The 227,865-nt window shown below is 70.0% G+C and carries 214 protein-coding genes, 4 tRNA genes, 7 pseudogenes and 1 riboswitch (1 of these 226 cut by a window edge); of the genes and pseudogenes, 161 read left to right on the forward strand and 64 right to left on the reverse strand.

What is annotated here, in order from left to right; all coding sequences use genetic code 11:
- Window positions 1-139: 139 nt before the first annotated feature.
- Window positions 140-991, reverse strand: coding sequence for a C40 family peptidase (locus JL475_RS04460; RefSeq protein WP_202275506.1), 852 nt, complete (start codon window positions 989-991; stop codon window positions 140-142).
- 796 nt (window positions 992-1,787) lie between these two features.
- Here JL475_RS04460 and JL475_RS04465 point away from each other — a divergent pair.
- From JL475_RS04465 to recQ, 15 genes are all read left to right on the forward strand, one after another.
- Window positions 1,788-2,147: an NADH-quinone oxidoreductase subunit A gene (locus JL475_RS04465; protein WP_055570452.1), complete on the forward strand. Its 360-nt coding sequence runs from the start codon at window positions 1,788-1,790 to the stop codon at window positions 2,145-2,147.
- Window positions 2,148-2,160: 13 nt separating this feature from the next.
- The gene (locus JL475_RS04470; RefSeq protein ID WP_202275509.1) at window positions 2,161-2,715 is read left to right on the forward strand and encodes an NADH-quinone oxidoreductase subunit B family protein; all 555 of its coding nucleotides are present in this window, start codon (window positions 2,161-2,163) and stop codon (window positions 2,713-2,715) included.
- Window positions 2,712-3,467 (forward strand): NADH-quinone oxidoreductase subunit C, encoded by a 756-nt coding sequence (locus tag JL475_RS04475; RefSeq protein ID WP_202275512.1) that lies wholly within the window; start codon window positions 2,712-2,714, stop codon window positions 3,465-3,467. The genes JL475_RS04470 and JL475_RS04475 overlap by 4 nt, the downstream gene beginning before the upstream one ends.
- Window positions 3,464-4,804 (forward strand): NADH-quinone oxidoreductase subunit D, encoded by a 1,341-nt coding sequence (locus tag JL475_RS04480; RefSeq protein WP_202275515.1) that lies wholly within the window; start codon window positions 3,464-3,466, stop codon window positions 4,802-4,804. Before JL475_RS04475 ends, JL475_RS04480 begins: the two co-directional genes overlap by 4 nt.
- Entirely contained in the window at window positions 4,801-5,664 is an 864-nt protein-coding gene (gene nuoE / locus JL475_RS04485) for an NADH-quinone oxidoreductase subunit NuoE (RefSeq protein ID WP_202275518.1), read from the forward strand. The genes JL475_RS04480 and nuoE overlap by 4 nt, the downstream gene beginning before the upstream one ends.
- Window positions 5,661-7,013, forward strand: a complete 1,353-nt coding sequence (gene nuoF / locus JL475_RS04490) for an NADH-quinone oxidoreductase subunit NuoF (protein ID WP_202275521.1) — start codon at window positions 5,661-5,663, stop codon at window positions 7,011-7,013. Before nuoE ends, nuoF begins: the two co-directional genes overlap by 4 nt.
- The gene (locus tag JL475_RS04495) at window positions 7,010-9,535 is read left to right on the forward strand and encodes an NADH-quinone oxidoreductase subunit G (protein ID WP_202275524.1); all 2,526 of its coding nucleotides are present in this window, start codon (window positions 7,010-7,012) and stop codon (window positions 9,533-9,535) included. Before nuoF ends, JL475_RS04495 begins: the two co-directional genes overlap by 4 nt.
- Complete coding sequence (gene nuoH, locus JL475_RS04500; protein ID WP_202275527.1) at window positions 9,532-10,905, forward strand: NADH-quinone oxidoreductase subunit NuoH; 1,374 nt, start codon at window positions 9,532-9,534, stop codon at window positions 10,903-10,905. The genes JL475_RS04495 and nuoH overlap by 4 nt, the downstream gene beginning before the upstream one ends.
- Window positions 10,898-11,548, forward strand: coding sequence for an NADH-quinone oxidoreductase subunit NuoI (gene nuoI, locus JL475_RS04505; protein ID WP_202275530.1), 651 nt, complete (start codon window positions 10,898-10,900; stop codon window positions 11,546-11,548). Before nuoH ends, nuoI begins: the two co-directional genes overlap by 8 nt.
- On the forward strand, window positions 11,545-12,432 hold the full coding sequence (locus tag JL475_RS04510) for an NADH-quinone oxidoreductase subunit J (protein ID WP_202275533.1): 888 nt from the start codon (window positions 11,545-11,547) through the stop codon (window positions 12,430-12,432). Before nuoI ends, JL475_RS04510 begins: the two co-directional genes overlap by 4 nt.
- Entirely contained in the window at window positions 12,429-12,728 is a 300-nt protein-coding gene (gene nuoK, locus JL475_RS04515; RefSeq protein WP_003974374.1) for an NADH-quinone oxidoreductase subunit NuoK, read from the forward strand. The genes JL475_RS04510 and nuoK (JL475_RS04515) overlap by 4 nt, the downstream gene beginning before the upstream one ends.
- Before the next feature lie 14 nt (window positions 12,729-12,742).
- Window positions 12,743-14,716, forward strand: a complete 1,974-nt coding sequence (gene nuoL / locus JL475_RS04520) for an NADH-quinone oxidoreductase subunit L (RefSeq protein ID WP_202275536.1) — start codon at window positions 12,743-12,745, stop codon at window positions 14,714-14,716.
- Between the two features lie 5 nt (window positions 14,717-14,721).
- Window positions 14,722-16,293, forward strand: a complete 1,572-nt coding sequence (locus JL475_RS04525; protein WP_202275539.1) for an NADH-quinone oxidoreductase subunit M — start codon at window positions 14,722-14,724, stop codon at window positions 16,291-16,293.
- Window positions 16,290-17,939: an NADH-quinone oxidoreductase subunit NuoN gene (gene nuoN, locus JL475_RS04530; protein WP_202275541.1), complete on the forward strand. Its 1,650-nt coding sequence runs from the start codon at window positions 16,290-16,292 to the stop codon at window positions 17,937-17,939. The genes JL475_RS04525 and nuoN overlap by 4 nt, the downstream gene beginning before the upstream one ends.
- Window positions 17,940-18,170: 231 nt before the next feature.
- Window positions 18,171-20,156, forward strand: a complete 1,986-nt coding sequence (recQ, locus tag JL475_RS04535) for a DNA helicase RecQ (protein WP_237406217.1) — start codon at window positions 18,171-18,173, stop codon at window positions 20,154-20,156.
- Window positions 20,157-20,180: 24 nt separating this feature from the next.
- Here the strand turns inward: recQ and JL475_RS04540 are convergent, their stop codons facing one another.
- Together JL475_RS04540 and fahA are read right to left on the reverse strand one after the other, a co-directional pair.
- On the reverse strand, window positions 20,181-21,119 hold the full coding sequence (locus JL475_RS04540) for a M56 family metallopeptidase (RefSeq protein WP_202275546.1): 939 nt from the start codon (window positions 21,117-21,119) through the stop codon (window positions 20,181-20,183).
- 216 nt (window positions 21,120-21,335) lie between these two features.
- Window positions 21,336-22,550: a fumarylacetoacetase gene (gene fahA, locus JL475_RS04545; RefSeq protein ID WP_202275549.1), complete on the reverse strand. Its 1,215-nt coding sequence runs from the start codon at window positions 22,548-22,550 to the stop codon at window positions 21,336-21,338.
- Between the two features lie 393 nt (window positions 22,551-22,943).
- Between fahA and JL475_RS04550 the strand changes: the two genes are divergently transcribed.
- The 5 genes from JL475_RS04550 to JL475_RS04570 all read left to right on the forward strand — a co-directional run bounded on the left by JL475_RS04550 (window position 22,944) and on the right by JL475_RS04570 (window position 30,396).
- Window positions 22,944-24,185, forward strand: coding sequence for a DegT/DnrJ/EryC1/StrS family aminotransferase (locus JL475_RS04550; RefSeq protein WP_237406261.1), 1,242 nt, complete (start codon window positions 22,944-22,946; stop codon window positions 24,183-24,185).
- Complete coding sequence (locus JL475_RS04555) at window positions 24,178-26,664, forward strand: lipopolysaccharide biosynthesis protein (protein ID WP_202275553.1); 2,487 nt, start codon at window positions 24,178-24,180, stop codon at window positions 26,662-26,664. The genes JL475_RS04550 and JL475_RS04555 overlap by 8 nt, the downstream gene beginning before the upstream one ends.
- A gap of 248 nt (window positions 26,665-26,912) precedes the next feature.
- On the forward strand, window positions 26,913-28,799 hold the full coding sequence (locus tag JL475_RS04560; protein ID WP_202275554.1) for a glycosyltransferase: 1,887 nt from the start codon (window positions 26,913-26,915) through the stop codon (window positions 28,797-28,799).
- Entirely contained in the window at window positions 28,796-29,230 is a 435-nt protein-coding gene (locus JL475_RS04565; protein WP_202275555.1) for a hypothetical protein, read from the forward strand. The genes JL475_RS04560 and JL475_RS04565 overlap by 4 nt, the downstream gene beginning before the upstream one ends.
- Window positions 29,227-30,396, forward strand: coding sequence for a glycosyl hydrolase (locus JL475_RS04570; protein ID WP_307824972.1), 1,170 nt, complete (start codon window positions 29,227-29,229; stop codon window positions 30,394-30,396). Before JL475_RS04565 ends, JL475_RS04570 begins: the two co-directional genes overlap by 4 nt.
- Window positions 30,397-30,507: 111 nt before the next feature.
- Here the strand turns inward: JL475_RS04570 and JL475_RS04575 are convergent, their stop codons facing one another.
- The 3 genes from JL475_RS04575 to JL475_RS04585 form a co-directional block, all read right to left on the reverse strand.
- Complete coding sequence (locus JL475_RS04575) at window positions 30,508-31,320, reverse strand: polysaccharide deacetylase family protein (protein WP_202275556.1); 813 nt, start codon at window positions 31,318-31,320, stop codon at window positions 30,508-30,510.
- Entirely contained in the window at window positions 31,317-32,669 is a 1,353-nt protein-coding gene (locus JL475_RS04580; protein WP_202275557.1) for a glycosyltransferase family 2 protein, read from the reverse strand. Before JL475_RS04580 ends, JL475_RS04575 begins: the two co-directional genes overlap by 4 nt.
- Window positions 32,670-32,749: 80 nt before the next feature.
- The gene (locus JL475_RS04585; RefSeq protein WP_307824973.1) at window positions 32,750-33,823 is read right to left on the reverse strand and encodes a GNAT family N-acetyltransferase; all 1,074 of its coding nucleotides are present in this window, start codon (window positions 33,821-33,823) and stop codon (window positions 32,750-32,752) included.
- A gap of 321 nt (window positions 33,824-34,144) precedes the next feature.
- Between JL475_RS04585 and JL475_RS04590 the strand changes: the two genes are divergently transcribed.
- Window positions 34,145-35,020, forward strand: a complete 876-nt coding sequence (locus JL475_RS04590; protein ID WP_202275559.1) for an HAD family hydrolase — start codon at window positions 34,145-34,147, stop codon at window positions 35,018-35,020.
- A gap of 38 nt (window positions 35,021-35,058) precedes the next feature.
- On the opposite strand, the gene JL475_RS04595 is transcribed toward JL475_RS04590, so the two are convergent.
- Window positions 35,059-35,550 carry a transglycosylase SLT domain-containing protein gene (locus tag JL475_RS04595; protein ID WP_202275952.1) on the reverse strand — a complete coding sequence of 164 codons (492 nt, stop codon included), beginning with the start codon at window positions 35,548-35,550 and terminating at the stop codon, window positions 35,059-35,061.
- Window positions 35,551-35,562: 12 nt separating this feature from the next.
- Window positions 35,563-35,726, reverse strand: a riboswitch (cyclic di-AMP (ydaO/yuaA leader).
- A gap of 630 nt (window positions 35,727-36,356) precedes the next feature.
- On the opposite strand from JL475_RS04595, the gene JL475_RS04600 reads away from it, so the two are divergent.
- Window positions 36,357-37,367, forward strand: a complete 1,011-nt coding sequence (locus JL475_RS04600; protein ID WP_202275561.1) for a polyprenyl synthetase family protein — start codon at window positions 36,357-36,359, stop codon at window positions 37,365-37,367.
- 235 nt (window positions 37,368-37,602) lie between these two features.
- Window positions 37,603-38,850, forward strand: coding sequence for a DUF2092 domain-containing protein (locus JL475_RS04605; protein WP_202275562.1), 1,248 nt, complete (start codon window positions 37,603-37,605; stop codon window positions 38,848-38,850).
- 35 nt (window positions 38,851-38,885) lie between these two features.
- Here JL475_RS04605 and JL475_RS04610 read toward each other — a convergent pair whose 3' ends face one another.
- Window positions 38,886-40,115: an amidase gene (locus JL475_RS04610; RefSeq protein WP_307824974.1), complete on the reverse strand. Its 1,230-nt coding sequence runs from the start codon at window positions 40,113-40,115 to the stop codon at window positions 38,886-38,888.
- 45 nt (window positions 40,116-40,160) lie between these two features.
- On the opposite strand from JL475_RS04610, the gene JL475_RS04615 reads away from it, so the two are divergent.
- A complete protein-coding gene (locus JL475_RS04615; RefSeq protein ID WP_202275566.1) occupies window positions 40,161-40,703 on the forward strand; it encodes a MarR family winged helix-turn-helix transcriptional regulator in 543 nt (180 codons plus the stop codon).
- Window positions 40,704-40,724: 21 nt separating this feature from the next.
- Here JL475_RS04615 and JL475_RS04620 read toward each other — a convergent pair whose 3' ends face one another.
- Both JL475_RS04620 and ctaD read right to left on the reverse strand, forming a co-directional pair.
- Window positions 40,725-41,078, reverse strand: a complete 354-nt coding sequence (locus tag JL475_RS04620; protein ID WP_202275569.1) for a hypothetical protein — start codon at window positions 41,076-41,078, stop codon at window positions 40,725-40,727.
- A 118-nt stretch (window positions 41,079-41,196) separates the two neighbouring features.
- Window positions 41,197-42,843: pseudogene (gene ctaD, locus JL475_RS04625) on the reverse strand (cytochrome c oxidase subunit I); the annotation flags it as partial.
- A 293-nt stretch (window positions 42,844-43,136) separates the two neighbouring features.
- Here ctaD and JL475_RS04630 point away from each other — a divergent pair.
- Window positions 43,137-44,435 carry a tetratricopeptide repeat protein gene (locus tag JL475_RS04630; RefSeq protein ID WP_202275572.1) on the forward strand — a complete coding sequence of 433 codons (1,299 nt, stop codon included), beginning with the start codon at window positions 43,137-43,139 and terminating at the stop codon, window positions 44,433-44,435.
- A 20-nt stretch (window positions 44,436-44,455) separates the two neighbouring features.
- On the opposite strand, the gene rarD is transcribed toward JL475_RS04630, so the two are convergent.
- Window positions 44,456-45,541: an EamA family transporter RarD gene (gene rarD / locus JL475_RS04635; protein WP_307824975.1), complete on the reverse strand. Its 1,086-nt coding sequence runs from the start codon at window positions 45,539-45,541 to the stop codon at window positions 44,456-44,458.
- 152 nt (window positions 45,542-45,693) lie between these two features.
- On the reverse strand, window positions 45,694-46,548 hold the full coding sequence (locus JL475_RS04640; protein WP_202275575.1) for an SDR family oxidoreductase: 855 nt from the start codon (window positions 46,546-46,548) through the stop codon (window positions 45,694-45,696).
- Window positions 46,549-46,639: 91 nt separating this feature from the next.
- Between JL475_RS04640 and JL475_RS04645 the strand changes: the two genes are divergently transcribed.
- Entirely contained in the window at window positions 46,640-47,038 is a 399-nt protein-coding gene (locus JL475_RS04645; protein WP_202275578.1) for a helix-turn-helix domain-containing protein, read from the forward strand.
- A gap of 59 nt (window positions 47,039-47,097) precedes the next feature.
- Here the strand turns inward: JL475_RS04645 and JL475_RS04650 are convergent, their stop codons facing one another.
- The 5 genes from JL475_RS04650 to JL475_RS04670 form a co-directional block, all read right to left on the reverse strand.
- The gene (locus JL475_RS04650) at window positions 47,098-48,180 is read right to left on the reverse strand and encodes a 2-oxoacid:ferredoxin oxidoreductase subunit beta (protein WP_237406219.1); all 1,083 of its coding nucleotides are present in this window, start codon (window positions 48,178-48,180) and stop codon (window positions 47,098-47,100) included.
- Window positions 48,173-50,104 carry a 2-oxoacid:acceptor oxidoreductase subunit alpha gene (locus JL475_RS04655; RefSeq protein ID WP_202275581.1) on the reverse strand — a complete coding sequence of 644 codons (1,932 nt, stop codon included), beginning with the start codon at window positions 50,102-50,104 and terminating at the stop codon, window positions 48,173-48,175. Before JL475_RS04655 ends, JL475_RS04650 begins: the two co-directional genes overlap by 8 nt.
- 256 nt (window positions 50,105-50,360) lie before the next feature.
- Window positions 50,361-51,032 carry a response regulator transcription factor gene (locus tag JL475_RS04660; RefSeq protein ID WP_202275584.1) on the reverse strand — a complete coding sequence of 224 codons (672 nt, stop codon included), beginning with the start codon at window positions 51,030-51,032 and terminating at the stop codon, window positions 50,361-50,363.
- A gap of 280 nt (window positions 51,033-51,312) precedes the next feature.
- Window positions 51,313-52,689: a sensor histidine kinase gene (locus JL475_RS04665; RefSeq protein ID WP_202275587.1), complete on the reverse strand. Its 1,377-nt coding sequence runs from the start codon at window positions 52,687-52,689 to the stop codon at window positions 51,313-51,315.
- Window positions 52,690-52,830: 141 nt separating this feature from the next.
- The gene (locus JL475_RS04670) at window positions 52,831-54,036 is read right to left on the reverse strand and encodes a sensor histidine kinase (protein ID WP_202275590.1); all 1,206 of its coding nucleotides are present in this window, start codon (window positions 54,034-54,036) and stop codon (window positions 52,831-52,833) included.
- Between the two features lie 165 nt (window positions 54,037-54,201).
- Between JL475_RS04670 and JL475_RS04675 the strand changes: the two genes are divergently transcribed.
- The 13 genes and pseudogenes from JL475_RS04675 to JL475_RS04735 all read left to right on the forward strand — a co-directional run bounded on the left by JL475_RS04675 (window position 54,202) and on the right by JL475_RS04735 (window position 66,428).
- Entirely contained in the window at window positions 54,202-54,624 is a 423-nt protein-coding gene (locus tag JL475_RS04675; protein WP_202275593.1) for an NADH-quinone oxidoreductase subunit A, read from the forward strand.
- Entirely contained in the window at window positions 54,615-55,334 is a 720-nt protein-coding gene (locus tag JL475_RS04680; protein ID WP_202275595.1) for an NADH-quinone oxidoreductase subunit B, read from the forward strand. Before JL475_RS04675 ends, JL475_RS04680 begins: the two co-directional genes overlap by 10 nt.
- A complete protein-coding gene (locus JL475_RS04685) occupies window positions 55,331-56,524 on the forward strand; it encodes an NADH-quinone oxidoreductase subunit C (RefSeq protein ID WP_202275597.1) in 1,194 nt (397 codons plus the stop codon). Before JL475_RS04680 ends, JL475_RS04685 begins: the two co-directional genes overlap by 4 nt.
- On the forward strand, window positions 56,521-57,489 hold the full coding sequence (locus JL475_RS04690; RefSeq protein WP_202275600.1) for a complex I subunit 1 family protein: 969 nt from the start codon (window positions 56,521-56,523) through the stop codon (window positions 57,487-57,489). The genes JL475_RS04685 and JL475_RS04690 overlap by 4 nt, the downstream gene beginning before the upstream one ends.
- Before the next feature lie 2 nt (window positions 57,490-57,491).
- A complete protein-coding gene (locus tag JL475_RS04695; RefSeq protein ID WP_202275603.1) occupies window positions 57,492-58,118 on the forward strand; it encodes an NADH-quinone oxidoreductase subunit I in 627 nt (208 codons plus the stop codon).
- Complete coding sequence (locus tag JL475_RS04700) at window positions 58,115-58,696, forward strand: NADH-quinone oxidoreductase subunit J (RefSeq protein WP_202275606.1); 582 nt, start codon at window positions 58,115-58,117, stop codon at window positions 58,694-58,696. The genes JL475_RS04695 and JL475_RS04700 overlap by 4 nt, the downstream gene beginning before the upstream one ends.
- A complete protein-coding gene (nuoK, locus tag JL475_RS04705) occupies window positions 58,696-59,136 on the forward strand; it encodes an NADH-quinone oxidoreductase subunit NuoK (RefSeq protein ID WP_202275609.1) in 441 nt (146 codons plus the stop codon). The genes JL475_RS04700 and nuoK (JL475_RS04705) overlap by 1 nt, the downstream gene beginning before the upstream one ends.
- Window positions 59,133-61,127 carry an NADH-quinone oxidoreductase subunit L gene (locus tag JL475_RS04710; RefSeq protein WP_202275621.1) on the forward strand — a complete coding sequence of 665 codons (1,995 nt, stop codon included), beginning with the start codon at window positions 59,133-59,135 and terminating at the stop codon, window positions 61,125-61,127. The genes nuoK (JL475_RS04705) and JL475_RS04710 overlap by 4 nt, the downstream gene beginning before the upstream one ends.
- Before the next feature lie 6 nt (window positions 61,128-61,133).
- Window positions 61,134-62,732, forward strand: a complete 1,599-nt coding sequence (locus JL475_RS04715) for an NADH-quinone oxidoreductase subunit M (protein ID WP_202275622.1) — start codon at window positions 61,134-61,136, stop codon at window positions 62,730-62,732.
- Entirely contained in the window at window positions 62,729-64,228 is a 1,500-nt protein-coding gene (locus JL475_RS04720; protein ID WP_202275623.1) for an NADH-quinone oxidoreductase subunit N, read from the forward strand. The genes JL475_RS04715 and JL475_RS04720 overlap by 4 nt, the downstream gene beginning before the upstream one ends.
- Before the next feature lie 261 nt (window positions 64,229-64,489).
- On the forward strand, window positions 64,490-65,353 hold the full coding sequence (gene htpX / locus JL475_RS04725) for a zinc metalloprotease HtpX (protein WP_109381555.1): 864 nt from the start codon (window positions 64,490-64,492) through the stop codon (window positions 65,351-65,353).
- Window positions 65,350-65,745, forward strand: coding sequence for a YccF domain-containing protein (locus JL475_RS04730; protein ID WP_202275624.1), 396 nt, complete (start codon window positions 65,350-65,352; stop codon window positions 65,743-65,745). Before htpX ends, JL475_RS04730 begins: the two co-directional genes overlap by 4 nt.
- Window positions 65,746-65,862: 117 nt before the next feature.
- Window positions 65,863-66,428 (forward strand): annotated as a pseudogene (locus tag JL475_RS04735) (SMI1/KNR4 family protein).
- A 59-nt stretch (window positions 66,429-66,487) separates the two neighbouring features.
- On the opposite strand, the gene JL475_RS04740 reads toward JL475_RS04735, so the two are convergent.
- Window positions 66,488-67,747: an APC family permease gene (locus JL475_RS04740; protein ID WP_202275625.1), complete on the reverse strand. Its 1,260-nt coding sequence runs from the start codon at window positions 67,745-67,747 to the stop codon at window positions 66,488-66,490.
- A 137-nt stretch (window positions 67,748-67,884) separates the two neighbouring features.
- On the opposite strand from JL475_RS04740, the gene JL475_RS04745 reads away from it, so the two are divergent.
- The gene (locus JL475_RS04745; protein ID WP_109381552.1) at window positions 67,885-68,151 is read left to right on the forward strand and encodes a GlsB/YeaQ/YmgE family stress response membrane protein; all 267 of its coding nucleotides are present in this window, start codon (window positions 67,885-67,887) and stop codon (window positions 68,149-68,151) included.
- 157 nt (window positions 68,152-68,308) lie between these two features.
- Here the strand turns inward: JL475_RS04745 and JL475_RS04750 are convergent, their stop codons facing one another.
- Window positions 68,309-68,797, reverse strand: coding sequence for a YajQ family cyclic di-GMP-binding protein (locus JL475_RS04750; RefSeq protein WP_109381551.1), 489 nt, complete (start codon window positions 68,795-68,797; stop codon window positions 68,309-68,311).
- Between the two features lie 252 nt (window positions 68,798-69,049).
- On the opposite strand from JL475_RS04750, the gene JL475_RS04755 reads away from it, so the two are divergent.
- Window positions 69,050-69,134 (forward strand) — tRNA-Tyr (locus JL475_RS04755).
- A 161-nt stretch (window positions 69,135-69,295) separates the two neighbouring features.
- Here the strand turns inward: JL475_RS04755 and JL475_RS04760 are convergent.
- The 13 genes from JL475_RS04760 to JL475_RS04820 form a co-directional block, all read right to left on the reverse strand.
- Window positions 69,296-70,663: a tyrosine-type recombinase/integrase gene (locus tag JL475_RS04760; RefSeq protein ID WP_202275638.1), complete on the reverse strand. Its 1,368-nt coding sequence runs from the start codon at window positions 70,661-70,663 to the stop codon at window positions 69,296-69,298.
- 75 nt (window positions 70,664-70,738) lie between these two features.
- Window positions 70,739-70,927 carry an AlpA family transcriptional regulator gene (locus tag JL475_RS04765; protein WP_202275640.1) on the reverse strand — a complete coding sequence of 63 codons (189 nt, stop codon included), beginning with the start codon at window positions 70,925-70,927 and terminating at the stop codon, window positions 70,739-70,741.
- Window positions 70,928-71,084: 157 nt separating this feature from the next.
- Window positions 71,085-72,341, reverse strand: a complete 1,257-nt coding sequence (locus JL475_RS04770; protein ID WP_202275642.1) for a DUF3631 domain-containing protein — start codon at window positions 72,339-72,341, stop codon at window positions 71,085-71,087.
- Window positions 72,338-72,694, reverse strand: a complete 357-nt coding sequence (locus tag JL475_RS04775) for a hypothetical protein (RefSeq protein ID WP_202275972.1) — start codon at window positions 72,692-72,694, stop codon at window positions 72,338-72,340. The genes JL475_RS04770 and JL475_RS04775 overlap by 4 nt, the downstream gene beginning before the upstream one ends.
- Entirely contained in the window at window positions 72,691-73,590 is a 900-nt protein-coding gene (locus JL475_RS04780; RefSeq protein ID WP_202275644.1) for a bifunctional DNA primase/polymerase, read from the reverse strand. The genes JL475_RS04775 and JL475_RS04780 overlap by 4 nt, the downstream gene beginning before the upstream one ends.
- A gap of 83 nt (window positions 73,591-73,673) precedes the next feature.
- Window positions 73,674-73,856 (reverse strand): hypothetical protein, encoded by a 183-nt coding sequence (locus JL475_RS04785; RefSeq protein ID WP_202275646.1) that lies wholly within the window; start codon window positions 73,854-73,856, stop codon window positions 73,674-73,676.
- 8 nt (window positions 73,857-73,864) lie between these two features.
- Complete coding sequence (locus tag JL475_RS04790; RefSeq protein ID WP_202275648.1) at window positions 73,865-74,326, reverse strand: hypothetical protein; 462 nt, start codon at window positions 74,324-74,326, stop codon at window positions 73,865-73,867.
- A gap of 371 nt (window positions 74,327-74,697) precedes the next feature.
- Window positions 74,698-76,806: a hypothetical protein gene (locus JL475_RS04795; RefSeq protein ID WP_202275650.1), complete on the reverse strand. Its 2,109-nt coding sequence runs from the start codon at window positions 76,804-76,806 to the stop codon at window positions 74,698-74,700.
- Between the two features lie 2 nt (window positions 76,807-76,808).
- Window positions 76,809-78,380, reverse strand: coding sequence for a hypothetical protein (locus JL475_RS41145; protein ID WP_202275652.1), 1,572 nt, complete (start codon window positions 78,378-78,380; stop codon window positions 76,809-76,811).
- 78 nt (window positions 78,381-78,458) lie between these two features.
- Window positions 78,459-78,797, reverse strand: coding sequence for an RRQRL motif-containing zinc-binding protein (locus JL475_RS04805; protein WP_202275654.1), 339 nt, complete (start codon window positions 78,795-78,797; stop codon window positions 78,459-78,461).
- Window positions 78,794-79,798 carry a DUF2637 domain-containing protein gene (locus JL475_RS04810; RefSeq protein WP_202275656.1) on the reverse strand — a complete coding sequence of 335 codons (1,005 nt, stop codon included), beginning with the start codon at window positions 79,796-79,798 and terminating at the stop codon, window positions 78,794-78,796. The genes JL475_RS04805 and JL475_RS04810 overlap by 4 nt, the downstream gene beginning before the upstream one ends.
- Window positions 79,795-80,070 carry a DUF6303 family protein gene (locus JL475_RS04815; protein ID WP_202275659.1) on the reverse strand — a complete coding sequence of 92 codons (276 nt, stop codon included), beginning with the start codon at window positions 80,068-80,070 and terminating at the stop codon, window positions 79,795-79,797. The genes JL475_RS04810 and JL475_RS04815 overlap by 4 nt, the downstream gene beginning before the upstream one ends.
- Window positions 80,070-80,333: a DUF6284 family protein gene (locus JL475_RS04820; RefSeq protein ID WP_202275661.1), complete on the reverse strand. Its 264-nt coding sequence runs from the start codon at window positions 80,331-80,333 to the stop codon at window positions 80,070-80,072. Before JL475_RS04820 ends, JL475_RS04815 begins: the two co-directional genes overlap by 1 nt.
- Before the next feature lie 559 nt (window positions 80,334-80,892).
- Between JL475_RS04820 and JL475_RS04825 the strand changes: the two genes are divergently transcribed.
- The 5 genes from JL475_RS04825 to JL475_RS41675 all read left to right on the forward strand — a co-directional run bounded on the left by JL475_RS04825 (window position 80,893) and on the right by JL475_RS41675 (window position 86,989).
- Window positions 80,893-81,660 (forward strand): GntR family transcriptional regulator, encoded by a 768-nt coding sequence (locus JL475_RS04825; RefSeq protein WP_202275663.1) that lies wholly within the window; start codon window positions 80,893-80,895, stop codon window positions 81,658-81,660.
- On the forward strand, window positions 81,657-82,226 hold the full coding sequence (locus JL475_RS04830) for a GNAT family N-acetyltransferase (protein ID WP_202275665.1): 570 nt from the start codon (window positions 81,657-81,659) through the stop codon (window positions 82,224-82,226). Before JL475_RS04825 ends, JL475_RS04830 begins: the two co-directional genes overlap by 4 nt.
- A gap of 681 nt (window positions 82,227-82,907) precedes the next feature.
- Window positions 82,908-85,400, forward strand: coding sequence for an N-6 DNA methylase (locus JL475_RS04835; protein WP_202275675.1), 2,493 nt, complete (start codon window positions 82,908-82,910; stop codon window positions 85,398-85,400).
- On the forward strand, window positions 85,378-86,340 hold the full coding sequence (locus JL475_RS04840) for a ComEC/Rec2 family competence protein (protein ID WP_202275681.1): 963 nt from the start codon (window positions 85,378-85,380) through the stop codon (window positions 86,338-86,340). Before JL475_RS04835 ends, JL475_RS04840 begins: the two co-directional genes overlap by 23 nt.
- Before the next feature lie 103 nt (window positions 86,341-86,443).
- Window positions 86,444-86,989, forward strand: a complete 546-nt coding sequence (locus JL475_RS41675; RefSeq protein WP_202275683.1) for a GIY-YIG nuclease family protein — start codon at window positions 86,444-86,446, stop codon at window positions 86,987-86,989.
- 925 nt (window positions 86,990-87,914) lie between these two features.
- Here the strand turns inward: JL475_RS41675 and JL475_RS04850 are convergent.
- A complete protein-coding gene (locus JL475_RS04850) occupies window positions 87,915-88,670 on the reverse strand; it encodes a hypothetical protein (protein ID WP_202275685.1) in 756 nt (251 codons plus the stop codon).
- Window positions 88,671-89,106: 436 nt separating this feature from the next.
- On the reverse strand, window positions 89,107-90,186 hold the full coding sequence (locus tag JL475_RS04855) for a DUF3578 domain-containing protein (protein ID WP_202275686.1): 1,080 nt from the start codon (window positions 90,184-90,186) through the stop codon (window positions 89,107-89,109).
- Between the two features lie 387 nt (window positions 90,187-90,573).
- Here JL475_RS04855 and JL475_RS04860 point away from each other — a divergent pair, with 387 nt between their 5' ends.
- Window positions 90,574-90,939, forward strand: coding sequence for a hypothetical protein (locus JL475_RS04860; RefSeq protein WP_202275687.1), 366 nt, complete (start codon window positions 90,574-90,576; stop codon window positions 90,937-90,939).
- Window positions 90,940-91,240: 301 nt separating this feature from the next.
- On the opposite strand, the gene JL475_RS04865 is transcribed toward JL475_RS04860, so the two are convergent.
- Complete coding sequence (locus JL475_RS04865; protein ID WP_202275688.1) at window positions 91,241-91,669, reverse strand: hypothetical protein; 429 nt, start codon at window positions 91,667-91,669, stop codon at window positions 91,241-91,243.
- Window positions 91,670-91,929: 260 nt separating this feature from the next.
- Between JL475_RS04865 and JL475_RS04870 the strand changes: the two are divergent.
- The 3 genes and pseudogenes from JL475_RS04870 (at window position 91,930) to JL475_RS39790 (ending at window position 94,028) form a co-directional block, all read left to right on the forward strand.
- Window positions 91,930-93,182, forward strand: a pseudogene (locus tag JL475_RS04870) (IS256 family transposase).
- A complete protein-coding gene (locus JL475_RS04875; RefSeq protein WP_202275689.1) occupies window positions 93,179-93,649 on the forward strand; it encodes a hypothetical protein in 471 nt (156 codons plus the stop codon). Before JL475_RS04870 ends, JL475_RS04875 begins: the two are co-directional and overlap by 4 nt.
- Before the next feature lie 166 nt (window positions 93,650-93,815).
- Window positions 93,816-94,028, forward strand: a complete 213-nt coding sequence (locus JL475_RS39790; protein WP_237406226.1) for a hypothetical protein — start codon at window positions 93,816-93,818, stop codon at window positions 94,026-94,028.
- Window positions 94,029-94,074: 46 nt separating this feature from the next.
- Here JL475_RS39790 and JL475_RS04880 read toward each other — a convergent pair whose 3' ends face one another.
- On the reverse strand, window positions 94,075-94,731 hold the full coding sequence (locus JL475_RS04880; RefSeq protein WP_202275690.1) for an NAD(P)H-binding protein: 657 nt from the start codon (window positions 94,729-94,731) through the stop codon (window positions 94,075-94,077).
- Window positions 94,732-94,846: 115 nt separating this feature from the next.
- Complete coding sequence (locus JL475_RS04885) at window positions 94,847-96,133, reverse strand: amidohydrolase family protein (RefSeq protein WP_202275691.1); 1,287 nt, start codon at window positions 96,131-96,133, stop codon at window positions 94,847-94,849.
- A 240-nt stretch (window positions 96,134-96,373) separates the two neighbouring features.
- Here JL475_RS04885 and JL475_RS04890 point away from each other — a divergent pair.
- From JL475_RS04890 to JL475_RS04930, 9 genes are all read left to right on the forward strand, one after another.
- A tRNA-Thr gene (locus JL475_RS04890) sits at window positions 96,374-96,446 on the forward strand.
- A gap of 46 nt (window positions 96,447-96,492) precedes the next feature.
- Window positions 96,493-96,565: transfer RNA gene (locus tag JL475_RS04895), tRNA-Met, on the forward strand.
- An 87-nt stretch (window positions 96,566-96,652) separates the two neighbouring features.
- Window positions 96,653-96,817, forward strand: coding sequence for a 50S ribosomal protein L33 (gene rpmG, locus JL475_RS04900; RefSeq protein WP_003948671.1), 165 nt, complete (start codon window positions 96,653-96,655; stop codon window positions 96,815-96,817).
- A 129-nt stretch (window positions 96,818-96,946) separates the two neighbouring features.
- Window positions 96,947-97,399: a MaoC family dehydratase N-terminal domain-containing protein gene (locus JL475_RS04905; RefSeq protein WP_202275692.1), complete on the forward strand. Its 453-nt coding sequence runs from the start codon at window positions 96,947-96,949 to the stop codon at window positions 97,397-97,399.
- Between the two features lie 8 nt (window positions 97,400-97,407).
- Entirely contained in the window at window positions 97,408-97,842 is a 435-nt protein-coding gene (locus JL475_RS04910) for a MaoC family dehydratase (protein WP_202275958.1), read from the forward strand.
- A gap of 150 nt (window positions 97,843-97,992) precedes the next feature.
- Window positions 97,993-98,562 carry a TetR/AcrR family transcriptional regulator gene (locus tag JL475_RS04915; protein ID WP_202275693.1) on the forward strand — a complete coding sequence of 190 codons (570 nt, stop codon included), beginning with the start codon at window positions 97,993-97,995 and terminating at the stop codon, window positions 98,560-98,562.
- A 99-nt stretch (window positions 98,563-98,661) separates the two neighbouring features.
- Window positions 98,662-100,104: an MFS transporter gene (locus JL475_RS04920; RefSeq protein ID WP_202275694.1), complete on the forward strand. Its 1,443-nt coding sequence runs from the start codon at window positions 98,662-98,664 to the stop codon at window positions 100,102-100,104.
- Window positions 100,105-100,166: 62 nt separating this feature from the next.
- Window positions 100,167-100,547: a DUF3291 domain-containing protein gene (locus tag JL475_RS04925; protein ID WP_202275696.1), complete on the forward strand. Its 381-nt coding sequence runs from the start codon at window positions 100,167-100,169 to the stop codon at window positions 100,545-100,547.
- Window positions 100,548-100,619: 72 nt separating this feature from the next.
- Window positions 100,620-101,675, forward strand: coding sequence for a UDP-N-acetylmuramate dehydrogenase (locus tag JL475_RS04930; RefSeq protein WP_202275698.1), 1,056 nt, complete (start codon window positions 100,620-100,622; stop codon window positions 101,673-101,675).
- Between the two features lie 12 nt (window positions 101,676-101,687).
- Here JL475_RS04930 and JL475_RS04935 read toward each other — a convergent pair whose 3' ends face one another.
- Complete coding sequence (locus tag JL475_RS04935; RefSeq protein WP_202275700.1) at window positions 101,688-102,755, reverse strand: adenosine deaminase; 1,068 nt, start codon at window positions 102,753-102,755, stop codon at window positions 101,688-101,690.
- 172 nt (window positions 102,756-102,927) lie between these two features.
- Complete coding sequence (locus tag JL475_RS04940) at window positions 102,928-104,154, reverse strand: pyridoxal phosphate-dependent aminotransferase (protein WP_202275702.1); 1,227 nt, start codon at window positions 104,152-104,154, stop codon at window positions 102,928-102,930.
- A gap of 270 nt (window positions 104,155-104,424) precedes the next feature.
- Here JL475_RS04940 and JL475_RS04945 point away from each other — a divergent pair.
- The 17 genes and pseudogenes from JL475_RS04945 (at window position 104,425) to JL475_RS39795 (ending at window position 125,193) form a co-directional block, all read left to right on the forward strand.
- Window positions 104,425-104,497: transfer RNA gene (locus JL475_RS04945), tRNA-Trp, on the forward strand.
- Between the two features lie 108 nt (window positions 104,498-104,605).
- Window positions 104,606-104,893 (forward strand): preprotein translocase subunit SecE, encoded by a 288-nt coding sequence (gene secE / locus JL475_RS04950; protein WP_202275703.1) that lies wholly within the window; start codon window positions 104,606-104,608, stop codon window positions 104,891-104,893.
- A gap of 81 nt (window positions 104,894-104,974) precedes the next feature.
- Window positions 104,975-105,805, forward strand: a complete 831-nt coding sequence (nusG, locus tag JL475_RS04955) for a transcription termination/antitermination protein NusG (RefSeq protein ID WP_202275704.1) — start codon at window positions 104,975-104,977, stop codon at window positions 105,803-105,805.
- Window positions 105,806-106,012: 207 nt separating this feature from the next.
- Window positions 106,013-106,447, forward strand: a complete 435-nt coding sequence (gene rplK, locus JL475_RS04960; RefSeq protein WP_006130605.1) for a 50S ribosomal protein L11 — start codon at window positions 106,013-106,015, stop codon at window positions 106,445-106,447.
- Window positions 106,448-106,531: 84 nt separating this feature from the next.
- Window positions 106,532-107,257, forward strand: a complete 726-nt coding sequence (gene rplA / locus JL475_RS04965; RefSeq protein ID WP_202275705.1) for a 50S ribosomal protein L1 — start codon at window positions 106,532-106,534, stop codon at window positions 107,255-107,257.
- Between the two features lie 162 nt (window positions 107,258-107,419).
- On the forward strand, window positions 107,420-108,388 hold the full coding sequence (locus JL475_RS04970) for a hypothetical protein (protein ID WP_202275706.1): 969 nt from the start codon (window positions 107,420-107,422) through the stop codon (window positions 108,386-108,388).
- Between the two features lie 150 nt (window positions 108,389-108,538).
- Window positions 108,539-109,369 carry an LppX_LprAFG lipoprotein gene (locus tag JL475_RS04975; RefSeq protein ID WP_202275707.1) on the forward strand — a complete coding sequence of 277 codons (831 nt, stop codon included), beginning with the start codon at window positions 108,539-108,541 and terminating at the stop codon, window positions 109,367-109,369.
- Between the two features lie 319 nt (window positions 109,370-109,688).
- On the forward strand, window positions 109,689-110,219 hold the full coding sequence (rplJ, locus tag JL475_RS04980; RefSeq protein WP_071373367.1) for a 50S ribosomal protein L10: 531 nt from the start codon (window positions 109,689-109,691) through the stop codon (window positions 110,217-110,219).
- 114 nt (window positions 110,220-110,333) lie between these two features.
- Complete coding sequence (rplL, locus tag JL475_RS04985; protein ID WP_202275708.1) at window positions 110,334-110,717, forward strand: 50S ribosomal protein L7/L12; 384 nt, start codon at window positions 110,334-110,336, stop codon at window positions 110,715-110,717.
- Window positions 110,718-111,343: 626 nt separating this feature from the next.
- Window positions 111,344-114,829, forward strand: coding sequence for a DNA-directed RNA polymerase subunit beta (gene rpoB, locus JL475_RS04990; protein ID WP_202275709.1), 3,486 nt, complete (start codon window positions 111,344-111,346; stop codon window positions 114,827-114,829).
- Window positions 114,830-114,940: 111 nt separating this feature from the next.
- Window positions 114,941-118,840, forward strand: coding sequence for a DNA-directed RNA polymerase subunit beta' (locus JL475_RS04995; protein ID WP_202275710.1), 3,900 nt, complete (start codon window positions 114,941-114,943; stop codon window positions 118,838-118,840).
- Between the two features lie 275 nt (window positions 118,841-119,115).
- On the forward strand, window positions 119,116-119,589 hold the full coding sequence (locus JL475_RS05000) for a DUF1707 and DUF4190 domain-containing protein (RefSeq protein WP_237406228.1): 474 nt from the start codon (window positions 119,116-119,118) through the stop codon (window positions 119,587-119,589).
- 328 nt (window positions 119,590-119,917) lie between these two features.
- Window positions 119,918-120,289 (forward strand): 30S ribosomal protein S12, encoded by a 372-nt coding sequence (gene rpsL, locus JL475_RS05005; RefSeq protein ID WP_003948652.1) that lies wholly within the window; start codon window positions 119,918-119,920, stop codon window positions 120,287-120,289.
- Window positions 120,290-120,291: 2 nt separating this feature from the next.
- Window positions 120,292-120,762 (forward strand): 30S ribosomal protein S7, encoded by a 471-nt coding sequence (gene rpsG / locus JL475_RS05010; protein ID WP_181650348.1) that lies wholly within the window; start codon window positions 120,292-120,294, stop codon window positions 120,760-120,762.
- Window positions 120,763-120,801: 39 nt separating this feature from the next.
- Window positions 120,802-122,928 carry an elongation factor G gene (fusA, locus tag JL475_RS05015; RefSeq protein WP_202275712.1) on the forward strand — a complete coding sequence of 709 codons (2,127 nt, stop codon included), beginning with the start codon at window positions 120,802-120,804 and terminating at the stop codon, window positions 122,926-122,928.
- A 155-nt stretch (window positions 122,929-123,083) separates the two neighbouring features.
- Window positions 123,084-124,277, forward strand: coding sequence for an elongation factor Tu (gene tuf / locus JL475_RS05020; RefSeq protein ID WP_202275714.1), 1,194 nt, complete (start codon window positions 123,084-123,086; stop codon window positions 124,275-124,277).
- 221 nt (window positions 124,278-124,498) lie between these two features.
- Window positions 124,499-125,193: pseudogene (locus JL475_RS39795) on the forward strand (hypothetical protein).
- 309 nt (window positions 125,194-125,502) lie between these two features.
- Here JL475_RS39795 and JL475_RS05035 read toward each other — a convergent pair.
- Together JL475_RS05035 and JL475_RS05040 are read right to left on the reverse strand one after the other, a co-directional pair.
- Window positions 125,503-126,324 carry an SAM-dependent methyltransferase gene (locus tag JL475_RS05035; RefSeq protein WP_202275720.1) on the reverse strand — a complete coding sequence of 274 codons (822 nt, stop codon included), beginning with the start codon at window positions 126,322-126,324 and terminating at the stop codon, window positions 125,503-125,505.
- 192 nt (window positions 126,325-126,516) lie between these two features.
- Window positions 126,517-126,801 (reverse strand): YrhB domain-containing protein, encoded by a 285-nt coding sequence (locus tag JL475_RS05040; protein ID WP_202275722.1) that lies wholly within the window; start codon window positions 126,799-126,801, stop codon window positions 126,517-126,519.
- Between the two features lie 686 nt (window positions 126,802-127,487).
- On the opposite strand from JL475_RS05040, the pseudogene JL475_RS39800 reads away from it, so the two are divergent.
- From JL475_RS39800 to JL475_RS41150, 6 genes and pseudogenes are all read left to right on the forward strand, one after another.
- Window positions 127,488-127,619: pseudogene (locus JL475_RS39800) on the forward strand (transcriptional regulator); the annotation flags it as partial.
- On the forward strand, window positions 127,619-127,828 hold the full coding sequence (locus tag JL475_RS05045; protein WP_202275724.1) for a DUF397 domain-containing protein: 210 nt from the start codon (window positions 127,619-127,621) through the stop codon (window positions 127,826-127,828). The pseudogene JL475_RS39800 and the gene JL475_RS05045, both read left to right, overlap by 1 nt.
- 423 nt (window positions 127,829-128,251) lie before the next feature.
- Window positions 128,252-128,656, forward strand: coding sequence for a GntR family transcriptional regulator (locus tag JL475_RS05050; protein WP_202275726.1), 405 nt, complete (start codon window positions 128,252-128,254; stop codon window positions 128,654-128,656).
- Window positions 128,653-129,549 carry an ABC transporter ATP-binding protein gene (locus JL475_RS05055; RefSeq protein ID WP_202275728.1) on the forward strand — a complete coding sequence of 299 codons (897 nt, stop codon included), beginning with the start codon at window positions 128,653-128,655 and terminating at the stop codon, window positions 129,547-129,549. The genes JL475_RS05050 and JL475_RS05055 overlap by 4 nt, the downstream gene beginning before the upstream one ends.
- Complete coding sequence (locus JL475_RS05060) at window positions 129,546-130,436, forward strand: transporter (protein ID WP_237406230.1); 891 nt, start codon at window positions 129,546-129,548, stop codon at window positions 130,434-130,436. Before JL475_RS05055 ends, JL475_RS05060 begins: the two co-directional genes overlap by 4 nt.
- On the forward strand, window positions 130,433-130,555 hold the full coding sequence (locus JL475_RS41150; protein WP_272932897.1) for a hypothetical protein: 123 nt from the start codon (window positions 130,433-130,435) through the stop codon (window positions 130,553-130,555). Before JL475_RS05060 ends, JL475_RS41150 begins: the two co-directional genes overlap by 4 nt.
- Window positions 130,556-130,646: 91 nt before the next feature.
- Here JL475_RS41150 and JL475_RS05065 read toward each other — a convergent pair whose 3' ends face one another.
- A complete protein-coding gene (locus tag JL475_RS05065; RefSeq protein WP_237406231.1) occupies window positions 130,647-132,104 on the reverse strand; it encodes an FAD-binding oxidoreductase in 1,458 nt (485 codons plus the stop codon).
- A gap of 279 nt (window positions 132,105-132,383) precedes the next feature.
- On the opposite strand from JL475_RS05065, the gene gdhA reads away from it, so the two are divergent.
- Window positions 132,384-133,742 carry an NADP-specific glutamate dehydrogenase gene (gdhA, locus tag JL475_RS05070; protein WP_202275730.1) on the forward strand — a complete coding sequence of 453 codons (1,359 nt, stop codon included), beginning with the start codon at window positions 132,384-132,386 and terminating at the stop codon, window positions 133,740-133,742.
- Between the two features lie 114 nt (window positions 133,743-133,856).
- Complete coding sequence (locus JL475_RS05075) at window positions 133,857-134,189, forward strand: cupin domain-containing protein (protein WP_202275732.1); 333 nt, start codon at window positions 133,857-133,859, stop codon at window positions 134,187-134,189.
- Between the two features lie 57 nt (window positions 134,190-134,246).
- Here the strand turns inward: JL475_RS05075 and JL475_RS05080 are convergent, their stop codons facing one another.
- Window positions 134,247-136,013 carry an NlpC/P60 family protein gene (locus JL475_RS05080; RefSeq protein ID WP_202275734.1) on the reverse strand — a complete coding sequence of 589 codons (1,767 nt, stop codon included), beginning with the start codon at window positions 136,011-136,013 and terminating at the stop codon, window positions 134,247-134,249.
- 463 nt (window positions 136,014-136,476) lie between these two features.
- On the opposite strand from JL475_RS05080, the gene rpsJ reads away from it, so the two are divergent.
- From rpsJ to truA, 31 genes are all read left to right on the forward strand, one after another.
- Complete coding sequence (rpsJ, locus tag JL475_RS05085) at window positions 136,477-136,785, forward strand: 30S ribosomal protein S10 (RefSeq protein ID WP_003948644.1); 309 nt, start codon at window positions 136,477-136,479, stop codon at window positions 136,783-136,785.
- 18 nt (window positions 136,786-136,803) lie between these two features.
- Window positions 136,804-137,448, forward strand: coding sequence for a 50S ribosomal protein L3 (gene rplC / locus JL475_RS05090; RefSeq protein WP_202275736.1), 645 nt, complete (start codon window positions 136,804-136,806; stop codon window positions 137,446-137,448).
- Between the two features lie 7 nt (window positions 137,449-137,455).
- Window positions 137,456-138,115 (forward strand): 50S ribosomal protein L4, encoded by a 660-nt coding sequence (rplD, locus tag JL475_RS05095; RefSeq protein ID WP_109381517.1) that lies wholly within the window; start codon window positions 137,456-137,458, stop codon window positions 138,113-138,115.
- Window positions 138,115-138,534 (forward strand): 50S ribosomal protein L23, encoded by a 420-nt coding sequence (gene rplW / locus JL475_RS05100; RefSeq protein WP_202275738.1) that lies wholly within the window; start codon window positions 138,115-138,117, stop codon window positions 138,532-138,534. Before rplD ends, rplW begins: the two co-directional genes overlap by 1 nt.
- Window positions 138,535-138,586: 52 nt before the next feature.
- Window positions 138,587-139,423, forward strand: coding sequence for a 50S ribosomal protein L2 (rplB, locus tag JL475_RS05105; RefSeq protein ID WP_109381515.1), 837 nt, complete (start codon window positions 138,587-138,589; stop codon window positions 139,421-139,423).
- 12 nt (window positions 139,424-139,435) lie between these two features.
- Window positions 139,436-139,717, forward strand: coding sequence for a 30S ribosomal protein S19 (gene rpsS, locus JL475_RS05110; RefSeq protein WP_003948639.1), 282 nt, complete (start codon window positions 139,436-139,438; stop codon window positions 139,715-139,717).
- A gap of 42 nt (window positions 139,718-139,759) precedes the next feature.
- Window positions 139,760-140,107 carry a 50S ribosomal protein L22 gene (gene rplV, locus JL475_RS05115; RefSeq protein WP_202275746.1) on the forward strand — a complete coding sequence of 116 codons (348 nt, stop codon included), beginning with the start codon at window positions 139,760-139,762 and terminating at the stop codon, window positions 140,105-140,107.
- Window positions 140,107-140,934, forward strand: a complete 828-nt coding sequence (rpsC, locus tag JL475_RS05120; protein WP_004927271.1) for a 30S ribosomal protein S3 — start codon at window positions 140,107-140,109, stop codon at window positions 140,932-140,934. The genes rplV and rpsC overlap by 1 nt, the downstream gene beginning before the upstream one ends.
- A gap of 5 nt (window positions 140,935-140,939) precedes the next feature.
- Window positions 140,940-141,359, forward strand: a complete 420-nt coding sequence (gene rplP / locus JL475_RS05125) for a 50S ribosomal protein L16 (protein ID WP_202275750.1) — start codon at window positions 140,940-140,942, stop codon at window positions 141,357-141,359.
- Window positions 141,359-141,583 (forward strand): 50S ribosomal protein L29, encoded by a 225-nt coding sequence (gene rpmC, locus JL475_RS05130; protein ID WP_003998824.1) that lies wholly within the window; start codon window positions 141,359-141,361, stop codon window positions 141,581-141,583. The genes rplP and rpmC overlap by 1 nt, the downstream gene beginning before the upstream one ends.
- A complete protein-coding gene (rpsQ, locus tag JL475_RS05135; protein ID WP_202275757.1) occupies window positions 141,583-141,870 on the forward strand; it encodes a 30S ribosomal protein S17 in 288 nt (95 codons plus the stop codon). The genes rpmC and rpsQ overlap by 1 nt, the downstream gene beginning before the upstream one ends.
- Window positions 141,871-142,016: 146 nt before the next feature.
- Entirely contained in the window at window positions 142,017-142,385 is a 369-nt protein-coding gene (gene rplN, locus JL475_RS05140) for a 50S ribosomal protein L14 (RefSeq protein ID WP_003992364.1), read from the forward strand.
- 2 nt (window positions 142,386-142,387) lie between these two features.
- Window positions 142,388-142,711: a 50S ribosomal protein L24 gene (rplX, locus tag JL475_RS05145; RefSeq protein ID WP_202275758.1), complete on the forward strand. Its 324-nt coding sequence runs from the start codon at window positions 142,388-142,390 to the stop codon at window positions 142,709-142,711.
- Window positions 142,711-143,268 carry a 50S ribosomal protein L5 gene (gene rplE, locus JL475_RS05150; RefSeq protein WP_202275759.1) on the forward strand — a complete coding sequence of 186 codons (558 nt, stop codon included), beginning with the start codon at window positions 142,711-142,713 and terminating at the stop codon, window positions 143,266-143,268. The genes rplX and rplE overlap by 1 nt, the downstream gene beginning before the upstream one ends.
- 5 nt (window positions 143,269-143,273) lie before the next feature.
- Window positions 143,274-143,459, forward strand: a complete 186-nt coding sequence (locus JL475_RS05155; RefSeq protein ID WP_003948630.1) for a type Z 30S ribosomal protein S14 — start codon at window positions 143,274-143,276, stop codon at window positions 143,457-143,459.
- A 239-nt stretch (window positions 143,460-143,698) separates the two neighbouring features.
- Complete coding sequence (rpsH, locus tag JL475_RS05160; protein ID WP_013001411.1) at window positions 143,699-144,097, forward strand: 30S ribosomal protein S8; 399 nt, start codon at window positions 143,699-143,701, stop codon at window positions 144,095-144,097.
- Window positions 144,098-144,121: 24 nt separating this feature from the next.
- Window positions 144,122-144,661, forward strand: coding sequence for a 50S ribosomal protein L6 (gene rplF, locus JL475_RS05165; RefSeq protein ID WP_202275760.1), 540 nt, complete (start codon window positions 144,122-144,124; stop codon window positions 144,659-144,661).
- 3 nt (window positions 144,662-144,664) lie between these two features.
- A complete protein-coding gene (gene rplR / locus JL475_RS05170) occupies window positions 144,665-145,048 on the forward strand; it encodes a 50S ribosomal protein L18 (protein ID WP_109381508.1) in 384 nt (127 codons plus the stop codon).
- Window positions 145,049-145,087: 39 nt separating this feature from the next.
- A complete protein-coding gene (rpsE, locus tag JL475_RS05175) occupies window positions 145,088-145,693 on the forward strand; it encodes a 30S ribosomal protein S5 (RefSeq protein ID WP_202275761.1) in 606 nt (201 codons plus the stop codon).
- A gap of 2 nt (window positions 145,694-145,695) precedes the next feature.
- Window positions 145,696-145,878: a 50S ribosomal protein L30 gene (gene rpmD / locus JL475_RS05180; protein ID WP_202275763.1), complete on the forward strand. Its 183-nt coding sequence runs from the start codon at window positions 145,696-145,698 to the stop codon at window positions 145,876-145,878.
- Window positions 145,879-145,880: 2 nt separating this feature from the next.
- Complete coding sequence (rplO, locus tag JL475_RS05185; protein WP_023547373.1) at window positions 145,881-146,336, forward strand: 50S ribosomal protein L15; 456 nt, start codon at window positions 145,881-145,883, stop codon at window positions 146,334-146,336.
- Window positions 146,337-146,577: 241 nt separating this feature from the next.
- Window positions 146,578-147,891: a preprotein translocase subunit SecY gene (gene secY, locus JL475_RS05190; protein WP_202275765.1), complete on the forward strand. Its 1,314-nt coding sequence runs from the start codon at window positions 146,578-146,580 to the stop codon at window positions 147,889-147,891.
- Window positions 147,891-148,544: an adenylate kinase gene (locus JL475_RS05195; RefSeq protein ID WP_202275767.1), complete on the forward strand. Its 654-nt coding sequence runs from the start codon at window positions 147,891-147,893 to the stop codon at window positions 148,542-148,544. The genes secY and JL475_RS05195 overlap by 1 nt, the downstream gene beginning before the upstream one ends.
- A gap of 129 nt (window positions 148,545-148,673) precedes the next feature.
- A complete protein-coding gene (map, locus tag JL475_RS05200; RefSeq protein ID WP_109381502.1) occupies window positions 148,674-149,510 on the forward strand; it encodes a type I methionyl aminopeptidase in 837 nt (278 codons plus the stop codon).
- Window positions 149,511-149,690: 180 nt separating this feature from the next.
- A complete protein-coding gene (gene infA, locus JL475_RS05205; protein ID WP_003948620.1) occupies window positions 149,691-149,912 on the forward strand; it encodes a translation initiation factor IF-1 in 222 nt (73 codons plus the stop codon).
- Window positions 149,913-149,978: 66 nt separating this feature from the next.
- Window positions 149,979-150,092, forward strand: coding sequence for a 50S ribosomal protein L36 (rpmJ, locus tag JL475_RS05210; RefSeq protein WP_003974245.1), 114 nt, complete (start codon window positions 149,979-149,981; stop codon window positions 150,090-150,092).
- A 207-nt stretch (window positions 150,093-150,299) separates the two neighbouring features.
- Window positions 150,300-150,680, forward strand: coding sequence for a 30S ribosomal protein S13 (rpsM, locus tag JL475_RS05215; RefSeq protein ID WP_004927207.1), 381 nt, complete (start codon window positions 150,300-150,302; stop codon window positions 150,678-150,680).
- 65 nt (window positions 150,681-150,745) lie between these two features.
- Window positions 150,746-151,150 carry a 30S ribosomal protein S11 gene (gene rpsK / locus JL475_RS05220; protein ID WP_003948617.1) on the forward strand — a complete coding sequence of 135 codons (405 nt, stop codon included), beginning with the start codon at window positions 150,746-150,748 and terminating at the stop codon, window positions 151,148-151,150.
- Between the two features lie 172 nt (window positions 151,151-151,322).
- Window positions 151,323-152,345 carry a DNA-directed RNA polymerase subunit alpha gene (locus JL475_RS05225; RefSeq protein ID WP_202275769.1) on the forward strand — a complete coding sequence of 341 codons (1,023 nt, stop codon included), beginning with the start codon at window positions 151,323-151,325 and terminating at the stop codon, window positions 152,343-152,345.
- A gap of 208 nt (window positions 152,346-152,553) precedes the next feature.
- Window positions 152,554-153,093, forward strand: a complete 540-nt coding sequence (rplQ, locus tag JL475_RS05230) for a 50S ribosomal protein L17 (RefSeq protein WP_202275771.1) — start codon at window positions 152,554-152,556, stop codon at window positions 153,091-153,093.
- A gap of 77 nt (window positions 153,094-153,170) precedes the next feature.
- Complete coding sequence (gene truA, locus JL475_RS05235) at window positions 153,171-154,031, forward strand: tRNA pseudouridine(38-40) synthase TruA (protein WP_202275773.1); 861 nt, start codon at window positions 153,171-153,173, stop codon at window positions 154,029-154,031.
- A gap of 142 nt (window positions 154,032-154,173) precedes the next feature.
- Here the strand turns inward: truA and JL475_RS05240 are convergent, their stop codons facing one another.
- The gene (locus JL475_RS05240) at window positions 154,174-155,058 is read right to left on the reverse strand and encodes a hypothetical protein (protein ID WP_202275775.1); all 885 of its coding nucleotides are present in this window, start codon (window positions 155,056-155,058) and stop codon (window positions 154,174-154,176) included.
- A gap of 436 nt (window positions 155,059-155,494) precedes the next feature.
- On the opposite strand from JL475_RS05240, the gene rplM reads away from it, so the two are divergent.
- The 3 genes from rplM to glmM all read left to right on the forward strand — a co-directional run bounded on the left by rplM (window position 155,495) and on the right by glmM (window position 158,259).
- Entirely contained in the window at window positions 155,495-155,938 is a 444-nt protein-coding gene (gene rplM, locus JL475_RS05245) for a 50S ribosomal protein L13 (RefSeq protein ID WP_202275777.1), read from the forward strand.
- Window positions 155,939-155,980: 42 nt separating this feature from the next.
- Window positions 155,981-156,493, forward strand: coding sequence for a 30S ribosomal protein S9 (gene rpsI / locus JL475_RS05250; RefSeq protein WP_202275779.1), 513 nt, complete (start codon window positions 155,981-155,983; stop codon window positions 156,491-156,493).
- A gap of 407 nt (window positions 156,494-156,900) precedes the next feature.
- Window positions 156,901-158,259, forward strand: a complete 1,359-nt coding sequence (glmM, locus tag JL475_RS05255) for a phosphoglucosamine mutase (protein WP_202275781.1) — start codon at window positions 156,901-156,903, stop codon at window positions 158,257-158,259.
- A 94-nt stretch (window positions 158,260-158,353) separates the two neighbouring features.
- On the opposite strand, the gene coaA is transcribed toward glmM, so the two are convergent.
- Window positions 158,354-159,343 (reverse strand): type I pantothenate kinase, encoded by a 990-nt coding sequence (gene coaA / locus JL475_RS05260; protein WP_202275783.1) that lies wholly within the window; start codon window positions 159,341-159,343, stop codon window positions 158,354-158,356.
- A 149-nt stretch (window positions 159,344-159,492) separates the two neighbouring features.
- On the opposite strand from coaA, the gene glmS reads away from it, so the two are divergent.
- The 3 genes from glmS to JL475_RS05275 are packed head-to-tail and all read left to right on the forward strand — an operon-like array spanning window position 159,493 to window position 161,904.
- Complete coding sequence (gene glmS, locus JL475_RS05265; protein WP_202275785.1) at window positions 159,493-161,340, forward strand: glutamine--fructose-6-phosphate transaminase (isomerizing); 1,848 nt, start codon at window positions 159,493-159,495, stop codon at window positions 161,338-161,340.
- A gap of 37 nt (window positions 161,341-161,377) precedes the next feature.
- On the forward strand, window positions 161,378-161,749 hold the full coding sequence (locus tag JL475_RS05270) for a holo-ACP synthase (protein WP_202275787.1): 372 nt from the start codon (window positions 161,378-161,380) through the stop codon (window positions 161,747-161,749).
- Entirely contained in the window at window positions 161,746-161,904 is a 159-nt protein-coding gene (locus JL475_RS05275) for a hypothetical protein (protein WP_202275789.1), read from the forward strand. The genes JL475_RS05270 and JL475_RS05275 overlap by 4 nt, the downstream gene beginning before the upstream one ends.
- A gap of 49 nt (window positions 161,905-161,953) precedes the next feature.
- On the opposite strand, the gene JL475_RS05280 is transcribed toward JL475_RS05275, so the two are convergent.
- Window positions 161,954-162,916, reverse strand: coding sequence for a right-handed parallel beta-helix repeat-containing protein (locus JL475_RS05280; protein WP_202275791.1), 963 nt, complete (start codon window positions 162,914-162,916; stop codon window positions 161,954-161,956).
- A 259-nt stretch (window positions 162,917-163,175) separates the two neighbouring features.
- Between JL475_RS05280 and JL475_RS05285 the strand changes: the two genes are divergently transcribed.
- From JL475_RS05285 to JL475_RS05305, 5 genes are all read left to right on the forward strand, one after another.
- Complete coding sequence (locus tag JL475_RS05285; protein ID WP_202275793.1) at window positions 163,176-164,654, forward strand: NAD(P)H-hydrate dehydratase; 1,479 nt, start codon at window positions 163,176-163,178, stop codon at window positions 164,652-164,654.
- A 110-nt stretch (window positions 164,655-164,764) separates the two neighbouring features.
- Window positions 164,765-165,937 carry an alanine racemase gene (gene alr / locus JL475_RS05290; protein WP_202275801.1) on the forward strand — a complete coding sequence of 391 codons (1,173 nt, stop codon included), beginning with the start codon at window positions 164,765-164,767 and terminating at the stop codon, window positions 165,935-165,937.
- Window positions 165,938-166,021: 84 nt separating this feature from the next.
- On the forward strand, window positions 166,022-167,275 hold the full coding sequence (locus tag JL475_RS05295) for an alpha/beta fold hydrolase (protein ID WP_202275803.1): 1,254 nt from the start codon (window positions 166,022-166,024) through the stop codon (window positions 167,273-167,275).
- A complete protein-coding gene (gene tsaE / locus JL475_RS05300; protein ID WP_202275812.1) occupies window positions 167,241-167,810 on the forward strand; it encodes a tRNA (adenosine(37)-N6)-threonylcarbamoyltransferase complex ATPase subunit type 1 TsaE in 570 nt (189 codons plus the stop codon). Before JL475_RS05295 ends, tsaE begins: the two co-directional genes overlap by 35 nt.
- Before the next feature lie 196 nt (window positions 167,811-168,006).
- Window positions 168,007-168,201 (forward strand): hypothetical protein, encoded by a 195-nt coding sequence (locus JL475_RS05305; RefSeq protein WP_202275814.1) that lies wholly within the window; start codon window positions 168,007-168,009, stop codon window positions 168,199-168,201.
- A gap of 19 nt (window positions 168,202-168,220) precedes the next feature.
- Here JL475_RS05305 and JL475_RS05310 read toward each other — a convergent pair whose 3' ends face one another.
- Entirely contained in the window at window positions 168,221-168,796 is a 576-nt protein-coding gene (locus JL475_RS05310; protein ID WP_202275816.1) for a hypothetical protein, read from the reverse strand.
- Between the two features lie 147 nt (window positions 168,797-168,943).
- On the opposite strand from JL475_RS05310, the gene tsaB reads away from it, so the two are divergent.
- From tsaB to JL475_RS05340, 6 genes are all read left to right on the forward strand, one after another.
- On the forward strand, window positions 168,944-169,597 hold the full coding sequence (gene tsaB, locus JL475_RS05315) for a tRNA (adenosine(37)-N6)-threonylcarbamoyltransferase complex dimerization subunit type 1 TsaB (protein ID WP_202275818.1): 654 nt from the start codon (window positions 168,944-168,946) through the stop codon (window positions 169,595-169,597).
- Window positions 169,598-169,626: 29 nt separating this feature from the next.
- Window positions 169,627-170,223 carry a GNAT family N-acetyltransferase gene (locus tag JL475_RS05320; RefSeq protein ID WP_202275962.1) on the forward strand — a complete coding sequence of 199 codons (597 nt, stop codon included), beginning with the start codon at window positions 169,627-169,629 and terminating at the stop codon, window positions 170,221-170,223.
- Window positions 170,216-171,343, forward strand: a complete 1,128-nt coding sequence (tsaD, locus tag JL475_RS05325; protein ID WP_202275827.1) for a tRNA (adenosine(37)-N6)-threonylcarbamoyltransferase complex transferase subunit TsaD — start codon at window positions 170,216-170,218, stop codon at window positions 171,341-171,343. Before JL475_RS05320 ends, tsaD begins: the two co-directional genes overlap by 8 nt.
- Entirely contained in the window at window positions 171,340-171,600 is a 261-nt protein-coding gene (locus tag JL475_RS05330; RefSeq protein WP_202275829.1) for a hypothetical protein, read from the forward strand. Before tsaD ends, JL475_RS05330 begins: the two co-directional genes overlap by 4 nt.
- A gap of 174 nt (window positions 171,601-171,774) precedes the next feature.
- Window positions 171,775-172,830, forward strand: coding sequence for a LacI family DNA-binding transcriptional regulator (locus tag JL475_RS05335; protein ID WP_202275831.1), 1,056 nt, complete (start codon window positions 171,775-171,777; stop codon window positions 172,828-172,830).
- 215 nt (window positions 172,831-173,045) lie between these two features.
- Window positions 173,046-173,678, forward strand: a complete 633-nt coding sequence (locus JL475_RS05340; RefSeq protein ID WP_202275834.1) for a Uma2 family endonuclease — start codon at window positions 173,046-173,048, stop codon at window positions 173,676-173,678.
- A gap of 38 nt (window positions 173,679-173,716) precedes the next feature.
- Here the strand turns inward: JL475_RS05340 and JL475_RS05345 are convergent, their stop codons facing one another.
- On the reverse strand, window positions 173,717-174,943 hold the full coding sequence (locus JL475_RS05345) for a class I SAM-dependent methyltransferase (RefSeq protein ID WP_307824976.1): 1,227 nt from the start codon (window positions 174,941-174,943) through the stop codon (window positions 173,717-173,719).
- A gap of 157 nt (window positions 174,944-175,100) precedes the next feature.
- On the opposite strand from JL475_RS05345, the gene JL475_RS05350 reads away from it, so the two are divergent.
- From JL475_RS05350 to groL, 4 genes are all read left to right on the forward strand, one after another.
- Window positions 175,101-175,988 (forward strand): polysaccharide deacetylase family protein, encoded by an 888-nt coding sequence (locus JL475_RS05350; RefSeq protein WP_307824977.1) that lies wholly within the window; start codon window positions 175,101-175,103, stop codon window positions 175,986-175,988.
- The gene (locus JL475_RS05355; RefSeq protein WP_202275840.1) at window positions 175,985-176,737 is read left to right on the forward strand and encodes a polysaccharide deacetylase family protein; all 753 of its coding nucleotides are present in this window, start codon (window positions 175,985-175,987) and stop codon (window positions 176,735-176,737) included. The genes JL475_RS05350 and JL475_RS05355 overlap by 4 nt, the downstream gene beginning before the upstream one ends.
- Before the next feature lie 277 nt (window positions 176,738-177,014).
- Entirely contained in the window at window positions 177,015-177,323 is a 309-nt protein-coding gene (gene groES / locus JL475_RS05360) for a co-chaperone GroES (RefSeq protein ID WP_109377710.1), read from the forward strand.
- A gap of 118 nt (window positions 177,324-177,441) precedes the next feature.
- Complete coding sequence (gene groL / locus JL475_RS05365; RefSeq protein WP_202275841.1) at window positions 177,442-179,061, forward strand: chaperonin GroEL; 1,620 nt, start codon at window positions 177,442-177,444, stop codon at window positions 179,059-179,061.
- Window positions 179,062-179,670: 609 nt separating this feature from the next.
- On the opposite strand, the pseudogene JL475_RS05370 reads toward groL, so the two are convergent.
- Window positions 179,671-179,970, reverse strand: a pseudogene (locus JL475_RS05370) (saccharopine dehydrogenase); the annotation flags it as partial.
- Between JL475_RS05370 and JL475_RS05375 the strand changes: the two are divergent.
- Window positions 179,965-180,224, forward strand: a pseudogene (locus JL475_RS05375) (helix-turn-helix domain-containing protein); the annotation flags it as partial. The pseudogenes JL475_RS05370 and JL475_RS05375 sit on opposite strands and share 6 nt — an antisense overlap.
- A 152-nt stretch (window positions 180,225-180,376) precedes the next feature.
- Here JL475_RS05375 and JL475_RS05380 read toward each other — a convergent pair.
- Entirely contained in the window at window positions 180,377-180,655 is a 279-nt protein-coding gene (locus JL475_RS05380; protein WP_202275843.1) for a GlsB/YeaQ/YmgE family stress response membrane protein, read from the reverse strand.
- Window positions 180,656-181,170: 515 nt separating this feature from the next.
- On the opposite strand from JL475_RS05380, the gene JL475_RS05385 reads away from it, so the two are divergent.
- A complete protein-coding gene (locus tag JL475_RS05385; protein ID WP_202275845.1) occupies window positions 181,171-181,590 on the forward strand; it encodes an ankyrin repeat domain-containing protein in 420 nt (139 codons plus the stop codon).
- 78 nt (window positions 181,591-181,668) lie between these two features.
- On the opposite strand, the gene JL475_RS05390 is transcribed toward JL475_RS05385, so the two are convergent.
- The 3 genes from JL475_RS05390 to JL475_RS05400 form a co-directional block, all read right to left on the reverse strand.
- A complete protein-coding gene (locus tag JL475_RS05390; RefSeq protein ID WP_202275847.1) occupies window positions 181,669-182,442 on the reverse strand; it encodes an SDR family oxidoreductase in 774 nt (257 codons plus the stop codon).
- An 82-nt stretch (window positions 182,443-182,524) separates the two neighbouring features.
- Entirely contained in the window at window positions 182,525-184,132 is a 1,608-nt protein-coding gene (locus JL475_RS05395; RefSeq protein WP_202275857.1) for a multicopper oxidase family protein, read from the reverse strand.
- Between the two features lie 234 nt (window positions 184,133-184,366).
- Window positions 184,367-185,047 carry an MOSC domain-containing protein gene (locus tag JL475_RS05400; protein ID WP_202275859.1) on the reverse strand — a complete coding sequence of 227 codons (681 nt, stop codon included), beginning with the start codon at window positions 185,045-185,047 and terminating at the stop codon, window positions 184,367-184,369.
- An 81-nt stretch (window positions 185,048-185,128) separates the two neighbouring features.
- On the opposite strand from JL475_RS05400, the gene JL475_RS05405 reads away from it, so the two are divergent.
- Complete coding sequence (locus JL475_RS05405; protein WP_202275861.1) at window positions 185,129-186,025, forward strand: LysR family transcriptional regulator; 897 nt, start codon at window positions 185,129-185,131, stop codon at window positions 186,023-186,025.
- A gap of 116 nt (window positions 186,026-186,141) precedes the next feature.
- On the opposite strand, the gene JL475_RS41155 is transcribed toward JL475_RS05405, so the two are convergent.
- Complete coding sequence (locus tag JL475_RS41155) at window positions 186,142-186,537, reverse strand: WhiB family transcriptional regulator (RefSeq protein WP_272932898.1); 396 nt, start codon at window positions 186,535-186,537, stop codon at window positions 186,142-186,144.
- A gap of 379 nt (window positions 186,538-186,916) precedes the next feature.
- Between JL475_RS41155 and JL475_RS05415 the strand changes: the two genes are divergently transcribed.
- From JL475_RS05415 to JL475_RS05430, 4 genes are all read left to right on the forward strand, one after another.
- On the forward strand, window positions 186,917-187,528 hold the full coding sequence (locus JL475_RS05415) for a response regulator transcription factor (RefSeq protein WP_003948568.1): 612 nt from the start codon (window positions 186,917-186,919) through the stop codon (window positions 187,526-187,528).
- A gap of 500 nt (window positions 187,529-188,028) precedes the next feature.
- Window positions 188,029-188,616 (forward strand): sigma-70 family RNA polymerase sigma factor, encoded by a 588-nt coding sequence (locus tag JL475_RS05420; RefSeq protein ID WP_202275863.1) that lies wholly within the window; start codon window positions 188,029-188,031, stop codon window positions 188,614-188,616.
- Between the two features lie 175 nt (window positions 188,617-188,791).
- Window positions 188,792-190,294 (forward strand): IMP dehydrogenase, encoded by a 1,503-nt coding sequence (gene guaB, locus JL475_RS05425; RefSeq protein WP_202275876.1) that lies wholly within the window; start codon window positions 188,792-188,794, stop codon window positions 190,292-190,294.
- A gap of 127 nt (window positions 190,295-190,421) precedes the next feature.
- Complete coding sequence (locus JL475_RS05430) at window positions 190,422-191,546, forward strand: GuaB3 family IMP dehydrogenase-related protein (RefSeq protein WP_202275878.1); 1,125 nt, start codon at window positions 190,422-190,424, stop codon at window positions 191,544-191,546.
- Window positions 191,547-192,318: 772 nt separating this feature from the next.
- Here JL475_RS05430 and JL475_RS05435 read toward each other — a convergent pair.
- On the reverse strand, window positions 192,319-193,527 hold the full coding sequence (locus JL475_RS05435) for a nucleotide sugar dehydrogenase (RefSeq protein ID WP_202275882.1): 1,209 nt from the start codon (window positions 193,525-193,527) through the stop codon (window positions 192,319-192,321).
- Between the two features lie 273 nt (window positions 193,528-193,800).
- On the opposite strand from JL475_RS05435, the gene JL475_RS05440 reads away from it, so the two are divergent.
- A complete protein-coding gene (locus JL475_RS05440; protein ID WP_202275884.1) occupies window positions 193,801-195,507 on the forward strand; it encodes a glycerol-3-phosphate dehydrogenase/oxidase in 1,707 nt (568 codons plus the stop codon).
- A gap of 79 nt (window positions 195,508-195,586) precedes the next feature.
- Here JL475_RS05440 and JL475_RS05445 read toward each other — a convergent pair whose 3' ends face one another.
- Complete coding sequence (locus tag JL475_RS05445) at window positions 195,587-196,627, reverse strand: serine hydrolase (RefSeq protein ID WP_202275886.1); 1,041 nt, start codon at window positions 196,625-196,627, stop codon at window positions 195,587-195,589.
- 170 nt (window positions 196,628-196,797) lie between these two features.
- Here JL475_RS05445 and JL475_RS05450 point away from each other — a divergent pair, with 170 nt between their 5' ends.
- The 7 genes from JL475_RS05450 (at window position 196,798) to JL475_RS05480 (ending at window position 210,551) form a co-directional block, all read left to right on the forward strand.
- Window positions 196,798-198,933 (forward strand): serine/threonine-protein kinase, encoded by a 2,136-nt coding sequence (locus JL475_RS05450; RefSeq protein ID WP_202275888.1) that lies wholly within the window; start codon window positions 196,798-196,800, stop codon window positions 198,931-198,933.
- Window positions 198,934-199,086: 153 nt separating this feature from the next.
- Complete coding sequence (locus JL475_RS05455; protein ID WP_202275890.1) at window positions 199,087-201,705, forward strand: protein kinase; 2,619 nt, start codon at window positions 199,087-199,089, stop codon at window positions 201,703-201,705.
- A 181-nt stretch (window positions 201,706-201,886) separates the two neighbouring features.
- Window positions 201,887-203,509 (forward strand): serine/threonine-protein kinase, encoded by a 1,623-nt coding sequence (locus JL475_RS05460; RefSeq protein ID WP_307824979.1) that lies wholly within the window; start codon window positions 201,887-201,889, stop codon window positions 203,507-203,509.
- A gap of 63 nt (window positions 203,510-203,572) precedes the next feature.
- A complete protein-coding gene (locus tag JL475_RS05465) occupies window positions 203,573-204,982 on the forward strand; it encodes a serine/threonine-protein kinase (protein ID WP_202275894.1) in 1,410 nt (469 codons plus the stop codon).
- Window positions 204,983-205,081: 99 nt separating this feature from the next.
- Window positions 205,082-206,869 carry a serine/threonine-protein kinase gene (locus tag JL475_RS05470; protein ID WP_202275896.1) on the forward strand — a complete coding sequence of 596 codons (1,788 nt, stop codon included), beginning with the start codon at window positions 205,082-205,084 and terminating at the stop codon, window positions 206,867-206,869.
- Between the two features lie 120 nt (window positions 206,870-206,989).
- Complete coding sequence (locus JL475_RS05475) at window positions 206,990-208,606, forward strand: succinic semialdehyde dehydrogenase (protein WP_202275898.1); 1,617 nt, start codon at window positions 206,990-206,992, stop codon at window positions 208,604-208,606.
- Between the two features lie 169 nt (window positions 208,607-208,775).
- Window positions 208,776-210,551, forward strand: a complete 1,776-nt coding sequence (locus JL475_RS05480) for a GMC oxidoreductase (RefSeq protein ID WP_202275966.1) — start codon at window positions 208,776-208,778, stop codon at window positions 210,549-210,551.
- A gap of 148 nt (window positions 210,552-210,699) precedes the next feature.
- On the opposite strand, the gene JL475_RS05485 is transcribed toward JL475_RS05480, so the two are convergent.
- A complete protein-coding gene (locus JL475_RS05485) occupies window positions 210,700-211,716 on the reverse strand; it encodes an LPXTG cell wall anchor domain-containing protein (protein WP_237406235.1) in 1,017 nt (338 codons plus the stop codon).
- Between the two features lie 268 nt (window positions 211,717-211,984).
- On the opposite strand from JL475_RS05485, the gene JL475_RS05490 reads away from it, so the two are divergent.
- Entirely contained in the window at window positions 211,985-213,232 is a 1,248-nt protein-coding gene (locus tag JL475_RS05490; protein WP_202275902.1) for a hypothetical protein, read from the forward strand.
- A 331-nt stretch (window positions 213,233-213,563) separates the two neighbouring features.
- Here the strand turns inward: JL475_RS05490 and JL475_RS05495 are convergent, their stop codons facing one another.
- Window positions 213,564-213,878 (reverse strand): chorismate mutase, encoded by a 315-nt coding sequence (locus JL475_RS05495; RefSeq protein WP_202275904.1) that lies wholly within the window; start codon window positions 213,876-213,878, stop codon window positions 213,564-213,566.
- Window positions 213,879-214,230: 352 nt separating this feature from the next.
- On the opposite strand from JL475_RS05495, the gene guaA reads away from it, so the two are divergent.
- Window positions 214,231-215,811, forward strand: coding sequence for a glutamine-hydrolyzing GMP synthase (gene guaA, locus JL475_RS05500; RefSeq protein WP_202275906.1), 1,581 nt, complete (start codon window positions 214,231-214,233; stop codon window positions 215,809-215,811).
- A gap of 48 nt (window positions 215,812-215,859) precedes the next feature.
- On the opposite strand, the gene JL475_RS05505 is transcribed toward guaA, so the two are convergent.
- Window positions 215,860-216,333, reverse strand: coding sequence for a pyridoxamine 5'-phosphate oxidase family protein (locus JL475_RS05505; RefSeq protein ID WP_202275968.1), 474 nt, complete (start codon window positions 216,331-216,333; stop codon window positions 215,860-215,862).
- Window positions 216,334-216,624: 291 nt separating this feature from the next.
- Here JL475_RS05505 and JL475_RS05510 point away from each other — a divergent pair, with 291 nt between their 5' ends.
- The gene (locus JL475_RS05510; protein ID WP_202275908.1) at window positions 216,625-217,917 is read left to right on the forward strand and encodes a hypothetical protein; all 1,293 of its coding nucleotides are present in this window, start codon (window positions 216,625-216,627) and stop codon (window positions 217,915-217,917) included.
- A 168-nt stretch (window positions 217,918-218,085) separates the two neighbouring features.
- Window positions 218,086-218,616 (forward strand): DoxX family protein, encoded by a 531-nt coding sequence (locus JL475_RS05515; protein ID WP_202275910.1) that lies wholly within the window; start codon window positions 218,086-218,088, stop codon window positions 218,614-218,616.
- Between the two features lie 51 nt (window positions 218,617-218,667).
- On the opposite strand, the gene JL475_RS05520 is transcribed toward JL475_RS05515, so the two are convergent.
- Complete coding sequence (locus tag JL475_RS05520) at window positions 218,668-218,901, reverse strand: hypothetical protein (RefSeq protein WP_202275911.1); 234 nt, start codon at window positions 218,899-218,901, stop codon at window positions 218,668-218,670.
- A complete protein-coding gene (locus tag JL475_RS05525; protein WP_202275912.1) occupies window positions 218,888-220,270 on the reverse strand; it encodes a PspC domain-containing protein in 1,383 nt (460 codons plus the stop codon). Before JL475_RS05525 ends, JL475_RS05520 begins: the two co-directional genes overlap by 14 nt.
- A 177-nt stretch (window positions 220,271-220,447) precedes the next feature.
- Here JL475_RS05525 and JL475_RS05530 point away from each other — a divergent pair, with 177 nt between their 5' ends.
- Window positions 220,448-221,740 carry an ATP-binding protein gene (locus JL475_RS05530; protein ID WP_202275913.1) on the forward strand — a complete coding sequence of 431 codons (1,293 nt, stop codon included), beginning with the start codon at window positions 220,448-220,450 and terminating at the stop codon, window positions 221,738-221,740.
- Window positions 221,737-222,459: a response regulator transcription factor gene (locus JL475_RS05535; RefSeq protein ID WP_202275914.1), complete on the forward strand. Its 723-nt coding sequence runs from the start codon at window positions 221,737-221,739 to the stop codon at window positions 222,457-222,459. The genes JL475_RS05530 and JL475_RS05535 overlap by 4 nt, the downstream gene beginning before the upstream one ends.
- Before the next feature lie 23 nt (window positions 222,460-222,482).
- On the opposite strand, the gene JL475_RS05540 is transcribed toward JL475_RS05535, so the two are convergent.
- Entirely contained in the window at window positions 222,483-222,995 is a 513-nt protein-coding gene (locus JL475_RS05540; protein ID WP_202275915.1) for an ATP-binding protein, read from the reverse strand.
- A gap of 131 nt (window positions 222,996-223,126) precedes the next feature.
- On the opposite strand from JL475_RS05540, the gene JL475_RS05545 reads away from it, so the two are divergent.
- From JL475_RS05545 to JL475_RS05555, 3 genes are all read left to right on the forward strand, one after another.
- Window positions 223,127-223,945 carry a helix-turn-helix transcriptional regulator gene (locus tag JL475_RS05545; protein WP_307824978.1) on the forward strand — a complete coding sequence of 273 codons (819 nt, stop codon included), beginning with the start codon at window positions 223,127-223,129 and terminating at the stop codon, window positions 223,943-223,945.
- Complete coding sequence (locus JL475_RS05550; RefSeq protein WP_202275916.1) at window positions 223,942-224,190, forward strand: DUF397 domain-containing protein; 249 nt, start codon at window positions 223,942-223,944, stop codon at window positions 224,188-224,190. Before JL475_RS05545 ends, JL475_RS05550 begins: the two co-directional genes overlap by 4 nt.
- A gap of 236 nt (window positions 224,191-224,426) precedes the next feature.
- Window positions 224,427-224,780: a hypothetical protein gene (locus tag JL475_RS05555; protein ID WP_202275917.1), complete on the forward strand. Its 354-nt coding sequence runs from the start codon at window positions 224,427-224,429 to the stop codon at window positions 224,778-224,780.
- On the opposite strand, the gene JL475_RS05560 is transcribed toward JL475_RS05555, so the two are convergent.
- Both JL475_RS05560 and JL475_RS05565 read right to left on the reverse strand, forming a co-directional pair.
- The gene (locus JL475_RS05560) at window positions 224,758-225,771 is read right to left on the reverse strand and encodes a tellurite resistance/C4-dicarboxylate transporter family protein (protein WP_202275918.1); all 1,014 of its coding nucleotides are present in this window, start codon (window positions 225,769-225,771) and stop codon (window positions 224,758-224,760) included. The genes JL475_RS05555 and JL475_RS05560 overlap by 23 nt on opposite strands.
- Window positions 225,772-225,846: 75 nt before the next feature.
- Window positions 225,847-227,070, reverse strand: a complete 1,224-nt coding sequence (locus JL475_RS05565) for a C40 family peptidase (protein ID WP_202275919.1) — start codon at window positions 227,068-227,070, stop codon at window positions 225,847-225,849.
- A gap of 355 nt (window positions 227,071-227,425) precedes the next feature.
- Here JL475_RS05565 and pcrA point away from each other — a divergent pair, with 355 nt between their 5' ends.
- Window positions 227,426-227,865 carry the 5' portion of a DNA helicase PcrA gene (gene pcrA, locus JL475_RS05570; RefSeq protein WP_202275921.1) on the forward strand. 2,044 nt of this gene lie beyond the right edge of the window, so 440 of the gene's 2,484 nt are visible here — the first part of the coding sequence; its start codon is at window positions 227,426-227,428; its stop codon lies beyond the right edge, outside the window.

Consider the following 227,865-nt stretch of genomic DNA (forward strand, 5'->3'; position numbering starts at 1 on the left):
AACCCGGAGACCGCGCGGGCCGCCTCCACCTCGCGGGTGAAGCGGACGCGGAACAGCTGGTGCCACCACTCGGTGGCGGCGGCCCCCCAGCCCGCGCGAACCGGGCCCGTTCGGGCCCGATCTGTCCGTGGGGCGTGGCTCAGAGCACGCGCACGGCACCCGAGGCGGGGTAGCCGGAGAGATCCTGGATGACGACGCCCTTGGACGGGTTGGCGGCGTCCAGGTACTGGCCGTTACCGATGTAGACGCCCGTGTGGTACGCGGACCCCTTGCCGCCCCAGTACAGGATGTCGCCGACCTGGAGGTTGGACAGCGAGACGTCGGTGCCGACGGTCGACTGGTCCTGCGAGACGCGCGGGAGGTCGACGCCGACCTGCTTGAACGCGGCCTGCACCAGGCTGGAGCAGTCCCAGGCGTTGGGGCCCGTGGCGCCCATGACGTAGGCGTCGCCCACCTGCGCCTTGAGGAAGGCGATGACGGTCGCGACGCTGCCGCCGGTCGGCGCGGAGGCGGTGACCGTGGTGGCCGCCGTGCTCGTGGCGCCCGCGTTGGTGGTGAGGGTGGCGCGCTCCGCGTCGCGCGTGGCGCGCTCGGCGGCGGCCTTGCGGGCCTCCTCGGCGGCCTTCTTCTTCGCCTCGGCCTTCTTCTTGGCCTCGGCGAGGTCGGCCTTCGCCTCCTTGGCGGCCTCGGCCGCGGCGGCGTCCCGCTCGGCCTGCAGTTGGTAGTTCGCGGCGGCCTGCTGGGTGGCCTGTGCGGACTGGGCGACCTGAGTGGACAGGTCGGCCGTCAGGGTGGGCAGTTCGAGGTTCTGCGCCACCGGCTCGGCGGCGTTCGCCGCCGACGCCCCGGCCACTGCCAGAGTGCTGAGAACGCCACTGGCGACTCCGGCCCGCATCGCCATCGTGGACGACGCGGTGCGGCGGGGTTTCCGGTGGCTGCGTATGTGAGCGGTGTGGGACATGGGAACAACCGGTACCAGGGGCTCCTTCATATCCACAAGAAACGTGTGCTGCGCCACAATTGTTCAACGGCGGCCGTGAACCCCGGGCGTGTCGCTCTTTATTGACGCCGTAACGGACATTGCGGACGGGCCGTAATGGGCCCGTGATCACGGTCTTTCATCTTTACGTCCGAATTGCCCCGGCGATTACCACCGCTTGGAACGATTGGCCAAGCCCTCTTCCTCCGCGGCCTCGAGGAATGTGGCGGAGGTCACGGAACGGTCACCCGTCCCGGCGCGTCCGCGATGTGCCCCGCGTCCGGGTTGCGGCCGGGTTGCGTCCGGGTTGCGGTGGGATCGCGAGTGGATCACGGCCTGGTCACCGCCGGGGCGCGGCCGGATCGCGGCGCCGGGACTTCGTGAACGCGCGCACGCGTCCACATCGCGCCTCGCGTCCCCCTGATGTGTGAACGCCTCCTCTAACAAGAGATCGCGTCCAGCACCAATTTGCATGCGGGGGAACCCTCTTGATATGGAGACGAACCTTCTGACCTGCGCTGACGTGGCAAATTGTCACTTCTGGTGACCGCGCGGACGCTTCGCGTATGAAGATCACCGCTCATCCGGCTTCATGATCGTTCGTCAGGTGGTGGAGATCACAAAGCTTTGGCAATACCCCGTGTCGCAGATCACAGACCTGCGGGCATAGGATGCGGAGCGGTTGGGCTTGTGACCCGCTTCACATGTTCTCGATCTTCGCCGGGGCGGGCGTGGTTCGCGGGACGCGTGGGACGGAAGTGAGCCCGACTCGCCAGCAGTCAGTGCCGACTGAGAGGAGCGAGGAGCGGTGAACGCGTATGCGCCCATCCTCGTACTGGGAGCCCTCGGGGCAGGCTTTGCGATCTTCTCCGTGGTCATGGCCACGCTGATCGGTCCGAAGCGGTACAACCGCGCCAGGCTCGAGGCCTACGAGTGCGGTATCGAGCCGACCCCCACGCCGGCCGGCGGCGGGCGCTTCCCCATCAAGTACTACCTGACGGCGATGCTCTTCATCGTCTTCGACATCGAGATCGTCTTCCTCTATCCCTGGGCCGTCAGCTTCGACGCGCTGGGGATTTTCGGGCTCGTGGAGATGCTGCTCTTCGTGCTCACCGTCTTCGTCGCATACGCGTACGTGTGGCGGCGGGGCGGCCTGGAATGGGACTGAAGGGCCTTTGACCATGGGACTCGAAGAAAAGCTGCCGAGCGGATTCCTGCTGACCACCGTCGAGCAGGCCGCGGGCTGGGTGCGCAAGTCGTCCATGTTCCCCGCCACGTTCGGACTCGCCTGCTGTGCCATCGAGATGATGACCACCGGTGCCGGCCGCTACGACCTGGCGCGTTTCGGCATGGAGGTCTTCCGCGGCTCGCCGCGGCAGGCGGACCTGATGATCGTGGCCGGCCGGGTCAGCCAGAAGATGGCGCCGGTGCTGCGGCAGGTCTACGACCAGATGCCGAACCCCAAGTGGGTGATCTCCATGGGGGTCTGCGCCTCCTCGGGCGGCATGTTCAACAACTACGCGATCGTCCAGGGCGTCGACCACATCGTCCCGGTCGACATCTACCTCCCCGGCTGCCCGCCCCGGCCCGAGATGCTGATGGACGCCATCCTCAAGCTCCATCAGAAGGTCCAGAGCTCCAAGCTCGGCGTGAACGCCGAGGAAGCGGCCCGTGAGGCGGAGGAGGCGGCGCTCAAGGCACTGCCCACCATCGAGATGAAGGGGCTGCTGCGATGAGTGACGCGAAGAACGCCGCGGGTGACGGCGACGGCGTGAACCCGGAGAAGGACCTCTCGGCGGAGAACCTTCCCGGCAGGCGCGGCGAGGGCGGTGAGGAGATCCGCGTCCAGCGCGGCATGTTCGGCGCCGCCAACGGCGGCGACACCTCCGGTTACGGCGGTCTGGTCCGCTCGGTCCGGCTCCCGGGACCGTCGAACCGCCCCTACGGAGGCTGGTTCGACGAGGTCGCCGACGAACTCGAGGGTGCCCTGGAGGAGCAGGACCTGCTTCCCCGGAACGCCATCGAGAAGACGGTCGTCGACCGCGGCGAACTCACCTTCCACATCGAGCGCGAGCACCTGGTGCGGGTCGCGAGGACCCTGCGGGACGACCCGGCGCTCCGCTTCGAACTGTGCACCGGCGTCAGCGGCACCCACTATCCGAACGACAAGGGCCGCGAACTGCACGCCGTGTACCACCTGCGCTCGATCACCCACAACCGGTTGATCCGCCTGGAAGTCAGCGCCCCCGACAACGACCCGCACATCCCGTCACTGGTCTCCGTCTATCCGACGAACGACTGGCACGAGCGCGAGACGTACGACTTCTTCGGCATCGTCTTCGACGGCCACCCGGCCCTGACGCGGATCCTGATGCCGGACGACTGGCAGGGCCACCCGCAGCGCAAGGACTATCCCCTCGGCGGCATCCCCGTCGAGTACAAGGGCGCCCAGATCCCGGCTCCGGACCAGCGGAGGTCGTACTCATGAGCACGTCGAACGCATCCGCGGAGTCCGCGGCCTCCGCGCGCGAGACCACGGAAGGCACCGTCTACACCGTCACCGGCGGCGACTGGGACGAGGTCGTCCAGACGGCGAGCCGCAGTGACGACGAGCGCATCATCGTCAACATGGGCCCGCAGCACCCGTCCACGCACGGCGTGCTCAGGCTGATCCTGGAGATCGACGGCGAGACCGTCTCCGAGGCCCGCTGCGGCATCGGCTACCTCCACACCGGCATCGAGAAGAACCTCGAGTACCGGACCTGGACCCAGGGCACCACGTTCGTGACGCGCATGGACTACCTGACGCCGTTCTTCAACGAGACGGCGTACTGCCTCGGCGTCGAGAAGCTCCTCGGCATCGAGGACCAGATCCCCGACCGCGCCTCGATCATCCGCGTGCTCCTGATGGAGCTGAACCGGCTCTCCTCCCACCTGGTGTGCATCGCGACCGGAGGCATGGAGCTCGGCGCCACCACCATCATGATCTACGGATTCCGTGATCGTGAACTCATTCTCGACGCCTTCGAGCTCATCACGGGCCTCAGGATGAACCACGCGTACATCCGCCCCGGCGGACTGGCCCAGGACCTGCCGCCCGGAGCGGTGGACCAGATCCGCGAGCTCGTGAAGACGCTGCGGAAGAACCTCCCGGAGTACGACGCGCTCGCCACCGGGAACCCGATCTTCAAGGCCCGTATGCAGGACGTCGGGTATCTGGACCTGGCCGGCTGCATGGCCCTCGGGGCCACCGGTCCCGTCCTGCGTTCCACCGGCCTGCCGCACGACCTGCGCAAGGCGCAGCCGTACTGCGGATACGAGACGTACGACTTCGAGGTCCCCACCGCGGACACCTGCGACTCCTACGGCCGCTTCCTGATCCGGCTGGAGGAGATGCGCCAGTCGCTGCACATCGTCGAGCAGTGCCTGGACCGGCTCCAGCCCGGACCGGTCATGGTCGCCGACAAGAAGATCGCCTGGCCCGCCCAGCTCGCCATGGGACCGGACGGACTGGGCAACTCCCTCGACCACATCAAGAAGATCATGGGCACCTCCATGGAGGCCCTGATCCATCACTTCAAGCTGGTCACCGAGGGTTTCCGCGTGCCGCCGGGACAGACCTACACGGCGGTCGAGTCGCCCAAGGGCGAGCTCGGGGTGCATGTCGTCTCCGACGGCGGCACCCGTCCCTACCGGGTCCACTTCCGCGACCCGTCCTTCACCAACCTGCAGGCCATGGCGGCGATGTGCGAGGGCGGCCAGGTCGCCGACGTCATCGTCGCCGTGGCATCCCTCGACCCCGTGATGGGAGGCGTCGACCGGTGACCACCTCATCTTCGGAGCGGGGCGTCAGCCTGGGCATGCCCCAACTGCCCGCGCCCGCCTACCCGGACGAGGTCCGGGCCCGGCTGGAGACCGACGCGCGCGAGGTCATCGCCCGCTACCCGGACTCCCGGTCCGCCCTCCTGCCGCTGCTGCACCTCGTGCAGTCGGAGGAGGGCCACGTCACGCGCACCGGAATGCAGTTCTGCGCGGACGTGCTCGGCCTGACCACGGCCGAGGTGACCGCCGTCGCCACCTTCTACACCATGTACCGGCGCCGGCCGAGCGGTGACTACCAGGTCGGGGTGTGCACCAACACCCTGTGCGCCGTCATGGGCGGCGACGCCATCTTCGAGGAGCTCCAGGAGCACCTCGGCGTCGGCAACGGCGAGACCACCGAGGACGGCAAGGTCACCCTCGAACACATCGAGTGCAACGCGGCCTGCGACTTCGCGCCCGTCGTGATGGTCAACTGGGAGTTCTTCGACAACCAGGACCCCCGGAGCGCCAAGCGCCTGGTCGACGACCTGCGGGCCGGCCGCCCGGTCTCGCCCACGCGCGGGGCGCCGCTGTGCACGTTCAAGGAGACCGCCCGGATCCTGGCCGGTTTCCCCGACGAGCGGGAGGGCGCCGTCGAGGCCACGGGAAGCGCGGGACCCGCCTCCCTGTCCGGCCTGAAGCTGGCCAAGGGGGAGGAGGCCGCCGCCGCGCGCGTGGTGCACCCGCGCGGCGAGGCGCCCACGGACACCCCGCCGCACGAGCCGTCGCCGACGGAGCACCTCAGCTCGCACGACGCGCCGCAGGACACATCGGCCTCCGACCCTTCGCATCCGGCCGGACCCGTCGCAGAGGAGGGGGAGTGATGACCTTGGCACCCGCCGAACTCAGGGACATCGGCCCGGAGAAGCTGCTCGCACCCGTGCTGTCGGCCTTCTGGGACGAGGACGAGTCCTGGACCCTGGACGTCTACAGGAGGCACGAGGGGTACGAGGGGCTCCGCAAGGCCCTCGCCATGTCACCGGACGACGTCATCGCGTACGTCAAGGAGTCCGGTCTGCGCGGGCGCGGCGGCGCCGGCTTCCCGACGGGAATGAAATGGCAGTTCATCCCCCAGGGAGACGGCAAGCCCCACTACCTGGTGGTCAACGCCGACGAGTCGGAGCCCGGAACGTGCAAGGACATTCCGCTCCTCTTCGCGAACCCGCACAGCCTCATCGAGGGCATCGTCATCGCCTGCTACGCCATCAGGTCGTCCCACGCCTTCATCTATCTGCGGGGTGAAGTCGTCCCCGTGCTGCGGCGGTTGCACGAGGCCGTGCGCGAGGCCCGTGCGGCGGGCCTGCTCGGCGAGAACATCCTGGGCAGCGGACTCGACCTCGAACTCACCGTGCACGCGGGCGCCGGCGCGTACATCTGCGGTGAGGAGACCGCACTGCTCGACTCGCTCGAAGGCCGCCGTGGCCAGCCGCGGCTCCGTCCCCCCTTCCCCGCCGTCGCGGGCCTCTACGCGTGCCCCACCGTGGTGAACAACGTCGAGTCGATCGCCTCGGTTCCCGCCATCATGAACCGGGGCAAGGACTGGTTCCGCTCGATGGGCAGCGAGAAGTCACCCGGCTTCACCCTCTACTCCCTCAGCGGCCACGTCGCACGCCCCGGGCAGTACGAGGCGCCGATGGGCATCACGCTGCGCCAGCTGCTCGACATGAGCGGCGGCATGCGGCCCGGGCACCGCCTGAAGTTCTGGACGCCGGGCGGCTCCTCGACGCCGTTGCTCACCGAGGAGCACCTCGACGTCCCCCTGGACTACGAAGGGGTGGGCGCCGCCGGTTCCATGCTCGGCACGAAGGCGCTCCAGTGCTTCGACGAGACGACCTGTGTCGTACGGGCCGTCACCCGCTGGACCGAGTTCTACGCCCACGAGTCCTGCGGCAAGTGCACGCCGTGCCGCGAAGGGACGTACTGGCTCGTGCAGCTGATGCGCGACATCGAGGCCGGCAAGGGCCGGATGTCCGACCTCGACAAGCTGAACGACATCGCCGACAACATCAACGGCAAGGCGTTCTGTGCCCTCGGCGACGGCGCCGCCTCGCCGATCTTCTCCTCGCTGAAGTACTTCCGTGAGGAGTACGAGCAGCACATCACGGGCCGTGGCTGCCCGTTCGACCCGGCCAAGTCGACGGCCTGGGCCGACCGTACGGAGGTGCACGCATGACTGTGACCACCAGCTCTCCCTCCGGTGGGGGAGAGGCGGCGGTCCCGCCCGAGGACCTCGTGACGCTGACCATCGACGGCGTCGAGATCAGCGTGCCCAAGGGCACCCTGGTCATCCGGGCCGCCGAACAGCTCGGCATCGAGATCCCCCGGTTCTGCGACCACCCCCTCCTCGACCCGGCCGGCGCCTGCCGCCAGTGCATCGTCGAGGTCGAGGGCCAGCGCAAGCCCATGGCCTCCTGCACCATCACCTGCACCGACGGGATGGTGGTGAAGACCCAGCTGACCTCGCCCGTCGCGGAGAAGGCCCAGCACGGGGTGATGGAGCTGCTGCTCATCAACCACCCGCTGGACTGCCCGGTCTGCGACAAGGGCGGCGAGTGCCCGCTGCAGAACCAGGCGATGTCGCACGGCAACCCGGAGTCCCGCTTCGAGGGCAAGAAGCGGACCTACGAGAAGCCCGTCCCGATCTCCACCCAGGTGCTGCTCGACCGTGAGCGGTGCGTGCTGTGCGCCCGCTGCACCCGGTTCTCGAACCAGATCGCCGGCGACCCGATGATCGAGATGGTCGAGCGGGGCGCGCTCCAGCAGATCGGCACCGGCGAGGGCGACCCCTTCGAGTCGTACTTCTCCGGCAACACCATCCAGATCTGCCCGGTCGGCGCGCTCACCTCGGCGGCCTACCGGTTCCGCTCCCGCCCCTTCGACCTGGTCTCCTCGCCCTCGGTGTGCGAGCACTGCTCCGGCGGCTGCGCCACCCGCACCGACCACCGGCGCGGCAAGGTCATGCGGCGGCTCGCCGCCGACGACCCCGAGGTCAACGAGGAGTGGATGTGCGACAAGGGGCGCTTCGGCTTCCGGTACGCGCAGCAGCGGGACCGGCTGCAGACCCCGCTCGTGCGCAACGCCGAGGGTGAGCTGGAGCCCGCCTCCTGGCCCGAGGCACTGCAGATCGCGGCCCAGGGGCTGCTGGCCTCCCGCGGCCGCACCGGCGTCCTGACCGGCGGCCGGCTCACCGTCGAGGACGCCTACGCGTACAGCAAGTTCACGCGCGTGGCGCTCGACACCAACGACATCGACTTCCGCGCGCGCGTGCACAGCGCCGAGGAGGCCGACTTCCTCGCCGCGCGGGTCGCGGGTCGCGGACACGACCTCGGGGACGTGTCCGGTCCGCACTCCGGGGGCGGTGTCACGTACTCCTCGCTGGAGAAGGCGCCCGCCGTCCTGCTGGTCGGGTTCGAGTCGGAGGAGGAGGCGCCCGGCGTCTTCCTGCGGCTGCGCAAGGCGTGGCGCACCCACGGGCAGCGGACCTTCGCCCTGGCCACGTACGCCACGCGCGGCCTGGAGAAGGCCGGCGGCACGCTGCTGCCGGCGGCCCCCGGCACCGAGACCGAATGGCTGGACGCGCTCGCGAGCGGCGTCGGCCTGGAGGGCGACGGGGCCAGGGCGGCCGAAGCGCTGCGGACCGAGGGCGCGGTGATCGTCGTCGGTGAGCGACTCGCCGCCGTCGAGGGCGGTCTCACCGCCGCCGTACGGATCGCCACCGCGACCGGCGCCCGGCTGGTGTGGATCCCGCGCCGGGCCGGGGAGCGGGGCGCCGTCGAGGCGGGCGCGCTGCCGTCGCTGCTGCCGGGCGGGCGCCCGGCGACCGACCCGCGCGCGCGGGAGGAGGTAGCCGCCGTCTGGGGCGTCGCCGCTCTCCCGCACCGCTACGGCCGTGACACCGGCGAGATCGTCGAAGCCGCGGCGACCGGCGAACTGCAGGCGCTGCTGGTCGCGGGTGTGGAGGTCGCCGACCTGCCCGACCCCCCGCGCGCGCGTGCGGCACTCGCCGAGGCCGGGTTCGTGGTCTCCCTGGAGCTGCGGCCCAGCGAGGTCACCGCACTCGCCGACGTGGTGCTGCCGGTGGCGGCCGTCGTCGAGAAGGCCGGTGCCTTCCTCAACTGGGAAGGCAGGGTCCGGCCCTTCGAGTCGGCGCTCAAGCCCGACCAGATGACCCGCCCCCTCCCGCCGACCGACGCGCGCGTGCTGCAGATGCTGGCCGACGCCATGGACGTGCACCTGGGCCTGCCGGACCTGCGCACGGCACGCGCGGAAATCGAGCGGCTCGGCACCTGGGACGGCCCGCGGGCCACCGAACCGCTGCGGACCGCGGGCGCGCTGCCCCGGCCGGCCGCCGGGGAGGCGGTGCTGGCCGGACACCGGCTGCTGCTGGACCAGGGACTCCTCCAGCAGGGCGACGAGGCGCTCGCCGGCACCCGGCACGCCGCGCACGCGCGCCTGTCGGCCGCCACGGCCGTCGAGGTCGGCGTCGAGGACGGCGACCTGATCGCGGTGACCGGCACCGCCGGAACGGTCGAACTTCCCCTGAGCGTCACCGAGATGCCCGACCGCGTGGTGTGGCTCCCGCTGAACTCCGCGGGTGGCGGTGTCGCCTCCGACACCGGGGCGCTACCCGGCTCCCTCGTCCGTATCGGCCCGGCGGCACCCGCCGGCGAAGCCCCCAAGGAGGTGGAGGCATGAGCCTGTACTTCGCCGCTGAGGACCTCTCGATGTTCGGCCGCGACCCCTGGTGGCTGGTCGCCCTCAAGGCGGTGTTCTGCTTCGCCTTCCTCATGGTGACGGTGCTGATCGCCATCGTGATGGAACGCAAGATCGTCGCCTGGATGCAGCGGCGCATCGGCCCCAACCGGCACGGCCCCTGGGGCATGCTCCAGTCGCTCGCCGACGGCGTGAAGCTGATGCTCAAGGAAGACGTCGTCGTCAAACGCGCGGACAAGGCGGTGTACGTCCTCGCGCCGATCGTCGCGGCCGTCCCGGCCTTCATGGCGATCGCGGTGATCCCCTTCGGGCCGTCCGGCAACGAGATCTCGATCTTCGGTCAGCGGACCACGATGCAGCTCACCGACCTGCCGATCGCGCTGCTCTACATCCTCGCGGTCGCCTCGATCGGCATCTACGGCATCGTCCTGGCGGGCTGGAGCTCCGGATCCACCTACCCGCTGCTGGGGGGCTTGCGCTCCTGCGCGCAGATGATCTCCTACGAGATCGCCATGGGCGCCGCGTTCGCCTCCGTGTTCCTCTACTCGGGCTCGATGTCGACGTCGGCGATCGTCGAGCAGCAGGCCGACCGCTGGTACGTCCTGCTGCTGCCGGTCTCCTTCCTCATCTACATCGTCACGATGGTCGGCGAGGTCAACCGCGCCCCCTTCGACATGCCGGAGTCCGAGGGCGACCTGGTCGGCGGCTTCAACACCGAGTACTCGTCGATCAAGTTCGCGATGTTCATGCTCGCCGAGTACATCAACATGGTGACCGTCTCGGCCGTCGCCACCACCCTCTTCCTGGGCGGCTGGCGCGCTCCGTGGCCGATCAGCACCTTCTGGGAGGGCGCGAACCACGGCTGGTGGCCGATGCTCTGGTTCATCGTCAAGGTCCAGCTGCTGCTGTTCATGTTCGTCTGGCTGCGCGGCACGCTTCCGCGGGTCCGCTACGACCAGCTGATGAAGCTCGGCTGGAAGGTCCTGATCCCGGTCTCCCTGGTGTGGCTGATGCTCGTCGCCACGGTGCGGGCCCTGCGGAACGAGAACTACGGATTCACCGACATCGCCCTCTACGTCGCCGCGGCCGTCCTGGCCCTGCTGGTGCTGTCCTTCGTCGTCGACATGTTCCGGGCGAAGAGCAAGAAGGGCGAGGAGACCGAGGAACCCGGCGAGGCCCCGGCCGCCTTCGATCCGATGGCGGGCGGGTTCCCCGTACCGCCGCTGCCCGGACAGGAGCTTCCGCCGGTGCCGCGACGGCCCTCGCGCCAGGAACGGAAGCTCGTCGCCAGTGGCGGACCCGATACTCACAGTGATGGATCTCTGGATGGAAAGGAGGCGTCCGATGGCTGAGGAACCCAAGGAGGCCGGGCAGACGAAGCCCGGTTTCCTGAACCCGGCGGCCGGCTTCGGCGTGACCTTCAAGGCCATGTTCAAGAAGCGGCTGACCGAGCAGTACCCCGAGCAGCCGAAGACCACGGCCCCGCGCTTCCACGGCCGGCACCAGCTCAACCGCCATCCGGACGGTCTGGAGAAGTGCGTCGGCTGCGAACTGTGCGCCTGGGCCTGTCCCGCCGACGCGATCTACGTCGAGGGCGCGGACAACACCGAGGAGGAGCGCTACTCGCCCGGCGAGCGGTACGGCCGCGTCTACCAGATCAACTACGCTCGCTGCATCCTGTGCGGTCTGTGCATCGAGGCGTGCCCCACGCGCGCGCTCACGATGACCAACGAGTTCGAGCTGGCAGACTCCAGCCGCGCCGACCTCATCTACACCAAGGAGCAGTTGCTCGCCGGTCTGGAGGAGGGCATGGTCGACAGCCCGCACGCCATGTACCCGGGCACCGACGAACAGGACTACTACCGGGGCCTGGTGACCGAGGCCGCGCCCGGCACGGAGCGGCAGGTCGCCCACTCCAAGGGTGAGGTCGCGCAGGAGGCGGACTCGACCTTCGGCGAGGACGAACCGGCCTCGGAGAAGGTGATCCGGGGATGACCGCGTACACCGCGTACACCGCGTACACCGCGTCCGCCGAGCATCTCGCCGCCTACTCCACCTCCACCGGGGAGGCCGTCCAGTTCTGGACCCTCGGCACGATCGCCGTGATCGGCGCGCTGGGCACCATCCTGATGCGGCGGGCCGTGCACAGCGCGCTCTGCCTGGCCGGAACCATGATCGTCCTGGCGGTGTTCTACCTCGCCAACGGCGCCTACTTCCTGGGCATCGTCCAGATCATCGTCTACACCGGCGCGATCATGATGCTGTTCCTGTTCGTGGTGATGCTGGTCGGCGTCACCGCGGCGGACTCCCTGAAGGAGACCATCAAGGGCCAGCGCTGGCTCGCCCTGCTGTGCGGACTCGGCTTCGGCATCCTGCTGGTCGGCGGCATCGGCAACGCCGCGCTCACCGAGTTCAACGGCCTCGGCCAGGCGAACGCGAACGGCAACGTCCAGGGCCTCGCCGCTCTGATCTTCACCCGGTACGTGTTCGCCTTCGAGATCACCGGAGCCCTGCTCATCACGGCCGTCGTCGGCGCCATGGTGCTCACCCACCGCGAGCGCACCGAGCGTGCCCGGACCCAGCGGGAGCTCTCCGAACAGCGCGTCCGCGAGGGCAAGCACCTCCCGCCGCTGCCGGCCCCGGGCGTGTACGCCCGGCACAACGCGGTGGACATCGCGGGCCTGCTGCCCGACGGCACACCGTCCGACCTCACCGTCAACAAGACGCTGCGCGAACGGGGTCAGATCCGGGACGTGTCGCAGGAGGCGCTCAACGACCTGCGGGCGCTGGAGCAGCGCGCGGAGGAGCGTCTTGAGCGCACGGCGATCGAGCCCACGTTCAAGTCGGCGTACGAGCGGGCCGAGGAGGCGTCGAAGTGAACCCGGTCAACTACCTGTACCTCGCCGCCCTGCTGTTCACGATCGGCGCCACCGGTGTGCTCATCCGGCGCAACGCGATCGTCGTCTTCATGTGCATCGAGCTCATGCTCAACGCCTGCAACCTCGCGTTCGTCGCCTTCTCCCGTATGCACGGCAACCTCGACGGCCAGATCATCGCCTTCTTCACGATGGTCGTCGCCGCGGCGGAGGTCGTGGTCGGGCTGGCGATCATCGTGTCCCTGTTCCGTTCCCGCCACTCGGCCTCGGTCGACGACGCCAGCCTGATGAAGCTGTGAGGGGTCGGTAGACCGTGACTAACACAGAGAATCTGATCGCGCTGCTGGTGGCGGCGCCCCTGCTCGGAGCGGTGGTGCTGCTGTGCGGCGGCCGCCGGCTGGACGCCGTCGGTCACTGGATCGGCACGGCGCTCGCCGCCGCGTCCTTCGTGATCGGGCTCGTCCTCTTCACCGGCATGCTGGGCAGCGCCGCCGACGACCGCACCCTGACGCAGCACCTGTTCAGCTGGATCCCGGTGGAGGGCTTCCAGGCGGACGTCGCCTTCCAGCTCGACCAGCTGTCGATGACGTTCGTCCTGCTGATCACCGGCGTCGGCTCGCTCATCCACCTGTACTCGATCGGGTACATGGAGCACGACGAGCGGCGCCGCCGCTTCTTCGGCTATCTGAACCTGTTCCTCGCGGCGATGCTGATCCTCGTCCTCGCCGACAACTACCTGCTGCTGTACCTGGGCTGGGAAGGCGTCGGTCTCGCCTCCTACCTGCTGATCGGCTTCTGGCAGCACAAGCCCAGCGCCGCGACCGCGGCGAAGAAGGCCTTCCTGGTCAACCGGGTCGGCGACATGGGCCTGTCGATCGGGATCATGCTGATGTTCCTGTGGTTCGGCACCTTCGCCTTCGGGCCGGTGCTCGGCAGCCAGGGGGAGGCCGGGCTCGCCGGTGCCGCCGGCGAGGGCAAGCTCACCGTGATCGCCCTGATGCTGCTGCTCGCGGCCTGCGGCAAGTCCGCCCAGGTGCCGCTGCAGTCCTGGCTCGGGGACGCGATGGAGGGCCCGACCCCGGTCTCGGCCCTGATCCACGCCGCGACCATGGTCACGGCGGGCGTGTACCTGATCGTCCGCTCCGGGGCCATCTTCAACGGCGCCCCCGACGCGCAGCTGGTCGTCACCGTCGTCGGCGCGGTCACGCTGCTGTTCGGTGCGATCGTCGGTTGCGCGAAGGACGACATCAAGAAGGCGCTGGCCGGTTCGACGATGTCGCAGATCGGCTACATGGTGCTCGCGGCGGGCCTCGGCCCCATCGGCTACGTCTTCGCGATCATGCACCTGGTGACGCACGGCTTCTTCAAGGCCGGCCTGTTCCTCGGCGCCGGTTCGGTCATGCACGGCATGAACGACGAGGTCGACATGCGCCGCTACGGCGGACTGCGGAAGTACATGCCGGTCACCTTCGTCACCTTCGGCCTCGGGTACCTCGCGATCATCGGCTTCCCGGGCCTGTCCGGCTTCTTCTCCAAGGACATGATCATCGAGGCGGCCTTCGCCAAGGGCGGCACCGAGGGCTGGATCCTCGGCGGCGTGGCCCTGCTGGGCGCCGCCATCACCGCGTACTACATGACGCGCGTGATGCTGATGACGTTCTTCGGCGAGGAGCGCTGGCGCAACGCCCCGACGCCGTCCCCGGCCGCACCCGACGTGGAGCCTTCCGCCGAGACGCGCGGCGAGTACACCCCGCCCGACCCGCACGAGTCGCCGAAGATCATGACGATCCCGATGATCGTGCTCGCCTTCGGGTCGGTGTTCGCGGGCGCGTTCTTCGGCATCGGCGACCGGTTCCTGAACTGGCTGGAGCCCGTCACCGGGTACGACCACGGCCACGCGCCGATCAGCGCCCTGACGGTCACGATCGCCACGGTGGCCGTGATGGTCGTCGGCGTGGCGATCGCCTGGGGCCAGTACGGGCGCCGCCCGGTCCCGGCCGTCGCCCCGCGCGGGTCGCTGCTCACCCGGGCAGCCCGGCGCGACCTGCTCCAGGACGACTTCAACCACGTGGTCCTGGTACGCGGCGGCGAGCACCTCACGCGCTCCCTGGTGTACGTCGACCACACCCTGGTCGACGGGGTCGTCAACGGGACGGCGGCCTCGTTCGGCGGCCTGTCCGGACGGATGCGCAAGCTGCAGAACGGCTTCGCGCGGTCGTACGCGGTCTCGATGTTCGGCGGCGCGGCGGTCCTGGTCGCCGCGACCCTGCTGATGAGGGCGGTCTGATACCGATGTCCTTTCCTCTGCTGACAGCGACGGCGGCGCTCCCGGCCATCGGGGCGATCGCCACGGCCGCCGTACCGGCCGCGAAACGCACGGTCGCCAAATGGCTGGCCCTGCTGGTCTCGATCGCCACCCTGGTGCTGGCGATCGTCGTCCTGGTGCGCTTCGACCCGGGCGGCGACCGCTACCAGCTCACCGAATCGCACGCCTGGATCGCGGACTTCGGCGTCCGCTACGAGCTCGGGGTGGACGGCATCGGGGTCGCGCTGATCGCGCTGACCGCCCTGCTGATCCCGTTCATCATCCTCGCGGGCTGGCACGACGCCGACCACCTGGAGACCGGCAGCAGGCGGTGGCGGCCGACGCAGGGCTTCTTCGCCCTGATCCTGGCCGTCGAGGCGATGGTGATCCTCTCCTTCGAGGCCACCGACGTCTTCCTCTTCTACATCTTCTTCGAAGCCATGCTGATCCCGCTGTACTTCCTGATCGGCGGCTTCGGGGACCGGGCCCACCAGCACGGGGAGGAGAAGGCGGCCACGCAGCGTTCGTACGCGGCGGTGAAGTTCCTGCTCTACAACCTGGCCGGCGGTCTGGTCATGCTGGCCGCGGTGATCGGGCTGTACGTGGTCGCCGGGAACTTCTCCCTCACGGAGATCGCCGAGGCGCGGGCGAACGGTTCGCTCGAGATGTCGGCGAGCACCGAGCGCTGGCTGTTCCTCGGGTTCTTCTTCGCCTTCGCGGTGAAGGCGCCGATGTGGCCGCTGCACACCTGGCTGCCCAACGCCATGCAGGAGTCCACCGCTCCGGTCGCCGTGCTCATCACGGCCGTCGTGGACAAGGTGGGCACCTTCGCGATGCTGCGCTTCTGCCTCCAGCTGTTCCCGGAGGCGAGCAAGTGGGCGACGCCCGCGATCATGGTGCTGGCCGTCATCAGCATCATCTACGGGGCGCTGCTCGCGGTGGGCCAGCGTGACATCAAGCGGCTGATCGCGTACGCGTCGATCTCGCACTTCGGCTTCATCATCATGGGCATCTTCGCGATGACCAGCCAGGGCCAGTCCGGGGCGACGCTCTACATGGTCAACCACGGGATCTCGACCGCCGTCCTGCTGCTGGTGGCCGGGTTCCTGATCTCGCGGCGCGGCTCCCGGCTCATCGCCGACTACGGCGGTGTGCAGAAGGTCGCGCCGGTCCTCGCCGGCACGTTCCTGATCGGCGGCCTGGCGACGCTGTCGCTGCCGGGACTGGCGCCGTTCGTCGGCGAGTTCCTGGTCCTGGTCGGCACGTTCACGCGCTACCCGGTGATCGGCGTCATCGCCACCTTCGGCATCGTGCTCGCCGCGCTCTACACCCTCGTCCTCTACCAGCGGACGATGACGGGCCCCCTCAGGCCCGAACTCGCCAAGATGCCCGACCTGCGGGTGCGTGAGATCGCCGTGGCCGCGCCGCTGATCGTGCTGCTGGTCTTCCTGGGCGTCTACCCGAAGCCCGTCACGGACATCGTGAACCCGGCGGTGAAGCAGACCATGTCCGACGTACAGAAGAAGGACCCCCAGCCCGAGGTGGAGGCGGCCAAGTGAGCGCATCAGCCGTCCACAGCCTGTGGACAACGGCGGCCGACCCGATCTCGAAGATCGACGCGCCGAAGATCGAGTACGCCCAGCTCGCCCCCGTCCTGATCATCGTCGGCGCGGCGGTCGTCGGGATCCTGGTCGAGGGCTTCGTACCGCGCAAGTTCCGCTACTACGCACAGACGTTCGTCGCGACGGCCGCCCTGGTCTCCGCGTTCGCCGCGGTGGTGGCGCTCGCGGCCGGCGGGTACGGCACGACCAAGGCGGGCATCGCGGCGATGGGCGCGATCGCCGTCGACGGCCCGGCCCTGTTCCTCCAGGGCACGATCCTGCTGACGGCACTGGTCGGCCTGTTCACCTTCGCCGAGCGCAGGCTCGACCCGGAGGTGCAGGGCAACCGCGTCGACTCGTTCGCCGCGCAGGCCGCGGCCGTGCCGGGCAGCGAGAACGAGAAGAAGGCGGTCAAGGCCGGGTTCACCACCACCGAGGTGTTCCCGCTGCTGCTCTTCGCCGTCGCCGGCATGCTGGTCTTCCCGGCGGCCAACGACCTGGTGACGCTCTTCGTGGCCCTGGAGGTCCTCTCCCTCCCGCTGTACCTGCTCTGCGCGCTGGCCCGCCGCAAGCGGCTGATCTCGCAGGAGGCCGCGGTCAAGTACTTCCTGCTCGGCTCGTTCGCCTCCGCGTTCCTCCTCTTCGGCATCGCGCTGCTGTACGGCTACGCGGGCTCGATGTCGTACGCGAGGATCGCGCAGGTCGTCGACGGCACGATCCAGGAGGTCGACCCGGCCCTCGTCAACACCATGGGCAACGACGCGCTGCTGCTGGTGGGCGCGGGCCTGCTGATCATGGGCCTGCTGTTCAAGGTCGGTGCCGTCCCCTTCCACATGTGGACGCCGGACGTGTACCAGGGCGCGCCCACCCCGGTGACGGGCCTGATGGTGGCGGCGACCAAGGTGGCGGCGTTCGGCGCCCTGCTGCGGGTGCTGTACGTCCTGCTCCCCGGTCTGCGCTGGGACTGGCGGCCGGTCATGTGGGCCGTGGCCATCGTCACCATGCTGGGCGGCGCGATCTTCGCGATCACCCAGACCGACATCAAGCGGCTGCTGGCGTACTCGGCTATCTCGCACGCGGGCTTCATCCTCGCGGGTGTCATCGCGGCCACGCCGGCCGGCATCTCGTCCGTCCTCTTCTACCTGGCCGCGTACTCGTTCGTGACGATCGGCGCGTTCGCGGTGGTGACGCTGGTGCGGGACGCCGGGGGTGAGGCGACGCACCTGTCCAAGTGGGCGGGGCTCGGCCGCCGTTCGCCCCTGGTGGCGGCGGTGTTCGCGGTGTTCCTGCTCGCCTTCGCGGGCATTCCGCTGACCTCCGGCTTCGCCGGGAAGTTCGCCGTGTTCAAGGCGGCGGCGGAGGGCGGCGCGGTGCCGCTGGTCGTGGTCGGTGTGATCGCGTCGGCGATCGCGGCGTTCTTCTACATCCGGGTGATCGTCCTGATGTTCTTCAGCGACCCGCGGCCCGAGGGCCCGACCGTCGCGGTGCCGTCACCGCTGACGATGACGGCGATCGGACTGGGCGTGGTGGTCACGGTGGTGCTCGGTGTGGCACCGCAGTACTTCCTGGAGCTGGCGGGCGACGCGGGAGTGTTCGTGCGCTGACCGGGCCTCCGCCGACGACAGGGCGGCCCGGTACCCGCTCGGGGGGTACCGGGCCGCCCTGTCGTGGCGGGGACGGGCCGGCGGGACCTGTGGACAGCTCCGGGGTTGTCGGTGCGGGCGCCTATGGTGGGGCGCAGTGGGCACGGCGGACGCAGTGGACGCAGTGACCGGGAGTGAACGAGCGAGGTGTACGGGGGCGGGACGATGGGCGGGACGGGCGGTAGTGGCGGGATGGCAGTGATGGAGAGCGAGGCGCGGGCCACGCTGCAGCGGGTGTTCGGGTTCGAGGCCTTCCGCGGTGAGCAGGAAGCGGTGATCGAGCATGTGATCGCGGGCGGGGACGCCGTGGTCCTCATGCCGACCGGTGGCGGCAAGTCCCTGTGCTACCAGATTCCGGCCCTGGTCAGACCGGGTACGGGGGTCGTCGTCTCCCCGCTGATCGCGTTGATGCAGGACCAGGTGGACGCGCTGCGGGCGCTCGGTGTGCGCGCCGGGTTCATGAACTCCACGCAGGACTTCGACGAACGTCGTGTGGTGGAGGCCGAGTTCCTGGCGGGCGAGCTGGACCTGCTGTATCTCGCGCCGGAGCGGCTGCGGCTGGACAGCTCGCTGGAGCTGCTCTCGCGGGGGAAGATCTCCGTCTTCGCGATCGACGAGGCGCACTGCGTGTCCCAGTGGGGACACGACTTCCGGCCGGACTACCTCACGCTGTCACTGCTCGGGGAGCGTTGGCCGGACGTGCCCCGGATCGCGCTCACCGCGACGGCCACGCACGCCACGCACCGGGAGATCACCGAGCGGCTGGCCATGCCGGACGCCCGGCACTTCGTGGCGAGCTTCGACCGGCCCAACATCCAGTACCGGATCGTGCCGAAGGCCGACCCCAAGAAGCAGTTGCTGGGCTTCCTGCGCGAGGAGCACGCCGGCGACGCGGGCATCGTCTACTGCCTCTCCCGCAACTCCGTCGAGAAGACAGCCGAGTTCCTCAGCCGCAACGGCATCGAGGCGGTGCCCTACCACGCGGGGCTGGACGCGGGGACGCGCGCCGCGCACCAGGCCCGTTTCCTCCGGGAGGACGGCCTGGTCGTGGTGGCGACCATCGCCTTCGGGATGGGCATCGACAAGCCGGACGTCCGGTTCGTCGCCCATCTCGACCTGCCCAAGTCCGTCGAGGGCTACTACCAGGAGACGGGCCGCGCCGGCCGCGACGGGCTGCCGTCCACGGCCTGGATGGCGTACGGCCTGGGCGACGTCGTGCAGCAGCGCAAGCTGATCCGGTCCGGCGAGGGGGACGAGGCCTTCCGACGGCGGGCCGCCCGGCATCTGGACGCGATGCTCGCCCTGTGCGAGACGGCCGGGTGCCGGCGTGCCCGGCTCCTGGCCTACTTCGGCCAGGACGACGACGCCCCGGCGGGCTGCGGCAACTGCGACACCTGCCTCGCCCCGCCGGAGACCTGGGACGGCACCGTCGCGGCCCAGAAGGTGCTGTCGACGGTGGTCCGGCTGCAGCGGGAGCGCGGGCAGAAGTTCGGCACGGTGCAGATCGTCGACATCCTGCTGGGGAAGCGCACCGCCAAGGTCATCCAGTTCGACCACGACCAGCTGTCCGTGTTCGGGATCGGTGAGGATCTCAGTGAGGGCGAGTGGCGGGGCGTGGTCCGGCAGTTGCTGGCCCAGGGACTGCTGGCGGTCGAGGGCGACTACGGCACGCTGGTGCTGACCGAGGCCAGCGGGGCGGTGCTGCGTCGCGAGCGCGAGGTGCCGCTGCGCAAGGAGCCGGAGAAGCCGGTGACTTCCCGGTCGGGGTCGTCGGGGTCGTCGGGGGCGTCGGGCTCCGGGCGGGGCAAGGCCAAGGCCGCCGCGGCCGAGCTGCCCGAGGAACTCGTGCCGGCCTTCGAGGCGCTGCGCGCCTGGCGTGCCGAGCAGGCCCGCGAGCAGGGTGTCCCCGCGTACGTCATCTTCCACGACGCCACGCTCCGGGAGATCGTCACGGTCCGGCCCGGTTCGGTGGCCGAGCTCGGCGGGATCAGCGGGGTGGGCGAGAAGAAGCTCGCGACGTACGGGGAGGGCGTACTGGCGGTGTTGGGGGCGCTGGGCCAGCAGCAGGAGACCGAGGACCGGGCCGGGGCGCAGGGCGCGGCTGCGGACACCACCGGTTCCGCGTCGGACGACTGGCCCGAGACGGACGACGAACCGGAGCCGGACGACTGGGTGTAGTCCACCGCAGGGCGGGTCCTGCCGCTAGGGCAGGGCGGTGAGGCCCGGGGCGAAGGTGATCAGCAGGGGGAGGAGGGGGACCAGGGCCGCCGCCGTCGTCGTCAGGGCGCGGTCACGGCGGCCGAGGCGGGGCGGGGGCTTCAGCAGGCGGTCGACGCGCTCGCCGAGCAGGCGGTGGCTGGAGGCGCAGGACAGGACGCCACGGTGCTGGTTGAGCTCGATCAGCGCCAGTGCCGTGGTCAGGTGGCCGCAGCGGCGGGAGGCGGTGTCGTCGGCGGCCAGTTCGACCAGGCGGTGGGTCTGGTCGCAGAAGTGGGTGAACAGGGGGATGCGGGGGAAGCCGGTGGCCAGAGCGGTGGAGAGGTGCAGCAGCCAGTCGTGATGGGCGCGGGCGTGGCCGCGTTCGTGGGTGAGGACGGCGTCGATCTGGTGGTCGGTGAGGCGGCGCAGGGCACCGGTGGTGACGATCAGCTGGGGCGGGCTGCCCGGCATCCACCAGGCGTCGGGGTACTCGTCCTCCAGCACCAGCAGGGGGCCGCGGGCGGCGGGGAGACCGGCGGGCAGGTCGGGGGCGCGTTCCAGCAGATGTGCGCGGGCCTGGGCGCGGCGCCGGCGGGCGTCGACCAGTTCCCGTACGAGCATGGCCGTGGTCCAGGCGGCGCCGCAGGCCAGCAGCAGGGTGAGGACGGCCATCCACGGCGGGGCGGCGGACAGGTCGTACGCCGCGGTCACCGCGGGCGGGGCCGGCGCGAAGAGCTGGGCGCGGACGGTGCCGAAGACGGCCGCGGCGCCCAGGGCGAGGGCGGTCACGCAGCACAGCAGGACCGTGGCGACGAGGCACTGCCAGACCCACAGGGCGACCACCGGTTCCCGCTCCGGCCACTCGGCCCGGGTCAGTGCGCGAGGGACGGGCCCGGCGGCCGTCACGGCGACAACGCTCAGCAGGAGCAGGCAGAGGGTCATGCCAAGGGCTCCGGATCCTGTCGGCGGAGGGGACTTCGGATCGTGCGGGACGCGCGGGAGCCGCACACCGCCCGACACCAAGTATGACGGTGAAGGGCGGCGTGAGGCAGGGGGGCGACGAAGATCGGAGGACGCCCTCCGGGAGGCACCCCTGAAATCGACGGGATTGGCGGAATCGACGGGGCCTACGGGATCGACCCGGCCCGGTCGCCGGGATCAGCCCGCGGGTGTCACCCGTCCCGTGACCTCGCCGAGGCCGACGCGGACACCGTCCGGTCCCGGGGCCCAGGCCGACAGGGTCACCACGTCGCCGTCCTCCAGGAACGTCCGCTTGCCGTCGGGGAGTTCGAGGGCGTCCCGCCCGTTCCAGGTCAGTTCCAGCAGAGACCCGCGTTCCCGCTCGGTGGGGCCGCTCACCGTGCCGGAACCGTAGAGGTCGCCGGTGCGCAGGGAGGCGCCGTTCACGGTCATGTGGGCGAGCTGCTGGGCGGCCGTCCAGTACATGGTGGAGAAGGGGGGCTCGGAGACGACGTGGCCGTTGACGGCCACGGAGATCCGCAGGTCGTAACCGCCGGGTTCCTCGTCCGCGTCGTCCAGGTACGGCAGCAGCTCGTGCGTGCGCTCCGGTGGCGCCACCCGGGCTTCTTCCAGGGCGTCCAGGGGGGTGATCCAGGCCGACACCGAGGTGGCGAAGGACTTGCCGAGGAACGGGCCGAGGGGGACGTACTCCCAGGCCTGGACGTCGCGTGCGGACCAGTCGTTGAGGAGGCAGAGGCCGAAGACGTGGTCACGGAAGTCGCCGAGCGGCACCGGCCGGCCCCGCTCGGACGGCGCCCCGACCACGAAGCCGACCTCGGCCTCGATGTCCAGCCGGACCGACGGGCCGAAGACCGGGGCCGGGTCGGTCGGCGCCTTGCGCTGCCCCGAGGGCCGTACGACGTCCGTGCCGGACACCACCACCGTGCCGGAGCGGCCGTGGTAACCGATCGGCAGGTGCTTCCAGTTAGGGGTGAGGGAGTCGGCCGCGTCGGGGCGGAAGATCCGGCCGACGTTCCGTGCGTGGTTCTCGGAGGCGTAGAAGTCGACGTAGTCCGCGACGTCGAAGGGAAGGTGCAGGGTCACCGAGGACAGCGGATGGAACAGCGGCCCGACGGTCTCCCGGTGTGCCGGGACGGTCACCCAGGCCGTGAGCGCCCGCCGCACGTCGGACCAGGCCGTCCGGCCCGCCGCCAGCAGCGGGTTGAGGGTCGGGCGGGCGAGCAGGGAGGCGTACGGGGAACCCAGGGCGTGTGCTGCCGCGCCGGCGTCGAGGACGTGGTCGCCGAGCCGGACGCCCACCCTCTGCTCCGTCGAGCCGGGGGGAGAGAACACGCCGTACGGCAGATTGTGCGGGCCGAAGGGATCGCCCTCGGGGACATCGAAGGGGGGCATCGGGTGCTGCCTCGCTCTCGTGTGCGCAGGTGCTCTGGTGCTTCACGTGTCCGTGGTCGTGCCACACGTTACGGGTGCCGCGGTGGTCTTGGGCAGAGGCGAAGGGGCGGGTCCGGGGCGGCGGGCGGCGGGGCGGCGGGGCGGCGGGGCGGCGGGGCGGCGGGGCGGCGGGGCGGCGGGTCCATGTGTCGCTTCCCCCTGCGTACCGGAAGTTATCCACAGGACGCGACGCAATCTTGACGGAGCGGTGCGAACGGGGCGACTCTGGGCGGGTGCCGGAAGGCCTCGGGGAGGGGGCGTTCCGATGGCACATCAGGGGGACGGATGGCCATAGGGGAGGCCGGTCCGGGTTCGGCGCGCTCTGCCTCGCAGTCGAAGGGGCTGGAAGAGGTCATGCGCGGCCGGCTCGGCCGGGAATGTGTGTACGTGCCGTCATGCAGGTTCGGGCTGTTCGTGGCGTTGCGCCACTGGTGCCCGCCCGGCGGCAGGGTGTTGATGTCGCCGGTCAACGACGACGTCATCTTCTTCGTGGTGCTCGCGGCGGGGCTGCGCCCGGTGCAGGCGCCGCTGAACCCGCTCGACGCGTCCATCGACACCGATGCCGTGCCCGACGAGGTGTGGGGCTCGCTGTCCGCCGTACTGACCACGAACCTGTACGGCAACCCGGACCCGGCACCGGAACTGCGTTCCCGCTGCGATGCGTCGGGCATCCCGCTGTTCGAGGACGGGGCGCACGCCATCGGCAGCGAGATCGGCGGGCGGCCGGTCGGGGCCTGGGGCGATGCGTCTGTTTTCAGCCTTTCCAAGCACGTCGGCGCCCAGACGGGGGGCATTCTCTCGCTGGCCGACCCGGGCAGGAGCGCAGCGGTGCGGGAGGCCTGCGCCGAACTGCTCGTCCCGCGCCGGATGGCGTCCGAACTCACCTATGCGGTGAGGCCGTACGCCGAGGCAGCCGTGCGGGGACTCGGGCTGCGCCGGGCGGCCTGGGCCGCGATGGGGCTGCTGGGGCTGACGGAGCGTGAGGGGATCCGCATGCCACTGCGTCCGGACGCGCTGGCCGACGCCGTGCGCTCCGCCCCGGACCTGGCCGCGCACGATCCCTGGGTCAGGGTCGACATGCACGACTACCGGCTGGAGCCCGGCCCCGTGCGCCTGCGCCGGGTCCGGCGGGGGCTCGGGCGGCTGGACGACGTCCTGGCGGCCTCCCGCGCGGGTACGGAACTGCTGCTGTCGACGCGGTGGGCCCGGCCGCGTCCGGGCGGTGCGGTGCAGCCGCTGTTCCGGGTGCCGCTGCTCGTGGCGGACCGGGACGCCGCGATCGAGGCGCTGGCGCGGCGCGGCATCGTCGTCGGCTACCTCTACGATCCGCCCCTGGACGACTACGCGGGAGCGGAGTTCACGGACCCGTCGCCCGCGCCCGAGGGCGCTCGCTGGTTCGCGCGACACGCACTGCCGGTGGACCCGCTGCGGGCACGGGAGGCCGTCGAGGTGCTGGAACGGTCCGGGGCACGGCCGGCCGAGCCACCCGAGGCACGGGCCGAACCGGAGGTACCGGAGGCACCGGAGGGGCCGGCGCGGCGCGGGGCGGTACGGCCGGGGAACACGGCGAGAGGGCTGGGGCCGCCCCGTGACTGAGACCCAGGTGCACGAGCCCGCCGTGGTGCGCGGCGACGGCGGCCCCGAACCCGCCGACCACAAGTCCGGCTCCGACTCGCTGTTCAAGAACGCCTACTTCCTGATGCTCAGCACCGGCGTCTCCGCGGTCCTCGGGCTGGGGTTCTGGCTCGTGGCCGCGCGCTACTACTCCGAGGAAGCGGTCGGCCAGGGCTCCGCCGCGATCGCCGCGATGCGGCTGCTCGCCAGCATCACCGCGACCACGATGATCGGTGCCGTGGTCCGCTTCGTGCCGCGTGCCGGCCGCGAGACCGGGCGCCTGGTGTGGGGCGTGTACGGGGCGAGTTCGCTGGTCGTCGCCCTGGCCGCGGGCGTCTTCCTGCTCACGCTGGATCTGTGGGGCGCGTCGTACGCACCCCTCGGCACACCGCTGGCGGGCGCGCTGTTCGTCGCGGCGTGCGTGGCGTGGGCGCTGCTCACCCTGCAGGACGGGGTGCTCACGGGCCTGCGGAAGACGGAGTGGGTACCCGCCGGGAACGCCGTCTTCTCCACCGGGAAGCTGGTCCTGCTGGCCGTCTTCGCGAGCGCGCTGCCGGTCCTGGGCATCTTCGTGTCCTGGGCCGTCGCGATCGCGTTCTCCACACTGCCGCTCGGCTGGCTGATCTTCCGTCGGCTCATTCCGCGTCAGGCCGCCGCCGACCGTGACCGGGAACCGCCCAAGGTCCGGGACATGGGCCGTTTCCTGGCCGGAGACTCGCTCGGCGCCCTGTTCAGCCTGGCGATGATCAACCTGCTGCCGGTGATGGTCGCGGTGCGCTTCAGCGCCGCCGACAACGGTTACTTCTACGTGGCGTACACCGTCGGCGGCACCATGGAGTTCATGGCTATCAACATGGCCTCGTCGCTCACCGCCCACGCCTCGCACGACCCACGGCAGCTCGCGGACGGCGTCCGAGGGGCGCTGCGCCGGATGACGTTGCTGCTGGTGCCGGTGGTGCTGGTGCTCGTGGTCTTCGCGCCGCAGATCCTCACCCCGTTCAGCGCGGACTACGCCGAGCACGGCTCGGCCGTGCTGCGGCTGCTCGCGCTCGGGGCGCTGCCCCGAGTGGTCGTGGAGCTGTACATCGGGGTGCTGCGGGTGCAGGGGCGCACCGGTGTGCTCGCCGCCCTCCAAGGGGCCATGTGCGTGCTGGTACTGGGCAGCGCGGCCGTGCTGTTCAGCCCCGCGGGGATCGCGGGGGCCGGGTGGGCGGTGCTGATCAGCATGACGTTGATCGCCGTCGTCTCGGTGTTCGGACTGCGGTCGGCGCTGCGCGGCACGCGCGGCGGGCCCCTGGAGCAGGACGGGCCGGACCGAACCGCCCCGACCCCCGCCGGGTCCGCCTACGGCACCCGCTGGGCGAAGCTGAACGCCACCGCCGGGTACGGCACGGGCTGGGCCCGCCGGGCCGCCTACGAGGGCGGGGAGGATTCCGGGCAGGGCGGCGACGACACCGTCAGGTTGTTCATCGGCCGCCCCGGTTACGAACGGGAGGCGCTCCAGGCGGACACGCTGGCGTTCATCGTGCGGTCCCGCCCCGCGGACGCGGACTCGCCCGGGGACGCGGAGGAGGACACCAGCCCCGGGACGGGGGAGGGGGGTGGAGAGCCACCCACTCCACGGGACGCACCGGGCCGGGACGACGAACCGCATGAGCGGCATGGACCGGAGGAGCACGAGGAGTCGGAGGAGCCGGAGGAGCGGTCTGCGGGAGCCGCGACGCGGGACGGCGTGGAGGACGCTCGCCCCGTCCGGTCCGGTGCACGCCGTGTGGTCCCGTCGTCGTCGACCGGTGACGAGACCGAGCGGCGCCTGCGGGACGTCCTCTGGGTGCTGCTCGGACTCGCCACCGTCGTCTTCTGGGCGTCGGTGCGCTCGCTGCCCTGGTTCGGCGGATCCGGGCGGGAGGAACCGGGAGAACTGACGGGGCGCCTGTTGCTGGAAGAGCTGCCGCTTTCGGCGCTCGCCGCCGGAGGAGCGCTGCTCCTGGTCTTCGTCGCCTCGGTGACGCTGTGCACACGGTCCGACCCCTGGCTCCCCGGTACCGCGCTGGGCTCCGCCCTGCTCGCCCTGTACGCCGCACCTGTCGTCCTCGGCTGGGAACCAAGGCCGGTGGGTGGGGCGTGGTTCTCGCAGACGGCCGTATTCCTCGCGGACGCGATGGGACTCGTCGGCCCCGAGCCCCTGCTGCGCTGGACACCGCCGGTCTGCCAGTTGCTGTGCCTCGTCCCGCTGTGGCTGCTGTCGGCGCGCGTGGGCGGCAGGCTGTCCTGGCCGGGACGCTGGGGGACGCTGTATCTCGTCGCCGTGGCCGGCTGGGTGTGGCGGGACGTGCTCGCACCGGTGGCCCCGCCCCTGCTCGCCGCGCTGCTTCTCCTGCTGCCCCTCCTCCACCTTCCGCCGCCGCGCCGTGCCGTGTCGGTGACGCGGCCGCCCGACCGTGGCCGACCGAACGGCTGAACCGACGACCGACCGAAACGACCGATCACGCTCCGGAGCCGAACCGCCAGGGGGGAACCACCGTGCGTCCGCCAGCCACTCCACGCGGGAGATCCGCGTCCGAGCCAGCACCCAGGAGCACACCGGCGTCGGTCACCCCTGCCGAACCCCATGCGCACACCGAGTCGCACACCGAGTCGCACACTGAGTCGCGGACCGATGCGCGGACCGATCCTTCCTCGGAGTCGTCGGCCCCCGCCCACGAGCCCGTGACGGATCTTTCCGACCTGCCGCCCCTCTGGTCGGTGCCCCGTTTCCTGGCGCTCCGGCCCGCGGTACCGCTGGTGACGGCGCTGGCGCTGTGGCTGTACGCGGTCCGGCACACCGATGTGTCGCACCTCGACGACTACGGCCTGGTCACCGCGCTCCACCCGAGCTTCTGGGCCGGCCTCGCCGTGCTCACCGCCGGCTTCTGGTTCACGGTCCGCGACCGGCGGCGGCCCGGCGGCTGGTCGGCTGCGTACGTGCTCGGCCTGCTGGTGATGGAGCGGGCCACCCAGGCCGTGCTCTATCCGACCCCGCTGTACGCCTGGGCGTGGAAGCACGACGGCGTCGTCGACCACCTGTTGACGGCCGGCGGGCTCCAGAACGCCGACCGGATCGGTGACATGGCGGTCTACGACCAGTGGCCGGGCTTCTTCGCCGCGCAGGCGGCGTTGGTGCGGCTGCTGGGCGTGGACTCGGCGGCGATGTACATGGCGTGGTGGCCGCTGGCGTCCAGCCTGCTGCTGCTGCTCCCGCTGCTGCTGATCTACCGCACCTTCACCGAGGACCGGCGACTGATCTGGACCGCGGTCTGGCTCTTCTACGTCGCCAACTGGGTGGGCCAGGACTACTTCTCCCCCCAGTCCGTCGCCTTCGCGCTGCATCTCGGTGTGCTGGCCGTGGTGCTGCGCAGGTACGGCCGTTCCGGTGAGGGCGGCGGGCGGCGCGGGCAGGCCGTCTGGACCGCCCTCGTCACCCTGCTGGTGACGGCGATCGTCATCTCGCACCAGCTCACACCCGGCATGCTGGTCGTGTCGCTGCTCGCGCTGTGGCTGCTGCGCCGCCACCGGGACTGGGTTCCGGTGGTCACCACGGTCGTCATCTTCCTGGCCTGGTGTCTGACGGCCGCGCTGCCCTTCCTGTCCGCCGCGCTGCCGGACATGATCCGCGCGGTGGGCGACGTCGGCGGCAACGTCGAGACGGGGTACGGCACCACCCCGACCGGCACCGGGGCGGTGGCGACCTCGTGGGCGGCCCGACTGCTGTCGGGTTCCGTCCTGCTGCTGACGGTGGTCGGAGCGTGGCGGCAGCCCGTGCTGCGGTACCGCGCGACGCCGCTGCTGGTGATCACGGCGGCACCGCTGCCGATGTTCGTGGCGAGCAGCTACGGCAGCGAGATGATCTTCCGGGTGCTGATGTTCATGCTGCCCGGCGTCGCCTTCTTCGGCGCCGCCGCGCTGCTGCCCAAGGTGCGTACCCTCGCCGCCACCGAGGCGGCGGCGGAGGCGGCGGCGGAGGCGGCGGCCGGGGCCCGCCGGCAGGGCGAAGCCCGTGCGCGCCACGGCTTCGGCTTCCGTACCGGCTTCGGCCTCCGGGTCTGGGGCCCGCTGCCGGTGCTGCTCGCCGGGACCCTGGCGTTCGTCCCGAGCTACTCGGGCAAGGACAGGATCAGCTACTTCCCGCCGCAGGAGGTGGCCCTGGTGCGGCAGCTCTTCGACGAGGCGCCCGAGGGCTCGCTGGTCGTCGCCGCCAACCGCAACTACCCGCTCGCCTACGCCTCGTACGGGAGTGTCGACCACTACTGGTTCCTCGAGGACGACCGGAGACACGTCGACGAGATCGTGCGGGACCCGGCCCGCACCCTCGCCACCGACATGGCCGGGGTGGAGCGTCCGGCTCGGGCCTATTTCCTGTTCACCCGGGGCCAGTCGGCCGACTCCGAGATGAACGGGCAGCTCACCGGGGCCCAGCTGGACCGGGTCCGGGAGTCCGTCGCCGCGTCGCCGCGGTTCCGGCTGGTGGCGGAGACCGGCGCGGGAGTGGTCTACGAGCTGAGACAGGGCGAGGACGAGGGAGCAGAGGACGACGGAGCAGAGGGGGCGGGGCGATGACACCGCAGGACTTCGTGATCAGGATGCTCCCGCCGTTCGGCGGCTGGCTGGCGCTGGCCGCGCTCGCCCTCCCCGGCGGATCGCCGCTTCGGGGTGCGGCCGTCGTCGTCTTCCTGGCGGCGGGGCCCGGTGCGGCCCTGGTCGGCCTCTGCGGTCCCGCCCTGCGCATACGCGTGGCGCGGGGGCCCGTCGAGCGGCGCGACCCCGACTTCGCCCGCCACTCCGACCTGCTGGAACGGCTGATGCTGGTCGTGTTCGTCAGTATCGGCGCGGTGATGATCGTCGCGACGGTGCTGATCGCCACCCATGCCTTCAGCGCACAGCGCGTGCTGTTGGCCCTGACGCTGCTGACCACGCTCGCCGCGTTCTTCCCACGGCTGCGTGCCTCCCCGCCGAGGACGCCGAGGACACGGAAGGGTTCCGTCCTGTGAGGTTCGCCCGTCCCTTTCACCGTATCGCCGCCGTCCTGCGCCGCGCCCGGCGCTCCACCGGCACGATCACCGCTGCGCACCCGGGTCCCGGCCCCGGCACCGGTCGGCACCGCACACCCGGAATCAGGTCGGCCGCGAACCGCCGGCGGTCGTTGATCACCTCCGCCGTGGTCGTCTGCGCGGTGCTGGTCGCCGTACTCGCGCTGCGCGACGCCTCCGGGATGGGAGAGAGGTGCCGGCCCACGGAACTGCTCGAACCGCCGTGCGGCGCCTGGTTCGGGGCGTTCGTCCCGCACGAACGGGCCGACCTGGAGGAGAGGGTGAAGGCCTACGAGCGACGAGTGGGCCGCAAGCTCGACATCGTGTACACGTACCACGACATGTCCCTGCCCGAAGGCTCCCGCAGGGAGGGGCAGTTGCTGAGCCGGGAGGAACAACGGGTCGGCGAGGACCGCATGCTGCTGCTGTCCTGGGAGAGCAAGTGGTGGGGCGGCACGAAGGGACAGCAGCCGACGTGGAAGGAGATAGCCGACGGCGACCTGGACGCGACCGTGATCGACGTCCAGGCCCGGCGCCTCAAGGACTACGGGCAGCGCACCGGGAAGAAGGTCTTCCTCTCCTTCGACCTGGAGATGGACACGCGCACCCCGGACAACGGCACACCGGCCCAGTACGTGAAGGCGTACCGGCACATCCACGACCGGTTCCGGGAGCTGGGCGTGGACAACGTGGTGTGGACCTGGATCGTCACCGGGTACCTGGATCACGGTGACCTGTTCAAGGGGATGTACCCGGGGGACGAGTACGTCGACTGGATCGGCTACAACCAGTACAACTACTACCGCTGCCACAAGACGAAGTGGCTGACCTTCGAGCAAACCCAGACGGCCACGCACGACTGGATACGCGAGAACATCTCCGCCGACAAGCCGTTGATGCTCTCCGAGTTCGGCTCGGCGGCCGACGGCTCGCGGCCGGAGCGGCAGGCCGAGTGGTACGCGCAGGTACCGCCCGTACTGAAGGGGCTGGACGGGGTCAAGGCCGCGCTCCAGTGGAACCACCGCGATCCCGGGCCGTACTGCGATCTGGCCGTGGCCAACGAGGCGGCATGGGAAAGCCTGCGCGAGGTGGTGTCCGACCCGCACCTGAACCAGCCGACGAAGTGAGGTGACCGGACGGTCGCCCCGGCGCGGCCGGGGCGACCGCCGCAGCGACCGCCGCAGCGACCGCCGCAGCGACCGCCGCAGCGACGGTCCGAAGACGACCGCCCGGTCCGTTCAGCCCGCGAACTCCGGTCCGCGCAGGGCCGCTCGGGCGTGCCGGTACCAGCGCCAGCCGATCGTCTTCGGGCCGTCGCGGTAGGGGGCGACCCGGACGCCGCCGCCCGCCAGCCAGGTGGCGACGTCGGCGACGGTGTGGCCGCGGCGGACGATGAGGCGGGCGATGCGGTAGCGCTCGTCGCGGTCCGAGCTGAGCGCGTGCCGTACCGCGGTCGCCGTCTCGTAGCCGGCGCGGGACGCCATGGCCCTCACCCGAGGGCTGTTGTAGCCGTGCGGGTAGGCGAGGTGGGGGACCGGATGGCCGAGGGTGTCCTCCAGCACGGCCTTGGAGTCGACCAGTTCGGCGCGCAGCCGCCCGGCGGTCAGCGTGTCCAGCTGGGCGTGGCTGACCGTGTGGCTGCCGATCTCCATGCCGGAACGTTCCAGCTCCACCACCCGGTCCAGGGTCATCATCGGCGCCGGCGGAAGCAGGCTGCGGCCGTCCGGAGTGATGGCGCCGGTGGTGAGGTACGCGGTGGCGGGCAGGGCGCGTCCGGCCAGTGCCTCCGCGGTGGGGCCGGGCAGGTCCGCGAAACCGTCGTCGAAGGTGAGGAGCACCGGCCGGGGCGGCAGCGGCGCGCGTCCGGCCAGATGGTCGGCGAGAGCGCTGATGGTGACGGGCGTGCGGCCGCTGTCCACGACGGCGTCCAGATGGGCCGCGAACTCCCGGGGAGTGACGGTGAACTCGGCGATCCAGTCGGGCGGATCGTCCATCACGGCGTGGTAGAGGAACACGGGGACGGCCGCCGGGCCCTGCGACGACGCCGTCATCTCGTCCCCCTCCCCGTCCGGCTCCTTGCCGCCCGCCGGGCCCGCAGATAGCCGACCGGGCCGTACAGCATCCCCTTGCGCTGCAGACGTGAGAGGCGATGCGGCCAGGGATGCGTGCGGGTGTCGTGGTCGCCCGGCGCGGCCCCCCGGCCACCGGGGGCATCGGCGCCACCGCCGTCATCCCCGCCGCCGGTGTCCCGTACGGCGGTCAGCCCGCGGGCGTGGGACAGACCGCGGGGCACCCGGGCGAGGAACGCCGGCAGCAGCGCGGGCCGGTTGACCAGGATCGCGGTGAGGTAGGCGGTGAGTCCGGCGCCGTAGCCGAACGCCTGGGTCTCCAGGTCGGCCCAGGTCTCCCGGTGGTGGTGCCACACCAGCGCGCCGGGCGTGTAGTGAAGCCTGTGCCCCTGGGTGAGGACCCGGACGAACCCGTAGAGGTCGTCGCCGCCCCGGGCGGGCGTTCCGGCGCCGGTGGCCGGGTCGAAGCCGCCGACCCCGCGCAGCACCTCCGCACGGAACGCCATGTTCGCGCCGGAGCCGAACCGGCCCGCGGTGAAGGGGAACAACGGCTCGTCGCGGGGCGGGTCCTTCGGGTCGTACGTCGTCGGGGTGAACCCCTTCGCGAAACCGCCGTGGCTCTCCAGCAGGACCTGGGCCGGGGTGCGGAGCCGGGCGGGCAGGATCAGGCCGGTGGCACAGCCGAGTCCGGGGTCGGCGGCGAAGGGCGTGGTCAGCTCGGTGAGCCAGCGGGGGTCGGCGACGACGTCGTCGTCGGTGAACGCGACCACCTCGCCGCGGGCGGCGGCGAGCCCGGTGTTGTGCGCGGTCGCGAGCCCGGAGACCGGCTCGCACACGTACCGCACGCGCTCCCCGTACTTCCGCTCCACCAGGTCACGCGTCTCGTCCGTCACGGGCGCGTTGTCGACGACGACGATCTCGAAGTCCGGATGGTCCTGCGCGAGGAGCGAGTCGAGCGCGCGGGCAAGCTGTCCGGCCCGCTCCCGGGTGGCCACGACGACCGAGGTGTGGGGCGGCGGTGGTCCGGCGGTCACGGACCTCTCCGCGCCCTGCCCTCGCCCCGCGGCCGGCTCCTGCCCGTGCTCCTGCCGTGCGAGCGCCGCCAGGACCGTTGCCGGATCAGCCCCCTCCGGCACCCGCCCCAGCAGCGTGCCCACCGGCCGGCCGGACCGCCTGACCAGGACGAACACCTCTCCGTGCGTCACCGGTGGGCTGCCCGGACCGGGTCTGAGGACGGTCTCCTCACCGTTCAGGTCCAGTTCGGCGACCTGAACCGCTCCGAGGTCCAGGAACCGCCGTATCTCCTCCTGCGTACGTGCCGTGCGGGCCATGAGCCCTTCCCCTCCCCATGAACGGTCCCCATGAACGTCCTCATGAACGGTCCTCGCGAACTGTCCTGACGAACGGCCCCTCATGACCGGCGCAGCCGCCCCGCCCCCTTCAACGCCCGCGACGCCAGCGAGGCGAGACGAGGGTGGGCGCGGACGAAGCCGTGCGCACGGCGTACGGGCCCGCGGCGCAGCAGATGCAGCGCGGCGCCCAGGCCCGGACGCATCGCCTCCCCTTCGTAGACGGCGAGTTCGCCCGTCTTCAGCGAGTCCTTGTACTCGGCCGGGCCCCGCCCCATGTCGAGCAGGCCGATGCCCTCGCCGGCCGCCGCCTTCGCCATCCGCAGATGCAGCACCAGTCCCGGCGAGTACTTCGCGAACTCCACGTCGTACGCCGGGAACCAGCAGGCCAGGACCGAGGCCGAGCGCAGGCCGAAGTGCGCGGCGACGGGGCGGTCCCCGGCATACAGGACGGACAGCGTGCCCGTGCACTCCGGTGCCCGGGTCTCGGCCAGGCGGCCCACGAGCCGCGTGATCCACTCCTGCGCGAACCGGTCGCGCCGCCCGGTCCTGCGGTACTGGGCCGACTTCCACTCGATGAGAGCGCGCAGCGCGGCCGGTTCGCGTTCGTCGAAGACGAACCGCACCGGTCCGGCCGCCTGGCGGCCGAGCCTGCGCTCCTTGGCCAGCGTGGTCTTCAGGAACTTGGGCGACTGGGTGCGCAGTACGGACTCGTAGGTCTCGTAGCCCTTCTCCACGTCGATGACATAGGTGGTGTGCTCCTCGGCCGCGTGCGGGACGAACAGGGCCTGATCCGCCTCCAGGTTGTCGAAGGCGAAGCTCGACACCGAGCAGGCGCGCAGCAGTTCACCGGTGTCCGGGGCGAGGCCCGGACGCAGGACGGCGCCCTGGCAGTCCGACACCCCGAGCCCGATCGCCCGGCCCTGCCCCCACGCGCCCCGCTCGTACGGCAGGAAGCCGGCCGGTTCGGCGGACGCCCCCTCGTACAGGACCGCCACCCGGGCCTGCGGCCGCACCCGGGACACGGCGGTGGCGAACTCCGGTTCCATGAACGGGCTGCGTGGTGCGTCCGTCGCGGCGCGCAGCTCACGCCAGCGTTCCCGCTCCCCCTCGCCGAGCTCCTCGAGCCTCAGCACACGTGTGCGTCCACTGCTCACCTGACCCCCCGATCAAGTCCCCCCTGGACTCTTGGAAGGTACCGCCCGGGACCACCAGGGCGGTAGGTAGCAGACCATGTTGTTGCCAAGTGGTGCAGAGGCCTTTAACAGGTCCGTACCCGCCGATGACGGAAACGGCCGGGCGGGCGGCCGTGGCGAGGCGGGCGCGCGGTCGTGGTGAAGCGGTCGGGCGGCGACGGCCCGGCGGTGGGGCGCGAAGGATAAGGGGTGAGGACGTGCGGACGGAGACGTTCCGGTCGAGGGTGAGTCGGGTGGGCACGGTGTCCGTATTCTCTGATCATGGCCGCACCCACCGATTGTTCACTCATCGCCACCGACCTGGACGGGACGCTGCTGCGCGGCGACGACTCTCTCTCCGACCGGTCTCTCGCCGCACTGGCGCTGGCGACGCGGGCCGGTGCCCGGCATCTCGTGGTGACGGGCCGCCCGGCCCCCGGAGTGCGGCCGCTCCTGGACAAGCTGGGGAGTACGGGGCTCGCGGTGTGCGGACAGGGCGCGCAGGTGTACGACGCCGGCGCGAACCGGCTGCTCCACTCCGTCACGCTGGACCGGGAACTGGCGGAGACCGCGCTCGGCAAGATCGAGGCCGAGGTGGGGGAGGTGTACGCCGCGGTCGACCAGGACGGGGTCGACGGACTCACCCTGATCGAGCCGGGCTACCGGATGCCGCACCCGACGCTGCCCGCCGTCCGGATCGGCCGACGGGACGATCTGTGGGTGCTGCCGATCACCAAGGTGCTGTTGCGTCACCCCTTCCTGAGTGACGACGAGTTGGCGGCGACGGCGCGTTCGGTGGTCGGTTCGCTGGCCACGGTCACCATGTCGGGGCCGGGCACCGTGGAACTCCAGCCGTGCGGTGTCACCAAGGCGACGGGGCTGGCGCTGGCCGCCGAGCACCTGGGGCTGAGCCGGGAACGGACCGTCGCCTTCGGCGACATGCCCAACGACATCCCGATGTTCCACTGGGCGGCCCACGGTGTCGCCATGGCCAACGCGCACCCCGAGCTGAAGGCGGTGGCCGACGAGATCACCACGACGAACGAGGACGACGGCGTGGCCGTCGTCCTCGAGCGGTTGTTCGGCACAGCGGGCGGGGTGGGGCGGGGCGGCACGCGCCCCGACACGTGCCGTCCCGGCCTCCGCGCCGACGGGTGACCCCGTGGGCCGGGCGTGCCCCGGTGCGCCCGGACGTCTCAGTAGGCGCCGAAGACGTTGTCGATCGAGCCGTAGCGGTCCGCCGCGTAGTTGCAGGCAGCCGTGATGTTCGCGACCGGGTCGAACGGGTCGAAGGCCGTGCCGGGCACGTGGTACGCCTGGAAGGTCGGGTCGATGACCTGCAGCAGGCCCTTCGACGGGGTGCCGGCGACGGCGTTGGAGTCCCACAGGTTGATGGCCTGCGGGTTGCCGGAGGACTCGCGCATGATGTTGCGGTGGATGGAGTCGTAGCTGCCGGGAATGCCGTGCCGCGCCATGATCGACAGCGACTCGCGGATCCAGCCGTCGAGGTTGTCCGGGTACGCCGTCTCGGTGCCGGCGGCGGCCGGGGCGGACGACACGGGGGTGGCGGGAGCGGCGGCGGCGCTGGTGGCGCCGAACACCGGAAGGGCGATCGCTGCGACGCCGGCGACGGCGAGGGAGCGGACGAGGCGGGTGCGGCCGAAGCGGCGCCGACCGGATGCGGGCATGGCGGGCATGTGTGCGTTCCTCTCCTACGCCTGCGAGGTGAGCTGTCGGGTTCGGGCGGGAGAGTGCCCGGCCGCGCCCCTGAGGGCATGGCTTCACCCCGAGCCGTCCCGGTGCGAACCGGTCCGGCGACTTACCTGGGTCCCCCGCTCCTGCCGTGCGTGAGTGAGTTGATCGACGGGTGGTGCGGGCGGTGGCAGGATTCGGCGTCCGCCCGACAGGCCGGGAACGTATGCGAGAGCGCATGTCGGGAACAAGCGCGAGCGTCACGTATGACGCCATTTGATCTTGCTTTGGGCTATTTGGGGGACTTGATCCCCTGCGGGTGCCGACGGTCAACTCGCGTTCGGTGGAAGGGGAAACGCCCGTACGGGGGAGTCGCGGAGGTGTCGGGGTGTGCGTGACCGACCTCACTGGCCGCACCGCGCGGGCGCATTTGCCGCCAACGGGAATTCGATTGTCAATTACGGCAAATCGGGCACCGGGGCGGGCAGGATGGATCGTGTGTCGAGATGTGGTTCGGGGTGTACCGGTGCGCGGGCGGGTTTCGTCAGAGAAGTTGACAAATGCCCCTTTTTGTCACCTGATCGGAAACGATCTGATGGTGATCCGATATCGGAGGACGTCGTGACGTGCCGTTCGCGCGTGCTTGGGTGAGTTTGGGGAATGTGGGTGCTGGCGGTGATCGAAACATGACCGGATACGCTGACTCGAGTGATGTCAGCGACCTGTCGACAACCAGCGACCTCTCGGTGAACGGTGCAGGACGTCTGAGCGCCAGTGGACACCAGCAGACAGGAGACCCCTCGTGACCGTCGTCGGGCCATTCGGGCTGAGCGTGCGGGACCAGGCTCTGGAAGCCGATGTCCGGGCCGGGATGACGGCTGTCGAGGAAGGGCTGCTCGAGGCCACCAAGAGTGAGGTCCCCTTCATCACGGGTGCCGCTCAGCACCTGGTGCGGGCCGGCGGCAAGCGGTTCCGGCCGCTGCTCGTGATGCTCGCCGCCCAGTTCGGCGACCCCTACGCGCCCGGCGTCGTACCGTCCGCCGTGGTCGTGGAGCTGACCCACCTGGCCACGCTCTACCACGACGACGTGATGGACGACGCGGGTGTGCGGCGCGGGGTGCCCAGCGCGAACACCCGCTGGGGCAACTCCGTCGCGGTCCTCACCGGCGACTTCCTCTTCGCGCGCGCCTCGGACATCCTGGCCGACCTCGGACCGGAGGCCGTACGGGTGCAGGCGGAGGCGTTCGAGCGGCTGGTCTCCGGTCAGATCATGGAGACCGCGGGGCCGCAGGACGGCCGCGATCCGGTCGACCACTACCTGGACGTCCTCGGTGGCAAGACCGGCTCACTGGTCGCCGTCTCGTGCCGGTTCGGCGCCATGATGTCCGGCGCGGACGACACGGTCGTGGACGTGCTGACCCAGTACGGCGAGCGGCTCGGGATCGCCTTCCAGCTCGCCGACGACGTGCTGGACATCGCCTCCGACTCCCACGAGTCCGGCAAGACCCCGGGCACCGACCTGCGCGAGGGCATTCCGACCCTGCCCGTGCTGCGGCTGCGCGAGCGAGCGGCCCGGCTGGGCCTGCCCGAGGACGTCGCGCTGTGCGAGCTGCTGGACTCCGACCTCAGTGACGACGGCCGGCACGCCGAGGCGCTGCGACTGCTGCGCGCGCACCCCGCGCTGGAGCAGGCCCGCCGGGACACCGTGCGCTATGCGCAGGAGGCGCGCGCGGCGCTGGCACCGCTGCCGGAGTGCGAATCGAAGAAGGCCCTGGTCGAACTGTGCGACGCGGTGGTGCACCGGGCCGGCTGACTCGCCCGCCGCCCCCGACCCCTACTGGTCGGGGGAGGAAACACCTCCTCGTGTCATACCGCAGCAGTACACGGAGTTGAGTCCGGGGTCTGACGCTTCCTCTCGCGGTGTTTGGTCAGATGGACCATGACGGACACCACTCCTCACCGATTCGGGTGAGAATGGCGGCTCAGAGTGTGACTGGTGCGAGGAACACGAGACGCGGGCCGCCGCCGACCACGGAGGTAGGGCACACATGGCACCGTACGAATCCGACGACACGACGACCGCGGGGGCGACCCGCGAGCCGGGCGCGGGCCGGCGCAGGGCCGCGCGGTACGTCGTCCCGGTCACGGTGATGGGAGTGGCGGCCGCGACCATCGGGCTCGTCCCCGCGATCGCGAACTCCGGCGACCCGGACCTGCCGGAGATCACCGCCGCGCAACTCATCGAGAAGATGGCCGAGTCGGACACCGAGCAGCTGTCCGGCACCGTGAAGATCACCACCGACCTCGGACTGCCGGACCTCGGCGGCCTGGAGAGCAGCCTGGCCTCCGGCGCCCTGGACCGCGGCGAGGGCGGCTCGTCCGCCGACCCGTCCGCCAAGCTCACCGAGCTGGCCTCCGGTACGCACACCCTGCGCGTCGCGGTCGACGGCCCCGACCGGCAGAAGGTGTCGCTGCTCGAGAGCGCCGCCGAGTACAGCCTGATCCACAACGGCAAGGACGTCTGGGGCTACGACAGCGCGTCCGACGAGGTCTACCACGGCATCGCCGACGAGTCCGCCGAGGGTGGATCCGCCGAGGGGGAGAAGGGGAAGCAGCAGCCCCCGGCCACGCCGAAGGACTTCGCCGAGGAGGCGCTGAAGGCGGTCGACGACACCACGTCCGTCACCGTCGACGGCACCGCGCAGGTGGCCGGCCGCGACGCCTACAAGCTGGTCGTCAAACCCAAGCAGTCCGGTTCCACGGTCGGTGCGATCAGCATCGCGGTGGACCACAGGACCGGGACGCCGCTGAAGTTCACGCTGACCCCGGCGAGCGGCGGTGCCGCCGTCGTGGATGTCGGCTTCACCAAGGTCAGCTTCGACCGGCCGGCCGCGTCGACCTTCGACTTCACCCCGCCCAAGGGCGCCAAGGTGACCGAGGAAGGCGCCCTGGAGGACGGGAAGAAGGGAGGGAAGCTCACCGGTAGGCCGGAGGGCGCCCCGAAGTCCGAGGAGGACCTCTCCAAGGGGCTCGACGGACTGAAGATACTCGGCGAGGGCTGGAACTCCGTCGCCACCTTCGACACCGGCGCCGAGGGGGGTCTGCCGACCGGCTCCGAGGGCGGTGACCTCGGCGGCTTCCTCGGCTCGCTCGGCGACCAGGTGAAGGGCGAGTTCGGCACGGGCACCGTGTTCAGCACCCGCCTGGTCAACGCCCTGTTCACCGAGGACGGCAAGGTCTACGTCGGTGCCGTCACGAAGGACGCGCTGGTGAAGGCCGCCAACGAGGCGAAGTAACGGGGAAGCAACGGGGGGAAGCGGGTCCCGGGACCTCATGACGAGGTGACCGGGACCGGCGGCGGCCACCGCTCGGCCGCCCGTGCCACGGCGAGCAGCAGCGCCTCCCGCCCGTGCGGTGCCACCAGGTGGAGCCCGGCCGGGCAGCCGTCGCTGCCGAGCCCGGCCGGGAGGCTCAGTGCGGGGTGCCCGCTCACGTTGAACGCCCAGGTGAGCGCGGTGGAGTAGACGTCACCGGGACCCTCGTGGCCGTGCGGCGCGGTGGGCGCCGTGGGCGTCAGCAGCAACTCGGCGTGAGCGAAGAGACGGGCCAGGCTCCGGTCGTTCGCCACTCGAATGCGGTGAGCCTCGGCGAGGTCGGGGCGGGACCCGCCGGGGGCGCGCAGGGCGAGCCAGGCCGGCGCGGGGTCCAGGAGCAGCGGAGGCTTCGCCGACTGTACGGGCCGCGGGGCTCGCGGCGGCCGTACGAGCCGTACGACTCCGGCGTCGACGAGCCGGTCGACCGCGGCTCGGGCCAGCGTGACGGGCTCCTCGTCGGGATCGGCGAAGCCGAGGTCGGGGGACCAGATCGCGGTGCGGGGGCCGGGCGGCGGCACCTCGGCGGCGGTGGGCGGCGGCGACACCGCCCGCCACCAGGCCGTCGCGTCCGCTGCCGTCCGGGTGAGGACGCCGGGTGCCGCGAGACCCGTGCGGTCGGGCGACGGGAGGCGACCGTTGGTGACCTTCAGGCCGACGACCCCGCACCACGCCGCCGGGATGCGTACCGACCCCGCACCGTCGCTGCCCGTCGCCAGCGGCACCAGCCCCGCCGCCACCGCGACCGCGGCCCCGGCCGAGGAACCGCCCGGAGTGCGGTCCGCCCGCCACGGGTTGACGGTCCGTCCGTGCGCGCCGAGCCCCCAGGTCTGCCAGGGGGTGCCGGGCCCGGGCACGGCGGTGGCGCCCAGGGCCACACCACCGGCCGCGAGCAGCGGACCCGCCGCCCGGAGCCCGTGCCGCCCCTTCACGGCGATCGGCACCCCGGCCAGCGGCAGCCACTCACCCGGGCCGGGTGGGCCCGCGTCGACCCGGGCGTCCACCTCGGCCGCCCGCCGCAGCGCCTCCTCGGCCCACACCCCGGTGAACGCGCACAGCACCGGATCGGCCCGCTCGATCCGCGCCAGCGCCTCCGCGACCACCTCGACGGCCCGCAGCCTCCGAGCGCGCACCGCGGCGGCGATCTCCACCGCCGTCTCGGACGGAGCGGTTCCCACCGGTCTCCTCACGCCCGGCTCCTTCCCTGCTCGCGCTGCGGATACGCTGGAGCCGAGATGCGTGAGGACGAAGAGACCGAAGCCGCCGTCGACGGCGACAGTGTGGACACGATGCTGGCCGAGTGGCACAGCGAGTGGCCCGAACTGGACGTCTCCTCCACCGAGGTGATCGCCCGTCTGATGCGTACGGCCCGGCTCCTGGAAGAACGGTTCGTGGCGCAACTGCGCCGCGCCGGCGGCGTTCCCATCGCCAATCTCGGGGATTTCGACGTGCTGCACGCCCTGCGTCGCAGTGGCCCTCACCACGCGTTGACGCCGGGACAACTGCGCCAGGCGCTGATCGTGTCGTCCGCCGGTCTCACCGGGAGGTTCAACCGGCTGGAGCGGGAGGGCTGGATCGAGCGCGGCCCGTCCCCCGACGACGGTCGAAGCACTCTGGTCCGTCTGACGGAGGAGGGCCGGGCGAGTGTGGACCGCGTGCTGGAAGCGCACTTCGGTCTGGAGCGGGAGGCGCTCTCCGTGCTGGATCCGGAGGAACGTGCGGCGATCAGGGACAGCCTGCGCAAGCTGCTGGTCTCCCTGGAGGACGACGCCCGCTGACGGAACGGCGGCAGGGTGCCGTCAGGCCGCGCCCGCTGCCGTCCCCAGGATCACCGCGATGCACAGACCGAGCAGGCCCATGGTGACCACGGTCATGGCAACGGCGGTGTCCCGCGTGAAACGGCGGTGGCGGGCCGCGTACCGAGCCTCGACCTGCTGTATGCGCTCCGCGATGCGGCGTGTCGTCTCGCGGGCGTACGCCACCTGTTCCTGGGCGTACGCCTCCTCGACCGCGAGGCGCTGGTCCGTGGTGAGGCCGGGCAGTGCCCGGGCGAACTCGTGCGCTTTGCGGTGCGCCTCCAGGCGGTGGGCCTCTTGGTGGAGGAACCCCTCGAGCTGGTGCAGGCCCAGAGCGGCTTCATGACGGGTGTCCATGGACGGCTCCTGAACGTTCTCGATCCGAAAGGACGGGTGACCGAACCTGTCAGTTCCGGCCGGTGGTGGGTCCCTGCTGCTTCTCCGCGTCGTCGCCGGTGACGAGCTCGGGGTGGTCGACCTCGGGGTGGTGGAGGTCGAAGGCGGGTGAATCGCTCCGTATCTGCGGCAGGGTGAGGAAGTTGTGCCGGGGCGGCGGGCACGAGGTGGCCCACTCCAGGGAGCGGCCGTAGCCCCACGGGTCGTCGACCTCGATCTTCTTGCCGTACTTGGCCGTCTTCCAGATGTTGTAGAAGAACGGCAGCAGCGACAGGCCGAGCAGGAACGAGGCGATCGTGGAGACCGTGTTCAGCGCGGTGAACCCGTCGGCCGCCAGGTAGTCCGAGTAGCGGCGCGGCATGCCCTCGGCGCCCAGCCAGTGCTGGACCAGGAAGGTGCCGTGGAAGCCGATGAACAGCGTCCAGAAGGTGATCTTGCCGAGCCGCTCGTCGAGCATCTTGCCGGTGAACTTCGGCCACCAGAAGTGGAAGCCGGCGAACATCGCGAAGACCACGGTGCCGAACACCACGTAGTGGAAGTGCGCCACCACGAAGTACGAGTCGGTGACGTGGAAGTCCAGCGGCGGCGAGGCCAGGATGACCCCGGTCAGACCACCGAACAGGAACGTCACCATGAATCCGATGGACCAGAGCATCGGCGTCTCGAACGAGAGACTGCCCTTCCACATGGTGCCGATCCAGTTGAAGAACTTCACCCCGGTGGGGATGGCGATCAGGAAGGTCATGAAGGAGAAGAACGGCAGCAGCACCGCGCCGGTGGCGTACATGTGGTGCGCCCACACCGTCACCGACAGGCCCGCGATGGCGATGGTCGCGCCGACCAGGCCCATGTAGCCGAAGATCGGCTTGCGGGAGAAGACCGGCACGATCTCGGAGACGATGCCGAAGAACGGCAGCGCCAGGATGTAGACCTCGGGGTGGCCGAAGAACCAGAACAGGTGCTGCCACAGCAGTGGTCCGCCGTTGGTGGCGTCGAAGATGTGCGCGCCGAACTTCCGGTCGTACTCGAGCGCCAGGAGCGCGGCGGCCAGCACCGGGAAGGCGAGCAGGACCAGCACGCTGGTGAGCAGCACGTTCCAGGTGAAGATCGGCAGGCGGAACATGGTCATGCCGGGGGCGCGCATGCAGATGATGGTGGTGATGAAGTTGACCGCGCCCGCGATGGTGCCGAAGCCCTGCAGGGCCAGGCCCATGATCCACAGGTCGTTGCCGAGGCCCGGTGAGCGGACCGTGTCGGACAGCGGACTGTAGGCGGTCCAGCCGAAGCTGGCGGCCCCGTCCGGGGTGAGGAAACCACCGAGCGCGATCAGCGAGCCGAACAGGTAGAGCCAGTAGGCGAGCATGTTCAGCCGCGGGAAGGCGACGTCGGGGGCGCCGATCTGCAGCGGCATGATCCAGTTCGCGAACCCGGAGAAGATCGGCGTCGCGAACATGAACAGCATGATCGTGCCGTGCATCGTGAACGCCTGGTTGAACTGCTCGTTCGACACGATCTGCAGACCCGGCCGGGCCAGCTCGGCGCGCATGAGCAGCGCCATCGCGCCACCGATGCAGAAGAACACGAACGACGTCACCAGGTAGAGGCTGCCGATCCGCTTGTGGTCGGTGGTGGTCAGCCAGGCGACGACGGCTCCGCCCGGTCGGCGTCGCGCAGGAGGGGCCGCCCGAGGCGGCGAGGCGGACGGCGACAGAGCGGGCAGAGCCACGGCAATCCTCCATGCGTGCGAGACCTCCGGGCGGTGCGGTGCCCGTGGGGCACCAGAACCCGGCCCTTACCAAGGTATCTCTCTCGCGAGAGAAATAAATACGGGGGTGTGCGCGACGGTACAGGCGCTGGTCAGGGCGGACCGACCACGGTTCACCCGGGTCCTCATGTCGGTCGGCGGGCACGGAACCGGGCGGACGGCCGTTGGGACGAGCCTGTGACAACGCGGTGACGTGAGAAAGGGGGATATGCGGACAGACTCGTCGGTAGGTTCACGACCCGAATGAGGGGACGATGGCGCGACTCAGCCGCGAGCAGAAGCGGGAACAGCAGCAGGCCGCACACGTGGCGAACCGTGCGGCAGTGCCGATCGACGTCCGTGTTTCCGCCCCTGTGGCGGGTTCCGGCTCACGGAAGGCGTCGGTCGACGGGGTACCGGTGGTCGCCGGACCCGAGGAGGAGGTGCATCAGGCGGTGCTGAACCGCCTCCACCGCATCGCCGTCGCCTCGGGACACGCCGTCCTCGCCACCATCCACGACGAGGGCACCGGGTACGTCGTCCCGCTCCGGGTCGACCCCGACGGAGCCAGCCACTTCGCCGGAGAGCCGGTTCCCATGGAGCCGGCAGCCCCGGCTCCGGCCCCGGCCCCGGCCCCGGCTCCGGCCCCGGCCCCGGCTCCGGCACCGGCCCCGGTGTCGGTCCCGGCTCCGATCCCCGTGCGCGACAGCGCACCCACCTTCCGGCTGCGGCCGGTGCCCGAGTCGGTGGAAGCCGTGCCTCCCGGCACGGTCGTGCCGCCGACGGGCGAGTTCGGCCCGCCCCCGCTCATGGGCGCGAGGCCCCACCCCGCTCCCGAAGCCGACCACCGTCGGCACCCGGCACCCGCCCGAACACCGCAGACGCCTCAGACGCCCCTGATACCTCCGGCGCCCTCAGCGCCCCCCATACCCTCGGCCTACCGGACACCTCCCCCGGCCCCGGTGGCCGCCCCTCCCCGCACCCCCGAACCGGTTGCGGAGGCCGAGCCCGAACCCGCCCTCGCCCCCGGCCCCGACCTCAAGCCGGCCCCGCCCCGCGGTTTCGACGCCGTGGCGGAGGCGGTGCTCGGGGACGAGCCGCCCGCCGTCCCGGGTGAGACCCGCTTGGCCGAGCCCATGGGCCGGGTCAACGAGGCCGTGCGGGCGGGCCGGATCGACACGGCGGCGCGACTGGCCGAGGAGACGGTGGCCGAGGCGTCGCGGACGCTGGGGCCCGAGCACCCGGAGGTGCTCAAGCTGCGCGAGCTGTCCGCGTACATCGCCTACCTGGGTGACGAGCCGCTGCACGCCTTCCGGCTCTCCCTCGAGCTCGCCGGGATCCACCGCAGGGCGGGCGACGCGGAGGCCGCCTACGGCAACGTCCGCAGCGCGGCCACCGCCTGGCGCGCGGTGCGCGATCCGCTGCGCGGGCTGGAGCTGGGACGCGGACTGATCGAGCTGTGGACCGAACTCGCCGCCGAGGGCGGCCCGGCGGCCGACGAGATCGAGGAACTGGAGTCCGCCCGCACCCGCATGGGCCGGCTGACCGACCGCGCCCGCACCCGGCACGGGTGAGCGGGTGTGGACGGAGCCGTTCAACGCGCTGAGGAACGCTCCGGCCCGGCCTTCGGCGCCTCCACCGCATCCACGATATTCACCGTATTCACGGCATTCACCGTATTCACGGTATTCACCGCTCCCGCCGGGTTCGCTGCGACCACCAGGTCCACCGGGTCCACCGGGCTCATCGCCGCGCCGGCCGCGGCCGCGGCCCTCGCGCGCTCGGTGGCGAGTACGCGGGCGGTGCGCAGCGCGTCCCAGGTCAGCACCATGAGCGCCAGCCACACCAGCGCGAATCCGGCCCAGCGCTCGGGCGGCATGGCCTCCTTGAAGTAGAGGATGCCGAGCAGGAACTGGAACACCGGGGCCAGATACTGGAGCAGCCCCATCGTGGACAGCGGTACGCGGATCGCGGCGGCGCCGAAGCAGACCATGGGGAGCGCGGTGACGAGGCCGGTGGCGGCCAGCAGCACCGCGTGGCCCGCCCCCTCGGCGCCGAAGGTGGACTCGCCCCTGTTGCCCAGCCAGAGCAGGTAGCCGAGCGCGGGAAGGAACTGGACGGCCGTCTCGGCGGCCAGCGATTCGACGCCGCCGAGGTTGACCTTCTTCTTCACCAGTCCGTACGTGGCGAAGGAGAAGGCGAGGCAGAGCGAGATCCACGGCGGGCGGCCGTAACCGATGGTGAGGACGAGCACCGCCGCGAAGCCGACCCCGACCGCCGCCCACTGCGCGGGCCGCAGCCGTTCCTTCAGCACCAGGACACCCAGGGCGATGGTGACCAGCGGGTTGATGAAGTAGCCGAGGGAGGCCTCGACGACGTGCCCGGAGTTCACCGACCAGATGTAGACGCCCCAGTTCACGGTGATGACCGCCGCGGCGACGGTGACCAGGGCCAGCCTGCGCGGCTGCCGCAGCAGTTCGCCGAGCCAGGCCCAGCGACGTATGAGAAGCAGGGCGGCGCCGACGAAGAGCAGCGACCAGATCATCCGGTGGGCCAGGATCTCCACGGCTCCGGCGGGCTGCAGCAGTGGCCAGAAGAGGGGGACGAGCCCCCACATGCCGTATGCCGCGAAGCCGTTCAGCAGTCCTGTACGCCGCTCGCCGTCCGACTTCTCGGTCACGGGCCGCCCTCCTTCTCGCCTGACGCGTGTCCGGGCGAGCGGCGCTCGCCCGGACGACCGTAACGCCGGACGCCCCGCTCGTCATTCCCTTACGGGGATACGGTCATGACGAGCGGGGCGTCCGGGCCCGGGTCAGGTGTTCAGGCCCCGGGTCAGGCCTTCAGCGCGGCGGCGATGGCGTCCGCGATCGGGGTGGCCGGGCGGCCGATCAGGCGGGCCAGGTCGCCGCTGGCGACGACCAGTTCGCCCTTCTCGATGGAGACGTCCGTGCCCGCGAAAACGGCGGCCACCGGTTCGGGGAGCCCGGCGCCGGTCAGGATGCCGGTGAGCTCCTCGACCGTGACCGGCTTGTAGGCGATCTCCTTGCCGGTCTGGCGGCTCAGCTCGGCCGCGTACTCGGCGAGGTCCCACGACTCGTCGCTGCCCAGCTCGTACGTCTTGTTCTCGTGGCCCTCGCCGGTCAGTACGGCGACGGCGGCCGCCGCGTAGTCGGCGCGCGCGGCGGAGGAGAGGCGGCCCTCGCCGGCGGCGGAGACGACCGCGTCGTGCTCCAGCACGGGGGCGAGGTTCTCGGTGTAGACCTCGTGGTACCAGCCGTTGCGCAGCAGGACGTACGGGAGACCGGAGGCCAGCAGGGCCTTCTCGGTGCCGCGGTGGTCGTCGGCGAGCGCGGCGGTCAGCGTTCCGGGGGCGCTGGTGTAGGCGAGCAGGGAGACGCCGGCGGCCTTGGCGGCGTCGATGACGGCCGTGTGCTGTCCCACCCGGTCCGCGCCGACCTCGCTGCTGGAGATCAGCAGCACCTTGTCGCCGGACGCGAACACGCCGTCGAGGGTTTCGGGGGCGCTGTAGTCGGCGACCGCGATCCGCACCCCGCGCTCCGCCAGGTCAGCGGCCTTCTCCGCGCTGCGCACGACGGCGGTGACCTGCTCGGCCGGAACCTTCTCCAGGAGCTGCCCCACGACGTGGCGGCCCAGGTTTCCGGTGGCTCCGGTGACGACGATGCTCATGATCAGAACTCCTTGTGGGGGTGCGTATGACACTAACCTTAGGAGCTGCGCTAACTAATGGAAAGTACCCACTTTGAAGTAAGGTACTGGCATGACGGTAAGTGACGTGCCCGTACGGGGCGGCGAGGACCGACGGGGCGAGCGTGAGGCGCTGTGCCCGCACCGCCTGGTCCTGGAGCATGTGACCAGCCGCTGGGGAGTGCTCGTGCTGATCCGGCTCCGGGAGCGGCCCCACCGCTTCAGTGAGCTGCGCCGCGCGATCGGCAGGGTCAGCGAGAAGATGCTCACCCAGACCCTGCAGACGCTGGAGCGGGACGGGCTCGTCCACCGTGACGCCAAGCCGGTGATCCCGCCGCGGGTCGACTACTCCCTCACCGACCTGGGGCGGGAGGCGGCCGAACAGGTGAGCGCGCTGGCGCTGTGGACCGAACGGCGCATGGGCGACGTGCTGGCCGCCCGTAAGGCATACGACGAGGCCCGGACGCTCTGAAGCATCCGGGCCTCGGACCCCTGAGGGGCGGGTGGCCGACGACGGTCAGCCGGCGGTGCTCATCCGACGACCGTCCAGGTGTCGTTGCCCGCGAGCAGCGCGCCGAGCTCTCCCTTGCCGTGCTGCTCGGCGGCGTTGTCCAACTGCTCGGCCATCAGCGTGTCGTACACCGGGCGGTCCACCGAGCGGAAGACGCCGATCGGGGTCTGGTGCAGGGTGTCCGGATCGGCGAGCCGGGACAGCGCGAACGCGGTGGTCGGGGACGCCGAGTGCGCGTCGTGGACCAGGATCTCCGCCTCGTTCTCCGGCGTCACCGCGACCACCTTCAGATCACCGGTGGCCCGGTCCCGCACGACGCCCTTCGCAAGGTCGGTGCCGAAACGGATCGGGCTGCCGTGCTCCAGCCGGATCACCGCCTCCTCGGCCTGCCGGCGGTCCTTGAGGACCTCGAAGGCGCCGTCGTTGAAGATGTTGCAGTTCTGGTAGATCTCGATCAGTGCCGTGCCCGGATGGGCGGCGGCCTGCCGCAGTACCTCGGTGAGGTGCTTGCGATCCGAGTCGACCGTGCGGGCCACGAAGGACGCCTCCGCGCCGATGGCCAGCGACACCGGGTTGAACGGCGCGTCCAGCGAGCCCACCGGCGTCGACTTGGTGATCTTGCCGATCTCGGAGGTCGGCGAGTACTGGCCCTTGGTGAGACCGTAGATCCGGTTGTTGAACAGCAGGATCTTCAGATTGACGTTCCGGCGCAGCGCGTGGATCAGGTGGTTGCCGCCGATGGACAGCGCGTCCCCGTCACCCGTGACGACCCACACGCTCAGGTCGCGCCGGGACGTCGCCAGGCCCGTCGCGATGGCGGGGGCGCGGCCGTGGATGGAGTGCATCCCGTAGGTGTTCATGTAGTACGGGAAGCGGGACGAGCAGCCGATGCCGGAGACGAAGACGATGTTCTCCCTCGCCAGTCCGAGCTCGGGCATGAAGCCCTGCACGGCGGCGAGGACCGCGTAGTCGCCGCAGCCGGGGCACCAGCGCACCTCCTGGTCGGACTTGAAGTCCCTCATGGACTGCCTGCCCTCGGCCTTGGGCACCAGGGAGAGCGCGTCGCCGAAGGACGGGCCGCCTCCCGGCATCGTCTCAGTCATCGATGGCCTCCTTCAACACCTCGGCAAGCTGCTCCGCCTTGAACGGCATCCCGTTGACCTGGTTGTACGAGTGCGCGTCGACCAGGTACTTCGCCCGGATCAGGGTGGCGAGCTGGCCGAGGTTCATCTCGGGTACGACCACCTTCTCGTAACGCTCCAGGACCTCCCCGAGATTCCGCGGGAAGGGGTTGACATGGCGCAGATGGGCCTGGGCGATCGCGCCCCCTGCGCCCCTGATGCGCCGTACGGCCGCAGTGATCGGCCCGTAGGTGGACCCCCAGCCGAGGACCAGCACCCTGGCGTCGCCGTCCGGGTCGTCGACCTCCAGGTCGGGGACCTCGACGCCGTCGACCTTCGCCTGCCGGGTACGCACCATGAAGTCGTGGTTGGCCGGGTCGTAGGAGATGTTGCCCGTGCCGTCCTGCTTCTCGATGCCGCCGATCCGGTGCTCCAGACCCGGGGTGCCCGGGATGGCCCACGGCCGGGCCAGGGTGTGCGGGTCCCGCTGGTACGGCCAGAACACCTCGGTGCCGTCGTCCATCGTGTGGTTGGGGCCGCGGGCGAACCGCACGCTCAGATCCGGCAGCTCCTCCGGGTCCGGGATGCGCCACGGCTCGCTGCCGTTGGCCAGATAGCCGTCGGAGAGCAGGAACACCGGGGTGCGGTAGGTCAGCGCGATCCGGGCCGCCTCCAGGGCCGCGTCGAAGCAGTCGGCCGGCGTGCGCGGCGCGACCACCGGGACCGGGGCCTCGCCGTTGCGCCCGTACATCGCCTGGAGCAGGTCCGCCTGCTCGGTCTTGGTGGGCAGGCCCGTGGACGGGCCGCCGCGCTGGATGTCCACGATCAGCAGCGGCAGCTCCAGCGACACCGCGAGACCGATCGTCTCGGACTTCAGGGCCACACCGGGGCCGGACGTCGTCGTCACGGCGAGCGAACCGCCGAAGGCCGCGCCCAGCGCGGCGCCGATGCCCGCGATCTCGTCCTCGGCCTGGAAGGTCCGCACACCGAAGTTCTTGTGCCGGCTCAGCTCGTGCAGGATGTCCGAGGCCGGCGTGATCGGGTACGACCCCAGGAACAACGGCAGATCCGCCTGCCGGGAGGCCGCGATCAGGCCGTACGCCAGGGCCAGGTTGCCGGAGATGTTGCGGTACACGCCCGGCGGGAACGCCGTTGCGGCCGGGGCCACCTCGTAGGAGACGGCGAAGTCCTCCGTCGTCTCGCCGAAGTTCCAGCCCGCCCGGTACGCGGCGATGTTGGCCGCCGCGATGTCCGGGTTCTTGGCGAACTTCGAGGTCAGGAACTTCTCCGTGCCCTCGGTGGGCCGGTGGTACATCCAGCTCAGCAGCCCCAGCGCGAACATGTTCTTGCTGCGCTCGGCCTCCTTGCGGCTGAGGTCGAAGTCCTTCAGCGCCTCCACCGTCAGGGTCGTCAGCGGCACCGGATGGAGGCTGTAGCCGGCGAGCGAACCGTCCTCCAGCGGGTTGCCGTCGTACCCGACCTTCTGCAACGCCCGCTTGGTGAACTCGTCCGTGTTGACGATGATCTCCGCGCCGCGCGGCAGATCCCCGATGTTCGCCTTCAACGCGGCCGGGTTCATCGCCACCAGCACGTTCGGCGCGTCACCGGGGGTGAGGATGTCGTGGTCGGCGAAGTGGAGCTGGAAGGACGAGACACCCGGCAGGGTGCCGGCCGGGGCGCGGATCTCGGCAGGGAAGTTCGGCAGTGTCGACAGGTCGTTGCCGAACGACGCCGTCTCCGAGGTGAAGCGGTCACCGGTGAGCTGCATGCCGTCACCCGAGTCCCCCGCGAACCTGATGATCACCCGGTCGAGGCGGCGGACGTCCTTCGCTCCCGCCGGTTTGCGCTGCTCTCCCAGGACTGTTCCGTCGGTCTGCTCCGCTGGGCTGCTGACCTGGCTGGTCACTGAACTGGACCTCCTCGAGGCGCTGTCCGGGACCGGCCCTCCCGCAGGCCGTCCCTGGATCAACCCTACGTCCGTAAGGGTCGCCTTCCTCAGGCCATTCGCATCTTGGACACGACTTCGAGAACCCGGTGTGCCGACGTGTCCCGCCTTTTCCCCGGATTCCCCCGGTCGCCGAGCCCGGCCGCCGGATCCCGGCCCTTCACTCCGAAGGACGCCGTCCGCTCGCCGGCGGTTCGGCCGGGAGCGGACCCGGCGGTCAGGAGTTGAGGTAGGTGAGCACGGCCAGCACCCGGCGGTGATCGCCGTCGCTCGGGGACAGGCCCAGTTTCATGAAGATGTTGCTGACGTGCTTCTCCACGGCCCCGTCGCTCACCACCAGCTGCCGGGCGATCGCCGAGTTCGTCCGCCCCTCGGCCATCAGCCCCAGGACCTCCCGCTCGCGCGGGGTGAGCCCCGTGAGGACGTCCTGCTTCCGGCTGCGGCCGAGCAGCTGCGCGACCACCTCCGGGTCCAGGGCCGTCCCGCCCTGGGCCACGCGCACCACCGCGTCCACGAACTCACGCACGTCGGCCACCCGGTCCTTGAGCAGATAGCCGATGCCGCGGCTGGAGCCGGCGAGCAGTTCCGTGGCGTAGCGCTCCTCCACGTACTGGGACAGCACCAGTACCCCGACACCCGGATGCGCCTTGCGCAGCCGGATGGCGGCCCGCACCCCCTCGTCGGTGTGCGTCGGCGGCATCCGGACGTCGGCCACCACGACGTCCGGGAGCTCGCCCTGACCGTCCAGCTCGGTGATGGTCTTGAGCAACGCGTCGCCGTCGCCGACCCCGGCCACGACCTCGTGCCCCCGGTCGGTCAGCAGCCGGGTCAGGCCCTCCCGCAGCAGCACTGAATCCTCGGCGATGACCACGCGCACCCTGTTCTCCATGACTTCTCGGCCCCCACCCCTCCTCCGCGCCCGCCCGTACGGCAGGCCCGGCTGACGGGACCAGCATTTCAGTATCGGGTGGGCGATGCGGAGGGGAGGGGGCCGAGAAGGTGCGGGGCCGGGCCCACCGCCCGTCCCCGCACCCCTGCCGTCCGGTTCCTTCTCGGCGCTCCCGGCCACCGCTCGGCCGTGCCGTGTTCGCGCCCCGTGGTTCGCGCCTCCTGCGAGCTCAGCCGCACCTCATGCGCAGCTCAGCCGCTGCTCACCGCTCATCGCTGGCTCATCGCGTCCGCTCGGCCCGCCACGGCAGCTCCGCCGTCACCCGGGTCGGACCGCCGGCCGGTGAGTTCACCACCAGGATTCCGTCCACCGCGTCCAGCCGCTCCGCCAGCCCGGCGAGTCCGGACCCCCCGGACGCGTCGGACGCGTCGGCACCACCCACACCGTTGTCCTCGACCTGCACCATCAGCCGGTTCTCCGTCCGCCACACCTCCACGGACGCCCAGGTCGCCCGCGCGTGCTTGCTGATGTTCTGCAGCAGCTCCGAGACCGTGAAGTACGCGATGCCCTCGATCGCCGGCGCCGGGCGCTCGGTCAGATCCACCTCCACCCGCACCGGGACCGTGCAGCGGGAGGCGACCGACGACAGGGCCGCGTCCAGTCCCCGGTCGGTCAGCACCGCCGGGTGGATGCCGCGCGCCAGGTCCCGCAGCTCCTGCAGCGCCGTCTTCACCTCGCCGTGCGCCTCGTCCACCATGTGCGCCGCGGCCCGCGGGTCCTCCCGCAGCTTCTCCTTCGCCAGCCCCAGATCCATGGCCAGGTTGACCAGCCGGGCCTGCGCCCCGTCGTGCAGATCGCGCTCGATGCGCCGCAGGTCCGCCGCGGCCGTGTCGAAAACGGCCCCCCGGTCCGACTCCAGCTCCACCACCCGCGTCACCAGCCGCGACGGCCCGAGCAGGCCGTGCACCAGCAGCCGGTCCACCATGGTCAGCGCGCGCACGATCCACGGCGTGGCGATGGTGAACAGCAGCCCGATCAGCGCGGTCACCGTGATCTCGAAGGAGTTGTCCAGATAGATCCGGTGCTCTCCGTCGCCGTACAGCTGGATCCCGCCCTGGCCGGCGTACATCGGGAACACCCAGAACCACAGCGGATACGTCAGCAGCGACCAGCCGATCGTCCAGACGGTCACCGAGACGACGAAGGAGAACGTCGCCCACGGCAGATGCAGCACCGCGTACAGCAGGGCCCGCCACGAGGCGCCACTCTTCAGCACCGCCCCCATCCAGGCCGTGAACCCCTGCCGCTTCATCCGCAGCGGCTCCGGCTCGGCCACCTCCAGGCCCAGCAGGCCCCGGGCCCGCGTCCGCTCCAACGCCCCGAACCCGCGGCATCCGGCGAGCCCGGCGGCCAGCACCGGAACGCCGAGGAAGGTCACCAGCAGACCGGCGCCCAGCGACACCATCGTGACCGCGTAGGTGAAGAGCAGGATGCCGATCGGCAGACTCAGCAGTACATATCCCAGCTCGCGCCAGGCCCGTCCCTCGACCGGGGCCCGCAGCACGGCCGGCAGCCGGCGCCGCCGCTCACCGGCCCTCCCGGGGTGCCCGACGGGCGTGCTGTCGAGCCCGTAGCCCTGTCCGTACTCCGTGGCCATCGGCGTCGTCCTTCTCCTCGTCCGGCGGCGGTGCTGTCGTATCTCCAGACTGCTGGGCCGCAGGTCCGCGGACCATGGAGCACGTCGCAGTCTTGGACGGGGGTTTTCCCCACCCCCTCGACCTACGGCACCCCTCTCCGCCTACGACCGCGGGCGGGCCGGCCGCGCCTTCTCGGCGAGGGCGCCGGAGCGGTCCCGCCACGGCAGCTCCGCCGTCACCGTCGTCGGGCCGCCCTCCGGCGACTCCACGACGAACAGGCCGTCCACCGCGCCCAGCCGGTCCGCGAGACCCCGCATCCCCGTACCGCCGTCCGGACTCGCGCCCCCGCGGCCGTCGTCCTCCACCTGGATGAGCAGCCGACCGTCCGCCCGCCACACGTCGACCGCGGCCGAACGCGCCGCGCTGTGCTTGCTGACGTTCTGCAGCAGCTCCGAGACCGTGAAGTACGCGATGCCCTCGATGGCCGCGGCCGGCCGCTCGGCGAGATCGACCGTCACCTTCACCGGGACCGTGCAGCGGGAGGCGACCGACGACAGGGCCGCGTCCAGTCCCCGGTCGGTCAGCACCGCCGGGTGGATGCCGCGTGCCAGGTCCCGCAGCTCCTGCAACGCCAGCTTCACCTCGCCGTGTGCCTCCGCGACCATCGACGCCGCCGTGTCGGGATCCTCCAGCAGCTTCTCCTTGGCCAGGCCCAGCCCCATGGCCAGGTTGACCAGCCGGGCCTGCGCCCCGTCGTGCAGATCGCGCTCGATGCGCCGCAGGTCCGCCGCGGCCGTGTCGAACACCACACCCCGGTCGGACTCCAGCTCGGCGATGCGCCGCTCCAGTTCGTCGGAGGGGGAGAGCAGAGCGCGCACCATGGCCCGGTCCGCGTTGGACAGCCCCCGCGCGATGAACGGCAGCACCGGCCACAACACGAACAGCGAGATCAGCGTGACGGTGAAGGTGACGATGCCCCACGGCAGCCGTATCGCCCCGTAGAGCATCGTGCGCCAGCCCACCGGGTCCTTCAACGCCATCCACACCCGTGGCAGAAGCCCTCCGGCGCCACGCAGCGGCAGTCGGCTCGGCTCCTCCACCCGCACCCCGAGCAGCGCCCTGGCCCGCGCCCGCTCCGCCCCGCCCAGCCACCGCGCACCCGCCAGACCGGCCGCGAGCAGCGGGAACCCGATCACCGTGACCGTCAGTCCGAGGCCGGCGGACAGCACGGTCGTGACATAGGTGAAGCCCACCAGCGCCACCGGAAGGTTCGTCAGGAGGTGGGCGACCTCCTTCCAGGTGTGCCGGTCATAGGCGAGGCGGGCCGGCGGCGGACGGTCGTCGGGAGCGGGGAAAGGTTCGGTCATGGGTCTTAGCGTGCCTGGCCGGGGGAACCCGCGCCATGAGGTGGACCCCTGAGATGCACGGGGGAAATCCCCACCTCCCACATCCGGGGGCGACGGGCTGCTTACGGCCTCCTTATAAGGGCCTAGACTCCCGTGCGTACAGATCGTCGACAGCGAGGGGCGGACGTGCGGGAACCGATCGGCGTCGATCCGACCGTGATCGCTTCACAGTACGTCGCGGCGGAGTACTTCCAGGCGTATTCGGTCGTCGGGCTGCTCGCCGTCGTCGGTGTGCTGTTCGTCGCCGTCGCCTTCGGTGCGGGACGCCTGCTGCGGCCGGTGGTCCCCACCCCCGAGAAGCTCATGACGTACGAGTGCGGAGTCGACCCCGTCGGCGAGGGCTGGGCCCACACCCAGGTCCGCTACTACGTCTACGCCTTCCTCTACGTGATCTTCGCGGTCGACTCGATCTTCCTCTTCCCCTGGGCCACCGTCTTCGCCGCCGACGGTTACGGCGCGACCACTCTGGTGGAGATGTTCATCTTCCTCGGCTTTCTCGCCGTCGGCCTGCTGTACGCATACAAGAAGGGCGTCCTGACATGGACGTGACCCCCGCCAACCCGACGGGCATCGGAGACGGCCCCGGAGCGGCACCCGGCGCGGGCTCCGACCCGGTGCTGCTGCCGGACCCCGTCGTGCTCCCCGCCGAGGGCGGGGGAAAGCTCGGCGCGCTCTCCCGACTCGCCCCCGAGCCGATGAAGGTCATCCTCAACTGGGGCCGCCGTTATTCGCTCTGGGTCTTCAACTTCGGTCTGGCCTGCTGCGCGATCGAGTTCATCGCCGCGTCGATGGCCCGCCACGACTTCATCCGCCTCGGTGTCATCCCCTTCGCGCCGGGGCCGCGCCAGGCCGACCTGATGGTCGTCTCCGGCACGGTCACGGACAAGATGGCGCCCGCGGTGAAGCGCCTGTACGAGCAGATGCCCGAACCGAAGTACGTCATCTCGTTCGGCGCGTGCAGCAACTGCGGCGGCCCGTACTGGGACTCCTACTCCGTCACCAAGGGCGTCGACCAGATCATCCCGGTCGACGTCTACGTTCCCGGCTGCCCGCCGCGGCCCGAGGCACTGCTCCAGGGGGTCCTGAAGCTCCAGGAGAAGATCGCGCGGGAGTCGCTGGGAGAGAGGTACGGGGCGGGCGAGCGAGGCGCCCCGGGCACCCGGGGTGCGTCGGCGGCGGCGCTGCGGAGCGGATTGGTGAAGCCGCCCACGCCGGGGGAGACCGGTGCGGCGACGTCCGGCGAGGGGGAGGACCGGTGACCGCGGTCGGCTGGCTCCCCGCCGACGTCGAGGAGCTGTTCGGTACGGAGGCCACGGCCGAGGAGTCGTACGACGTCCTGACCGTCGACGTCCCGCCGGCCTCCTGGATCCCTGCTCTGGAGGCCGCCCGTGACCGGCTCGGCTGCACGTACTTCGACTGGCTGAGCGCGGTCGACGAGCCCGGCACGGGCGTGTGCGTCGCCGCGCACGTCGTCGCCCTCTCCCCGGTACGCCGCCTGCTGCTGCGGACGACGGTCCCGCACGACGCCCCGACGCTGCCCTCCGCCGTGGACGTCTACGCGGGGGCCGCCTGGCACGAGCGCGAGACGTACGAGATGTTCGGCGTGGACTTCACCGGTCACCCGGCCCTGGACCACCTGCTCCTGCCGGACAACTTCGAGGGCCACCCGCTGCGCAAGGACTTCGTCCTCGCCGCCCGCGTCGCCAAGGCATGGCCGGGAGCCAAGGAGCCCGGGGAGCCTGCGGCGGGTGCCGAGCACGGCGGCCCGAAGCGCCGCCAGATGCTTCCCCCGGGCGTCCCCGACCCGAACGAATGGGGCCCCCTGAAGGGCCGGCTCCCCCCGGCTCCGTCCCGTCCGGCCCGCAGCGCGGGCAGGGCGGCCGCAGGCACGGGAAGCGCCCCCGGGGAACGCCCGGTCCGCCGCACCCGTACGGCGGCGCAGGGCTCGGCGAGCCAGTCCGCACCGGCCGGAACCGAGGGCGGCTCCGTGGGCCGCTCCGAGGATCGGCCCGAGGGCCGGCCCTCACCGCCGCCGCGCCGCACCCGCTCGGCCGCCGAGGGCTCCGCGAGCCAGCGAGCCGGCCGGGCCGCCCCCGAAGCACCGACCGCCGACGCCGCGGCACAGCCCGAAACGGCCACGCCGGCCACCCCCGCCGCGCCTCCCGCGCGGCCCCCGCGTCGTGCCCGCAGCGCGAGCGAGGGGTCGGCGTCCCAGCGCGCCGAGGCGTCGCCGCCGGAGCCCACCGAAACAGAGGCGCCGGACGAGTCCGGGGCGTCGGGCACCGAGCCCGCTGCCGCACCGCGCAGCCCGGACGCCCCCTGGCACCACGCCCGTCCCGCCTTCACCCGCCCCGGACGCGACCTCGAGTCCCGCCCCGGACGCGACCCGGAACCGGAACCGGAATCCCCGGCCACCGATGACCCCGACCCCTCAGGAGGTTCGCAGTGAACGACGTACTCGACGTCGCTCTGCGACTCCTGGTCGTCTTCGTCGTCTTCCTCACCTTCCCCCTGATCATCGGGCAGACCGAGCACAAGGTGATGGCCCACATGCAGGGCCGTCTGGGCCCGATGTACGCGGGCGGCTTCCACGGCTGGGCCCAGCTCATCGCCGACGGTGTGAAGTTCGCGCAGAAGGAGGACGTGGTCCCGGCCGGCGCGGACCGCCGTGTCTTCCGACTCGCCCCGGCCGTCGCCCTCCTGCCGTACCTGCTGGTCCTGCTCGCCATCCCGATCGGGCCGGGCGAGGGCGCCGTCGGGCAGGTGCTGGACGCGGGCGTGTTCTTCGTGCTCGCGGTGATGGGCGTCGGCGTCCTCGGCTCGCTCATGGCCGGCTGGGCCTCCGCCAACAAGTACTCCCTCCTCGGCGGCCTGCGTACCGCCGCCCAACTCCTCGCCTACGAACTGCCGATGCTGCTCGCCGCCGCCTCGGTGGCGATGGCGGCCGGCACCGTCTCGCTCGTCGGTATCCTCGATGCCTTCGCGTGGTGGTGGCTGCCCTGGCAGATCGTCGGCGCGATCGTCTTCTTCGTCGCCGGCCTCGCCGAACTCCAGCGTCCGCCCTTCGACATGCCCGTCGCCGACTCGGAGATCATCTTCGGGGCGTACACCGAGTACACCGGTCTGCGGTTCGCGCTCTTCCTGCTCGCCGAGTACGCCGGGATCGTCGTCCTGTGCGCCCTGACCACCGTCCTCTTCCTGGGCGGCTGGCACGGGCCGTGGGGCGCCGACGGCCTCGGCTGGGCCTGGACCCTGCTGAAGACCGCGGTCCTCGCCTTCGTCGTCATCTGGCTCCGCGTCACCTATCCCCGGCTGCGCGAGGACCAGTTGCAGAAACTCTCCTGGACCCTCCTCGTTCCCCTCGCCCTCACCCAGATCGCCCTCACCGGCGTCGTCAAGGTGGTGATCTCCTAGCCATGGCTTCCCTTTCTGGCTTCTCCGGCTTCCCCGGCTCCGGCCTGGCCAAGGGCCTGGCCGTCACCCTGCGGACGATGACGAAGAAGTCCGTCACCGGCCAGTACCCGGACACCCAGCCCGACCTCGCGCCCCGCACCCGCGGTGTGATCGGCCTGTTCGAGGAGAACTGCACGGTCTGCATGCTGTGCGCCCGTGAGTGTCCGGACTGGTGCATCTACATCGACTCCCACAAGGAGACCGTCCCGGCGACGACGCCCGGAGGCCGTGACCGCAGCCGCAACGTCCTGGACCGCTTCGCCATCGACTTCTCCCTGTGCATGTACTGCGGTATCTGCATCGAGGTCTGTCCTTTCGACGCCCTGTTCTGGTCACCCGAGTTCGAGTACGCCGAGACCGACATCCGCGAACTCACCCACGAACGCGACAAGCTCCGCGAGTGGATGTGGACGGTCCCGGCCCCGCCGGCCCTCGACCCCGCCGCCGAGGAACCGAAGGAACTCGCCGCCGCCCGCAAGACGGCCGACAAACTGGCCGCCACCCAGGCCGCCGCGGAGACCGATCCGCAGACCGGGCCGCAGGCCGATCCGCCGACCGGCCCGACCGAGCCGAAGAGGGAGGAGCCGTGACCCTCGCCGCAGCCGCCGGCACGGCCCCGCAGGGTTTCCTCTCCCCGACCGGTGTGGAGATCGCCTTCCTCCTCGTCGGCCTGGTCACCTTCGGCGCCGCCGTCGTCACCGTCACCACCCGGCAGCTGGTGCACGCCGCCCTGTGGCTGGTGGTGGCCCTCGGCGGACTCGCCGTCGAATACCTCCTGCTCACAGCCGAGTTCATCGCCTGGGTGCAGGTCCTCATCTACGTGGGTTCGGTCATCGTCCTCCTGCTGTTCGGTCTGATGCTCACCAGAGCCCCCATCGGCCGCTCCCCGGACGCCGACTCCGGCAACCGCCTGGTCGCCCTCGCCGTGGCCGTCGCCGCCGCTGCCGCCCTGGTCTGGGTGGTCGTCGACGCCTTCCGTACCACCTGGATCGATCTGGACGGCGCGCCCGCCGGCTCCACCGATGTGACGGGCGCGAGCCTCTTCCAGCACTGGGTCCTCCCCTTCGAGGCCCTCTCCGTCCTCCTCCTGGCCGCCCTCGTCGGCGCGATCGTCCTCTCCCGCCGGGCGAAGGCGGGCACCCCGGGCGACACGGAGGGGGACCGCTGATGCACCTCGCCTATCCCGCCGTGCTGTCCGCCCTCCTGTTCTGCACCGGCCTGTACGGAGTCCTCGCCCGCCGCAACGCGATCCTGGTCCTCATGTCGGTCGAGCTGATGCTCAACGCCGTCAACCTGAACCTGGTCGCCTTCGACGTCTGGCTCAGCAAGGCCGCCGAGGAGACCCTGCACTCCGGTCAGGCCCTCGCCCTGTTCACCATCGCCATCGCCGCCGCCGAGATCGGCATCGGCCTGGCGATCGTCCTCGCCGTCCACCGCAGCCGCGGGACCGCGGACATCGACAAGCTCCGCGACACCGCCGAGGGCCACGACCCCGACGACCCCGACCGCACGGGCGGCCCCGGCGGACCGGGCGGCCCCGCCCCCGACAGCGACGCCGACGCCCCCACGACCCGGGCGACCGGCACGAAGGCTGAGGCCACCGCGTGACCACGACCACCCTCGCCGTCCTCGTCCCCCTCCTTCCCTTCCTCGGCGCGATCGCCGGACTGCTCCTGGGCCGCACGGCCCCCGGTTTCGTCCGCCCGCTCGCCGTCCTGCCGACCATCGCCTCCCTCGCGCTGGCCGCCGCGGTCGCCGCGCGCCAGGGGGGAGACCGGGCCGTCGACGCCGCCACCGAGCTGACCCCCACCGGTTCGGTCCCCATCGAACTCGCCCTGTACATCGACGGCTTCGCCGCCCTCACTGCCGTGCTCGTCGGTGTCGTCGCCACCTGCGTGCAGACCTACTCGACCGGCTACCTCCGCGACGACCCGCGCTATCCCTCCTACGCGGCTCTCGTCTCCCTGTTCACCTCCGCGATGCTCCTCGTCGTCTACTCCGGCGACCTGATGGTGCTGCTGGTCGGCTGGGAAGTCATGGGCATCTGCTCCTACTTCCTGGTCGGCCACTACTGGGAGACCCCCGAGGCCCGTGCCGCCTCCCTCAAGGCCTTCCTGGTCACCAAGCTCGGCGACGTCCCCTTCCTCATCGGCCTGTTCGCCCTGGCCACCGACGCCGGGTCGTTCCGCATCACCCGCATCCTCGACGCCGTCGCGAACGGTGGCATCGAACACCCCACACCGATCGCCCTGTTGCTCCTGGCGGGCGTGGCCGGCAAGTCGGCGCAGTTCCCGCTGCACACCTGGCTCCCCGACGCGATGGCGGGCCCGACCCCCGTCTCGGCGCTGATCCACGCCGCGACGATGGTCGCCGCCGGCGTCTACTTCGTCGCCCGTCTCCTCCCGCTCTTCGAGGCGTCCCGGGCCGCGATGACCGTCCTCGCCGTCATGGCCGCCGTCACCATGGCCGGGTCGGCGCTCGCCGCTCTCGCCCAGGACGACATCAAACGGGTCCTCGCCTACTCGACGATCAGCCAACTCGGCTACATGACCGGCGCACTCGCCCTCGGCGACCGCGGAGCCGCCGTCTTCCACCTCCTGTCCCACGGCGCCTTCAAGGCGCTCCTGTTCCTCGCCGCCGGCGTGATCATCCACGCCGCCGGCACCAACTCGCTGGCCGCCATGTCCCGCATGAGCCACCTGCGCGACCGCGTCCCGGACGCCTACTGGACGATGACCGTGGCGCTCCTCGCGCTCGCCGCGATCCCGCCGTTCAGCGGTTTCTTCTCCAAGGAGGCCGTCCTCGGAGCCGCCGAACACGTCGTCATCGGTCACACCGAGCAGGCCTCCGCCGCCGCGGGCTGGATCGTCCTCCTCGCCGGCCTGGCCACCTCCCTGCTCACCGCGGCGTACGCGGTGCGCCTGTGGCTACTGGCCTTCCGCGGGCACGGCACCGAGGCTCCCGACCACGGCAGGCAGCCCCTCACCATGACCGCCGTGCTGTGGGTGCTCGCCGTTCCGTCCCTCGCGCTCGGCGGCTTCGCCTTCCGCGCACTGCCCGAGTGGTTCGACGGCCACGACCTGACCCCGACCCTCACCACCTCCGTGCTCGGCACGGGCGTGGCCCTGGTCGGCGGCATCGTCACCTATGCCACCTGGCGCCACACGACCGCACACGCCGCCCGCATCCCCCTCGGTGCCGTCGCCGCCCACCCGCACGGCGACGCCGGGCAGGTCGAGGCGGAGGCCGTCGCCAGTCACGAACCCGCCTACGGGGACATCGCGTACGCACCGGACCCCTCGGACCCCGGACGGCTGCTGCTCGGCCCGCTGCACCGCCACGCGGCCGTCGGCTTCCACCTCGACGCCGTGTACACGACCCTCTTCGTCCGCCCCGTCCAGGCCGCGGCCTCTCTCGTCCGGTTCCTCGACCGTGAGGTCGTCGACACCTACGTACGCGGCGCGGGAACGCTGCCCCGGTGGCTCGGGACCGCCGTACGACGAGCCCAGACCGGCAACCTGCAGACCTATGTGAGCGCGCTGCTCGCCGGCACCGTCGTCCTCGCGGTCGCCGTCGTCCTCGCCGCGACGGGAGCGTGAGCAGACGTGATCGATATCAGCGAGTCCGTGATGCAGTTCCTCCTGGCGTTCCTCGTCGTCGGCCCGCTCCTCGGCGCCGCCACCGCTCTCCTGCCGGCTCCGCCCGGACTCAAGGGGACGTCACCCGACCAGGCCGTGCTCCGGCACGGTGTGACGGTCACCGGCGCCGTCCTCATCGCGGCGATCGTCCTCGCGCTCGGCTTCGACCACGACCAGCCGTCGAGGATGCAGGCCACGACCGACATCAGCTGGATCCCCGCACTCGACGTACGGATCCACCTCGGTACCGACGGCATCTCCCTCCCCCTTCTGGTCCTGACCGCGCTGCTGACCTTCCTCAGCGCGCTGTACACCTACTTCAAACCGCCCACGGGCCCGTCCCCGAAGGCATTCGTCGCCCTGCTGCTCGTCCTCGAATCCGGCACCCTCGCGGCCTTCGCCGTCCTGGACCTGATCCTGTTCTTCCTCGCCTTCGAGACGGTCCTGATCCCGATGTACTTCCTCATCGCCCGCTGGGGCGGCGAGGGCCGGGCCGAGGCCGCCTGGAAGTTCATCCTCTACACGCTGCTCGGCTCCGTGGTCATGCTGCTCGGCCTGCTCCTGATCGGAATCAAGGCGGGCACGTTCGACATGGTGGCACTCGCCACTGACAACGGCCGGTCACTGACCGTATCCGTGCAGGTCATCGCCGTTCTGGCGATCGGGATCGGGCTCGCGGTCAAGACCCCGATGTGGCCACTGCACAGCTGGCTGCCCGACGCCCACACCGCCGCCCCCACCGTCGGCTCGGTCCTGCTGGCCGGCGTCCTGCTGAAGATGGGCACATACGGGTTCGTGCGGATCCTGCTCCCCGTCGCACCGGACGGTTTCCGCACCTTCGCTCCCTACCTCGGCGCCTTCGCCGTCGTCGGCATCATCTACGGGTCCCTCGCCTGCCTGGCCCTCGCCAAGGAAGGCGCCAAGGGCGACCTCAAACGCCTCATCGCCTACTCCTCCGTCGGCCACATGGGCTTCGTCCTCCTCGGCATCGCCACCATGACCCCGACCGGCGTCAACGGCGCCCTGTTCGCCAACATCGCCCACGGCCTCGTCACCGGCCTGCTTTTCTTCCTGGTCGGCGGCCTCAAGGAGCGCACCGGCACCGTCGACCTCGACACCCTGGCCCGCCCGTCGTCCGACCGGCACGCCCCAGCGACCGGCGCCGCCCTCTACGGCAGGGCACCGCGCCTCGGCGGACTGCTCGCCTTCGGCGCCGTCGCCTCCCTCGGCCTGCCCGGCCTCGCCGGATTCTGGGGCGAGATGCTGGCCCTCTTCGGCGCCTTCGAACCCGCCGCCGGACTCAGCCGCCCCGCCTTCCTCACCTTCATGTCGATCGGCGCCTTCGGCACCCTGCTGACCGCCGCGTACCTGCTGATCGTGATCCGCAGGGTCTGCATGGGCGCCAAGCCGCAGCAAGCCCCGGCTCTCCCCGACGTCCGCGGCTACGAGTTCGCGGCCTGGACCCCGCTCGTCGTCCTCACAGTCGTCACCGGACTGTGGCCCGGCGCCCTGATCGGACTGACCGACCCGGCCGTGCAGCAGCTCCTCGCAGGAGGCACCCGATGAGCTCCCTCGTCCAGTCCGTCGACTGGCTGGCCATCGCACCGCCCACCATCGCGGCCGTCGTCGGACTCGCCGTCCTCGTCACCGACCTGTTCGTCAACGAGGCCAGGAAACAGCTGCTCGGCTGGCTCGCGGTCGCCGGACTCACCGCCGCCACGCTCATGCTGCTGCCCCTCCTCGACGCCGACCGCAGCACGTTCTGCCTGGTCGGCGACCCCGGAGTGTGCAGCTACACGGCCGACCGCTTCACCCTCGTCATCCAGTTCCTGGTGCTCGGCGGCGCGCTCCTGACCGCCCTCCTGTCGGCCACCGTCCTCAAGGACGCCGACAAGCGGCTCCCCGAGGGCGAGTACTGGTTCCTGCTCCTGTCCTCGGCCGCGGGCGCCGCCCTCCTGCCCGCCGCCCGCGACCTCGCGACCCTCGTCGTCGCCCTGGAGGTCGCCTCCCTGCCCGCCTTTGCCCTGGTCGGCCTCCGCCACGGCAACCGGAAGTCGTCCGAAGCGGCCCTGAAGTTCTTCCTGTCCTCCGTCACCGCCACCGCGGTCAGCCTCCTCGGCATCAGCTTCCTCTACGCCGCCACCGGAACCCTCCACCTCACCCTGCTCGCCGAGCGCGTCCAAGCCGTCGACGGACAGCTCCACACGCTCGCCCAGACCGGCGTCGTCCTCACCCTCGTCGGCTTCGCCTTCAAGACGGCCGCCGTCCCCTTCCACTTCTGGGTGCCCGACACCTACGTCGGAGCCCCCCTGCCCATCGCCGCCTACCTGTCCGTCATCGGCAAGGCGGTCGGCTTCACCGGCCTGATCCTCGTCACCGTCGTCGCCCTCCCGTCGTACGCCGACGTCTGGGGCCCGGCGCTCGCCGTGCTGGCCGCCCTCACCATGACCGTCGGCAACGTCGGAGCCCTCAGACAGCAGGCCACGCGCGCGTACAGCGCGGTACGCCTCCTCGCCTGGTCCTCCGTCGGCCAGGCCGGCTACCTCCTGGTGCCGATCGCCGCCGCCGCGTACTCCGGCGACGCCGAGAAGTCGATCGGCTCCACGCTCGCCTACGCCCTCATGTACGGCGCGGTGAACCTCGGAACCTTCGCCGTCGCCGCCCTCGTCGGCCGCACGCGGCCCCTCAACCGGGTCTCCGACTACCGGGGCCTGTACGCCTCCGCCCCGCTCACCGCCCTGCTCCTGGCCTTCTTCCTGCTGTGCCTCGCCGGACTCCCGCCCGGCATCATCGGCCTCTTCGCCAAGGTCACCGTCTTCTCCGCGGCCGTCGACGCCGGACTCGGCTGGCTCGCCGTCGTCATGGCCGTCAACGTCGTCATCGCCCTGGTCTACTACCTCCAGTGGACGGCACTGCTGTTCCGCGCCCCCGAGGGCGAACCGGCCGAGCACCGCTTCCCGGTCCCGCTCACCGCCGCGATCACTCTCACCGGAGTCCTCGGCATCGTCCTGTCCGGCGCGCCCCAGCTGATCCTGCGCCTCACCGACACCAGCCTCTTCTGACGCTCCGGGTGCCCGGAGACCGCCGGTTTCGGCCACCGGACCGAGCGTCGAGCGCGGCGTCACAGCCGCCGTCGCAGTCGCCGTCACCCGGACGGTTTACACGCGCCACCGCGCGCACAAGGGAACTAGAGCCCCTCGCCTGGCGTTGACGAATACGGGAGGGTCCACTGGACGTGAGGCCAGGACACCCGGGGCCCTCGCAGGTCAGAAGGAAGATCAGCGAACCGGGGTCCCCCCGCCGCACGACTTGGAGGGCGTACCGTGCACCGCCGGCACAACGGGCTCAGGACCGCGGTTCTCCTCGGGGGACTGTCCGCACTCATCATCGTCATCGGCAGTTTCTTCGGCCGCATGGGGCTCGTTGTCGCCGTCGTGATCGCCCTGGGCACCAACGCCTACGCGTACTGGAACAGCGACAAGCTCGCCCTGCGCGCGATGCGCGCCCGCCCGGTGAGCGAGTTCGAGGCCCCGGGGCTGTACCGCATGGTCCGCGAGCTCTCCACCCAGGCCCGCCAGCCCATGCCCCGCCTGTACATCTCCCCGACCGAGGCGCCGAACGCGTTCGCCACCGGCCGTAACCCGCGCAACGCCGCCGTGTGCTGCACCGAAGGCATCCTGCGCCTGCTGGACGAGCGCGAACTGCGCGGCGTCATCGGCCACGAACTCAGCCATGTCCACAACCGCGACATCCTGATCTCCTCGGTCGCCGGAGCCCTGGCCTCCGTGATCATGTTCCTGGTCAACTTCGCCTGGCTGATCCCCATCGGCCGCTCCGACGACGACGACGGCCCCGGCCTCCTCGGCATGCTGCTGATCATGATCCTGGGCCCGCTCGCAGCCTCCCTCATCCAACTGGCCATCAGCCGCTCCAGAGAGTACGAGGCCGACGCCTCCGGCGCCCAGCTGACCGGCGACCCCCTTGCCCTCGCCAGCGCACTGCGCAAACTGGAACTGGGCACCAAGCAGCTCCCCCTGCCGCCCGAGCCCCGCATCGAGACGGCCAGCCACATGATGATCGCGAACCCGTTCCGCCCAGGTCAGGGAATCACGAAGATGTTCTCCACCCACCCGCCCATGACCGAACGCATCGCCCGACTCGAGAAGATGGCAGGTCGCCCGCAGTGAAGACCATCCTGAACGTCATTTGGCTCGTCCTGAGCGGCTTCTGGCTGTTCCTCGCCTACCTGCTCGCGGGCGTCCTCCTGTGCATCACGATCATCGGCATCCCGTTCGGCATCGCCGCTTTCCGGATCGGTGTCTACGCCCTCTGGCCCTTCGGGTACACGGCGGTCGAGCGCCGGGACGCGGGCGCCCCCTCCTGCATCGGGAACGTGCTGTGGCTGGTGCTCGCCGGCTGGTGGCTGGCCCTCGGCCACATCGCCACCGGTATCGCCCTGTGCGTGACGATCATCGGCATCCCGCTCGGCATCGCCAACTTCAAGCTGATTCCCGTCTCGTTGCTCCCCATGGGCCGCGAGATCGTACGGACCGACCAGCCGTTCTCGGCCCGCCTGTAGAGCGGTGGAGCGGTAGGGCGGTGAGCGTGCCGGACGGGAAACCGAACCGGATGTCCACAACCTGGGGGTTGTCCACAGGCTGTCCCGAATGTCAGTGCCGGCCCGCATGATGAACGCATGACCGAGCACGAGCAGTTGCTGACACAAGTGGTGGCCAAGGCCCGCGAGACCCGCCCGTGGGGCCGGCCCACCCTCCCCGAGCCCGTGGACGAGACCACACTGGCCCGATCCGAATCCGCCCTCGGATTCGAGCTGCCCCCACTGCTCGCCGAGCTCTACCGGCGGACGGCGGACGGCGGATTCGGCCCCGAGTACGGCCTGCTGCCCCTGCTGGACGGCCCACCGTCCGACGAACCCGCCGCCGTGGCCCAGTACCTGGCCAACCGTGAGAGCGGCCGCGAGGATCCCGACTGGCCCTGGCCCGAGGGCGTGCTGCCGATATCCCACTGGGGCTGAGGGATGTACGCGTGTGTGGACTGCCGTTCCCCGCAGGCCACCGTCCTCCTCTTCGAGCCCAGCGCGGACGCCCCCGACCACGCCTGGTTCGTCGACGCCCCGAGCCTCTCGGACCGGCTGCGCTCCTGGATCGACGGCACGGGCTGGTACGAGGAGGAGAACGAGGGGCGGACCTCGCCCTGTGGGCCGACTACTCCCACCGTGTGACGGCGGCGCACACGTCCTGAGCGACTCCGGCCGACCGCGGGGCAGTGGTCACTGCCGTACCCGCCCTGCTCGTGGTGCCCTACCGCCCGACGACCCCCTGTCCACGCCACCGCCGCACCCCGTAGGCCGCCGCACCCACCGCCAGCACTCCCGCGCCGACGGCCACGGAGACCCCGGGCAGTGAGAACGCCAGGACCAGGCACCCGGCCAGTCCGAGAGCAGGCAGCACCCGGGCCGTCGGCCCCGGACGAAGCGTCCAGGCCGACGCGTTGGCCACCGCGTAGTACGCCAGCACCCCGAAGGAGGAGAACCCGATCGCACCCCGCACATCCACCGTCGCGGCCAGGACGGCGACCACCACTCCCACGGCCAGCTCCGCCCGGTGCGGCACCTGGAACCGGGGATGGACGGCGGCCAGGGCGCCCGGCAGATGGCGGTCCCGGGCCATGGCCAGCGTGGTCCGCGAGACGCCCAGGATCAGGGCGAGCAGCGACCCCAGCGCGGCCGCGGCCGCCCCCACCCGTACCACCGGCGTCAGCTCCGCGACCCCGGCCGCCCGCACCGCGTCGGCCAGCGGCGCACCGGCGTCACCCAGTCCCTCTGCCCCCAGCACCGAAAGGACGGCGATCGCGACAGCCGCGTACACGACCAGTGCGATACCCAGCGCCAGCGGGATCGCGCGCGGGATGGTGCGCGCCGGATCCCGCACCTCCTCACCGAGGGTCGCGATCCGGGCGTACCCGGCGAAGGCGAAGAACAGCAGGCCGGCCGCCTGGAGCACCCCGCCCACGCCACCCGACGCCCCGATGGTCAGGCGCCCGGCATCGGCCTGCCCCGAGGTCAGGGACACGACCACCACGAAAGCGAGGACAGCCAGGACCACGGTCACGATCACCCGCGTCAGCCACGCCGACTTCTGCACACCGCCGTAGTTCACCGCGGTCAGCGCCACGACGGCGGCGACCGCCACGGCCTGGGCCTGCCCCGGCCAGACGTACGCGCCGACGGTGAGTGCCATCGCCGCACAGGAGGCGGTCTTCCCGACCACGAACGCCCAGCCCGCGAGATAACCCCAGAATTCCCCCAGCCGTTCCCGCCCGTAGACGTAGGTGCCGCCGGAGGCCGGATAAAGGGCGGCGAGGCGGGCCGACGACGTGGCGTTGCAGTAGGCGACCACGGCGGCGAGCGCGAGCCCGAGGAGCAACCCGGATCCGGCTGCCTGCGCGGCGGGCGCCAGGGCGGCGAAGATCCCGGCGCCCACCATGGAGCCGAGACCGATGACGACGGCGTCGCCCACTCCGAGCGTGCGGCGCAGTTCGGAACCGGAATGGGTGGTCATGGAATCGCACCCTACTGATCACGGCAACCGTCACATGTACGCGCGTCGTCCTACGTACCAAGACAGCACGAACACCTGGACCGGACGCACCGGCCGGGGCAGGTGAGAGCACGGCGCGAGAGGGCAGGGTTCACGGTATGACGATCATCAGCTGGATCATTCTGGGACTGTTGGCCGGAGCGATCGCGAAGTTCCTGCTGCCGGGCCGCGATCCGGGCGGCTTCATCGGCACGACCCTGATCGGTGTCGCCGGTGCGTTCATCGGTGGCTGGATATCGGCCCGTTGGCTCGACCACCCGATCACCAAGGACTTCTACGACGGCGCCACCTGGGCCGCCGCGATCGGTGGTTCACTGGTCCTCCTGGTCGCGTACCGCCTCCTGTTCGGCCACTCACGCAACTGATCGCACTCCGGGATCCCGGCCGACGGACGAGGAGGGCGGGCGCACCAAGGCGCCCGCCCTCCTCGCACACGCGGTGCGCGAGGCGCACGCGTCGACCACGGACGTCACCGGCGAGAGCCCACACCCGCCCTCACTTCCACGCCCGTGGCTCTTTCGTCTAGCGGTAGTTGACGAACTGCAGGGCGAAATCGAAGTCCTGCCCCTTGAGCAGGGCGATGACGGCCTGCAGGTCGTCACGGCTCTTGGAGCTGACCCGCAGTTCCTCGCCCTGCACCTGGGCCTTCACACCCTTGGGGCCCTCGTCGCGGATGAGCTTCGCCACCTTCTTCGCGTTCTCCTGGGAGATGCCCTCCTGGATCGACGCGAAGATCTTGTACTCCTTGCCCGAGAGCTGCGGCTCGCCGGCGTCCAGGGCCTTCAGCGAGATGCCCCGCTTGATCAGCTTGGACTGGAAGACGTCGAGGACAGCCTTCACCCGGTCCTCGGAGTTCGCCTCCAGGAGGATCTTCTCCCCGGACCACGAGATCGAGGCACCCACGCCCTTGAAGTCGTAGCGCTGCGAGATCTCCTTGGCGGCCTGGTTGAGGGCGTTGTCGACCTCCTGCCGCTCGACCTTCGAGACGATGTCGAAACTGGAGTCGGCCATGTCCTGTGGCTCCTTGTATCAGGGTCCGTATCGGGCCGCGATCGGGCTGCGACCCGGATGCGTACCGGCTACCGGCATACGTGGGCGGCCCTCGGGCCCGGCATCGGTCCCGGGCCGCCATCCGCACAAGCCTAGTCACCCCCGGGCCTCCGGGCAGCGATCAATCGGGTGGCGAAGCACCCCTGCTCATCAGGTATCGTTTACGTCGTTGCCACGGAGCGCCACCGCAAGGCGGTTCGAAGCGGCAATCTTGGCGGTGTGCCCGAGCGGCCAAAGGGAGCAGACTGTAAATCTGCCGGCTCAGCCTTCCCAGGTTCGAATCCTGGCGCCGCCACCAGATCGAAAGGGTCTGTGACCAGCAGCAATGCTGATCGCAGACCCTTTCGGCGTTCGCGGGCGCGGTCTGGCCGCTATAGGTGCTTTTTCCCAGTGTGTCTCACCCTGATTCGCGTGCTGACCAGCCCGTGTGGGGCAGACGTGGGGCAGCTTCCGGCCCTCCTAGCTGCCGTTCTTCAACGCCCGCTCGATCCGGGCGTTCGCCGTGGCGGCGCCGCCGTCCAGGCACTTCGCGTACACGCGGAACAGCACGGCCACGCTGTGGCCGGCGCGCGCGGCCACTTCCTGCGGCTCCACACCGGAACTGAGCCACGTGGACACGGCGGCATGACGAAGATCATATGGGCGCTTCGCCAGCTGCGACGCACACTGAGCGGGTGTGAGGGCACGTGCGCGGGCTTCCGCCCACACCTCGCCGTATCCGGTGTCTTGGATGAGCCCGCCGCGTTGCGTGCGAAACAGCCGTCCGTCGGAGGCGACTCCGTACGCCGTGACGTGCCACCGCAGCAGGCTCACGAGGTCGGGCGGGATCGGCACGGGGCGGACCGCTTTCCGCGGCCGGTGCTTGAGTCCCCGTCGGTCGTGCGCTTCGCCACTGTCGGTCCAGGCCGACCCCGACCGCGGACGGGTCTCCCGGAGCCGCAGAGTTCCCCACCCTCTGCGGGGCAGGTCACAGTCCTGTAGGCGGAGACCGATGACCTCTGCTGGCCGTGCCGCCGCGTAGTACATGCAGCCGAAGAACGCGACCAGGCGGCGCCCGCGGGGACTCTGCGTGCGTACGGCGCCGAGTAGCGCGAGTGCTTGCCGGGGATCTGGCACCGAGGCGGGGTCCAGTTCCTCCGCCACTTGCTCCGGAGCCTTCCACTGCACCTGTGGCAGAGGGTTGTCCATCAGGCGGCCGGCGTCGACCGCGTAGCCGAGTGCGTTGTGGAAGATGGCCCGCTTCCGGCGGATGGTCGACGCGGACGCCGTGGTGCCGTCCAGTTTCTTGGTCAGGGCGTCCAGGGCGGCGCGTACCTGCATGCGGTCGGCCACCGCGGACGTGGGCAGGGACTTCCGCTCGAACCAGGCCAGCACATTGGCCACCTCACCCGGCGGCTCCTCGCCACGGCGGCTCACGTTGAACGCCCAGCTATAGAGGGCCGTCCGCACCGTCCCAGCGTCGGCCATGCCCTTGGTGTCCCTAACCAGAGCGGGCGTCACGGTGGCCATGGCTTCCGCGAGCGTCCGGCGTGTGGAGCCGGGGGAGTGCTGCCACTTCATTTCGATGTACTCGCGGGCGTGCTGGTACCAACTGACGTCGTTGCGCTGCCTCAGCTCGGAGAGCGGTACTCCGGTGGACTCGTCAAACGGTTCGCCGGCATGTGCCGCCCGCAATAGTTCGGCGCGTCGGCCCTCTGCCAGCGTCTTGGTGCGGAACGTCTGAGAGTGCGGAGTTGCGCCTGTCTTCCAGCGCAGCTCTGCAGATTTCTGTCCCCGGTCCTTGCGCTGCCGGACAGACCAGATTCGAACGTCGTACGTCTTCCCCATCGGGGGCCTTTCCGTGGAGGGGGCCCGGCATGATGAGCCGGGCCCCTTGGCGATGATGTCGGAGAGTCGGTGTGATCAGTAGGCGGGCGAGTCCAGGTTGCTGAGCCAGTCGTCCAGGTCGTTGCGGCGCACCCGCAGGTGACCGTTGGGCAGCTTCACCAGCCGCGGCGCCTGTCCGCGGGCGCGCATGCGGTAGAAGGCGGCGCGGCTCATACCGATCTCTGCGAGGACTTCGGGGAGCTTGAGCATCTGGGGGCGGGCCAAGGCTGCGACTCCTTGTCTCGGGCCTTCTGGGAAATCCGCAACATCCGCCACGCCGCAACATGGCTGGTCAGCGGCTCGAATCTGTGGCGGATGCCGATTGTGTTGCGGATAGGTGCCGCCACGTGGGGGCGCGGCGGCACCTATCGAGTGCGGCTGGTCAGCCGACGACGCGCAGTTGGCGTGTGTCGGTTTCCGCGAACATGTGGCGGCTCTCGGAACCGTCTTCCGCCACAGATTCACCCTCGTTGATCTGGGGTGTTGCGGCTGTTGCGGATGTTGCGGACTTTGCGGGGGGTGGGGGGCAGTAGCGGGCCCAGGCGTCGCTCAAGTCTTCCGCGTAGTAGCCCTTCGGGGTGCCGCTGCCGACGCGGATGCCGCGCGGTCGGATCGGAGTGTTGTCGGGGCGGACGTACTGGCTCAGGAGCTTGGACAGGCCGCGGGCCGTCAGCGCCTTGCCGTCGTCGGTCAGGTCGGCCCATGGCGCGTCATCCAGCCCGAGAAGGACTTCGAGGATGGCGGCGGTGGGCATGCGGTCTGCGCCGCAGAACACGCGGTCACGCAGGTCGGTCAAGAGCCGCACCCCGAGGGAGGCTTCGCCGCCTTCCTGGGCGGACTTGATCAGTGCGACGCAGGCGGCGCGGGCCCGTTCGGGCCAATGGCCGCCGGCCGCGTCGGCGACGGCGAGGAGCGGCTCCCAGACATCGGCGGGCCGGTCGGAGACGCCTTCGGGCATCTCCGGCCACGCCTGGGCGACCTGGTCATGGACGGTGGCGGTCCAGTCGGCGAGCCGGTCGCGCAGGGCATGGCCCTGCTTCTCGTGGACGCGGCGGCGGTACGGTTCGACCTTCTCGTTGGGGGCGCGCTTGCGCATGCGGATGATGACGGAGCGGGTCAGGATCGTGTCCGGCAGCGAGCCAAGGCCGGCCATCGCGACCGCGCAGAATGAGGAGAACCATTCCGCGTTCTGATTGGAACCGTCCCCGACACAGCGCAGGGACTTGCCGCCGCGCCGGTAGCCGGAGTTGAGGAACCCGCGGACCTCTTCGTTGCCTCCGGCCTTGGGGCCGAAGACGGTGTCGATCTCGTCGAAGAGAAGCGTGGGGGTCCCTCCGTCGGCCTCTACGAGCCGGAAGAGGGCGTTCGCGGAGGCGTTGACCGTGGTCGCGGCGCGGGGGGTGAGCGTCTCGATGATCTCCAGCGCACGGGACTTGCCGGAGCCGGGCTCGGGTGACAGAAAAGCGATCCGGGCGGTGCCGTCGAAGGCGTTGATCAGGTGGGCGTGCGCGTCCCACAGGGCGACGGCGACGTAGGCGGCCTCGGTGGGGAAGACGTTGAACCGGCGGTGAAACGCCTCGACCTCATCGAGCAGCGCGGCTCCGTCGATGGACGGCGCGGGCGGGGTGTTGCTGGTCATGCGGCGGTCCTCCCTTCCTGGGAGCTCCGGAGCGGGCAGAGGTCACGGTGGGCGGTGTGGTCGGCGATCAGGGCGAGCACCCGTCGGTGGCCGACCGCACTGCGGTCCCGGCCGCACGCACACTTCGAGGTGGCGGCGGGGATCGCGCCGCGGCCGGGTGCGGTGATGTGCAGCCAGGCGACCGGGTACCGGCCGTCTCCCGGCTGCTGGTCAGGGCGAACAGCAGAGAGGACGCCTTCGGCGACGCCCGTCGGCGCCCCACCGCCGGGAGCGGTAGAGGTCGGTCCGGCGGCGGACGGCTGGGAGGTGGCGGGGAGGCTTTTCAGAGCGGGGCGGGGAGGCGGGTTGGTCACGCCGTCTCCCGTGGCCGGCAGGTGCGGATCGACCAGTTCAGGGCGGAGCGCAGAGTCGAGCGGCACTCGTAGGGCTTGAGCCCCACCGACTCCCCCGCGCTCTGAAAAGCCTCCTCGACCACGTGACGGGGGATGTCGCCCCATGCCACGAAGCGCCCCATGGACCGTGCGGCCCGAAAGAGCGTGTCCTCGCGGTGCGGCTCGCGGGAGGCGAGGATCGCGGCCGTCTCCCGCTTGAACGCCACGTCCGCCACTCGCGAGCCGCCGGTGACCGGCCGCGCGATCTGTACCGGGCGGTCGGGCTTGGGTGCGGGCTGGAGCGCGTCCAGCAGCCACCTCGGCAGCGGCAGGACGGGATCGTCATGGATGACCTCGTACGAGCCGCCGGGGGTGGTGCTGCCGGGGGCGACGACGTAGCCGCCGTGCGCGCGGGTGTCGACCAGCGGCGTGAGGGTGCCCGCCGTGTTGCCCAGCCGGACACCGGCCGGGGCGGTGAAGTACAGGTGCCGACCCCCGCTCGCGGTCCGCACCGTGCGGGTGGTGGGCACGGTCTGCCCGGTGCGCTCGCAGAGCGCCGTGAAGGTCGTCACGCCGCACGGCGTGTCCGCACTGCTCTTGGGCTTGTCGAGGTCGATGACGAGCAGCCCAGCGGGGCCGGTGGCGATGCCGACGTTGAACGCACCCGCGGACCACGCGGCGCGGATGCGATCGGGGTCGGTGGTGGCGCGCTGCTCCCACTTCACGTGCCCGCCGGCACAGGGGCCGGTGCGGGTGCAAGCGTTCTCGCCGTGCAGCGCGGGCCGTTTACCGCCGGGCCGCAGCGGCAGGACGGGCCAGCCGCGGGTGGCGGCATCGAGCGCTGCGGCGAGCAGCGCGGGCTTGCGGGCATGGGTCATGCTGGATGTCTCCAGTTCTGACGAGTGCTGGCAGACGAGGGCGGCCCGAGGCTTTGGCGAGACACGGGCCGCCTTCGGCGTTGTCAGGGCTTGGCACCGTGCCGGGTGTGGTCGGTGGCCAGCTCGGTGAGCCGGGTGGCTTCGTCGGGTGTGACGGCGCGGAAGCGGATGCGGACGTCGCAGCCGAGGACGGGGCAGCGGACGGTGCGTGTTCCGGTGAGCAGGGCGACGGCGTCGCTGACGCGGTCGCGCAGGGAGTCGTTCACGGGTCTCCTCAGCGGTGGTTGATGGTGCCGGTGGCCTTGCCGAACAGGCCGGTGGCGGTGATGTTCTGGGTGATCTGCGCCGGACCGGCTGGGCGCCGTGCGGCCCGCAGGACGAGCGGGACGGCGATGGCGCCGGCGGCGATGAGGGCGACGGCGGACCACAGGGCGTGGCTCATGGCGATCAGTCCCGGTGCGGCGTAGGAGAGGCCGATGCCGGCGGCGGCGATGCCGCCCCCGACGGTCGGGGCGAGCAGGGCGGTGGTCTTGGCCCAGGTCGGGATCGGGGCCGCGACCGGTGCCGGCTGCGGCGCGGGCGCGGCCGGTGGCTGGGTGTAGGCGAGGGTGCGGATGCCGCCGGGCAGGGCGACGAGTTGGACGCCGGGCGGGATCTCGTGCGGCAGCATCTCGCCGTACGCGGACGACGGTTGGGCGGACAGGGTGGTGATCTCGTACGGGGTCTGGGAGTGCACAACGGGGTCCCTTCAACGACGGCGGGCAGCACCCTTGGTGGGGGTGCTGCCCGGTGCCTTGCTTGTCGTGTCGCTTGTCGTCTGACTTGTCGTGCGGCTTGTCGCTTGTCTTGTCTTGTCGCTTGTCGCCTTGCAGGTCACAAGCCGTTTCCGGCCCTCACGGAGCCGCCCGGGGCCCTTCCCGCGGGGACGGGCGACAGGCGACAAGCGCTCACGCCGCGGGGCCTTGTCAGTGGCTCCGGCTACCGTGCGCAGTGCGCGGCCGGACGGAGATCGTGAGGGACTCGCGGCCATGGGGGGTGGGATAGGAAGGTCCCCGGCAACCAGCTCGGGACTGGAATTGGGATCCGTGACCCGCCCCCCTCCTCCGCTCAGCCCTCGGCAGGGGTTTCGGGGGCGTGGCGGTGGTGGACGTAGCGGGCCTTGGTGCCGGTCCCGACGCGGACGGCGGTGCCGTCCTCGGTCCACGTCTTGAGCCAGCCGACGACCGTCTGCCGGGTGGTGCCGTGCTCGTCGGCGAGCGCGCGGGCGATCGCGGACGCCCCGGTCCCTTCGGGTCCGGCGGCGAGGAGCAGCGCGAGCGCGGCCTCCTTCGCGGCGTTGTCCTCACCCCGCAGGGCGGAGAGGTTCAGCCCGGCCGCCGCGGGCGGCTGCTCCGCCGGGCCCGGCTCGGTGGCTCCGGGTTCGGTGGTGGTGGCGAACTGGGCGTCGATCTGCTCGCGGAACCGGCGGGCGAGCGCGTCCGCCTCGGACTCCGGGGCGGACGGCCGCTCGCCGCGGAGCGCGGACAGGTTCAGCCCGCCCCCGGTTCCTGCCTCCCCCTGCCCGGTGTGGGCGGCGGGGTGGCCGTCGCGCATCCAGGCGGTGCGGGCGCTGTCCCAGCGGCGGGCGTAGTCCGGTCCGGCCGCCTTGCTCGAGGTGGCGTCCAGGGTGGGGTGCCGGTCGGAGGTGGCGGCGACGATGTCGCGGATCTGGTTGGGCAGGATCCGCCACGACTTGAACAGCGCGGCCGCCGATTCGGGGGTGCCCATGAACCCGGCGCCCTTGTATGGGGCCTGGTCCACGCGCAGCCCGCGGGAGCCGGGAAACTGCTTGCCCAGGTCCATGCCCTCGGTCTCGCCGCCGGTCAGCGCGACCCGGACCTTGGCCTCCCGGCGGATCATCAGGTTGCCGAGCACCGCGCCGGTGGCGCCCAGGGCGGTCAGCACGGTGCGGATGCCCATGGCGCGGGCGATCCGGATCACCTCCAGGATCTTCGCGGCGAGCCTGCGGGATTCCTTGTCGGTGCCGGCCAGGATCTCCGCGCCCTCGTCGATCACGAGCATGATCTGCGGGATGCGGTCGCTGATCGGCAGCAGATCGGTGTTCGCCCGGGACATGAGGTCCTGGTAGGCCATCTTGCGGTGCTTGGCGACCCTTACCGCCGCATCGAGCAGCAGCTCGGCCTCCTCGGTGGAGGCGGCGAGCCAGTCCACGCCGGGCCGCAGGCCGTCACTGGTCTGCCCGCTGCCGTCGAGCGCGGGCCGCACCCAGGGCAGGCCGGCCGATCCGGCGTTCAGGTCGATCACCCAGGTCAGCACGTCGGTGGCGCGGGCGAACCCGGCCAGGATCGTGTGCACCATGTTCGTCTTGCCCGACCCGGTCGGCCCGACCACCAGCGCGCACTGCTCGCGCAGGTAGGCGCGGATCTCGTCCGCATTGGTCCGCAGCCCCCACGGGATGCCGGTGTGCAGGGACAGCGGCCCGTAGTCGGTCGGGTAGGTGGCCTCGGCGGCGAGCACGTTGACCGTGGTCACGTCGACCAGTACGCGGCCCTGGTCGACGCCCTGGGAGGCGGAGGCGGTGCAGCCGTGCGGCAGCCGGGCATCGGCGGACAGCCGGGCGGACTCTTTGGCGATCTTGTCGTAGGTGGTGCCGCCGGGCGGGAGTTCGGCGTCGAGGGTGAACCCGGTGCCGGTGGGCCACTGCTCGACCGCGAGCACGCGCACGGTGATGCCGCACACCCGCTGGATCCGGTCCACCCATTCCGCGGCGATCGCGCGGCGTTCGGCGGACAGTTCGCGGGCCACCTGCCGCTCGGCGGCGGCGAGCGCCTCCAGCTCGCGGGCCTCCTCGCGCAGCAGGGTGGCGCGGGCGGCGGCGCCCAGGCCGACTCCAAGGGTGGCCAGCGAGCCGAGGGCGGCCCAGGTGAGCGGGCCGGTGGTCATCGCCCACGTCGTCCAGCCCGCGCCGATGAGCCAGGAGGCGGCGCGCATGGTGATGGTGCGGGCGGACAGCCGGTCGCGCAGGCTGGTGACGGTGTGGCCGATCGCCCCGGCCGCGCCGACGGCGAGCGCCCAGCCGGGCGGCATGCCGGCGGCGGCTCCGGTGGTGGCGACGGCGAGGCATCCGGTGGTGGCGGACAGGGCGCCGGTCACGGGTCCGTGACCGGCCGCCCAGTCCCACACCGGCCCGGTGCTGGCCTGTGTGTGGGTGGTCATGATCAGACGTTCCATCCCTTCTCGGCCTCGGGCCCGTTGCGCGGGTCCTCGTGGCGGGCGATGTCCTGCTCGTGGGCCTGGCGGAACAGCGGGCCCATGTCCTCGGCGACCGCCACGGCGGACATGACGGCGCCGAAGATGTCGTTGAAGCCGTCCGCGACCTCCTTCTCCAGCGGGAACTCCGAGTCGGCCCGCTCGGCGAGGATCCGCATCACGTTCGCCACGCTGGTCAGCGCGGCCGGCAGCCCCTCGACCATGGCCAGGATCTCCATGGCGTTGTCGGGGTCGTAGCTGTTGGCGGCGGCTTCCATCTCCGCCGCGTACTCCTCGAACCGGAAACCGGACACGCTCTCTCCCTCACTCGTTGTGGTGCTGGGGGTGGCGGGGACGACCCCGGCCGGACGCTCGACCTGGTCCCCGATCTGCTCGCTGTCGTCGGCCGCCTCGGCGTCGGCGGCGGCCTCGTCGTCCGTGAGGGCGGCGAGGGTGGCCTCATCGCGCTGCCGGCGCTGCTGGTCGGCGGTGCGCATCATCCGGGCGTACAGGCGGCGGCCCGGGTGGATCAGCCACGGCCAACCGAGCTTGCGGCCGATCGGGGACGTGATCAGACCGACCAGCCCGAGCGCCCCGGCCAGCAGGGCCGCGAGCAGGCGGCGCCGCTGGAACCGGGCCGCCGACCGCAGCAGCGCCTTGCGCGCCCTCTTGCGGGCCGGGGCCTTGCGCACCTGGTCACGCCCGGCGGCGACCTGCCCGGCCGCCCGTTGGTCGCGCGCCGTGCGGGCCCGCGCTATGGCGGCCCCGTGGGCCTTGCCGACGCGGCCGGCCGCCGTGCCCGCGGCCCGCCGGATCAGGCCGCCCGTACCGGCGAGCGAGACGGACCGCTTGTCGGCCTTCGCCTGCCGCCGCGCATCGGCGACCGAACGGCGTGCACCGGTGGTGTCGTTGCGGCGGGCGGCCCGCGACGGCGACGACTGCCGCGCCGTCTCCCGCAGCGCCTTGACCTGCCCCACCCTGCCGCGCCCCTTGCCCGACGCTGCCGACGGCGACCCGGCGGACGCCTTACGGCCGCCGCGGTGCGGCCGGCCCGCGCGACCAGCAGCCTTGGAAGAACCAGTGGCGCCGCGCAGTGCGGCCGAACCGGTGGTGCTGCGTGGCGTCTTGCCCCGGCCGCGACCCGCGGCCTGGGTGGTGCCGGCGCTCCCGGTACGGAACTGCCCCGGCACCCGCCCGGCGCCGCTCCGGGCGGTGCGGCCGGTCGCCGCCGTCCCGGCCGTCCGTCCGAGGGCCTTCCCCCTGGCCTTCTGGTCACGGTGGCTGCGGGCTGCAGCGGCGGTGCCGAGCACGACGGCGCCGGTGGCGGCGACGGCGAGCGCGGCCGGGCCGCCGACCAGCGCGGCGGCGGCCATCAGGGAGGTGGCGGCGTTGGTGCCGGTCACCGCGAGGGGGACGACCGGCCACCCGCCCGGCGTGTGGTCGACCTCGGCGGCGACCGGGGCGGGTTCGGGTGCGGCGGGCGGTGTGGTGTCCGGCGGGGCCTCGGGGCCCGCTACCGGAGTGATGGTGGTGTCCGTCATGCTGAGTGCACTCCTTCACGGGAGATCAGCAAGGCCCGGACGCGCCTCCAAGCAGACGTCCGGGCCTTGCGCATGTGGTCAGGCGGTGCGCTGTTCCTCGTGGTGGACACACAGGCCGCACATGCCGTGCGAGCGCGGGATGCGATACCCCACGTCACGGCGGCAGTTCGGGCAGATCCGTCGGGCGGCGTTCGCCTTCGCCAGAGCCGCCCACCGGGCCGGGGTCATCGGACGGACCGGCTTGGCCCGGTCGATGCGGTACAGGTAGGCGACCAGCGGGCCGCGGCGGCGGCGCGGACGCTGCAGCTCGGCGGCGACGCCCTGCCCGCCGGGCCGCAGCCCGAGGGCCCGCAGCTGGCGGCGGGTGGCATAGCCGTCCGGGGCGAGCCGCCACCGGTAGACCGGCAGTGCGCTCACGGCGTGGCGCCTTCGAGCGTCCGGCCGGCGGCCGCGTCGCGGTGTTCTTGGTAGCGGGTGGAGACCCAGCCGATGGACCAGCCGCACAGGTCGGCAGCCGCCCGCACCGGCAGCCCTTCACCGCAGGCGGCGTGCACGACGGCGCGGGCGCGGTCCTCGGGCAGCTTCTCGTTCACCGGGCCGCCGGACAGCAGCGCGGCGCGTTCACGGCGTTCCCGCTCGGCCCGCTCCTGCTGCTGCCGGCGCGCTTCCTGCTCGCGCTCCAGCCGCTCCCGCTCCCGGCGCTGCGCGGCCTCGCGTTCGAGGCGTTCACGCTCGCGCTGCTGCTGTTCACGCTCGCGCTCCCGGCGTTCACGCGCCTCCCGCTCGGCCCGCTCCCGCTCCTCGCGCTCGGCCCGTTCGGCGCGGCGGGCGGCCTCCTCCCGCTCGGCCTGCTCGCGGGCGAGCCGGGCCTCGTGCTCGCGCTGTTCACGGACCAGCGTCGCGGCGTGCTCGCGGTCCTCGCGGGCCCGCCGCTCGGCCGCCTCCCGGCGCTCCCGCTCGGTCTTCTCCCGCTCGGCCTGCTCGGCCCGCTGCTGTGCTTCGTGGGCGGCCAGGGCGGCGGTGATGGCCCGCCGGTAGGCGAGCCCGGTCTCCGCGGTGACGATGAGCAGCAGCGGAGCGACCGCGTGCACGGCCACGCCGACCAGGTCTTTCCGCAGCGCGGAGTCGGCGACATTGAGCGCGAGGGTCATGCAGCCGGTCATCCACCGCAGCACGACGGGCCACCGGCCGCCGTGCCCGCCCAGCCGGGCCAGGGCGGCATCGAGGCGGACCACGATGACGACCGCGGCGTCCACCACCAGCGGCAGAATCGGCGCGGTCCAGTCCCACTCATCGGGGGTGTGCGCGGCGGCGAGCGGGGTGACGGTCAGGATCGAGTAGAGCATCGCCCCGGCCACGATCAGCCACGTCCCGACCGACAACGCACGCTCGGCTGAACGGATCTGAACACTGTTCATGCCCCCGCCTCCCGCACCGTGACCGACGCGATCAGCAGCACCGCCGACGCCGGGTCGTCCGGGGTTTCGCTGTCCTCGGTCCACTCCCACCGCGCACCGTCAATGAGCGCGTAGCCGAGCGCCTGCAGCGCCCGTGAACGCTCCTGAACGGCCGGCACCGCAGCACCGCCACCCAGGTCCCGCTCCGGCCACGCCGGGGTGTTGAACAGCACCACATACAGGCGCCACCGGCCCCGGCGGCGCGCCATCTGCGCCGTGAACACGGCAGCCATCAGGCCACCTCCGGCGAACCCGCAACGTCCCGGTTGGTCAGCTCCCGACGGGCGGCCAGCACCCGCCGGCGCGCCCGCCGGATCCGGCGCACATCCAGCGGCGACGGAGCGCGGTCCAGGGTGGTGATCTGCGCGTCCAGCAGCTCCAGCTCCGCCGTGATGAGCGGCATCTCGCCCTCGATCGCGTCCAGCTCCGCGGCCGTCGGCTCGCGGTCGAACTCGGCGGCGGTAACAACCGCCTGAAGTGCACCGATGTGCCTCATGAGTCGTGTTCCTCTCGCATAGGAACGGCTCAACACAGCGGCCCCGGTGTCCTACCACCGGGGCCGCACGCCGTTGAAGTCGGAAGATCCGGCTCCCCTCAGCACTGCTCGTACGAGACGAGCAGCGGAGGCAACCGGCCGCCGCAGTGAGCGCGGCGGAAGTAGTTGATGTTCAGAGAGCGGCAGATGCCGCGGAAGGTTCTGCGGATGTCAGATCACGCAATGCCAGCCACCGCCCCGTAGGGCGGCGCTGGGCAGGTCACCCGGCCCGACATGGGCGGTCGGGGTGGTGACCCGCACCCATCGACCGCACGTGTTCATGCGGCTGGGTCGGCACTCTTTTGAGTTCTCAAAGAGCCGGCGCTTCCTTCGAGCCCCTTCCAGAGCCCTCCGGGCGGCGTCGTGTCAGCCCAGGCGGGCATGCTTGATGGATCTGCACCACCTGCTCAACTTGTTGGTACAAGCTGATGTGGTGATGCTGCCCCCGCGGAAGGTGATTCGTCAAGCGATTGGAGCTCGCATGTACCAACAAGTTGAGCGAGTGCGTCATGATGGGCGCATGAGCAAGCAACCGAAGTACCGACAGGTAGCCGACGCCCTGCGCCGCGAGATCGTGAACGGCGCGTTCGACTCCGACCGCCGGTTGCCCTCGGAAAGCGAGCTGTCGGCCCGGTTCGACGCCTCCCGGAACACCGTCCGGTCCGGGCTCGCCCTGCTGGTCAGCGAGGGGCTGGTCACCTCCAGCCAGGGGCTCGGCTACGAGGTCCGCTCGCACGAGGTCTTCGAACTCAACGCCTCCCGCTTCGAGAACCTGCAGTTCCCGCAGAATGGGGACTCCTACCACACCGACGTGACGAACGCCGGCCGACGCCCCCACCAGACGTTCCGGGTCGAGATGCTGCCCGCGCCCGCAGAGGTCGCGGAGCGGCTGAGGGTGGAGCCGGGAAGCAAGGTCGTCCTTCGGTTCTGTCACCGGTACGTGGATGACGTGCCGTGGTCCACGCAGGCGACGTACTACCCGGCCTGGCTGATCGAGGGCTCTCCCCGCCTGGCCGACCCCGGGGACATCGAGGAGGGGACCACGCGGTATCTGGCCGGCCGCGGAATCGAGCAGATCGGCTACTTCGACGAGATCGCGACCCGCATGCCCACGCCGGACGAGGCCCGCCTCCTGGAGGTGGGGGCCGGCGTGCCCGTGCTGCTGTGGACGCGCACGGGCTACGCCCCCGACCGGCCCATCCGGTGCACCGTCACGACGTTCCGGGGCGACCTGAACCGGATGAACTACGAGATCGGCGACCTGGCCGGCCGAAGCGAGAACACGTGATCATCACTCCCGCGGAACCGCAGGACCTGCCCACGCTGCTGTCCTTCCGTCAGGAGGCAGCAGCTTGGCTGCGCGGGCTCGGCTCCGACCAGTGGAGCCGCCCGTACCCGGCGGACAAGCTGTCGGCCACGATCGAGGCGGGCACCGTCTTCATGCTCCGCGACGGGCACACGACCACCGGAACCATCACGCTCACGCCGGACGCGGAAGACGGGCTGTGGACCAGCGAGGAGCTGGCCGAACCGTCAATGTTCGTCAACAAGCTCACCATTGCTCGCGAGTACGCCGGACAGAACCTCGGCGGCCGGCTGCTCGACTGGGCGGGCGCCCGCGCACACCGCGCGGGCGCCCGGTGGCTCCGCCTGGACGCCTGGACGACGAACGAGGGGCTCCAGCGGTACTACCTCGAGCAGGGCTTCACGCATGTCCGTACGGTCCGCGAGGGCATGGCGGTGAACGGCGGGCCGCGGGTCTCCGGGTGGCTCGCCCAGCGAACGGCGCGTCCCGCAGCCGACGGATTCACGGACCGCACGCCGGCTCCCGTACGGCTCCCTCTCGCGGCTTGAGCCGAAAGCCTTGCTGAGGCATGGAACTTTCCCTGCCCTGATTCAAGGCCCGCGCACGGCGCGGGCGCGCGCCGCCTCTGCGGCGCGGCCTGCTCCCGTCTGCGCCCCGGCTGGCCGCGCCCGGCGGCGCGCTACGTGCAGCGGGCAGAGCATAGAAAACCCTCTGTGGCTGGGGCCGGTCGGCTTCACGGCTTTAGCCTGCCCGGTCCGGGGCCCGCGTCGAACAAGACCAGGGGGCCACTCGTGCACATTGTGGGCAGGTCCAAAGCCTGCCCGAGTTGCCAACCAGCGTACGGCCCCCTGGCCATGCTCGACCTCAGACCGGGCAGGCCACCGGCCAAACCCGCTGCACCGACCTAGCCCCGTAACTCTCTGGCTATGGACCATACGTTGGCTGGGCACCCAGTTTCGAGTAACAGCCTTGCTAACAAACTGGGCTGCTAGCACATTGATCACCTATGCTGCACCATTAGCTTGGAGTACTGCTGCAACTCCACAACTGACCCGAGGGAGGCAAGCGTGGCCCTCACCAGGGATGCACGCCGTCAGGTTGCTCGCGGCCTACTTGGGAGGCTGGGATACGACGCTAGTCGAGTTGCAGAAGAGTACCCGGTGTGGGTAGGAGGTCAAGACTCCTTCCATGCCGACTTCGTCGCGTTTGGGCGGTCCGCCCCTCAGGACATGAGCACGGCAACACTGGTCGTTGACGTCCCTGATCAGTCATCCAGCATTGGCGTTTTCACTTCGCAGTCAGTCGAAATAGCTCGAACTCTCGCTGCTCCCATGCTCGTCAGTCTAAACGAGTCGGCCATCCAGTTTTATTTTATCCGACCCGACAGTAATCCGGCCCCTTTCGACGAGCTGGCCTATGAAAACCTGGAGTCTGCCCCTAAGTTAAAAGATCACTTGGGGCCTCGCGAACTTCTTGCCACCAAGATGGGACGGCGACAACTGTCGTTCTTCCCAATAGACGTCCAGCTACTTGAGCGCGCTCAGCAGAAAACGGAAGAACGCCTCACCCCTCGAGTGGAGCAGGCACTATCGGCTGCTGTGGACCTATATCAACCGACGCTATTCGAGCTCAAGGGTTCGGAGCCAGCGGAGCGGCTGCACCAGCGCGCAGCGAGGCTCGTGGTGGGTGCCCTAACCGCTCTCGTCCTTCGAGATAAAACCGGTCTCGATCTAAGCCCAGGCGCTCTAGCCGATGCATCACAACAGAGATTTGCTAGCTATTTTAGCTGGCTTCAGGCATCGAGCGAGAAGGAAAGAGAGGCATTCGAGTACATCATCGCCGAACTTGGCGAAGGAATCAATTATCAAAGTCTTGACCCTAGAATTCTGTCGGGAGTCTACGAATCAACACTCGTTTCGGACTCCCACAGAAGAAGTCTAGGTACTCATTACACGCCGCCTGGTCTCGCGCGTCAAATCGTTGACGCCATCCCAATCGAATATCTACGCCCCGGAAATCGAAGTGTCATGGACCCCACATGTGGGTCCGGTGGGCTACTCCTTGCTGCCCACGATAGGTTGCGCGACCTTCAACCCGAGAACTGGGATACGCAGAGGAGCCACCAGGATCTGGCAGAGCACCTCAGGGGATGCGACGCCGATGCTTTTGCGGTCGAGATCGCACGTCTCAGCATGCTTCTACATGCGATGCCGGCAGGCAACGGATGGGACGTGGCTCAGGCCAATGTCCTGGATATGAAACTGAATGAACATCAGCGGCCCAGTATCATCGTGGCAAATCCGCCGTGGAGAAATTCAAATAGCCATGGAGGGAAGCGCCAGGAAATTGCAGACACCTTCCTTAAATGGATGACTGAGACCGTCCAGGAAGGCGGGTTCCTTGCAGTCATTATGCCGGTTGGATGGCTGAATAACAGAAACAGCAAGGAAGCACGGGAAAAACTGCGGTCCAGCTGTGACACCTTCGAAGTTTGGCGCCTTCCGGAAGGCGCGTTTGAGAGTGCCGAAATGGCGCCCGCAGTGATCTTCGCCCGCAAAGCCAAGCGTCCAGCGAATGCTGGGTGGTTGTTCAAGCGTGTAATCCGCAAGAGCGCCCTACAAGAACTTTACGCGCACGGAAAGGCTGAAGAGGTCACCTTAGTTAAGACTGAACAAGGTGAAAAAACTTCCTTCTTGTCGGGCGTGCTAACGGAGGAGTTCAGGAGTCGAAGCAACTGGCCAAAGCTCGCCACAATCGCGCACGCAATCACAGGCCCGCAGCCTAAAGCGGGGCTGCAAGCACGGAAACCTACTGATTCAAACTGCCTGTACCTGAAACAAGCACGATTGGTGCGACACTTCAAATCGCCTAGTTCAAAAACCCTGATCCCTGTTTCATTTCCAGAGGATTTTCAGGGAGGTAGCGAACGAGGGCGTCAAGGTATCGGGGCAGCCAAGGTCCTCGTCTCGGCAGCGCGTAGAGCTAATAATCCATGGAGGCTGAAGGTCGCCGTGGACGAACAGGGCGTCCTGGTGCGGAATAGCCTCCACATGATTATCCCCATTGCCGAACAAGATGTCGATATCTACGCAATTATGGCCTTCCTGGGCAGCACCTTCGCATCCGCCTGGATTGACGAGGCAGTCGCAGACAGAAATATCTCCACTTCTGACGTGCTGGGAATTCCGGTGCCCACGGAGAGCAACGTTTGGCTGAGGCTTTCGGAGCTTGGACACATGCTCCACGAAAGCGATGATGAAGAATTCTACGCCCATATCCGCTCCCTAGAAGAGACGGTCTGGGCAGCAATGTCAGTCCCTAACTCTGTGCGAGAAGTCATCGAAGCCAGGTTTGCCGGTTTCGACGCACCCGAGGGCACTCCCCGCTACCACTCGCTGGAAAACGAGGAGCCCGCAGCGCAGGGCAAGGTGAGACGCCGATTCGGCGCAGTGGAAAGGACCAAGGACGGGTCCTTGCTTCTCCGGATCCCGGGAGTGACTGATTACCCGGGTTCTTGGACGGCCCCACCAAAAAATTTCATGGGATGGCTCGCCAGAGAAGGTCAAACGTTCGGCGTCAGGATCGCAGACGGCAGCGACTTGGAGGATTGTTCTTTCCATTACCAATCGCGATCCTGGATGAGTTACGAAGAAATTTCGCAACCCGAGATTGGCTCTGCGGGTGAACTGGGGGCGGACAGTGAAGGCACTGATGCAGAGTGAAGCTGCAACGAGCCAAGACGTGGAGGTTTATTTTCTGGATGTAGGCCAGGGGGACAGTAGTCTTATCGTTGACCGGGCCGAAAAGGCTGCGATGCTTATCGACTGCCCGCCCGGAAAGGAATTCGTAGTAGAGGATCTGTTGGAGAGCATCGGTATTGTCGGTCTTGAATCCGCCATGCTCACCCACTGGGACATGGATCATTATGGCGGATTTCTGTCCGTAGTTCAGAGCGTTGGCTGCAAGACGCTCTACTACAACCACGACACCCTGATGGCATTCGACGAGAGCATGCCTATGAGGAAGGCTGCGCTGTTAGAATTACTCGAACCTTCCCTTGAGCGGCTAGCCCATCTTCCTGCGAATAGAGGTGCGAGCGGTCAACTTGGAAGACTCAACTGGCAAATGCTGGCGCCTGCCCAAATCCATCTGACTCAAGCGGTAGCCAAGGGGGACAGAAACCTGGCCAGCGGCGTCATGCGCCTGGAGTACGCGAACGCGTCGTTCATCGTGGGCGGTGATGCAGATGGCCGAGTCTGGAAGAAGATAAAGGACGATGGCCTTCCTCTGCGGTGCGACGTCCTTCGCTGGCCACACCATGGTGCCCTTAACTCAAAGGGGGGGCTCAATGAGGATGATTTGATCAGCGAGACCTCACCGCATTACGTAGTAATTTCAACAGGAACCGGGAACCGTTACAAGCATCCAGCGAAATTAGCCATAACTTCGGCCAGACGTACCGCAAACGTGGCATGCACAGAAGTTACTTCAAAGTGCCATAGCGCTGTGCGTGGTCGCGGTGTCGCATGCGGTGGGACCTTGGGGTTTCGGGTTTCGAGCGACGGCGGTATAGCTCCGATTGAAGGCTGGACTTTGCTCGATTCTCGGGTCGCAAGTTGGGATCATCCGCTTTGCCGCGTCAACAACGGAGCCGGGATGTAGTCACATTAGCGAGAGGTGTCGAGTACCCAGCAGACCTGTTTACTTCGGCTCCAAACCGTGTGCGGCATCACTGAGCAACCTGCGCTTTGACCCTGGAGGTTCCATGGACGCTACCGCCCTCACCCGTCCTGAACAGTTGTGGTCGGCGCGGGAGGTGTTGCCGCAACCAAGCCCCGTGCCGGCCGCAGCCGGGGTCTATGGGTGGCACTTTCAGCAGTCGCCCCACCCAGCTCTGGCCGCCAGACGACTTCTCTACGTCGGCATAGCTCCGCGCCACATGTCGAACCGAACCAGCACACAGAACCTGCGGAAGCGTGTGCGTTACCACTACCGGGGCAACGCAGCCGGATCAACGCTTCGGCTCACTCTCGGCTGCCTACTGGGGCTGGAGCTACGCCGCGTAGGGAGCGGGATCCGCCTAACCTTCGGCAAGGCCGGGGAAGCGACACTCAGTCAGTGGATGGCCGACAACGCCCAAGTGTGCTGGGTGGAGCACGACGAACCGTGGACGATGGAGTCGGAACTCATCTCCCAGCTCGACCTACCACTGAACCTCGACCAGAACCGGCACAACGGCTTCCACGACCGTCTCAAGGAGCTGCGTGCCAAAGCGCGCGAACGGGCGAGAGCACTGCCTATCAGCGAATAGAGAGTCTGGCTCTGACATCACCAGCACTGCTAGGGCGGACACCGACAGTTCCAGCTGAAGTGCCGGGCCGCCACGGTGGCCTGTTCGGGGAGGTCGCCCCATGCAACGATCGAACTCCTAAAGCGGTGTTCTCGAGGGCTTTCCCCCAGGTGTGCCCCAGCGGCCATCAAGTGATGGAGAAGTCGCAGGGAGAGAGTTGAGGGGAGCCCGCTGTAAGTTTGCCGCCTAGCTGCAGGAGTCGCAGATGCCAGTTGCCGGGAGCTGGACGAAGCAGCCGCGGCATACAGGCGGCGGCTCAGCAGTCCGGGCGCGCCGTCGCTCGATGGTCGCTTGGTACCTGGGAGCGAGGGCGGGCACCCCTCCGCCTGGAGGCAGAGTTGCGCCGAATCTTCGGTAGCAGTCGAGCCGAGCCTCAGCGGCATGCCGTTCTCGGTCCAACACGTCGTGCACTGGTGGCTGTCCCGCGACCTCAAGAACTTCCTTGTAGCCCTCGCCCACCATGCCGTCGTCACTGTGCACGACCAGAGCCGTCAGTGGCGGGTCACCTCTTCTGTGGGCTTCGCGGACCACCTTCCCCAGGACCGAGCCAATCCAGTACTGCAATGGAGCCCGGGTGTGGATGCCAGATCGCTCCTGAACCTCCGTTCCTAGTTCCTTGTAGGTGATGACCGCGTGGTAGCTGCGAGCCACACCGACCAGTACCGAATAGGCCTCTTGCGCCCACCTCTCGCGGGTCTCCTGCGTCCCGTTGTGCGCCACCGTCGCCCCCTCGATTCTGATGGCTGCCCGACACGGCCAGCCATTGCCTCTAGCCCAATCCTGCCCGCCGGACAACCGAAGCGTCACTGCGCGGAGCTCGCTGTAAATCTGCCAGTCAGACGGCGCTACTGGGGGCGGCTTCACAGCAACTACTTGGTGACTCGCGTCAGGAACCAGGAGGGCCTTCGTCCTCGATCAGCCCGACCTCCCGCCCGATGCGGTCAAGGTCTGCAGTCCAGGGCCGGCCCGCCATCAAGTCGTTGAACGCCTGCATGCCGAGGTGAAGCAGCAGGCAGGCCATGAGTGGCGAACGCTCGCTCGGGTCGGGAGCCTTGCCATACTCCGGCCGTGCAAGCAGTCGCACCGCCTCGCCGGAGTCATCACGAAATGCCTGAGCGGCCGTCAGCCCCGAGTGCGAAAGCTGCGTTTCACTGAGCCAGACTTCCAGCAGGCCCTTGGTCGCCAGGCTGTTCAGGAGCTTGCTGGTGTTCGCGTACTGGTTGGCGGCGTTGGGCGCGATGACAGCCGTCGCGACTGCGTCGGCCGACGCAGCGACCTCGTCGTCGTACGAGAAGATGCCGCCCTGGTCGATCGCCTTGCGTAGCTTGTCCTGAGTGTGCTGGAACGCCTTATTCAGAGAATCGACGGCGTCCCCTCCGTCCCTCGCCAGCCATTGAATCTGCGCCATGTACTCAATCATCAAACGACGGTTGGGGGCCGCCTCGTGGCCGAACCCCTTGCGATGAAGCAGTACCACGGCGGACGCCTGACCGTGGAGGGCTGCCAGCAGGCCCCATCCGACTAGGAACGGCCGCTGGTCTTCCGAAGCAGGGGTAAAGGCCGCCACCCCCGAATCCAGCAGCTCTGTCAATGCTTCTAGGCCAGCGGTGGCCCGCGTGTTGTCTTGCTCAACCCTCGTCATAGGGGCAAGGGTGCCGGGCACAGCGTTGCAGCGCACAGCAATTAGCGCGATAAGTCAGGTGGACAGGATTCCTGTCTCGAGGACCGCCGACTCAGCCCGTTGTCCCTCGCGATGCTCAGTGGGCGCACCCATGCTTCATTGGGTAGGCCTGGGGTTGTGCGCCTCGTGGCGGTGATTTTGCGAGGTCAGGCGCCTTCGGCCGCGAGGTCTTTAAATCTGTCGGGAGCTAGGCCGGGCCGTCCTGGGGCCGTCCGAGGGGGGCCGGCGAGGACCACTAACGACCACGATGGTGCGGCAGTCTGCCGCACCATCGTGCCGTGTCTGTCCAGCTAGACCCAGGTGTCCAGCCACATCCGCGACCGCCACGAGTTGATCGGGATGGCCTGGCCCGTGTAGATCGGCCAGAAGTAGATGAACTCTCGCGAAATGGGAGTGTCTACGCTTCCTTCTGAGCAAGGCCGGCGTTAACGGCCTCCGGTGATCCAGCCCAGCCGTCCTCAGTGGGCCAGACGGACGCGATGCCCTGATGACTGAGCAGGCGCACGTACACGTCGCCGATGGCTTCGGTGAATAGCGCCATGCGGTGCGGCTGAGACTCTGCGGGGTAGAGCAGGAAGGCGTAGGTGGCAAGCTGACCGATTGCCTCACGTACGGCGTGGCTGACGTTGCCGCGTCGGACTACCTTGGCCTCGATGAGCCAGTCATCACCATCGCGCCTGGCGACAAGGTCGCGAGGGTGAACGTTCGTCCCGGCGGTGAACCCCGCGTCGGCGAGGAACGCTCCATAGCGCTTGACCAGGGTCTCGTGCTTGCGGCTCTTCTTGATTAGGCGGGCTGTGATCTTTTGAACGTACTCGGTATCGCTCTTCGGAGCGAAGTAGAGGAGTGGGTCCTGGTCGCCAATCACCTTCGGCTTGATCGTAGTGATCAGTTCCCTCGTGGTGCTTCGCAGGTCCTCACGCAAGACCAAGGCGTCCTGGTAGAGCTGGATCATCCTGCGGAGATCAGCCTTTAGGACCTCTTCGGTCGGTAGAGAGTCGATCGCATACACGCGGGCCAGGATGTTCCCGGCCTCGTAGGCCCGTGGCAGGCCAGACCTCCCGCCAAGGTCGATGACATCCTCGAGCCCCCCGGCCATGTTGCCCGGGAACGCGTCTCGGATGGCCGCGGCCTCACCTCGGAGCCGCTTCTCTGCCTCCCGGGCCCCGAATGTCTCGCGCAGCTCTGTTACACCCTGGTTCAAGCTGAGTGAGACCGTCTTCATGTCCTCCGCGAAGAGGTAGACGAGGTACATGCCACGCGTTGCAGTGGTCGTCTCGTCGGGATCGAAGAACGACACCCAAGGGCAGAACGCCCCCGCACCGTTTCCCGCGCTTCCCTTGATGGTGTAACTCGCGGGAATGTAGGGCTCGAAGACCGAGGGGGCTGACCTCAACAGCTTCGCGGCCGGGGACCCGGTGCCGGCCGTCCGGTCGTATGTAGAGGCCACCGTGTGCAAGTAGTCCCGTAGCGTCATGGCGAGGATGGTAAGTGGTCGCACTGACAGTGGGGTCCTCGTGCCATGGGCGCGGTGGACGAGGTGGGATCCTTGCGGGGCAGGTCGTGGGTGTGCGCTGTGGGGTAAGCGTGGGGAGGATCGGCTTCGACCTGGCCTCTGGCCTGGTCAGCTTGGATCACACGCGCGGTCTGTAAATCTGCCGGCTCAGCCTTCCCAGGTTCGAATCCTGGCGCCGCCACGCTAGTGGGTATCGGCCCCTGACCAGCAAGTCTGGTCGGGGGCCGCTCTCGTTTCCACCCACCGCCGATACCCGCCGTTCCCCGCTCGTTCTGGCACGCTCGTGGCACGACAACGTGATCTTGATTACGTGGGTGGCGCCCTGCCGGGAGCTGCGATGATCTCCCGGTGAGCTATCCCGCAACAGGCGAACTGTCGTCAGCAGAGCGCGCATTCATGACCAATGCGACGGAGATCGACATCCTGCCCGGCGTTCGGGGAGACCTGGAAGAGCCGCTGGCATCCGCCAGTCCCACCGATCTCGCCGCAATCCTTTTGCCTCTCATTGACAGAGGCTGGATCGAAGTCTCCCGGCTCGTTCCCTGGACCGCTCCCGATGGCGAGCCGGGACTCCAGCCCGGTCCTTCCATCCCGCGACATGACCTTCCTGCCTTGCTAGCAGATGCTGACAACTGGGAGTACCCAGACGACGGCGAGTGGCTGGGTCGCCTCACGCTCGTCCCCACCGAAGCCGGGCAGCTAATTCCCCGGTGACCTTCGGCCGCACGGCGCCGTGGGCGGCCCAGCGGCAACTCATCCTTATCAGGTCGATCACGGGGGACCCTCGACGTCGGTCAACCGGGCCTGCGCCTCGGCCGATCGTCCACTGCGGTCCGGAGCCGACCGCTGCTGTTCGTGCTTGTTGGTGTCAGCCGCTGGTGTCAGCCGTTGCAAGCGGTCTTGACAAGGGCTCCCCCGCCGCCCTAAGGGCGCCGATTGCACGTCACGCTGTCGCCCACCGCTCCTCGCCCAGTGGGGCACGGCGCACATCCGAGAGGACGTGGCGCTTCGCCTATCAGTGGGGACCACGCCGTGGTGGACGCAACAAAGCCCACATGGCGAGTGTGCCGAGATGCCATTTGAATCGTTCAGTGAGCCGTTGGACAGTGGAGCGGCGCAAGGTACATAGCCACACGTAACTACTCAAGGAAACGCAGAGACAACCCCAGCTCTGCCACCACAAGGCCCACATCGACGGATCTCGGTCGGCGAACCAGTAGAGCGCCCAGGTAACTGAGGTGGCCAATCCCAACGCGACCAAGCCAGCCCTGAGTACCTGACCGCGAACCGCCCAGCGAGAGGCAAGGATGCCGACAGGTATCTGGATGGCGACATGGAACATCAGGAACCAGGCCATCAGGCCGAATACCTGGCCGTACGTTGCCATGGACACGGCTGGAATCTGGAACAAGCCGATGAGTAGCAAAGCGCCGCTCAAGTGCATGGCAGCCACGTTCAACAGAACGTGCCACGCTCCGATCCGCTGAGGTTCGCGGTCACTCGTCTGCACTGTGACCTCCCCCTGGGCTCCTGAGCCGCCGCCACTGCTGGCGGAGTGTACATGCCACTTATGGCGTGTCTGTCGACCTGCTGACAGAGAGGGGGAGGGGTGCCTCGCGGAACGCGGAGGGCGTACCTTCCCGAGTGATCGACTTCTGGTCATCGAGTAGGCTCGCGTTGGCCCGCGGGTCGGGAGGCACGCCCGTGCTCAGCGTAGTCAACAACGACGGCACCACCCAGAGCGGCTCCCTGATGGACGACATCGTCCGCGAGGGTGCCTGGCGGATGCTCGCCGCGGCCCTGGAAGCCGAAGTCAACCAGTACATAGCTGAGTTGTCCGGTCAGCGCGACGAGGCCGGCCGCCGCCTGGTGGTCCGCAACGGCCATCATCGTGAACGGACGGTGACCACCGCCGCCGGGCCGATCGCGGTGAAGGCGCCGCGAGTGAACGACAAGCGCATCGACGCCGAAACGGGCGAGCGCAAGCGGTTCTCGTCGAAGATCCTCGCCCCCCCTGGTGCCGGAAGTCCCCGAAGATCAGCGAGGTCCTGCCCCTGCTCTACCTGCGCGGCCTGTCCTCCGGCGACTTCGTGCCCGCGATGGAACAGTTCCTCGGCTCGGCCGCCGGGCTCTCGCCGGCGACCGTGACCCGGCTGACCAAGCAGTGGCAGGACGACCACGCCGCCTTCCAGAACCGGGACCTGGCCGCATCCGACTACGTGTACGTGTGGGCCGACGGCGTCCATCCCAAGGTCCGCCTCGGCCAGGCCCGTTCCTGCGTCCTGGTCCTCATGGGCGTGCGCCCCGACGGCACCAAGGAACTCATCGCGCTCGCCGAGGGCCTGCGCGAGTCGACCGAGTCCTGGGCCGACCTCCTGCGAGACTGCCGACGTCGCGGCATGCGCGATCCCGAGCTCGTCGTCGGCGACGGCGCGATGGGCCTGTGGCGGGCACTGGCAGAGGTGTTTCCGCAGGCCAGGCACCAAAGGTGCTGGGTTCACAAAACCCGGAACGTGGTCAACGCCCTGCCGAAGTCGGCCCAGCCCGGCGCGAAGAAGGCACTGCAGGAGATCTACAACGCCGAGGACCGCAATCACGCCGAGAAGGCGATCAAGGACTTCGAGCGCGCCTACGGCGCGCAGTGGCCCAAGGCCGCCAAGAAGGTCACCGATGACGTCGACGAACTCCTCACCTTCTACGACTTCCCCGCCGAACACTGGGTCCACCTGCGCACGACCAACCCGATCGAGTCGACCTTCAGCACGGTGGAACTCCGGACCAAGGTCACCCGCGGCGCCGGCAGTGCGGCCGCCGCCCTGGCCACGGTGTTCAAGCTCGTCGAGTCAGCCCAGACCCGCTGGCGGGCGATCACCGGGGCCCACCTGGTCGCACTGGTCCGCGCCGGCGCCAGGTTCGAGAACGGCATCCTGGTCGAGCGGCAGGATCAGGCCGCGTGAACCACCCCGACACTCCGCAGGAGGAGCCCGCCGAGCACCTCCGCTTCGCGGCCTACCTGAGCGAGCTGGAGCAGGTGACCGACGCCGACGAGGCCGGCCTGGTCAGCGAAGTCCTCACCGATCCGGACCAGACGATGGCGCAGTCCGCCGTCCTGCGGCACCTGGACCGCCGGGCCACCGACCTCCATCACAAACCCGCCTACGAACCGTGGACCGAGTCGATGACCCAGGCCACCATCCGCTCCCCGCTCCTGACCCAACGGCTTCGGGAGTGGTCCCTCCTCCGCGCCATCACGCTGGGGCGGCTCTGGCACCAGGACGCCTTGCTCGAGTCATCCGACTGGCTCCAGCGCAAAGCGGCCGCTGCGTCGAACACCGACGCCCTCGAAATCCTCGCTGAGCGCGGGCGCACCAAGCGGATCCGCAATACCGCGAGGATCACCCTCGAGCAGCAGCGCTCGCGCTGAGCCGCGAGTCAACCGATCCACAGATCTTGACTATTGCTCTCCCAGGTTCGAATCCTGGCGCCGCCACGCAAGGGGAGACTCCCTCCGGACTGCGGAAACGCGGTGTGGAGGGGGTCTTCGGCTTATGGGGTGTGTTGTGGGGCGAGGGGCGGGGGACACTGGCGCCATGTCGTCCCGTCGTAGGCAGTGCCCCGAGTGCCGTCGTGAGATCGCCGTCGTGGCCGGGCGGTACGCGCGCCACGATCCGCCCGGCGCCCGGGGAAGCGGGGAGCTCACCTCGTGCGCGGGGTCCCGTCGACATGCCGGGTTCGGTGCCGAGCAGCCCGTGCTGGACGGGTACGTCGTACCGGGGTTCCCGGGACAGATGCCTTTGTTCTAGCCGCCTGTTCCAGCCGCCCCGGGAAGCCTTCCAGCGGCTGAGTGGCTCAGTTGCCCGCGACCGACTTCACCGCCACCGAGACCGGCACGGACCCGCTGATCAGTTCCAGGGTCAGGCCCGTCGTCGCGGCGTTCTCCACCAGTTCCGCCAGGACGGCGGCCACGTCGTCCCGGGGGACCGGGCCGCGGCCGGTGTGGGCCTCCAGGCGGATCAGGCCGGTGCCGGCTTCGTCGGTGAGCATGCCGGGGCGCAGGATCGTCCAGTCGAGGGAGTCCAGGCCGCGTACGTACGCGTCGGCCTCGCCCTTCGCGCGCTGGTACACGTCGAAGACCTCGTCCCCCTCGTGGGCGGGGTCCGCTCCCATGGACGAGACGACCACGAACCGCCGTACGCCCGCACGGACCGCGGCGTCGGCGAAGAGGACCGCCGCGGCCTTGTCCACCGTCTCCTTGCGTGCCGCGCCGCTGCCCGGACCGGCGCCCGCGGCGAACACCGCGGCGTCCGCGCCCCGGAGTTGCTCCGCGACCTCCTCCACCGATGCCGACTCCAGGTCGAGTACGACCGGTTCGGCGCCGAGTTGCCGCAGCGCGTCGGCCTGTTCGGGCTTGCGGATGATGCCCGCCACCTCGTCCCCGCGCGCGGCGAGCAACCGCTCCAGCCGCAGCGCGATCTGACCATGACCACCAGCGATGACAATGCGCATGTCTTCGACCGTACGCCGTGACGATCGCATCCGCCCGCGACCTACCGAACACGACGTCCTGAACACGACCTCCTGAAGACGGCGTCCTGATCGCGACGGGCCGAACGCGACGGACCTACGACGTCTCGCCACGTCCCTGCCGGGGCAGCCCCCGTCCCGGCTCCGCGGGCGGTGCCGTCGTCGAACCGCAGTACTCGCGTACCGCGCTCGTGCGGGTCACCACGCGCCCCCGGTGCACCACGATCCGGCTGTACGCCAGTGACAGAGCCGCCGGCAGCCGGTCGCCGCGGACCGCGAGGAGTTCGGCGGGGAAGCCCGCCTCCACCCGTACCTCGGGGAGCCCCAGGGCCGCCCGTGCCGAGGTGCTCACCGCGTCGTAGGCGTCCTCGGGGGACAGCCCGTGACGGGAGGCCAGCAGGTACGCCGCCTCCAGAGGGTCGCCTCGGCCGACCGGGTTCGACACGTCCCGCAGGGCGCCGCTCCCGGCCACCACCCGCACGCCCGCCGCGCGCAGCAGCCGTACGGGAGCCGTGCCCCGGCGGTCGACGCTGCCGCAGCCGCCCTGCGGCAGGCACACCACGGTCACCCCGGCCGCGGCCAGTTGGTCCGCGGTCCGTGAGGCCGCTTCGGCGGGCAGCCGTCCGAGGCCGCCGCACGGGCTGAGCGTCACTCCCGGTCGCAGCCCGCCCGCCATCGCCGCGAGCCGGGCCAGGCGGGCGGGGTCGGCGGTGTCGGTGTGCAGGTCGACGGGGACGCCGTGCTCGGCGGCGACCTCCAGGACCGCCTCCACGTACCCCGTGGGATCGGGATCGACGTCCGGACAGCCGCCCACCACCGACGCGCCCATCTTCACCGCGTCCCGCAGCATCGCGAGCCCGTCCGCTCCGGCCGCCCCGGTCAGTACGCGCGGCATCGCCGCCGTCGTCAGCTCGGTCAGCCCGCGCAGCGCATGTTCGACCTGCAGTACGGCGGTCAGTGCGCCGAGCCCGGTCACGTCGTCCACGCGCACATGTGCCCGCAGCGCCGTCGCCCCGTGCCCGAGCTGGAGCAGTGCGGCTTCCGTCGCCCGGCGCCGAACGTCCTGGGGGTCGTAGGAGACGGGGCCGTCGGCGTCGGCGGAGAGGGCGGTGTCGGCGTGGCTGTGCGGCTCGGCAGGGGCCGGAAGGAGCAGATGGCCGGCGAGATCGACCAGGGTGCCGCCCCCGCGGGTGCCGTCCGCGGTCAGGCTGCCGGCCGTACCGACCGCCTCGATGCGTCCGCCGCCCAGCCGTACGTCCACGGTCCGGCCGTCGGTGAGCCGCGCGCCGCACAACAGGAGCGGCTCCGGGTCGGTCGGGCCAGAGGAAGACGAGGGCGACGAGGGCGACGAGGGGGGCGGCAGCTGAGGCCGGCTGTCGGGCATCGCGCTCCTGGGGTTCGGACTGCGCGCGGTCGTCGCAGGATCACACAGAGGGAAGATCACGCAGAGTGAGTCGAGCCTAGGGTGGTGGCCCGTCCCTCGCCGGGAGGAGCGCAATAGTCGTACCGGCGTGGTCGGGTGGGAACGGCTTCGCTTGCGGGAAGTGCGCGCCACAGGGTGGGGCAGGGGCCGCGAAACGGATTTGGGTGAACGGCGGCGGAGCGTGTAATGTCTTCCTCGCTCGCCCCAATAGCTCAGTCGGCAGAGCGTCTCCATGGTAAGGAGAAGGTCAACGGTTCGATTCCGTTTTGGGGCTCTGGTGTGTGAGGTTCCCGCCGCGAGGCGGGGCCCGACCGCATCGCAGCGGTGTAGCTCAGTCGGTAGAGCAAGCGGCTCATAATCGCTGTGTCACCGGTTCAAGTCCGGTCACCGCTACACACAGTAGCCGATTGCGGGGTCGGTCCTTCGGTCGGCTACTCTTTCTGTGTTCATTCGTCTATCCGTTCGTCAAGGAGCACTCACGTGGCTGCCACCGACGTCCGCCCGAAGATCACGCTGGCCTGCGTGGAGTGCAAGGAGCGGAACTACATCACCAAGAAGAACCGGCGTAACAACCCGGACCGTCTTGAGATGAAGAAGCACTGCCCGCGTTGCAATGCGCACACCGCGCACCGCGAAACGCGATAAATCAGGCTCGTACGCGAGGCCGTCCCCGTTGTCAGGGGGCGGCCTCGCGTCGTTCTGCTCACCGGCCCGTCGTGGCCGTACCGGATTCAGGCCGACAGGGCCGGACCAGACACAGGAGGTGCCGCGCGCATGGCGCTCGACCAGTCCTTCGTGGGGCGGAGCTACCCGCCCACCGATCCCTATGAGGTGGGCCGGGAGAAGATCCGCGAGTTCGCCGAAGCGGTGGGGGACGCCAACCCGGCGTACACGGACGCGGAAGCCGCCAAGGCGCTCGGCCACCCCGATGTGATCGCCCCGCCGACCTTTGTGTTCGCCATCACTTTCAAGGCCGCCGGCGAGGTCGTCGCCGATCCCCGGCTCGGTCTGGACTACAGCAGGGTGGTGCACGGCGACCAGAAGTTCGCCTACCGCCGCCCGGTGCGCGCCGGAGACCGGCTCACCGTCACCTCGACCATCGAGGCGATCAAGTCGATGGCGGGCAACGACATCCTGGACATCCGCGGCGAGGTGCACGACGAGGCCGGCGAGCACGTCGTGACCGCCTGGACCAAGCTGGTGGCCCGTGCCGCCGAGGAGGCGTGAGCAGCATCATGACGGCGAAGATCTCCTACGCCGACGTCGAGGTCGGCACCGAGCTGCCCGCGCAGACGTTCCCCGTGACCCGGGCCACCCTCGTCCAGTACGCGGGTGCCTCCGGCGACTTCAACCCCATTCACTGGAACGAGAAGTTCGCCAAGGAGGTCGGCCTGCCCGACGTGATCGGGCACGGCATGTTCACCATGGCCGAGGCGATCCGCGTGGTCACCGACTGGGTGGGCGACCCGGGCGCGGTCGTCGAGTACGGCGTTCGCTTCACCAAGCCGGTCGTGGTCCCCGACGACGGGCAGGGAGCCACCATCGAGGTCAGCGGCAAGGTCGCGGTCAAGCTCGACGACCACGAGCGCACGGTCCGTGTCGACCTCACGGCGACCAGCGCCGGGCAGAAGGTGCTGGGGATGTCCCGGGCGGTCGTACGACTCGCCTGATCCGCAGGCTCCGACGTGAGGGGCGTTCTCCAGCGAGAGCGCCCCTCACGTCGTCCCGAGGCGCCCGGTGCCATGGGGTCCGTGGTTCCGGTTCCTCCGGCCGAGCTTCACCCCTTGACGTGGTTAGTGATTGAGTACTAACTTCGCTGCATGGTCAGGATGAGTGCGGAGGAGCGGCGCGAGAGCGTCGTCCGCGCGGCGAGCGCCGAATTCGCCCGCGGCGGCTACCACGGCACGTCGACCGAGGCGATCGCCAAGCGGGTCGGCGTCTCGCAGCCTTACCTCTTCCGGCTCTTCCCGGGGAAGAAGGCCATCTTCCTGGCGGCGGCGGAACGCTGCGCGGCGGACACCATCCGCATGTTCACGGAGGCTTCCGAGGGGCTGGAGGGCGAGGAGGCCCTGCGCGCCATGGCGAGCGCCTACACGCGGACCATCGCGGAGCGCCCCGAGCTGCTGATGATGCAGATGCAGATGTACCTCGCGGTGGCGGCCGCCGAGCAGGAGGGCGACCACGAGTTCGGCGCGACGGTCCGTGCCGACTGGCTGCGGCTGTGGGACGTCGTCCACCTCGCGCTGGGGGCCGACGTCCACGAGACGACGGACTTCATGGCCCACGGCATGCTCATCAACTGCCTGGCCGCCATGGGGTTCCCGGCCGGGCATCGGGTCTGGGAAGGGCTCGACCTGTCGGCGCGGCTCAAGGGCACGCCGGAACGGTAGCGGAGGGAAGAAGGGCGGATGGCGGCGCCCTTCTTCATGAACGTGAAAGTTAGTCATCAATAACTAACAACATCATCTCCTGGGGGAGCGATGACACAGATGACACAACAGACCACCGCACGCGGCGGGCCGGCCGTCTGGGCCCTCGTCATCACCAGCGTCGCCGGCTTCATGGCGGCCCTCGACAACCTCGTCGTCACCACCGCACTGCCCTCCATCCGCAAGGACCTGGGCGGCGCCCTGCACGACCTGGAATGGACCGTGAGCGCCTACACGCTCACCTTCGCCGCCCTGCTGATGTTCGGCGCGGCCCTCGGTGACCGCTTCGGCCGCCGCCGGCTCTTCATCGCCGGAATCACCGTCTTCACCGCGGCCTCCGCCGCGGCGGCCATGGCACCCGGCATCGACTCCCTGATCGCCGCCCGCGCGGTGCAGGGCGCCGGCGCCGCGGTCATGATGCCCCTCACCCTCACGCTGCTCACGGCGGCCGTGCCCGAAGCCCGGCGCGGCATGGCGTACGGCATCTGGGGTGCCGTGAACGGCCTCGCCGTGGCCTCGGGGCCGCTGGTCGGCGGCAGCCTCACCGAGCACATCTCCTGGCAGTGGATCTTCTGGCTGAACGTCCCGCTCGGCCTGGTCCTCATCCCGCTGGCCCGCCTGCGCCTCGCCGAGTCCCACGGAACCGGAGCCCCGCTCGACCTGCCCGGCACCCTGCTCGCCGGCGGCGGACTCTTCGGCATCGTCTACGGCCTGGTCCGCGGGCCCGTCGACGGCTGGACCGGCACCGTCGTCCTGACCGGCCTGTTCACCGGGACGGCGCTGCTCGTCGGCTTCGTCCGCTACAGCATCCGGGCCAAGAACCCCATGCTGCCGATGCGGCTGTTCCGCTCCCGCGCCTTCTCCGGCATCAACGCGGCGAGCCTGCTGATGTTCCTCGGCATGTTCGGCTCGATCTTCCTGCTCACCCAGTACATGCAGGGCGTACTCGGCTACTCGCCCACCGAGGCGGGCCTGCGGATGCTGCCCTGGACCGGCATGCCGATGCTCGTCGCCCCGATCGCCGGACTCCTCTCCGACCGCTTCGGTGGCCGCCCGGTCGTCGCCACGGGCCTGTTCCTGCAGGCACTCGGCCTCGCCCACCTCGCGGTGGTGGCGACGGCCGACGCCTCCTACGCGGCCCAGCTGCCCGCCCTGGTCCTCAGCGGCATCGGCATGGCGCTGTACTTCGCCCCGGCCTCCCACCTGGTGATGTCCGGCGTCCGCCCGAAGGAGCAGGGCATCGCCTCCGGAACCAACAACGCCCTGCGCGAGGTGGGCGGCGCACTCGGCATCGCGATCATGGCGTCGATCTTCGCGGCCCGGGGCGGCTACGAGTCCGGCCAGGCCTTCGTCGACGGCATGCGGCCGGCGCTGGTCACCGGCGCCGCGGCAGTCGCCCTCGCGGGCATCGCGACCCTGTTCATACCGGGCCGCAGGCCCGCCGCCCCCCGTCCGCCCTCGGCCGCTCCGACGCCGGAGACGGCGCTGGAAACGGTCTCCTGAACGCCTCGAAGCGCCACCCGCCCGCGCACACGCGCCCACTCCCACCACGGAAGGACCCGGTCATGCCCACCCTCCCCTGGACCGTCCCGAACACCCCGCCGCCCCACACCGAAGTGCACGTCTTCGCCTCCCGCTTCGAGACCCGCACCCTCTGGGGAGCCCTGCGCTTCCTCGTCAGGACGCCCGGCGTGTGGCGGCAGGTCAGCAGGGCTCCCGGCGCGTACGGAGCCTCTTTGAAGGCGGAGCCGCTGCGACGGACCTTCTGGACCCTGTCCGCCTGGGAGTCCAAGAAGGCCCTCGGCGAGTTCGCCCGTACCGGCCCGCACGGGCCGACCGCCCGAGGGCTCGCCGCGCAGATGCGCGACGCCGAGTTCGTCGGCTGGACCGCGAAGAGCGAGGACCTCCCCGCCGACTGGACCGAGGTGCGGCGCCGCCTCTCCTGAAGGCGCGCGTGAAGGCACGCGCGCGTACCGCCCCCGCCGGCCCGTCCCGGCGGGGGCCTTAGTCTTGAGCCCGTGCTGGAACTCCACGACGCCCCCCTCGCCCCGCTGACCACGTTCCGCCTGGGCGGACCCGCGACCAGGCTGGTCACCGCGACGACCGACGACGAGGTGATCGCCGTCGTCCGCCAGGCCGACGCCGACGGCACGCCCCTGCTGCTCATCGGCGGCGGCTCGAACCTGGTCGTCGGCGACAAGGGCTTCGACGGCACCGCGCTCGTCATCGCCACCAAGGGCGTCACCCTCGACGGCACCCACCTGGAACTGGCGGCGGGCGAGGTGTGGACCGACGCCGTCGCCCGCACCGTGGAGGCCGGTCTGGCCGGCATCGAATGCCTGGCCGGCATCCCCGGCTCGGCGGGCGCGACCCCGATCCAGAACGTCGGCGCGTACGGCCAGGAGGTCTCCTCCACGATCACCGAGGTGGTCGCCTACGACCGCACCACCGGTGAGACGGTCACCCTGGCCAACGAGGAGTGCGCCTTCTCCTACCGCCACAGCCGTTTCAAGGCCGACCCCGAGCGGTACGTCGTCCTGCGGGTCCGCTTCGAGCTGGAGGACGCCGGCGGCCTCTCCGGCCCCGTCAAGTACGCCGAGACGGCCCGCGCCCTCGGCGTGGAACAGGGCGACCGCGTCCCCCTGGCCGCGGCCCGCGAGACGGTGCTGGGGCTCCGCGCGGGCAAGGGCATGGTCCTGGACCCCGAGGACCACGACACCTGGTCGGCCGGCTCCTTCTTCACCAACCCCATCCTGACCACCGCGGAGTTCACGGCCTTCCGGACCCGGGCGCGGCAGCTCCTCGGCCCCGACACGGAACCCCCCGCGTACCCCGCGGGCGAGGGCCGCACCAAGACCTCCGCCGCCTGGCTGATCGACAAGGCCGGCTTCACCAAGGGCTACGGCGACGGCCCGGCCCGCATCTCCACCAAGCACACCCTCGCCCTCACCAACCGCGGCCACGCGACCACCGAGGACCTCCTGGCCCTCGCCCGCGAGGTCGTGGCCGGCGTGCACCGGACCTTCGGCATCACCCTCACCAACGAGCCGGTGACCGTGGGCGTCACCCTCTGACCGCCGACGTCCTCAGCCCCCGGCCCCACTGTCGGGGGCTTCGGTCCCCGGCCCCACCAGCCACGCGTCGATCCCCGCCAGCAGCTCCGCCTTGACGTCCTCCGGCGCCACCGACCCCCGCACCGACTGCCGTGCCAGCTCCGCCAGCTCCGCGTCCGTGAACCCGTGGTACCGGCGCGCGATCTCGTACTGCGCCGCCAGCCGCGAGCCGAACAGCAACGGGTCGTCCGCCCCCAGCGCGAGCGGCACGCCCGCCTCGAACAGCCGCCGCAGCGGCACGTCCCCCGGCTTCTCGTACACCCCCAGCGCCACATTCGACGCCGGGCACACCTCGCACGTCACCTGCCGGTCCGCGAGCCGCTGCACCAGTCGCGGGTCCTCCGCCGCCCGCACCCCGTGCCCGATCCGGTCGGCCTCCAGGTCGTCCAGGCAGTCCCGCACGGACGCGGGCCCGGTCAGCTCACCCCCGTGCGGCGCCGACAGCAGCCCGCCCTCGCGCGCGATGGCGAACGCCCGGTCGAAGTCCCGGGCCATTCCGCGCCGCTCGTCGTTGGACAGGCCGAACCCGACGACCCCCCGGTCGGCGTACCGCACCGCCAGCCGGGCCAGCGTGCGCGCGTCCAGGTGGTGCTTCATCCGGTTCGCCGCGACCAGCACCCTGATCCCGAGCCCGGTGTCCCGCCGCGCCACGTCCACCGCGTCCAGGATGATCTCCAGCGCCGGGATCAGCCCGCCCAGCCGCGGTGCGTACGAGGTGGGGTCCACCTGGATCTCCAGCCAGCCCGAGCCGTCCTTCAGGTCCTCCTCCGCCGCCTCCAGCACCAGCCGGTGGATGTCCTCCGGCTCCCTCAGACAGGACCGGGCGGCGTCGTACAGCCGCTGGAACCGGAACCAGCCCCGCTCGTCCGTGGCCCGCAGACTCGGCGGTTCCCCGCTGGTCAGCGCGTCGGTCAGCGTCTCGGGGAGGCGCACGCCGTACTTGTCGGCCAGCTCCAGCACGGTGGCGGGCCGCATCGACCCGGTGAAGTGCAGGTGCAGATGGGCTTTCGGCAGCAGGGAGACATCACGTACACGTTCCATCCCTGGATCGTGCCGCACGTCCCGGCAGCCCCGGTAGCGCTTTCCCTGAACGTGGTCTTGCTCGCACGTCAGCCCGAGGGGGCATGAGGGGGGCCAAGGAGCACGAGGGAAACGGAAGCGGGCCGCCTCCCGCGAGGGGAGGCGGCCCGCCGGGCACTCACGGTGCGTGGGTTCAGTCCCGCGCCTCCGCCAGCAGCTTCTGGAGTCGGCTCACGCCCTCCACCAGGTCCTCGTCGCCCAGCGCGTAGGACAGTCGCAGGTACCCCGGGGTGCCGAAGGCCTCGCCGGGTACGACCGCGACCTCGGCCTCCTCCAGGATGAGCGCGGCCAGTTCGACGGAGTTCTGCGGCCGCTTGCCCCGGATCTCCTTGCCGATCAGGGCCTTCACCGACGGGTAGGCGTAGAACGCGCCTTCGGGCTCCGGGCAGACCACGCCGTCGATCTCGTTGAGCATCCGCACGATGGTCCGGCGCCGGCGGTCGAAGGCCTCACGCATCGTGGCGACCGCGTCCAGGGAGCCGGAGACCGCGGCCAGCGCCGCCACCTGGGCGACGTTCGACACGTTCGACGTGGCGTGGGACTGCAGGTTGGTCGCCGCCTTCACGACGTCCTTCGGGCCGACGATCCAGCCGACCCGCCAGCCGGTCATCGCGTACGTCTTGGCGACGCCGTTGACCACGATGCACTTGTCCCGCAGCTCGGGCAGGAGGGCGGGCAGCGAGGTGAAGGTGGCGTCGCCGTAGACCAGGTGCTCGTAGATCTCGTCGGTCAGCACCCACAGCCCGTGCTCGACCGCCCAGCGGCCGATCGCCTCGGCGTCCTCGGCGCTGTAGACCGCGCCGGTCGGGTTCGAGGGGGAGACGAACAGGACGACCTTGGTCTTCTCCGTCCGCGCGGCCTCCAGCTGCTCCACGCTGACCCGGTAGCCGGTCGTCTCGTCGGCGACGACCTCGACCGGGACACCGCCGGCCAGCCGGATCGACTCCGGGTACGTCGTCCAGTACGGCGCCGGGACGATGACCTCGTCGCCCGGGTCGAGGATCGCGGCGAAGGCCTCGTAGATGGCCTGCTTGCCGCCGTTGGTGACGAGAACCTGGGCGGGGTCCACCTCGTAGCCGGAGTCGCGCAGCGTCTTCGCGGCGATCGCGGCCTTCAGCTCGGGCAGCCCGCCGGCCGGCGTGTACCGGTGGTACTTCGGGTTCCTGCACGCCTCGATCGCGGCGTCGACGATGTAGTCCGGGGTCGGGAAGTCGGGTTCACCGGCGCCGAAGCCGATCACCGGACGCCCGGCGGCCTTGAGGGCCTTGGCCTTGGCGTCCACGGCGAGGGTGGCGGACTCGGAGATCGCACCGATCCGGGCGGAGACCCGGCGCTCGGTGGGAGGGGTTGCAGCGCTCATGGACCCATCGTTCCAGACAGGAAACCCGTCCGGCATGAGGGTTTCACAGACTGAACAGGTACCGGCAAACCGTTGAACACCAGTCCGTATCCGTTCTTCCGGAGCCCCGCGGCCTGGACGATCTTGCATCGGAAGACCCGTCACGGGCGCTTTCTGTTCGACGCCCGGCCTCGGAACACGTACACTCACACCTCGTTGGCCTTCTCCGGCCGCGCTCGCCGGGTGCACACCAAGCATCCGTGTGAATGCGGTACGTTGGGGGACACACAAAGGGTCGTAGCTCAATTGGTAGAGCACTGGTCTCCAAAACCAGCGGTTGGGGGTTCGAGTCCCTCCGGCCCTGCTGCACACACCTCAGCCAGGATGTGTACGCATGTACGTACAGCAATGCATCGCCGTGCGGCTCATACCGGGCGCGGCACGGCCACGACCCGGAATCAGGTGAGGACGAGTGACGGACGCCGTGGGCTCCATCGACATGCCTGATGCCGAGGACGAGACGCCGGACGCCAGGAAGAAGAACCGCAAGGGCGGCAAGCGGGCCAAGAAGGGCCCACTGAAGCGTCTGGCGCTCTTCTACCGGCAGATCGTGGCGGAGCTTCGTAAGGTTGTCTGGCCGACCCGTAGCCAGTTGTCGTCGTACACCACCGCAGTGATCATCTTCGTGGTCTTCATGATCGGCCTGGTCACTTTGTTCGACTACGGTTTCGGTCACGCCGCCAAGTACGTCTTCGGCTGAGCAGCCAGCGAAGAGCGCCGAGGTACCCGGCGCTCATTTTCGCGTGTTCCACCCCTATGTATCCAGGAAGAAGCAGCCACCGTGTCTGACCCGAACGTGAACGACGCCGTTGAGCCTCGCGGCGAAGGGGCCGAGTCCGTCGAGGACGAACTCGACGCCGTCGAGGACGCGGACAGCGAGGTCTCCGAGACCTCCGCCGAGGTCGAGGCTGCCGCCGCGGACGAGGCCGAGGAAGCCGGGGAAACCGGTGAAACTGGTGAAACTGGGGAGGCCGCCGAGGAAGTCGAGGACGTCCGCGACCCGGTCGAGAAGCTCCGCGAGGAACTGCGGACGCTGCCCGGCGAGTGGTACGTCATCCACACCTACGCGGGCTACGAGAAGCGTGTGAAGGCCAACCTGGAGCAGCGGGCCGTCTCGCTCAACGTCGAGGACCTCGTCTACCAGGCCGAGGTGCCCGAGGAAGAGATCGTCCAGATCAAGAACGGTGAGCGTAAGACGGTCAAGCAGAACAAGCTGCCCGGCTACGTCCTGGTCCGGATGGACCTCACCGACCAGTCCTGGGGCGCGGTGCGTCACACGCCGGGTGTCACGGGCTTCGTCGGTGACGCCTTCAACCCGTACCCGCTGACCCTGGACGAGATCGTCAAGATGCTGGCTCCGGAGGCCGAGGAGAAGGCCGCCCGGGAGGCCGCCGAGGCCGAGGGCAAGCCGGTTCCGCAGCGCAAGGTCGAGGTCCAGGTGCTGGACTTCGAGGTCGGCGACTCGGTCACCGTCACCGACGGCCCGTTCGCCACGCTCCAGGCGACCATCAACGAGATCAACCCGGACTCCAAGAAGGTCAAGGGCCTGGTGGAGATCTTCGGCCGCGAGACGCCGGTCGAGCTCTCCTTCGACCAGATTCAGAAGAACTGACCCACCCCGAACCGCCGGCTCTGCCGGCTCCGCTGGGCAGAGTTCAGGACAAACGCTTCCGCGCAGGTCAGGCGAACGCTCAGGCGCCCGCCTGACCTGCTCGGTTTTTGGCCGCACATCCATACCCGCTATCGTTGTGCGGTATGCCTGCGTCCGGGCTGGTCCCGTCGCGCAGGCAGGACCCGAATGGAAAGGACCCGGAGAGCCATGCCTCCCAAGAAGAAGAAGGTCACGGGGCTCATCAAGCTCCAGATCCAGGCCGGTGCCGCCAACCCGGCTCCGCCGGTCGGCCCCGCGCTGGGTCAGCACGGCGTCAACATCATGGAGTTCTGCAAGGCCTACAACGCCGCGACCGAGTCGCAGCGTGGCTGGGTCATCCCGGTGGAGATCACGGTCTACGAGGACCGTTCCTTCACCTTCATCACCAAGACCCCGCCGGCCGCGAAGATGATCCTCAAGGCCGCGGGCGTGGAGAAGGGCTCCGGCGAGCCGCACAAGACCAAGGTCGCGAAGATCACGCGTGACCAGGTCCGCGAGATCGCCACCACCAAGATGCCCGACCTCAACGCCAACGACCTGGACGCCGCCGAGAAGATCATCGCCGGCACCGCCCGTTCCATGGGCGTCACGGTCGAGGGCTGACCTCCACCTCCGTAAGCCAAGCAGAAGTGTGGAAGGGCCCGCTCGGCCCGGACCACGACTCCTAAGAACCCACAGGAGCTTTAAGTGAGCAAGCGCAGCAAGTCTCTCCGCGCTGCGGACGCCAAGATCGACCGGGAGAAGCAGTACGCCCCGCTCGAGGCCGTCCGTCTCGCCAAGGAGACCTCCACGTCCAAGTTCGACGGCACCGTCGAGGTCGCCTTCCGTCTGGGTGTCGACCCGCGCAAGGCCGACCAGATGGTCCGTGGCACCGTGAACCTCCCGCACGGCACCGGCAAGACCGCCCGGGTCCTGGTCTTCGCGACCGGCGACCGTGCCGAGGCCGCGCGTGCCGCGGGCGCCGACATCGTCGGCGCCGACGAACTGATCGACGAGGTGTCGAAGGGCCGTCTGGACTTCGACGCCGTCGTCGCCACCCCGGACCTCATGGGCAAGGTCGGCCGCCTCGGCCGCGTGCTCGGTCCCCGTGGTCTCATGCCGAACCCCAAGACCGGCACCGTGACCCCGGACGTCGCCAAGGCTGTCAACGACATCAAGGGCGGCAAGATCGAGTTCCGCGTCGACAAGCACTCGAACCTGCACTTCATCATCGGCAAGACGTCCTTCGACGAGACCAAGCTGGTGGAGAACTACGGCGCCGCGCTGGACGAGATCCTCCGTCTGAAGCCGTCCGCCGCGAAGGGCCGCTACATCAAGAAGGCCTCGATGACGACCACGATGGGCCCGGGCATTCCGCTCGACCCGAACCGCACCCGCAACCTCCTCGTCGAGGAGGACCCGGCGGCGGTCTGAGCCTGACGGCTCGTCCAACCGGTCACGGGCCCCGCGCCCGCAGCATTCCTGCTGCGGGCGCGGGGCCCGTTCCGGTTCCGGTATGTGTGCCGGGCGGTCTGCGCTACGGTGCGGCCACGGGGTTCGCACGGGAGAGGGTGGGGGCGTGTACGGGTGGGACCGATGACGATCACGACCGTGCGCCGTACGGGCCTCGCGCTCGCGGCGACGATCGCGCTCACGGCGCTGACCACGCTGACCGCGATCTCCGCCTGCACCTCCTCGGCCGCCTCCGGCCCCTCAGGTTCAGCCGGCCCCTTTGGCCCTTCCGGCGGCCGTGGTGCCGACACCGGCGCCGGACAGCGGGACGAGGCGTCCCGCCTGCGGTCCGTCACGGCACTGCGGTCCGCCGAGCGCTCCACCGCCGGCGCGGGCTCCGCCCGCGTCGAGTCCACCACGGACATGGGCTCGCTGATGTCCATGACGGCCGACGGCACTCTCGCCTGGGGTGACCACCTCATCGGCACCCTGACCATCACGTACACGGACGGTGCGGTGGCCGACGCCATGCGCCGTCTCGGCAGCACGTCGATGGAAGCCCGCTACCTGCCCGACGCCTACTACGCGCGCGTGGGCGACAGGCTCGCCGCGCGGACGGGCGGCGCACGCTGGCTCCGGTACGGCCACGACGACCTCGAGGACATCGCAGGAGGCGGAGCCGCCGGTCTCGGGGACCGGATCCGCGGCTTCACACCCCAGCAGTGCGTGAAGCTGCTGCTGGCCTCCGGCGACGTGCGGAGGGTCGGTGAGGAACGGGTACGGGGCACGCCCGCCACGCGTTACTCGGGCACGGTGGAGCCCGCCCGACTGAAGACCCGGGACCCGGGCCCCGGGACGGGACGTTCGGCCGAACTGGCGGATCTGAAGGAGCAGTTGATCAGGGCCGGAGTCACCACTCAGACGGTGGACGTCTGGGTCGACGACCGGGGCCTGCTGGTCAAGAAGGTGGAGCGGGCGAAGACGGCGACGGGCCGGCTCACCCAGACCGCGTACTACGCCGACTACGGCGTGAAGGTGACGACCGAGGCTCCCCCCGCCGCCGAAACCCAGGACGCCGCGAACGTGGCGGACGGCCGGCGCGCCGCTCCCTGAGCCGCCGCCCGCCGCATCCCCCGTCAGGCCCTCCGGGGAGCTTCCGGCAGAACTCGAAGGCCGCTGTCAGAGGTGTGAGATAAGGTCAAAACCCTTGCTGTGTACAAGCTATGTGTTCCCTGGGGGGAACCGAGGACCTGGGGGGATTCGATGAGAACTTCCATACCTGCCGCCGGACTCACCGCACTCGTTCTTGCGGCCGGCGCGGTCGGCTGTTCGAGCGCCGAGGAGTCGCCCGAGATGACGCCGGCAGCGGCCGTGGCCAAGGCGGCGAAGAACACCGAGGACATCACGTCCTTCCGGTACACGATGACCGGTGAGGTCCCGGCGCAGGGCAAGATCGAGGCCGAGGCCTCGATGCGGATCAAGCCCGACGTCGCCATGAGCATGCAGATGACGGCGCCCGACGCGGGCACGCAGGGCAAGGTGGAGATCCGGCTCGTCGACAAGGCCATGTACATCGGTGGCGGCGCCGAGATGGCCAAGGAGATGGACGGCAAGAGCTGGATGAAGTTCGACATGGCCGAACTCGGTGCCGACGCGGAGCTGAACGAGCTCGGCGCTCCCGGCCAGGCCGAGCAGAACCCGGCCGCCGAGTCCACCTTCCTCACCGGCGCCAAGGACGTGAAGAAGGTCGGCACCGAGAAGATCGACGGGGTCGAGACCACCCACTACTCGGGCACCGTCACCCTCGACGATCTGCGCGCCTCGCTCAAGGACAAGGACGCCAAGGCCGCCGAGACCGGCGAGAAGAGCATCGAGCAGTACGAGAAGATGGGTGTCGAATCGCTCACGATGGACATGTGGGTCGACGGCGAGGACCACACCAAGCAGTTCCGGATGCGCGGCGACGCCACCCAGGGCCCGCTGGACATGACCATCAAGTTCCTCGACGTCAACAAGCCGGTGACGGTCGAGGCCCCGCCGGCCGAGGAGACCGCCGACCTGGCCGAGATGATGAAGGAAGCCGAGCAGGGCTGACCGGCCCGGACCGGACCGGTCAGCTGATCCCGGGGAACGGATTTGCCTCGCGGCGATCCGTTCCCGTACTCTCCTGAAGAAGCCAAAGACCGCTGGTTGTTGCCGTGCGCTCGTCAGAGAGCGCGGTGGCCGAAGGATCCGCTGAACTGCGGACGACCCGCGCAGGTGACAGTGGAAGAGTTCCCGGAATTCGCTGCCGCGAGGATGCGAATCACCGGTTGAGCCTCGCCCCGTGCGCCTGCGCCCGGGGCGTTTCGTTTTTCCCAGTCCTCCTTCGGGTCCGCGCGGTCCGAATCACCCGGAAGGAGGCCGAGGCTCTATGGCGAGGCCCGACAAGGCTGCTGCGGTTGCCGAGCTGACGGACAAGTTCCGCAGCTCCAACGCCGCCGTGCTGACCGAGTACCGCGGTCTCACCGTGGCGCAGCTCAAGACGCTGCGTCGTTCGCTCGGTGAGAACGCCCAGTACGCCGTGGTGAAGAACACGCTGACCAAGATTGCGGCCAACGAGGCCGGGATCACGCTGGACGACCAGCTCTTCGCTGGTCCGACGGCGGTCGCCTTCGTCACCGGTGACCCGGTGGAGTCGGCGAAGGGTCTCCGTGACTTCGCCAAGGACAACCCGAATCTCGTCATCAAGGGCGGTGTCCTTGACGGCAAGGCGCTGTCCGCCGACGAGATCAAGAAGCTCGCGGACCTCGAGTCCCGCGAGGTTCTGCTCTCCAAGCTGGCCGGTGCCTTCAAGGGCAAGCAGTCCCAGGCTGCTCAGCTCTTCCAGGCGCTGCCGTCGAAGCTCGTCCGCACCGTGGACGCGCTCCGTGCCAAGCAGGACGAGCAGGGCGGTGCCGAGTAATTCGGCTCGCTTTCCGATCCTCGCCGCATGAGGTGAGGGTCGATGCGGGCCCGACGTACGCCCGCCTCACCCAGTACATCCGGCACCTGCCGATTTAGTGGAAGGACCGCCATCATGGCGAAGCTCACCCAGGACGAGCTGCTGGCCCAGTTCGAGGGCATGACCCTCATCGAGCTCTCCGAGTTCGTGAAGGCCTTCGAGGAGAAGTTCGACGTCACCGCCGCCGCCGCGGTCGCCGTGGCCGGCCCGGCCGGTCCGGCCGCCGCCGCCCCGGTCGAGGAGGAGAAGGACGAGTTCGACGTCATCCTCACCGGTGCCGGCGACAAGAAGATCCAGGTCATCAAGGTCGTGCGCGAGCTCACCTCCCTCGGCCTGAAGGAGGCCAAGGACCTGGTCGACGGTGCGCCGAAGCCCGTCGTCGAGAAGGTCAACAAGGAAGCCGCCGACAAGGCCAAGGAGGCCCTCGAGGGCGCCGGCGCCTCCGTCGAGGTCAAGTAAGACCTTCCGGGTCCGACAGGACTCCAGCGGCCCGGCTGAGCCGGTTCCGCACCGCGTCCGGCAGGACGTGTAACGCGTAAGCGCCGAGGAGCGATCATCCATCCGGGTGGTCGCTCCTCGGTGTGTCCGGGGCCCGGTGGCGGCTGCCTTGCCCCTGGGACGGCGGGGGGTATGGTGATCTTCGATGCGGACCTCCGCGGGCCGCGAAGAGTCGCCTGTTGAGAGGCGGTTCGGGCAAGGGGGGCCTTGACGAACCGCACGCAGCGCGCAATTCTCAGGACGCGTCGTCACAAGGATCCGAATCCGAGGCATGGATCGACGGCGAAGAGGGCAGTATCACGGTGCGTCGAGGGCACGACCGTGCCGCAGGAGTTGAGAACAACGAGGGCCTTTGAGGGTCTCGAAAACCCGCACTGGACATCAGTGTGCCAAGTGGCTACACTGACCCTTTGCGCTGCCTGTTAGCTGTCCCCTGCCCGTCACCAGGGGTCTGCCCTCACTTGAGCACAGACGATCAGACCTCTCTGACCTGGCCTTTTCCGGTCGGACGGAGAAGTGTCTGGCATCGTGTCCGGTGGGGGGCCGGCACGCGCGTAGTGAGTCCGAGCCCTCGGAAGGACCCCCTCTTGGCCGCCTCGCGCAATGCCTCGACCGCGAATACGAACAACGCTGCCAGCACCGCCCCGCTGCGCATCTCCTTTGCAAAGATCAAGGAGCCCCTCGAGGTTCCGAACCTTCTCGCGCTGCAGACCGAGAGCTTCGACTGGCTGCTCGGCAACGACGCCTGGAAGGCTCGCGTCGAGGCCGCTCTGGAGAACGGTCAGGACGTCCCCACCAAGTCCGGTCTGGAGGAGATCTTCGAGGAGATCTCCCCGATCGAGGACTTCTCCGGGTCGATGTCGCTGACCTTCCGCGATCACCGCTTCGAGCCGCCGAAGAACTCCATCGACGAGTGCAAGGACCGTGACTTCACGTACGCGGCGCCGCTCTTCGTCACCGCCGAGTTCACCAACAACGAGACCGGCGAGATCAAGTCCCAGACCGTCTTCATGGGCGACTTCCCGCTCATGACGAACAAGGGCACCTTCGTCATCAACGGCACCGAGCGTGTCGTGGTGTCGCAGCTGGTCCGTTCGCCGGGTGTCTACTTCGACTCCAGCATCGACAAGACGTCCGACAAGGACATCTTCTCCGCCAAGATCATCCCGTCCCGGGGTGCCTGGCTGGAGATGGAGATCGACAAGCGCGACATGGTCGGCGTCCGCGTCGACCGCAAGCGCAAGCAGTCCGTCACCGTCCTGCTCAAGGCGCTCGGCTGGACCACCGAGCAGATCCTCGAGGAGTTCGGCGAGTACGAGTCCATGCGCGCCACCCTGGAGAAGGACCACACCCAGGGCCAGGACGACGCGCTGCTCGACATCTACCGCAAGCTGCGTCCGGGCGAGCCCCCCACCCGCGAGGCCGCGCAGACGCTGCTCGAGAACCTCTACTTCAACCCCAAGCGCTACGACCTGGCCAAGGTCGGCCGCTACAAGGTCAACAAGAAGCTGGGTGCCGACGCGCCGCTCGACGCGGGCGTGCTGACCGTCGAGGACGTCATCTCGACGATCAAGTACCTGGTGAAGCTGCACGCCGGTGAGATCGAGACCGTCGGCGACAGCGGCCAGACCATCGTCGTCGAGACGGACGACATCGACCACTTCGGCAACCGGCGCCTGCGCAGCGTCGGCGAGCTCATCCAGAACCAGGTCCGCACGGGTCTGGCCCGGATGGAGCGCGTCGTGCGCGAGCGCATGACCACGCAGGACGTCGAGGCGATCACGCCGCAGACCCTGATCAACATCCGGCCGGTCGTCGCCTCCATCAAGGAGTTCTTCGGCACCAGCCAGCTGTCCCAGTTCATGGACCAGAACAACCCGTTGTCCGGGCTGACGCACAAGCGTCGTCTGTCCGCGCTCGGCCCGGGTGGTCTCTCCCGTGAGCGGGCCGGCTTCGAGGTCCGTGACGTGCACCCCTCGCACTACGGCCGCATGTGCCCGATCGAGACGCCCGAAGGCCCGAACATCGGTCTGATCGGCTCGCTCGCCTCCTACGGCCGGGTCAACGCGTTCGGTTTCGTCGAGACCCCGTACCGCAATGTGAGCGACGGCCAGGTCACCGACGACGTCGACTACCTGACCGCCGACGAGGAGGACCGCTTCGTCATCGCGCAGGCCAACTCGCCGCTCACCGACGACCTGCGGTTCGCCGAGCCCCGCGTGCTGGTCCGCCGCAAGGGCGGCGAGGTCGACTACGTCAGCCCCGACGAGGTCGACTACATGGACGTCTCGCCGCGCCAGATGGTGTCGGTCGCGACCGCCATGATCCCCTTCCTCGAGCACGACGACGCCAACCGTGCCCTCATGGGCGCGAACATGATGCGTCAGGCCGTGCCGCTGATCAGGTCCGAGGCCCCGCTCGTCGGCACCGGCATGGAGTACCGCTCCGCCGCCGACGCCGGTGACGTGGTCAAGGCCGAGAAGTCGGGTGTGGTCCAGGAGGTCTCCGCGGACTACATCACCACCACCAACGACGACGGCACGTACATCACGTACCGCCTGGCCAAGTTCGCCCGCTCCAACCAGGGCACCTCGGTCAACCAGAAGGTCATCGTCAACGAGGGCGACCGCGTCGTCGAGGGCCAGGTCCTCGCCGACGGCCCGGCCACCGAGAACGGCGAGATGGCGCTCGGCAAGAACCTGCTGGTCGCGTTCATGCCGTGGGAGGGTCACAACTACGAGGACGCGATCATCCTGTCGCAGCGCCTCGTGCAGGACGACGTCCTCTCCTCGATCCACATCGAGGAGCACGAGGTCGACGCCCGTGACACCAAGCTCGGCCCCGAGGAGATCACCCGGGACATCCCGAACGTCTCCGAGGAGGTCCTCGCCGACCTCGACGAGCGCGGCATCATCCGCATCGGTGCCGAGGTCGTCGCCGGTGACATCCTCGTCGGCAAGGTCACGCCCAAGGGCGAGACCGAGCTGACCCCCGAGGAGCGCCTGCTGCGCGCGATCTTCGGTGAGAAGGCCCGTGAGGTCCGTGACACCTCGCTGAAGGTGCCGCACGGCGAGATCGGCAAGATCATCGGCGTGCGCGTCTTCGACCGCGAGGAGGGCGACGAGCTTCCCCCCGGTGTGAACCAGCTGGTGCGCGTCTACGTCGCGCAGAAGCGCAAGATCACCGACGGTGACAAGCTCGCCGGCCGCCACGGCAACAAGGGCGTCATCTCGAAGATCCTGCCGATCGAGGACATGCCGTTCCTGGAGGACGGCACCCCGGTCGACATCATCCTCAACCCGCTGGGTGTGCCGTCCCGAATGAACCCGGGACAGGTACTGGAGATCCACCTCGGCTGGCTCGCCAGCCGCGGCTGGGACGTCTCCGGCCTCGCCGAGGAATGGGCCGAGCGCCTGCAGAACATCGGCGCCGACCGCGTCGAGCCCGGCACCAACGTCGCCACCCCGGTCTTCGACGGTGCGCGCGAGGACGAGCTGGCCGGCCTGCTGCAGCACACCATCCCGAACCGCGACGGCGAGCGCATGGTGCTCCCGAGCGGTAAGGCGCGGCTGTTCGACGGCCGCTCCGGTGAGCCGTTCCCGGAGCCGATCTCGGTCGGCTACATGTACATCCTCAAGCTGCACCACCTGGTCGACGACAAGCTGCACGCCCGCTCGACCGGCCCGTACTCGATGATCACCCAGCAGCCGCTGGGTGGTAAGGCCCAGTTCGGTGGCCAGCGCTTCGGTGAGATGGAGGTGTGGGCGCTGGAGGCGTACGGCGCCGCGTACGCCCTCCAGGAGCTGCTGACCATCAAGTCCGACGATGTCACCGGCCGTGTGAAGGTCTACGAGGCCATCGTCAAGGGCGAGAACATCCCCGAGCCGGGCATCCCCGAGTCCTTCAAGGTCCTCATCAAGGAGATGCAGTCCCTGTGCCTGAACGTGGAGGTGCTGTCCAGCGACGGCATGTCCATCGAGATGCGTGACACCGACGAGGACGTCTTCCGCGCTGCGGAGGAGCTCGGCATCGACCTGTCCCGGCGCGAGCCGAGCAGCGTCGAAGAGGTCTGACGGGAGTTTCGGCCCGGAGGTTCAGCGATGAGGATCCCTGAACCTCCGGCCGGCCCCAGGACCCCCGTTTCAGACCCCACGACTTACGACCCTGAGAGGGATTGACGCATAGTGCTCGACGTCAACTTCTTCGACGAGCTCCGGATCGGCCTGGCCACCGCTGACGACATCCGTCAGTGGAGCCACGGCGAGGTCAAGAAGCCCGAGACCATCAACTACCGCACCCTCAAGCCGGAAAAGGACGGGCTCTTCTGCGAGAAGATCTTCGGTCCGACCCGGGACTGGGAGTGCTACTGCGGCAAGTACAAGCGCGTCCGTTTCAAGGGCATCATCTGCGAGCGCTGTGGCGTCGAGGTCACGCGCGCCAAGGTGCGCCGTGAGCGGATGGGCCACATCGAGCTGGCCGCGCCCGTCACGCACATCTGGTACTTCAAGGGCGTTCCGTCGCGTCTCGGCTACCTGCTCGACCTCGCCCCGAAGGACCTGGAGAAGGTCATCTACTTCGCGGCGTACATGATCACGTACGTCGACGAGGAGCGCCGCACCCGCGACCTGCCCTCGCTGGAGGCGCACGTCTCCGTCGAGCGCCAGCAGGTGGAGAACCGTCGCGACGCCGACCTGGAGGCCCGCGCCAAGAAGCTCGAGACCGACCTGGCCGAGCTCGAGGCCGAGGGCGCCAAGGCCGACGTGCGCCGCAAGGTGCGCGAGGGCGCCGAGCGTGAGATGAAGCAGCTGCGCGACCGCGCGCAGCGCGAGATCGACCGTCTCGACGAGGTGTGGAACCGGTTCAAGAACCTCAAGGTCCAGGACCTGGAGGGCGACGAACTGCTCTACCGCGAGCTGCGTGACCGCTTCGGCACGTACTTCGACGGCTCGATGGGTGCCGCGGCGCTGCAGAAGCGCCTGGAGTCCTTCGACCTCGAGGAGGAGGCCGAGCGCCTCCGCGAGATCATCCGCACCGGCAAGGGCCAGAAGAAGACCCGTGCGCTCAAGCGCCTCAAGGTCGTCTCCGCGTTCCTGCAGACCAGCAACAGCCCCAAGGGCATGGTGCTGGACTGCGTGCCGGTCATCCCGCCGGACCTGCGTCCGATGGTGCAGCTGGACGGTGGCCGCTTCGCGACCTCCGACCTGAACGACCTGTACCGCCGCGTGATCAACCGCAACAACCGCCTGAAGCGGCTTCTCGACCTCGGCGCGCCCGAGATCATCGTGAACAACGAGAAGCGCATGCTCCAGGAGGCCGTGGACGCGCTCTTCGACAACGGCCGTCGTGGCCGCCCGGTGACGGGCCCCGGCAACCGTCCGCTGAAGTCGCTGTCCGACATGCTCAAGGGCAAGCAGGGCCGCTTCCGCCAGAACCTGCTCGGCAAGCGCGTGGACTACTCCGCGCGTTCCGTGATCGTCGTCGGTCCGCAGCTGAAGCTGCACCAGTGCGGTCTGCCGAAGGCGATGGCGCTGGAGCTGTTCAAGCCGTTCGTGATGAAGCGTCTGGTCGACCTGAACCACGCGCAGAACATCAAGTCGGCCAAGCGCATGGTCGAGCGCGGCCGCACGGTCGTGTACGACGTCCTCGAAGAGGTCATCGCGGAGCACCCGGTTCTGCTGAACCGCGCGCCCACGCTGCACCGCCTCGGCATCCAGGCCTTCGAGCCGCAGCTGGTCGAGGGCAAGGCCATTCAGATCCACCCGCTCGTGTGCACCGCGTTCAACGCGGACTTCGACGGTGACCAGATGGCCGTGCACCTGCCGCTGTCCGCGGAGGCGCAGGCCGAGGCCCGCATCCTGATGCTGTCCTCGAACAACATCCTCAAGCCGGCCGACGGCCGTCCGGTGACGATGCCGACCCAGGACATGGTCCTCGGTCTGTTCTTCCTCACCACCGACGGCGAGATGCGCGACCTCAAGGGCGAGGAGCGCTCCTTCTCCTCGGTCGCCGAGGCGATCATGGCCTTCGACGCGGGCGAGCTGTCGCTCCAGTCGAAGATCGATGTCCGCTTCCCGGTCGGCACCATTCCGCCGCGCAGCTGGACGCCGCCGGCGCGTGAAGCGGATGAGCCGGAGTGGCAGCAGGGTGACAGCTTCCGGCTGAGCACCACCCTGGGCCGTGCGCTCTTCAACGAGCTGCTGCCCGAGGACTACCCGTTCGTCGACTACGAGGTCGGCAAGAAGCAGCTCTCCGAGATCGTCAACGACCTCGCCGAGCGCTACCCGAAGGTCATCGTGGCGGCGACGCTCGACAACCTGAAGGCTGCCGGCTTCCACTGGGCGACCCGTTCCGGCGTCACCGTCGCCATCTCCGACGTCGTCGTTCCCGAGGCGAAGAAGGCGATCGTCCACGGCTACGAGGCGCAGGACGAGAAGGTCCAGAAGCAGTACGAGCGCGGTCTGATCACCAAGGACGAGCGCACGCAGGAGCTCATCGCGATCTGGACCAAGGCGACCAACGAGGTCGCCGAGGCGATGAACGACAACTTCCCGAAGACCAACCCGATCTTCATGATGGTGAACTCGGGCGCACGAGGCAACATGATGCAGATGCGTCAGATCGCCGGTATGCGTGGTCTGGTGTCGAACGCGAAGAACGAGACGATCCCGCGGCCCATCAAGGCCTCGTTCCGTGAGGGTCTGTCCGTGCTGGAGTACTTCATCTCCACGCACGGTGCCCGTAAGGGTCTGGCGGACACCGCTCTGCGTACCGCCGACTCGGGTTACCTCACCCGTCGTCTGGTCGACGTCTCCCAGGACGTCATCATCCGCGAGGAGGACTGCGGCACCGACCGCGGTCTGAAGCTGCGGATCGCCACGCGGGAGGCCGACGGCACCCTGCGCAAGGCGGACGACGTCGAGACCAGCGTCTACGCCCGCATGCTCGCCGAGGACGTCGTCATCGACGGCAAGGTGATCGCGCCGGCCAACGTCGACCTCGGTGACGTGCTCATCGAGCAGCTGGTGCACCACGGCGTCGAGCAGGTCAAGACCCGTTCGATCCTGACCTGCGAGTCCGCCGTCGGCACCTGCGCCATGTGCTACGGCCGTTCGCTGGCCACCGGCAAGCTGGTCGACATCGGTGAGGCGGTCGGCATCATCGCCGCCCAGTCCATCGGTGAGCCCGGTACCCAGCTGACGATGCGTACCTTCCACACCGGTGGTGTGGCCGGTGACGACATCACCCAGGGTCTGCCGCGTGTCGTCGAGCTCTTCGAGGCCCGTACCCCGAAGGGTGTCGCCCCGATCTCCGAGGCCGCCGGCCGCGTCCGGATCGAGGAGACCGAGAAGACGAAGAAGATCGTCGTCACCCCGGACGACGGCAGCGACGAGACGGCGTTCCCGATCTCGAAGCGCGCCCGTCTGCTGGTCGGCGAGGGCGATCACGTCGAGGTGGGCCAGAAGCTCACCGTGGGTGCCACCAACCCGCACGACGTGCTGCGCATCCTGGGCCAGCGGGCCGTCCAGGTCCACCTGGTCGGCGAGGTCCAGAAGGTCTACAACTCGCAGGGTGTGTCGATCCACGACAAGCACATCGAGATCATCATCCGGCAGATGCTCCGCCGCGTGACGATCATCGAGTCCGGCGACGCCGAGCTGCTGCCCGGCGAGCTGGTCGAGCGCTCGAAGTTCGAGACCGAGAACCGTCGTGTGGTCCAGGAGGGCGGTCACCCGGCCTCCGGTCGTCCGCAGCTGATGGGTATCACCAAGGCCTCGCTGGCGACTGAGTCGTGGCTGTCGGCGGCGTCCTTCCAGGAGACGACCAGGGTCCTCACGGACGCGGCGATCAACGCCAAGTCCGACTCCCTGATCGGCCTCAAGGAGAACGTCATCATCGGTAAGCTCATCCCGGCCGGTACGGGCCTGTCCCGTTACCGCAACATCCGGGTCGAGCCGACCGAGGAGGCCAAGGCCGCGATGTACTCGGCCGTCGGCTACGACGACATCGACTACTCGCCGTTCGGCACGGGCTCCGGCCAGGCCGTTCCGCTGGAGGACTACGACTACGGTCCGTACAACCAGTAGGCGAGTCGCCTGAAGTACCGCAGGGCGGTCACCCCCGTACACCATGGGGTGACCGCCCTGCGGCGTCCCGCGACCCGTACCGGCGACCTGTACCGGTTTCGTGACGCGTAGCCCATGCCGTAAGGCTTTGCGCGGGCGCATGATGGAATGACGTGTGGAGTCGGGGGAGGTACCTGGTGTCGCAGTCGCCGTATCCGTCGTGGCAGCCCTGGCAGGGGCGAGGCGCTCCACAGCCGTGGGGTGGACCGGGCGGGCCGCAGCAGGGCGGCCCCCCGATGCTGGCCTCGCACGCTGACCGGGAGCGCACCGTGGACGTGCTCCGGGCCGGGTACGCGGAGGGCCGTCTGGACCAGCAGGAGCTCGAGCGGCGGGTGGCGCGGGCCTACCAGGCCCGTACGGTGGCGGATCTCTCGCTGCTGGTGGCCGATCTGCCGCAGGGCCCCGTGCCGCAGACCGCGGTGGTGCAGCAGCACGCCGTCCCCATGACGCCGGCGACGTTCCTGCCCCGGCAGAAGACCAACGAGAAGGCGGTCGGATCCATGGTGTGCGGGGTGCTGTGCCTGGCGACGGGCGGGGTGACCGGCATCCCGGCCGTGGTGCTGGGGCACATGGCCCGTGCGGAGATCCGGCGCTCGGGGGAGCAGGGGGACGGGCTCGCGGTGGCCGGGCTGGTGCTCGGCTGGCTGTCCACGGCCGGCTGGGCCGCTTTCCTGTTCCTGTTGGTCATGTTCGGTATAGCGGCGGGGTGACGCGCGGGGGAACGGAAAGGGGCCGGAGCCACCCTTTCGAAGATCATTCCCTTTCACGGGCTTCACTCGCTCCGCGCGGAGACGGGGTGACGGCCCATTTGTTTTGACCGCAGCCAATGCTATAGGTACGCTCAGACCTTGTGCCTGGGGTGTGCCCTGGCCTCCGCGCGTGCCGTCAGACCGTGCCGGGGGCTGTGAACGGCCACCGCGATCATGCGCTTCTTTCTGCCTTGCGGCGGGAGTCCGCGAGATTCGACACACCCGACCGCGTGGGTCGGTGGCGTTCCAGGTTAGCTGTACCTATCGGCACACAGAAACCGGAGAAGTAGTGCCTACGATCCAGCAGCTGGTCCGTAAGGGCCGGCAGGACAAGGTCGAGAAGAACAAGACGCCCGCACTCGAGGGTTCTCCCCAGCGTCGTGGCGTCTGCACGCGTGTGTTCACCACCACCCCGAAGAAGCCGAACTCGGCCCTCCGTAAGGTCGCGCGTGTGCGTCTGACCAGCGGTATCGAGGTCACTGCTTACATTCCGGGTGAGGGGCACAACCTGCAGGAGCACTCCATCGTGCTCGTGCGCGGCGGCCGTGTGAAGGACCTGCCGGGTGTTCGCTACAAGATCATCCGCGGCTCCCTCGACACCCAGGGTGTCAAGAACCGCAAGCAGGCCCGCAGCCGCTACGGCGCCAAGAAGGAGAAGTAAGAATGCCTCGTAAGGGCCCCGCCCCGAAGCGCCCGGTCATCATCGACCCGGTCTACGGTTCTCCTCTGGTGACCTCCCTGATCAACAAGGTGCTGATGAACGGCAAGCGCTCCACCGCCGAGCGCATCGTGTACGGCGCCATGGAGGGCCTTCGCGAGAAGACGGGCAACGACCCGATCATCACGCTGAAGCGCGCGCTGGAGAACATCAAGCCGACCCTCGAGGTCAAGTCCCGCCGTGTCGGTGGCGCCACGTACCAGGTTCCGATCGAGGTCAAGCCCGGTCGTGCCAACACGCTTGCGCTGCGCTGGCTGGTCGGTTACTCGCGTGCCCGTCGCGAGAAGACCATGACCGAGCGTCTGCTCAACGAACTCCTCGACGCCAGCAACGGCCTCGGTGCCGCTGTGAAGAAGCGCGAGGACACGCACAAGATGGCCGAGTCCAACAAGGCCTTCGCGCACTACCGCTGGTAGTCGCTACCCACATCGAGACCGAGAGAAGACTGAAGCCTTATGGCTACCACTTCACTTGACCTGGCCAAGGTCCGCAACATCGGGATCATGGCCCACATCGACGCGGGCAAGACGACCACCACCGAGCGGATCCTGTTCTACACCGGCGTGTCGTACAAGCTTGGCGAGACCCACGAGGGTTCCGCCACGATGGACTGGATGGAGCAGGAGCAGGAGCGTGGCATCACGATCACCTCTGCTGCGACGACCTGTCACTGGCCGCTCGAGGACAACGACTACACGATCAACATCATCGACACCCCGGGGCACGTCGACTTCACCGTAGAGGTGGAGCGTTCCCTGCGCGTGCTCGACGGTGCCGTGACCGTGTTCGACGGTGTCGCCGGTGTCGAGCCGCAGTCCGAGACGGTGTGGCGTCAGGCCGACCGTTACGGTGTGCCGCGTATCTGCTTCGTCAACAAGCTGGACCGTACCGGCGCGGACTTCCACCGCTGCGTCGGCATGATCAAGGACCGCCTGGGTGCGCAGCCGCTGGTCATGCAGCTGCCGATCGGTGCCGAGGCCGACTTCAACGGCGTCGTGGACCTGGTCCGCATGAAGGCGCTCGTGTGGTCCGCCGAGGCCGCCAAGGGCGAGATGTACGACGTCGTCGACATCCCGGCCACGCACACCGAGGCCGCCGAGGAGTGGCACGGCAAGCTGATCGAGGCCGTCGCGGAGAACGACGAAGAGATCATGGAGCTGTACCTGGAGGGCCAGGAGCCCACCGAGGAGCAGCTGCACGCCGCGATCCGTCGCATCACCATCGCGTCCGGCAAGTCCACCGACACCACCATCACCCCGGTGTTCTGCGGCACCGCGTTCAAGAACAAGGGCGTTCAGCCCCTGCTCGACGCGGTCGTGCGCTACCTCCCGACCCCGCTCGACATCGAGGCCATCGAGGCCCACGACGTCAAGGACCCCGAGGTCGTGATCAAGCGCAAGCCGTCCGAGGACGAGCCGCTGTCGGCCCTCGCGTTCAAGATCATGAGCGACCCGCACCTCGGCAAGCTCACCTTCGTCCGGGTCTACTCGGGCCGCCTGGTGTCCGGCACCGCCGTGCTGAACTCCGTCAAGGGCAAGAAGGAGCGCATCGGCAAGATCTACCGCATGCACGCCAACAAGCGTGAGGAGATCGAGTCGGTGGTCGCCGGCGACATCGTCGCCGTCATGGGCCTGAAGCAGACCACCACCGGTGAGACGCTGTCCGACGACAAGCAGCCGGTGATCCTGGAGTCCATGGACTTCCCGGCGCCGGTCATCCAGGTCGCCATCGAGCCCAAGTCGAAGGGCGACCAGGAGAAGCTGGGCGTCGCGATCCAGCGCCTGGCCGAGGAGGACCCGTCCTTCCAGGTCCACTCGGACGAGGAGACCGGCCAGACCATCATCGGTGGTATGGGCGAGCTGCACCTCGAGGTGCTGGTCGACCGTATGCGCCGTGAGTTCAAGGTCGAGGCCAACGTCGGCAAGCCGCAGGTCGCCTACCGCGAGACGATCCGCAAGGCCGTCGAGCGCGTGGACTACACCCACAAGAAGCAGACCGGTGGTACCGGTCAGTTCGCCAAGGTGCAGATCGCGATCGAGCCCATCGAGGGCGGCGACACCTCGTACGAGTTCGTGAACAAGGTGACCGGTGGCCGGGTGCCGAAGGAGTACATCCCTTCGGTGGACGCCGGTGCGCAGGAGGCCATGCAGTTCGGTATCCTCGCCGGCTACGAGATGACGGGCGTCCGCGTCACGCTTCTCGACGGTGGCTACCACGAGGTGGACTCCTCCGAGCTCGCGTTCAAGATCGCCGGTTCGCAGGCCTTCAAGGAGGCCGCGCGCAAGGCCTCGCCCGTGCTCCTCGAGCCGATGATGGCCGTCGAGGTCACCACGCCCGAGGACTACATGGGTGAAGTCATCGGCGACATCAACTCCCGCCGTGGCCAGATCCAGGCCATGGAGGAGCGGGCCGGTGCTCGCGTTGTGAAGGGCCTCGTGCCCCTTTCGGAGATGTTCGGCTACGTCGGGGACCTCCGCAGCAAGACGTCGGGTCGCGCAAGCTACTCGATGCAGTTCGACTCCTACGCCGAGGTTCCGCGGAACGTCGCCGAGGAGATCATCGCGAAGGCCAAGGGCGAGTAACGGACTCCGTTCACACGCTTTAGGCTTGACCCCGGAGCCTGCTTGGGGCATTCCACCGCGAACCCGGTGGAATGCCCCCGGCCCCGGGCTTTCCAGCAAAGATCACCTGGCGCCGATGAGTAAGGCGTACAGAACCACTCCACAGGAGGACCCCAGTGGCGAAGGCGAAGTTCGAGCGGACTAAGCCGCACGTCAACATCGGCACCATCGGTCACATCGACCACGGTAAGACGACCCTCACGGCCGCCATTACCAAGGTGCTGCACGACGCGTACCCGGACCTGAACGAGGCCTCGGCCTTCGACATGATCGACAAGGCGCCCGAAGAGCGCCAGCGTGGTATCACGATCTCGATCTCGCACGTCGAGTACCAGACCGAGCAGCGTCACTACGCCCACGTCGACTGCCCCGGTCACGCGGACTACATCAAGAACATGATCACGGGTGCCGCCCAGATGGACGGTGCCATCCTCGTGGTCGCCGCCACCGACGGCCCGATGCCGCAGACCAAGGAGCACGTGCTCCTGGCCCGCCAGGTCGGCGTTCCGTACATCGTCGTCGCCCTGAACAAGGCCGACATGGTGGACGACGAGGAGATCCTGGAGCTCGTCGAGCTCGAGGTCCGTGAGCTCCTCTCCGAGTACGAGTTCCCGGGCGACGACGTTCCCGTCGTCAAGGTCTCCGCTCTGAAGGCCCTCGAGGGCGACAAGGAGTGGGGCAACACCGTCCTCGAGCTGATGAAGGCCGTGGACGAGTCGATCCCGGCTCCCGAGCGTGACGTCGACAAGCCGTTCCTGATGCCGATCGAGGACGTCTTCACGATCACCGGTCGCGGTACGGTCGTCACCGGCCGTATCGAGCGTGGCATCCTCAAGGTCAACGAGACCGTCGACATCATCGGCATCAAGACCGAGAAGACCACCACCACGGTCACCGGCATCGAGATGTTCCGCAAGCTGCTCGACGAGGGTCAGGCCGGTGAGAACGTCGGTCTGCTGCTCCGCGGCATCAAGCGCGAGGACGTCGAGCGCGGCCAGGTCATCATCAAGCCCGGTTCGGTCACCCCGCACACCGAGTTCGAGGCCCAGGCCTACATCCTGTCGAAGGACGAGGGTGGCCGTCACACCCCCTTCTTCAACAACTACCGCCCGCAGTTCTACTTCCGTACGACGGACGTGACCGGCGTCGTGACCCTCCCCGAGGGCACCGAGATGGTCATGCCGGGTGACAACACCGAGATGAAGGTGGAGCTCATCCAGCCCATCGCCATGGAAGAGGGCCTGAAGTTCGCCATCCGTGAGGGTGGCCGGACCGTGGGCGCCGGCCAGGTCACCAAGATCAACAAGTAAGCTCCGGCTGCTTGCTGATCCGACCTGGTAGCTCCACCGCGAGCACCTGAGAGGGCCCGCACGACTTCGGTCGTGCGGGCCTTTTCGTGTCTGGGGCGAATGCGCAGGAGGGCCGCCGCACGGGCGGGCCGACGTCAAGCCCGGACCCTGTCCATCACCCGATCACGGGAAGTACTGGCATATGCGGGGCATGGGTCGAGGAACGCCCCTAGCTTCGGATCATGGTCAGCTCATCCCACGAGGCCCTGCACCGGATCTTCCAGGAAGATCCGGGCCTCTTCGCGCGTGCCGTCAAAGGGCTCGGAGTCCTCTTCGCCACCCCGCTTTCGGCCTCCACCCTCTCCACCGACCTCACCGAGAACCGCCCGGTGGAGCGCCGGGTGGACACGCTGCTGCAAATGGACACCGCCGACAACGGCAGCTTCGTCCTGGCCATCGAGTCACAGGGCGGGCGGGACCCCGACAAGCCCGCGAGTTGGGCTTATTACCTCTCACATCTGTACGCGAAATGCAGTTCGCCCCGGTTCTCCTCGTCGTCTGCGCGGACCGGCGCACCGCTGCCTGGGCGGCTCGGCATGTAGACATCGGCCCGCCGCAGTGGGCCTCACTCAAGGAACAAGGCCTCGGCAAGGCGCCGGCCGCGGATTTCTGGAGGCATCTCATGTCCGTAGACCTCTCCTTCTTCCAGTCGCAGACCGCCCAGAACCTTCGGGCGGAGGGCAAGGCAGAGGGCAAGGCGGAGGGCAAGGCCGACGACATCCTGCTTCTGCTGGAGCGCCGGGAGGTCGAGGTCTCCGAGGCGGAGCGTGAGCGAATCCTCGGGTGCGCCGACCTCGACACCCTGAGCCTCTGGTTCGTGCGCGCCATCACGGCCACGTCGGCGGCGGAGGTCTTCGAGAGCGGTGAGGAGGGCTGAGCCAGTTCGGCGGCCACGCCCCGCTGTCGGCTCCGTCGGCCGTGTCCAGGACCACGCCGCAAACCACTTCGCACTTCGCCCTCCGGCACCGCCACGTCCAGTAGCCGTGCGCCGAGCACTGTCTGGTACGTCCACTCCTGGTGGGCTTCGCCGCGGGCCAACGCGCACCTGTCGCAGTGGCCCGCCGTGGCGAAGTCCCGCTGAGTGCCACCGGTGACGGGGGAGCCGTTCGAGCGCCATTGTGTGCCGTGTCGGGTGGCAGGGCATGGGTACGGGCCCTGGTGCTCGCCGGGCCTGCTCGGGGCGGGGTCAGCTCTTGCGCGCCACCGCCACGTAGGCCCCGCTGCGGACGTCGCCCTGGCCGGGAACCGGCTCTCCGAGTTCCGGGTGCCAGTCCTCGGCGGCCACGACGCCCGGTGCCACGGGCTTCAGACCCTCGAAGAAGCGGGCGAAGCGCTCCCGGCTGCGCATGTCCATGGTGAGCCCGCCCGCCCTGTACAGGTCGCTGACCTTCCGCGAAGCCTCCTCCGGGTGGAAATCGGGAGTGAGGTGGGAAATGGTCAGGTAACTGCCGGGAGCCAAAGCGTCCTTGAGGCGTTCGACCAGCTCGTAGGCGCCGTCCTCGTCGCTGATGAAGTGCAGCAGTGCGATCAGCGAGAGCGCGATCGGCCGGTCGAAGTCCAGTGTCTTACGGGCGCGTTCCAGGATGGCGGCGGTGTCACGGGCGTCCGCCTGCACGTAGTCGACGTCCCCTTCAGGAGTGCCCCGGAGCAGCGCCCCGGCGTGGGCCGGCACGATCGGGTCGTTGTCGCAGTACACGACTCGTGCCTCGGGTGCGATCCGCTGGGCGACCTGGTGGAGGTTGGGCTCGGTGGGGATGCCGGTGCCGATGTCGAGGAACTGGCGTATGCCCTGGCCGGCCGTCCAGCGTGTGGCGCGGTGCATGAAGGCCCGGTTCATCCGCGCCATGACCGGGATGACCGGAGCGAACCCCACCAACTGCCTGCCCAGCTCCTCGTCCACCGGGTAGTTTTCCTTGCCACCGAGGAACCAGTCGTACATCCGCGCCGGATGTGGCTTGCCGGTGTCGATCCGCATGGGGGTGTCCATGCCCGTGTCCTGCTGGTTCATCGTGATTCCCCTTGCCAAGCACGGGAGTTGACTTGTGAACTTGGTGGTCACGATAGTCAGTTCCCGATCGACGCGGACCGCCGGGCGTCCCGGGAGGGCGGAGCGGCTGACGGGTGGAAGGGGCTGTTGCACGGTCGGCCTGCGGCAGGGCTCGGGAGGTCAGCGGTCTCTCCTCGGTGGCCGGCTGTGGGGCTACCCGCCCGATGCCTGCTGTTCAATGTACTGGTCCACTGGTAGACAGGTCGGGGAAAAGTGGGGGTCCGTTCCGTCGTGCGGCACGACGACGACCGATGTGAAAGGAGCCTGAGCGGCATCGCCCGTCTCGATGTGCTCCTTGAAATCGAACCGGACCGTCCAGCCGTATGCGTAATGGGCGCTTGCTTCGGGGAGCATCACCACGGAATCGGGCTTCTCCGGATATACCTTCTTCTTGAGGTACTCGGAAGCCGCTGCGACGGCTTCGTCCCGGTTCAACATTCAGGAACTCCCACTGAGATAGGGAATGTGCCCGTCGGGCTGTCGCCTCGTCCCCGCCGTACGCGTGGCCGTGCAGGCGCCGTACTCCGGCCGCTCTGACCCAGTTCGGCAGCGGCGAGGAAGGCGGGCGGGACGGTACGAGCGGCTTTCTCTGCCCCGAAAGCGTACGTGCCAGGGCTGGCCCAAGCGCGTACTGCCTTCAGCGCCCCGTCCAGGACGGCACTCGGCTCCCGCAGGGCCTCCCGGGCGAGGGCCGGTGTCCTCGCGTTCGAGGTCCCTCTGGGCGTGGGAATGGACGTGGCGTGCGGCCTCCGAGTCGTATTCCCGGCTGCGGAGCCGGGCGTCCGCGAGGAGGTGGGCACTGCGTGGGGTGGAGGACAGCAGCACGCTGAAGGCCGCGCGCCCGCGTTCCGGGAGGACGCACTGTCCCAAAAGCGTGAGCATTTCGACGGCGACTGTCCTGATGGCGCTCGTTTGAGTACCTGCGTGACACATGTTCGCCGACTGCTCACGCTTTTCCGCGAGGCATGCGTCTCCGGCCCCGCAACGTCGGGGCCGCGAAGATCTCCTGTGCCACCCGACGGGGTGTCTTCTGCACCTGTGACGGTGGTCCGTCGTTGTCGAGTGCCGCCGGTCATGGGTGACCGGTATGGCGTGGTGACGCTCGAAAGCGTGAATCGTTCCTTGCTTTCAGCGGTCGGCCGACTTTCGATCCGAAACAGCTGCGGATCCTTGAGCTGCGGTATGGGGCGATCCGGGCGCAGGCTCTCACTCCTCGGGAGTCGCCGGCCTTCGTGGAGCAAGTGCTGGGAGAGACATGCTCCGCAAGACTTCTGCCGGAGACGCTTCTGAACTGCTCTGCTTCAAGAGCAGTTACAGCGACGGCCCCGAGGGCGACTCCTGCGTGGAGAGCGCGATGGCGCCCCGCACCGTCCACGTCCGCGACTCCAAGAACGTGGCAGGTCCTCGGCTCACCCTCGCGTCGGGCGCGTGGACGAGCTTCGTGACGTACGCGTCGGAGCGCTGACACCCCAACAGCACGTGCTCCGCGCCGGCCCTGCGGGAGGCAGGCCGTCGATCAGGCGCCGGTATATCGCGATATGGAACATGTGCCTCGGCGCCCCGGCCCGGGGCGTCTTCTTTCGAGACCCATCGAACCTTGACCGCGCCCTCCTCGGCGAGCCGTGTCAGTGCCGGGTGCGGCACGGCTTCCTTGGCCGTGCCACGTCCCGATTCCTCGGGTTGCTGGAGCAGCACGTACCCGTAACCCTCCCCGCGCTCCAGCGCGGTCGGTGCGGCAGGAGTTCGGCTTCGCGTCGAGGTGTCCGTACGCCGTCGACCGCAGCGCACCGAACAGGCTGCTGCCGACCTACGGGTTCCGGCCGTCGACGCGTTGCCCTCCTTGACTTGTGGCCACCCCAGGAGTCTAAAGTGCTAGGCAACTAGGTAAATGGAGGAACCGGTGATTGAGTTCCACCTCGACAGTCAGTCCGGCCTGTCTCCGTACCAGCAGGTGGTGCAGCAGGTGCGGCATGCGCTGCGTCTGGGTCTGCTGAAGGAGGGGGACCGGCTTCCGACGGTCAAGGACGTGGCGGGACGGTTGGCGATCAACCCGAACACCGTGCTCAAGGCGTACCGGGAGCTGGAGCACCACGGGCTGGTGGCCGCCCGGCCGGGCGTCGGGACGTTCGTGACCCGGACGCTGGCCGACGACACGCTCGCCGCGCACGGACCGCTCCGCAAGGACCTGCGCCGCTGGCTGACCAAAGCGCGCCTTGCCGGGCTCGACGGGGAGAGCATCGAGGCGCTGTTCATGAACACCTTTCGTGACGCCGCCGGAGAGGACGTAGCGTGAACGCTGTCTTACGGGCCCAGGGTTTGGGCAAGAGGTACAAGCAGCGGTGGGCGCTGCAGAACTGCGACCTGGACGTCCCCGCCGGGCGCGTGGTCGGCCTGGTCGGTCCCAACGGGGCCGGCAAATCGACCCTGTTGCACCTGGCTTCCGGCATGCTCACCCCGACGGCCGGCACCATCGAGGTGTGCGGCGGCCGACCCGCCGCGGGTGTGGAGCAGCTGGCCAAGGTCGGTTTCGTCGCCCAGGACACCCCCACCTACGCCACGCTGAGCGTCGCCGACCATGTGGACCTCGGCAAGCGCCTCAACCCGAGCTGGGACGACGCCGTGGCGAGCGAGCGGATCCGTCGCCTCGGCCTGGACCCCGAGCAGAAGGCCGGCAGGCTGTCCGGTGGCCAGCGTGCGCAGCTCGCCCTCACCCTGGGCATCGCCAAACGCCCGGAGCTGCTCATCCTGGACGAGCCGGTCGCGGCCCTCGACCCGCTCGCCCGACGGGAGTTCATGCAGGACCTGATGGAGGCCGTCGCCGAGCACGAGCTGAGCGTCGTGCTCTCCTCCCACCTGGTCTCCGACCTGGAGCGGGCCTGCGACTACGTCATCGTGCTGGTCGACTCCCACGTGCGGGTGGCCGACGACATCGACGACCTGGTCGCCCGCCACCACCGGCTCACCGGTCCGTGCCGGGACCCTGCCACCCTTCCGGCCGGTCAGCACGTCATCACCGCCAGCCACACCGACCGCCAGACCACCCTCCTGGTACGCACCGAGGCTCCCGTCAACGATCCCTCCTGGACCGTCAGCCCCCTCGGCCTGGAAGACATCGTCCTGGCCTACATGACCCGACCCGCCGACGCGGTCCGTGACACCCGACCCGCGCTGGAGGTCCTCCGATGATCTGGCTGATTTGGCGTCAGTTCCGTGCCCAGGCCGCCGTGATGTTCGCCTTCGTGGCCGTCCTCGCCGCGGTGCTCGCGGTCACCGGCCCGCAGCTGGCCGACCTCCACCGAGTCGCCGGCAGCAGCCTGGCGGACCGGATCTCCAGTTCGGACCGGACCCTCTACCACACCGGACTGCTGGTCGTGCTCGCCGTGCCGGTGGTCATCGGGATGTTCTGGGGCGCGCCGCTGATCGCCCGTGAACTGGAGACCGGCACCCACCACCTCGCGTGGAACCAGGGCGTCACCCGCACCCGCTGGCTGGCGACCAAGCTGGGCGTCGGCGCGGCGGCCGCCATGACCGCCGCCGGACTGGCCGCACTCGCGGTGAGCTGGTGGAGCAGCCCCATCGACCGGGCCGTCGACGGGGGCGGCCCGACGGACACGTACTTCTCGCGGCTCGACCCCATGGCCTTCGCCGCACGGGGTGCCGTCCCCGTCGCCCATGCCGCCTTCGCCTTCGTCCTGGGCGTCGCCCTCGGCCTCGTCATCCGCCGCACCCTGCCCGCGATGGCGACCGCACCCGTCCTCTACGCCGCCGTCCAGATCACCGTGCCGATGTGGGTCCGGCCTCATCTGATCACCCCGGACCGGACCACCGTGCCGATCGAGTCCGGCATCCCCATCAGCATCCAGGACGAGAGCGCCAAGGAGATCGTCGTACACACCCCGATCTGCCCGGTGCCTGGATCACCTCCCAACAGACACTGGACGCCGCCGGCCGGCCGTCCTCCCCGCCGTCGTTCTTCGGCGACTGCCTGTACGGCGATTCGGACATCCCCAGCCTGCAGCACGTCGACCGCTGCATCGCCGACCTCGGGGCCCAGGGCTACCAGCAGCAGGTGACGTACCATCCCGCCGGTGACTTCTGGGCCCTGCAATGGGCCGAGACCGGGATCTACCTCGGTCTCGCCCTGGGCCTGACCGGGTTCTGCGCCTGGTGGATCCGCCGCCGACTGAACTGACGGACGCCCCCGACACGGGGCGGCCGGCGAGTGGGCAGCCGAGATCCGGCTGCCCACTCGCGACGCTGCTGCGAGGCGTGAGCGGTGTCGATCAACTCTTCGGCTTGATGTTTGCGTTGAGGTGGAAGAGGTTCGCGGGGTCGTACTTCGCCTTGACCGCCGAGAGGCGTTCGTAGTTCGTGCCGTAGCCCTCGCGCAGGAGTTGCTCGCCCTCCTCGAGGAAGCCGGGGAAGTTGAGGTAGACGCCTCCGGCGGAGAACGAACTCAGGTCGGCGAAGGTGTCGCGCACCCAGGTCATGTTCTCGGCCGAGTCGGCCTCCGCCTCCCAGTTCGCCTCGATTCCGAGCAGGTAGGGGGCGCCGCGGTTGGCGAAGGCGGTCTCCTCCTCGCCGACGCGGGCCATGGCACCGCCCTGGTACCAGACGTCGATGGTGCTGCGGGGCGAAGGCGCCGCGGCGGCGCGCTCGGCGAGCCGCTCGATCAGCTCGTCGCCGAGTTCGGGCACGTTCACGGACTTCCAGTAGTAGTGCAGGCCGTCGGGGTAGTCCTCGTCCAGGATCGCCTGGACCTCCGTGTAGGGCATGGGGCCGCTGAGGTCGAAGAGCGGGTCGGCGATCTCCCGCAGCGGCCGGAGCAGCCGCTCGCCCTCCGCCGGGTCGCCCGGGTACGGCGCGAGCAGGGCTGTGAAGTCCTTCCCGTGCGCCTCGGGCGGGAAGGGCTCTGCCGCCGGGACCTTCCCGAGAACTCCGATCGGGGCGAAGTCGTCCGGTCGCTGGGACAGGTAGTGCTCGCAGGCCCGCAGCACCTCCTTGGTGCGGTCCGCGGGGTAGAGCACGAAGCAGAGGAAAACCTCCGGCCCGAGAGGATGCAGGCGGTACTCGAACGAGGTGACGACGCCGAAGTTGCCGCCACCGCCCCGGACCGCCCAGAGGAGGTCCTGGTGCTGGGTCTCGTCGGCGACGAGGAGGCGCCCGTCAGCGGTGGCAACCCGTACGGACAGGAGATTGTCGCAGCTCAGCCCGTGTTTGCGCCGGAGCCAGCCTATTCCCCCGGACAAGGTCAGGCCGGCTGCCCCCGTCTCCGTCACCACGCCCAACGGAGTGGCGAGCCCATGGCGCTGGGTCTCCCGGTCGATGTCCCCCAACGTGCAGCCGCCCTGCGCGACCGCCCTTCGCCCCTCCGGGTCGACGTCGACCCCTCGCATCTCCGACAGGTCGATGACCAGACCACCGTCGCAGACCGCCTGACCGGCGACGCCGTGTCCGCCCCCGCGCACGGCGACGAGCATCTCGTTGTCGCGGGCGAAGTCGACCGCGGTGACCACGTCCTCGTCGCCCACGCACCGGGCCACCAGGGCCGGACGCCTGTCGATCATGCCGTTCCAGAGCCGTCGTGCCGGCTCGTAGGCGGCCTCCCCGGGCCGGACGACCCTGCCACGCAACCTGGAGGCGAACGCGTCCACGAGGGAGTTTGGAACGTCCGCCTGCTCGTCGTGCCGACCTTCCTGCCCCTTGACCGGCGTGCCGCTGCGGCTGTGCCTCCCGTCCATGGGGATCACCTCCCGGTTTTCAGCATCACGCCTGGCGGGAGGAGGTGCCATTCGAGCTCTCTGCGCACCGTGCCGACCGTCCCGCGCTTCGTACGAAGAGTCTCGAATGGCGGACAATTGTGCGAGGCCCTTGGCCTTCCGCTTAACACATGAGTAACACTGAAGGGTCGACTGCTGTATCGAAAATCCATGAGGCGGTCGCCGTCCTGCGCGAGGCAATGGCGCCGCGCGCCCATCACCGGGCCCGTTCCGGTGTCAGCCGCGCCAGAAAGGGACCCCGTGACTTCACGACCCGGCTTCACCTCCTCGCTCGAGAACCTGCGTACCGAGATCCTGCGCCGCAATCCGGCCGAACCCGAGTTCCACCAGGCCGCGCGCGAGGTGCTGGACACCCTCGGGCCGGTGCTCAGGGCGCGTCCGGAGTACGCGGAACCGGGGCTCGTCGAGCGGCTCATCGAGCCGGAGCGGCAGATCATCTTCCGGGTGCCGTGGCAGGACGACCAGGGGTGTGTTCACGTCAACCGGGGATTCCGGATCGAATACAACAGCGCCCTCGGCCCGTACAAGGGCGGTCTGCGCTTCCACCCCTCGGTGAATCTCGGGATCATCAAGTTCCTCGGCTTCGAGCAGGTCTTCAAGAACGCGCTGACCGGGCTCGGCATCGGCGGCGGCAAGGGCGGCAGCGACTTCGACCCGCAGGGCCGCAGTGACGCGGAGGTCATGCGCTTCTGCCAGTCGTTCATGACGGAGCTGTACCGGCACATCGGTGAGTACACCGACGTACCGGCGGGCGACATCGGTGTCGGCGCCCGCGAGATCGGCTACCTGTTCGGCCAGTACCGGCGGATAACCAACCGCTGGGAGGGCGGCGTCCTGACCGGCAAGCGCGCCGGCTGGGGCGGCTCGCTGATACGGCCGGAGGCGACCGGATACGGCAACGTGCTGTTCGCGGAGGCGATGCTGCACGAGCGTGGCGAGGAACTGGAGGGCCAGACCGCGGTCGTCTCCGGATCCGGAAACGTCGCGATCTACACCATCCAGAAGCTGACGGCCCTCGGCGCCAACCCGGTGACCTGCTCCGACTCCAGCGGCTACGTGTTCGACGAGAAGGGCATCGACCTGGAGCTGCTGTGCCAGATCAAGGAGGTCGAGCGCGGCCGGGTGAGCGCGTACGCCGAGCGGCGTGGCGCCTCCGCGCGGTTCGTGCCCGGCGGGCGTGTCTGGGAGGTCCCGGCCGACATCGCCCTGCCGTCGGCGACGCAGAACGAGCTGAACGCGGACGCCGCCGCCGTACTCATCCGCAACGGCGTGAAGGCGGTGTCGGAGGGCGCGAACATGCCGACGACGCCGGACGCCGTGCAGCTCTTCCAGAAGGCCGGAGTCGCCTTCGGGCCCGGCAAGGCCGCGAACGCGGGCGGGGTCGCGGTCAGCGCGCTGGAGATGACGCAGAACGCGTCGCGCACGACGTGGAAGGCCGACCAGGTCGAGAACGAACTGGCCCGCATCATGACCGACATCCACAACACGTGCGCCGAGACCGCCGACCGCTACGGCGCCCCCGGCGACTACGTCGCGGGCGCGAACATCGCCGGCTTCGAGCGGGTCGCGGACGCGATCCTGGCGCAGGGCGTCATCTGACGGCGCCGGTGCCGAGCGGGGAAGGGCCGAGAGCCCTTCCCCGCTCGGGCTGAGGGGGGCCGTACCCCACACGGCCCTGGTGTGCGCCTCGCGCGGCCGAGGAGACTGGGACACATGCAGAAGCTCTCCCTCGACGCCCTCGCCCGCGAGCACCTCGAACGCGCTGCCGCCGCTTCCACCGGCCGCAGCGCGAGCACGGTCTACGGCGGCCACGAGCACGTCCTGCGCCAGACCCTCCTCGCTCTGACCGCCGGCACCTCCCTCGCCGAGCACGACAGCCCCGGCGAGGCGACCCTGCTGGTCCTGAGCGGTCGCGTCCGCCTCACCAGCGGCGACACCTCGTGGGAGGGCCGGACCGGCGACCTGCTCGCCGTCCCACCGGCCCGCCACGGTCTGGAGGCCCTGGAGGACGCGGCAGTGATCCTCACCGTCGCCACAAAGGGCTGAAGAGCCCGCGAGGACCACCGCCCGCATGGCGTGCGGCCCGGCGTGTCGGCAGGGGTGTCAGATGCGGTGGACGGTGTGCAGGGTCCGGGCGTACGTGCCCGTGCCGTCCAGGAGGGAAGCGCCTCCCAGGTCCGACATGGTGGGGCCGTTGATCGTCTTGCGGCTGGACAGGAAGCGGCGCTTGCCGGCCGTGTCCGTGCCGAGGTGGATCCCGACGTGGTCTGCCGTGGCCGTGGGGCCGTCGTCGCCCGAGTCCGCGTTGAACAGCACGAGATCGCCCGGCTGAAGCTGCTCCGCCGCGGGCGGGTTCACCCCGTCGGTGCGGGCGATGCGCACCCCCGGGGTGTGGTCGGCCATGTCACGGGAGCGCCGGGGTATCCGGGTGCCGGAGGTGTCCGCCTTCGCGGCCATCGGCACCCCCATGTGGTAGCCGTACACCATGCGCGTGTAGCCCGAGCAGTCGAGAGCGCCCCTCTGATCGCTGTCCGGATCGCTGTCCGGACCCGTGTAGGTGCCGTCGGGGAAGGTCCAGCCGGTGTCCATGTACTCGTGGAAGTCGGCGCCCTCGACGCGGTAGCCCCGCGCGTCCGAGTAACCGTACTTCGCCGCACCCAGGACCTTCTTGCCCTCCGCCGGTCCGGAGCCGGAGACCACCGCGGGGGCGCCGGGGAGGAACATGGCCGCGTAGGCCAGGACGTCCGGCGCGGTGGAGCCGGCCCAGGCGCGAACGGTGCTCTCCAGTTCCGGCGTCCAGTTCCCGTCGAAAGGCTCGGGCAGCACCCGCACCCAGTCCCCGTGGGTGACGGTCGGCGGGTCGGCCCAGGTGGCGGCGGTCACCTCGAAACGGCTGACGAGCAGCTTCACCGGCAGGTTGGTGCAGCCGCGGTTGGCCAGGGCGCGCAGGCCGACCCGTCCCGCGCCGAGGTCCGAGTCGGTGACGTCGACCAGCCATGCGCCGGGCTCGGGCGAGGCGGACGCCCAGGCCTTGACCCGGATCCTGCTGCCCTCGCGGAGCACGCGGATCGTCCAGTCCGTGCCCGCGGGCACGCCCGTGGCGACCGTGATGGCCGAGGTCAGCTGGGTGACGACGTCGGCCTTCTCCTTCTCCACCCGCAGCTGCACCGCACCGCTGGTGACGAAGGACAGCCGGGCCCGGTAGTTGTTGCGGGTGTCCTGGTAGCCGAAGGACAGCGCGTAGGAGCAGGCTTCTCCGGTGGGAACCTTGTCGAAGCGCGCGACGGAGCGGACGTCGACGTCGGTGATGGCGTCGTCACGGACGCTGGCGTAGCGGCTGGCGTTGTCGGTGGTCAGAGCGATGGTGCCGGTGCCCGGAACCACCGAGTAGTCGGTGTCGACGGGGCCGAGGGTGGACCAGGTGCCGCCGCCGGGGGAGCTACCCCAGTACGAGCGCTTCTCCGCGGGCAGGGACAGGTCGGGCAGGGTGCGTCTGAAGTCGTCCGCGAAGGGTCTCTTGTTCTCCGTGAACGTCCGCTCGGGTCCCGGCAGCAGCACCGTGCGGGCGCCGTGCGTCAGGAGGGCGACACGTCTGCCGCCCGAGGTGATCTCGGTACGGGGCAAAGTGCCCGGCAACACGGTCGCGGTGAGGGGCGACCGCAGCGTCTCGCGGATGAAGTGGGAGGCGTCCAGCGGCGCCGTCGTCACGGAGGAGGGGGCGGAACGCAGTCCCGCCGGAGCCGCGAGCGGCTCGGCCGGTGAGGCCGTACCGGCGGCGTGGGCCGAGGAGGCGGTCGTGCCGGCCAGCGGGAGAGCGGCGGCGGAGGCGGCGAATACGGCGAGCACACTGCGCCGTGAGGTGTTCGACATGCCTGTCATGATCAGGCCTGCAGGGTTCCGCCCGTACCCCGGGTGATCATGTTTGGCCCGTGTCACTTCCGGGGTATCCTCATCCGCCCGATTGGCCAGCCCCCTGCCCTCTGTGGCAAACTAGCCGGGTTGCTCGGTCGAGCGCCGATGCTGCGCGCCTCCCGCCGGGAGGACCGGAAGCGAGTCCCACAGTACTCGTCGTCCCATGCATTGCACCGAGAGGTGCAGGGGCGGACGTACGGGAATCTTCCGGGAAGCGTCAGCGGGGTGCAGGCCAGGCACCCGGTGGGCCTCTCGCCCCCAGCCGCGGTTCCGGAAGGGTCCGCACTCCCCGTACAGGGAAGTTCCGACAAGGGACATCCATGTCAGCGGGAGCGCGACACGCCCGACCGCGTGGGTCGGAGGGGAGGGCGGGAACACCGGGTTCCGGAGCGTTTACGAGAGACAGGACTACGAAGTAGCCATGGCGGGACAGAAGATCCGCATCCGGCTCAAGGCCTACGACCACGAGGTCATCGATTCCTCGGCGAAGAAGATCGTCGAGACGGTGACGCGTACTGGTGCGTCGGTCGCGGGCCCGGTGCCGCTGCCCACTGAGAAGAACGTGTACTGCGTCATCAAGTCGCCGCACAAGTACAAGGACTCGCGCGAGCACTTCGAGATGCGCACGCACAAGCGCCTCATCGACATCCTCGACCCGACCCCCAAGACCGTTGACTCTCTGATGCGACTCGACCTCCCGGCCGGTGTCGACATCGAGATCAAGCTCTGAGGGCCGGTGATCTGAGAGATGACCAAGCAGATCAAGGGCATCCTGGGCGAGAAGCTCGGTATGACGCAGGTGTGGGACGAGAGCAACCGTGTTGTTCCCGTCACCGTCGTCAAGGCCGGGCCCAACGTCGTCACCCAGGTCCGTACGAACGACGTCGACGGCTACGAGTCCGTGCAGATCGCCTTCGGTGAGATCGACCCGCGCAAGGTGAACAAGCCCCTCAAGGGCCACTTCGCGAAGGCCGACGTCACCCCCCGTCGCCACCTCGTCGAGCTCCGCACCGCGGACGCCTCCGAGTACACGCTGGGCCAGGAAGTCACCGCTGAGGTGTTCGAGGCCGGCGTGAAGGTCGACGTGACGGCGAAGAGCAAGGGCAAGGGCTTCGCCGGCGTCATGAAGCGTCACAACTTCAAGGGCAACAACTCCTCGCACGGTGCCAAGCGCGTGCACCGCATGCCCGGCTCCATCGGCGGTTGCGCCACCCCGGGTCGTGTGTTCAAGGGCCAGCGCATGGCGGGCCGCATGGGCAACGAGCGGGTCACCACCCAGAACCTGACCGTCCACGCCGTTGACGCGGAGAAGGGTCTGCTGCTCATCAAGGGCGCGGTTCCCGGTCCGAACGGCGGCCTCGTCCTGGTCCGCACCGCGGCCAAGGGGGCCTGAGGTAACGATGAGCACTGTTGACATCCTTTCGCCGGCAGGCGACAAGGCCGGTACCGTCGAGCTCCCCGCGGAGATCTTCGGCGTGGAGAAGGTCAGCATTCCGCTGATCCACCAGGTCGTCGTCGCTCAGCTGGCCGCTGCCCGCCAGGGCACGCACAAGACCAAGACCCGCGGTGAAGTCCGTGGTGGCGGCAGGAAGCCGTACCGCCAGAAGGGCACCGGCCGCGCCCGTCAGGGTTCGACCCGTGCGCCGCAGTTCGCCGGCGGTGGCGTCGTCCACGGCCCGCAGCCGCGCGACTACTCGCAGCGGACCCCGAAGAAGATGAAGGCCGCGGCCCTGCGCCACGCCCTCACCGACCGGGCCCGCCACGACCGCATTCACGTCGTCACCGGCGTGATCGAGGGCGAGACCCCCTCCACGAAGGCCGCCAAGACGCTGTTCGGCAAGATCTCGGAGCGCAAGAACCTGCTCCTGGTCGTCGACCGCGCCGACGAGGCCGCGTGGCTGTCCGCCCGCAACCTGCCCCAGGTGCACATCCTGGAGCCGGGCCAGCTGAACACGTACGACGTTCTCGTCTCGGACGACGTGGTCTTCACCAAGGCCGCTTTCGAGTCCTTCGTCGCCGGCCCGAACAAGGCCAACGACAACGAAGGGAGCGAGGTCTGATGGCTGTCCGTCACCCCTCCGTCGCCTCCAAGGCGGCGAAGAAGGCCAAGGAGGCGCGCCTCAAGAAGGCACGCCGCCACGCCACCGAAGGCAAGAACACCGTCATCACCCCGGTGAGCAAGTCGTTCACGGACCCCCGTGACGTCCTGATCAAGCCGGTCGTGTCGGAGAAGAGCTACGCGCTCATCGACGAGAACAAGTACACGTTCATCGTCGCTCCGGGCTCCAACAAGACGGAGATCAAGGAGGCCGTGCAGGCGGTCTTCTCGGTCAAGGTCACCGGCGTCAACACGATCAACCGCCAGGGCAAGCGCAAGCGCACGCGCACCGGCTTCGGCCAGCGCACGGGCACCAAGCGCGCGATCGTGACCCTCGCCGAGGGCGACCGTATCGACATCTTCGGCGGTCCGACCTCCTGACGGAGGTCGGAACGTCCAGATTTCGGAACAAACTTCCGAGGACTGAGAGACAATGGGTATCCGCAAGTACAAGCCGACGACCCCGGGCCGTCGTGGCTCCAGCGTCGCCGACTTCGTCGAGATCACGCGGTCCACGCCGGAGAAGTCGCTGGTCCGTCCCCTGCACAGCAAGGGCGGCCGTAACAATTCCGGTCGTGTGACCGTCCGCCACCAGGGTGGCGGACACAAGCGCGCCTACCGCGTGATCGACTTCCGTCGTCACGACAAGGACGGCGTGCCGGCGAAGGTCGCGCACATCGAGTACGACCCCAACCGCACCGCGCGCATCGCGCTCCTGCACTACGCGGACGGCGAGAAGCGCTACATTCTCGCGCCGCGTGGCCTGAGCCAGGGCGACCGCGTCGAGAACGGTCCCGGGGCCGACATCAAGCCGGGCAACAACCTTGCCCTGCGCAACATCCCGGTCGGTACGACGCTGCACGCCATCGAGCTGCGTCCCGGCGGCGGCGCCAAGTTCGCCCGCTCCGCCGGTGCCTCGGTGCAGCTGCTCGCGAAGGAGGGCCAGATGGCCCACCTGCGCATGCCGTCCGGTGAGATCCGCCTGGTCGACGTCCGCTGCCGCGGCACCATCGGCGAGGTCGGCAACGCCGAGCAGAGCAACATCAGCTGGGGCAAGGCCGGTCGTAAGCGCTGGCTGGGCGTCCGCCCGAGCGTGCGTGGTGTGGTCATGAACCCGGTGGACCACCCGCACGGTGGTGGTGAGGGCCGTACCTCCGGTGGTCGCCACCCGGTGTCCCCGTGGGGCCAGAAGGAAGGCCGTACTCGGGCGCCCAAGAAGGCGTCGAACAAGTACATCGTCCGCCGCCGCAAGACGAACAAGAAGCGCTAAGGACGGGTTGAGATGCCTCGTAGCCTGAAGAAGGGGCCCTTCGTCGACGACCACCTGATCAAGAAGGTGGACGTCCAGAACGAAGCCGGCACCAAGAACGTCATCAAGACCTGGTCCCGTCGCTCGATGATCGTCCCGGCCATGCTCGGCCACACGATCGCGGTGCACAACGGCAAGACCCACATTCCGGTGTTCGTCACCGAGTCGATGGTCGGCCACAAGCTCGGCGAGTTCTCGCCGACGCGCACCTTCCGGGGTCACGTCAAGGACGACCGGAAGTCGAAGCGCCGCTAAAGGCGGGGTGGAATGACCATGACAGACACTGGAAGGACAACCATGGAAGCCAGGGCCCAGGCGCGGTACATCCGCGTCACGCCCATGAAGGCCCGCCGTGTGGTGGACCTCATCCGTGGCATGAACGCCACGGAGGCTCAGGCGGTCCTGCGTTTCGCCCCGCAGGCCGCGAGCGTGCCGGTCGGCAAGGTGCTGGACAGCGCCATCGCCAACGCCGCGCACAACTACGACCACACCGACGCCGACAGCCTCATCATTTCCGAGGCGTACGTCGACGAGGGTCCGACCCTGAAGCGGTTCCGTCCGCGCGCCCAGGGTCGTGCCTACCGGATCCGCAAGCGGACCAGCCACATCACCGTGGTCGTCAGCAGCAAGGAAGGAACCCGGTAATGGGCCAGAAGGTTAACCCGCATGGGTTCCGGCTCGGTGTCACGACCGACTTCAAGTCGCGTTGGTACGCCGACAAGCTGTACAAGGACTACGTCAAGGAAGACGTCGCCATCCGTCGGATGATGACGTCCGGCATGGAGCGCGCCGGCATCTCGAAGGTGGAGATCGAGCGCACCCGTGACCGTGTGCGGGTGGACATCCACACCGCGCGTCCGGGCATCGTCATCGGCCGCCGCGGCGCCGAGGCCGACCGCATCCGCGGCGACCTCGAGAAGCTCACCGGCAAGCAGGTCCAGCTGAACATCCTCGAGGTCAAGAACCCCGAGACGGACGCTCAGCTCGTGGCCCAGGCCGTCGCCGAGCAGCTCTCCTCCCGCGTCTCCTTCCGCCGTGCCATGCGCAAGAGCATGCAGTCGGCGATGAAGGCGGGCGCCAAGGGCATCAAGATCCAGTGCGGTGGCCGTCTCGGCGGCGCCGAGATGTCCCGCTCGGAGTTCTACCGCGAGGGCCGTGTGCCCCTGCACACGCTCCGCGCGAACGTGGACTACGGCTTCTTCGAGGCCAAGACGACCTTCGGCCGCATCGGTGTGAAGGTCTGGATCTACAAGGGCGACGTCAAGAACATCGCCGAGGTCCGCGCCGAGAACGCTGCTGCCCGCGCCGGCAACCGCCCGGCTCGTGGCGGTGCCGACCGTCCGGCCCGTGGTGGCCGCGGTGGCGAGCGTGGCGGGCGCGGTCGCAAGCCGCAGCAGGCTCCGGCTGCCGAGGCCCCCAAGGCCGAGGCTCCCGCTGCCGCTCCGGCTGAGAGCACCGGAACGGAGGCCTGACCGACATGCTGATCCCCCGTAGGGTCAAGCACCGCAAGCAGCACCACCCCGGCCGCAGCGGCATGTCCAAGGGCGGAACGCAGGTTGCGTTCGGCGAGTACGGCATCCAGGCGCTGACCCCGGCGTATGTGACGAACCGCCAGATCGAGGCGGCTCGTATCGCCATGACCCGCCACATCAAGCGTGGCGGCAAGGTCTGGATCAACATCTACCCGGACCGCCCGCTGACGAAGAAGCCGGCCGAGACCCGCATGGGTTCCGGTAAGGGTTCTCCGGAGTGGTGGATCGCCAACGTCAAGCCCGGACGCGTCATGTTCGAGCTGTCGTACCCCAACGAGAAGATCGCCCGTGAGGCGCTGACCCGTGCGGCCCACAAGCTGCCGATGAAGTGCCGGATCGTCAAGCGCGAGGCAGGTGAAGCGTGATGTCGGCCGGTACCAAGGCGTCCGAGCTGCGCGAACTGGGTGACGAGGAGCTTCTCGCGAAGCTCCGCGAAGCCAAGGAAGAGCTGTTCAACCTCCGCTTCCAGGCGGCGACCGGACAGCTCGAGAACCACGGCCGGCTGAAGGCCGTCCGCAAGGACATCGCGCGGATCTACACCCTGATGCGCGAGCGCGAGCTGGGCATCGAAACGGTGGAGAGCGCCTGATGAGCGAGAACAACGTGACTGAGACGAACACTGAGGCTCGCGGCTTCCGCAAGAGCCGTGAGGGCATCGTCGTCAGCGACAAGATGGACAAGACCGTCGTCGTCGCCGTCGAGGACCGCAAGAAGCACGCGCTGTACGGCAAGGTCATCCGCAGCACGAGCAAGCTCAAGGCCCACGACGAGCAGAACGCCGCCGGCGTCGGCGACCGCGTCCTCCTGATGGAGACCCGGCCGCTGTCCGCGACGAAGCACTGGCGCATCGTCGAGATCCTCGAGAAGGCCAAGTAGGTAATTCCCGCAAGGGAATTCCAAAAAGTACGTTCCTGCGGGGCACCCCTCGCAGGACAGTTCCGCCAGGCTCCGACGGGGCTACCGCGTTCGACTGAGAACGCGCAGGCCCCGTCGGGGAACCGGCAGACATTCAGGAGATAGACGTGATCCAGCAGGAGTCGCGACTGCGCGTCGCCGACAACACGGGGGCGAAGGAAATCCTTTGCATCCGTGTGCTCGGTGGCTCCGGTCGCCGCTACGCGGGCATCGGTGACGTCATCGTCGCCACCGTCAAGGACGCGATCCCCGGCGGCAACGTGAAGAAGGGTGACGTCATCAAGGCGGTCATCGTTCGCACCGTCAAGGAGCGCCGCCGTCCGGACGGCTCGTACATCCGCTTCGACGAGAACGCCGCCGTCATTCTGAAGAACGACGGCGACCCCCGTGGCACCCGTATCTTCGGCCCGGTCGGCCGAGAGCTGCGCGAGAAGAAGTTCATGAAGATCATCTCCCTCGCGCCGGAGGTGCTGTGAGCATGAAGATCAAGAAGGGTGACCTGGTCCAGGTCATCACCGGCAAGGACAAGGGCAAGCAGGGCAAGGTCATTGCCGCTTACCCGCGCGAGGAGCGCGTCCTGGTCGAGGGTGTCAACCGGGTCAAGAAGCACACCAAGGCCGCTCCGACCGCCGGTGGTTCGCAGGCCGGCGGGATCGTGACCACCGAGGCCCCCGTCCACGTGAGCAACGTGTCGCTCGTCGTGGAGAAGGACGGCAAGAAGGTCGTGACCCGCGTCGGCTACCGCTTCGACGACGAAGGCAACAAGATCCGCGTTGCCAAGCGGACGGGTGAGGACATCTGATGGCTACCACCACCACTCCGCGTCTGAAGACGAAGTACCGCGAGGAGATCGCGGGCAAGCTGCGTGAGGAGTTCTCCTACGAGAACGTCATGCAGATTCCCGGCCTCGTCAAGATCGTGGTCAACATGGGTGTGGGCGACGCCGCCCGCGACTCCAAGCTGATCGAGGGCGCCGTGCGCGACCTCACCACGATCACCGGTCAGAAGCCGGCCGTCACCAAGGCCCGCAAGTCCATCGCGCAGTTCAAGCTGCGTGAGGGTCAGCCGATCGGTGCCCACGTCACGCTCCGTGGCGACCGCATGTGGGAGTTCCTGGACCGCACCCTGTCGCTCGCGCTGCCGCGCATCCGCGACTTCCGCGGTCTGTCCCCCAAGCAGTTCGACGGCCGTGGCAACTACACCTTCGGTCTCACCGAGCAGGTCATGTTCCACGAGATCGACCAGGACAAGATCGACCGTGTCCGGGGTATGGACATCACCGTGGTCACCACGGCGACCAACGACGCAGAGGGCCGTGCCCTTCTCCGTCACCTCGGCTTCCCGTTCAAGGAGGCGTGAGCGAGATGGCGAAGAAGGCTCTCATCGCGAAGGCTGCTCGCAAGCCCAAGTTCGGAGTGCGCGGCTACACCCGCTGCCAGCGCTGCGGTCGTCCGCACTCCGTGTACCGCAAGTTCGGCCTGTGCCGCGTGTGCCTTCGTGAGATGGCTCACCGTGGCGAGCTGCCGGGCGTGACCAAGAGTTCCTGGTAATCCGGTAGTTCCGGACTCCCAGGGCTCTCGGTAAGCAATGGGAATCGGCGGGAGGCCCGCTCCACATGGCTTAGGCTTGTGGGGTTGGGCACCTGCCGTGCCCCGAAGCACGCGGGCGACAACCCGCTCATGTTTGCTTACTACGCCGTAGGTCCACCGCGCCGCACCCGTCCCGTCTCGGATCGGGGAGAGGGATGGCGCACCAGGAAACCACGGCGAGAGAGGCCGAAGGCCAATTCATGACCATGACTGATCCGATCGCAGACATGCTGACGCGTCTGCGGAACGCGAACTCGGCGTACCACGACTCCGTGACGATGCCGGCGTCCAAGATCAAGTCTCACATCGCGGAGATCCTCCAGCAGGAGGGCTTCATCACGGGCTGGAAGGTCGAGGACGCCGAGGTCGGCAAGAACCTCGTCCTGGAGCTGAAGTTCGGCCCCAACCGTGAGCGCTCCATCGCGGGCATCAAGCGGATCTCCAAGCCCGGTCTCCGGGTGTACGCGAAGTCCACCTCCCTGCCGAAGGTGCTGGGCGGCCTCGGCGTGGCGATCATCTCCACGTCGCACGGGCTCCTCACCGACAAGCAGGCCGGCAAGAAGGGCGTGGGTGGGGAAGTCCTCGCCTACGTCTGGTAGCGGAAGGGAACGGAGGAAACAGCTATGTCGCGCATCGGCAAGCTCCCCATCGCGGTTCCCGCCGGCGTGGACGTCACCATCGACGGCCGTACGGTCGCGGTCAAGGGCCCGAAGGGCACACTGACCCACACCGTGGTGGCACCGATCGAGGTCGCCAAGGGTGAGGACGGCGTGCTGAACGTCACCCGCCCCAACGACGAGCGTCAGAACAAGGCCCTGCACGGCCTGTCCCGCACGCTGGTGGCGAACATGATCACCGGCGTGACCCAGGGTTACGTGAAGAAGCTCGAGATCAGCGGTGTCGGTTACCGCGTGCTCGCCAAGGGTTCGAACCTGGAGTTCTCCCTCGGCTACAGCCACCCGATCCTGATCGAGGCCCCCGAGGGCATCACCTTCAAGGTGGAGTCCGCGACCCGTTTCTCGGTCGAGGGCATCGACAAGCAGAAGGTCGGCGAGGTTGCGGCGAACATCCGCAAGCTGCGCAAGCCCGACCCGTACAAGGCCAAGGGCGTCAAGTACGAGGGCGAAGTCATCCGCCGCAAGGTCGGAAAGGCGGGTAAGTAAGCCATGGCATACGGGCAGAAGATCCTCAAGGGCGACGCCTACAAGCGTGCCGCGATCAAGCGTCGTCACCTTCGGATCCGCAAGAAGGTCGCCGGTACCGCCGAGCGTCCTCGCCTGGTCGTGACCCGCTCCAACCGCCACATCGTGGCGCAGGTGATCGACGACCTGAAGGGCCACACCGTGGCGTCGGCGTCCACGCTGGACGCGTCGATCCGCGGCGGCGAGGCCGACAAGTCCGCACAGGCCAAGCAGGTCGGTGCCCTGGTCGCCGAGCGTGCCAAGGCCGCCGGTGTCGAGGCCGTGGTGTTCGACCGTGGTGGCAACCAGTACGCGGGGCGCATCGCCGCCCTGGCGGACGCCGCCCGCGAAGCCGGGCTCAAGTTCTGAGCCTGCCGTAGCTAGCGGAAACAGAGAGAGGTAATTCCAATGGCTGGACCCCAGCGCCGCGGTGGCGGTGCCGGTGGCGGCGAGCGGCGGGACCGGAAGGGCCGTGACGGCGGCGCAGCTGCCGCCGACAAGACCGCATACGTTGAGCGCGTCGTCGCGATCAACCGTGTCGCCAAGGTAGTGAAGGGTGGTCGTCGCTTCAGCTTCACCGCGCTGGTCGTGGTGGGCGACGGTGACGGCACCGTGGGTGTCGGATACGGCAAGGCCAAGGAGGTGCCGGCCGCCATCGCCAAGGGCGTTGAGGAGGCCAAGAAGCACTTCTTCAAGGTCCCCCGCATCCAGGGCACCATCCCGCACCCGATCCAGGGTGAGAAGGCTGCCGGTGTCGTGCTGCTCAAGCCGGCTTCCCCGGGTACCGGTGTTATCGCCGGTGGTCCGGTGCGTGCCGTGCTCGAGTGCGCCGGTATCCACGACATCCTGTCGAAGTCGCTCGGCTCCGACAACGCGATCAACATCGTGCACGCGACCGTGGCGGCCCTCAAGGGCCTGCAGCGTCCCGAGGAGGTCGCGGCCCGCCGTGGTCTGCCGCTCGAGGACGTCGCCCCCGCGGCTCTCCTCCGTGCACGTGCCGGGGCGGGTGCGTAATCATGGCGCAGCTCAGGATCACGCAGGTCAAGTCCTACATCGGCAGCAAGCAGAACCACCGTGACACCCTGCGTTCGCTTGGCCTGAAGAAGGTCAACGACGTGGTCGTCAAGGATGATCGTCCCGAGTTCCGCGGCATGGTGCACACCGTCCGCCACCTCGTGACGGTCGAGGAGGTCGACTGATCATGGCGGAGCAGAACCCGCTCAAGATCCACAACCTCCGTCCCGCCCCGGGCGCCAAGACCGCCAAGACCCGCGTGGGTCGTGGTGAGGCGTCCAAGGGTAAGACGGCCGGTCGTGGTACGAAGGGCACCAAGGCCCGTTACCAGGTTCCGGAGCGCTTCGAGGGTGGCCAGATGCCGCTCCACATGCGTCTCCCGAAGCTGAAGGGCTTCAAGAACCCGTTCAAGACCGAGTTCCAGGTCGTGAACCTCGACAAGCTGGCCGCGCTCTACCCCGAGGGTGGCGAGGTCACCGTCGAGGGTCTGGTGGCCAAGGGGGCCGTTCGCAAGAACAGCCTCGTCAAGGTCCTCGGCCAGGGCGAGATCTCCGTGGCGCTGCAGGTGACGGTCGACGCCGTCTCCGGCTCCGCCAAGGAGAAGATCACCGCCGCCGGCGGTACCGTCACCGAGCTCGTCTGACTCAGTCAGGCGTGCCGATGACCTGAACGATCCCGACCGGGGATACCCCACATTTGGGGTATCCCCGGTTGGTCGTTCCAAGGGCGGTGGTCTCGCCGGTAAGGTGGCCTGCACTGCCCACTTTCCCCGGGCGCCCCACTCGGGCACTCCGGAGGGAAGTTGTCCGTTACGTATTCGTCCCTCATCGGAATCTCACGACCACCACCCTTGACGCGGTTGCGCGGGGGTCGCAGGAGGCACCGTGCTCACCGCGTTCGCCCGGGCGTTCAAGACGCCCGACCTGCGCAAGAAACTGCTGTTCACACTCGGCATCATCGTGGTGTACCGGATCGGTACGAACATCCCGATCCCGGGCGTCGACTACCGCAACGTGCAGGCCTGTATCGACGCGGCCCAGACGAACCAGGGTCTGTTCGGACTGGTCAACATGTTCAGCGGCGGCGCGCTGCTGCAGATCACGATCTTCGCGCTGGGCATCATGCCGTACATCACGGCGAGTATCATTCTGCAGCTGCTGACCGTGGTGATCCCGCGCCTGGAAGCCCTGAAGAAGGAGGGCCAGGCCGGCACCGCCAAGATCACGCAGTACACGCGTTACCTGACGGTGGCGCTCGCCGTCCTGCAGGGCACCGGCCTGGTGGCCACCGCCCGCAGCGGCGCCCTCTTCCAGGGCTGCCCGGTGGCGAACCAGATCGTCCCCGACCAGTCCATGTTCGTGACCATCACCATGGTCATCACCATGACCGCCGGTACGGCCGTCGTGATGTGGCTCGGTGAGCTCATCACCGACCGCGGCATCGGCAACGGCATGTCGATCCTGATGTTCATCTCGATCGCCGCGACCTTCCCCTCCGCCCTGTGGGCCATCAAGGAGCAGGGCACCCTGGCGGACGGCTGGATCGAGTTCGGCACGGTCATGCTCGTCGGTCTGGTCATGGTCGGCCTGGTCGTCTTCGTCGAGCAGGCACAGCGCCGGATTCCCGTGCAGTACGCGAAGCGCATGATCGGCCGCCGTTCCTACGGCGGTACGTCCACCTACATTCCCCTCAAGGTGAACCAGGCGGGCGTCATCCCCGTCATCTTCGCCTCGTCGCTGCTCTACATTCCGGCGCTGATCGTCCAGTTCTCCAACTCCACCGCGGGCTGGGCGACGTGGATCACGAAGAACCTCGCCAACACCGGGGCTACGCCGCACATCATTCTTTACTTCTTCTTGATCGTGTTCTTCGCGTTCTTCTATGTGGCGATTACCTTCAACCCCGAAGAAGTCGCCGACAACATGAAGAAGTATGGTGGCTTCATCCCGGGCATCCGGGCTGGCCGACCGACCGCTGAGTACCTCAGCTACGTACTCAACCGGATCACCTGGCCGGGTTCGCTGTACTTGGGTCTGATCTCTCTCGTGCCGACGATGGCGTTGGCCGGTTTCGGGGCAAACCAGAACTTCCCGTTCGGCGGGACCAGCATCCTGATCATCGTGGGTGTCGGTCTCGAGACGGTGAGGCAGATCGAGAGCCAGCTCCAGCAGCGCAATTACGAAGGGTTCCTCCGCTGATGCGAATCGTCCTCGTCGGGCCGCCCGGTGCTGGCAAAGGCACCCAGGCCACCCGCCTTGCCGAGAAGCTGAGCATCCCCCACATCTCCACGGGCGACCTGTTCCGCGCCAATATCAGCCAGCAGACCGAGCTGGGCAAGCTCGCGAAGTCGTACATGGACGCGGGCAACCTCGTGCCGGACGAAGTCACCATCGCCATGGCGAAGGACCGTATGGAGCAGCCGGACGCCGAGGCCGGCTTCCTGCTGGACGGGTTCCCGAGGAACGTCTCCCAGGCGGAGTCGCTCGACGAGCTGCTGGAGTCCGAGGGCATCACGCTGGACGCGGTGCTCGACCTGGAGGCCCCCGAGGCCGAGGTGGTCAAGCGGATCGCCGGGCGGCGGATCTGCCGCAAGGACTCCAGCCACGTCTTCCACGTGACGTACAGCAAGCCGAAGCAGGAGGGCGTCTGCGACGTCTGCGGCGGCGAGCTGTACCAGCGTGACGACGACGCCGAGGAAACGGTGCGCACCCGGCTGGAGGTCTACCACACGCAGACCGAGCCGATCATCGACTACTACCGGGCCCAGGGCCTCGTGGTGACGATCTCGGCGCTGGGTCCGGTCGACGAGGTCACCGGGCGTGCGCTGGAGGCGCTCAACCGCGATCAGTGACGGTGCGCGTCCGGCCGCGGTTCCCTGCGGGGGCCGCGGCCGACGTGTGCGTGGGGGAGGGGCGGACGGCCTTCCCCGTATCGTTGACGGTGTCCGTAATCTCTCCGGTCCAGAAAGGCCGTAGCCCCCATGGTGCAGATCAAGACCCCCGAGCAGATCGCCAAGATGCGTGAGGCGGGGCTGGTGGTCGCCGCCATCCACGCGGCCACGCGTGAGGCGGCCGTGCCCGGGGCCACGACGAGGGATCTGGACCAGGTCGCCCGCAAGGTGCTCGCCGAGCACGACGCCAAGCCGAACTTCCTCGGCTACGGCGGCTTCCCCGCGACGATCTGCACCTCCGTCAACGAGGTCGTCGTCCACGGCATCCCCTCCGACGAGGTCGTCCTCAAGGACGGGGACATCATCTCCATCGACTGCGGCGCCGTCATCGACGGCTGGCACGGTGACGCTGCCTACACCGCCTTCGTCGGGTCGGGGCACGCGCCGGAGCTGGTCGAGCTGTCCCGGGTGACCGAGGAGTCGATGTGGGCCGGCCTCGCGGCCATGAAGCAGGGCAACCGGCTGGTCGACGTCTCCCGCGCCATCGAGACCTACATCCGCCGGCAGCCGAAGCCCGGCGGCGGGCGCTACGGGATCATCGAGGACTACGGCGGCCACGGCATCGGCACCGAGATGCACATGGACCCGCATCTGCTGAACTACGTCGACCGCCGCCGGGGCAAGGGGCCCAAGCTGGTCCCGGGCTTCTGCCTCGCCATCGAGCCGATGGTCTCGCTGGGCACCGCGAAGACGCAGGTGCTGGAGGACGACTGGACCGTCATCACGACGGACGGCACCTGGTCCTCGCACTGGGAGCACTCGGTCGCGCTGACCGAAGCGGGGCCGCTGGTGCTGACGGCGCCGGACGGGGGAAAGGCGAAGCTCGCCGAGTACGGGGTGACGGCGGCGCCCGATCCGTTGGCGTGAGCCCGGGGCCTGACGGAGGCCCGCAGGTTAAGGATCTCGCGGGTGGGGCAGACTTTCTCGATTCGTCTTTCGGGGTGCCCTGACGTAGACTGACTCGTCGGCTCTTGTGCATCCGCATGCCTGCATGTGATCACGGTGCGCAGCGAAGTCGATCAAGGTAGTCGATTCGAAGGGCGAAGCGTGGCCAAGAAGCAAGGTGCCATCGAGATCGAGGGCACTGTCGTCGAGTCTCTTCCGAACGCCATGTTCAAGGTCGAGCTCCAGAACGGCCACCAGGTCCTGGCACACATCAGCGGCAAGATGCGTATGCACTACATCCGTATCCTCCCTGACGACCGGGTCGTGGTGGAGCTCTCTCCGTATGACCTGACCCGGGGCCGGATCGTCTACCGGTACAAGTGAGCAAGTAGATCTTGCCCCCACCCCCTCGTGGTGCGGGGGCACTGAGCCCGGAGAACTTCACATCCCATGAAGGTCAAGCCGAGCGTCAAGAAGATCTGCGACAAGTGCAGGGTGATCCGCCGTCACGGCCGGGTCATGGTTATCTGCGACAACCCGCGCCACAAGCAGCGCCAGGGCTGACCCGCACGATCCACCCTCTGCGACTTTCCCGCAGAACTTCGCGCGACGCGAGCAACATGTTCATACGCAGAACCCGAGCCGCACGGCTCGACACCCCCGGGCTCGGAGGCTGGGGACCCGGTTCGTACCAAATCGCCGCACCAGGCGAGGACGGCGGCCGGGAGGCGGTTCTGCGGAAGACCTCCGACAACCAACTGGAGCCATTGAATGGCACGCGTTTCCGGTGTTGACATCCCGCGCGAAAAGCGCGTGGAGATCGCCCTCACCTACGTGTTCGGCATCGGCCGAACCCTTTCGCAGCAGACGCTGGCCGCCACCGGCATCGACCCGAACACCCGCGTTCGCGACCTCTCCGAGGAGCAGCTCGTCGCGATCCGCGAGTTCGTCGACAACAACATCAAGACCGAGGGTGACCTCCGTCGCGAGATCCAGGCCGACATCCGCCGCAAGGTCGAGATCGGCACCTACCAGGGTCTGCGTCACCGTCGCGGTCTGCCCGTCCGCGGTCAGCGCACCAGCACCAACGCGCGTACCCGCAAGGGCCCGCGTCGCGCCATCGCCGGCAAGAAGAAGCCGGGCAAGAAGTAGTCCGCAGCGGACACCTGTCCACGGTCTTCGCTGTAGGACCGACCACCTCCCGTAGGAGTTTGTAGATGCCCCCCAAGGGTCGTCAGGGCGCTGCCAAGAAGGTGCGCCGCAAGGAAAAGAAGAACGTCGCTCACGGCCACGCGCACATCAAGAGCACGTTCAACAACACGATCGTGTCCATCACGGACCCGACCGGCAACGTGATCTCCTGGGCCTCCGCCGGCCACGTCGGCTTCAAGGGCTCCCGGAAGTCCACGCCGTTCGCCGCGCAGATGGCCGCCGAGTCGGCTGCCCGTCGCGCGCAGGAGCACGGCATGCGCAAGGTCGACGTGTTCGTCAAGGGCCCGGGTTCCGGTCGTGAGACCGCCATCCGTTCGCTCCAGGCGACCGGTCTCGAGGTCGGCTCCATCCAGGACGTCACCCCGACCCCGCACAACGGCTGCCGCCCGCCGAAGCGCCGCCGCGTCTGAGTCGCGGTGCCGCGTCCGAGCCGTCGGTTCGGTCGTAGGGTTTTTTCGGGCGGTACGCTCCGTATTCGGGCCGTACCGCCCGTACCCTTGCAGTACCCGCACCTTTCACCGGGTGCGGTTTCCGTCGGGCGTCAAATAGCGGGCGTCCACGAGAGAAGGATTTGATCCACACATGCTGATCGCTCAGCGTCCTTCGTTGACCGAAGAGGTCGTCGACGAGTTCCGCTCCCGGTTCGTGATCGAGCCGCTGGAGCCGGGCTTCGGCTACACCCTCGGCAACTCCCTCCGCCGCACCCTCCTGTCGTCGATCCCCGGTGCCGCTGTCACCAGCATCCGCATCGACGGCGTCCTGCACGAGTTCACCACCGTGCCGGGCGTCAAGGAGGACGTCACCGACCTGATCCTCAACATCAAGCAGCTGGTCGTCTCCTCCGAGCACGACGAGCCCGTGGTGATGTACCTGCGCAAGCAGGGCCCGGGCCAGGTCACCGCCGCCGACATCGCGCCCCCGGCCGGCGTCGAGGTGCACAACCCCGACCTCGTCCTCGCCACGCTCAACGGCAAGGGCAAGCTGGAGATGGAGCTGACCGTCGAGCGCGGTCGCGGCTACGTCTCCGCCGTGCAGAACAAGCAGGTGGGCCAGGAGATCGGCCGTATCCCGGTCGACTCCATCTACAGCCCCGTGCTGAAGGTCACGTACAAGGTCGAGGCGACCCGTGTCGAGCAGCGCACCGACTTCGACAAGCTGATCGTCGACGTCGAGACCAAGCAGGCCATGCGTCCGCGTGACGCCATGGCGTCGGCCGGTAAGACCCTGGTCGAGCTGTTCGGTCTGGCCCGTGAGCTGAACATCGACGCCGAGGGCATCGACATGGGTCCGTCCCCGACGGACGCCGCTCTCGCCGCCGATCTGGCGCTGCCGATCGAGGAGCTGGAGCTCACCGTCCGGTCGTACAACTGCCTCAAGCGTGAGGGCATCCACTCCGTGGGTGAGCTGGTCGCGCGCTCCGAGGCGGACCTCCTCGACATTCGCAACTTCGGCGCGAAGTCGATCGACGAGGTCAAGGCGAAGCTGGCGGGGATGGGCCTCGCCCTCAAAGACAGCCCGCCTGGATTCGACCCCACCGCTGCAGCGGACGCGTTCGGCGCGGACGACGACGCGGACGCGGGCTTCGTAGAGACCGAGCAGTACTGAGAGCTCGGGCCGTACGGTCCGTTTTTCGGGTGCGGGTCCGCTGTGCCTGATCGCGCCCACGCGACGGAGTCGCATGTCGACACCGCCCCGCGCCCCTTCCGGAGGCGCCCCTTACGGGGCTGCCTCCGGATCTCCGACAGGCGACCGCCTGCTCGGATACTGACTTCGGTACCTGATACGGCCGGGGCAGACACCTAGGAGACACACCATGCCGAAGCCCGCCAAGGGTGCCCGTATGGGCGGCAGCGCCTCGCACGAGAAGCTGATGCTCGCGAACCTCGCGAAGTCGCTCTTCGAGCACGGGCGCATCACCACCACCGAGGCGAAGGCGCGCAGGCTGCGCCCGTACGCCGAGCGTCTGGTCACCAAGGCGAAGAAGGGCGACCTTCACAACCGCCGTCAGGTGCTCCAGGTGATCACGGACAAGAGCATCGTCCACACGCTCTTCACCGAGATCGGCCCGCGGTACGAGAACCGTCCCGGTGGCTACACCCGTATCACCAAGATCGGTAACCGCCGTGGCGACAACGCGCCCATGGCCGTCATCGAGCTGGTCGAGGCCCTGACGGTCGCCCAGGAGGCCACCGGCGAGGCCGAGGCCGCGACCAAGCGCGCGGTCAAGGAAGACGCCCTGAAGAAGGACGAGGCTGTCGAGGCCGCCGAGGCCCCGGCCGAGGACGCCAAGGCCGACCTGACCAAGGACGAGGCCGCCGAGGCCCCGGCCGAGGACAGCGCCAAGGACGCCTGAGGCAGCGCTGCTTCACGTTGAGCGGGTCCGCCCTTGTGGGGGCGGGCCCGCTTTCGCGTGCCTGAGAGGATCTGTACGTGAGTGACGAAGTAGAGCCCGGACACGTCCGCATACGTCTCGATCTCTCCTACGACGGGACCGAGTTCTCCGGCTGGGCCAAGCAGGCCGGGGGCAGGCGGACCGTGCAGGGGGAGATCGAGGACGCCCTGCGGACCGTCACGCGGTCCGGGGAGACGACGTACGAGCTGACCGTGGCCGGCCGGACCGACGCCGGGGTGCACGCGCGCGGCCAGGTGGCCCATGTCGACCTGCCGGTCGAACTGTGGGCGGAGCACCGGGAGAAGCTGCTCAAGCGGCTCGCCGGACGGCTCCCGCGCGATGTGCGGGTCTGGTCCCTCACCGAGGCCCCCGCGGGCTTCAACGCCCGGTTCTCCGCGGTCTGGCGGCGCTACGCGTACCGCGTCACCGACCACCCCGGCGGGGTGGACCCGTTGCTGCGCGGTCATGTGCTGTGGCACGACTGGCCGCTTGACGTCGACGCCATGAACGAGGCCGCCCGGCGGTTGCTGGGGGAGCACGACTTCGCCGCGTACTGCAAGCGGCGGGAGGGCGCCACGACCATCCGCACGCTCCAGGAGTTGAGCCTGCTGCGCGACGCGGACGGGGTGATCACCGCGACGGTCCGGGCCGACGCCTTCTGCCACAACATGGTGCGCTCGCTGATCGGGGCGCTGCTGTTCGTCGGCGACGGGCACCGCGCGCCCGACTGGCCGGGCAAGGTGCTGGCGGCGGGCGTACGGGACTCGGCGGTGCATGTCGTGCGTCCGCACGGGCTGACCCTGGAGGAGGTCGGCTACCCGGCCGACGACCTCCTGGCCGCCCGCAACAAGGAGGCCCGCAACAAGCGGTCGCTGCCGGCGACGGTGCGGTGCTGCTGACCGGGGCGTGACGCCGCCGGCCCGCGCCGCGCTCGAGCACCGGCTGGATTCCCCGCTCAGCGCGCAGCGGCTGTGAGGCGGGGGGTGCGGGGCCGGTCGAAGACGCGGTCGGCCCCGCGGGCGGTCGTCGCCGAGGGCGTCGTCACTCGTTGGCGGCGGCCGACGCCTGGGCCTCGCCGCGGCGGCGGATCTGGCGGAAGGTGAACTCGGCGAGATCGTCGCCGGTGCTGAAGACGGCCTTGTCCTGCTCGGTCACGTCCTTGGCCGAGGTGAAGCCGGACAGGGTGAAGTAGGCGTAGCGGCCGTAGGAGTTGGTGGTCGAGCGGCAGACCGCGCCGTCGCAGAACTCCTTGACGCCGCCGCCCGCGAGGGACTTGATGATGCTTCTCGTGTCGGCCTGCTGCTTGGCCTTGGCGGCCTGGGCCTCGGTGTCGAAGACGGCCACGCCCACCGTCACCGCGACGTCGTCCTTGGTGTAGGTGACCCGGAGCAGACGGCTGCAGCCGTTGTCGGTGAGGACCTTGGGCAGCGTGGCCTTCGCGGCCGAGGCGCAGTCGCGGGTGTCGGCCGTCGGGCCCTTCTTGTACACCGTCTCGCCCATGGTGAGCTGCGTGCCCGGGAAGAGGACGTCCGGGGCCAGCGGCGCCCGGTCCTTCTTCACGTTGGAGATGAAGTCCTTCGGGTCCAGCGGCGGCGGGGCGCTCGTCGGGGCGAACGACGGGACCGCGCCGGTCGGGCTCGGCAGGTCGGCGGTCGCCGGCACCTGGGAGGACGGACCGCCCGCGGCCTGGTTGCCGCCGTTCGCCGAGACGACGGCCACCGCCACGGCCGTGCCGATCGCGACGGTGGCGATCGCGCCGCCGCCGATGAACAGCAGCCGGCGCCGCTTGTGACGTGTCTCGGACGCCTCGGCCAGTGCGGCCCAGTCGGGTGACTGACTGTTGCCGCCCCCGCTGCTCCAGGGCTGCTGCGACTGCGGTTTCCAGGGATCCCACTGCGAAGGAGGTCCCCCCTGCCCATAACTCATGGGGCGCATCTTAGACGGGGCACGGGGTGTGCCGGACCGCCCCAACCCCGCGCGCGGGTCCTGGGGTTGCCGCCCCGGCGATGAGCAAAAGCGACATCTCCGGGTGGTTGGTGCGACCCGTGGACCGCGGCTCGGTGCGACCCGTGGACCGCGGCACGGACGAGACCGTCGTCGTGGCGGCGGACGGCTGTAGAGTCGGTGTGACCCGCGCCCGGCGGACTCGTTTTGACCCGTCCGGCCGAGGGCGGGTATTCTGCATGTTTGTTATGTGTATTGGCTTGCTCATTCTCACGTGAGGGGCCCTTACACCGGTCCACCGGGCCGATGACCAGCGACCAGCACGCGGTTTGCGTCACCGTGGTGCGGTCAGGGCTGTCGTGATCGTCTTCGGTGACCATGTCAGGACCACTCACTGAAGAAGCGAAGGCTACGAACCGTGCGTACGTACAGCCCCAAGCCCGGCGATGTGACGCGCCAGTGGCACGTCATCGACGCTCAGGACGTCGTCCTGGGTCGTCTGGCCTCCACTGCGGCCTCCATCCTGCGCGGCAAGCACAAGCCGATCTACGCCCCTCACGTCGACACCGGTGACTTCGTCATCATCATCAACGCCGACAAGGTGCACCTCTCCGGCAACAAGCGGACCCAGAAGCTGGCGTACCGCCACTCGGGCTACCCGGGCGGTCTGCGCTCCGTCCGCTACGACGAGCTGCTGGAGAAGAACCCCGAGAAGGCCATCGAGAAGGCCGTCAAGGGCATGCTCCCCAAGAACACCCTGGGCCGTCAGATGCTCTCGAAGCTGAAGGTCTACGCGGGCGACCAGCACCCGCACGCTGCCCAGCAGCCGGTGCCGTTCGAGATCACCCAGGTCGCGCAGTAAGTCCGGCCACCCCCTAAGACTGAACAGAATCTGAGGAGCATCGTGGCCGAGACCACTGCCGAGCAGCCGCTCGAAGAGATCGACATCGACAGCTACACCACCGAGTCCGAGGTGCCCGTCGAGGGCGAGTACACCTCGGAGTCCATGGCCTCCCGCTTCGGCGAGCCGCAGCCGGCCGCCGGCCTGGGCCGTCGCAAGAACGCCATCGCCCGCGTCCGGATCATCCCGGGCTCCGGCAAGTGGAAGATCAACGGTCGCACCCTCGAGGACTACTTCCCGAACAAGGTGCACCAGCAGGAAGTCAACGAGCCCTTCAAGGTGCTCGAGCTCGAGGGCCGCTACGACATCGTCGCCCGTATCTCGGGCGGCGGCGTCTCCGGTCAGGCCGGTGCGCTCCGTCTCGGTGTCGCCCGTGCGCTGAACGAGGCGGACGTCGACAACAACCGCGGCGCGCTCAAGAAGGCCGGCTTCCTGCGCCGCGACGACCGCGCGGTCGAGCGGAAGAAGGCCGGTCTGAAGAAGGCCCGCAAGGCCCCGCAGTACAGCAAGCGCTGATTGCAGCTGCCCCTGCATGTACTCCGAACGCCCCGGCGGCACGCCACAGTGCCGCCGGGGCGTTCGTTTTCTCACTGCGGCGGGCGTATAACGACACAAGGCGCTCGAAGGTTAATGTGATCGGATGGTCGGGTGGCGCTTGCCCTGGACCGCAGGTGCGGGAGCCGCCAAGGCAGCGCAACCGCCGCAGACCTCGAGCACCTCGCACACCTCGCACACCGCACCGGCAGCGCAACCGTCGAACGCGCCGACCGGTCAAATCCCTCGGTACAGCTCACAACGCCTCGGCCGACACCACGGCACCGTTTCCGGCACCGTCCCCGGTTCCGCCTTCGGTACCTCTTCAGACATGGCCGTCGACATGGTTTCGATACGGCTTCGATACTGACGCTTCCTCAGGAGGACAAGTGGGACGACTCTTCGGCACGGACGGGGTGCGCGGTGTCGCCAACGCGGACCTGACCGCCGAGATGGCACTGGGTCTCTCCGTGGCCGCCGCGCACGTACTGGCCGAGGCGGGCACGTTCGAAGGGCACCGGCCGACCGCCGTGGTCGGACGCGACCCGCGGGCGTCCGGTGAGTTCCTGGAGGCCGCCATGGTCGCCGGGCTCGCGAGCGCCGGCGTGGACGTCCTGCGGGTCGGCGTGCTGCCGACGCCCGCCGTGGCGCACCTCACCGGAGCGCTCGGCGCGGACCTCGGTGTGATGCTGTCCGCGAGCCACAACGCCATGCCCGACAACGGCATCAAGTTCTTCGCGCGCGGCGGCCACAAGCTCGCCGACGAGCTGGAGGACCGGATCGAGTCCGTGTACGAGGAGCACCGCACCGGCGCCCCCTGGGATCGCCCGACCGGAGCCGGTGTGGGCCGTGTGCGGGACTACGAGGAGGGGCTCGACACCTACGTCTCCCATCTCGTCGGCGTCCTGCCGAACCGGTTGGACGGTCTGCGCATCGTCCTCGACGAGGCGCACGGCGCCGCCTCCCGGGTCTCGCCGGAGGCGTTCGCGCGGGCCGGGGCCGAGGTCATCACCATCGGTGCCCAGCCGGACGGGCTGAACATCAACGACGGCTGCGGTTCCACCCACCTGGACCGGCTGAAGGTCGCGGTCGTCGAGCACGGGGCCGACCTCGGCATCGCACACGACGGCGACGCCGACCGGTGCCTGGCCGTCGACCACACCGGTGCCGAGGTGGACGGCGACCAGATCCTCGCCGTGCTCGCCCTGGCGATGCGGGAGCGCTCCGCGCTGCGCTCCGACACCGTCGTCGCGACCGTGATGTCCAACCTGGGCTTCAAGCTCGCCATGGAACGCGAAGGCATCCACTTCGTCCAGACCGCGGTCGGCGACCGGTACGTCCTGGAGCAGATGAAGGAGAAGGGCTACGCCCTCGGCGGCGAGCAGTCCGGCCACGTCATCGTCCTCGACCACGCGACCACGGGTGACGGCACGCTCACCGGTCTGCTGCTGGCGGCGCGCGTCGCCGAGACCGGGCGTTCGCTGCGCGAGCTGGCCTCGGTGATGGAGCGGTTGCCGCAGGTGCTCATCAACGTGCCGGACGTGGACAAGTCCCGGGTGAAGACCTCCGCGGAGCTCTCCGCGGCCGTGACGGAGGCCGAGCGCGAGCTGGGCGAGACCGGCCGCGTGCTGCTCCGCCCCTCGGGCACCGAACCGCTGGTCCGCGTGATGGTGGAGGCCGCCGACATCGACCAGGCCCGCACGGTCGCGGGACGTCTGGCGGACGTGGTGAAGTCGGAGCTGGGTTAGGCCCCGGGCCGGGACGCGGGGATTCCGTGCAGGTGTAGGTGTTCGTGCCGGCTGGTCCAGAAGCGTTTCTGGGCCAGCAGGGTCAGTGCGGCCGTCACAGCTTGCGCAGCCGCAGACGCTGGACCTTGTGGTCCGGGCCCTTGCGGACGACGAGGGTGGCGCGGCCGCGGGTGGGGGCGATGTTCTCCACCAGATTGGGCTTGTTGATGGTGCGCCACATCGTGGCGGCGTAGTCGAGTGCCTCCACCTCCGAGACCTGCGTGTACTTGCGGAAGTACGAGGACGGGTCCTGGAAGGCGGTCGCGCGCAGCTTGCGGAAGCGGTTGAGGTACCAGCGCTCGATGTCCTCGGTGCGGGCGTCCACGTACACGCTGAAGTCGAAGTAGTCGGCGAGACCGACGCGCGTACGGCCGTCCTTGCCGGGCAGCGCCGGCTGCAGGACGTTCAGCCCCTCGACGATCAGGATGTCCGGGCGGCGCACGGTGAGCAGCTCACCGGGGACGATGTCGTAGATGAGGTGGGAGTAGACCGGGGCCGTCACCTCGTCCTTGCCGGCCTTGACGTCGGCGACGAAACGGGTCAGCGCGCGGCGGTCGAACGACTCGGGGAAGCCTTTGCGCGACATCAGGCCGCGTGCCTGGAGCTCCTTGGTGGGCAGCAGGAACCCGTCCGTGGTCACCAGCTCGACGCGCGGGTGCTCGGGCCAACGGGACAGCAGGGCCTGGAGCAGACGGGAGACGGTGGACTTGCCGACGGCGACGGAACCGGCGACCCCTATGACGAAGGGGGTGCCGGACTGGGAGCCCTGTTCACCGAGGAAGGTGTTCAGCGCGCCGCGGAGCCCGTCGGTGGCGCCGACGTAGAGATTGAGCAGCCGGGACAGCGGGAGGTAGACGTCCCGCACCTCGTCGAGGTCGATGACGTCACCGAGACCGCGCAGCCGTTCCACCTCGTCGGCGGAGAGCGGCAGCGGCGTCTTGTGGCGCAGGGCGCTCCACTCGGCACGGGTGAGGTCGAGGTAGGGAGTCGCCTCCGGCCGCTGCCGGTGGGCGCTCCGGGAAGTCGAGGAGGCCGGTGAGATCACGGTCCATTGTTAACGGAGTTCGGCCGGGACGGCTGGTGGGCTGCGTCACTGCCCTCCGCACGCGCCGACGCTCGCGCACCGGTGGGAATTTCCGATGTCGGGCACGCGGCGGCCGTTCTCCGAACCTGACGGATCATAAGCTGCCGGGTATGTGCGGAATCGTGGGATACGTGGGGCCGCAGTCGGCGCTGGACGTCGTGACGGCCGGACTGAAACGGCTGGAGTACCGGGGCTACGACTCGGCGGGCGTGGCCGTCCTCGCCGACGGTGGGCTCGCCACGGCGAAACGGGCCGGGAAACTGGTCAACCTGGAGAAGGAACTGGCCGCCCGGCCGCTCCCCACCGGGGCGACCGGCATCGGCCACACCCGCTGGGCCACGCACGGCGGCCCCACCGACGCCAACGCCCACCCGCACCTCGACAACGCGGGCCGGGTCGCCGTCGTCCACAACGGCATCATCGAGAACTTCGCCGAACTGCGGACCGAGCTCGCCGAGCGCGGCCACGACCTGGCCTCCGAGACGGACACCGAGGTCGTCGCCCACCTGCTCGCCGAGGAGTTCTCCTCCTGCGCGGACCTCGCCGAGGCGATGCGCCTGGTCTGCCGCCGCCTGCTCGGCGCCTTCACCCTGGTCGCCGTCCACGCGGACGCGCCGGACACGGTCGTCGGCGCCCGCCGCAACTCGCCGCTCGTGGTCGGCGTCGGCGCGGGCGAGTCCTTCCTCGCCTCGGACGTCGCCGCGTTCATCGACCACACCCGCTCCGCGATCGAGCTGGGTCAGGACCAGGTCGTCGAGCTGCGCCGGGACGGAGCCACGGTCACCGGCTTCGACGGCGCACCGGCGGACGTCCGCACGTACCACGTCGACTGGGACGCCTCCGCCGCCGAGAAGGCCGGCTACGCCTCCTTCATGCTCAAGGAGATCGCCGAGCAGCCGAAGGCGGTCGCCGACACCCTGTTGGGCCGCATCGACGGTTCCGGCACCCTGTCCCTGGACGAGGTGCGGATCCCCCCGGAGGCGCTGCGCGAGGCCGGCAAGGTCGTCATCGTCGCCTGCGGCACGGCCTTCCACGCCGGGCTGATCGCCAAGTACGCCATCGAGCACTGGACGCGGATTCCCTGCGAGGTCGAGCTGGCGAGCGAGTTCCGCTACCGCGATCCGATCCTGGACCGGCAGACCCTGGTCATCGCCGTCTCCCAGTCCGGCGAGACCATGGACACGCTGATGGCCCTGCGGCACGCCCGCGAACAGGGCGCCCGGGTCCTGGCCATCTGCAACACCAACGGCTCGACCATCCCGCGCGAGTCGGACGCCGTGCTCTACACCCACGCCGGCCCCGAGGTCGCCGTCGCCTCGACCAAGGCCTTCCTGACCCAGCTGGTCGCCTGCTACCTGGTCGCCCTGTACCTGGCCCAGGTCCGCGGCACCAAGTACGGCGACGAGATCCGCGCCGTGGTCCGGGACCTGTCCTCCATCGCCGGGTCGGTGGAGCGCGTCCTGGGGACGATGGAACCGGTACGGGAACTCGCCCGCGCCCTCGCCCACAAGGACACCGTGCTGTTCCTGGGCCGGCACGTCGGCTACCCGGTCGCCCTGGAGGGCGCGCTCAAGCTCAAGGAGCTCGCCTACATGCACGCGGAGGGCTTCGCCGCGGGCGAGCTGAAGCACGGCCCGATCGCCCTGGTCGAGGACGACCTGCCGGTCGTCGTGGTCGTCCCTTCACCACGCGGCCGCTCCGTCCTCCACGACAAGATCGTCTCCAACATCCAGGAGATCCGCGCACGGGGCGCCCGCACCATCGTCATCGCCGAGGACCACGACGACGAGGTGGCCCCCTACGCCGACCACCTCATCCGCATCCCACCGACCCCGACCCTCCTCCAGCCCCTGGTCGCCACGGTCCCCCTCCAGGTCTTCGCCTGCGAACTCGCCACCGCCCGCGGCAACGAGGTCGACCAGCCCCGAAACCTGGCGAAGTCGGTCACGGTCGAGTGAACCCGCCGGGCCCCGGCACCGCCGTAAAGTGATCGGCATGAGCATCATCGGGGTCGGGATCGACGTGGCCGAGATCGAGCGGTTCGCGGCGTCGTTGGAGCGGACGCCCGGGCTCGCGCGGCGGCTGTTCGTGGAGAGCGAGCTGCTGCTGGCGAGCGGGGAGCGGCGCGGGGTCGCCTCGCTGGCCGCGCGGTTCGCCGCCAAGGAGGCGCTGGCCAAGGCGCTCGGGGCGCCCGGCGGGCTGTACTGGACCGACGCCGAGGTGTACTGCGAGGACAGCGGGCAGCCCCGGCTGCGGGTGAAGGGGACGGTGGCGGCGCGGGCCGCCGAACTGGGCGTGCGGTCGTGGCACGTCTCGCTCAGCCATGACGCCGGCGTGGCCTCGGCGGTCGTGGTCGCGGAGGGGTGACGGTGGCCGCCGCGGACCGGAGCCTGCTGGGGTTTCCGGGCGTCGGGGTCGAGCTGTCGGTGTGGGGGCGGGTGCTTCTCGGCGCGGTGGCCGTGCTGGTCGTGGTGTTCGCGCTGGTGCGGATCGTGCGGCTCCTGCGTCAGCGGCGCCGGTGACCGGACCGACGCGCCCCGTCCGTCCGGTCACCGGCCGCTTCCGGTGGGGTCAGCAGACGGACTGGCTGCTGTTGACCAGCCTGTTGTTGCGGAACGTGATGTTCTCGCCGCAAGGGCTCTCGCGGATCGAGGAGTTGGTCACCGTCAGGTTCTGGACGGTGATGTCCCGGTTGTTCGCGAACTCCGTGCGCGCGGCCAGCCGGATCTCGCCGCCACCCGTGACGGTGCCGCTCTGCGCGGCGAGGTTCATGTTGTAGCAGTTCTCGATCAGGATCGCGTTGTTGCCCGTGTCGGAGAGGCTGATCCGGTCGATCGTCGCGCCGCCGCTCTCCGAGACGCAGAACACCCCGCGCCCGCCGCCCCGCGCGACGACCTCGCCGACGCGGATGTTGGTCGAGTACGAGCTGCCGATGCGGCCGTTGCGGTCGGCCATGCGGAAGGCGGCGTAGCCGGTGCCGGTGCCCGCGTTCTCCGCGTCCACCTCGGTGACCGTGGCGTTGACGGTCTGGTTGAGGAGGAGTCCGGACTCGCCCACGTTGTGGGCGGTGACGGTGCCGACGGTGAGGCCGTCGACCCCGTACGTCTCCACGGCGTGGCTGGACGCGCCGGACACGTAGACGTTGTCGATACGGACGTTCCGCGTCCACTGGCTGGTGTCGCCGCGGTTGTCGATCCGGACGCCGAGGCCGCCCGAGAGGCGCATGTCGATCTGGCCGAGGACCACGTTCTGCACGTCGCGCATGAAGATGCCGTACAGCGGGGCACCGGTGACGTTCAGGTGCTGGACCTCGACGTCGCGGGTGCCGCGGGAGTACACCGGGGCCTGGTCGCCGGAGCCGCTGCCGGTGACGTCGATGGTGCCGCAGGCCGCCGCGGCCTGCGCGGGGGCCGCGGCGGCGGGGGTGGTAGCGGGGGTGGTGGGGGCGGCGGTGGCCGGGGCCGTCAGCACGTCCGCGGCGGTGAGGAGTGCGGTGGCGCCGGCTGCGGCGAGGAGTGCGGCTCTGCGTCCCATGGGTCTCCTGCTTCCTCTGCTTCTCTGCTTCTCTGGTCGAACCGGTTCAGGCGAACCGGTTCAGCCGGACTGATTCAGTCGAATCGATTCGACTGAATCGATTCATCCGGTAGGGGCGTGTGAGTGTGGCGACGGCGCGGCACGCCGTCAACGGGTGCGACGGGCGCGCGGCTCTCGACAACTTTCGACCGGCTTGCGGGGCGCGGGACCGCTTCCCGGGTACGGGAGTCGGACCGTCCGGTACGGGACACTCGGACGTATGCGTACTGCGTACAGCGTGGAGACGGTCAGGGCGGCGGAGCGGGAACTGATGGCGCGGCTGCCGGAGGGCGCGCTGATGCAGCGCGCCGTCGCCGGGCTCGCCGCGGCCTGCACGGAGCTGCTGGGGCGGACCCACGGCGGGGTCTACGGCGGCAGGGTCGTCCTGTTGGTCGGCAGCGGGGACAACGGCGGCGACGCCCTCCACGCCGGTGCCCGGCTGGCCCGGCGCGGTGCGGGCGTCACGGCGGTGCTGCTCGCGCCGGAGCGCGCCCATGTCGCCGGGCTCGCGGCGTTGCGCCGGGCGGGGGGCCGGGCCGTGGGGACCGGCGGCGGCGAGGCGTTGATCCGGCGGGCCGATCTCGTCGTGGACGGCATCGTCGGGATCGGTGGCAAGGGCGGGCTGCGGCCGGACGCGGTGCCGCTCGCCGAGGCCGCCGAGCGGTCACGTGCCGCGATCGTCGCCGTCGACCTGCCGAGCGGCGTCGACGCGGACACCGGCGAGGTCCGCGGCACCGCGCTCCGGGCCGACCTCACGGTGACCTTCGGGACGCACAAGCCGGGTCTGCTCGTCGATCCGGCACGGGAGTACGCGGGGTCGGTACGGCTCGTCGACATCGGACTGGAACTGCCGGCCGAGCCGGTGCTGGAGGCGCTCCAGCACGCCGACGTGGCACGGCTGCTGCCGGTGCCCGGCGCGGAGAGCGACAAGTACCGGCGTGGCGTCGTCGGGGTCGCCGCCGGGTCCGCCCGCTATCCCGGTGCCGCCGTGCTCGCGGTGTCCGGCGCGCTGCGGGGCGGCGCCGGGGCCGTACGGTACGTCGGTCCCGCCGCGCGGGACGTGATCGCCCGCTTCCCCGAGACGCTGGTGTCCGACCGGGGGCCGAAGCACGCCGGGCGGGTGCAGGCGTGGGTCGTCGGGCCCGGGGCCGGTGACGACGCCGGGCCCGTGGCGGAGGCGCTGGCGGCGGACGTACCGGTGCTGATCGACGCGGACGGGCTGCGGCTGGCCGACGCCTCGGCCGTACGGGCACGCCGGGCGCCCACCCTGATGACCCCGCACGCCGGCGAGGCCGCCGCGCTGCTCGGCGTGGAGCGGGAGGAGGTCGAGGGCGGCCGGCTGGCCGCGGTGCGTGAACTGGCCGGACGGTACAGGGCGACCGTGCTGCTCAAGGGCTCCACGACGCTTGTCGCCGATCCGAGAGTCGATCCGGGCGCCGGGACGGGCGACGGGACGGCGACGGCCGTACGGGTGAACCCGACCGGCACGTCCTGGCTGGCCACGGCCGGGAGCGGGGACGTCCTGTCCGGGCTGGCGGGCTCGCTGCTGGCGGCCGGACTGCCGCCGCTGGACGCGGGCAGCGCGGCGGCCTACCTGCACGGCCTCGCCGGACGGTGCGCGGCGGACGGCGCGCCGGTGGGGGCGCACGACGTGGCGGAGGCACTCCCGGAAGCCTGGCGGGACGTCGTTCGCGGGTGAAGGCAGGGCGGGGCCGGGGAGGCCGGGAGAGGGCGAGGCCGGGGAGGCCGCCCGGTGGTGTCGTACCGCTCCCGGTGGGCTCTCGTGCCGCTCTGAGACACTGGAGCGCGATGAACGAGACAGATGCTGTGCGGGGCGCGACGCTGCGGGCTCGCGCCGAGATCGATCTGGCCGCGCTGCGCGCCAACGTGCGGAGCCTGCGCGCCCACGCGCCCGGCGCCGCCTTCATGGCCGTGGTCAAGGCGGACGGCTACGGGCACGGCGCGGTGCCGTGCGCGCGGGCGGCCGTCGAGGCCGGGGCGACCTGGCTCGGTACGGCCACCCCGCAGGAGGCACTGGCGCTGCGCGCGCCCGGCGCCGGGGTGCCGGACGACGTACGCGTCATGTGCTGGCTGTGGACGCCCGGCGGGCCCTGGCGGGAGGCGATCGAGGCCGACCTCGACGTGTCCGTCAGCGGCCTGTGGGCGCTGGAGGAGGTCACCGCGGCCGCGCGTCTCGCCGGACGGCCCGCGCGCGTCCACCTCAAGGCCGACACCGGCCTCGGGCGGGGCGGCTGCGTGCCCGGGGACTGGGCCGAGCTGATCGCCGGCGCGCTGCGCGCCGAGGCCGACGGACTGCTGCGCGTCGTCGGCCTGTGGTCGCACCTCGCCTGTGCCGACGAGCCGGGGCACCCCTCCGTCGACGCCCAGCTCACCCGCTTCCGGGAGATGGTGGCGCAGGCCGAGCAGCAGGGCGTCGACCCCGAGGTCCGGCACATCGCCAACTCGGCCGCCACCCTCACCCTCCCCGAGAGCCACTTCGACCTCGTCCGGTCCGGCATTGCGCTCTACGGCGTCTCGCCCAGCCCCGAGATCGGCACCCCCGCCGACTTCGGGCTGCGTCAGGTGATGACCCTGACCGCCTCCCTCGCCCTGGTGAAGCACGTCCCGGGCGGAGAGGGCATCGGGTACGGCCACCACTACGTCACCCCGGGCGCGACCACCCTCGGCCTCGTCCCGCTCGGCTACGCGGACGGCATCCCCCGGCACGCCTCCTCCGCCGGTCCGGTGCTGGTCGAGGGCAAGTGGCGCACGGTCGCGGGGCGGATCGCGATGGACCAGTTCACCGTCGACCTGGGCGGGGACGAACCCCGGGCGGGCGCCGAGGCGGTCCTCTTCGGCCCCGGCGACCGCGGCGAACCCACCGTCGAGGACTGGGCGCAGGCCGCGGGCACCATCGGGTACGAGATCGTCACCCGGATCGGAACCCGCGTTCCGCGCGTCCATGTGAATACGGCGCCGTAGACACGACGGCGTGGACGCGGCGCCGTGGGCGCGACGGCATGGGCGCGGACGCGGCAGGCACGGAAACGACGGAGGAGCCCGTACGTGAGCGAGAGCAGCGCGGAGGTCGTCACGACCGCCGTCACGGCGGCTGCCGACTCCGCCGCCGCGGCGTCCGGCGGCTGGCGCCGGGCGACCGGTGTCGCCGGTGTCGCGATAGGCGTGCTCGCGACGGGCGCCGCCGCCGGCGTCGCCATAGAGCGGATGACGGTCGGCCGGGACATACGCAAGAAGGCCCGGCTCGCCCTCGACTCCACGGGACCCTACGGCTCGCTGCGCGGCACCCCCGGCAAGGCGTACGCCGAGGACGGCACGGAGCTGTACTACGAGGTCGACGAGCTGGATCCCGACCCCGCCACCGCTCCCGTACGGCGCCGCCGGCTGTTCGGTCGCAAGCCCCCCACCCCCGTCACCGTCGTCTTCAGCCACGGCTACTGCCTCAGCCAGGACTCCTGGCACTTCCAGCGGGCCGCGCTCAGGGGTGCCGTACGGACCGTGCACTGGGACCAGCGCAGCCACGGCCGCTCCGGGCGGGGCGCGGCCCAGACCGAGCGGGACGAGCCGGTCACCATCGACCAGCTCGGACAGGACCTCAAGGCCGTCATCGACGCCGCCGCCCCCGAGGGGCCCCTCGTGCTGGTCGGGCACTCCATGGGCGGGATGACGGTGATGGCCCTCGCCGACCGGTACCCCGAGCTGATCCGCGAGCGGGTCGTCGCTGTCGCCCTCGTCGGTACGTCGTCGGGGCGGCTCGGCGAGGTCAACTTCGGGCTGCCCGTGGCCGGGGTCAACGCGGTACGGCGGGTGCTGCCCGGGGTACTGAAGGCGCTGGGGCAGCGGGCCGAGCTGGTGGAGAGGGGGCGCCGGGCCACGGCGGACCTGTTCGCCGGAGTCATCAAGCGGTACTCGTTCGCGACCCGGGACATCGACCCGGCCGTCGCCCGCTTCGCCGAGCGGATGATCGAGTCCACCCCGATCGACGTCGTCGCCGAGTACTACCCGGCGTTCAGCGACCACGACAAGACCGCGGCCCTCGCCCACTTCGCCGACCTCCCGGTGCTGGTGCTGGCCGGGGTGCGGGACCTGGTGACGCCCAGTGAGCACAGCGAGGCCATCGCCGACCTGCTGCCGGACGCGGAACTCGTGCTGGTGCCCGATGCCGGGCACCTGGTGATCCTGGAGCATCCGGAAGTGGTCACCGACCGCCTCGCGGACCTGTTGGCCCGGGCGGGAGCAGTGCCCGCAGGAGCTACCGTGGGTGCCTATGGAAGCACCAGCAGCACCGGACAACCAGGCTGAGCAGCCGCAGCCGCCCGAGTCCTCCACCCCGGCCGAGTCGGCCACGCGCTCCGTCGGGCTCGAGCTCACCATCAACTCGGCCGAGCAGATGCGGGAACTGGGCCGCAAGCTCGCCAAGCTGCTGCGCGCCGGCGACCTCGTGATGCTCACCGGTGAGCTGGGCGCGGGCAAGACCACGCTGACCCGCGGGCTCGGCGAGGGGCTCGGGGTGCGCGGTGCCGTCACCTCGCCGACGTTCGTGATCGCCCGCGTCCACCCGTCCCTGGGGGACGGCCCGCCGCTGCTCCACGTTGACGCGTACCGGCTCTCCGGCGGGCTGGACGAGATGGAGGACCTCGATCTCGACGTCTCGCTGCCCGAGTCGGTGATCGTCGTGGAGTGGGGCGAGGGCAGGATCGAGGAACTGACCGACGACCGGCTCCAGCTCGTCATCCACCGCGCGGTCGGCGACACGACGGACGAGGTGCGGCACGTGACGCTGACCGGTCTGGGTGACCGCTGGGCGGGCACCGACCTGAGCGTGCTGTCGGCCTGAGCCGGGAGGTACCGGTCGGGGTCGGGGGAGATCGAGGGGGAGGCCGGGTGGAGGCCGCTTCCCCGTATGTTCTCCATGTGTTCCGACAAGGTGTCGGCAAAATGTTGCGTCAGGTGCCCCGGGCGTGGTCACATGGTGTCCAGCTCGTAGTTAGGTCTACCTAACTACGTCCGCCCCCGGCTACCAGGAGGCGTCCATGCCGGCCATCGAGAGCTCTCGCCGGACGGCCGAGACACGGCCGCAGTCGTTCACCGGGGTTTCGATGCGGGACCTGCTGGCCGCCGGTGCGGCTGCCGCCGCGGTCTCCACCCCGCCCCGCGCCCCCGAGCCGCTGCCACGGCCGCAGTCGCGGCCCGCGGAGCCGACCGGCACCCACCGCGACGCCGCCTGACCCGTAAGAGTTCCCGCGGCTACCGGACGACGACGACCGTGCGGCCGATCGTCGCGAACTTCCACATCGCCCTACCGTCCGCCCGGGTCTCGCGGACACCACCCGTGCGGACCTTCGGGGCGAGTTCCGGGGCCGAGCCGTCGAGGGCCGCGCTGAAGCCGATCACCGTGCCGTCGTTGTCGGCGAAGCGGACGACGTGTTCGACCGGGACACCGTCCGACCCGGTGACCTTCCCGGAGCGGGAGGTGACCCGGTAGGTGCCCGGTGCCGGGTCCACCGTGCCGGGCGTGACCGTGAAGGTGCGCTTGACCTTGTCGTCCTTCTCGACGAGCCACACCCGGTCGATGCCCAGCGCGTACACGACCCGGGTGCCCCGGCCGGAGCCTCTGGGCGGTGCGATGAGGGTGCCGGCGTCGTGGGTGCCGTCTGCGCTGTCAGTGCCTCGGTCCGCCTGCACGGCACCCGGCGAGGCGCCCGCGCGGGTGGCGTGCGGGTGGGTCGGGGCGTTCGACGCCGCCTGGTGACCGAGGAAGGCGACCGTCGAGAGGGCGGCCGCGGTCAGTCCCGCCACGATCGCCGAGCTGTTTCCTGCCACCGCCCTCACCTCAGTCCCGCATCTGGCGCCTGTCATCGATTGTCAGAAATGATCCGGAATTGTGAGTACGCCGATGCGACGGTAGCAGTACGTGGTCGTTCGACCGGGGCGTCCGACACGGGCCGTGGGGAGCCGTAGGCTGTTTGTGTGCTCTTGCTCGCTCTGGATACCGCCACCCCCGCCGTCACCGTCGCGCTGCACGACGGCGACGACGTCATCGCCTCCTCGAGCCAGGTGGACGCCCGCCGGCACGGCGAGCTGCTGCTCCCGGCGATCGACCGGGTGCTCGACGAAGCCGGTCTGACGACGGGCGCCGTCACCGGGATCGTCGTCGGCGTCGGTCCCGGTCCGTACACCGGGCTGCGGGTCGGCCTGATGACCGCGGACACCTTCGGGCTCGCGCTCGGCGTTCCCGTGCACGGTGTGTGCACGCTGGACGGCCTCGCCTACGCCGCCGACCTGGAGGGCCCCTTCGTCGTGGCGACCGACGCCCGCCGCAAGGAGGTCTACTGGGCGCGCTACGCCGACTCCCGCACCCGCCTCACCGACCCCGCCGTCGACCGCCCCGCCGACATCGCCGGGCAGGTCGCGGGGCTGCCCGCGGTCGGCGCGGGCGCGCTGCTGTATCCCGACACCTTCCCCAGGGCGCACGAGCCGGAGCACGTGTCGGCCGCCGCCCTCGCCCGGCTGGCCGCCGAGCGGCTGGCGGCGGGGGAGGAACTGCCCGCGCCCCGGCCGCTGTACCTGCGGCGGCCCGATGCCCAGGTCTCCAAGAACTACAAGGTGGTCACCCCCAAGTGACAGGACCCGAGAACGCCGTGCTGCGTGAGATGCGCTGGTGGGACATCGAACCCGTGCTCCAGGTGGAGCGCGAACTGTTCCCCGAGGACGCCTGGTCACGGGGGATGTTCTGGTCCGAGCTGGCCCATGCGCGCGGGCCCGCCGCGACCCGCAGGTACGTGGTCGCCGAGGAGGGCGACCGCCTCGTCGGATACGCGGGGCTCACCGCCGCGGGTGCGCAGCTCGACGGTGACGGGGCGTCCGGCGGTGACGGAGCCTCCGACGGGGATGCCGCCGGGGTGGCCGACGTCCAGACCATCGCCGTCACCCGGGACCACTGGGGCACCGGCCTCGGTTCGCGGCTGCTGACGGAACTGCTGCGGGCGGCGACCGCGTTCGAGTGCGCCGAGGTGTTCCTGGAGTGCCGGATCGACAACGTCCGCGCCCAGAAGCTGTACGAGCGCTTCGGCTTCGAGACCGTCGGGGTCAGGAAGGGCTACTACCAGCCGGGGAACGTGGACGCACTGGTGATGCGGCTGACCGACCCGGCGACCTCTGTGAACCCGGCGGACCCGATGAACTCGACGAACCTGTCGAACCCGACGAACCCCGTGAACGGCGTAGAAGGAACCGAGACCCATGGCTGACGAACCCCTGGTGCTGGGGATCGAGACCTCCTGCGACGAGACCGGTGTCGGAGTCGTCCGGGGCACCACCCTGCTGGCCGACGCCGTCGCCTCCAGCGTCGACGAGCACGCCCGCTTCGGCGGTGTCGTCCCGGAGGTCGCCTCCCGGGCGCACCTCGAGGCGATGGTGCCGACGATCGACCGTGCGCTGAAGGAGGCGGGGGTGAGCGCCCGGGACCTGGACGGCATCGCCGTCACCGCCGGTCCGGGCCTCGCCGGCGCGCTGCTCGTCGGCGTCTCGGCGGCCAAGGCGTACGCCTACGCCCTCGGCAAGCCCCTCTACGGCGTCAACCACCTCGCCTCGCACATCTGCGTCGACCAGTTGGAGCACGGGCCGCTGCCCGAGCCGACGATGGCGCTGCTGGTGTCCGGCGGGCACTCCTCGCTGCTGCTGTCCGCGGACATCACCTCCGACGTCCGCCCCATGGGCGCCACCATCGACGACGCGGCGGGCGAGGCATTCGACAAGGTCGCGCGGGTGCTGAACCTCGGCTTCCCCGGCGGTCCGGTCATCGACCGGTACGCGCGCGAGGGGGACCCGAACGCGATCGCGTTCCCGCGCGGGCTCACCGGTCCGCGCGACCCGGCGTACGACTTCTCCTTCTCCGGCCTCAAGACGGCCGTGGCCCGCTGGATCGAGGCCAAGCGGGCGGCGGGGGAGGAGGTCCCGGTGCGCGACGTGTCGGCGTCCTTCCAGGAGGCGGTCGTGGACGTGCTCACCCGCAAGGCCGTACGCGCCTGCAAGGACGAGGGTGTCGACCATCTGATGATCGGCGGTGGAGTGGCCGCCAACTCCCGGCTGCGGGCGCTGGCCCAGGAGCGCTGTGAGGCGGCCGGCATCCGACTGCGCGTGCCACGCCCCAAGCTGTGCACGGACAACGGTGCGATGGTGGCCGCCCTGGGCGCGGAGATGGTCGCCCGTAACAGGGCCGCCTCCGACTGGGACCTGTCCGCCGACTCGTCCCTCCCGGTGACGGAACCCCACGTCCCGGGCGAGGCCCACACCCGCAGCCACAACCATGGCCGCGACCACGATCACGATCACGTTCATGAGGTCAGCAAGGAGAACCTGTACTCGTGACCGTCGCGTTGATGTGGGAGGCGCGGGCGGTGCCCGGCCGGGGCGAGGACCTGCTGGCCTGGGCGCGGACCCAGGAACTCGACGGCGACCCGCCCCTGCGCCGGGAGACCTTCCGCGCCCCGCAGGACCGGGTCCTGGTCATCACCTGGTGGGACGCCCCGTACGACGCCGACCTCCCCGAACTCCCCGAGCCGGACGGGGACCTGGTCACCCGCCCGGTACACCGCTGGCGCTTCGAGCCGGTGGCGGTGGACTGACCGGCGTCCCGCGCGGGCGACCGGCCGTGGTTCCAGGGCGCCCGGGGATCGACCGGGTGACGGCCTGCTCGATCGACGAACACCGAATGTTTCGGGTCTTGTGTCGAATGTTCTGGGATTCCGTGGTGCGGGAGAGGGTCCGCCAAGGAGGTCTGCGGGGATACGATCGCCGCCATGACTTGCTCGCAGCCCGCTGAAAACCGGACGCGAGGGCGCAGTGCGCAGACTGCGACCCTCGCCGAGATCGCCCGCGAGGCCGGCGTCTCCGCGCCGACTGTTTCGAAGGTGCTGAACGGGCGTGCCGACGTCGCTCCCGCCACCCGCAGCCGGGTGGAGGAGTTGCTGCGCTCCCACGGCTACCGGCGCCGCCGCGCCGAGGCGTCCCGCTCGCCCCTGATCGACCTGGTCTTCCACGAACTGGAGAGCGCCTGGGCGATGGAGGTCATCCGGGGCGTGGAGAACGTGGCCCGGGACGCGGGCCTCAGCGTCGTGCTCTCCGAGAGCGCGGGACGGCTCACGCCGGGGCGCACCTGGGCCGACCAGGTTGCCGCGCGCCGTCCGCACGGGGTGATCCTCGTCCTGTCCGGCCTCGACGAGTCCGGGCGGGCGTTGCTGACCAGCCGTTCCATCCCGTTCGTGGTGATGGACCCGGCCGGGGACCCGGGCACCGACGTGCCCTCCGTCGGCGCGACCAACTGGCAGGGCGGCCTCGCCGCCACCCGGCATCTGGTCGAGCTGGGGCACACCAGGATCGGGGCGATCAGCGGCCCCTCGCGGATGATGTGCAGCCGCGCCCGCGTCGACGGTTACCGGGCGGCGCTGGAGACCGGCGGGCTTCCGGTGGATCCCGGGCTGATCATGCCCGGCGACTTCCACCACGAGACCGGTTACCGCCAGGGCCTCGCCCTGCTGCGCCGCGAGGACCGGCCCACGGCGGTCTTCGCCGGCAACGACCTCCAGGCACTCGGTCTCTACGAGGCCGCGCGTGAGCTGGGCCTGCGGATTCCCGAGGACCTGAGCGTGGTCGGGTTCGACGATCTGCCGGTGGCCCGTTGGGTGGGGCCGCCGCTGACGACCGTACGGCAGCCGCTGACCGAGATGGCCGAGGCGGCGGCCAGGCTGGTCCTCGACCTGGGCAAGGGCGAGGGCGCGGCGGCCGCGACCCGGGTGGAACTGGCCACGAGTCTGGTGGTGCGCAGCAGCACGGGAGCGCCGCCGGCCGGGATCTGACTGTTCTCGGTCACTCCGGGGCTCCGGTGGGGCCCGGGGGCCGGGGATCTCGACGGCCGGGAGAGGTGGGCGGGAGACCCGAGGGGCCATGATCACCCGATCGGCTGAACGGCACTGATCACGGCGCGTGGAGGCTCTTCGTGACCGTAGCGTCGCGGTGTCGCTTGTGCCGCAGTGGCGCCCGCGCCCACACTTGAAGGAGGAGGTGCTTCTCGATGAGCGCTCTCGCAGAAGAGGTGGCCCCAGTGGCGTACAAGCCTGTTTCCGAGCCGGGTTCTGACCTGGACGAGGTCCTGTGGCAGGCGTGGAAGGCCATGGATCTCCCCGAGGGCTACCGGGCCGAGATCATCGAAGGGTCCATCGAGGTGTCGCCTACCGGTCGTCGTCGTCATGGCGTGCTCGTCAACCGTCTCCGCCGCGCGCTGGACGCCCACTTGGGGGAAAGCGGTTACGCGGCCCTCCAGGACGTCAACGTCATCCACCGTCAGAAGGCCTGGGTCCCCGACCTGTTCGTGGCCCCCCTCGATCTCGACGAGATCCCCGACGAGGACGGTCTCGGTGTGGACGCCGCCGGGGTCGAGATGGTCGTCGAGGTCACCTCGCCCGGCCACCGGAACCTCCGGCGCGACCGCGTCCGCAAGTGCCGGGAGTACGCCCGCGCCGGGATTCCGGTGTACGTGATCGTCGACGACTTCGACGACGAGGGGGCCGTGCTCGTCCTGACGTCCCCCGACCCCAAGAAGGCCAAGTACGCCGACGAGCACCGCGTTCCCTACGGCACCGACGCGGTGATCCCGGAGGGGCCGACCAAGGGTTTCGCCGTCGGCAAGGCGATCGTCGGGGCCTGAACCGGCCCCGCGGGCCTCACCGGACCGGCCTGCGGGCCTCACCGCACCGGGTGCCCCAGCAGCATCGTCGGGGCGCCCGCGACGCGGGTGAGGAAGACCGTGACGGACCCGGGGCCGTGGGGTTTGGGCAGGACCTTGCGGCGGAGTTCCTCCGGTTCCACCGCCGAGCCGCGCTTCTTGACGGTCAGCGTGCCGATCCGGCGCTCACGCAGCAGCGCCTTCAGCTTCTTGACGTTGAAGGGAAGCCGGTCGGTGATCTCGTAGGCGGTGGCGTACGGGGTGGGGCGGTGCTCGTCGGCGGTGACGTAGGCGATGGTCGGGTCGATGAGCCCGCCGTCGAGCTGTTCGGCGACCTCGGCGACGAGATGGGCGCGGATGACGGCGCCGTCGGGCTCGTACAGGTACCGGCCGGGCGGGCGGACTTCGGGATTCGGCAGCCCGCGGGAGAGGAGCGTGCGCGGGCCGGGCAGCAGGGTCGCTCGGATCGCCGGGGCCGCGCCCTCCGGCCCGGCGGCGGCCGTCCGCCCGTCGCCGAACCACAGCACCGCCTCCTTCACCTCCCCGCCGTCCGAGATCCACTCGGCCTCCGCGTCGGCGGGGACGGCCTCGTGCGGGATGCCCGGTGCGATCTTCAGCGCGGCGGCGCGGGGTGCCCTGCGGGCCGCCTCGATCGCCCAGGACAGCGGCGGTGAGTAGGCCTCGGGATCGAAGACGCGACCGCGGCCGCCACGCCGGGCCGGATCGACGAAGACGGCGTCGTAACCGGACGGGTCCACCTCCGTGACGTCGGCCTCCCGCACCTCGATCAGCTCGGCCAGGCCCAGTTCGTCCGCGTTCGCGCGGGCCGCCGCCGCGGTGAGCGGGTCCCGGTCCACCGCCAGTACCCGGATCCCGGCGCGGGCCAGCGCGATCGCGTCCCCGCCGATCCCGCAGCACAGGTCGGCCACCGAGGTCACGCCCGACTCCTTCAGCCGCCGCGCCCGGTACGCCGCCACGCTCGCCCGGGTCGACTGCTCGACTCCGTTCGGCGTGAAGAACATGCGCGCGGCGTCCTGGGCCCCGAACTTCGCCACCGCCCGCTGCCGCAGGCGCGCCTGACCGAGTGCCGCCGAGACCAGTTCCGCCGGATGCTCGCGGCGCAGCCGGGTCGCGACGGCGAGCTCTTGCGCCGGGTCGGTGTCGCGCACCTCGTCGAGGAGGGCGCGGCCCTCGGGGGTGAGGAGCGGGGCGAGGGGTGAGGCGGGGAGGGGGGTGCGGTCGTTCACCGGCCCATTGTGGGTCAGGCGCGGGCCGGCTGTGGGCCAGTCGGTGGACGGTGTGCCGTCTGCCGCGGTGTCGGGCCGGCTCCAGGGCGGTGGACTGCGAGGATCCGACCCCATGCGAGTAATAGGACAAAATTATAAAAGTCGGTCACTGTGTGGTGTGCGGGCCGGTGCCGCCGTACTCACCCTCGCGACCATCGCCTCTCTCGTCGCGGGCTGCGGAAAGGACTCCGCCGCCCCGGACCCGGCTGCGGGCGGTCGGCAGCCCCTCGCCGCGCCCCCGGCCCGCGAGCGCGACTCCCACGCCGCCGAACTGCGCGCCGCGCACGCCGCGCGGGTGGCCGCCGCGAAGCGCTGGGGGCTCGAGCGGGTGCCCCGGACCGCTCCGCCGGCGCCCGGGAAGAAGCCGAGGATCGCCACCCGTAAGGGCTTCGAGGTCGACGGCCACCGGAGACTGGGCCTTCCCCCGGTCTTCACCACCGTCCCCACGGACGAGAAGGTCGTCTTTCTCACCGTCGACGACGGCGCCGAGAAGGACCCCGCGTTCCTGCGCATGATGAGCGAGCTGAAGATCCCGTACACCGCGTTCCTCAGCGACTACGTCATCAAGGAGGACTACGGCTACTTCGAGGAGATGCAGGACCGGGGTGTCGGCCTGAACAACCACACCCTGAACCACCCGCCCCTGCGCGGCCTGCCCTACGCCCGTCAGAAGCGCGAGATCTGCGGCATGCAGGACGTCCTCGAGGAGCGGTACGGCCGTCGCCCCGTCCTGTTCCGCCCGCCGTTCGGCAGCTACGACAAGAACACCCTGCGCGCGGCCGAGTCCTGCGGCATCGAGTACGTCCCGCTGTGGAACGAGGAGGTCTTCGTCGACCGCTGGGACTACCGCGAGGGGGACGGGGCGCTGCACCCCGGCGACATCGTCCTCACCCACTTCCGGGGCCGGAACGAGTGGAAGGGCACGATGCCCGACATGATCCGCCGCTTCCTGGACAAGGTCACGGCCGAGGGGTACGCGGTGGGGCGCCTGGAGGACTACTTGTGATCCGGTGGGGGGCGGCCGTGGCGGTTCTCCTGGCGGTGCTGGCGGTGCTGGCGGGTTGCGGCCCGTCGGCCGGGCGGCCGGCCGTGGGCCCTGCCGGCCGAGGGGGTGAGGGCACCGGGGGTGCGGCTGACGGAGCGGGCCGGTCACCCGACCGCGTCCCGCCCGTCGTGGACCGGGTCCCGACCCGGGACGGGGTCGTCTTCCTGACCTACGACGACGGCGCCGAACGCGACCCCCGTTTCATCGACCTCGTACGGCAACGCCGCCTTCCCGTCAGCATGTTCCTCACGGACAGTGTGGTGGGGCCGGGCTACGGCCACTTCGCCCGCCTGCGTTCGGTCGGTGCGAGCCTGCAGAACCACACCCTCGACCACCCCGCCCTGCGCGGCCTGCCCTACGCCGGTCAGCGCGCCGAGATCTGCGGCCAGCAGCGCAAGCTCCGGTCCCGTTTCGGTATCCGTCCCCACCTCTTCCGCCCGCCCTACGGCACGTACGACGCCACGACCCTCCGCGCCGCCGCCGACTGCGGCATCGCGGCGGTCGTGCTCTGGCGGGTGACGCTGGAGGGCGACGGCACCCTCACGTACGCCCGCGGCGCCCGCCGCCTGGGCCCCGGCGACATCGTCTCCGTCCCCGCCGGCGAGGCCCCGCCCCTGACTCTGGCGGAACGGACGACACGTTTGCTGCGCGAGCTGGAGGAGCAGGGGTTGAGGGTCGGAAGGCTGGAGGACTACGTCCGGCACCGGTGAGCACCCGGCCCGTCCGGGGGTGCCCCCAGGGGGCGTCGGGGCGCCGGACGGCTGCGCACACCCGTACGAGCAACGCGTTCCACCGCCGACGCGCCGCAGGGAATTGGCACTCCGCTTGACCGAGTGCTAATCGCGGTCATAGTCTCGGGTCTGGCACTCCCCCCTGGAGAGTGCCAACACACGCGACGGGCAGGTCCGGCACCCGCGACGACGGATCGACCTGGTCGCCACCTCAGACAGTTAACCCCGTGAGATCTCCGAAGGGGGAGGTCGGATCGTGACGACCGCCAGCTCCAAGGTTGCCATCAAGCCGCTCGAGGACCGCATCGTGGTCCAGCCGCTCGACGCCGAGCAGACCACGGCTTCGGGCCTGGTCATTCCGGACACCGCCAAGGAGAAGCCCCAGGAGGGCGTTGTCCTGGCCATCGGTCCGGGCCGCATCGAGGACGGCAAGCGCGTCGAACTCGACGTGAAGGTCGGCGACGTCGTGCTCTACAGCAAGTACGGCGGCACCGAGGTGAAGTACAACAACGAGGAGTACCTCGTTCTCTCGGCCCGCGACGTTCTCGCGATCATCGAGAAGTAAGTCACCTCGTAGCACATTTGCTCCGAAACTGCGCCCCTGGTCCCGATATGCTCACCGAGCCGGGCGCCCGGGGCGCAGTGATTTTTCACCCCTGATTTCCGAGAGGGCTCCCGCTGCCATGGCGAAGATCCTGAAGTTCGACGAGGACGCCCGTCGCGCCCTTGAGCGCGGCGTCAACAAGCTTGCCGACACGGTGAAGGTGACGATCGGCCCCAGGGGCCGCAACGTCGTCATCGACAAGAAGTTCGGCGCCCCCACCATCACCAACGACGGTGTCACGATCGCCCGCGAGGTCGAGGTCGAGGACCCGTACGAGAACCTCGGCGCCCAGCTGGTCAAGGAGGTGGCGACCAAGACCAACGACATCGCGGGTGACGGTACGACCACCGCGACCGTGCTGGCCCAGGCCCTGGTCCGCGAGGGCCTGAAGAACGTCGCCGCCGGCGCCTCCCCGGCCGCCCTGAAGAAGGGCATCGACGCCGCCGTCGCCGCGGTCTCCGAGGACCTCCTCGCCTCGGCGCGCCCGATCGACGAGAAGTCGGACATCGCCGCCGTCGCCGGGCTGTCCGCCCAGGACCAGCAGGTCGGCGAGCTCATCGCCGAGGCGATGGACAAGGTCGGCAAGGACGGTGTCATCACCGTCGAGGAGTCCAACACCTTCGGTCTGGAGCTGGACTTCACCGAGGGCATGGCCTTCGACAAGGGCTACCTGTCGCCGTACTTCGTGACGGACCAGGAGCGCATGGAAGCCGTCCTGGACGACCCGTACATCCTCATCACGCAGGGCAAGGTCGGCTCCATCGCCGAGCTGCTGCCGCTGCTGGAGAAGGTCATCCAGGCCAACGCCTCCAAGCCGCTGCTGATCATCGCCGAGGACGTCGAGGGCGAGGCCCTGTCGACCCTGGTCGTCAACAAGATCCGCGGCACGTTCAACGCCGTCGCGGTCAAGGCCCCCGGCTTCGGTGACCGCCGCAAGGCGATGCTGCAGGACATGGCCGTCCTCACCGGCGCCACGGTCGTCTCCGAGGAGGTCGGCCTCAAGCTCGACCAGGTCGGCCTGGACGTGCTGGGCTCCGCCCGCCGCGTCACCGTCACCAAGGACGACACCACGATCGTCGACGGTGCCGGCAAGAAGGAGGACGTGACCGGTCGCGTCGGCCAGATCAAGGCCGAGATCGAGACCACCGACTCCGACTGGGACCGCGAGAAGCTCCAGGAGCGCCTCGCGAAGCTGGCCGGCGGCGTGTGCGTCATCAAGGTCGGCGCCGCCACCGAGGTGGAGCTGAAGGAGAAGAAGCACCGTCTGGAGGACGCCATCTCCGCGACCCGCGCCGCGGTCGAGGAAGGCATCGTCTCCGGTGGTGGCTCCGCGCTCGTCCACGCCGTCAAGGTCCTCGAGGGCAACCTCGACAAGACCGGTGACGAGGCCACCGGTGTCGCGGTCGTCCGCCGCGCCGCCGTCGAGCCGCTGCGCTGGATCGCCGAGAACGCCGGCCTCGAGGGCTACGTCATCGTCTCCAAGGTCGCCGAGCTCGAGAAGGGCAGCGGCTACAACGCCGCCACCGACGAGTACGGCGACCTGATCAAGGCCGGCGTCATCGACCCGGTCAAGGTCACCCGCTCCGCCCTGGAGAACGCCGCCTCCATCGCCTCCCTGCTGCTCACGACCGAGACCCTGGTCGTCGAGAAGAAGGAAGACGAGGAGCCGGCCGCCGGTGGCCACGGCCACGCCCACTGAGCCACGCGCTCGCAGGAGGCCCCCGTTCCGGTTCCGGAGCGGGGGCCTTCCCCGTGCGGTCAGCCGTCCTGTCGCAGCGGGAACCGGCCCCGGACTCCCCAGTTCTGTCTCCAGGGGAAAGCAGCTTCGTGTGATGCTCAGGAGCCCCCAGCTCCGGTGTCGCCTCCCGCAGTACGGTGAGAGCGTCGTCGAGGGCGCGTTGCATCCGCCCCCGGGCTCCTGCCGCCGCCAGGGTTTCGAGCGCGTCGAGGCGACGCTCCTCGTCGCGGTCGCCGGGGAACCCGGACGCTTCGAGGCGCATGGCCGCCAGGTCGACCTCGTCGGGGTGGTGGCGGCACATGCCCCCGGAGGGTTCCAGCATCGAACGCGGCAGGTCAGCGCGGTCCGCGACCGGGGCCGGCAGGATCCGCCTCATGGCCGAATGGGTGCCGAGGACGGTGATCGACATGGCCCCGATGTTGGAATTCGACGCAACGTCAAGGCCGAACCTTTGGCGCTCTCCGTCGAAGTACGGCCGACATGCCGTCACCCGGTCCCGTCGTGACCGGGGGTGCGCCGCTGCGTGGGAGTCCGGAGCCGAGCAGGCGTGCCGCGTGAGTGGCCTGCTTGCTACGAGCGCATTTCCAGGGCGATGCGCGGGGACAGCGCGCGGAGGAAGTCGGGCGCGTCGAAGATCTCGCCGGCGGAGACGACCCCGGTCGCCCTGGTCCCTTCCGTGAGGATGCGGTCGAGCGCTTCCACCACGAGCGGCGCGGTGACGGCGTAGATGTCCTGGCCCCTCGCCACGGCACGCCGTTCACCGGTGCCGGAGCGCACGACCGCATCGACGAGGAAGGTCTGCCCGGACCGTCCGCGCTCGTCGGCCGCGGCCGGTGCCGGCGTGTCCGGGGCCGCGATGTCCCGGGCCGCCGCTTCAGGGCCGCGACCGGCACCACCCCGCTGCAGTGGCTGCTCACCCAACGGATCCGGCGCGCTCAGGAGTTGCTGGAGACCACCGGCGACAGCGTCGACGCCGTCGCGGCGGCCACCGGCATGGGCACCGCCACGACGCTGCGTCGGCACTTCAACCGCACGGTCGGCGTACCCCGGACGCCTACCGCCGCATGTTCCGTACGCGGAACCGCTCCGGCCCCGACGACAGCGAGCAGCCCCACCGCCCCTGAGCCGGCTTCAGGGACCGTCACGACCGTGCCGTCGACGATGGCACGGCAGGACTCCACGGCCCCGTCGGCATCCGTGTCGGGTCGGTCTCCCGCACCTGACGGCTCCTGCCCCGCGAACCAGGGGGAGAGCCGTCCAGAGGCGCCATCAGAGGTCAGGCGTGACGGTGGGAGTGCCGGCTGCCGGTGATGAGGCGGTAAAGAGCGAGCAGGATGAGGGAGCCGGCGATCGCGGCGATCCAGGTGGAGAGCTCGAAGAACCCGTCGATGGAGTCGACGCCGAATATCACCTTGCCGAGCCAACCGCCGAGCAGACCGCCGGCGATGCCGATGAGCATGGTGATGATGATGCCACCGGGGTCCTTGCCCGGCATGATGAACTTGGCGATGGCACCGGCGAGCAGGCCGATGACGATCCACGCGATGATGCCCATTGCTGTCTCCGTCCTGTCATGAAGACTGTGTCAGCTCATCGTCTGTACCGTCCGCGCCCGAACAAACCTGTTCTTCGGTCCGCAACCCTGCCCGCCCCTCCCCGAGCCGGGTTTCGAGCAGCTGCCGGTGACCTTCTCTCCGCTCCTCGCGTCCGTGATGTCCTCCACCTGCCTCCGCAGGATGTCGGAAAGCGCGTCACCGAGCTCTTCGTAAAGGCCCACGGCTCACGTCCAGAAGTCACGGGCGGCGGCGCGCTCGCGGCGCGCCAGGGATACGTCGCCCAGATGCCCGGGCGTCGACGCCTCGCTTCGCCGGCTGGCCGGACAAGCTGGAACCGGCTGAGGAAAGTCGAGCGGGGCCCTCGGCCGGGGCCCCGACCGAGCACGTGAACGAACGCTGCCTGGATACCCCGCTCGTGCTCACGTACGTAGGTGTAACCGCAGGGCAGTTCGTGCGGCCCGGCCAGTGGATACGGCCGGCCCCACCATGTCCGCGACCACTAGCCTCACCCACCATGAAACGGCGCCGGCAGAAGAAGCTCTCCCGTCAGCTCTTCGGAGCGACTCTGACAGCAGACACTGCCCGCGTGCAGGCACTCTTGCGGGCCGGAGCAGACCCGGAGCGAGGAGACAGCGACGGAACCACCCCTCTCTATCTGGCGTCTGTGCAGGGGGAAGCCGAGGTCGCACGCTTGCTCCTGGAAGCCGGGGCCTCCCCCGACACAGAGAGCCGGGGAGTCGGCTCGGACGGCACACCGCTCTGCGCGGCCGCGTGCTGGGGACACACCGAGACCGTGCGTGAGCTGTTGGCGCACGGCGCCGACCCGAACCTTCGTGAAGACCGCGGAACAGGCTGGTCTCCCTTGGAATGGGCGAACAACGGCCCCCACCCCGCGACTGCTGAACTGCTCGTCACAGAGGGAGCAAGACCTTAGGAGGAAGCCGTTCGACAGCCCGTGACCTGACCGTCGGGTCCGTCGAGGCCATCTTCGCGACCTGGCCCGTCCGTGCCGTCATCGCGGCCCGTACTTGCGGCCCGTACGCGAGGAGAGGCCGCCCAGGAGGTCGCGTGGGACCAGCTTCGCCGCTCCCATCAGGGCCTTGTACCGCGGGTCCGGGATCGACACCGACTTGCCGCGGGCCAGGTCCGCGAGGGCCGTCTCCGCCACCTTGTCCGCGTCGAGCCACATCCAGTTCGGGATGCTGTCCGTCCCCATCCCCGCCCGCTTGTGGAACTCGGTGCGGACGAAGCCGGGGCACAGCGCCATGAGGCGTACGCCGTTGCCCGCCAGGTCCTGTGCCGCGCCCTGGGTGAACTGCACCACCCACGCCTTGGACGCCCCGTAGGTTCCGCGGGGCACGAACGCGGCGGTCGAGGCGACGTTCACGACGCCCCCGCGTCCGCGCTCCCGCATCGCCTCCGCTGCCGCCGACGTCAGCCGCAGCACCGCCTCACAGTGGACCTTGAGCATCCTCAGCTCATCCGCCATCGAGACCTCGAGGTACCGGCCCTTGTTGCCGAAACCCGCGTTGTTGATCAGCAGGTCGACGGGGTTCCTGCGGTCGCCCAGCCGCTCGGCCACCACCTCGATGCCCTTGTCCTCCGCGAGGTCGGCCCTCAGTACCTCCGCCTCGACGCCGTGGCGGTCGTGGAGCTCGGTCGCCTGCTCGCGGAGCCGGACGATGTCGCGGGCCACCAGCACCAGATCATGCCCGTCGGCTGCCAGCTTCCGCGCGAACGCGGCACCGATCCCGGCCGTCGATCCCGTAATCAGAGCGGTTGTCATGAGGCAAGACTAGTTACCCGGAGTCCGGGCGTCCGCCCGGCGTCGCCGCCCCGAGCGGTGCACTGAAGCCCGACCGGATCAGTCACCCGAGTGCCCGCCCCTCCAGGGCCTGTCCGCCCCCGTGTTCCGCGTGATCCGGCGGGGTGCCCGCGGACTGGCCCTTCTCGACCACCACGAACTGGCCCATCATCCCCTTGTCCTCGTGGTACAGCAGATGGCAGTGGTACATGTAAGGGACGTCAGGATCGGCCGGCCCGGTGAAGCGCAGTGCCAGCTTCATCGTCGTGCCGTGCGGGACGAACACCGTGTCCTTCGGCCCGCGCAGCGCCGGCTGCGGAGCCGACCCGTTCACCTCCACCACGCGGAACTGCACATCGTGCACATGGAAGTTGTGCGGCATGCCGTTGGTGTTGCGTATCGTCCACAGCTCCGTCGTCCCGCGGGTGACGGTCTCGTCGATGCGGCTCATGTCCATCGACCGGCCGTTGATCCCGGACAGCTTCAGATCGAAGTGCCGCCCGCGCACCGCCTCGGCACCGTCGGGAAGCTCCGGCTCGGTGAGCGTGGCCGGCAACCGCGGCGACGGCCTCAACTGCCGGTCCGCCCGCAGCTCCAGTACGTCGAAGGAGTCGTCGCCCCCGCCGAACCGCCGCTGCCAGAAGCCGCCGTAGTTGTCCTGTGGGAAGCTCCGGAGCATCACCCGCTCACCGGCCTCGACCCGTACGACGATCTCGGCGCGCTCACCCGGTGACAGCTGTATCCGGTCCATCACCGCGGGCCGCGCCAGCAGCCCGCCGTCCGTCCCGATCAGCGAGAAGTCACGGTCGTCCGGGAAACCGAAGGCGTAGGTGCGGGCGGTGGAGGCGTTGACCAGCCGCAGCCGTATCAGTTCGTCGTGGACCTCCCGGTAGGGGCGCAGGGTGCCGTTGACCATGGTCCGGTCGCCCAGGAAGCCCACGTTCTGCATCAGCCCGCGGTCGCCGGACAGCCGTGAGCCGTCGAAGCGAACGTCCTGCACGACGACCGGCAGATCGTCGACGCCGTACCGCTTCGGCAGGGGCAGGCGAGCGGACTTCTCGTCGTCGAGGAGGAACAGGCCGGCGAGGCCACGCCTGACGTGATCCTCGGTCTTGCCGTGCGGATGCGGGTGATACCAGAGCGTCGCCGCCGGCTGGTCCACCGTCCAGTGCGGGGTCCAGGTGGCACCCGGGGCGATCATCTGGTGCGGGCCGCCGTCCATGCGGGCCGGCAGATGCATCCCGTGCCAGTGCACGGAGGACGCCTCGTCCAGGTCGTTGCCGACCCGTACGCGCACCTTCTCGCCGCGCTTCGCCCGAAGTGTCGGGCCGAGGTAGGAGCCGTTGAATCCCCAGGTCATGGTCCGCTGTCCCTTCTGGAACTCCGTCTCGCCCGCCTGCATGCGCAGGTCGAAGACCCGTGTGCCGTCCTTCTCCACGGTCGACTCGGCTTGTGGAGGTATGGCCAGCGCGTTGTCGAACGGTGCCTTGCCCACCGTGCTGACCGTGGCACCGGTCCACAGCCAGGCGAACAGGGCGCCGACGATCACGGCGAGCGCGGTGACCAGCGAGCCGAGCACGATGACAAGGCGCTTCCAGCGGAATGCGCGGCGGGTGGTGCCGGGCGGGCTCTTCCCGTCCGGCACTTCGCTCTTGGGCGTATGGCGAGACATGCTTCGAGCGTCGCGGTTCATGGTCGGCCGGACATCGGGGACCTTCCCGGAACCGGCCCTGAGCCAACCCTCGCTCGGCATCAGGGATTTCCCCTGGAACCGGCTGAGCAAGTGCGGGAGAACCGCGCGGGCAAGTGAGCGGAGAAGAGGGGAAAGTGAGGAAAGTGAGGGAAGGAAGGGAGGGGAAGAGAAGGAGAAGGGAGAGGAAGCGGTGCGGCGCCCCGTGGCTCTTCGTCAGGCTCCCCGGTCCGCCCCGTACTTCGTCTCGTACTGCCGAGCCTTGGCCAGTGCCTCCGGGTGCAGCGCGTTCGCTGCCGCCAGCAGTCGCGGCAGCAGCGTCCGCTCCGTCGTCACCGCCCGGAACTGCAGCGCGACCGTCACCTCGTGGTCCGGCCGGTGCACCATCCGTATCGCGTCGCCGGCCCGGACCTCGCCGGGCTGGACAACCCGCAGATAGGCACCCGGCGCGCCCCGCTGGGTGAACCGCTTCACCCAGCCCTTCTCACCCAGATGGCCCTGGAAGGTGCGGCAGGGAATGCGGCCGGAGGTGACCTCCAGCACCACCTCGGACCCGATGCCCCAGCGCTCACCGATCAGTGCGCCGGACAGGTCGATCCCCTCCGTGGTGAGGTTCTCTCCGAACGAGCCGTTCGGCAGCGTGCGGCCCAGCACGCCCTCCCACTCGTCGAGGTCCTCGCGGGCCATCGCGTACACGGCCTGGTCATCGCCTCCGTGGTGCCGCGTCTCACACACCGCGTCCCCGGCCAGCCCGCTCGCGCCGATCCCCTTCGGTCCCGGCGCCGCCACCCGTACCGGCCCGTCCACCGGCTGCTTGTCGATGCCGGTCACGCCCTCGGGCTGGTCCGTGTACGGCACGGCCTTGGGGCGCCCCAGGTTCACAGACAGAAGCTTCATGAGCTGCACGGTAAGCGATATGGGCCAAAGTATCGAAGCGGTATTCGGCATCACGTCAAAGGGCGGCTTATCCTTGAGGGCGTGATCGAAGCCCGTCATCTCCGTGTGCTGCGCGCCGTGGCCGCCACCGGTTCGTTCTCCGCGGCGGCCCGGGAACTGGGCTGTACCCAGCCCGCCGTCAGCCAGCAGATGAAGGCGCTGGAAGGGTCCGTGGGCACACCGCTGCTCGTCCGTACCGGGCGGGAGATGCGCATGACGCAGGCCGGAGAAGTGCTGGTGCGCCATGCGGCCGGCGTTCTCGCCGGGCTGACCGCCGCAGAGGAGGAGGTCGCCGCCATCGCCGGGCTGCGGGCGGGGCGGGTGCGGCTCGTGTCCTTCCCCAGCGGCAGTTCGACGCTCGTTCCGACAGCCCTCGCCGCTCTGCGCGACGCCCACCCCGGCACCCGTGTCTCCCTGGAGGAGGCCGAGCCGCCCCGGTCCGTCGAGATGCTGCGCGAGGGCGACTGCGACATCGCCCTCGCCTTCCGGTACGAGGGGGCGACGGGTGCCGAGGAGTGGGACGACCTGGTCGTGCGCCCGCTGCTCACGGACCGGCTCGTGGGACTGGTGCCCGAGCGGCACCGGCTGGCGCATGCGAAGTCCCTCGCCATAGGCGAACTCGCCGAGGAACCGTGGATCGCGGGTTGCCCGCGTTGCCGCGGTCAGCTGGTCGAGGTGTGCGAGACGGCAGGCTTCACCCCGCGTATCGACTTCGCGACCGACGACTATCCCGCGGTGGCCGGTCTGGTCGGTGCGGGACTCGGGGTGGCCGTTCTGCCCCAGCTGGCCCTCGAGTCCGTACGGCCCAGGGGGGTGCGCACTGTGGCCCTGGAGCCCGCGGTGCGGCGGGAGATCGTCGCGCTGACGCTTCCCGACCTCGCCCAGGTACCCGCGGTCGACGCGACGCTCGACCAACTGGCACGGGCAGCCGGGCGGTAGGCCGGGCCCGGCGGGGCCGTCTGTCGGTCGTCCGGCTGTCCGTCGGTGGGGGCGGTGGAGCGCCTCCTGCGAAAAAACAAGGGCACATGCGTACCCGATGGTGAAGAAACGTTCCTTCAGTTGTTCGAAGCGGCGTGCTCGCCGGTGGTCGAGAGAGCTGCCGGGACCGGCGCCGATACGGCCGATGCCGCCGGTGGTGAGCCCGGTGGTGAGCCCGAGGACGACACCAGCCGGTGGCGCGCCCTGCCCATCAGCTCTTCGCGTTCGTCCTCGGTCAGTCCGCCCCACACGCCGTACGGCTCGCGTACGGCCAGTGCGTGGGCGGCGCACTCGGCGCGTACCGGGCACCTCATGCAGACCTCTTTGGCCGAGTTCTCGCGAGCACTTCGTGCCGCCCCGCGTTCGCCCTCGGGGTGGAAGAAGAGCGAACTGTCCACCCCGCGGCACGCGGCCAGGAGCTGCCAGTCCCACAGGTCCGCGTTCGGTCCTGGAAGGCGGGAGAAATCTGCCATTTCGTGACCCCTTGTAGCCATTCTGGGCGGATCCGTGTCCACGACCGTACAACTACGATCCAAGGAGATGAAAATATGACCCATTGCGAATCTATCCTCAGACACCAGCAAATGGGAAGAAAAGGGTCCGAAAGGGGCATTGGTTGTGATGAAAGTTCGAGGGTCTCCCGCGCGTGTCTGCACCGTGTCCGTCCCCTCACGTAGAGTGCCGAAGACAGCGGACGGCCCCGTAACTCTTTCGAGTGACCGTCGTTGAGAGTGCGAGGCGGTTGAAGGAACAAGCGCTCGGGCAGGTGTCCGAAGCGGTCGACCGCACAGGTGACGATTTCGTACCAGCCTGGAGGCACAAGGTGACGCGCATCAGCTGCGGAGGGCGGCCATGACTTCCGTCCTCGTCTGCGACGACTCCCCGCTTGCCCGAGAGGCGCTGCGCCGCGCGGTCGCGACCGTGCCCGGCGTCGAGCGCGTGACGACGGCCGCCAACGGCGAGGAAGTCCTCCGCCGCTGGGGTGCCGACCGCTCGGACCTGATTCTGATGGACGTACGCATGCCCGGCCTGGGCGGTGTCGAGACCGTGCGGCGGCTGCTGTCCGCCGACCCCGGTGCGCGCATCATCATGCTCACCGTCGCCGAGGACCTCGACGGGGTGGCGCTCGCCGTGGCCGCCGGCGCCCGCGGTTATCTGCACAAGGACGCCTCCCGTGCGGAGCTGCGCGCGACGGTCACCCAGGCGCTCGCCGACCCGACCTGGCGGCTCGCCCCTCGGCGGCTGCGCTCGGCGGAGATGGGCGCCGCGCCCACACTCACCGCGCGTGAGATCCAGGTCCTCGAAGGCATGAGCCACGGCCGCTCCAACGCCGAGATCGGCCGTGAGCTGTTCCTCTCCGAGGACACCGTCAAGACACACGCCCGGCGGCTCTTCAAGAAGCTCGGCGCGTCGGACCGGGCCCACGCGGTGGCGCTCGGATTCCGGTGGGGCCTGGTGCGCTAGGGCCTGTCCTTCGGATCGGACCGGCTCCGGTGTACGACATCGAGCGACGGCCCGCGAGCGCGGGCACGCGGACGCCCCGCGCGGACCGTCCCCACCCGGACCGCACCCGCGTGGGGCCGCACCGATGACGGGCGGCGCCGCCGGTGCGGGCCGCCGCCGCGCCGTCGGGTGCGACCCGCGGTCCGGCGGGGCGGGCGCGTGGCTCGACGGCCCCGCCGGACCGATCCGGACGACAGGTCCTACGGCCGTCCGCTCGTGCCTCGTCGGCAAAGGCGCGGAAAGCCCGGCCCACCGGGGCACCGAAGCCGACCGCCGGGTGCCCTGTGCCTGTTTCGCCGCGGATGACGCATCCTTGAGGTGTGGAGTTCCTCGGGGACGAGTCGGTCGAGCGGGAGGGGAGGGCGCAGGGGATGAGTTCCGGCGCACCTGCTCATAACGCTTCGGTGCACAACAACGGACGTGGTGCCGCGGAGCAGGGGCCCGCAGGGCACCATGGACCGATGCGCGACGACGAGGCGGGCACTGCCCAAGGGGCGATCGGTGCGCTCGTCCACCGCGCTGTCGACGGGGACGAGCAGGCGACGCACGATCTGCTCGCCCATGTTCACCCCCTGGCGCTGCGGTACTGCCGCACCCGCCTGTCCCGGCTCCCGGGCGACGCCCGGCACTTCGTCGAGGACCTCGCCCAGGAGGTCTGCGTGGCGGTGCTCCTCGCGCTGCCCCGCTACAGGGACACCGGCCGTCCCTTCGAGGCGTTCGTCTTCGCCATCGCCGCGCACAAGGTGGCCGACCTGCAGCGCGCGGCGATGCGTCATCCCGGTCTGACGGCCGTGCCTTCCGACGAGATGCCCGAGCGTCCCGACGACTCCCTCGGCCCGGAGGAGCGCGCTCTTCTCAACAGCGACGCCGCGTGGGCCAAGAAACTGCTGGCCAACCTGCCCGAGAACCAGCGCGAACTGCTTCTGCTGCGCATCGCCGTGGGTCTCACCGCGGAGGAGACCGGTCAGATGTTGGGAATGTCACCCGGCGCCGTCCGGGTCGCCCAGCACCGTGCGCTGAGCCGGCTGCGAGCTTTGGCGGAGCAGTGACCGCCACCGCGGAAACCGTCCGACGCCCGGCGCGCCCTCGGGGGGTGAACGGGCACCCGGACGATTCCGTACGAACATACGAAGACCGGAGCCGTGTGGAACCATGGAATGAGACACCCCCACTTCCCGTTAGCATGGACATCCGCACCGATCAAGGCCATTTGGGGAAGGTGTCATGACTGCGAACGTCGACGGAGTGCCCGGAAAATTCGCGACACTCGGGCTGACCTACGACGACGTGCTGCTGCTGCCGGGTGCATCCGAGGTGCTCCCCAACGCAGTCGACACCTCGTCCCGTATCTCGCGCAACGTCCGTGTGAACATCCCGCTGCTCTCGGCGGCCATGGACAAGGTGACCGAGTCCCGCATGGCGATCGCGATGGCCCGCCAGGGCGGTGTCGGCGTCCTGCACCGCAACCTGTCCATCGAGGACCAGGCCAACCAGGTCGACCTGGTGAAGCGCTCCGAGTCCGGCATGGTCACCGACCCGATCACCATCCACCCCGACGCCACGCTCGCCGAGGCCGACGCGCTGTGCGCCAAGTTCCGCATCAGCGGCGTCCCGGTCACCGACGGCAACAAGAAGCTGCTCGGCATCGTCACCAACCGTGACATGGCTTTCGAGACCGACCGCTCCCAGCAGGTGCGCGACGTCATGACGCCGATGCCGCTGGTCACGGGTCAGGTCGGCATCTCCCGCGTGGACGCCATGGAGCTGCTGCGCCGTCACAAGATCGAGAAGCTTCCCCTGGTCGACGACGAGGGCGTCCTCAAGGGCCTCATCACGGTCAAGGACTTCGTGAAGGCTGAGCAGTACCCCCATGCCGCGAAGGACTCGGAGGGCCGCCTGATCGTCGGTGCCGCCGTGGGCGCGAGCCCCGAGGCGCTCGAGCGTGCCCAGGCGCTCGCCGAGGCCGGGGTGGACTTCCTGGTCGTCGACACCTCCCACGGCCACAACAGCAACGCCCTCAGCTGGATGTCGAAGATCAAGTCGAGCGTCGGCATCGACGTGATCGGCGGCAACGTCGCGACGCGTGACGGCGCCCAGGCGCTGATCGACGCCGGTGTCGACGGAATCAAGGTGGGTGTGGGCCCCGGCTCGATCTGCACCACCCGTGTGGTCGCCGGCATCGGCGTCCCGCAGGTCACCGCCATCTACGAGGCATCCCTCGCGGCCCGCCCGGCCGGCGTGCCGTTGATCGGTGACGGCGGTCTGCAGTACTCCGGCGACATCGGCAAGGCGCTGGCCGCCGGTGCCGACACGGTGATGCTCGGCAGCCTCCTCGCCGGTTGCGAGGAGTCACCCGGCGAGCTGCAGTTCATCAACGGCAAGCAGTACAAGTCGTACCGCGGCATGGGCTCGCTCGGCGCCATGCAGTCGCGCGGTCAGGCCAGGTCGTACTCGAAGGACCGCTACTTCCAGTCCGACGTCGCCTCCGACGACAAGCTCGTCCCCGAGGGCATCGAGGGCCAGGTGCCCTACCGCGGTCCGCTGGCCAACGTGCTGCACCAGCTCGTCGGTGGTCTGCGCCAGACCATGGGCTACGTGGGCGCCGCCACCATCGAGGAGATGGAGACCAAGGGCCGCTTCGTGCGGATCACCTCCGCGGGCCTCAAGGAGAGCCACCCGCACGACATCCAGATGACGGTCGAGGCACCGAACTACAGCCGCAAGTAGGCAGCGGCCCCCCGAGGGCGGCACCGGAGCATCCGGGGCCGCCCTCGCCGTATGTCCGGCGCGCTGACTGCCACGGCCGTCGGGGATACTGGAAGGCGCTGCAACGCATCAGGGAAAGGCCACAGACGTGACTGAGATCGAGATCGGGCGAGGCAAGCGGGGCCGCCGGGCGTACGCCTTCGACGACATCGCCGTCGTCCCCAGCCGCCGTACGCGGGACCCGAAGGAGGTCTCGATCGCCTGGCAGATCGACGCCTACCGCTTCGAGCTGCCCTTCCTGGCAGCTCCCATGGACTCGGTCGTCTCACCGGCCACGGCGATCCGCATCGGCGAGCTCGGTGGCCTCGGCGTGCTGAACCTCGAAGGGCTGTGGACGCGGTACGAGGACCCGCAGCCGCTGCTCGACGAGATCGCCGAACTGGACGCCGAGTCGGCCACGCGCCGTTTCCAGGAGATCTACGCCGCCCCCATCAAGGAGGAGCTGATCGGGCAGCGCATCAAGGAGGTGCGTGACTCCGGCGTCGTCACTGCGGCCGCGCTCTCCCCGCAGCGCACCGCCCAGTTCTCCAAGGCCGTCGTCGACGCGGGCGTGGACATCTTCGTGATCCGCGGGACGACGGTCTCCGCGGAGCACGTCTCCAGCTCGCACGAGCCGCTCAACCTGAAGCAGTTCATCTACGAACTCGACGTACCGGTGATCGTCGGCGGCTGCGCCACCTACACCGCGGCCCTGCACCTGATGCGCACCGGTGCGGCCGGCGTCCTGGTGGGCTTCGGCGGCGGTGCCGCGCACACCACCCGCAACGTGCTGGGCATCCAGGTCCCCATGGCCACCGCGGTCGCCGACGTGGCCGCCGCCCGCCGTGACTACATGGACGAGTCCGGCGGCCGGTACGTGCACGTGATCGCGGACGGCGGCGTCGGCTGGTCGGGCGACCTGCCCAAGGCGATCGCCTGCGGCGCCGACGCGGTGATGATGGGCTCCCCGCTCGCGCGCGCCACCGACGGCCCGGGCAAGGGCAACCACTGGGGCATGGAAGCCGTCAACGAGGAACTGCCCCGTGGCAAGAAGGTCGACCTGGGCACCGTCGGCACCCTCGAGGAGATCCTCACCGGCCCGTCCCACACGTCCGACGGCTCGATGAACCTCTTCGGCGCCCTGCGCCGCGCCATGGCCACCACCGGGTACAGCGAGCTGAAGGAGTTCCAGCGCGTCGAGGTGACGGTGGCGGACTCGCAGCACCGGCGATGACGTGATGCCGCGCTCGCCCTGAGCGCGGCGGACGCCCATGAGGCGATGACGACGACGGGGCCCGGCCATCCATGGGAGTGGCCGAGCCCCGTTGCGTGTCCGGGTGGGGGGGAGTGATGGGGCCCGCGGGGCGGTAGCGTCCGTGTCCGGCGGCTTGCTTCTCCGGGTCGTCCCCTTCCAAGGAACACGTTCCGGACCCCGCCCTTCGAGGCCCGGCCCGATTCCGAACGGACCGCCCTGTCGTGCTGACGGGTGGCCTCGTGGAAGGGGGCGTGCCCACGCACCGTCACCGCAAGCCCACCCGCTGGGACCGGATCCGTCTGTGGACGGTGAGGTGCCGAAGGAGGTGGATTCTGCGGATTTTTGGATGGTGAGCGGCCACCGTTCCTCTGGACCGGGCAGGGTTGAGTCTGCTCAGTCGCACGCCTCGAACGGTTTTGGGCGCACTGGTCCCCGGCGTACTCATCCCCGGGGCGGCGACACGCATCCTGTGCGTGGTCCGGGCCCGGGAGGCCGGTTCCCTGCGTGATCCGGTCACATGGGTATGGCCAAGGCGGCGGGGAGACCCTGAGCCATCGCTCCGGTGGAGCAGGGGCCCCGTTCACCGCGCCGTACCCGGCGTCCAGATCGCGTGATCACGTTAACCCGGACGGCCCACGACACCGCAACCCCGGAGGTCGACCCTCACGCGAACGAGTTACACCGCCCCTGTGCATATTCTCCGGCAAGCAGCTGACGCCCCTGGAGCACGGGGCGTCGCGGGCGCCCCCTCTCACAACCGGTGCGCCGCCCCCGTCGGGGTGGCCCCGCGGGTGTCCAGCAGCAGTTGAGCCTTCACCGACAGGCCCTGCAGGTCGTACGTGCGGTGCTGCTGGAGCAGGATCGTCAGGTCGGCGTCGGCGGCGGCCTCGTACAGGGAGTCGGCGCGCGGGAGGGGGCGGTCGAGCACGCTCCAGGACGGGACGTGCGGGTCGTGGTAGCTGACGGAGGCGCCCAGCTCCATCAACCGCGTCGCGATCTCCTGCGCGGGGCTGCCCTGCTGGTCGGCGAGGTCGGCCTTGTAGGTGACACCGAGGAGCAGCACGCGTGCGCCGCGTGCCGACTTGCCGTGTTCGTTGAGGAGCGCGGCGGCGCGCTGTACGACGTAGTGGGGCATCCGTCCGTTGACCTGCTGGGCGAGTTCTGCCATCCGCAGGGTGCGGCCGGTGTGGGCGGTCAGGTCCTGGGCGACGGCGTGGCCGCCGACGCCGGGGCCGGGGCGGAAGGCGTGGAAGCCGAAGGGTTTGGTCTCCGCGCAGCGGATGACGTCCCACAGGTCGACGCCCAGATCGTGGCAGAGCACGGCCATCTCGTTGACGAGGGCGGTGTTGACGTGCCGGAAGTTGGTCTCCAGCAACTGCACGGTTTCCGCTTCCCGTGGGCCACGCGCGCGTACGACCTTGTCGGTGAGCCTCCCGTAGAACGCGGCGGCCGACTCGGTGCAGGCCGGGGTGAGCCCGCCGATGACCTTCGGGGTGTTGGCGGGGGTGAAGTCGCGGTTGCCGGGATCGACGCGGCTGGGGGAGTAGGCGAGGTGGAAGTCTCGGCCCGCGCGGAGCCCGGATCCGGATTCGAGCAGGGGGCGCAGGAGCCCCTCGGTCGTCCCGGGCGGGGCCGGCGACTCGAGGATCACCGTGGTGTGCGGGCGCAGCCGCGCGGCCAGGGTGCGGGCGGCCGTCTCCACCTGGCTGAGGTCCAGCCCGCCTTCCGCGCCGGGTGGGGCCGGTGCGCAGATGACCGCCGTCCGTACCCGGCCGAGTTCGGCCGGGCCGGTCATCACCCGGAACCCCTGCGCGACCATGCGGCGCAGTTCGGCGGGGCTGAGGGAGGCGGCCTCCGGGCCGGTCCGGTAGCCGATGGTGGGGATGCCGGCGGTGACGGCGGCCTGGGCCAGGGGCAGGCCGTACGGGCCGAGTCCGATGACGGCGAGATCTGCGGGCATGGCGTGGGCCGTCCTTCCCAGTAACCGAAGCGGGACAGGCGCGCAAGCCCTGTGGACAGAACGAGCGAGCGCAATGTCAGACTAGGAGTAAATATGACCGATTTGCTGTATTGGTCGGTCGAGTTTCGTCGAGTCGCCGCGAGGGTTGTCCACAGGCTGGGAGTGCGCGGTGGCTGTGGTCGGGCAACCCGGCCAGAATTTGGGCATGAGGGAGGGGGAACCGGGCTTCGCCCCACGGGTGCGGCCGATGCGACCGATGAGCGGGAGGCAGCGGTGAGGACAGCGACACTGGGACCGGCGGAGCGCGCCGAGTCACTCGCATCCATGGCCGAGCGTGAGCTGGACGTCCTGGTGGTGGGCGGCGGTGTGGTGGGGGCCGGCACCGCGCTCGACGCCGTGACCCGTGGTCTGTCCACGGGACTGGTCGAGGCGCGTGACTGGGCGTCGGGCACCTCCAGCCGGTCCAGCAAACTGATCCATGGCGGTCTGCGCTACCTGGAGATGCTCGACTTCGCCCTCGTACGGGAGGCGTTGAAGGAGCGTGGCCTGCTGCTGGAGAAACTCGCTCCGCATCTGGTGAAGCCGGTGCCGTTCCTCTACCCGTTGCAGCACAGGGGCTGGGAGCGGCTGTACGCCGGGGCGGGCGTCGCGCTCTACGACACCATGTCGATGGCCCCCGGGCACGGACGCGGGCTGCCCGTGCACCGGCACCTGAGCCGTCGTCACGCACTGCGGGTGGCCCCGTGTTTGAAGAAGGACGCCCTGGTCGGGGCGTTGCAGTACTACGACGCCCAGATGGACGACGCCCGGTTCGTGGCGACCCTGGTGCGCACCGCGGCGGCGTACGGCGCGCGAGTCGCCAACCGTGCCCGGGTGACCGGGTTCCTGCGTGAGGGCGAACGGGTCGTCGGCGCCCGGGTGCGGGACGTCGAGGGCGGCGGGGAGTACGAGGTCCGCGCCAAGCAGGTCGTCAACGCCACCGGAGTGTGGACCGACGACACCCAGGCGATGGTGGGCGAGCGGGGCCAGTTCCACGTACGGGCCTCCAAGGGCATCCACCTGGTCGTCCCCAAGGACCGCATCCACTCCACGACCGGGCTCATCCTGCGCACGGAGAAGTCCGTCCTGTTCGTCATCCCGTGGGGCCGGCACTGGATCGTCGGAACCACGGACACCGGCTGGGACCTCGACAAGGCACACCCGGCCGCGTCCAGCGCGGACATCGACTATCTGCTCGAGCATGTGAACTCGGTGCTCGCGGTCCCGCTCACCAGGGACGACGTCCAGGGCGTGTACGCCGGCCTCCGGCCGCTGCTCGCAGGGGAGTCCGACGCCACCAGCAAGCTGTCGCGGGAGCACACCGTGGCGCATCCCGTCCCCGGACTCGTCGTGGTCGCGGGAGGCAAGTACACGACGTACCGGGTGATGGCCAAGGACGCGGTGGACGAGGCCGTGCACGGTCTCGACGCACGCGTCGCCGCCTGCGTCACCGAGGACACACCACTGGTGGGCGCCGAGGGGTACCGGGCGTTGTGGAACGCGCGGGCGCGGATCGCCGCGCGCACCGGACTGCACGTGGTGCGGGTCGAGCACCTGCTGAACCGGTACGGGACGCTGGCGGAGGAGGTCCTGGAACTGGTGGCCCAGGACCCCTCGCTGGGCGAACCGCTGCAGGCGGCCGACGACTACCTGCGCGCCGAGATCACCTACGCCGCCTCGCACGAGGGGGCGCGCCACCTGGACGACGTGCTGACCCGGCGCACCCGCATATCGATCGAGACGTTCGACCGGGGTACGCGCAGTGCACGGGAGGCCGCCGAGCTGATGGCGCCGGTGCTGGGCTGGGACGAGGACCGGATCGAGCGCGAGGTGCGGCACTACGAGAAGCGGGTGGAGGCCGAACGGGAGTCGCAGCGCCAGCCGGACGACCTGACGGCGGACGCGGCACGGCTGGGAGCGCCGGACATCGTTCCGATGTAGGCCGCCCCGGGCTCGAAGGCCGCTTTCACCCGAACGAGTGTCGTGAACTGGGATCTCTGTCCGGAACCCGGGCGTTCTATCAGGTGCGAGGGCAGAACTCGGCCGCGAGGACCGCGGGTACGAGGCCGGGGTCCGCTATCGCGTCCGTGTTCGCCCGGAGGGTGAGGACATGCTCGCCGTCGGCGGTGGTTGCGGTGCGCACGTAACTACCGGAGATATGTCCGTTGTGCCCCCACACGGTGGTGCCGCACGGAAGTTTCACGGGGAACAGGCCCATGCCGTACGAGCCGTGTGCGGCACGGGTGTCGAGCATCTCGCGCAGTTGGCGCGGGGGCAGCAGTTCGCCGCCGAGCAGACTCGCGTAGAAGCGGCCCAGGTCGGTGAGCGTGGTCACCAACTCGCCCGCGGCGCCGGCCACCCGCGGGTCGAGTTCGGTGACGTCGGTTCCGTCGGTGGCGTAGGCGCGGCCGTGCGGGGAGGGCAGAGAGGCGCGGGAGCCGGGAAAGGAGGTGCCCGTCAGACGCAGGGGGGAGATGATGCGCCGCTCGGCCTCGGTGGCGTACGAGTGGCCGGTGACGTGTTCGACGACCAGGCCGAGCAGGACGTAGTTGGTGTTCGAGTAGGCGAAGCGGCCGGGGTCGGCCGGGGAGTGGGTGAGCGCGATAAGCAGTGCCTGACGCGGAGTGACGGGGACGGTTCCACCGGTGTCCTTGGCGAAGTCGTACAGGCCGCTGGTGTGGTTGAGCAGGGAACGCAGGGTCAGCGCGCGGCCGTCGTTGCCCGCTCCTCGCACCAGTCCCGGAAGATGTTTCTCCACGGTGTCGGAGAGCGACAGGCGGTGTTCGTCCGCCAGTTGCAGGACGACCGTCGCGATGAACGTCTTCGTGACGCTGCCGGCGCGGAAGTGGTCGGCCCGGGTGATGCCCTCTCCGGCGGAGGCGTAACGCGGGCCGGTCTCCCCCAGGGCAAGGAGGGCCGCCGCCGGGGCCCCACCCTGTGTGACCAGCAGCGGGAGGAGCGTGTCCGCCGGCGGGACCGGCAGAGTCGAGGAGGCACTCGGGGCCAGGGCGAGCGAAGCCACGGACACAGCGATGGCCAGTAGCGTCCGAGGCGGCGGCATCCCGGTTCCTCTCTCGTCGGAGGACATCATGCAAGGCAGCGGAACGCGTCCTTCACCCGGGTTCCGGGTGCGCCGGGCATGAGGCGTCGCCAGGGGCACCCTGGGCGTGGAGCACTTGTCGGGTGAGGGACAATGAAGGCTCTGTCAGGGCGGGTTGCATGAGGGGACGCATGTCGGAGCCGGAGCGGGCGGGGACATCCCGTCAGGACGAGAGCGCACGTCTCCTCGCCGGGCGGTACCGGCTGGGAGATGTGCTCGGCCGCGGCGGCATGGGGACGGTGTGGCGAGCCGTGGACGAGACCCTGGGCCGGACGGTCGCCGTCAAGGAACTCCGGTTCCCGTCGAGCATCGACGAGGAGGAGAAGCGGCGGCTGATCACACGGACGCTGCGCGAGGCCAAGGCGATCGCGCGGATCCGCAACAACAATGCCGTGACGGTCTTCGACGTGGTCCAGGAGGACGACCGGCCCTGGATCGTGATGGAGCTCGTCGAGGGCAAGTCGCTCGCCGAAGCCATCCGGGAGGACGGCCTGTTGGAGCCCCGGCGTGCCGCCGAGGTCGGGCTCGCGGTGCTCGACGTGCTGCGCTCCGCGCACCGAGAGGGCATTCTGCACCGGGACGTGAAGCCGTCGAACGTGCTGATCGCCGAGGACGGCCGGGTCGTGCTCACCGACTTCGGCATCGCCCAGGTCGAGGGCGACCCGTCCATCACCTCGACCGGCATGCTCGTCGGCGCCCCCTCCTACATCTCCCCGGAGCGGGCCCGCGGGCACAAGCCGGGGCCGGCGGCCGACCTCTGGTCGCTCGGCGGGCTGCTGTACGCGGCGGTGGAGGGTGCGCCGCCGTACGACAAGGGTTCCGCGATCGCGACGCTCACGGCGGTGATGACCGAGCCGCTCGAGGAGCCCAGGAACGCGGGGCCGCTCAGGGACGTCATCTACGGGCTGCTCAACAAGGACCCTGCCCAGCGCCTCGACGACACCCGCGCGCGGACCATGCTGAGCGCGGTGATCCACGCGCCCGGGGGCAGGCGGAACGACCCGGAACCGGCGGACGCGACGAAGGTCGTGCCGTTGCCCGAACCGCCCGATGGGCGTGCCGGTGGCGGAAGCAGGCGGGGCGAGGAGGCCGGGGAGCGGCTGCGCGGTGCGATGCGTTCCGTGCGGAAGGCCGCGGTGGCCGCCGGATCGGCCGGTGCCGCGGCGGCGACACGCGCCAAGACCGGTAGTGGAGACCGTAGTTCGGCGGCCGGTACGGCCTCCGCGGCCACGGCGTCCGGTGCGGCGGCCGGAACCCGGACCGATGGGCGGCCGGCTGTGGGGTCCCCCTTGGGCTCCGGGCCGGCCTCGGTCTCCCCACCGGATTCGACCCGTGGCTCCGGTGCGGGTTCGGGTCCGACGCCGAACCCGGCACCCGGCGGGCCGTCGAACCAGGCTTCTGGCGGGCGGAGTTCGGGGTGGCCCGTGATGACGCCGCCGGATCTGCCGGCGAGGCCCGCGCCGAAGGCGTCGCTCACCGACGTGGTGCCGCGGCGGACGCTGGTCGTCATCGCGGTGGTCGTGGTGCTCGCCGTGCTCGGTACCGTGCTGGCCATCGTGCTCAGCAGTGATGGCGACGAGAACGGCGCGGGGGCGAAGGGCGGCGGCACGGACAAGGTCGCCTCCAGCACGGCGTCCAGCGCCGACACCAAGAACGCCGAGGGCACCGGGGCCGAGGCCGACACCAAGAACGCCGAGGACGAAACCGGTACCGACGGTGCGGCGAACGAGTCGGTGGACTCGGGAACCGGCACGGGAGGGGAACCGGAGTCCGGCGACGCCGGTTCGGCGGAGAGCGAGGCCGGCGACCCGGCCGGAGACGACGACGGCGCCTCGGCGGTGAAGGCGACGCACCACGGGAGCCAGGGGTACTCGATCGGACTGCCCGAGGGATGGAAGTACCGGTCGACGGACGGGGCCGGGGACCGTTTCACCGGGCCCGACGGACAGAGGCTGCTCGTCGCCTGGACGTCCACGCCGAAGGGCGACCCGGTGGCCGACTGGAAGAACCAGGAACGCGACATGGTGCGCCCGCAGTACAAGAGGATCCGCATAGAGGCGGTGGACTACCGGGGGTGGAACACCGCCGACTGGGAGTTCACCTACGCGGACGGGGGGACGAAGTACCGGACCATCGACCGGGGGTTCGTCGTCGACGGCCGGTACGGGTACGCGTTGATGTATTCGGCGAAGGCCGCCGACTGGGACGGTGAGCAGCGCAAGGAGACGTGGCAGGTGCTGACGCAGTCCTTTGAACCCAAGTCCTGAGCATGGGTGACCGCTTGATTGGGGAGTGAGATGTGGCATCCCCTCTCTGCGGGTTGCCTCCGGCACGTATCGTGAGTGTTCGCGGCCCGTACGCAGCCGGAACGGGCCGCCGGGCGAACGGAACCGACCGACCGTACTGCCGGGGGAGGCACAGTGGACGAATACGCGGGACGAGTTCTCGCCGATCGCTACCGCCTGCCGCTGCCGCCCTCCGACGAGTACGAACTGACCGAGACCCGCGCCTTCGACACCTACAGTGGGCAGGAAGTCCTGGTCAGGCAGGTGCCGTTGCCGGAAGTCGTCGAGGCCGAGGTGCTCGACGCGGAGGGGCTGCCCGACGGTTTCACGGCGCGTGACGGAAGCGTCCGGCGGGCCGCCGGACGTACCGGCGACCGCGCGGGTGCACGACGGCCCACCGACCCCGTGGCGCGGCGCGCGGTCGAGGCCGCGCAGGCCGCGGCGGCCATCCCCGACCATCCGCGGCTGGACCAGGTCTTCGACGTGTTCGCGGAGGGCGGTTCCCTGTGGATCGTCAGCGAACTGGTGTCCGCCCGACCACTGGCGGCGCTGCTGGCCGAGCAGCCGCTGACTCCGTACCGGGCGGCCGAGGTCGCCTCGGACGTCCTGATGGCGGTGCGGGTCCTGCACGCGCACGGCTGGGTGCACCGGAACATCACCCCGCGCACGGTGCTGGTCTGTGACGACGGCCGGGTGATGCTCACCGGTCTCGCCGTCGGCGCGGCGGAGGAGGCGCTGTGCGGGTACGACCCGGTGCCTGCTGAGGACCCCCTCGTTGAGCACATTCCCGCCTCGGGTCCGCCCGTTCCGGGTGCCGTCGTTCCGAATGCCGCGGTGCCGGGGTCGGGAGCGACCGGGGAGCTGGGACCGGTGGCGCCCACGGGTACGGGCATGGGCACGGGCGCTTCGGTTCCGCGGGGCACTCCGTCGTGGCCCCCCGGCTTCACGGCCGATTCGGACCCGAACCCCGACGCCGCGCGGCGGGCCGCCATAGAGGCGCGGGCCGGCCGGTTGCCCGGTGGCGGGGCGGCGAACCCGGCCGACGGCGCCTCCCCCGCGGCGGCCCCACAGCCCGTCGACAGCGCCGGAGACGTCAGAGCCGCACGCGCGGGGGCGATCGCCGCGTACCGGGCTGGTACCCGCGCCGCAGCCCGGGTGCAGGAGGCACAGCAGACGGGCCGGGCCGCCCTGCCCGGCGCCGGACAGGGCGGCGGGACCGGTCCGCAGACCGGGGCGGTTCCGCCGGGGCAGATAGCCGACCCCTACGGCGTGGGAACCACTGGCAGGCCCGGCGCCGCCCCCCGCGGCGTACCCGAGGCCGCGTTGCCGCCCGGCGGTTCCACGTCAGCATCCGCGCTCAGCCCCGCGACCAGTCCCGCGACCGGCGCGGCGGACTCGGGAGGCTTCGCCCCGCCCGGCGGGGCCACCCCGCCCGCCCGCTGGGACGATCCGGCAGCCCACACACCCACGCGCCGGGCCCCCACCACCGCGCTGGCCGCCGAGCGGGCACGCCAGGCGCGGATGGCCGTCGTCGGCCCCGTGACGGAGCGGTGGGCACCGGAGCAGGCCGGGCCCGTGCACGAGAACTGGCAGCTGGCCGCGCCCATCGGCCCCGCGACCGATCTGTGGGCGCTGGGCGCGCTCCTGTTCCGGGCCGTGCAGGGCCACGCGCCCTACCCGGAGGAGTCGACGGCCGAACTGGTGCAGATGGTGTGCGCCGAACCCCCCGCGTTCGCCGAGGAGTGCGGGCCGCTCAGGCCGGTCGTGGAGTCACTGCTGCGTCAGGACCCCACCGAGCGGCTGGACTTCGAGGAGTTGCGCGGCTGGCTGCGTTCACTGGTGCGGTCGGCGCCCGAGCCGGAGGCCGGCGTACACGTCATAGCGGCACCGCCGGTCGACACCAGCCGGCTGCCCGTCGTGCGGCGCCGGGGCGAGCTGGTGCGCAGGCGCCGCGCCGCACTGCCCGCGCACCACGGACGGCACAAGCGGGCCAAACAGGAGTCGGGGTCCCCGCGCCGGCTGGGCCGCACCCTGCTCCTGCTGGTGCTGCTCGCCATGGCCGCGGCGATCGCGTACGCCGTCCTGTTCATGCCGAAGGCCGGAGAGGGGACCGGGAGCGCGGGCAGGGCCGACCGTACCGGCGCCACCGGAGAGATCGGCGGGACGTCCCCGTCGCAGGAGGCCGGCGGAGCGCCGGGCGTCGACGACTCCTCGACGAAACCGGACGACCCGAAGAACCCGAAGGGCGGCGTTGAGGAGTCGGCCGCGTCCAACGAGACGCAGACCACCGCCCCCGACGCCGTCGAGGGCTTCACCCTGCGCGAGGACCCGGAGGGCTTCCGGGTCGCCGTCGCCGAGGGCTGGCAGCGCACCGGGAAGAACGGCAGCGGCCAGGTCGTCTACTCCAGTGGCGACTTCGAGCTGATCGTCGTACCGGGCCGGGACAGTGCCTCGCAGTACGGCGACGACCCGATGGCCTATCAGCGGGACGACGAGCGTGAGCTCCAGCCGTACCGCGACTCCAGCTGGGCCACGTCCACCGGGCTGAAGACCATCGAGGTGGGCGGACTCACCATGGCCGAGGGACAGTTCACGTGGACCGGCGGCGACGGGGGCGAGCTGTACGTCCGCAACCTCGCGGCGCTGATCGACGGCCGGTACCACGTCGTGCAGGTGCGTGGCCCGGAAGGCGAACGGGACGAGGTGAGCCGGCTGTTCGAGCAGGCGTCGACGACGTACCGGTTCACCGGCTGACCGGGGAAGCGGCGAGGAGGCGCCCGAGGGCCGTATACCTCTGCAGGCGCTTCGGTTGCCTCCCGTCCCGCACAGCGACAACCATCACAGTGCGGTCTCCATGGCCCCCCTTCGGTTCCCAGGGCCGACCCGGATACCTACCCTGACGTTGTCAAGACCATTGCGGGGCAAGGTGAATGAGATACAGGGTCGGCTCGTCGCGGGCCGCTACCGGCTGGGCGAAGCCATCGGCAGCGGTGGCATGGGCCGGGTGTGGCGCGCGCATGACGAGGTGCTGCACCGATCCGTCGCGGTCAAGGAGCTGACCGCCGCTCTCTACGTCTCCGAGAGCGAGCAGGCCACGCTGCTGGCGCGCACCCGCGCCGAGGCGCGTGCGGCGGCACGGATCAACCACTCCGCGGTCGTCACGGTGCACGACGTGCTGGAGCACGACGGCCGCCCGTGGATCGTCATGGAGCTGGTCGAAGGCCATTCGCTGGCCGACGCCGTCAAGGAGCGAGAGCGTGTCGAGCCCCGCGAGGCGGCACGGATCGGTCTGTGGGTGCTGCGCGCCCTGCGGGCCGCGCACGCCGCCGGTGTGGTGCACCGTGACGTCAAGCCCGGCAACGTGCTCCTCGGCGGCGACGGACGCGTGCTGCTCACCGACTTCGGCATTGCGCAGATAGAGGGTGACACGGCGATCACCCGGACCGGAGAGGTCGTCGGCTCGGTCGACTACCTCGCACCCGAGCGCATCCGCGGTCAGGATCCCGGGCCCTCCTCCGACCTCTGGGCGCTCGGCGCCACGCTGTACACGGCGGTGGAGGGCAGATCGCCGTTCCGCCGGACGTCCCCGCTGACCACCATGCAGGCGGTCGTCGAGGAGGAGGCCGGTGAGCCGCGGTACGCCGGCCCGCTCGCGCCCGTCATCAGCGCACTCCTGCGCAAGGATCCGGCCATGCGGCCCGACGCGGCGGCGACCGAGCAGATGCTCGCCGAGGCCGCGGAGGGGCGTCGGCCGAACTCGGCGCAGATGTACGTGCCGACGCAGGCCGTCGGCACACCCGCACCCGCGTCGGTGCCGGCGCCGTACGGGCCTGAGACGGGTGTGGGCGCCACGGCCGTTCAGCCGACTTCCGCAGCCGTGGCCGCCGGGACCCGGTGGCGCGGACGCCCGCGCCTGATCGCCCTGGTCGTGGTCCTGGCCGCACTCGTCGGCGGGAGCGCCGCGGTGCTGCTGCACGAGGGCGAGGGCAACGCGCAGGGCGGCGGCAGCACTTCGGCGGCGCCTTTCGGCACGACCACGCCCGACGCGACCGGTGGTACGGGCGACGGCACCGAGCAGACGGACGGCCTGCCGGAGGGCTGGGTGCGCCGCACCGACCCCTTCGGCTTCAGCATCGTCCTGCCCGGCGAGGACTGGGAGCGGGTCGTCTTCGACGAGGAGACCCGCCAGGTCGACTACACGCCCGACGGCGGAAAGCACTTCATCCGTATCGCCGCCGACGACTCCCCCGACTTCGACGACCCGTACGAGCACCTGAGAGACCTCGACCAGCAGATAGGACAGCGGCTGGTCGACTACCGGCAGGTGGGTCTGGAGCGCCGCGTCTACCGCGATCGCAAGAGCGCGCGACTCGAGTACTCCTGGACCGCGCTGCCCAAGGACACGAAGTTCCCGGGGCCGTACCGGGCCGTCGACCAGATGTACCTCTCGCGCGACGGGATCGAGTACGCGCTCTACATGGCGGCCCCGGCCGAGGACTGGGCCACGACGAGCAAGCAGTTCGAAACGATCCTGCAAGGGTGGCGCGAACCCCGGTAGCCGGGCGCGCTTGGCCGAATAGGCCCACCGGAGGGAACACATCCGGTGGGGCATGATGGGCCCATGGGGACCGAGGGGGAGCCCGGAAACGGGACGGCACGGAACAACGCCCGTGTCATAGCGGGCCGTTACCGGCTGGAGGAGAGACTCGGCCGCGGCGGCATGAGCGTGGTGTGGCGGGCGACCGACCAATTACTCGGGCGTGACGTCGCCGTCAAGGAACTCCCCCTCGACGAGACGCTCTCCGCGGCGGAGGCCCGGCGACAGCGGGACCGTACGCTCCGGGAGGCACGCGCGCTCGCCCAGTTGAGCCACCCGCACATCATCATCGTCCACGATGTCGTCGAGGACGACGAACGTCCATACATCGTCCTGGAGTTGATCGACGGCGGATCGCTGGCCGACCGTATCGCCACGCGGGGTCCCGTCGACGCCGCGGAGGCTGCGCGCATCGGCATCGACCTGCTCGGCGCGCTCCGTGGCGCCCACACGGCGGGTGTCCTGCACCGCGACCTCAAACCCGCGAACGTGCTGCTGGAGCGCGGCACCGACCGGGTCGTCCTCACCGACTTCGGGATCGCCCAGGTGGCGGGGGCCACCACGCTCACCGAGTCCGGTTCCTTCGTCGGCTCGCCCGAGTACACCGCCCCCGAGCGGATGTCCGGGGCCAGGACCGGCCCCGAGTCCGACCTGTGGTCGCTCGGCGCCCTGCTGTGCACGGTGCTCAGCGGTGAGTCGCCGTTCCGCCGGGACTCGATCGGCGGGGTCGTGCACGCGGTCGTGACCGATGAGATACGACCACCCGCGCAGGCCGGGCCGATCCTGCCCGTCGTACGGGGCCTGCTGGAGCGCGACCCCGACCGACGGCTGGACGCGGACCGGGCCGAGAGGATGCTGCGGGCCTTCCGCGAGACGGGCCGCACACCGGAGTACCCGCCGCTCGGGTACGCCGTGACGGCGGAGGCCGAAGGGCGGGCGGCCGGCGGGGCAGGGACGGCTGGAGGAAGCGGGGCCGGGAGAGGAGCGGCCGGAGGAGGGGCCGGGCGGGGGCGCCCGGCCGACGGCCTCGCCGGGGAACACCCGGTCCGGCAGCCCACGCGGAGCGTGCTCGTGGCCGCGCTGGCCGTCGCCGCGATGGCGGGCGCCGGAGTGTCCGCGGCGGCACTGCTCCTGGACCATGACGGAGGCGGAGGCGGAGGCGGCGGGGGCGGTACGCCGTCCAGCACGGGACCGCGGACACCCGCGAGCCAGTCTCCCGAGCCCCGGCCGTCCGATACACCACGCCCGTCCCGCACGGGCCGTCCGTCGGCCACGGTGTCTCCCACAGCGGTGCCTCCCGCGACCGCCCCCACGGCTCCCGGCGCGTCTGTCACGTCCGGTGCGCCGTCCGATGCACCACCCGATACGCCGTCCGACACACCGTCCGACACACCGTCCGGTGTGACGTCCGACGCGACGTCACCGGCCGCATAGCAGCGTAAACGGGAGATAAGCCGCAGGCGGCGTCACGGGTCTGTGACCGGACGGTGTTCGAAGTGGCTCCGTGAGGGGTCGGCGCGATATGGATGGAGCATGAGCAGCCACGGGGGAGCCCGCCACGGTGGGGTAGACGAGCCGACGAGTTTTGATCTGCAACCGCCGACCCCGAACCCGGACCGGGTTCCGAACCCGGCCGCGCCCATGCCGCATCCCGACAACCCGTACGCATCCCCCACGCAGGTGGTGCCGCCGCAGCCGCACATCCGGCAGGGACCGCCGCCACAGCCGCCCCACGCGCCGCCGCCCTCCTCGCAGCCGTCACAGGACCCCGGCGTCGGTCGGCTCATCGCCGGTCGGTACCGGCTGCTCGCCAAGCTCGGGCACGGCGGCATGGGCACGGTGTGGCGGGCCGCGGACGAGACGGTGGACCGCGAGGTCGCCGTCAAGGAGCCCCGCGTCCCGGATCATCTTCCCGAACGCGAACGGGCCAACGCCTTCGAACGGATGCGTCGCGAGGCCCGTGCCGCGGCCCGGCTCGACCACCCGGCGGTGGTCAACGTCCATGACGTCGCGGTCGTGGACGGACAGCCGTGGATCGTGATGGAACTGGTCCAGGGCCGCTCGCTGGGCGCCGTCCTGCAGGAGGAGGGCACCCTCTCCGCGCGCGAGGCGGCCAGGGTCGGACTGGAGGTGCTCGGCGCGCTGGAGGCCGCGCACGCGGCCGGCATCCTGCACCGGGACGTGAAACCGGACAACGTGCTGCTCGGCCGGCACGACCGGGTCGTCCTCACCGACTTCGGCATCGCCCAGATCGAGGGCGAGACCAACCTGACCGACACCGGCGGCTTCGTCGGTTCGCCCGAGTACATCGCGCCGGAGCGGGTGCTGGGCCAGCGCCCCGGTCCCGCCTCCGACCTGTGGTCCCTCGGCGTCGTGCTGTACGCGGCCACGGAGGGGGTCTCGCCGTTCCGCCGCAGCAACACGCCCGCGACACTCCAGTCCGTCCTCAACGCCGCGCCCGCGCCGGCGGCCGCCGCGCAGGGGCCGCTGGCCGAGGCCATCACCGGACTGCTGCAGAAGGACCCGGTGCACCGCCCGAACGCCGCGCAGGTCCGGACGCTGCTGGAAGCCGTCGTCAATCCGCCCGCGCCCCCGCCCACGCAGGTCGTCCACTCCCCGGGCTTCGGCAACGGGGCCGGGCCCGCGTCCGGCGGCAAGGGCGGTGTCCGGATCGGCCACAAGACGCTGGCCGGTCTGGGGGCGGCGGTCGTCGCCGGAGCGGTGGCCGCGTACCTGGTGATCGCGGACCCCTTCGCGGGGCCGCTGCCGGACGGCTGGGAGACCCACGAGGAGAGGGGCGTCGCGGCGTCCGTGTCGGTGCCGAAGGGCTATCAGAGGTCGGTGCCCGACCGGAAGACGGACCAGGACCACTGGGTCAGGTACACGGACCACAGCGGCAGCATCTGGGTCGGTCTGACACTCGAGCGGAAGGCCGAGGACACCGGTAACGAGATCGAGGGTTCCGCCGCCGCCGAGATGTACGACGACAACAAGCGCTTCAAGGAGACCGGCGACTACTCCCTCGACATGCCGAAGGACCCGACGACGCACCCGGAGTCCAACCTCACCCACAAGGGGAAGGAGGCCGCGGAGAACACCGTCGTCTACACCACGGACGACAGTCAGGACCCCCGTCCACGCGAGATGCGGATCTTCTACTACATGACCTCCGCCGAGGACATGTACAAGCTCACCATCAGCTACCCGGGCAAGGGCGACTTCACCGAGCGCGGGCGTGAGGTGGCGCAGACCGTGATCGACAATCTGGACATCGAGGAGTCCGCCAAGGGGTCCGCCGAGGATCCGGTCGACGCACCCTGACCGGCCAACGCCCTGATCAGCGGGTTTGTTGCCAGCGTTCACTGGCGTGGTGTGTGAGCGGTCCGTGAATCTGTTACCGACGGGTACACAAAGTGTTCGCGTGGGCATACCCTGCGGCTCATGACGGACGTGCAGACCACCCGGGACACCACCGGTACCAACCCTCCGGCCCCCGCCCCGGCGGGCGCCCGCACCGCGGCCGACGTGGTCACTCCCGAACTGGTCGCCCAGCTCACCAAGGGCGTCGTCGGTTCCGGGCGGACCGCCAACCACACGCCCTTCACCGGCGAGAAGCTGGCGGACCTCCCCGAGTCGACCCCCGAGGACGTGGTGCGGGCCTTCGAGACGGCCCGCACCGCCCAGGCCGTGTGGGCGCAGATCCCGGTACGACGGCGCGCCGCCGTTCTGCTCCGGTTCCACGACCTGGTGCTCGAACGCCAGGCCGAGGTGCTCGACCTGATCCAGTTGGAGACCGGCAAGGCCCGCCTGCACGCCCACGAGGAGGTCCAGGCCGTCGCCGTCGCCGCCCGCCACTACGGCCGCCGGGCCGCCGCGTATCTGCGGCCCAAGCGCCACGCGGGCGCCGTGCCCGCCCTCACGAAGGTCACCGAACTGCGTCACCCGCGCGGTGTCGTCGGCCAGATCGCCCCCTGGAACTACCCGCTCGAACTGTCCGTCGGCGACGCGCTCCCGGCGTTCGTCGCGGGCAACGCGGTCGTGATGAAGCCCGACACGGAGACCTGCCTCACCGCGCTCTGGGCCCGTGACCTGCTGATCGAGGCGGGGCTGCCCGCCGACGTCTTCCAGGTCGTTCTCGGCGAGGGGCCGGTCGTCGGTCCGGAGGTCGTCCGGCACGCCGACTACGTCTCCTTCACCGGCTCCACCCGCACCGGCCGCGAGGTCGCCCGGAGCGCCGCCGCCCGCCTGGTCGGCGTGTCCCTCGAACTCGGCGGCAAGAACGCCATGCTGGTCCTGGAGGACGCCGACCTGGACAAGGCCGCCGCCGGCGCCGTCCGCGCCTGCTTCTCCTCCGCGGGCCAGCTCTGCATCTCCATCGAGCGGCTGTACGTCCACGAGTCGGTCGCCGACGCCTTCCTGGAGCGCTTCGCCGCCCGGACCCGCGCGATCCGCCTCGGCACCTCCCTGAGTTACGGCGCCGACATGGGCTCCCTGGTCGGTGAACGCCAGCTGGAGGCCGTCACCCGGCACGTGGAGGACGCCGTCGCCAAGGGCGCCAAGGTGATCGCGGGCGGCACGGCCCGTCCGGACGTCGGACCGTACTTCTACGAGCCGACCATCCTCGACGGCGTCGAGGAGTCCATGACCGTCTGCGCGGAGGAGACCTTCGGCCCGGTCGTCTCCCTCTACCGCTTCGGCTCCGACGACGAGGCCGTCGAACGCGCCAACTCCACCCCGTACGGCCTGAACGCCTCGGTCTGGACGAAGGACGCCCGGCGCGGCCGCGAGGTGGCCGGCCGGCTGCGCACCGGCACGGTCAACATCAACGAGGGGTACGCGCCCGCCTACGGCAGCGTCCAGTCGCCGATGGGCGGCATGAAGGACTCGGGCCTCGGCCGCCGGCACGGCTCCGAGGGCATCCTCAAGTACACGGAGGCCCAGACCGTCGCGCACCAGCGGCTGCTGCCGATGGCTCCCTCCCTCGGCCTGGACGACGAGCGGTACGCGGAGTTCATGAGCCGGAGCCTGCGCCTGATGAAGGCATTCCGTTTCCGCTAGCCCGTCCCGCCCCCGCCCCCATCCCGCCCCCGACCTGACCGGGCCGAGCCGGCACCGCAGCTTTCGACGAGGAGAGCACGTGTCACAGGAGAACTCCGTCCAGGAACGGAACGACGAACGCGAGGACGACACGCCGCACGACACGGCGCATGACGCCGCGCACGACGCCGTGTACGACTACGACGTCCTCGTCGTCGGCTCGGGCTTCGGCGGTTCCGTCACGGCCCTGCGCCTGACCGAGAAGGGCTACCGCGTCGGCGTACTGGAAGCGGGCCGCCGCTTCACCCGCGACTCCCTGCCGAAGAACTCCTGGGACCTGAGGAACTACCTGTGGGCCCCCGGGCTCGGCATGTACGGCATCCAGCGCATCCATCTGCTGGGCAACGTGATGGTCCTGGCCGGGGCGGGCGTCGGCGGCGGCTCCCTCAACTACGCCAACACCCTCTACGTACCGCCCAAGCCCTTCTTCGACGACCCGCAGTGGCGCGACATCACCGACTGGCAGGACGAGCTGAAGCCGTACTACGACCAGGCGCGGCGCATGCTGGGCGTACGGCTCAACCCGACGACGACCCCGTCCGACGTGCACCTGAAGGCGGCGGCCGAGCGGATGGGCGTGGGCGACACCTTCCACATGGCCCCGGTCGGCGTCTTCTTCGGGGACGGCGAGGACGCCGACGGCACGGTGCGGGCGAAACCGGGGCGGGAGGTGGCCGACCCGTACTTCGGTGGGGCGGGACCCTCGCGCCGGGCCTGTACCGAATGCGGCGAGTGCATGACCGGTTGCCGGCACGGTGCGAAGAACACCCTCAACGAGAACTACCTCCACCTCGCCGAGAAGGCGGGCGCGGTCGTCCATCCCATGACGACGGCCGTGTCGGTGACGGAGGACTCGCAGGGCGGATTCGCCGTCGCCACGCTCCCCACCGCCAACCGCCGCAAGGGCGGCGGGCGGACCTTCCGGGCCCGCCGCGTCGTGCTGGCCGCCGGCACGTACGGCACCCAGACACTGCTGCACCGGATGAAGGCCAACGGTCAGCTCCCGCACATCTCGGACAGGCTGGGCGAGCTGACCCGCACCAACTCCGAGGCGCTGGTCGGGGCGCAGACCGACGACCGCCGCTATCGCAAGGCGACCGGGGCACCCAAGGTCGACTTCACCCGCGGTGTGGCCATCACCTCGTCGATCCACCCCGACGAGAACACCCATATCGAACCGGTCCGTTACGGTCGCGGCTCCAACTCGATGGGCGGCCTGTCGATCCTCCAGGTCCCGTACGCGGGTGGTGGTTCGGGCGCGGCCAGGGTGCTGGGCTGGCTGGGCAACGCGGCGAGACACCCCTGGCAGATGATGCGTTCGCTCTCCAACCGGCGCTGGTCGGAGCGGACCATCATCGGCCTGGTGATGCAGTCGTTGGACAACTCCCTGACGACGTACCTGAAACCGTCCGGGGCGGGCCGCGGGCTGCTCACCGCGCGGCAGGGCCACGGTGCCGCCAACCCCAAGCAGATCAAGGCGGCCACGGAGGGAGCGTCCGCCCTGGCGGCCGAGATCAACGGGTTCGCCGGTTCCAACATCGGCGAGCTGTCGGGCATGCCGCTCACCGCCCACTTCCTGGGCGGCTGCCCCATCGGCGCCACCCGGGACACCGGCGTGGTCGACCCGTACCACCGCCTCTACGGCCATCCCGGCATCTCGGTCGTGGACGGGGCGGCGGTCTCGGCGAACCTGGGCGTGAACCCGTCCCTGACGATCACGGCACAGGCCGAGCGGGCCATGTCGTACTGGCCCAACAAGGGCGAGCCCGACCCTCGTCCGCGGCAGGGGGCGGTCTATGAGCGGCTCCAGCCGGTCGAGCCGAAGGCGCCGACGGTCCCGGCGGACGCGTTCGGCGCGCTGAAGCTGCCGTTCCTGGGGATGCCGGCGGTGCCGCCGAAGAAGTAGCCGCGGCAGCCGGGCGGGCCGAACGAGCCGGGCGGTCCGGGTGATCCGGGTGATCCGGAGAAGGAAAGAGGACCTGCGCCCCCCTCCGAGCGCAGGTCCTCTTCCCTTTTGTCTACGGCGTGCTCACGCCACCTTGCTCACGGCGTGCTTACGCCACCGCACCGGCCTTGCGGCGTCGCACCACGAACACCGCACCCGCACCGGCCACGACGGCGGCACCGCCGAGGAGTCCGATCATCGGAAGCGCGGAGCCGGCACCGGTCTCGGCCAGGCTGCCGGTGACCTTCGGCGTGTCGGCGGCCGGCTTCTTGTCGGTGACGGGGGCCTTGCCGCCTTCCTGCGGCTTGGTGCCCTCCGTGTTCGTACCGGCGGCCACGATCTGGAACTTGTACGACACGTCACCGAAGCCGACGCACTCGCCGTCGCTGTCGCCGTAGATCGTCGCGCCGAGCGAGAAGCCGGCGCCGACCGGGGCGGAGGCCTTCACATTGATCCGCATCGGGATGTTGACCTGGTAGCCGGCTTCGAGTTCGGTGCTGTAGCCGATGTAACCGACCGCGTAGCCGCCCTCGTTGAGGTCGGTCCAGATCTCGTCCTCCGGGTCCCAGACCTGCAGCTGGACATGCTTGCTCCGGAACATGTCCTCCCCGTACTTGTCGGGGGAGGCTCCGGCGAAGTAGTCGAGGTCCTCGAGGGTGGAGTCGGAGTTGTTCACCACGTCCAGCGAGAACTTGTGCCAGCCGCTGCCCACCGCGATCTTGCCGGGCAGGCCGGAGAAGCCGATGTCGACCTTGGTGTCCTCGCAGAAGGACGGCTCGGGGTCCGGAGTCTCGGACTCCTCCGGCTCCGACGCGCTGGGCTCGGGCTCGGGGGCGGAGGTGGAGGGGCTCGGGGCCGGGTCCGACTCGGTGGCGGAGGGGCTGGGCGTGGTGTCCGTGTCCTCGCCGCCGCCGGTCTCTTCGCCGCCGGTCTCGGTCTCGGTCTCGGACGGCGAGGAGGGGGTGTCCTCCGGCTGCGCCTCCTCGGTCGACTCGGTCGGCTCGGCCGACTCGGTCGACTCGGTCGAGGTGACGCTTGTGTTCGTCGTTTCGTCGGACGCGTATGCGGCCGGGGCCGCGAGGAGTGCGGCCGGAGCTATCACTGCCGTGGCAGCCGCTGCAGCCATTGCACGGCGGAGCTTCATGAAGACCTCGGGAAGTCAGGTGTACCGCCGGTTGCGGTACGCGTCAGGGGGGAGGCCTCCGCGGTGGGGCGCGGGGTGTGGCCCGTGGTTCTGATGGTTTGATCACCGAACCCCATGAATGGTTGTCCTGACTCTGACAGGAATTTTATGTGATGTGGGTCACTCGCTCGGGGTGATCGGTGCGGGCGTACGCTCGCCCTTGATCCGCGTGACGGAATTCGACACCCCATGACAGAAAGCGCGTCACCCAGTGCCCGAGCAGCCGTCCGAAGAACCCACAAGACCGGAGCCCTCCACCCCGCCCGACGATGTGTGGGACAAATTCTTCGAGGACAGCGAGCGCGACATCCGTGCCTCCGCCCCGAAGGAACCGTCCGCGCGGGCGCGGATGGTGACCGAGCGGCTGCGCGCCATGGACGAGGCGCAGGCCAGGTCGAACGGCGATGGCGGGAAGCGCCGTTGGGGCCGGAACAAGCCCGCCGCCCAGCCCGCCTTGCCCGAGGGGTGGCGCACCGGGCCCGCCTGGCAGGAGATGAACGGCCGCACCACGCGCCGGCGCACGGGCTGGAGCGTCGTCGGCGTGCTGGTGGCCGTGGTGGTGGCCGTGGTCGCCGTCAATCCGTCCGGTGCGCTCTCCTGGCTGCCCGGCGATCTCGGTGACGGTTCGGGCACGTCGGGCACGTCGGACGGGATGAACGGCGCCTCCGCCGCGCCGCTGGCTCCCGAGACCGCCCGCCCCACGAGCGCCCCCTCCGCGGCCCTCCCCGTCATGCCCACCCGGGATCGGCCGTTCGCCGGTTCTCCGGCCCTGCGGTGGGAGTCGGGAGCGGAGGCGATCCGGTTGCCGGAGGGGAAGGCGAAGGCCGTCAACGGCGTCTCCGCAGCCTCCGTCGAGGCGGCTCTGGAAGGGGCGAGGGACTTCCTGATCGCCTCGAACCTCGACCACGAGGTGATCATGGGGGCCGAGCCGAAGAAGGCGCTGGCCCTCCTCGACCCGTTGATGGGGGACTACCTGGCCGAGCTGCGCGCCGGGCTGCGCAAGCCCACGGTGGAGAACGACCCGGTGTGGATCTTCACCCGGTTCGACCCCGACGATGTCGAACTGGTGGACGATGTGAGGGTTCGTGGCCGTCTGACGGTCGAGCCCGTGCGCGGTACCGCCGGAAAGGCCGTGGTCAAGGGTGACTACACCTTCGTGTACGCGCTCGCCCGCCCGGGTGAGGGCGAGGTGGCCCGGGTGATCGCGCGCCGGGTGATCGAGGTGGAGGCGGTGGACCCCGCCAGGTTCCAGGCGACCGACGGACGCATCTGGCTCGCCGACGTCAAAAGCGAGATCGGCAACCACGACTGCCGCGAGAGCTACGGAGTGATCCGTCCGCAGTTCCTCGCCGACCTGGAAGGCGACCCCATGCCGACGGGGGAGGAGCGGGATCCGTACGACCGGAGCCGGAGTCTGGACGGGGTCGCCGGGGAATGCGGCGTCGTGACCCGCACCTGACACCACGTCCCGCACGGGCACCGGCCGCGGGGGGCCCGCCGGTCGGCCCCGGGCGTCCCCGGAGCCGGCCGTTCTCTCGGGTGACCGGGCTGCTGTCCCCTGCCGTCCGGTCACCTGCCCGGAGCGAGGTCCCACGACGCACGGCACGATCCGCACGTCTCATCGCTCCGGCGAGCCACGCGTGGTTCTTTCGAGCCCGCCCCTGGCTGACACGGACACCCGTACCAACGGCGCGACCACGGCTCCGGTCACGCGCCGTACGGGTGAGGGGGAATGCGTACGTGTGTGCCCGGAACGCGGATTCCACGGCCGGTCCCGGTGTCCGGCCGCTTCAGATCTTGCCGCGGCTCAGCTCCAGCAGGGTCATCGCGAGCGTGGTGCCCGACTTGCCCAGGGCGTCCCTGTAGTGGCTGAGGATCTCCATCTCGCGGGAGAGGTTCACGCGCCGGCCGCCGGAGGCGATCCGTTCCCGCTGGATGACGGCCGACACGGCCATCCGCTCCTGGACCAGGCCGATGATCCGATCGTCGAGGGCGTTGATTCGTTCGCGGGCACCGGTGATCACGTCGGCGGCCTCGGCGGTGCGGGCGCCGGTCCTCTCGGCGGTGGTGTTGTCGGCGGTCGTGATGTCGGTGGTGGTGGTCATGGCGGGGCTCCTCGCTGGATGTGTGGGGTGCCCCGGAGCGGCCGGGTCCGGAAACGCCAGGCGCCCCGGACCTTGTCGGCCCGGGGCGCCTGGGAAGTCGCTTGTCAGTTGCTCAAGCAGCACGACCATGGCAGCCGGTGGGCCGGATGCCATAGGTAAAGAAGAAAGCCGAGATGGCCGTGTGCGTGAACATGGGTCCCAGTATGCCGCGCTCGCCCCGGTCGTCCAACACGGGTGGTCGCATGGTGAGACGGGCCCCTGCCGTGCGCGGCTGCCGGAGCCCGGGGAGGGCCGCACGCCCACCGGCTAGAATCGGAAGACACCAGACCCGCCCACCGCCGGAAGGCACCTCGTGTCATCAGCGACTTCCGCTGCCAACGCGCCCGACACCGTCCTGGTCGTCGACTTCGGCGCGCAGTACGCCCAGCTCATCGCCCGTCGCGTCCGCGAGGCGCGGGTCTACAGCGAGATCGTGCCGAGCACCATGCCGGTCGCGGAGATCCTCGCCAAGAACCCGGCGGCGATCATTCTCTCCGGCGGCCCCTCGTCGGTGTACGAGGAGGGCGCCCCCACCGTCGACCGCGCGCTCTTCGAGGCCGGCGTCCCGGTCTTCGGCATGTGCTACGGCTTCCAGCTCATGGCGCGGGCCCTGGGCGGCCAGGTGGACAACACCGGCGCGCGTGAGTACGGCCGTACGGACCTGCACGTCTCCAAGTCGTCCTCCACCCTCTTCGAGGGCACCCCGGACGAGCAGGCCGTGTGGATGTCGCACGGCGACGCCTGCTCCGCCGCCCCCGAGGGCTTCGCCGTCACGGCCTCCACGGACGTCGTCCCGGTCGCCGCCTTCGAGAACGACGACAAGAAGCTCTACGGCGTCCAGTACCACCCCGAGGTGATGCACTCCACGCACGGGCAGCAGGTGCTGGAGCACTTCCTGTACCGGGGCGCGGGCCTGAGCCCGAGCTGGACCACCGGCAGCGTCATCGAGGATCAGGTCGCCGCCATCCGCGAGCAGGTCGGCGACCGGCGGGCCATCTGCGGTCTGTCCGGCGGAGTGGACTCCGCCGTCGCCGCGGCCCTCGTCCAGAAGGCCATCGGTTCGCAGCTGACCTGCGTGTACGTCGACCACGGCCTGATGCGCAAGGGCGAGACCGAGCAGGTCGAGAAGGACTTCGTCGCCGCGACCGGCGTGCAGCTGAAGGTCGTGGACGCGTCGGAGCGGTTCCTGACCGCGCTCAAGGGCGTCTCGGACCCCGAGGAGAAGCGGAAGATCATCGGCCGCGAGTTCATCCGGGTCTTCGAGCAGGCCCAGGCCGAGATCGTCGCGGACGCGGGCCCGGCCGTGGAGTTCCTGGTCCAGGGCACCCTCTACCCGGACGTCGTCGAGTCCGGCGGGGGCACCGGCACCGCCAACATCAAGTCCCACCACAACGTGGGCGGTCTGCCCGAGGACCTCGAGTTCAAGCTGATCGAGCCGCTGCGCCAGCTGTTCAAGGACGAGGTCCGGATGGTCGGCCAGGAACTCGGCCTGCCCGAGGAGATCGTCCAGCGGCAGCCGTTCCCCGGCCCGGGACTCGGCATCCGCATCGTCGGCGAGGTGACCAAGGAGCGGCTCGACCTGCTGCGCGAGGCCGACGCCATCGCCCGCGAGGAGCTCACCGCGGCCGGCCTCGACCGGGACATCTGGCAGTGCCCCGTGGTGCTGCTCGCGGACGTCCGCAGCGTCGGTGTCCAGGGCGACGGCCGCACCTACGGTCACCCCGTCGTCCTGCGCCCGGTGTCCTCCGAGGACGCGATGACCGCCGACTGGTCGCGGCTGCCGTACGACGTCCTCGCGAAGATCTCCACCCGCATCACCAACGAGGTGCGGGACGTCAACCGCGTCGTCCTCGACGTGACCTCCAAGCCGCCGGGGACCATCGAGTGGGAGTAGTCCCCGTTCGGGCAGTCCCTGTTCGGACGGTCCCCGTTCGGAGGGGGCTCATGTCCGTTTGAGCGTGCGCACCGGCTCACCGGGCTTCCAGACCTGGAGGACGAGATACGTCTCGTCCTCCACACAGGTCCGTACGACCTCCGTCAACTCGGTGCGGAAGAGGTGGAACGGCTCCGGCGGTTCCACCTCTTCGGCGTACTCGCTCCTGGTGCCCGTGTCGTCGACCTCGAACGCGCGCCCGCTGATCCGGACGTCCCCGCCGCCCATGTCCGTGCCCGCCCCCGGGTTCGCCTGAAGTGCGAAGCGCGGGTCGCGGCGCAGGTCGAGTGCCTTGAGCGAGTTCGGCATCATGCCGAGCCACAGCTCACCGTTCAGGAAGCGCACCTCCAGGCCGGTGGTGCGCGGCGCCCCGTCCTTGCGCAGGGTCGCGAGGACGTGGTGGGTGTGCGCGCCGAAGCGCTCCTCCACGGTCTTCGCGAGATCGGGTTCGGCGGAGGTGAAGGCCTTCCAGTTCGTGTTCATGGGGTTCGTGTCCATGGGCCGAGTGTGACGCGGATACCGGACAGCTTGTGTCGGGTATTCGCAGTGTCCTCCGGACGGAGCAGCAGGCACCGTACGGCGGCCGGCCACGGTCGGCCGCGGGGGATCCCACGGCCGGGTCAACATGACGCCTCGAACTTCACCCACTGACCGGACCTGCCGGGTGGGGAGGGCCGGACGTAGGGCACAATTCGCAGTCGTTGCCGGGGAGTTGCGTGCACCGTTTGTGATCTTCAACGTGGTGCGAGGACAGGGGAAAGGCGGGCTTCGGGCGTGGCGGTGCAGGAGGCGAACCCCACCGGGACGGGGTATGGCGCGGACGTGGGCGCCCACGAGGGCAGCTGCGCCTGTGGGGACTGTCCGCACGGGGTGCGTGAGGGACACCGGCGCGCGGTCGCCGCGTTCCTGCTGAAGCGGGAGGAGTTCGCGGCCGGGCGGGGGCTGCCCGCGGCGGTCGCCCACTCGGCGTCCGCCTCCCGCCAGTGGGTCTCGGAGGAGCTGGCGCAGGCCGCGGAACTCGTGGCCGAGCGCGGCCGGGCCGAGGGTGCGGCCTGGCTGGCGCGCCTGTGGCGCCGGACGGCGATCGTGGTGGGGGCGGCGGTCGTGCTGCTGCTTCTGGGCCAGGCGCTCACGGCGATCGGCTCGGGCTGGAGCGCCGCCCGCACGGCCGGATTGCTGGCCGCGCTGGTGGTGGCCGGCGCGCTGACCGCCGCTTCGTGGTTCCACCGGGCGCGGGGCGGGGTGCTGGCGCCGGTGATCGGGGAGGACAACCGTCTTTCCACGTCCCGCGCGGTGGCGGCCTCCTGGGTGCTGCTCCTGGCGTACGCGGTGCTGGTCCTGGTGGGGCAACTGGCGGTCGCCTCCGAGCACCGGGAGCGCGACGCGCTGATCGCGGGGCTGGAACTGGCCCGCGGCGCGGGCGTGGTGACCGTACTCGCCGTGGTGTGCGGGATCGCCGTGGTGGTGCGGCGGGTGGTCGGACTGCGTGTGCAGGGGCAGCGGCTGCAGAAGGTGCGCGCGGACCGGCCCCGGGCTGCCGATCTGCTGACCGACGACGCGGGACGGGGCTGCTTCGCCGACATCCAGTACGTCGTGATCAGCGCCGTCGCGCTGGTGTTCGCGGCGGTACGACTGGCGCGGCGGCCGGACCAGTTGCCCGATCTGCCGTGGGGGCTCGCGGTGGTCGTGCTGGTGTCGGCGGCGACCTATCTCGCGGGCAAGTACGCGGAAGGCGGTCGGCCGGTCATCCTTTCGGTGGTACGGGCGAGGGAGGCCGGGGACCTGGACGCGCCGATCCGGACCGGCGACGACATCGAGATCCGGGGCACCGGCTTCGTTCCGATGGGCGCGCAGGGAGCCGACCGGCTGGCCCGGATGGTGGTCCGGGTGGGGACGGTGCACGTCCATGTGCCGCTGGTGCCGGTGAGGGGCGGTTTCGACAACCCGACGGACGCCCTGCTGACCGTTCCGGTCCCGGCGGAGGTGGAACCGGGGCGGGTGGAGGTACAGGTCGTCACGGCAGCCGGGGTGGAGACGAACCGGTACGCGATCGACGTGACGGACTAGCCGGACCGGTCGGTGTGGCCGAGTGGCCGAGTGGCCGAGCCGATGGGCCGTGTGGCCGAGGTGGCGTTCCGAAAAATCGGGGCGGTAATGGATTGATCCGGCCTTGATTGTCGTACGTATGGTCTGCTGAGGGGGTCTCGGTACGGCGGCGAGAGGCGGCAGACGGCGATGGCTCACGGTATGCGCACGGATACGTACAGCCCTCACTTCGATGGCAGCAGGAATTGGCGGGACACCGCCACGCGGTACGCACTCCTGCCTCTGCGGATCTTTCTGGGCATCACCTTCATCTATGCCGGACTGGACAAACTCACCGACAGCGCGTTCATGAAGGACGCCGGGGCCGGGTCGGTCGGCGACATGATGCGTGCCGTCCGGGACTCCTCGGCCATTCCCGCGCTGGTCGACATGTCCCTGCAGAATCCGGTCGCCTTCGGTTATGCCATCGCCTTCGGCGAGTTGGCCGTCGGCATCGGAACCCTCATCGGTCTGCTCGCCCGGCCGGCCGCCCTCGGCGGCGCGCTGATCTCCCTCAGCCTGTGGCTGACGGTGAGCTGGGCCGCCGAACCGTACTACTACGGAAATGATCTTCCCTACCTCATGGGCTGGATTCCGCTGGTGCTGGCAGGTGCACCCCTGCTCTCCGTGGACGCCGCCCTCCGGGGGCGCCGGCGACGGCGGGTGAGCGACTACCGGTAGGGCCGCCCCCACCCGTGGCGAAAGCGCCGGACCGGCCGCCGGCCGCCTTCGTCAGGTCGGTGACTTCGCGTGGCTCTCCCGGTCGCCGGACCGTCTGCTCCGGCGTATCAGGCCCGTCACGCTGCCCACCGCTGCGGCCAGGCACAGGCCGCCCGCGACAACGGGGAACACGACGAACCACGGGGTGTCCCAGGCGCCGCCCGCGTCTCCGGCGTAGAGCACACCGGCGAGAGTGAGGAAGGTGCCGGCGACCAGCCTGCCGGGCTGGAACTCATGACGTAGCACGGCTCACCTCCGCCTGTCCGGCGCCGACCTGGAGGTCCAGGACGAGCGTGCCCGCCTTCTTGACGCCCGCGGGCGGAGCCAGGGTCGCCTTCTTGCGCTTGTCGGGTGCCACGTCCACGTCCTTCCGCAGGTCGCCCGGCAGCTGGATGTCGCCCAGCCCGACCTGGATGTTCAGTCGCACGGTCACGTTCTCGGGCACGATCACGTGGATGCGGCCCAGGCCGACGTCGGCCCGCGTCGACACGGTCCGCCCCTCGGCCACCCGCACCTTGGACAGATCGAGGGTGCCGCTTCCCGTGCCCAGGTCGTAGGCCGGGCGTATCTGTGCGACCGAGGCGGGCTCCCAGCCGGTGCGCATCCACTCGGTGCCGATGTCCTTGGGCACGGCCGTGGAGGCGGCCAGCAGTCCCGCGGTGATGACCGCCAGGATGATCGACCCCGCCCCGGTGCGGCCCAGGAACGCGCTGACCGCCACACCGAGGCCGAAGACGGCGAGCGCACACGCGAGACCGGTCTGCAGGCTGGTGCCGAGCGGATGCTCCTGCCATGTCAGGCCCGTCCCCAGGCCGGCCGCGAGCAGGGCGAGCAGGAACACCCAGCCGCCGATCCCGCGGGGCCCTCGCGGCTTGACCGGCCGCGGGTGCGGGGGGCGCGCGGCGCCGCGGCCGGAGCCGTGGGGGTCGAGGTGGACGTCGACCACTGCGGCGATGTCCAGGTCGCGGGAGCTCCCCGGGCCCCACAGATAGCCCGTACCGCCGATGTGCGTGCCGTCCTTGACGATGGGATCGCGCCACCAGGACGAGTAGGCGGCGGGAACCGGCGGCGCCTGGGGCTCCGGCGGGGCGTCGGCGGCGGCCTGGGCGGCGAGGGGGTCGGGGCTGGGGGCACCGCGGTGCCGGGACCAGTACCCGGCACCGGCGAGCAGCAGGGAGAGCATCACGGCGAAGCTCAGCACCCCGCCGTTGTTCAGCATGGTGAGGAAGACGCCGCAGCCGACCAGCGCGAAAAGTATCGCCGCCAGCGTGTGGCCGCCGACCCGGCCGGTCAGCAGTCTGCGCATCTCGTTCTCCTCCTCGCCCTCGTACGGGACGAGGAGCCAGGCGAAGCCGTAGAAGATGAGGCCGACGCCGCCGGTGGCGGAGAGCACCGCCAGCGTGATGCGGAAGATCACCGGGTCCATGTCGCACTGCCGGCCGAGCCCGGAACACACTCCACCGATCATCTGGTGCCGGCGGTCGCGCCGGAAACGGTGCAAAGGCTCGGGCACGCCCGCCTCGCCGGGCGGCTGCGGGGCCCCGCCGGAAGCGGCCTCTCCGGCCGCGCCGGAGCCGGGCACCGGGCCCGGCGCGGCGTGCTGGTGATCTGTCATGGGTCCATGGTGACGGGCGAGCCGCCGTGGCGGCAGTCGGGACGACCCTGGCCGGACCCTGATATCGGCCCTGAGGGGTGCCCGGGGACTGCCCGAGGGCCCGGGCCCGGAGATCAGGGGAGTCTCCGGGATCGACCCTGATGCCCCGGAACCGGGGACCGTGTGACCATCATTGACATGTCGGAAGCCGCAGCAGCGCCACTCGTCGAGCCGCGGCCGCCGCGCAAGCTCTACCGCAGCGGTGATGGTCGCTGGCTCGGTGGTGTGGCGCGGGGGCTCGCCGGACACCTCGGGCTGCCCGTGATCTGGGTACGGCTCATGTTCGTCGGCCTGTTCATGGCCGACGGCCTCGGCGCACTGCTGTATGCCGCCTTCTGGTTCTTCGTACCGCTCGGCGTCGGCGGTGTGGACGCGCAGAAGCCACCCCCGCTGGTCGGGACCGAGAGCTCGCCGGACGGCCGGCGCAGACTCGTCACCCGCAGACCGGACAAGGGCCAGATCGTCGCCCTGCTCCTCATGGTCGTCGTGGCCATGGGCTTCCTCGGCAATGTGGACCTGTCCAACGGCGCCAGGGCCTATCTCTGGCCGACCGTGCTGGTCGGCGCGGGCGTCGCCCTGGTCTGGCGGCAGGCCGACAACGCGCGCCGGGCCCGCTGGGTCGAGGTCGGCAGCCGTCGCCGTACGGTCACCCTGCTGCGAAGCGGTGCCGGCGTCCTGCTGGTCACGGCCGGTGTGTCGGGCATCTTCGTCCTGCGGGGCTCCGGTACTCACCTCGCGTCGGTGCTCCAGGCGGCCCTCGCCGTTCTCGTCGGGATCACCCTCCTTGCCGGCCCCTACCTCGTGCGCATGACCCAGGACCTCTCCGAGGAACGGCTGATGCGCATCCGTGCCCAGGAGCGTGCCGAGGTCGCCGCCCACGTCCACGACTCGGTGCTGCACACCCTCACCCTGATCCAGCGCAACGCCGAGAGCCCGGGGGAGGTGCGCCGCCTCGCCCGCGCCCAGGAGCGCGACCTGCGCAACTGGCTCTACAAGCCCGAGGGCACCGGCAAGGACGAGGCCGACGAGCCCACCACCCTCGCCGACGCCGTGCGGCGCAACGCAGCCGAGGTGGAGGACAAGCACGGCGTTCCCATCGAGGTCGTCGTCGTCGGCGACTGCCCGCTGGACGAGAAGATCGGCCCGCAGATGCAGGCCGCGCGCGAGGCTATGGTGAACGCGGCCAAGTACGGTGGCGAGGGGGGTGCCGTACAGGTCTACGCCGAAGTCGAGGGAAGGACGGTCTTCGTGTCCGTCCGGGACCGCGGCCCCGGCTTCGACCTCGACTCGATACCCGCCGACCGCATGGGTGTCAGAGAATCGATCATCGGCCGCATGGAGCGCAACGGCGGCACGGCGCGGCTGCGCGCGGTGCCGGACGGCGGCACGGAGGTCGAGCTGGAGATGGAGAGGGCGGAGAACACGTCATGAGCGAGCCCACCGAGCCGACCGGGACGAACGGAACGGCGGGACCGGCCGACGGCGCCGGACGTCATGTGCGTGTCGTCCTCGTCGACGACCACCGCATGTTCCGCACGGGCGTCCAGGCCGAGATCGGACAGACCGAACAGACCGGCGTCGAGGTGATCGGCGAGGCCGCCGACGTCGACCAGGCGGTCACGGTCATCACCGCGACCCGGCCCGAGGTCGTCCTCCTCGACGTGCACCTGCCCGGTGGCGGAGGCGTGGAAGTGCTCCGCCGCTGCGCGCCGCTGATGGGCGACGCCGAGCAGCCGGTCCGCTTCCTCGCACTCTCGGTCTCGGACGCGGCGGAGGACGTGATCGGGGTGATCCGGGGCGGTGCCCGCGGATACGTGACCAAGACGATCACCGGGACCGACCTGATCGACTCGATCTTCCGGGTCCAGGAGGGAGACGCCGTCTTCTCCCCCCGCCTGGCCGGCTTCGTCCTCGACGCCTTCGCCTCGACCGACGCCCCGCCGGTCGACGAGGACCTCGACCGCCTCACCCAGCGCGAACGCGAAGTGCTGCGGCTGATCGCCCGCGGCTACGCGTACAAGGAGATCGCCAAGCAGCTCTTCATCTCCGTGAAGACGGTCGAGTCCCACGTCTCGGCGGTCCTGCGCAAGCTCCAGCTCTCCAACCGCCACGAACTCACCCGCTGGGCGACGGCCCGGCGCCTGGTGTGACCGCCCGGTAGGCGCCGCTGCGATCACTCCGTTCCGCTGGGGCTGACTGGAGGAGGGCTGCATACCGCTGTGCTTCCGTACGGCGAACGTACGGTCATTGTGCGACGGCGCGTGAGTGCCACCTCGAACCAAACCGTCTTGCCGACGCCGGATTCGCGTAGCTCCGCACCCCAGTCGTCCGCCAGCGTTTCCACCAAGGCGAGGCCTCGGCCCGACTCGTCGTCCGGGCAGGCTGTGGCCGGGGTCGGGAGCGTGTCGTCGGCATCGGTCACCGTGATGCGGATGCGGTCGTCCGTGAGTTCGCAGCGGGCCCGGATCTCGCGGCCGGCCGGGACCTTCGCGTGGCGGTAGGCGTTGGTCATCAGCTCGCTGAGGAGGAGTTCCGCCGTGTCCGTCATGTCCTGCGGCAGCCCCCAGGACGCCGCCTGTTCGCGGAACAGCGCGCGTGCCCTGCCCACGCTTCTCGCGTGACGCGGCAGGCGCCACTCGACGTCCCTCGGGGCGGTCACGGGCAGCGGAAGTCGTGGGCTTTGCATGCGCTGTTCATCCCTTGCGTCGAACTTCTGACGTTTCGTGGGATCACGGTCTCGGCCCGCGCATAGCCTCGCGAGGAGCGACGTGGGTACAGCACGTGGTTGTCCCCACGGTGGATCCGGCGGAGGTGCGTGTGTCGACCGAAGTGAACTCCCAGCCGCCCGTGGCCTGGCGGTACTGCGGCAGCCAGATCAAGATGTGGCGTGCGGAGGCCGGTGTCGGCCGGGATGCACTGGCCAAGGAGGCCGGCTACGACTACGAGTACGTCAAGTCGATGGAGAACGGCCGCCGTCGGCCCACGTTGCGGTTCTTGCAGATCGCGGATCAGGTGTGCGGGGCGGGTGGAAAGCTGGTGGCGGCTCAGGAGTACTTGAAGCCGGAGCCGTTCCCGGCGCGGTCGCATGAGTTCATGGCCATCGAGGCCGAGGCCATCAGCTTTTCCTGCTACGAACCGTTGCTCATCCCCGGCTTGTTGCAGACAGAGACTTACGCGCGTGCGCTTATCGGTGGCAGCTCGCCTCCGCTGGATGACGAGACGGTCAACGAACGGGTGGCAGCCAGGCTGCACAGGGCTGAGGCGCTTCGACGTAAAGTCGGCGTGATGTACGGGTTCGTGATCTACGAAGCTGCACTACGCACCAACGTGGGCGGAACTGACGTAATGCGTGAGCAGTTGCAGCACCTCATGGAGGTGGGTGCGCTCCGTAACGTCTCGATCCAGGTCTTGCCGTTCGGCCGCTGTAGCGGCGTTGCCTTGAATGGCAGCATTGTTCTGCTGGAGACACCTGAGCATGAGCACTGTGGGTACATCGAGGCACCCGAGGTCAGCGTCCTGCACAGCAGTCCCGCCAAGGTGAGTGCTCTCACTCAGGCTCATGCGATGATCCGCATGCACTGTCTCAGCGTGGAGGAGTCGACTACGTTCATCAGAAAGGTGGCAGAGGATCGATGAGTGAACGCTTGACCTGGTTCAAGTCGAGCTACAGCGACAGCCAGGGTGGCAACTGCCTGGAGGCGGCCCTCGACTGGTGCAAGTCCAGCCACAGCGGCACTGAGGGCGGCAACTGCGTTGAAGTAGCCCCCTGCCCCCACACCATCCACGTCCGGGACTCGAAGCTCGGGTCCCGGAGCCCTCGGTTCGCGGTTGCCGGGGCCACTTGGACCGCGTTCGTCGCGTACGCGTGTACCGGCGCTTGAGCTTTGAGGGACGGGCGTCGGAATCCGAGCGGCGTTTGTAAGGAATGGGCGGTGGGGGTTCAACCCGCCACCCGTTCCTCCCCGCATCCCGTGCCTCGGCCCTTGCCCGCGAAGCAGTCCTGGTTGCCGGGACTGTCGACGACCGGTCGCGAGCCGTCAGGCCACAGCCCTACAGCCGTAGCCGTCGCGTCGGGGCGGTGTCGGGTGTGGGGTGGGGGGTGGTTAGGCTCCGGCTCATGGACGTACTCATCCACATATTTGTCGGACTGCACATCATCGGTATCGCGTCGCTGCTCGGTGGGTTCCTCACCCAGATGAAGGCCATGGGGCAGGGGACCGCCCGCTTCGTGCCCGCGATGCTGCACGGCGCGCTGACGATGCTGGTCACCGGTATCGCTCTGGTCGGGCTCAACGAGGCGCAGGGCCATTCCGTCGACCACATCAAGATCGGCGTCAAGCTGGCCCTGCTGATCGTGATCCTCGGTCTGGTCTACGTGAAGCGGGACGACGAGAAGGTGGACAAGGGCCTGTTCGGGCTGGTCGGACTGCTGACCACGGCGAACATCTTCATCGCCGTGCTCTGGACCTGACAAAGGCCGACAGGGGACCGGAGGTGATCGCGGTCCACGCGGAGGCCGCCGCGCCGACGGCGACCGCCAGCCAGACGGCCACCGAGACCCACAGCAGCACACGTCCCAGGCCCTCGAGCCACGGGAACCCGAGGGCGGCGGACGCGGAGAGCGTCGCCGCCGCCGTCATGCCGAGGGGGAACACGGTCGCCCAGCGCCGTGTGTCGTAGGCCGGCCGCGGCCGGACGGCCTCGGCGGCCAGCAGCACCGCGTACCAGGCCAGGTCGAGCACCAGCAGGGCGACGGTCGTCAGGCGCAGGACACCGAAGTCGTCGTCGTTCCACAGATACAGCCGGGTGCTGTCGGCGGTGAGCAGCCTGGCCCCGGCGAGCGACGAGATGGCGATGGCACCGCCCGCGAGCCAGTGGTCCCCGGTCCCCTCGAACACCTGCCGCGGGTCGAAGCGGAACAGGGCGAGCCCGTAGAGCACCAACCCGAACCAGAACAGCACCAGTGCCACCCGTGCGAGCCAGGCCGTCGACTCGGCCGCGGCGAGCGTGGCGCCCAGGACGGCGAGCCCTTGCGTGGCCACGCAGGCCAGGAACACGGAGCCGGGCATGCGCGGCCGCCAGCGTCGTACGACGAGGACGAGCAGCGCCGGCCAGAGCACGGTGGCCAGCGCGAGCAGCGCCCCGGCCAGGGCGTCGTGGCCGAGCGCGGAGAGCCGCGTGCCGAGCACGGCCGTCGCGGCGACCGCGGTGAGCGACCCCGGGGCCTCCGCCTCCGACACCCAACGCTCCCGTTCCCGCAGCAACCGCAGGACGAACTGCGCCGCCAGCCCCAGCCAGGCGGCGCAGGCGAGCGCGAGGAAGACCAGGGAGAGGATCTCCCACCCCGCCAGCTGCAGGGCCACGGACACGATGCCGGTCGCCATCACGGCGGAACCGGCCGCCGGGGAACGCTGCGCCCACCAGGCGCGGAAGGGGGAGGGAGAGGCGGTAGAGGCGGGCATGGGGCGATGTTAGAAGAACCCGCCGCGCGCGAGGGCGCGCCGGGCCGTGGGCCGGACCGCGGGTCGGAGCGTGGGTCAGGCCGGGCGGACCACGCTGTGGATCGACGACTCGCCGTCGTAGAAGACCGACTCCTCGCGGACGTAGGTGCCGGGCTTCGGCGCGTGGATCATCATGCCGTTGCCGACGTAGACGCCCACATGCGTGAGGTCGTCGTAGAAGAAGACGAGGTCGCCGGGCTGTGCCTGGGACAGCGGGACCGTGGTGCCGGCGTCGACCTGGTCGTAGGTGGTGCGGGGAAGGGTGACGCCGGCGGCCTTCCAGGCGGCCTGGGTGAGGCCGGAGCAGTCATAGGAGCCGGGACCGGTGGCACCCCAGACGTAGGGCTTGCCGATCTGCGCGCGGGCGAAGGCGAGGGCCTTCTCGGCCTTGGCGGCGTACGAGGAGTCCGGCGACGGCGACGGCGACGTCGATGGCGGGGGCGACGGGGCGGTCGTAGAGCCGGAAGAGCCGGAAGAGCCGGAAGAGCCGGAGGCGTCGGAGAAGCCCGAGGCACCGCTCTCCCGCTGGGCCTCCTCCTCGGCCTTCTGCTGTTCCGCCTGCTGCCGGGCGAGCTCGGCGGCCTTGCGGGCGGCCTCTTCCTGCTTCTTCTCCTCGGCCGCCGCGAGCCGCGCCTTCTCCTCGGCGTCCAGCTTCGACAGCAGCTCGCGCGCGGTGCTGAGCTTCTTCTGGACGGTGGCCTTCGCGGTCTTCAGGTCGTTCTGCGACTCGGTGAGCGCCTCGAGGCTCTCGGTGGCCTCCTGCCGCTTCTCCATCGTCTCGGACTGCTGGGTGACGTAGTCGTCGACCGCTTCCTTCTGGCGGCCGGTCATCCGGTCCATCAGCCGGTTCTGGTCGAAGAAGTCCTGCGGGGAGTCCGCGAGCAGGAAGGTCGCCGTGTCCGGGACGCCCGTGCCGGTCCGGTACTGGGCGGCGGCGAAGGAACCCAGTTTCTCCCTCGCCTCGTTGAGCGTCTGGGTGCGCTGGGCCACGTCGTCGAGGAGGGTGTCGACGTGCTTGCGCTGCTTGGTGGTCCTCTCCTTGGCCGCGTTGTACTTCTCGGTCGCCGACTCCGCCTGGCGGTACAGGTCGTCGACCTTCTTCTCGACCTCCTCCAGACTCGGCCGGCCGTCGTCCGCGGGGGCGGCGTCGGCGGTCTGGGACAGCAGGGCGACGGAGGTCAGGGCCGCCGTGGCGAGGGCGGGGGTCCGTTTGCCGGCCACGCGCGTACCGGGGGTGCGCGACTTGCGGTGCGACGCCAAGGGAGGCGACTCCTTCCAACGTTCCGCCTGCGGGGCGGCGGCAGGGGGACTTCCAGGCCGTCATCGCTCCGGGGAGGGCCAGGGACCGGCTGCCGCGACGGCGGCGACGGACTCGGCGGAGGCCGCTCGGCCCGGCGGGGTTCGCCGGTGGGGGACGCACGGCCAGCCCGAACCGTAGCCAACTCATGTGGCTCGTGTGAAGGTTGATGGGTGATATGCCCGATACATTTTCGTGACCTTCTTCGTCACGTCACGCAGAGTGAGACCGCGGTGCTGGAGGGTGGGGGCGATGTGCGGGGTGATGTTCTCGGGGTGGCCGCGGCTTGTCGGTGGGGCGGCCTAGACTCGGAGAGCGATGAGCAGCCTCTTTGACGACAGCTTCCTGGCGGACCTCCAGGCCCAGCGGGGCCCCGCGGAGGAGCCCCCGCCGCCGCCCGAGGACGATCATGCGCCGGAGGAGGTTCCGGACGATCTGTTCGGCGGGAAGTTCGACGTGCCGCCGGACCGGGACACCCACTACCGCGACGGCGCCCCGCGCCCGGTGCTGGACCCCGCCGCCCTCCTGGAGGGGCTGAACGAGAACCAGCGCGCCGCCGTCACGCACTCCGGCTCCCCGCTGCTCATCGTGGCCGGCGCCGGCTCCGGCAAGACCCGGGTGCTCACGCACCGCATCGCGCACCTGCTCGCCGCGCGGGGCGTCCACCCGGGCCAGATCCTCGCGATCACCTTCACCAACAAGGCCGCCGGCGAGATGAAGGAGCGGGTCGAGCAGCTCGTCGGCCCGCGCGCGCACGC

It is taken from the genome of Streptomyces sp. M2CJ-2, assembly GCF_016757295.1.
GTDB lineage: Bacteria > Actinomycetota > Actinomycetes > Streptomycetales > Streptomycetaceae > Streptomyces.

Excerpts from the sequence above, each read along its gene's own strand:
- JL475_RS04460 (WP_202275506.1), bottom strand. The coding sequence starts at position 991 with ATGAAGGAGCCCCTGGTACCGGTTGTTCCCATGTCCCACACCGCTCAC.
- JL475_RS04470 (WP_202275509.1), top strand. The coding sequence starts at position 2,161 with ATGGGACTCGAAGAAAAGCTGCCGAGCGGATTCCTGCTGACCACCGTC.
- JL475_RS04475 (WP_202275512.1), top strand. The coding sequence starts at position 2,712 with ATGAGTGACGCGAAGAACGCCGCGGGTGACGGCGACGGCGTGAACCCG.
- JL475_RS04480 (WP_202275515.1), top strand. The coding sequence starts at position 3,464 with ATGAGCACGTCGAACGCATCCGCGGAGTCCGCGGCCTCCGCGCGCGAG.
- JL475_RS04495 (WP_202275524.1), top strand. The coding sequence starts at position 7,010 with ATGACTGTGACCACCAGCTCTCCCTCCGGTGGGGGAGAGGCGGCGGTC.
- nuoH (WP_202275527.1), top strand. The coding sequence starts at position 9,532 with ATGAGCCTGTACTTCGCCGCTGAGGACCTCTCGATGTTCGGCCGCGAC.
- nuoI (WP_202275530.1), top strand. The coding sequence starts at position 10,898 with ATGGCTGAGGAACCCAAGGAGGCCGGGCAGACGAAGCCCGGTTTCCTG.
- JL475_RS04510 (WP_202275533.1), top strand. The coding sequence starts at position 11,545 with ATGACCGCGTACACCGCGTACACCGCGTACACCGCGTCCGCCGAGCAT.
- JL475_RS04525 (WP_202275539.1), top strand. The coding sequence starts at position 14,722 with ATGTCCTTTCCTCTGCTGACAGCGACGGCGGCGCTCCCGGCCATCGGG.
- recQ (WP_237406217.1), top strand. The coding sequence starts at position 18,171 with ATGGCAGTGATGGAGAGCGAGGCGCGGGCCACGCTGCAGCGGGTGTTC.
- JL475_RS04540 (WP_202275546.1), bottom strand. The coding sequence starts at position 21,119 with ATGACCCTCTGCCTGCTCCTGCTGAGCGTTGTCGCCGTGACGGCCGCC.
- fahA (WP_202275549.1), bottom strand. The coding sequence starts at position 22,550 with ATGCCCCCCTTCGATGTCCCCGAGGGCGATCCCTTCGGCCCGCACAAT.
- JL475_RS04550 (WP_237406261.1), top strand. The coding sequence starts at position 22,944 with ATGCGCGGCCGGCTCGGCCGGGAATGTGTGTACGTGCCGTCATGCAGG.
- JL475_RS04565 (WP_202275555.1), top strand. The coding sequence starts at position 28,796 with ATGACACCGCAGGACTTCGTGATCAGGATGCTCCCGCCGTTCGGCGGC.
- JL475_RS04575 (WP_202275556.1), bottom strand. The coding sequence starts at position 31,320 with ATGACGGCGTCGTCGCAGGGCCCGGCGGCCGTCCCCGTGTTCCTCTAC.
- JL475_RS04580 (WP_202275557.1), bottom strand. The coding sequence starts at position 32,669 with ATGGCCCGCACGGCACGTACGCAGGAGGAGATACGGCGGTTCCTGGAC.
- JL475_RS04590 (WP_202275559.1), top strand. The coding sequence starts at position 34,145 with ATGGCCGCACCCACCGATTGTTCACTCATCGCCACCGACCTGGACGGG.
- JL475_RS04595 (WP_202275952.1), bottom strand. The coding sequence starts at position 35,550 with ATGCCCGCATCCGGTCGGCGCCGCTTCGGCCGCACCCGCCTCGTCCGC.
- JL475_RS04605 (WP_202275562.1), top strand. The coding sequence starts at position 37,603 with ATGGCACCGTACGAATCCGACGACACGACGACCGCGGGGGCGACCCGC.
- JL475_RS04615 (WP_202275566.1), top strand. The coding sequence starts at position 40,161 with ATGCGTGAGGACGAAGAGACCGAAGCCGCCGTCGACGGCGACAGTGTG.
- JL475_RS04620 (WP_202275569.1), bottom strand. The coding sequence starts at position 41,078 with ATGGACACCCGTCATGAAGCCGCTCTGGGCCTGCACCAGCTCGAGGGG.
- JL475_RS04630 (WP_202275572.1), top strand. The coding sequence starts at position 43,137 with ATGGCGCGACTCAGCCGCGAGCAGAAGCGGGAACAGCAGCAGGCCGCA.
- JL475_RS04640 (WP_202275575.1), bottom strand. The coding sequence starts at position 46,548 with ATGAGCATCGTCGTCACCGGAGCCACCGGAAACCTGGGCCGCCACGTC.
- JL475_RS04645 (WP_202275578.1), top strand. The coding sequence starts at position 46,640 with ATGACGGTAAGTGACGTGCCCGTACGGGGCGGCGAGGACCGACGGGGC.
- JL475_RS04650 (WP_237406219.1), bottom strand. The coding sequence starts at position 48,180 with ATGACTGAGACGATGCCGGGAGGCGGCCCGTCCTTCGGCGACGCGCTC.
- JL475_RS04660 (WP_202275584.1), bottom strand. The coding sequence starts at position 51,032 with ATGGAGAACAGGGTGCGCGTGGTCATCGCCGAGGATTCAGTGCTGCTG.
- JL475_RS04665 (WP_202275587.1), bottom strand. The coding sequence starts at position 52,689 with ATGGCCACGGAGTACGGACAGGGCTACGGGCTCGACAGCACGCCCGTC.
- JL475_RS04670 (WP_202275590.1), bottom strand. The coding sequence starts at position 54,036 with ATGACCGAACCTTTCCCCGCTCCCGACGACCGTCCGCCGCCGGCCCGC.
- JL475_RS04680 (WP_202275595.1), top strand. The coding sequence starts at position 54,615 with ATGGACGTGACCCCCGCCAACCCGACGGGCATCGGAGACGGCCCCGGA.
- JL475_RS04695 (WP_202275603.1), top strand. The coding sequence starts at position 57,492 with ATGGCTTCCCTTTCTGGCTTCTCCGGCTTCCCCGGCTCCGGCCTGGCC.
- nuoK (WP_202275609.1), top strand. The coding sequence starts at position 58,696 with ATGCACCTCGCCTATCCCGCCGTGCTGTCCGCCCTCCTGTTCTGCACC.
- JL475_RS04720 (WP_202275623.1), top strand. The coding sequence starts at position 62,729 with ATGAGCTCCCTCGTCCAGTCCGTCGACTGGCTGGCCATCGCACCGCCC.
- JL475_RS04740 (WP_202275625.1), bottom strand. The coding sequence starts at position 67,747 with ATGACCACCCATTCCGGTTCCGAACTGCGCCGCACGCTCGGAGTGGGC.
- JL475_RS04745 (WP_109381552.1), top strand. The coding sequence starts at position 67,885 with ATGACGATCATCAGCTGGATCATTCTGGGACTGTTGGCCGGAGCGATC.
- JL475_RS04750 (WP_109381551.1), bottom strand. The coding sequence starts at position 68,797 with ATGGCCGACTCCAGTTTCGACATCGTCTCGAAGGTCGAGCGGCAGGAG.
- JL475_RS04760 (WP_202275638.1), bottom strand. The coding sequence starts at position 70,663 with ATGGGGAAGACGTACGACGTTCGAATCTGGTCTGTCCGGCAGCGCAAG.
- JL475_RS04770 (WP_202275642.1), bottom strand. The coding sequence starts at position 72,341 with ATGACCAGCAACACCCCGCCCGCGCCGTCCATCGACGGAGCCGCGCTG.
- JL475_RS04780 (WP_202275644.1), bottom strand. The coding sequence starts at position 73,590 with ATGACCCATGCCCGCAAGCCCGCGCTGCTCGCCGCAGCGCTCGATGCC.
- JL475_RS04795 (WP_202275650.1), bottom strand. The coding sequence starts at position 76,806 with ATGACCACCCACACACAGGCCAGCACCGGGCCGGTGTGGGACTGGGCG.
- JL475_RS41145 (WP_202275652.1), bottom strand. The coding sequence starts at position 78,380 with ATGACGGACACCACCATCACTCCGGTAGCGGGCCCCGAGGCCCCGCCG.
- JL475_RS04810 (WP_202275656.1), bottom strand. The coding sequence starts at position 79,798 with ATGAACAGTGTTCAGATCCGTTCAGCCGAGCGTGCGTTGTCGGTCGGG.
- JL475_RS04815 (WP_202275659.1), bottom strand. The coding sequence starts at position 80,070 with ATGGCTGCCGTGTTCACGGCGCAGATGGCGCGCCGCCGGGGCCGGTGG.
- JL475_RS04820 (WP_202275661.1), bottom strand. The coding sequence starts at position 80,333 with ATGAGGCACATCGGTGCACTTCAGGCGGTTGTTACCGCCGCCGAGTTC.
- JL475_RS04825 (WP_202275663.1), top strand. The coding sequence starts at position 80,893 with ATGAGCAAGCAACCGAAGTACCGACAGGTAGCCGACGCCCTGCGCCGC.
- JL475_RS04835 (WP_202275675.1), top strand. The coding sequence starts at position 82,908 with ATGAGCACGGCAACACTGGTCGTTGACGTCCCTGATCAGTCATCCAGC.
- JL475_RS41675 (WP_202275683.1), top strand. The coding sequence starts at position 86,444 with ATGGACGCTACCGCCCTCACCCGTCCTGAACAGTTGTGGTCGGCGCGG.
- JL475_RS04850 (WP_202275685.1), bottom strand. The coding sequence starts at position 88,670 with ATGACGAGGGTTGAGCAAGACAACACGCGGGCCACCGCTGGCCTAGAA.
- JL475_RS04855 (WP_202275686.1), bottom strand. The coding sequence starts at position 90,186 with ATGACGCTACGGGACTACTTGCACACGGTGGCCTCTACATACGACCGG.
- JL475_RS04865 (WP_202275688.1), bottom strand. The coding sequence starts at position 91,669 with ATGCACTTGAGCGGCGCTTTGCTACTCATCGGCTTGTTCCAGATTCCA.
- JL475_RS39790 (WP_237406226.1), top strand. The coding sequence starts at position 93,816 with ATGTCGTCCCGTCGTAGGCAGTGCCCCGAGTGCCGTCGTGAGATCGCC.
- JL475_RS04880 (WP_202275690.1), bottom strand. The coding sequence starts at position 94,731 with ATGCGCATTGTCATCGCTGGTGGTCATGGTCAGATCGCGCTGCGGCTG.
- JL475_RS04885 (WP_202275691.1), bottom strand. The coding sequence starts at position 96,133 with ATGCCCGACAGCCGGCCTCAGCTGCCGCCCCCCTCGTCGCCCTCGTCG.
- JL475_RS04905 (WP_202275692.1), top strand. The coding sequence starts at position 96,947 with ATGGCGCTCGACCAGTCCTTCGTGGGGCGGAGCTACCCGCCCACCGAT.
- JL475_RS04910 (WP_202275958.1), top strand. The coding sequence starts at position 97,408 with ATGACGGCGAAGATCTCCTACGCCGACGTCGAGGTCGGCACCGAGCTG.
- JL475_RS04915 (WP_202275693.1), top strand. The coding sequence starts at position 97,993 with ATGGTCAGGATGAGTGCGGAGGAGCGGCGCGAGAGCGTCGTCCGCGCG.
- JL475_RS04920 (WP_202275694.1), top strand. The coding sequence starts at position 98,662 with ATGACACAACAGACCACCGCACGCGGCGGGCCGGCCGTCTGGGCCCTC.
- JL475_RS04925 (WP_202275696.1), top strand. The coding sequence starts at position 100,167 with ATGCCCACCCTCCCCTGGACCGTCCCGAACACCCCGCCGCCCCACACC.
- JL475_RS04935 (WP_202275700.1), bottom strand. The coding sequence starts at position 102,755 with ATGGAACGTGTACGTGATGTCTCCCTGCTGCCGAAAGCCCATCTGCAC.
- JL475_RS04940 (WP_202275702.1), bottom strand. The coding sequence starts at position 104,154 with ATGAGCGCTGCAACCCCTCCCACCGAGCGCCGGGTCTCCGCCCGGATC.
- rplK (WP_006130605.1), top strand. The coding sequence starts at position 106,013 with ATGCCTCCCAAGAAGAAGAAGGTCACGGGGCTCATCAAGCTCCAGATC.
- JL475_RS04970 (WP_202275706.1), top strand. The coding sequence starts at position 107,420 with ATGACGATCACGACCGTGCGCCGTACGGGCCTCGCGCTCGCGGCGACG.
- JL475_RS04975 (WP_202275707.1), top strand. The coding sequence starts at position 108,539 with ATGAGAACTTCCATACCTGCCGCCGGACTCACCGCACTCGTTCTTGCG.
- rplJ (WP_071373367.1), top strand. The coding sequence starts at position 109,689 with ATGGCGAGGCCCGACAAGGCTGCTGCGGTTGCCGAGCTGACGGACAAG.
- rplL (WP_202275708.1), top strand. The coding sequence starts at position 110,334 with ATGGCGAAGCTCACCCAGGACGAGCTGCTGGCCCAGTTCGAGGGCATG.
- JL475_RS05000 (WP_237406228.1), top strand. The coding sequence starts at position 119,116 with ATGCTGGCCTCGCACGCTGACCGGGAGCGCACCGTGGACGTGCTCCGG.
- rpsG (WP_181650348.1), top strand. The coding sequence starts at position 120,292 with ATGCCTCGTAAGGGCCCCGCCCCGAAGCGCCCGGTCATCATCGACCCG.
- fusA (WP_202275712.1), top strand. The coding sequence starts at position 120,802 with ATGGCTACCACTTCACTTGACCTGGCCAAGGTCCGCAACATCGGGATC.
- JL475_RS05035 (WP_202275720.1), bottom strand. The coding sequence starts at position 126,324 with ATGAACCAGCAGGACACGGGCATGGACACCCCCATGCGGATCGACACC.
- JL475_RS05040 (WP_202275722.1), bottom strand. The coding sequence starts at position 126,801 with ATGTTGAACCGGGACGAAGCCGTCGCAGCGGCTTCCGAGTACCTCAAG.
- JL475_RS05045 (WP_202275724.1), top strand. The coding sequence starts at position 127,619 with ATGCTCCGCAAGACTTCTGCCGGAGACGCTTCTGAACTGCTCTGCTTC.
- JL475_RS05050 (WP_202275726.1), top strand. The coding sequence starts at position 128,252 with ATGGAGGAACCGGTGATTGAGTTCCACCTCGACAGTCAGTCCGGCCTG.
- JL475_RS05060 (WP_237406230.1), top strand. The coding sequence starts at position 129,546 with ATGATCTGGCTGATTTGGCGTCAGTTCCGTGCCCAGGCCGCCGTGATG.
- JL475_RS05065 (WP_237406231.1), bottom strand. The coding sequence starts at position 132,104 with ATGGACGGGAGGCACAGCCGCAGCGGCACGCCGGTCAAGGGGCAGGAA.
- JL475_RS05075 (WP_202275732.1), top strand. The coding sequence starts at position 133,857 with ATGCAGAAGCTCTCCCTCGACGCCCTCGCCCGCGAGCACCTCGAACGC.
- JL475_RS05080 (WP_202275734.1), bottom strand. The coding sequence starts at position 136,013 with ATGTCGAACACCTCACGGCGCAGTGTGCTCGCCGTATTCGCCGCCTCC.
- rpsJ (WP_003948644.1), top strand. The coding sequence starts at position 136,477 with ATGGCGGGACAGAAGATCCGCATCCGGCTCAAGGCCTACGACCACGAG.
- rplC (WP_202275736.1), top strand. The coding sequence starts at position 136,804 with ATGACCAAGCAGATCAAGGGCATCCTGGGCGAGAAGCTCGGTATGACG.
- rplD (WP_109381517.1), top strand. The coding sequence starts at position 137,456 with ATGAGCACTGTTGACATCCTTTCGCCGGCAGGCGACAAGGCCGGTACC.
- rplW (WP_202275738.1), top strand. The coding sequence starts at position 138,115 with ATGGCTGTCCGTCACCCCTCCGTCGCCTCCAAGGCGGCGAAGAAGGCC.
- rplB (WP_109381515.1), top strand. The coding sequence starts at position 138,587 with ATGGGTATCCGCAAGTACAAGCCGACGACCCCGGGCCGTCGTGGCTCC.
- rpsS (WP_003948639.1), top strand. The coding sequence starts at position 139,436 with ATGCCTCGTAGCCTGAAGAAGGGGCCCTTCGTCGACGACCACCTGATC.
- rplV (WP_202275746.1), top strand. The coding sequence starts at position 139,760 with ATGGAAGCCAGGGCCCAGGCGCGGTACATCCGCGTCACGCCCATGAAG.
- rpsC (WP_004927271.1), top strand. The coding sequence starts at position 140,107 with ATGGGCCAGAAGGTTAACCCGCATGGGTTCCGGCTCGGTGTCACGACC.
- rplP (WP_202275750.1), top strand. The coding sequence starts at position 140,940 with ATGCTGATCCCCCGTAGGGTCAAGCACCGCAAGCAGCACCACCCCGGC.
- rpmC (WP_003998824.1), top strand. The coding sequence starts at position 141,359 with ATGTCGGCCGGTACCAAGGCGTCCGAGCTGCGCGAACTGGGTGACGAG.
- rpsQ (WP_202275757.1), top strand. The coding sequence starts at position 141,583 with ATGAGCGAGAACAACGTGACTGAGACGAACACTGAGGCTCGCGGCTTC.
- rplX (WP_202275758.1), top strand. The coding sequence starts at position 142,388 with ATGAAGATCAAGAAGGGTGACCTGGTCCAGGTCATCACCGGCAAGGAC.
- rplE (WP_202275759.1), top strand. The coding sequence starts at position 142,711 with ATGGCTACCACCACCACTCCGCGTCTGAAGACGAAGTACCGCGAGGAG.
- JL475_RS05155 (WP_003948630.1), top strand. The coding sequence starts at position 143,274 with ATGGCGAAGAAGGCTCTCATCGCGAAGGCTGCTCGCAAGCCCAAGTTC.
- rpsH (WP_013001411.1), top strand. The coding sequence starts at position 143,699 with ATGACCATGACTGATCCGATCGCAGACATGCTGACGCGTCTGCGGAAC.
- rplF (WP_202275760.1), top strand. The coding sequence starts at position 144,122 with ATGTCGCGCATCGGCAAGCTCCCCATCGCGGTTCCCGCCGGCGTGGAC.
- rplR (WP_109381508.1), top strand. The coding sequence starts at position 144,665 with ATGGCATACGGGCAGAAGATCCTCAAGGGCGACGCCTACAAGCGTGCC.
- rpsE (WP_202275761.1), top strand. The coding sequence starts at position 145,088 with ATGGCTGGACCCCAGCGCCGCGGTGGCGGTGCCGGTGGCGGCGAGCGG.
- rpmD (WP_202275763.1), top strand. The coding sequence starts at position 145,696 with ATGGCGCAGCTCAGGATCACGCAGGTCAAGTCCTACATCGGCAGCAAG.
- rplO (WP_023547373.1), top strand. The coding sequence starts at position 145,881 with ATGGCGGAGCAGAACCCGCTCAAGATCCACAACCTCCGTCCCGCCCCG.
- JL475_RS05195 (WP_202275767.1), top strand. The coding sequence starts at position 147,891 with ATGCGAATCGTCCTCGTCGGGCCGCCCGGTGCTGGCAAAGGCACCCAG.
- map (WP_109381502.1), top strand. The coding sequence starts at position 148,674 with ATGGTGCAGATCAAGACCCCCGAGCAGATCGCCAAGATGCGTGAGGCG.
- rpmJ (WP_003974245.1), top strand. The coding sequence starts at position 149,979 with ATGAAGGTCAAGCCGAGCGTCAAGAAGATCTGCGACAAGTGCAGGGTG.
- rpsM (WP_004927207.1), top strand. The coding sequence starts at position 150,300 with ATGGCACGCGTTTCCGGTGTTGACATCCCGCGCGAAAAGCGCGTGGAG.
- rpsK (WP_003948617.1), top strand. The coding sequence starts at position 150,746 with ATGCCCCCCAAGGGTCGTCAGGGCGCTGCCAAGAAGGTGCGCCGCAAG.
- JL475_RS05225 (WP_202275769.1), top strand. The coding sequence starts at position 151,323 with ATGCTGATCGCTCAGCGTCCTTCGTTGACCGAAGAGGTCGTCGACGAG.
- rplQ (WP_202275771.1), top strand. The coding sequence starts at position 152,554 with ATGCCGAAGCCCGCCAAGGGTGCCCGTATGGGCGGCAGCGCCTCGCAC.
- JL475_RS05240 (WP_202275775.1), bottom strand. The coding sequence starts at position 155,058 with ATGAGTTATGGGCAGGGGGGACCTCCTTCGCAGTGGGATCCCTGGAAA.
- glmS (WP_202275785.1), top strand. The coding sequence starts at position 159,493 with ATGTGCGGAATCGTGGGATACGTGGGGCCGCAGTCGGCGCTGGACGTC.
- JL475_RS05270 (WP_202275787.1), top strand. The coding sequence starts at position 161,378 with ATGAGCATCATCGGGGTCGGGATCGACGTGGCCGAGATCGAGCGGTTC.
- JL475_RS05280 (WP_202275791.1), bottom strand. The coding sequence starts at position 162,916 with ATGGGACGCAGAGCCGCACTCCTCGCCGCAGCCGGCGCCACCGCACTC.
- JL475_RS05285 (WP_202275793.1), top strand. The coding sequence starts at position 163,176 with ATGCGTACTGCGTACAGCGTGGAGACGGTCAGGGCGGCGGAGCGGGAA.
- alr (WP_202275801.1), top strand. The coding sequence starts at position 164,765 with ATGAACGAGACAGATGCTGTGCGGGGCGCGACGCTGCGGGCTCGCGCC.
- tsaE (WP_202275812.1), top strand. The coding sequence starts at position 167,241 with ATGGAAGCACCAGCAGCACCGGACAACCAGGCTGAGCAGCCGCAGCCG.
- JL475_RS05305 (WP_202275814.1), top strand. The coding sequence starts at position 168,007 with ATGCCGGCCATCGAGAGCTCTCGCCGGACGGCCGAGACACGGCCGCAG.
- JL475_RS05320 (WP_202275962.1), top strand. The coding sequence starts at position 169,627 with ATGCGCTGGTGGGACATCGAACCCGTGCTCCAGGTGGAGCGCGAACTG.
- tsaD (WP_202275827.1), top strand. The coding sequence starts at position 170,216 with ATGGCTGACGAACCCCTGGTGCTGGGGATCGAGACCTCCTGCGACGAG.
- JL475_RS05335 (WP_202275831.1), top strand. The coding sequence starts at position 171,775 with ATGACTTGCTCGCAGCCCGCTGAAAACCGGACGCGAGGGCGCAGTGCG.
- JL475_RS05340 (WP_202275834.1), top strand. The coding sequence starts at position 173,046 with ATGAGCGCTCTCGCAGAAGAGGTGGCCCCAGTGGCGTACAAGCCTGTT.
- groL (WP_202275841.1), top strand. The coding sequence starts at position 177,442 with ATGGCGAAGATCCTGAAGTTCGACGAGGACGCCCGTCGCGCCCTTGAG.
- JL475_RS05380 (WP_202275843.1), bottom strand. The coding sequence starts at position 180,655 with ATGGGCATCATCGCGTGGATCGTCATCGGCCTGCTCGCCGGTGCCATC.
- JL475_RS05385 (WP_202275845.1), top strand. The coding sequence starts at position 181,171 with ATGAAACGGCGCCGGCAGAAGAAGCTCTCCCGTCAGCTCTTCGGAGCG.
- JL475_RS05390 (WP_202275847.1), bottom strand. The coding sequence starts at position 182,442 with ATGACAACCGCTCTGATTACGGGATCGACGGCCGGGATCGGTGCCGCG.
- JL475_RS05395 (WP_202275857.1), bottom strand. The coding sequence starts at position 184,132 with ATGTCTCGCCATACGCCCAAGAGCGAAGTGCCGGACGGGAAGAGCCCG.
- JL475_RS05400 (WP_202275859.1), bottom strand. The coding sequence starts at position 185,047 with ATGAAGCTTCTGTCTGTGAACCTGGGGCGCCCCAAGGCCGTGCCGTAC.
- JL475_RS41155 (WP_272932898.1), bottom strand. The coding sequence starts at position 186,537 with ATGGCAGATTTCTCCCGCCTTCCAGGACCGAACGCGGACCTGTGGGAC.
- JL475_RS05415 (WP_003948568.1), top strand. The coding sequence starts at position 186,917 with ATGACTTCCGTCCTCGTCTGCGACGACTCCCCGCTTGCCCGAGAGGCG.
- JL475_RS05420 (WP_202275863.1), top strand. The coding sequence starts at position 188,029 with ATGCGCGACGACGAGGCGGGCACTGCCCAAGGGGCGATCGGTGCGCTC.
- guaB (WP_202275876.1), top strand. The coding sequence starts at position 188,792 with ATGACTGCGAACGTCGACGGAGTGCCCGGAAAATTCGCGACACTCGGG.
- JL475_RS05435 (WP_202275882.1), bottom strand. The coding sequence starts at position 193,527 with ATGCCCGCAGATCTCGCCGTCATCGGACTCGGCCCGTACGGCCTGCCC.
- JL475_RS05445 (WP_202275886.1), bottom strand. The coding sequence starts at position 196,627 with ATGCCGCCGCCTCGGACGCTACTGGCCATCGCTGTGTCCGTGGCTTCG.
- JL475_RS05450 (WP_202275888.1), top strand. The coding sequence starts at position 196,798 with ATGTCGGAGCCGGAGCGGGCGGGGACATCCCGTCAGGACGAGAGCGCA.
- JL475_RS05465 (WP_202275894.1), top strand. The coding sequence starts at position 203,573 with ATGGGGACCGAGGGGGAGCCCGGAAACGGGACGGCACGGAACAACGCC.
- JL475_RS05470 (WP_202275896.1), top strand. The coding sequence starts at position 205,082 with ATGAGCAGCCACGGGGGAGCCCGCCACGGTGGGGTAGACGAGCCGACG.
- JL475_RS05475 (WP_202275898.1), top strand. The coding sequence starts at position 206,990 with ATGACGGACGTGCAGACCACCCGGGACACCACCGGTACCAACCCTCCG.
- JL475_RS05485 (WP_237406235.1), bottom strand. The coding sequence starts at position 211,716 with ATGGCTGCAGCGGCTGCCACGGCAGTGATAGCTCCGGCCGCACTCCTC.
- JL475_RS05495 (WP_202275904.1), bottom strand. The coding sequence starts at position 213,878 with ATGACCACCACCACCGACATCACGACCGCCGACAACACCACCGCCGAG.
- JL475_RS05505 (WP_202275968.1), bottom strand. The coding sequence starts at position 216,333 with ATGAACACGAACTGGAAGGCCTTCACCTCCGCCGAACCCGATCTCGCG.
- JL475_RS05515 (WP_202275910.1), top strand. The coding sequence starts at position 218,086 with ATGGCTCACGGTATGCGCACGGATACGTACAGCCCTCACTTCGATGGC.
- JL475_RS05525 (WP_202275912.1), bottom strand. The coding sequence starts at position 220,270 with ATGACAGATCACCAGCACGCCGCGCCGGGCCCGGTGCCCGGCTCCGGC.
- JL475_RS05530 (WP_202275913.1), top strand. The coding sequence starts at position 220,448 with ATGTCGGAAGCCGCAGCAGCGCCACTCGTCGAGCCGCGGCCGCCGCGC.
- JL475_RS05535 (WP_202275914.1), top strand. The coding sequence starts at position 221,737 with ATGAGCGAGCCCACCGAGCCGACCGGGACGAACGGAACGGCGGGACCG.
- JL475_RS05540 (WP_202275915.1), bottom strand. The coding sequence starts at position 222,995 with ATGCAAAGCCCACGACTTCCGCTGCCCGTGACCGCCCCGAGGGACGTC.
- JL475_RS05550 (WP_202275916.1), top strand. The coding sequence starts at position 223,942 with ATGAGTGAACGCTTGACCTGGTTCAAGTCGAGCTACAGCGACAGCCAG.
- JL475_RS05555 (WP_202275917.1), top strand. The coding sequence starts at position 224,427 with ATGGACGTACTCATCCACATATTTGTCGGACTGCACATCATCGGTATC.
- JL475_RS05560 (WP_202275918.1), bottom strand. The coding sequence starts at position 225,771 with ATGCCCGCCTCTACCGCCTCTCCCTCCCCCTTCCGCGCCTGGTGGGCG.